The following is a 228,755-nucleotide window of genomic DNA, read 5'->3' on the forward strand; positions in this document are numbered from 1 at the left end:
GCCGAACTGTGGGGAGGCTTCCGTGTCGTCAGTGATGGTCTGAATGTCGATGTTGATATCACTGGCCACGAGTGTGTCACGGAACGACAGTACGGAACTCTTCTCGGGGAACCGGGCTCGAAACACCCAGTCATCGCCGGTCTGTGCGGCACCGAGCAGGAACCCGTCCGCGTTTAATAACGATTCTCCGATCGTGTCGATTGTCGTATCAGTTGTATGCAGGGTATACCAGTGACCCTCTCCTTCTGCCGCTACATGGGCATAGTCGGTGATACTCTCGTCCTGGGCCAGATTCGCTTCGATGGCGGGCCGTTCGACGGGGCCAATCCAGGCGACGGCACGGCAGTCGCCGCTCTCGCAGTGAAGTCGCTGTATCCGTATCGCTGCTTTACTCAGCGTTTCAGCTGTTCGCTGCAAGAGGGGGGCATCGATGTGAAATTCTACTATCATGTCTCACTGTCACGCAGCAACGATGATAAACCCCGGTCAGACAGTTGTCGTACCTGAAAACGGTGCTTGTGTAATTTCCGGGTACTGAAGGCTAACGGCAGTGTGGACCGGGGTATAGTTGCTTCAAGCACCAATCGATAGCACTCAGGAAATCCACTTAAATTCACAGCATGGCCTACCATGTCTCGGACGATGAGACACGTCTGGGACTGCGATTACATCTCAGAGATTTTCACCCTGATACGACCCTTCGTACGTCCCTTCGTGAGCGGCGTCAGCGAGCACGAGTTGTGCGATCCGCGCGCCCTGTTCGAGTTCGATTGGGTGGTGGACCTCCAGTAGCCCCTCGCCTCGCCCCTCGTAACCGGCATCCCAGACAGCCGTATCAAGCATGCAGGAGTTGCGGAGCAACGACGACCGCGGGAGGAGAAAGCCGATGTGGCCATCCGGAATGACGACCCGGTCGGCGTACTCGACGATGTAGCCGCCCCGGTCGAGGTGATAGACACCGTCGTCGGGCTCAACTTCCTGTCGCTCGCCGACAGTTTTGTCGCCGCGTTCGATGCGCCCCGGCTCGACCTGTTCGTAGAGTGCACCGAGCGTAAGGTCGACGCCGTTCGGTTGCACCTGCGAGTCTCTCAGGTCGCCGAGAGCATCAGCGACGAACCGCCCACTCTTGAACATACGCGGTTCTGTGCGAGTGTCGTGGAAAGACCTGCCGGTCTGGTCGACCGCTGTCCCGGCCTGTTGACTCGCTTCTGAGTGACCGACGGCACGGATTTTTATATGAAAAATACGACGGAATACGCGGGATTTATACCGCCGCGCCATCCATTGACGCACGTTATGGGACAGACGCTTACGGAAAAAATTCTCGACGACCATCTCGTCGAAGGGGAGCTAACACCCGGAGAAGAGATCGGGATCGAGATCGATCAGGTGCTGACACAGGACACGACCGGGACACTCGTCTGGCTGCAGTTCGAAGCGCTGGGCCTCGAAGAGGTTCAGACGGAACTGGCCGCCCAGTACTGTGACCACCAGACCTATCAGTTCGACTTTAAGAATACCGACGACCACCGCTTCCTCCGCTCTGCGGCAGGCACGTTCGGGGCCCATTTCTCGCGCCCCGGCAACGGTATCTGTCACAACGTCCACAAGGAGAACTTCGCTGCACCCGGCAAGACGATGCTCGGGTCCGACTCCCACACACCGACCCCCGGCGGCCTCGGCGAGCTCGCTATCGGGTCCGGTGGCCTCGACGTCGCCGTCGCGATGGGTGGCGGCGCCTACTACATTGAGATGCCGGAAGTCGTCAACGTCCGCCTCGAAGGCGAACTGCCCGAATGGGCGACTGCCAAGGACGTCATCTTGGAGCTGCTCCGCCGGCTGTCGGTCAAGGGCGGCGTCGGCAAGGTGCTGGAATACACCGGTCCCGGCGTCGAGACGCTGACCGTCCCCGAGCGGACCACCATCACCAACATGGGGACCGAGCTCGGTGCCACCTCGTCGATTTTCCCGACGGACGACCAGACCAAGGACTACCTCGAACGCCTCGGCCGCGAGGATGTCTTCGAGGACATCGGCCCCGACGAGGATGCCGAGTACGCCGACGAAATCGTCGTCGACCTCTCGGACCTCGAACCGCTCATCGCCGAGCCGTCCATGCCTGACAACGTCGTGCCGGTCTCCGAGGTCGAGGGCGTCGACGTTGAGCAGGTCATGATCGGTTCCTGTACGAACGGCGCCTACGAGGACATCCTCCCGGCCGCGAAGATGCTGGAAGGGCGCAACATCGACAAGAAGACCGAGATGATCGTCGCCCCCGGCTCCAAGCAGGCCTCCGAGATGCTGGCCCGCGAGGGCTGGACCGCGGAGATGATGGCCGCTGGCGTCAACTTCTCCGAGGCGACGTGTGGTGCCTGTATCGGCATCGGTCACGTCCCGGCCTCCGACTCCGTCTCCCTGCGGACGTTCAACCGCAACTTCGAGGGTCGCTCCGGTATCGAGGACGACAACGTCTACCTCTGCTCGCCGGAAGTCGCCACCGCGGCGGCCATCAAAGGCGAAATCGTTGACCCGCGAGACCTCGCCGACGAACTCGGCGACCTCGAGGCACCCGGTCTGGAGATGCCCGACCAGTACATCGGCAACTCCGAATCGGACCTCATCGCGCCGGACAACGCCGTCGACGACGAACTCATCAAGGGCCCGAACATCGGCGACGTGCCGCTGAAGGACCCGCTTGAGACCGAAGTCGGTGGTGAAGCCCTCCTGAAGATGGAGGACAACATCACGACGGACCACATCATCCCGGCCACACAGGACATCCTGATGTACCGGTCGAACGTCCCGAAGCTCTCCGAGTTCACGCTCTCGCGCGTCGACGACACGTTCGCGGAGCGCGCACTCGAAGCAGACGGCGGCGTACTCGTCGCTGGCGAGAACTACGGTCAGGGGTCCTCGCGTGAACACGCGGCCCTGTGCCCGATGTACCTGGGTATCGAGACCGTTCTTGCACAGAGCTTCGCCCGCATCCACAAGGCGAACCTGTTCAACTTCGGTATCGTCCCGCTCACCATCGACGAGGAGACCTACGAGAAGATCGAGGAAGGCGACGACATCGAAGTCGTTGACGACGCGGCCGAGGCCGTCAAGTCCGGCCAGACGGAGTTCACCATCCGCGTGAACGACGACTGGGAAGCGACTGGCCAGCTTGACGCCTCCGAGCGCGAACGCGAGATCCTCGCCGCCGGTGGCAAACTCTCGCACACGAAGCAGCAGCACGACGACGGCGGCGCTGCACCTGCTGACGACTAACGTGAGGTCGCGAAGCGACCTCAGATTCCGGAGCGGAGCGGGACCGTAGGTCCCGCAGGCAGTCGGGCAGCATCGCCGCCCGACGACGGGGAGGAACGACCCGCGACGGAGCGATTCCGAGCGTAGCGAGGAATCGATTTCAGGTCGAACGGCGCTTTGCGCCGTGAGACAGCGCGGTCGCCTTCTGACCGCGGTTTTTTATCGAGAAACGAAGCCTAGTACCATGTTTCCTTCAGATAACAGGATACTAGAACCGCACCAGCGCCAGAGATATGATACCCATTCCGTAGCCGGGGACGCCTTCATTCCGACGCCTGCAGTCGGCTCTGGCAGAACCTACGTCTAGTACAACTCGGCAGCGATGGAAAAGTTTGGAAAGAGGGGTGGGGGTGGTGGCACCCAAAATGGGTGCGCTTATAGATAGACTCGTCAGACTAAAGAACCCTTCGGAGTTCTAACTTTTTCCTGCCCCTATCGATGCATGAATTATCAGCACTTATCGACAAACAGTCAGAACCCGGGGTATCTTCGGTCGGCGGTAACACATATGTAGGTCCATACCGAAGTACACACGTGACAACGGTCGCTCCTGACGGACCGGAGACGCCGGATACGCCAGCGGTTCGACGCGCCGTCCGTGCGGATCTCATCGAGGTCCACCGCATCGAGCAGGCGTCATTTCCACAGCCATGGCCGTTTTCTGCACTGGAGAGCTATCTCGGCGAAACGGGGTTTCTCGTCGCCGAAACCGGTAACGACGACGACGACCCGCCCGCTGTCGCAGGCTACGTCATCGCGGATACGGTGCCGAACCACGGTACCCCGCTCGGTCACATCAAGGACCTCGCGGTTCGGCCGGCGTACCAACGGCAGGGGGTTGCGAGCGCGCTGTTGCGGCGTGCGATGGAGGTCATCGACGAGACCGGTGCCGGCTCGGTCAAGCTGGAGGTCCGGGCCGACAATGGCGGCGCGCGAAAGCTCTACCGGCGCTTCGGGTTCGAACACCGCAAGACGATTCCGAACTACTACAGCAACGGCGAGGACGCCTTGGTAATGGTCCGTCTGCTGTAGGCGCTTGCCTCACTCCGCGGTCCTGTATACTCAGATGCAGTCCCGGCGAAGAGCTGGAGCGCCGGTCTGAAACAACGACCGCTTCGAGACCCCGACTACATATACGGCTCCGCATCCACGCTTTGCACACCGATGGGATACGCCTGTCCAGTGTGTGACGACCCGCAAGCCGATGACGTGCATCTGGCGAACCACCTCGCGTTTACCGCGATGACCGGCGGCGATGATCATGAAGCGTGGCTTGACGACCGCGTCCCCGACTGGGGCCAACTCGGCGAGGACGAACTGTCCACCGAAGTCGTCGAATACGCTGAGGAGACGGAGTTCCCACAGGTGTTCGAGGATACCGTCGACCGCAGCGATGGGCATAGCCACGACCACGCGCACGGACACGGCCACGGCGACCTCCCGCAGGGCGCGGACCGCCACCGGGGATCGAACGCGCTCAGCGACCACGACAGCGAGGTGCTGGCCGAGGCCCGGGACCTGACGCGGGAGATGCTACGCGATAGCGACGACGAGAACGATGCGGACGCCACTGATAGTGACACGTCGGCATCCGACGCTGGCGACGAGGCTGGCGCGACCGGAGACGAAACCGAATAGTCCCGCCGGCAGCAACAGGACGTATGGACACTGAGGGGCAGTTCGCGCCGGTATCGGCAGCCGAGGCCCGCGAGCGCTACGACGCGTTCGGGCCGACGGCGCAGGTCGTTGTCAAGGAAGTCGCGAAGGCGATGGGTCTCGACCCGGAGACCTACGAGGAGCGAGTCACCAGCGAGGTCGTCGAAACCGCTCGCGACGTGCTGTTCGCAGAATCGCTCGCGGTTCAGGTCGGCTCGATGGCGGAGTTCGAAGAGTGGCGCGAAGACACCGACTGTGAGGTGACGCTAGTCGGCGCGGAGACCGTTGACAACGTTGTCTGGCACGCCGCGCCCTTCGCGGAGCAGGCCGTCGCGGCGACGTTTCAGGACGAACGTCGCGCTGCTGTCGGGACGCTCCGTCGCCAGGCCTTCGGCCGCATCTACCGCGAGGTCATCTGATGCGCCCGGTCACACGGAACACCCTGCTCGGTATCATCGCTGTCGTCGTGCTGTTGCTGGCGCTGGGTGCGCTGCCGGGCCTCCTCAAGAGCGGGGACCCTTACTACGCCGTTGCTACGCCGACCGACGGCGAGTACAGCGTCGACAACGGCACGGCAATCAACTGGAGCAGCCAGTCTGAGCGACGCTTCCCGTACACGAGCGAGGCGCTGGCCGACGCATCTCCGTCGGCGACCGGGCAATCCGAGCCGTACTGGCGCGGGCCGCTCGGGTTCAAGGGTGCGTTCACTCATTCGCCGTTCGACGAGCGAGACGCGCTTAGCCAGCAGTACGACGGGGCTGTAACCGACGACGGCGTCGTCGTCCGGCACAACGGCACGTTTTACCACGTCGCGGTCCGACAGGACGTATGACCCGCGAACCGGACCACGAGTGGCCAATCGTCGAGAGCCAACGCGAGTACGAGACCGGCTGGTACACCGGCGGTTACGACCGAGTTCGCCAGCCCGACGGCTCCGAGAAGGACTACTACTGGGCCGAACTGCCGGATGCGGCCGTCGTGGTTGCCACGACTGGTGACGAACTCGTCATGGTCGACCAGTATCGCCCGACCATTCGTGAGCAGTGCCTCGAACTCCCGGCCGGCATCGTCGAGGACGACGAATCCTACACGACTGCCGGTGCGCGCGAACTCCGCGAGGAAACCGGCTTCGAGGCTGCCGGCGTCTCACTTATCGAGGAGTTCTCGTGTTCGACCGGCGTGCTCCGGCACCGCCGTGGCATCGTCTTCGCTGAGGGCCTCGAACCGGTCGACCGGGAACTTGACGACAACGAGTTCCTCTCGGTGACGACAGTTCCCATCGACGAGGCACTGGCGGTCGCCCGTCGCGAGCCAGCTAACGACGCGACCATCGAAGGCATCCTGCTGGCACAGGCTGATGGATTGCTGTAGCCGGTGAAGGTTTAGGTATCGCCCGCTAGCGGCTGGATATGGACGGCGAAATCGACGCCGACGAGCTACGGTCGAAACTCGACGAGGAGACGGTCCGGGTAGTCGATATCCGCTCACCCGGCGCGTTCGAGCGAGGCCACATCCCCGAGAGCGAGAACGTCCCGTTCCCGTCGCTCGTCGATGAAGTCGAACGGTTCGAAGGCGACGACGAGGTTGTGACAGTGTGCCCGAAAGGAAAGTCCAGTGTGCAGGCCGCCCGGCTCATCGCGTCGTACGAAGGGTTTGATGGCGACGTAGTAAGCTTCGAACCCGGGCTGAACGGCTGGGACGGCCCGCTGGAGCGTGCCGAAGATGAGGAGACGCCGGCAGACACTGCAGCTGCTGACAGAGATTCCGACGAAGGCCCTGCTGCACCGTTTTAGTCGCTGTTCGGAGTTGAAATGGTGGCTCAGGAAAAGTCCATCGTCACAAGGGGCTCAGCGGGGGTAACATCTCGTCATTGCCACCAGTATCTGGTACCTCCTCATCGCTGAAAAGTTCGTCTATCGCTTGGCTATCGCTGAGGATATATAGACGTTATCTACATTGAAATTGGTCGCGAAGCCCGACTGTGGCTGAGAGACACAAATAATTCCAAAAATTCACACCTTCATTCGCTACTGGCAGTCGTGTTTAAGTAGCAGCATTGTGACAGCTGGGGAACGTTTGCAACCATGTTTCAGCTGTCATTGATTCGGCGGGACCGAAACAGTTCGAGAACCGTACTTTTCAGTTCTTGACGTTTAAACTACAGGTCCGACATTGTTCTGATTTCTGTAAAGTTCGTATTAATATCGGGCGCTGTCGCTGCAAGACTGTTTTGAGCCAGCTTGCACCAACAACGAAAAACACGGTGTCGTCGATGTCGTGTTTTCGGCGGTGTTCTCCAAGTAGAATTTCATCGAAGCAGGCGTATGTAGAGTAAGGAACGGGGCTAAGGAGATTTGTTTCTCTCAGGATCGACAATAACGTACAGCCAGTACTGGAAATCGTTAATGCGCATCACGCTCTTGTCCAACGCAACCCCATCACTATGCGGGTGTAAATTGACGTTCTACACGCAACCGTGAACGGTACTTCAAACTCACTTGGTCCCCTACATATAACAAATTTATATTATATCTCAAACTGAGGATTCTCGATCATATATTTGAATACCGATTTTCCATCGTATACTCAGATAGCTGTTTACACTCCACAAAATCAAACGCAGTTCAGATACACTGAGGCGGATGATTTCCGGTACAACCATCGAAATATTTCCGGTCTCATCTTTCAGTTTAATCGGACGCCGTCACGTATAGCCTTATAGATCCACACTCTAACAAGTCAGAAATTACGAATCGCGAGCGAGTGAGATTGCATGTATTGGCTCCAGTTGATAACTTCGGCAGTCGCGGATATCTGATTACAGAATCGCTCCCATCTCAGTTCTATCGGCACACCGACAACTCTCAATTTACGGATTTTTTGGTGAATATAGAAATCCGCAGATAAGTATAAATTAATTATATATTCTGAATTCGGACTCTCGAAATATGAAACGGGGAGGAAGTATTTTATCCCCCGATTAACAAATCTGGAATTAGATGTTACAGAATCGACGACGGGTGTCGGGTATGTGCTGGGTCGTGGCAGGCTTGCCGATACTGGCGTCGTTCATCCAGGCAGCTATCGCTCTGGGAGGTGCATCAGGAGACGGCCTGCCAGTCATTGGTGGGTTGAAGCGGCTGTTTCAGTCCGTAACTGTCTTCGATGCGGCCGGAACTGTGTTCCGGGCTAGTTCGACCGTCGTGTTAGTGCTGTTCCTGCTGGTCACTCTGGCGTGGCTCGCCCAGGGCGCAGGACTGTTCGTACTGCGACACAGGGTGTTCACCTTGGGTGCTACCGGCTTCGTCACGCTGTTTCTGGTTCTGTTCGAACTCGTCTATCTCCCGATACTGTCTGCGGGTGTGCCGGCTGGCCAGGTTGCTGGATTCCTGTTGGTGCCGATTATCGCGTCCGGAGCGAGTTGGGCAGCTGCGCTGGTGTACCCGTGGGACATCACGCTGGACGAGGAGACTGGCGAGACACTTTCGGACGCACGCACGGACGCACAGGAAGCACTTCAGAAATTTGACGACCGCGTCGAGATCATTGCGAGCGAAACGACTCGACAGTCGCTCCAGTCGTTTGCTCCCGAGGCTGTCGAAAGGTTTGAGCATGGAGTTGCGTCATTTCGGGATGACTGCCAGTCCGTCATCGACCGTGCAGATGAACTGACGGACAGTTCGATGACGAGTCGGGAACGCAACGAGGTGGCTTCCCAAATCCGCGCCGATGCGGCCGGACTGGCACCGGACGATCGTGCGGATAGGCTACAGAAAGAACTGGAGCAGGGCGTTACAGATCAAGTACGGGGCACGTTCGGTGACCTCCATTACGTCTCTCGATATGACACCGCGTACGAGATTCGGAACCTGCGGGCGTATCACGAGGTTGACCTCCCGACCATCGGTGGGCCAGCGATCCAGTTGGGCGGGACCAGACACGAACTTGACGACCGGCTGGTCGAAGCGATCAATGATGAGGGCCTCAACTCCGTCACGACTGCCATCGAACGTGTCGAATCACACCTCGCCGAAATGGAGACAATGCTTGAGGAACATGAGTCGGCGGTGGCGACAGCACTCGACGAGGCCGATTCGGCGCTGATGGTCACGCAAGATCACCTCGACACGCTCGATGGTGCAGCCAGAGACCGTCTGACCGAGTTCCTACTGGAAGGACGAACGCCCGATGCAACGCTTGAGGTCCCGAACAAGCCCACGGTGACTGGTCACGCAGCCGACGCCAAGGCGGCCCTGCACGAGGGGCGGTTCGACGCTGCCCGGCGGGCCGCCGAGCAGGCCCGAACTGAGGCGCAGTCGGTGCAGGCTATCGCCGAATTTTTCGCCGAGAGCGTCGTCGCGACCATGGACTACGGATCGGGCTCGATACCGATTCCGGAGGCGGTCGGGGTAGATCTGGCGGCCCAGCTTCGTGTGCCGTTTGAACGGACATACGACGTGGAGTATGCGGTTGCCGGGACGACGCTTGATATCGCCAGTGACGGGGAGACGACTGAGGGGAATCGTGACCGCACACCCCGTGGCTCGGACTTGGTGACGAACGGTGCCGACCCCGACGATGTGTTGTACGTACTCCGAGAACTACAGTCGGCCGCGGCAGCGAGCAGCACCAACGACACTGTCGAACTACAGACGGAGACCCTCCCAGAAAAGTTCGTCGACGAGGGGATTCTGACCGAAATACAAACTTTCGCTGAGCGTCAGAGCGACGTCGTCAGTGTTACTGTCCCCGAGGATCCGCCACCGGGGTTTCTCTCCGTTAAGGTGACTGATGGAGTCAGCCCGAAACGGGTGATGGATGCCCTCCAGAACCAGTACTCGAACGACCGATGACTGACCGAGACGAAAACCAGCGCGGAGTCAACAACCAATGAGCAACAAGTGCAAGATCTGTCTGCGAGACACCGAAGAGCCGACTATCGAGGAGCATATCGCGGCCAACCACGCGGAGACACCTCAGTCAGTCAGTGAGGTGTATCCCGACCGGTACGACGATATCTTCGACGAACACGGGGAAGTGAAACCGCAGTTCCAACCTGACGACCCTGAGCCAAGCGATAGCGACGAGTCGGGGCCGGACAGTCCAGCGGGCGATCCTGACCCTGACGGTGGCATCAGTCCCGGGACGGCACTGCGGACCGACACTGGTTCCGACGGTGTAGATGAGTCGCCGGACAGCGGGCTCGGAAGCGGGGCTGATACGGGCGTTAGTGGGCCGCTGAGCGGTTCGACCGGCAACAAATGGATGATGGTCGGTGTCGGTGGCGCCGGCAACCACATCATCGACGCAGTGTTGATGCGGCGAGACACGCTCCGAGACAACAACAGTAGTCTTGCGGACGTGTGGGAGGGTGGACTGGCGAACTACGGGAGCATCAACACGAACCTCACGGAACTCGGTGAGACGTACTACGCCAAGGAGGACCGTGGCTTCTCCCGGGAAGCGCTCGTTACGAACGGGATGATAGGGTACAGACAACACAATTACTCCGGGGCCGGCCGAGACTGGAAGTACGGCCGTCAGCTGATGAAGCAGGACTTCGATGGGGAAAAGAACGCCATTCGGGACCGGCTTGATCTCAACGTCAACGACATTGAGGCCTCACAGGCGGTGATGCTCATCAACAGTGTCACCAAGGGAACCGGCTGCGGGGCGACCCCAGTGCTGGCCGACAACATTCGGTCGATCATCACTGAGGGGACGGGAAGCGTGGACAGTATGGCCTTCTCGAAGCCACTCATCAGCTCCGTCGTACTCCCGTCGAACACGGAGTTCGGGGACAGCGAAATGATACGGGGCGTCGTCGGGATGGCTTACCTCTCGAAGGCCGTCGACGGTATCATCCCGTTCGATAACAGTATGCTCGACCAGCCGCCGGCTGACCTCGCGGTTGACATTGACGAGGGGATGCTTGAACGGTACAATCCGCCGATGTACACGGATATCAACCGGTTGCTGGTGACGTTCCTCGAAGCGTTCACAATGTCCTCGACGCCCCAGTCGGCAGACACTGCCGGGACGGCCCGTATCAACGGCGAAGTGTTCGACGTGCCGGACAGCTTCCGGCCGGTCCAGCGGAAGTACAGCTATGACGAGGATCGCGCGTACAAACCCGCCGTCATCATGGCCCCGGTCATCGGGAAGACGAGCGCCTCGACGTTCGACCGCTCTCGGCTGGACACGCTGGCCCGCTCGACGCTCCTGCAGGGGCAGCTCGTCGAGTTCGATCCCAAAACCGCGTGGGGCGGGACATTCATGATATACGGTCCCGAAGAGAAGATGGCGGAACTCGCGCCCCTGCTGGGTAACAATGAACTCACAGACATTCTCAGCGGCGAGGACTTCCTTGAGCGCGACAGCTTCGAGGGACCCGGCTCTATCGACGTGTACGTCAATCAGCTCGTGGTCCCACACGTCGATGACGTTTACCTCTGGGGGCTACTGTGGAACCCACACCTTCCGACGCTGGAGCGAATGTACGATCACGCCCGTGAACTGGTCGAGCACGGCGAGAGTCAGGAGGCGGCCGAACTCCGCGAGATCTGGGACGTCATCGAGCCGCTGTTTGACTCGCTCGGCCGCGAGAACATGGGGTGAAAACTAATGGTCACCGCAGCCCTGACCGCAGCTATCGCTGTGGGAACACTGGTCATTGGTGCCGGCCTCGGGTTCGGGTTGGGTCGGTGGACCAGTGGGGACGATGGTGGAGAGAGCGGCGACACAGTAACATCGGACCTCAGGCGGCCGGCGGAGCGCCTCGAACGACCGCCCCAGCCGGATGCCGTGACCGACGGTGTCGAGACGCTGGCGAACGCGATAGATTCGGTCGTCGATGCGACCGATCTCGGCGAACGGGCACCCATACGGCCGGACGACGACCCAACCACGCGGGCGGAGGAGGTTCAACAGGCGGCCGAGCGTGGCGAACTCGTCGAGCGACCGCCGGAACCGACAGAGAGCCCTGAAATCACAGCCGACAGCCCTCCGGAACCGACTTCAGAACCGGAGCCGGTCGTACCCGATGCACTGTCCGGTGCGGTAGCCGCTGTGCGGGCCCAGACGACCGCAGAAACCACAGCGGGACGACGCCTCCTGCAGTATCTGGAAACAGCCGAGGACGTCTCCGAACGGAAACTGACGGAGACGCTGCACACGGTCGTGACGACACTGAATCGTCACGATGCGATCGAATCGACGCTGGAGGGAGTCACTCCTCACATCGACCCACAGGAACTCGCCAGAACGCTGGACCGACAGCGCGACGCCGGTGTATCCGGAGACGCGTTCGGGATTATCGCCGAGCAACTCACGACCGCTGTCTCCGAACGGGAGCAGTATGAAGCCGCTCTGAAGGAGCTAACGCAGGATGCAGAGCGGGTGTGTGCCACGGCAAACGAGCAGACGGTGGTCACGTTCGACAGCGCGTCCGAGACGCCGGCCTGGCTGTCGTCGCTGGCCGACCAGCTCGACAATGGGAACGTGTCCTTCACCGACCGCGAGAGCGATCTCGGGAGTATTGCTGGTCGGCTAGACCTGAACCCACAGAGTACCCTCGGAAACGATCTCCTCGACCTACTGCGGAGCCCGTCGGTTTCACAACAGGAGTGTGAGAGGACACTGGCGTCAGCCGTCGAAACAATCGACAGAGCGGAGACGACGGGCCATCGGCTTGACGGTATTGACGCCGATGACGTAGCCCGGCTGGCCAACCGGCTGGTCGACGAGTTCCGGGAGACTGACTCGGACGTTGGCTCACTCCTTCAGGAACGGGCGGTGGAACTCGCGGACATGGTCTCACAGGCCGGTGAGTCGGACCTCGTTACTGTGTATGCAGCCCGGCAGGAACTCCGATTCTACGACCACCGCCTGTTAGCACAGCTTCAAGCAGGGAGCGACAGTGGCAGCGGGGAACCGGACGTGAAAGCGTTGCGAGATGCGGTTGAGGACCGGCGGTCGACGATCCGGACACAGTATCCATCGAACTATCCACAGCACGACCACAGTATTCCGATTCATTTCCTCGAACTCGTCAGCGAACTACAGGAGGACGCTGATGAGGCTGTTGCGGGTGGGAATCCGGAGCGAGCCGCCGGGTATCTTGAAGCCGCTGACAAGACACTGGACTGGACCGGTGAGCTGTACGAACGCCACGCTTACAGCGTATTGCTCGAACAGCTTCGGGGCTGAAACGACCCGATTCCCTTCGAATGAGATAAGTATACTATTTATTTACATAAACTTCGATATTGTTCACAAATGTGTTTTTCACCCACTCGACACAAGCAGAAACACATTTATAATACTGGATACTCGAATGCATATCTAATGCCATACTTTTTTGTGGGTGCTGGACAGGCAGGCAGCTCCATTGTGGACGAGATATTCGCCCACAAAAACATGGGGCAGATAGCGACCCCGCTCGTGTTCAATTCAACAATACGGGACTTACAAAAATTACAGAATATCAGCCGCGACAACTGGTACGGTGTTGCCGAGGGGCCTGGATTGGTGCCCGGAACAACGGACGGATTCGAGGAGCAGGTCACCGGTGGATTCGGCCGCAACCCTGTCCGTGCCGACGAGGTGATGTCTGACAACCGGGATATCCTCGATGGTACGCTCCGGGACGAGCTGTCGGAGCGGACCGAGGAGGGAGACGGCGAAACGACCACTGCCGAGGCGAACATCCCGTTTGCGTTCGTGTTCTGCGGCCTCGGTGGCGGGACAGGCTGTGGAATTACACCCCACATTATCGAGGCCATCGACGACTACACAGATGGGGCCTGCAAGACGATTGCCGTCTGTGTGCTCCCGAATACGCAGGGTCCTGTCGGTCAAACCGATGACGAGACGGCCTCGCCAAGCCGACAGGCTTGGAACGCGCGGTACGGCCTGAACCGTATTGAGGACGAGGCCGACGGCATAATCCTCGTCGACAATCAGCGGCTTTCCTACCACGAGGCCGCCGAAGGCCAGTTCACGGACCTGAACGAGTACGTCGCGGCGTCGATGGTCGACCTGGTCTCCGGGACCGTCCTGGAGCGGATAGACCGTAGCGAGTACGATGTCGACCTGCCGATTATCGACATTCAGGATATCGTCACGAGCCTTTCGTTCGGTCTTGGCGGTGAACAGAGCGAGACAGGCTATGCGTCGATGGGACGTTCAGTTCAGATGACACAGTCTCTGTCAGGGTATCTATTGCCCCTCGTCGGCGGGAAAACTGTCGATGCTTCCGCACTGGCGCACCTCTCGGACCTCAAACAGACTGTCGAAGACGTTGATACGCAGGAGGCCCGGAAAGCAATTGGGCTGCTGCGAGCGCCATCAAAGTATGTCGCAGGAACTGCGTATCAGGTTGACACCTCGAAACTCCGATCTTTCCTTACCACTCGATGTGACGAGGTGAATCTGGGCGTGACGCTTACGAAGCGGAATTTAGTCTCGTTTACCACGCTGTTTACCTATCGCCGGGAAGACCTTGACAGACTCGCCGAAATCGAATCGCTCGCCGCCGAGTACGAACAGGAATCCGAGGCCGTCGTCTCATGAAACGGGCTTGGCTTGGCGGCAGCACGCTCGTGGCCCTGGCCCTGCTCGTCGGGTCGAGCTCCGGCCAGGCGGCCAGCGAGATCGCTGCGGCACAGAGACGGACTGCGGACGTCGCAACGACGGTACAACTCAGCCAGCAGCCGTTTTTACACGCCGGAACCGGCGTCCTGCTCGGCCTCGGCCTCGGTATCGTACTCGGAAGCGTGTCGATGTTTGCGTACTGGAACACCAAGCTATCATGAGAGCGCGAACGGTCATCATTGCGGTCGTGCTTGCCGCGGTGCTGTGTTCAGGGTCGGTAGCGGCAGATCGAGCGGCGGACATACAACAGGCGTGTAATGGGATCTCCGGAGCTCCGGTCGTGTTCGTTGCCGGTCAGGGCTACACTGACAGTGTCACGCTGTATCCCGGGACGAACGTCTCCGTCGCCTACTGTGAGGACGGCAGTCCCGTCCGTCCCGAACAGGGCGGCAGCGAAGTCTGGGGGATTACCGATCAGGCCGGTCTAGATAACGTGCAGCGTAACGGGATGAGATATAGCGCGACAATCCCGACTGAGGGGACACGTGTCGTACTAGGCCCGCAGAGCCTCTCGGGGAAGCCCCAGTCAGCGGAGCTTACTGTCACCCTCCAGATGGGACCGACAGTCGAGTCGCAGTTGACGGACGAGACGCTGCTGTTTCACTCCACAGAGGCCGACACGTACGAGGCCACCCAGACCGAGTACGTCGAAGCGAGAAACGACTCCAGAGCCGCCGCAAGCGAACTGAACGACACAGCTGCACGTCTCAACCCCAGTGAACCGGGCGCGTTCCTGGATCAGGTGGAGTCGGCAAACACGACTCTCGAAGAGATGAACGCATCGCAGTCGACTGCGGACGCCCGGGCGCGCACACTCCGGGCACAGCTATACGCACAGCTTCGGGCAGAGATGCGCCCGAGTGCTGCCCACGCGACGGAACTCGAAACCCTCCACGAGAGCCAACAGCGGACAGACACGCAGACTGAAGCCGCCCTCGAACGGTACCGGAAGGCGATGCAAAGCGTCCAGCAAGCGGCACAACAGACGATTCTCATCAATATGGCAGCGGGCATACTGGCCGGCCTCGTCATCGGGGCCATCGGCGGGGGGTACAGACTCAGGCAGTTCGGGAAGAAGACACAGGACTTCCGTGATTTCAGCGGGAGCGATTTCGACCGGTCGCTGTTGACGGTGCCGGTGGTTATCGGCCTCGCTTTCCTCGTCGGTGGCGTGGCACTGCTCGTCGTGAGCGGCCTGGGAGGTGCTCTCCTGTGAAATCTTCCGGCAAGACAATGGCTGGGATATTCGGCTTGGTACTACTCGGTGGCCTCCTCAGTGCGGGTGTGTTTGTCCTCTTCGGATCCCAGCTCGCGGTGTACGCCGCCGCCGCTATCGCACCGATGCTAGTCGTGGTCGGTGGCCTTTGGGTTCGCCGGCGAATTGCCTCGACCGGGACAGATCAGACGCAGTACACGCGCCGGCGCGCACGTGAGGTCGGCGAATCCTTTACTGATGTCTGGGAAAAGCGCGAGCGGATCCGACGGGAGTACCCCGACGTGTTCGACGATGGCCTTGGCCTTGGCCTGGGCGCAGTCATCGCGGACCTCGGCACAGCGGGTATCGATTTCGACCGTGAAAATGGCGCGTTCACCCTCGACGACGTCGACACACTGGAGGACATCAACTCACTTGCGACTCGCATCGAAGCGCTCGATGGAGACCTCGACGAGGCGTTCGGAGAGAGCGTCCGCCAGCGTATTCAGGCCATCAACAGGGAACTGGAGCGGATAGACGACCTCGTGCCGGCTTCGCGAGGCCCGACGCCAGCAGACGTTCCTGACGACGACTGGACGGCCGCCGGGGCACAGCTTGATGACGCACGGGAGGTTGCTACAGAACAGGTCGACTCGGCAGCCGAAACGATACAGAATACCGTCGGTTCAACGGATGACGTGGACCGTGAGACGGTCGAGGAACAGCTGGCAGAGGCCCGGGCCGCGGCAGCGGCAGACCGGTTTGGGGACGCCGTGACGGCACTGCTTGACACGCGTGATATCGTCCGCAGAGAGGGCGAAAGCGCGTTCAGTACCGTCCGAGCGGCCCTCCGTTCGCTGCTCGACACCATTGAGGCCAGCGACGCGGACGAGTACCTTACCGACACGGACACGGATGTGGGTGACATCCAGCGGGCTGTCGCCGATCTCGACGACGCGATGGAGCTGTCCGCACTGACCGAACACCGCGAAGCGACCCGCGATGTCGCGCTCGCTATTGTCGAAGAACTGGCCGACGACCTCGATGCAGTGGTCGCGAAACTCGACCGGGCTGATATCCCGGACGGCTACTACACCGTTCCGAACGCCCACGACCGGCGGTTCACCACGGACCTACGGGAGACATCGGATCTCCAGAATTTCGAGGAGCTCTGGGTCGAAGCGGTCAACGAACTCACTGCGGCGCTGGACGCCCTGCAACCGAAAGCCGATGTCGTGAGCGGCTACGACCACGTTCGGGACGTCATCGACACGGAGTTGCAAGCCACCGGCTACGTCGGCGCTGACGATCTCCCGGTCAGACAGCACGAGGAGCATTTCCTCGGGCTGTACTACCGGGAAAACCCCGAGACGGTCTCGTTTGATATCGACGAACCGAGCCTCTCAATCGACGGCGAGGCCGAGACCTACACGGTCGATGTCACTGCTAAATTCGAGCGCGGTGGTCCGGACCGAGATATCAACATCACGCTCGAAAGCGACAGGCACACCGCAACCGACACCGTGACGACGCCGCTCGTCGGTACGACCACGTTCACCGACGTTCCCTTCGGCGAGTACACGATAAAAGCCATCCCCAGCGGCGATGACTTCGGGCCGGCCGAGACGACCGCAGAGGTCGACACTGACTCCGAAGTCTCGCTTGATCTGCCTGAAGTGACACTTCAGGACCGCGTCTGTGACGGCGTGCAGGAGGAGTCCAAGCAGTATCTGGATGATCTCGAAGAGACCTTCGACGACCGGTTCGATGAGGAAGGGTATCTCAGCACCGGGATGTCCTACCGTGTCGAAGAGAGCTACATCCCCTGTTTGCTGGTCCTGTGGGCTGACCGAGCGGACCACGGCACGACCCAACTCGACGACGGGACCGTTCTCGTCTACGATGCGGAAACACTCGTCGGCGAACTCGAGAACGTCGTGGCGTACAACCTTGAGGACGGCGAGTCGATCGCGTTCGACGAACTTCGGGAGCGGTTCCTCTCCGCTCCGGTTCCGGACGCGGCATTGGCTGATATCGCAACCGCAGAACTTGACGACGCAACTGTTGCCGACGATCATCTCACGAAATCATAGCAATGGCGCAATCAGACACGTACACCCGCTGGGCCGTTCTCGCATCCGGTGAGGGCGGCGGCCGTATCGCTTCGACGCTGTTCAGTCGCACCGAAAATCCCGGCATCGACGACCGAGTGCTGGTGATGAACACCAACCGGACTGATATCGCAAACACTATCGAGCGACTGGAGCGCAACACTATCGACATACAGGACATACGGGCCGACCACACCCTGGAGTTCGGCCCGCTCGACGGTGTCGGAAACTACTTTCCGGGAGGCGAGCAGTGTGCCGAAATCGACCAGGACCGTATCAACGAACAAATAGTGGAAAGCGGTATCGGTAACTCCGACGCGTTCCTCTACATGATGACTCTCGGTGGTGGGACCGGGAACGGCTCCGTGCCGTACATTATCAAGTCGCTCAAGGACGACCCGCCAAACTCGGCGATGGAGAACATCGTCCACGTCGCACTGGCAGCGTGGCCGTACGACTTCGAGGGGGGGCAGCGGCATTTCAACGCCGTCTGTGGCCTCTCGCGGCTGCTTCGGTGGTACGATGGGACACAGAACGCTGACATGGTTATCCTAGCCTCGAACACCCACGTCTCGAACGATGAGGACCTCAACGGCCCTGATGAGGACCGGTATGAATCCGTGAACCGCAACGTCATCGAAGCAGTCGATATGATGATTGGGGCCGGCCGCCAGACACACAGCGTCGTCGACGTTTCAGACCTCATAACTTGGCCGTCGCGCCTCGATGCCTACCACTTCACGCCCGGCATCGCGATGGATCAGCCCTCGGTGTTCGAACTGGATTTACTGTTCGATAAGGCCGCAGACAACGTGTTCGTCCCGATGGACCCGAGCACGTCCAAGGTGGTGTACGCCGTGGTTCGGGCCCCGGAACATCTCATCGAAGCCGGCGAATACACTGAAGCGGATCTGGAGATGGCGCTCCAGCAGTGGCTCGACAACAACGGCATGGACGAGGTAGTCCACCAGATGCCGACGCTGACGCCATCTTCGCGGCAGGGCGACAGTGTCGACGTGTTGCTGCTGTTCGGTGGGTTCGATATCGACCCGCTGCTTGATGCGTCTCGGCCGAAGTTCGACCGAATCATGGACGAGGCTACCGAACACGGCCTTGCAACGGACATCGACACGCCGACGGCGGAGTTCACCGCCGAGCAGTTCCGGACGATTCAGCAGAACCTCGATGAGTACCTTTCGGACAATCGGAGGTGACACACATGGCGATGGCACACCGAGGGAAAACTGGGCGCGTGGTCGTCTGCTGGCTCGTCGTTGCGATAGCTGTTCTCGGGGCCGTCGCTGGCAGCGCCGCGGCCGACCAACACGTCACGGTGACTCGGGATGGGGACACGGTGACGGTGACCGTCTCCACGGGCGGATTTAACGAGAACGGTATCGAGACCACCAATGTCTCGCTAGGAGACACGCAGGTCGCGAGCTACGACCTGAACTTTTCGAAACAGACGACGAACACCACGTCGATTCCGTTCTCCGAGTTCCGGAACGCACCCGGAGACCACAGGGAAGCGACGGTGAACGTGACGGTCAACGGGACCACCGTCGGGAAGACGGTCGACCTTCGATACGTTGAAAGAAGCGATAAGGGCGGCGTGGACGGCCGTAACATCACGCTTCCGGTCAACGGAACGTCGGTCGTCGGGATTCCCGAGGGGACGGCTGTACCGGTCGAAATCAAATACAATTCCAGAAACACAACCGTTGACGGAACGTACAAAGATGGCGAAACCCGCGTCCGAATGGACCGGTTCGAGAGCAACGTCTCGCTGTACGAGAACATCACGTTCGTTGTCCTTCCGGACACTGACCCAGTGGTCTCATACGATGTGAACCCGCAGGCTGCAGCGCCGGCGTACGTCATGCCATCGACAGACGAGGCTACTGTGAGCCATCCACTCGTCAACAACGGTGAAACGTACGAGGTGTGGGCCAAGACGGAGGTGCCTGGAGGAACGTTCAGCCGAACGGTCACTGCTGGCGAGCCGATGGGGGCTGGCGGGACGCTGCCGATACCCGCGCAACTGCTGTACGCCGAGAAGTTACATCTCCGTATTGAGGACGGCGACCGTGAGGTGTACAACAAGAGTGGGTCACCCGAATCGGTTCTAGAACTCGCATCCGCACAGGCGACTGTCGAGTGGAACACAACCAAGCAGAACGTCACCCTCCCAGAGGCTCCCACAGCCCCCTCGTCGGTCTGGATACAGACCAACGAAAGCGGGCCTGTAGAGCGATACGACGCGTCGGTCGTGTCGACGGAGGATGGGACCGCAACGCTGGAGATCCCGAAGTCAGTCCGTGAGAACGGCGACAACTTCACCGTTGCACTGGTCGGACAGGCCGAGGACAACTATCGCGTGGTTTCGGTAACTGCAACCGGTAGTAGCGGCGAGCAAAATGACGGTGGTGCTGGTGTCGATAAGGAGACGACTATGGACCCAATAAACGTACTCAAGGACAACCTCGGCCTCTTACTTGCCGGTGTTCTCGGGACGGGGGCGTTCGGTATAGCTTACGGGCTTTCACAGCGCAAGACCGATTTGAATCATCTGACGTTCGGCGTACTGGTCGGAGCGGTCGTCGCCTGGCTTCCGTTCGGCTGGTGGGTCGCTGAGGATCCTGCCGGCGATCCCACCGGAATCGTCGTCTTCGTCGCAATGACAGCTGTCGTTGCTATCCTCATTCTCGGAATATGGAAACTCACCACCCAGGTGTTCAACACGTCAATGATGCGCGCGCTCGACATCAGCTTCCTCGTGGTTGGTGTTGGTCTCGTCGGGGTACTGGCACTGACATATCTTGAGTCCCAGTCGGTACCTTCCGCCCGCGAAGTCAGCGCTGGACTGGGCTACGGATACATCGGGACGGCCGCTGTTCTCGGGGTTGGGGTGTATGGAACTGATACGGCCTCCGCATCGACGCCAACGACGTACCGGACGACGATACGGGTTCACGATTCAGCGGGGACGCCGATTCGGGAACCCATGACAGTCACGGTCAACGAACAGATGGGGACCAAGACGCGTACTGTCGACATCAGTGACGGAAGCGCAACCATTGAACTGGAGGAGGGGCGATGGGAAGCGAAAGCAAAATTCGCCGGCCAGTCGGCCTCCGACAACACACATATCCAGACCAACGATGGCAGACTTGATATCGCATTTGATCGACCTACCGCGTCGGTAACGGTACTTGATCAGGACACTGGCGAACCGATACCAGATGCCGACGTGACTGTCTCGGTTGACGGGGGACAGGGGACCGGCCAGACGAACAAACGCGGTCAGTGGGGCGAGACGCTGCCGGTATCGGCGTCAGCGTTCGAGGTGCAGGTCGACCACGAACAGTACGAGTCAGCATCGTGGTCGACGACCGATACCGCCAGAGGTGTCAGTAAAACGTTGGAGCTCCGGCCGCTGGTCGGCAGCGTCCACGCTACGGTTACACTGGATGGGAGAGGCGTCCCCGAGATTCCGGTGACCGTCGAGAGCCAGCGCACGGCGGACTCGGAAACGAAGGCCACGACAAAGGACGGGTCGGTTACGCTGTCGGAGCTCCCAGTCGGACGCTACACGATCAAGCCGTCGCTGGAGGAGTACTCGTCCCAGTTCAGCGCCGAGCAGGCATCGGTGACCGTTCGGGACGGCGAGACAGCGCGGACGAAGATCACCGTCGCATTCGACTACCAGCTCACGTCGGCGGCAACCGACCAGGTCCGGTCGCTCCGCAGCCGCGCCGACGACATCGGGGCCGTGAGCCGCCGTGACGGGGCGATTCCGGCGTACTACGCCAGCGTCATCGAATCCATCGCCGATACGGCGGCCGAAGTTCCGAACAGTGGCTATCCACTGCTAGTCGCGGGTGTATCTCCAGACGAGGTCGTCGACGCGGTACTCGACGCCGGCGAGGTCGCAGCGGAGACAATCAGCGACGTGATGACCTCGAAACGAAACGTCGACCTGTTCTCGGCGTGTTCCGATCTTCAGTCCGTCTCGGCGACGTGGCAGGGCCAACTGAGTGTCGCTCGGGTGACGGAGCTGGCGACGCAGGATATCGGGCAACAGCGGGGCGAGATTCTGGACCAGCTTGAGACAGTTGACGAGCGTATCTCGGCCTCGGTCAGCGACATGGCGGAGGTAAGCCCGGCACGAGAGATGTGGGAGGCGGTCCGGACGATGGTCCGGGACAACACGGGTGCGACACAGGTCCAGTCGGCGGCGCTCATCGCGGTTGCGGAGGCGCTACTGGATGCGATTGATGGCCTATTCGACGACGACGACCTTCGAAGGCGGATGGAACGGACGGTGTACTAACAATGAAAAGCTACTACTTCATTCTGGTTGTCGTCCTCGGGATGGTCACGGTGCCGGCTGCGACCAGTGCGAGCCCGGCCACGTCGACCCCGGTGGCCGCCGACCAGCCGACCGCGTTCGCACAGACCAACGAAACAGCGCCGGACTCTGCGTCGGCATACCTGACGGCATTCCGAGACCTGAACGGGACGGCCGCGTACACGAGCTACAGCGAGTTCGAAATCATCCGGTCCCAGGCAGTCCTTGCGGTCCAGATCGGGAACTTCACCGAGACGAAAGCCGAGCGGATGGCACTCGTGCTTGACCTGCTGCAGACCTTCGACAGGGCCTATAGCCACCAGCAGGCCGGCGAGTACGGAGCCGCAATCGACGCAGCAAACGAAACAAACGCGGTCAGCAGTCAGCTACGGACCGTCGGGGGTGGCGAGCAATACGCTGTCCTCTCGGCAGTCGCTCTAGAGCGGTTCTACGACCGTACCGGTCGGTCACTCCAGTCTGCCGCCGAATCAGAATCGGTGACACCAGACCGTATCACGACGCTGCGCCGGGCCGCACTAGCCTACCAGCGAGCGGGAGCGACCGACCGCTACTCACAGGTACTGCTCCGCGTGGAGAGCACCGAGCAAACCTATCAGGCAGATATCTCTGAAATGAACACCTCAGCAGCGAGCGCATCGGCGTTCGTCGATGGCTGTACCGATTGTGACAGCGTCACGGGTGCGCTGACAACGTACGGCTTCAGCGTGTTCCCCAAGTATCGGGAAGCGCAGTCGGCGGCAACCAGAGCGGAAACTGCCGTCTCTCTGGCGGAGAAACACGGGCTTTCGTCGCGAGCCAGCGCGCTGACAACGGTCCAGTCGAGTATCGGGAGCGTCCAGACCACACTGGCGCTCGCGAGTGCCGCTCTCATCGTCGGCTACACTACGATTCTGGGACTCGTGTGTTCGCTTATCGCTTGGCGGCTGACTGTCTGGCAGCGGGACTTAGAGGCCGCAGCACACGGTGACTCCGTGCTCGTGGGGGCGATGATCCGTGGATAACTCGGCCCGCGTAGCGACGGTTGCGTTCGTAGTGCTGTGTCTCGTCACTAGTGTCGGTCTGGCGGCAGCCTCCAACACGGGCACGCTCGAACTGGAAGCTGCAGAGAGCGGTGACAGCGATACGACGACGCTCAGTTACTCTTTCACAGCCCAGGGGAACGGGACTGCTACTGTCAGCCCGACCAGCGATAGTCAAAGCGCTGGGGATGTGACCTTCACGCTCCAGAGCAGCGAGTCGTTCACAGTCGAAGCCGGTCAGAGTTACACCGTCGAGTACGAGGTGACCGCTCAGGACGGAGCTAGAGAGGGTACCTACGACCTGTTCTCGTCGGTGAGCGGCCCCAGCGGGAGCTACTCGGAAACACTGTCAGTGGATGTCGAAGTGCTGGAGCCACAGTTCGGTTCGGTCGGTTCACAGGACGACGAGCTGTCGTTCACGACAGACAGCACCGCGTCGACGACTATTGATGTCGATGTGGATAACATAGGCGACGGTGTCATGACCGGGGTCTCGGCGTCGACAAGCGGTGTCCCATCAGGGATGGACGCCGATGTGTCGACGCCATCGGAAATCGGTGCCGGTGACACTGAAACCGTTGAAGTCGACGTGTCGGCCGAGGAATCCCTTTCAGAGGGGTCACATTCGTTTACTGTGACTGTTGAGGATTCCTTGGGCAACACCGAATCGTTCACCGTTACCATCGATGTCATCAAAGCGCCCGTACTGACCGCAGATGATAGGGACATCGATCTTGGAGACGTTCTCATCGGTGAGTCTGTCTCGGGCGATTTCATTCTGGAGGAAAGCGGTGGGTACGAGGATGTTAACGGTGTACAGGTCGTCTTCGACAACCAGCATCCCGATGGGGAAATAACGCTATCGGGCGTCGATGGCTTCATCGAGGCCAACGGCGACCGGGTGGGGACGGTGACGATATCACCAGAATCGAGCGCACAGCAACACACGGATCTCTCTTGGGACGCGACACTCCGGCCCGACGATCCGGATGGGACCGGCACCACCATCATGTTCACTGCTCGCGTCATCTATCCCCCCTACTACGAGTCGGTCTCCGCGCCGGACCGCACCATCGCGTTCGACGAGCCACGCGCCCAGCAGAGCGAATTCTCGAACACGGTACCGGTTACAATAGAGAACGGTGGCGACCGGCCGATGGATATCTCGTCAGTGACCCCGACAATTACAGGGAGCGAAATGACGGCGACAGTCGTCGATGCGCCCGACACCATCCCTGGACAGAGTTCCAGAACCGTCGAGGTGCGGGTGACCGCTGACGCCGATTCGGATCCGGGCGACCGGCAGATGAACGTGGCTGTCGACGCTCAAGAGGCCGGACAGGAGCGCACGTCCGCAACAATCTCTGTCGAACACGAGACAGAAATCGACGTGGAGACGACGGACATGGCCTACGGGCGCGTCGTCGCGACCCGAACCGCTACCCGGAACATCGCTATCAGCGAACGATTGGGGTACAACGACATCGAGAACTTCGACATACGCCTGGTGTCTGGGCCCGAGGAAGGTTGGCTCACGCTTGCGGAACGGCCCGACTCACTGGCCGCCGGTGAGACTTCGCCACTGGTTACCTCACTCACCTTCGACACGCGTGCGCAGTTTTTCACCCAGTACACGTGGGAGTACCGCATTACTGGCGATAATATCGAAACACAAACAATCACCGTCACGGCTACGCCGCGACCTGTCGATTTCACGGCGACGGTCGATGACTTGCGGGCGGCCGAAAGTAACGGCGATAACCGTCATCGGACTGTCGCCAGTGAGACGGCAAGCGCGATGGAGGAACTGACGACAGAAATACGAGAGGACAGCTCCCAACAGGCCAGGAACGACGTTACGACCGTCAGCGCGGCCGGTCGAAGCACCGCATTGTTCCTCCGGTACACGATCGACGCTCGGCAACAGATGGATTCCGGAAACCACACTGCGGCACAGCGGTCGCTGACGCGAGCGGCAGCGACGTACAACACGCTTGCGTCTGCGTCCGGCCGCGTGCAGACACCGGCCGCACGCACGCGACTGGACCGCGCTGCCGGTGCCGCCGAAGAGATTCTCACAGAACTCCTTGATGAGCAACGTGGCCACTACGAGCAGCAACTGGCGTCGAACGACACGACGATGCTTGAGCGGGCGCAGACCACTCGCCAACTCGCACAGCTTGCAGCCCTCGCTGGCGACGATTCAGAGGCAGAACGGCTGGAATCGGAGTCTCAATCGGCGTTCAGTAACTACTCTACGCTCGTCAGTGACGGGAACGCGAACCTGCAGTCAGCCCGCCAGGACCGGGCGAATCTCACCGCCGGGACGCTACTGACTGTCGGCGGTCGGCCGGTGTACTGGATAGGGAATCTGGATGGTGTCGAGCAACAACAGTCGGCTGTCGTCGAGTCGTACACGCAGGCTGAACAACAGTTCGAGTCCGCTGGAGCGTCCAGCCGCGCACAGACGGCTCAGTCCGAGCGGATGGCCTTCTCTCAGCGGATGGAGCAGGGCCGACTGCTGTCGTTCGGACTGGCCGGGTTCGTTGTGGTCGCGTTCATAACTGGACTCGGTCTTGAAGCCCGAGCGATCTACCGGTACGTGCAGGACTCGACGGAAGCAGTCAGAGGCGATTTCCTGTTGGCGAACGACACGGCGTAACCAGGTGAGAAACACTCTCTCCGGACTCCGTCTCACCGTTCTCGGTCACGGTCCACTCGTCCACGATGTCAGTGTCAGCCAGTTCAGCGTCGGCAGCAGCGATGGGCCCGGTAACAGTGAACGTCCGCTCGATATCCTCGTCAGCGACGACGCCCGTCACCGTCACCGTAAACGTCGCTTCACCCTGTGTGGCTGGCTCGATGTCGACGACGTGCCGCTGCGCATTCCCGGCCTCTACGTGACCGATGTCGCGCTCGCCGGTCGCAAGTGGTGTGACTATCTCGCCGTCAGCCTCGACCGTCAGGTCTGACACTGTGGTCCCAGCTGTCAGTGTACACTCGATAGTCGTGTTGCGGCCGACGACCGGGTAAGACTGTGGCACGGCAGAGAGACTGAACAAGCTGTCCTGCTCTGTGTCCGGTCCGACCGCCGTGAGGGTCCAAACCCCCACCGTCTCTTCGTCCGGTCTCTGGTACTGGACGCCAGCCGAAAACGGGGTCTCCGGCACATCCAAGTCGGCAGTGCGTTCGAAAGAGACGGTTTCGCCGGGCGCGAGATCCGGGCTGTCGGAGAGTCGCCATACTCGGTCGGGTCCTGTCTCCGGATCGATGCCGAGTGCGTTGACCCGACGGGGGGTGTCGCTAGTGTTCGTGCACCTGAACGCCAGTTTTGTCTCGGAGGGGCCGCCGCTGGCAGTTACACGGAGCAGAAACCGTGACTGATCCACGCTCACTGTCCGGGTTGTGAAGCGGAGCGATTCTCCGCTGTGGGCGACTGTGCCGCCCTTGATGTCGAACGGTCCGGTCTCGAATACGGCGTGGTCACGCTCGACTTCGAGGCGTTGGTCGGGTTCGAGGCGGTCGGCGTGGAACTGCTGGCCGGCCAGTTCAAGCGTGATGTCCGTTGCCGGCCGCGTCCCAGTGTTCGTCACTGCAACCGTCTCCGTGAATTTATGGCCCTTCGGGACCGACTCTGGCACGGCTCTGTTAGTCTGGAGCTCGGGACGGGTCGTCTGGTCGCTGGAACGCTCGCCTCTCGTGTCGGCGGACTCCGCCCCTGGCTGTGATGTTGTCGACCGGTCAGTGACTGGGGCCGACGCCTCCTGAGCGAACTGGACGGTAGCCGGTGATGCGTGGTCAGAGCGGGTGTCCAAATCGTCCCCGGGTCTGTCAGGGTACTCCCACGTGTCCCTGGGCAGTGTCTCCTGCTCGGACACGCCATGGCCCTTGAGCGACGCGGTAACGTCGAGACCGCCCGCGATGAACGACTCGGTCAGTGGGACGGCAAGGCGGAGTTCTGTATCGCCGGAGAGTTCGACCGGCCGAGTGAGCGATAGCCGGTCCCCGGCTTCCACAGTCAGGCTCCCGACGAGCGTCGCCTCGAACGGTGTGGCGACAGTCACGTCCAGGAACGGGCTCGAGTGGTCGCCTCCAGCGGAGATCTCAAGTGTCGGTGAACCGGTGGGGTGGTCGATAGGTACCGGCATCGTCTCGGTCCGGTCACCGACAATCACGGACAGCGAGCAGGTCGGCTTGGCGTCGGTTGACAGCAGCGATGTCACGGACCTACTGTCACCGGCGGGGACGGTAATTGTCTCGTCCTCCGAGGCTATCTCAACCGGCGATGTATCGTCGTTTGTCACTGAGATAGTTGTCTCGATGCCGTCCGGCGTGACACGCTGGTCAGTCGGGACAGCTTCTATGGCGGCTGTCGGGTCAACGTCCCGGTCAGCTTTCACCGTATCCGTCGTGACTGTTATTCCGTCGGCAGTGAGCGTCACAGTCGCTGGTATCTCCTCAGTTATATCTCGGACACGAACACCAACCTCCGTGGTCTCATCGGGAGCAAGCGAAACAGTTGTTTCTTGCCCGCCCACCTGAATCGAGCTGTCAGCCGGCGTCGACACAGCTACTGGAACGTCGACGTGGTCGGTCCCCGCGTTGGTGACCCGGTACCGGACTGGCTCCCCTGCACTGACTGTCTCGGTCAGCAGTGTGGCTTCGAGACTGGCGGCTGGCGGTCTTCCGCGGCGAAACACCGTCTGGGTGCCACCCCCGGCAGTGACGACGAACGAGCCGTCAGTCGCTGTGACGACTCTGTCACCGCCCGGCAGCGAAAGGGGTTCGACGGTACCATGACTATCGACGTAGTTGAGGCCCTCGTCGTCGACCGTCAGAACGCCGTCGTCAAGCGGTGACAGGTCATGGGCGTCCGTCGACTGTGTCCACGTCTGGGAAGCCTCAGGGAGCGTCAGTCGGGTCAGCCGGCCGTCTTTCAGTTTCACCACGACAGCGTCGCTGAGGACAGCTACCTGAGCGATAGCTCCATCGAGGTTCCGGTCGAACAGCACGTCGCCGGCGTCATCGAGCGCCGTTAGAAACGACCAGGCAGCGACAGCCACGCGCCCGTGTCCACCGGTCACTGCCGCGATATCCGAGACGTCAGCGTGGGGCCGCTCGCTGTCGTATAGTTCGGTTCCGGTTTCGGTGTCCAGTCCGACAACACGACCGTCATCGGTGACACAGGCCAGCAGGCCACCGGTTCCAACGACCGCAATCGCCGTCGCCGTCTCGACGGTCGTCGTCCACAGTTCGATACCGCTTGTCGTCTGTGCAGTCACTGTTCCGTCGGCGAGCGTGAACACATAGCCGTCAGCCGCCACAGATTCGACTGGCCCGCCGACAGAGAGCGTCCGCGTCCCGTCTTCACCGACAACGTTGATGCGGCCTGCGGGTGTCGCCAGTATCACCGCCGACGTATCGGCGGCAAACATGGTGTCGCTCCCGAGCGAGAACTCCGTGACCGTCGTGTATGTTCGGTCCCCCCATGACATTGATTACGCCCCCGAACTGTCGTCGTTCTCCGCGACGGCGGCCAGTTGGTCGGCTAGTGACCCACTGCCAATCGAGAGGTCTAGCCGCTCGGCCTGCTCACTGACGTAATCGCGCATCGCCGGATATCCTTCCAGAGCGTCTGCTTCGTCCCTGACGCTGGTGACGAACTGTCGTACCGTCTTCGGCTGGTGGTCCTCCAGACGGCCAAGCAGGTACGCTGTGTCCGGTGTGACTGGCTCTCTGGAGTCGTCTATCACGCTTCTGATGAGGTCGCGTTGCAGGTCGGTACCCAGAACACGGTCGGCAATCTCGGCTGGCGTATAGCCGATAGAGGCGTCACCAAGCTGGTCATAATCGATGTTCGCGTCGCCGTTTGCCGCTTCGAGACTAGCGAGCTCCTTCTCCCAGACCTGGCTCATCACGGCCTGGCCCGGCTGAGGGATGAACTGCTGAAGCGGGAACCGGCGGCTCGCTGCCGGGTCAATGGTAAACGGCATGTTCGTCGCACCGATGACCAGCAGATTGTCTTCCATCTTGTCGGTGTCCATCTCCTGCAGGAACGCGTTTGTCAGGGAGCGCTCGTGGCGCTGGAGGTTGTCGTCGCTTCGGTCCGGAATAAGCGTCTCTATCTCGTCGAAAAAGAGCACTGCGAACCCATCCTGTGCGGCCCGGTGGGCCTCCTCGAAGACGGCTTCGACGCGGCGCTCAGCTTCACCTGGATACCGTGAGAGAATGTCGCCGCCTTTCACCGGGAGGAACTTCACGTCGCCGTACTCATCCTCAATGTTCGTGTTGTTGGCCGCTTCGTATGCGATAGCCTCCGAGACGAGCGTCTTCCCACAGCCCGGCGGACCATACAGGAGCATACTACCGCCGCGTGACGCGAAACTCTCGCCGTAACGGTCGCTCACCGCCTGCTTTGTCTCAGGATCGAACAGCGCCAGCAGCATCCGGGCCGTCTCCTTGACTTCGTCGAGGCCAGCCACGTCCTCCTCGAAGCTCACGGTCGGTTTTTCGGGTGTGACGTCGATGTCGACAGCCATCTCACCCTCGTCGCCCGACTGTCCACCGCCCGATCCGGGGGGACCACCCGGCGTGGGACGGCCGTCACCCCTGCCAGCCCGTTGTCCGCGTTGCTGGGCCTCGCTCGCGTCGACGAACTCGATTTCGGTGCCGTCTGTGACAACCAGGGTTGTGTAATTGTACGGCTCAAGCTCGACCACGTCAAAAGGCACGAGCGACCCGCCCACGTCTGCGACCTCCTCGATACCGCGGTGGAGGAGGAAGCGGTCACTCTGCAGGGCTGATCGAAGCCGGTCTTCATTACCGTTTTCGAGGTGCAGCGTGGCTTTTTCACAGTTTGCCACCTCGCTGAGCCCGACATCTGTGTGGATCCGGAACGGGACGCCATGGTTGATGCCACCGAACAGCTCCGCGGCGTTGTCGTGGAGATACACCGTGTTCTGGAGGTCGGTGCTCATGACCTCCTGCTCGGGGTCGACGTAGAAGTACCCCTTCGTGTTCTGGTGTTCGACCGCGATGATGTTCGACGACCCGACCTTCCGCTTCTGGATGGTGATGTGGGACGTCGGTCGGTCCGACTTGGTTATCGGGTTGAGATTCAGCGTGCTCATAGTTCAGTTCTTGTGTCGGAGAGTTGCTCTATCGTCCACGTAGCGAACTTGGCGGATTTGTCTGACGGCCGTGTGTATAGCCGGTTGAGTCGCTCCTGTCTGGCGAGGTGCGTCTTCAGCAGTGTCTGGGTCTCTTCAAGCGTTGCAACGATACTCTGCCAGATTCGCTGGGCGACCGGAGTCGACGATAGCCTCTCAGTTCGGGCAACTACGCGCTCACAGTCTGCCGCCGTCTCGTCGAGTCGGTTCAGGAGCAGTCGGAATACAGGACGCCAGTTCTGTCCAGTCGCGTCATCGGTCCCTAGCGGGATCAAAAACACCGGTCCAACGGCGCTGACCCGGTCGGTTCGAACGGCCTGTTCGCGGAGTGAACTGTCGAGTGCGGCTCTGTCCAGCGACCCCATTTCGTACAGCCGGTTAAGCAACGTCGGCACAACCTCGTCGCTACGGTCGGTGCCGGCGTGCGTCACCGGTAGCGGCGTCCCGGCCGCAATGAGCGCTTCGAGCGTCCCGAGAGTTGATAACTGGGCTAACCCCGTCTGACGTACTGTACCCGGGCTGAGTCGTCGCTCATCGAGGATGGCCTCGGTTTGACGGTTTAGCGACCGCGCACTCCCGACGAGCGACTGAGCCTGCATCTCTCAAGTTCCTTGCTCGTAGCCAGTCGACTCCACGTCGGTACCGGCGTCCTGAGTTATCGAGTCGGCGTCGCCCATCTCCTCAACTAGCGACGACGCGAGGCTGATAGTATCTTCTTCTCCCATTCTTTCCTCTGCGTCCGCAACACCGGCGACGGCCGCAGCCACGTTTGAGAGGTGTTCAGCCATCTCCTTCGCGTCCTCGTAATTGATGTGTTCGTTGACCTGATACACCTTTTTCAACCGGTCGAGCTGAACTTGAAGCGATCCCTGTGTGTCGTCTAAGTTCGCAACGTGCATTGACAGCTCCTGAGTCATCTTCTGGATTTCCTGGTCAAGATCGCTCGTGTCGCTGACCGAGTCTATCATCGACTCGAGGTGGAACAGACGGTGTTCCAGACGTTCGTATTCGGCCTGCTCGCTTGCACTCAGGTCAGATTTGTCGAGCTGCCCACCGTTCGTAAGGTTCATAACGCGCTGGGCAACCTCCTTTTGCTTGCGCTCGTACTCCTCCATGCGCTCTGAGACGTCGATTTGGCCCATCTGCTGTCGGAGCTCTTCTTCGACCTCCTCCACGGTGTCGATTGTCTCCTGTATCTTCGTTGTACAGCCCTCGATGGCCGACATCCAGTTGAGCAACATTGCGGTGTCGTCGTCGGAATCGCCCCCCTCTGCGGCGAGGTCGGCGAGCGATTCCGGGTCCGAGAGGATGACGACCTCCGAGCCGTCTTCATTCAGGACGCTGTTGTCGATGAAGTAGTCGATGATAGCCTCGGCCTGCTGTTCGGATTGTATTGATACGGGGGACTCCTCGGCGTTTGCCAGCGTCCGGATGGCCTCGTCGCGGGAGATTGTGCCTCCAGTGTCGGCTTCGAGATTCAGTGCATCAGAGAGGTCCTGCTGGATGAGACTCTTGATGACATCCCGGAAAGTCGCCTCTAGTCCCTCTGTTTCCTCTAGTTCCCCCGAAAACCGAACTGGCTCCTCGTGTTCGCTTTTCGGCTGGGCGACGATGTAGCGCTGTCCGTCCTGTTCGATGACGTTGAATTCAGTGTAAGTCTGTGGCATTATTATGCATCACTCTCAGCGGAGAATCGCTGGTCGACGAGCGAATCGAACTCGGCGCTGATAGCCTCTCGAACGTGCTTGTTAACCCTCTGGGCGTCGCTGACTTCGATCGTATTGATATCTGGCTGTCCGTGGTCGTGGTAGTCACTCGGCGTCGCTAGCTCATGCTGACTCTCGATATCATCGCGGAGTTGTTTGGCCCGTCGCGCTACATAACTCTCGAACTGTTCCGTGTCGATGACCAGCTCTCGGTTCACTTCGAGGCCATGTTCGTCGGCAACCTCGCTTCGGACGGCCGCGACGAGATTGTCTGCATCCTGCCTGCTGAGGTGTGGTAATACGTCAAACAGTTCATCAACTTCGTTTCGCAACACCTGTTCGAACTCGGATAGCGGCAATACGCCAACATCGCCGAACTCGGCGGCGGCGCTGTCACCGATTTCTGTTGCCAGATGGGCCGCGTACTGGTCAATCGCGTTCTTGACAAGATACTCGCCGTCGAGGTCAGCGATGAAGTCGTTCTTCTCTAGGAACCGAATGACGTCGTTCGTGGCGGCGACATCTACGACTGTCTCCAGATCAGTGTGTGAAATTGTCCCGTGCTTTGCTTCCTCCTGCAATCGGGAATCAACGCTTGCGTCGCCGGATGTTTCGTCTTTCAGCCGCGGCCCGCTGACAAAGTAGTCGCGGTCACCTGCAGCGATACGCTGGACGTAATTCTCGCGTTTGAGTTCGTCGGTGAAAAAATCCACATCGGTCGGAGCGATGTCGAACCGCGACTCGATTGTCTGGGTGTTCACTACCAGATCGTACGTAAAGATACTCTTGAGTTCGTCGCTAACACGACTGCCTTCGCGCGTTTCGAACGGATCGTAGTAGTAGACACCGCTCCGACGGCGTTCGAACGGTGAGATATCGTCCTCCGCGATATCCTGCAGTGTCCCCTCGATATCGGACAGCGACAGGCTTCCGGCTTTTGTCAACCCCGTCTCGGAACTTTCGTACTCTGTTTGTATCTGGTCTTTGTGATCGTTTACGTACAGGAACCCGAAGTTGTCGAGCGCAATGTCCCGACATATATCCTGTAGCGCTTCCTCATCGACGGGACGTATCATATATGAAAATGTACGGCTCGGTTAGTAAATGTTGTCCTGAAACTTTCCCATCCAGGCACTTTCTTGTCGGATGTTGTCTGTTTCCGATGTAGGCATATCGCTCATTCAGTGTTTAGGTGGGAAAGGTGGTTTCACACACCTCCACCATCAACAACAGTTGACCTATCATTCCCAAGATTGTACGACCAAAAATAGTTGTACAGCCAGAATTAGCGTCGAACCACCCTTGAATAATAAATAGTATGACATATTATAATAGTAGTACAGATATTATTTCACGCCCATAACTACGCAGTTACGCGCTGCTGAGACATCTTCGGACCGCAGTGTGGATGCCTGATTTTCTGGAGCCCCGAGACGCCCATTGTAATTCTAATCTCGAGACACGAACGTAGACTGACCTTTCCGAATCATGTATGATAGAAATGAAACCCAACGCCCCATATCACCATCAACACCGCCGAAATGAGAAGCATTCCACTGATTTGATTCGGAAGAGCGACCCCGGTGATGCGGGTAAACACGTTGCCAGCTACGTGTGATAACTCACGAAATGACGGGAGAAACGCAGTAACGTGCTCCACTAACAGTGCTCCCGCGACAAGCGATATCAGGTGCCCTCCCACATGTGAGCCGCTTGATTTTGTTGCCACACATGAATGATTATGGCAATCAGACAAAAATGTTAGCGGCTCCTCCTCCGCTAGTCGCTCGATCGGTCGTTCCTCTTATATTATCTCCCTGTGCATATTTTAATATGGAACGGACATTTATAATATTAGATAAATCTCAGATCTCTACGAATATACCTATGTAGACATATTTGACGCCAATTCTGTATAAATACCTTGTAGACTGTACCATCTGTCCTTTTAACATACCCAAGCACGACATCACGGGAACGAGATGTGGCTATCACCGGCGGTTCAATATCGGGCTACAACAACAATTGAAACGGTTCACACACTGATTGCACTGTTGTCGTGCGATCAGGTGTGCATTGATTTTCAATGGCTACTATTGGGTCTGCTGAAAGTGTGGGTAGTGAGGGAGAGAATTACCAGTAGTGGGCGCCAGAGATCGCCTGTCCCAGTGGAGGTAACGACTAGATAGATACCGTTGCGACTTCGTGGGTCTGTGAGCCTGCCACCGAATTGTGTAAAAACTGTGCGGCGCTGTATCCTTCCCTACTCGCGCCTCCTATTCGGTCGGTGCTGGCTGAGGAAGGGGGCTTAGCGCCTCAATTCAGCTAAACACAACGGTTATTCACTGCTAGAGAACTGGCTCCTGAAACCGCTCGAACTCCGATAGTAGCACGGCCTGCCGAGTTTGTCCCGATCTGCCTGTTGGCTGCTCAGCGATAGCAGTACTGTCGACTATATAGCGAACATATAAAATACCTATACGACGACAGCAAACACTTCGGCTGAGTGTCCGTGTCTACCACCGAGACAAGCCAGCCGCGGATCGAGCAGGCGCTCGCTGTCGTTCAGCGAGAGACCGACTGCATCGAGGCTGAACTGGCGGCGCTCAGGCGTTTTCGGACCCAGATGGTATCTATTGAGCCGACGGCCCAATCCGCGGGTACCGTTGACACCTCTGGGGGTGGGATGTCGGCATTCAGTGCCCGGCAGCCGAAACCCGATACTAGCCTGCGTGCTGTCCGGGAAGCCTACCGCGAGACGGTCATGGCTGTACCACATTTCGAAGCCGAGTACGACGACTCGCTAGAAGCGAATATGTCGATGGAGTTCAGCCCGGAACTCGGCACGCAGATCGCCACGGGAACGCGCTTGACGGCGCAGTTGTACGGGGCACTGTTGACTGCAAGCGAGGGGGCGCGCGACGAACGTGAAATGTTGCTCCCGGCGCTCGAACGCGAACGGGAGTCATTACAGTCGGTGCAAGCGACGCTTGATGACTGCGAACGCCGTGCAGCTGCACTCGGTGCGAACGCACGCCGCACAACCGACCCGGCGCGGCTCAACACTATCGACGACCAGCTTGCTGAAATTGAAGCTAACTGTGAGGCGGCGGCAGCGACCCGCCAACAGCAACTCCACAGCCGGTCGGCCGCCGCTCTCTCCGGTGTTGACGGGACCAGTCTCGTTCGGTATCTCTACGACGGCTGTCCGGTGACGTGCCCGGCGCTTGTTGACACCGTCACGTGCCTCGATACGATCAGGCGGCATCGTCGTCACTGTATCGTTTCGACAAGCTAAGGTCGCAGGACGGCTCTCTAGTTTTTGCCGTGCCGAGTGATCAGGACTGCGGTCGGGGCGCGGCCTTCTGGAGGGCGCTTTCAGCAATGTTGCCGCCGTAGTCGGCGGTCCGGGACAGGGAGTCGACGATTAGGCCCAGAACCTGAGCGCTCTGTGGGTCGAACTCGCGGATCTGGCCATCGACTTCGCGGGCAGTCTCGTCGACATCGGGGATCTGGCTACGGGCTCCGTTTGCCAGTTCGACGGCCTCGTCGGAGTCTTCGGTCAACAGGGCGTCCATCGCAGTCTCGGGGACTGCAATGGCCTCGGCTTCCAGCTGATCGAGAAGCTCGGCTGTTTCGCCGGTGATCTCCCCGATTTCCTGGGAGAGGCTGGCGATCTTCGTCGCGTGGTCGGCAATACGCTCTAGCTGGCGGGCGCTGGACTGGAAGTCGAAGACGGTCTCGCGCGGGAAGCCGATCTCGTTAGCTGCCGTTGGGTTTCGGAGGACGGTGCGGAACACGCGCGAAACCATGTACCAGAGGCGGTCCACGTCGTCGTCGCGTTGCATCACGTCCGCCGCGAGGTCGTCGTCGTCCTCGATGAGCGCTTCGACAGCGTCGGAGAGCATTGTCAACGAGACCAGCCGCATACGCGTGATCGCGTTGTGGACAGACAGCTCCGAGGAATCCAGCAGGTCCTGCAGGACGACCCGGTCGGTCGTTTCCTCAATCATCTCCAGACCGACCAGCCCCTGTGTCGCATCACGGATGATGCGTCGCTGTTCGGCCGTTATCCGAGTCGCTTCGAGCTGGATGATGTCGAAGCCACTGACATACATCGTCATCACCGCTCGCGTGAGTTCGTGCCTGTTTTCGAGTCCCTCCACGTCGAGACTCCCTTCTACGCGGCCGTTGTCCCGCTGTGGAGCGAGCAGCAGCAGGTCCCGCTCAGCGTGGAATTCGACGACGCTGCCCGCGCTCACGTCGTTTTCTGTCGCCCACTCTTTGGGTAGTGAGACGGTGTATGTCGACCCGCCCGTCACCTGGACCTTGCGTGTCTCCATGTGACTGACACTCGTTCATGCGATGATATAAATCCACTCATATCTATATACTGTATTGGAGTTCTAATATTTGGGGACATATTCGCCGGCTGGACGCCGACTCTTCGGCAATTTTTGCTGGCAGTGGCGGCGAAGACGGCTAACACGCCGAGATACATAATTATCCTTCATATTCGACGTATTTGGGTACTTGGAGGCCTAAATCAGACGAATAAGCTATTATATTCACACCTGTTTGCGAGTGTTTGTCATACTAATTCTATATAGTAGTAACCCAATAGATATAGCTATCTTAGCAGATTACTTATTAGCTGTCCTGTTGGCTTCTGTTGATGGCGCACGACTCAAACGGGCTGTCAGAGTTCGTATCGCGGCGGAAATTTATCGCAACGACAGGTGCGACCAGTATCGCTGCGATCGCCGGTTGTTCCAGCGGCAGCGGCGACTCCGAGTCGGACGGGAGCTCCGGCGAGAGTGCGGACACCGAAGCGGTGTCGACGGAGATGGAAGCGACCGAAAGCACCGACGAGGGCGGTAGCTCCGGCGGTACCACCGCACTCGAATCCGGTGGCTCCTCGACGGTGTACCCTATCGCCAACACCGCGGCCTCGTACTGGAACGCAAACCGGCCGGCCAGCGACAGCGAGTACTGGCCACACGGCGAGTACGATATCGACACGGGAAAGAACCTCGCGGACTACTGGGGCGGTCTCTACGGGTTCGAGGCCGGCGGCGAGGACGGGCCGCCGTTCCAGTTCACTGTTGGCCTCTCTCACTCTGGGACCGGCGTCGAGAAGGTCATGAACGGCCAGAACGACATCGGGAACTCCTCCGGGAACGTTGAGGACGAACTTCCGGACCGTGACTCCTACGACCAATTCATCGACCACGTCGTCGGTGTGGACGGCCAGCCACTGGTCGTCTCCCAGGAGATCGCCGATGCCGGCGTCGAGCAGATCACCGGCGACCAGCTCAAAAGCCTCTACAAAGGTGAACTCACCAACTGGAGCGAACTCGGCGGCCCGGACCGCGAGATTCAGGTGCTGGGCCGTGTCAAGGGCTCCGGGACGCGAACCTCCTTCGTCTCCAACGTCTTTGGCAACCCCGAGGAAGACACCAGCGTCGCCAACCGTTACGGCCAGAACCAGCGCCTCGCACAGGCTATCGCACAGGCCGACAACGCTATCAGCTACCTCGCGCTGGCGTTTATCGACACGGACGGCCTGGCCCCCGTCGGGCTGGAGTGGGAAGGGACGACCTACAGCTATCAGGACGACGAGAACGGCCTCGACTCAACGGCATACCCCCTCTCGCGTGACCTTCACATGTACACGTGGGAAGGCACCTCGAAGAAAGAGGCCGCGGTCATCAACATGATCCTGTCTGACTTCGGTCAGGACACCTTCGTCGCGCCGAACAACTACTTCAAGCTCGGCGCACGCCGCCGCGAGGAAGAGCGCGCCAAGCTCCCCGACCAGGTGTAATCGCCCACGGCTCGGACCACATCTGACAGTTATCGGCCGTGTCGGTCGATTTTCCATACTATGACAGAGGATATACCTACAACGGAGGGCGAGGCGGTGTCGGGCGGGGATAGAGTCGACGGGTCGACGCTCGCCGTCGTCACGATAGCGACGACGCTGGTGGCGACGATTCTTGTCTTCCTGTTTCGGCCGGCGCTGGCGTTGCCCATGCTGCTGGCATTCGTGTTTGTCACGGCGGTCGGCTGGGTCACCTATCAGGCTGAGGTTGCACGCCTACTCACGCTGGTTGCGACGGTGCTAACGGTGTTGACCGTCGCGTTCATCACGTTCTTCCTGTTCGCAAGCGCACTGCCAGCGTTTCTCGAACGTGGACTTGGACTGCTGTTGATCCCGGAACAGGGCGGGAACGCTCGCTGGTTCTTCTGGCTCGAATCCGTGCTGCCGTCGGACTCGACCTACTGGAACCCCCTTAGCGGGGCGTACTCGCTGATACCGATGATATGGGCGACAGTGGTCGTAACCATCATCGCGGGTGCGGTTGCGGGGCCGCTTGGCCTGTTCGGCGCGCTGTTCATCGCCGAGGTCGCCAGCGACCGCCTGCGGGAACTGATCAAGCCCGGCGTGGAGATTCTGGCCGGCATCCCTTCCATCGTCTACGGGTTCATCGGCTTTCAGGTGTTGAACGGCTTCATTCAGACGAACTTCCTCGATGACGGGGCGAGCTTCCTCATCGCGGGGATCGTCGTGGGCGTGATGGCGCTCCCGACAGTCGTCTCCGTCGGCGAGGACGCTCTCTCCAGTGTCCCCCAGTCGATGGGTGACGGCTCCGTCGCCATGGGCGCGACCGAGTGGCAGACGATGAAGAGCATCTCCATCCCGGCGGCGTTCTCGGGCATCTCCGCGGCCGTCATTCTCGGCCTGGGTCGAGCCATCGGCGAGACGATGGCCGTCGCCGCGATCATGGCCTCGGGGACACAGTTCGCCGACCCACTGTTCGACATCTTCGACGCGAACGCGACGCTGACCAGCCTGATCGCGACCCAGTACGGGAGCGCATCCGAGAGCACCGTCGACGTGCTGTTCGTCGCCGGCGTCATGCTGTTCGTCATCGTCGCCGGGATGAGCATCGTCTCGCAGTACATCGAGCGGCGTATGCAGCGGAAACTGAAGGGGCAACAATGAGTGACGCCTACGCGACTACGGACCGACTCGTCAGTGCGGACTCGAACAGCTACGACCGGGGACTGGATACGGCGATCGCACTGAGCGTCGTCGGCTTCACGCTCGGACTCATCACGCTGGTGAATCTGGTCCCGCCCGGTGCCAGTGGCAGTGCCCTCACCACGGCGCTCGGGACGCTACTTGCTGTCGTCGTCGGCGCGGTCGGGATCACCGGCCTCGCCTCCTACACCAACGTCGTCCCGGTCACCTCACAGCGAGTGCGCGGCATCGGGCTGGGCCTCGTCGTTTCGACGCTTGCGCTGACCGCGCTTGCCGCGGTCCTTCCCGTGACGATGGCGACGCTGCTTGGAACCGTGTTGCTGGCCGAAGCGCTGGCGATCACTGCCGCCGGTGTCTCCTCCCGACTCGAACTCGTGGACACGGAACCGAACATGAGCGCCGGGCTGCTCTCCGGCGGCGCGCTCGGCGCGGTCGGCCTTGCTATGGGGGCTGCCATCGGCGGTGCGCTCACCAGTGCCGGCTCACTTCTGTGGCTCGTCGGGGCTGTCGTCGCCGGCGTCGGGCTGTTCCTGCTGGCAATTCTCCCTCGCGAGGACCTTGGTTCGACGCTCCCGACAGCCATCGTGGTCGGCGCGCTTGGGCTGACAATCGTAACCGGCACCATCGGCGTCGGCTGGCAGTGGAACCCGCAGACCCTCTCCGGTGGCTTCACCGGCGGCGCGGTCATCCCCGTGTTCCTTCTGGTCGGGACGCTCCTGTCGGCCTGGTCGGCCGCCAAGTGCCGGGCCGGGTTCGGCGCTCGGGGCCGGGAGTACGGGGCCTTCCTCGTAATCAACCTCAACGCCTTCCTGATGGTGGCTGTGATGGCGACAATCGTCGTGTTCGTGACGTTCAAAGGCGTCGGCTATGCCTTCCACGGGCTCTCGGTCGGTGCGCTGACCGCGCTGGTCCTCCTGACGCCAGCCCTTCTCGCCGCGGTCCAGTTCGCTCGCACACCTGCGGGCACGAATGACTGGAACAGCGGCGCTCGACAGCTATTCCGGCTCCTTCCGCTGGCAGCGGTCGGCGCGCTCGCCGCGGTGCTCGTGAGCGTGCTCGTCACCGGGTCCCCGCTACGCTACTCCTATGCCTACACTGTTCAGGTCAACCGACAGGGACAGGCACTCGATACGGCATTCGCGGTGACCCCTGACACGACAATCGGAACGCTACTGCTGTTCGCGCCGGCGGCGCTGCTCGCAGTCACCTTCTTCCGTTCGTTCGGTTCGCTCCGAAAGGTCGGGACACAGTCCGAGCGGGCCGGCTCGATTCGACAGGCCGTCCCGACCGCGGTTCTCGCGCTCGTCGTCCTCACCGGCTTCTTCCTCGTTTTCGGCCCCGCTCCGTTCGGCCTGCCGCTCGGCGAGACGCTCGGCTTCGCCGCCGTCGCCGCCGGGTCGGTCGCCGCGGGCGGTCTCGCAGTCTACCCGCTTGTCGGCGTGCTCACAAGCGACGGGCCGACGCTCGCGGACAGCGCACAGTCCGAGGCGCCGCTGTTCACGCTGGGTGTGTTCGGCGGACTCGGGCTGTTGCTGGCCGCGCTGTTGCTCCAGCCAGTCGCCGGCATCAATCCACTGGTCGGCCCGGTGAACCTCGTGCCGGCAATCGCACTCGGGGCCGCGGTGGCCTCGCTCGCACTGGCAACGCTCACGACCGTCGCAAAGCGGTCCAGCGAAGAGACGATCACCCGCCGGCTCCTGACCGAGGAGACGCGACTCGGACTTGTCGGCACGGCCGGCTTCACCGCGCTCGTGGGCCTGCACGTGGCCGTTACCGGCACGTCATTCAATGTTCTCGGCGTCTCCATTGCCAACGAGGGGAGCCTCTCGTGGCCGATGGTGATGCAGGCCTACATCCCGCTGGGGGCCGAGCCCGGCGGTATCATGCCTGCCATCATCGGCACGGTGTGGCTGGTCGTCGGTGCGACGCTGTTCGCGGTCCCGCTGGGTGTCGGTGCAGCGGTGTTCCTCACTGAATACGCGGAGCAGGGCCAGTTCACCGCACTCGTCGAGATCGCGACGAACGCGCTCTGGTCCACGCCGAGCATCGTCTTCGGCCTGTTCGGGGCCGCGTTCCTGATTCCGCGGCTGGGCGGCGACGAGTCCCTGCTGGCCGGGATGCTGGTGCTCGGGTTCATGCTCTTGCCGCTGGTGCTTATCACCTCGCGGGAGTCGATCAAGGCCGTCCCCGACGAGTATCGTGACGCCAGCGCAGCGCTGGGTGTGACCCAGTGGGAGACCATCAAGAGTGTCGTCCTGCCGGCGGCGATGCCGGGCGTCATCACCGGTGTCATCCTCGGCGTCGGCCGCATCGCCGGCGAGACTGCTCCGCTCATTCTCGTCCTCGGGTCGACGCTGAACGCGACGGCTGCCGTCGATGTCATCGGCGGCTTCCGCTTCGTATCGGGGCCGCCGTTCATCGCCAACGACGCCTTGCTGACGGCCTCAGCGTCGCTACCGACGCAGGTGTGGGCCGTTATCGCGGCCGGGGTGTCTGGGTCGCCACAGATGGGGTGGGCGACGGCGTTTATCCTGCTGATGGTTGTTCTGACGTTCTACGCGGTCGGTATCACGGCGCGGACGTACTTCCGGAGGAAACTCAACTATGAGTGATAGCATCAACACGGAGCCGAGCACGGACACGCAAACGAACGGCGAACGGACGGTCGAAACCACATCGCCGAGCGCTGAGACGACGGCCGGTGAGAGCGAGGAGCAAGTCCGCGACGAGTGGCGGCACTACGAGTTCGACGGCGACACGAAGCTCTCGGTCGAGAACCTCGACGTGTGGTACGGCGACGACCACGCCCTCAAGGACGTCTCGATGGAGATCCCGGAAAACAGCGTCACGGCACTCATCGGCCCGTCGGGCTGTGGCAAGTCAACGTATCTGCGGTGCCTGAACCGCATGAACGACCGCATCAAGGCCGCCCGCATCGACGGCTCGGTCGAGATGGAGGGCACCGAAATTTACGACCCTAACGCCAACCTCGTCGAACTGCGCAAACGTATCGGAATGGTGTTCCAGTCGCCGAACCCGTTCCCGAAATCCATCCGGGAGAACATCTCCTACGGTCCCCGCAAACACGGCGACATCAACAAGGGCCTGCTCGCGCGTCTGTTCGGCCGCGACGACACGGAACAGGAGGGCGAACTCGTTGAGCGGTCGCTGAAACAGGCTGCCCTGTGGGAGGAGGTCAGCGACCGCCTCGACGACAACGCGCTCGGTCTCTCGGGCGGCCAGCAACAGCGGCTCTGTATTGCCCGTTGTCTGGCTGTCGACCCTGAGGTCATCTTGATGGACGAGCCGGCGTCGGCGCTTGACCCCATCGCAACGTCGAAAATCGAGGACCTCGTCGAGGAACTGTCGAAGGACTACACCGTCGTCATCGTCACCCACAATATGCAGCAGGCGGCCCGCATCTCAGACCAGACTGCCGTGTTCCTCACCGGTGGCGAACTCGTCGAGTACGACGACACGGACAAGATCTTCGAGAACCCCGAGAGCCAGCGTGTCGAGGACTACATCACCGGCAAGTTCGGGTAACTATGTCACGCGAGTCGTACCAGCAACTGCTGGACGAACTCCGGGAGCACGTGGTCGAGATGGGCGACCTCGTCGTCGAGCGGCTCGAAGCGGCGCTCACTGCGCTCCGGACCGTCGACCGGGAGATGGCGCAGTCTGTCATCGACAGCGACGACGAAATAAACGAGCTGTATCTGGCCCTCGAAGCCGACTGTATCGACCTCTTTGCCCTCCAGCAGCCGGTCGCGACCGACCTCCGCTTTGTCGCCGCCTCGTTCAAGATTATCACCGACCTCGAACGCATCGCGGACCTCGCCACGAACCTCGCAGCGTACGCACAATCTGCCGACCGTCGGCTCGCTCCCGAGGTCGACGTCGACACGATCGGCCGCGAAGCCACTGAGATGGTCGAGCGCAGTATCGATGCCTATCGGCGTGAAGACGTCGAGGAATGCCGCGCTATCGCGGCTGACGACGACGCGCTCGACGCGCTCTGCCAGCGGGCCAGCGAGACCGTCGCTCGGGACCTCATCGAACGAGAGGCCGACGGCGACGACGGCTGGGCGGTTGAGCAGTTGCTTGATGATGTGTCCCGACTCCTGCTGACGGTTCGAGACCTCGAACGCGTTGGCGACCACGCGGTCAACATCGCTGCACGCACGCTGTACATGGTCGAAACCGACTCCGAACTCATCTACTAAGCATGGAAACCCGAAAGATACAGACCGTCGGCGGCGGGACGTACACGGTTTCACTACCGAAAGAGTGGGCCGAATCGGAGAACTGTACGGCCGGAACGACGGTGAACCTCCACACGCACATCGACGGGCTACTCGTGATTCAGACACCCGAGTCCCGGACCACGCCGCGGAACCGCGTCACCCTGGAGGTCGGAAACGACGACCCGGCGGAAATCGAGCAGTTGTTGCGAGCGGCCTACGCTGCCGGGGTCGAGTCCGTCGTTCTTGAACTCCCCGACGGCTACAGCGACGCGCAACACCGGGCCATCGAACGCGTCACCCGAAACCTGACTGGCGTAACCATCGCCGAGGAGACCGAAACGCACGTGACGGTCCAGACGTTGCTCGACGCCAGCGAGGTGTCGGTCCGGCAGTCGGTTCGCCAGCTCCAGTTCGTCGCTCTGTCGATGCACCGGGACGCGATGGCTGCCCTCACAACCGGGACGACCAGCGACCGGTGGGGTGACCGTGACGAGCAGGCCGACCGGCTGCACGCCATGATCGACCGCTACTTCGAGCGGGGCCTGGCACGGCTTGACGAGATCGATGCGCTCGGGCTGACGCGTCCGGAACTGTTCACCCTCTGGGGGACCGCGAACGAACTCGAACGCGTGGCCGACCACGCCGAACGCATCGGCACCATCGCCGACCAGCTCGACGGCCAGCCAACCGGTTCCATCGTCACAGCCCTCGAAGATATCGCTCAGGACGTTCGCACTGTTGTCGAGGACGCTGTCCGTGTGATCATTGGCGACGCCTGTGTCGATACCGCCCGACAGACGCTGGCCACGCGCCGGGCCGTGCGCCAGCAGATAACGAGCCTTGACCGCCAGCTGTTCGAATCGGGCGACGCCGACTACCGGCTCACCCGCGCCCTCGATAGCCTCGCCAGAACAGCCGAGCACGGTGGCAACATCGCCGAGTTTGGTCTTCGGATGGCCGTCCGCGACGGCGCGCTCACCGCTTCCGAGGCCGGTACCGACGACGCGGACACGACGAGTTCAACAGCCGAAACAGAGTCCTGACCTAACGCACAGCACACAAGGGCCATCGGTTCCGACACTTGCTATGGTCGACTGGGACGTGTATCTCGTCACGCAGGCGTCGCTCTCGGCGGGCCGGACAACCGATGAAATCGTCGCGGAGGCGATCGAGAGCGGCGTCGGCGTCGTCCAGCTCCGCGAGAAGAACCGGACCGCACGCGAACGCTACGAACTCGGGCAGAAACTGCGAGAACTGACCCGCGAGGCCGGCGTCACGTTCGTCGTTAACGACCGTATCGACCTCGCACAGGCCATCGACGCCGACGGAGTTCACCTCGGCGACGACGACCTCCCTGTTTCTGTTGCCCGGGATATCCTCGGTGACGATGCGGTCATCGGGCGCTCGGTCTCGACCGTCGAAGACGCCCGGGAAGCGGCGACGGCTGGTGCAGACTACCTCGGTGTCGGCGCGGTGTTTGCCACTGGCTCGAAAGACGACATCGACGACGAGGAGTACGCCGTCGGCACCGACCGCGTCGCCGCAATTGCCGAGGCAGTGGACATCCCCTTTGTCGGCATCGGTGGCATCACGGCCGAGAACGCCACTGCGGTCGTCGACGCCGGGGCCGACGGTGTAGCTGTTATCACCGAGATTACGAAGGCCGACGACCCGGCGGCGGCGGCTGAAGCGTTACACAGTGCCGTCGAGCAAGGACGATAGCACCGGTCTACCCGTGGTCGCCGTCGGGCAGGGGCGATAGCACCGGTCTACCCGTGGTCGCCGTCGAGACGGGCCGGTTCTGCGAGTGGTGCTCAGATACCGATGAAGCCGGGCACGACGAGGGCTGCAACGACGATACAGAAAAACACGAGAATCGCGATCGAGCGCAAGACGCCGGCCAACTGCCGCCTGTGCTTTGGCAACGCCTCAGCAATGCCCGCTAATCCGGTTCCGACGACCATAGCGAGTAACCAGGTGGCCGCGGCAGAACCGTCAGTACTCCAGGCGGACACGTAGAGACCGGCGAAGACAAGCGAACCAGCGAAGTGGATGAGTGCAATCCGTGGCCCGGACGGTTCGCTGAACACGGTGTTGCTGATACTGGAGGGCATCAGCGACGAAACGTATCCCAGAATTAATAAATTGCGGTGGGAGCCGCGACGGACGGCCTGTCGGGAGCCCGAGGCCGCTACGCCGACTGCTGCAGTTTTTCGCGTAACTGTCGCTCGGTGACGTGATACTTGAACGCCGGCGACCCGTCGACGAAGACGTAGGGCACGCGTTCGCCGTATTCCTCGCGGAGGTCAGGGTCCTCGTCGACGTCAACGAGGTCCAGTTCGATGGCGGCCCCCTCGTCGTCGGCGACCCGCTCGATTGTCTCGATGGCCTCCTCACAGAGATGGCAGTCCTCCCGCGTGTAGACGGTGATCGACACGTCGCTCATCACTGGAACACGGGGGCGACGGCATAAGACTCTCACTCTCTCGCCGGCGATGGGTTTCAGTGTCTCGCGCCCGTATCTGCGTCAATGACAGGCTGGACTATCGAAGATATGCCCCCGCTGAGGGACCGAACTGTGGTCGTGACTGGTGCGAACAGCGGACTGGGACTCGAAGGCTCGAAGGCGTTCGCTCGCAGAGGCGCGACGGTAGTGATGGCCTGCCGGAGCGTCGAACGCGGTGACTCGGCCGCCGCAGAGATCCGCGAGGCCGTTCCGAACGCGACACTCGATGTTCGAGAGTGTGATTTGGCCGACCTGTCGAACGTCGCGTCGTTTGCCGACGGCCTCCGGGCCGACTACGACGCTGTCGACATCCTCTGTAACAACGCCGGTGTCATGGCGATTCCGCGGAGCGAGACAGCCGACGGCTTCGAGACGCAGTTCGGTGTCAACCATCTGGGCCACTTCGCCCTGACCGGGCACCTGCTCGACTTGCTTGGGGCCGCTGACGGCGAATCCCGAATCGTCACGCAGTCCAGCGGCGCGCACGAGATGGGCGAAATCGACTTTGATGACCTCCAGCGTGAGCGCTCCTACGGGAAGTGGTCAGCCTACGGTCAGAGCAAGCTCGCAAACCTCCTCTTTGCCTACGAACTCCAGCGGCGGCTGGGCAACCACGGCTGGGACGATGTGCTAAGTGTCGCCTGCCATCCGGGGTACGCCGACACCGACCTCCAGTTCCGCGGGCCGCGGGAGATGGGGTCGACGCTGCGAACCGCGGCCATGGGCGTTGCCAACGCCGTCTTCGCCCAATCAGCCGAACAGGGCGCGCTGCCGATGCTGTACGCCGCCACCGCCGAGGATGTCATCGGCGGCGAGTACGTCGGTCCCGGCGGACTGTTCGACATGCGCGGCTCGCCCGAGTTCCAGCAGTCCAACGATGCGTCACAGGACGAGGAAACCGCCGAGCAGCTCTGGGCGGTCTCAACCGACCTCACCGGCGTGGATACGATTTCGAGCGTACTTGAGGACGGTTGACGGTGCTGCCGCGACGCGAGCGGGACCGGCAATCCCCACTTTTTCCCCGCCAGACCGTGAACCCCGCCGGCACATGCAACCAGTCGAAGTCACAGTCAGGCTGCTTGCAGGACTCGCCCTGATCCTCGCCAACGGCTTCTTCGTCGCCATCGAGTTCGCACTGACGCGAGCCAGACAGTACTCCGAATCGGAGTTCGACGAACCCGGTCTCCGGCGTGCCTGGGAGATGACTGACGATCTGGAGATCTATCTCACCAGTTGTCAGGTCGGCATCACCGCCTCCAGCATCGCCGTCGGTATCATCGCCGAGCCGGCGCTTGCGGCCATCTTCGAGCCCTATTTCGAGTCGTCGGTTCTGGCCGGCGTCGGTGTCGGCGGTGCTATTGCGTTCCTCCTCATCAACCTCGTCCATCTCACCCACGGCGAGCAGACGCCAACCTATCTCGGTGTCGAGCGCGCAAAGTTCGTCTGTCGGTACGGCGCGACGCCGCTGTACTACTTTGCGTGGCTCATCTCGCCGATTATCGCCGTCGGTGACGGCGTTGCCAAGTGGACACTCGGGCTGTTCGGTGTCGAAATGTCCGGCGCGTGGCTCGAAGCTGAAGTCGATAGCATCGAGTCCCGTGCGGAACTGCGCAACGAACTCGGCTCCGTTCTGGACCGCGGCGACGTATCCGACGAGCGCCGCGAGGAGGTCCTCTCCGCGTTCCGCGTCGGCGACCGCGAAGTCAACGAGGTGATGGTCCCGCGGGAAGACATCGTTGCGCTGTCGCCTACCGACGACGATGCGACCAACGCCGAGCGGATCGCCGAAACGCCACACACCCGCTACCCACTCGTCGGTGAGGCGCTCGAAGAGTTCCTCGGCATCGTCTACATCCCTGCGCTCGTCGACGAGCGCGAGGAGCAGGCCGGCGACGGCGGCCTGCTTGACCGTATCGACCTCGAAGCCGTCGCCTCACCGCCGATGACGATGTCGCCGGACACAACCGTCAGCGACGCTATCGACCAGTTCCAGGCCGAGCGTCAGGAACTCGCATTCGTCCTTGAGGACGGCGACGTTGTCGGGCTGGTGACGGTCACGGACCTGCTCGAAGAGGTCGTCGGCGACATTCAGGACCCGATGGACGCCGAAGCTGGCGTTGACTGACGCTGAACACATTTTCGGGTCGACGACACCGAAACCTGAGGCGGCTATCGCGGCGGCGTGTAGAAGTTGACCGTCTCTAGGGGCTCGGGCCCGTCGTTTTCGATGCCGTGGCGTTCGCCGGCCTCGATGCGAATGAGGTCGCCGGCGTCAACGTGGTGGGTATCACCGTCGACAGTGACGGTGCCGGTACCGCTGACTACGAACAGCCACTGGTCGCTGTCAGCGTGGTAGTTCTCCGGCCCACCCACGGACCGGCCTGGCTCGATAGTCATCTCCGCAGCCTGTGCCTCCGCAGTCTCCATGGCGACTTCGAAGTAGCGGTCGAACCCGAGATGCGCCTGCTCCATACGTTTCGGTCCGTCTGTACGGTAGAATCGCTTTCGGGAGAGCGCACAGCAGGGACTCACTCACTGCTGGTGAGCCGCCCGACCCGCCCGCTGAGCCGGACTGCGAGCCCCTCGAAATGGGCGGTGCTCCAGCCTGCGACGATGAGTGCGCCAATCGTATTGAACACGAGGTCGTTCACGATGTCGCTCGTTCCGTACTGGGCGAGGACCGCCTCGCCGCCGACCATCGACGCAATGCCACCGCTGGCGAACTCAAGGATCTCCCAGCCGACACCCACAGCGAGAACGAACAGGACGACGAAGGTCGCACGAAACTCCCTGTTGAAATCAACCGCCCCGGAGTGGCGTTCGACTGCTCGTGCGATCGCGTATCCCACGCCGGCCACGAGCGATGCCGAGACGGCGTGGGCCAGACTGTCGTACCAGCCAAACGCTTCGTACAGTTCGAACGCGCCGGCCGCGTGCAGCGTCGACGCCACCGTGATCCACAGCACAAGACCAGTGTTCATCCCGTAGCCGTACTCCCGGCGGAACAGCGCTGGCAGGAACGTTATCGCCAGCGGGCCGCCGCTGTTGACGAACAGCGTCACATTGCCCTGCGCAAGTGCGAATGCAGATAGTACACCGAGGACAGCCTGTAGCGCCCGGGCAGCGATGCGATGGTGCGTGCCGTTTCCAGGAAGGGACGCGTCCGGCTGGTCAAACTCCGAGGCGTCAGCTCCTGAGACGCGCAGTCGGGCGATGCGTGTTGACCGCTCGAAATACAGTTCGAACACGACCCCAGCGACGAGACCGGCGGCTGCCGCAGTGACGAGGTCCCACATCAGCTCTGTCTGTCCATCGAGAAACGCGGTCCCCAGTAGCGTGTCGGCCGCATAGATACCGACCGCCCAGACGCCCGCGACGGCCATCGTCACAATGACGACGAACACCGTTGCGAACCGCGGCGTCATCGTCAGTGAGGTGCACGCATCAAGGACGACGGCCAGCAACAGTGCGACCCCGGCGATCACGAGAAACGGGGTGACCTGCGGGAAACCGCCAACCGCCCGGACGAGTACTGGAACCGCGACCAGTCCGAGTAACTCCGCGGGCACCGTCGTTTCGAGGTCCCGCGTGGCAAACGGAACCGTGACCGCGATAGCGACGAGGAGTGCCGTGAGCACTGCCCAATCGAAGTGGCCACCGGCCGCGAACCGTCCGACGCCCCCGATGAGAATTCCCGTTACCGCCCACGCGCCGAGCGCGTCGAGCCGGTGGGGGCCGATAAGAGACTGTAGCGAACCCATCACTGCCGTGGATACAACACGAGTCGTAATCAAAGCACGGCGGTTCCTGCAACCCTTCTGGAATTTTTCGTCGTCGCGGCCTCTGTCACACGACTGACCGACGGCTGTCTGACGAGGATATATTTCGCTGGCGGTCAAACTCCCCGTAATCAATGGACGAAGCGTTTCTGGACCTCGAATCGGTTGCGGTCGAACTGGATGAGGAGTTGCTCGACGCGATTGATGACAAGGCGTTCGCCGACCATCGCGACAACCGGGACGCTGCGGTCCGCGACCTGCTTGACGAATGGCTGAAACAGCGTGCTGCCGAGGATGCGGACGAGAGTATCTGAGCGGGACTGCGGTCGCATATACAACCGCCTACTGAATGGCGACGGTTGCGCCTAACTCGGGCGCTGTCGCGTCGTAGCCGTCCTCGCGGAGCGTGGTTGCAAAGGCCTCACAGCGGTCGCCGTGGTTCACGAGTACCGGCGTGTCACGGTAGCTGTCGAGATACGCAAACAGCCCGTCTCGGTCGGCGTGTGCCGAAAAGTCGTACTGCTCGACCCGTGCGCTGACCGGCATAATCCGGCCGTCTATCTCGGCACTCCCCGTCTCTAGCAGGTCCCGTCCCGGCGTCCCCTCGACCTGATACCCGGTCATCGTGATCTTGTTCATCGGATTCCCGCGGATTTCCGGAATGTACGTCATCGCCGGGCCACCAGAGAGCATCCCGCTGGTGGTGACGATGGCCGCCTTCTGGTCGGTAATGCGCTTTCGCTGGCCGTCCTTCCCAGTGACGAACCGGGCGTGGGATTTCGCCCGCTGGAGCGCGTCCGCGTCGCGGACGAACTCGGGGTACTGCCCGAGCATCTCGGTCACCTGCTTCCCCATCCCGTCGACGTAACACGGGATGTCGTGTGCCTCGCAGACGAGCAGCATCTCCTGTGTTCGACCGATTGCGAAGGCGGGCACGACGACGGTCCCGCCCTCCCAGAGCGTCGTCTCGACGCTCTCGACGAACCGCCCCTCGACCGTTTCTCTGGAGTCGTGGTCGACATCGGAATAGGTGCTCTCACAGATGACCGCGTCCGCGTCCGGACGGGCCGTCGTCCCGGCCACGAGGCGCTGGTCGTCGGTGTGGAAATCGCCCGTATACAGCAGTCGGGTATCGCCATCGTCGACGAGTACGTGCGCGCTCCCCGGGATGTGGCCGGCGTTGTAGAAGGTGACCTCGTAGCCGGCGGCCTCGAACGACTCGCGGTAGCCGTGGGTCTCCGACACCTGTGTGACCCGTCTGACGTTGGTTTCGGTAAACGGACAGTTGACCGTTCCCCCGTGGAGTTTGAGTGTGTCCCGCGCGAGCGTCATCGCCAGTTCGTACGTCGGCGGTGTCCAGTGAATCGGTGGCCGCGCGTCGCCCGACACCAGCGCCGGGATGGTCCCGACGTGGTCGAGGTGGCCGTGCGAGACGACGACGGCGTCCGGCGACGGGGTCCGCACCGGGAACTGTGGCGGCGAGTCGGTCAGCATCCCGAAATCCAGTAGCAGCGACTCGTCGATGAGGACGGCGCTTCGACCGATCTCATCCGCCCCGCCGAGAAACTGCACATCCATTATCGAGACGAAAGCGGCCCGTCCGTTTCCGTTCGTCGGTTCTCACCGAATCATGTCGCCGACCGCTGAACAGACAGAATACGTTTGAACCAGAACACGACGATATCTGGACGCTCAGTGGCTATAAACTATCAATGAGATGTTTTCGGATATGGTGTTGTGTACGGATAACACATCTACTGGGCAGTGTTATCACGCTAGCATAAACAATTATTATACTCGGGGCTCATTATCTATTTGTCATGGCGACACGCCAGCAATCCCCGACGACGTACCACACGTGCAGTTGCGGTGAGGAGTTTGACACAACGGAGGAACTCCTCGAACACGCACGAGAGGCACACGGGCTTAGCGTACACTGACTGGCGTCGCGTCGTTTTTCATACGCAGAAATACCGACAGCGACAGGTCAGGATGTCTTGTCGATGTCCTGTCGCACACTGAACCGCGCGTAGCCGCCGTGTGAGAGGTCAAGCGCACCCAGCCACCAGTTCCACCGCTCGGCGAGTTGATAATCGTCGGGCGCGTCCGCGAGGTTGTCGACGACATCCTCAACGGTCAGTTCCGCCCCGAAGTCGGTCACGAACTGGTCCGACTCCGAAAGGTCCCGTGCCTGTCTGGCGACGACCGTGACGATATCTGAGTTGGCGTCGAAAGCATCGCGAAGTTCCTGTTCGAGTTCCGTTCGGTCCACACCCGGGTGTAGGACCCGCATCTGACTTGAATGTACGGTTGGGCACACCGCTGTCTGTCGAGGTCGGCGACTGACTGTTCGGTGCGGAGCCCTGTCTCAGCGACGCTCTTGCTCTCGAACAACGCTACAAAAATCAGAAAGTAAGCCGTCAACCGCTTCGATTCGAAGCGCACTCCTGCGCTTCGCTTGCTCGCGGGTAAGACCCGCTCGCACAATCGAGATTCTCCCTGCTGTCGAACCTCGCGTTAGTCGTCCGCTTCGCCCTTCTCTATCGGCGCACCAACCAGATTGCCCCATTCGGTCCAGGAGCCGTCGTAGTTGATGGTGTCGTCGTAGCCCAGCAGTTCGTGCAGGGCGAACCAGGCGACGGAGGAGCGCTCACCGATGCGGCAGTAGGCAACTGTCGTGGAGTCGCCGTCGATGCCGTACTCGGCGTAGAGCTCTTCGAGTTCGTCGTAGTCTTTGAACGTCCCGTCGTCGTTGGTGACGGCCGCCCAGGAGATGTTCTGTGCGCCGGGCACGTGGCCGCCACGCTGTGCGGTCTCCTGCAGTCCAGGCGGTGCGAGGATTTCGCCGGAGAACTCTTCGGGCGAACGAACGTCGACGAGCGGCAGTTCACGCTCGATAGCGTTCTCGACGTCCTCTCGGTAGGCACGGATGGACTCGCGCGGGCCGGCGGCTTCGTAGTCGACTTCGGAGAACTCGGGCACTTCGTCGGTGAGTTCGTAGTCGTTCTCGACCCAGTACTCGCGGCCGCCGTCGAGGAGCTTCACGTCGTCGTGGCCGTAGTACTTGAACTGCCAATATGTGTAGGCGGCGAACCAGTTGGAGTTGTCACCGTAGAGGACAACTGTCGAGTCCTCGCTGATGCCGTGGGCACCGAGCAGCTCCTCGAAGTCCTCCTTGTCGAGGATGTCTCGCGTGGTCTGGTCCTGCAGGTCCGTCTCCCAGTTGAAGCCGATCGCGCCGGGCGCGTGGCTCTCGTCGTACAGTTCCGTATCGACGTCCACCTCTACCAGTCGGTGGGCGGGGTCGTCGCTCTGGAACTCGTCCAGATGCTCGCTGACCCAGTCGGCCGAGACGAGCACGTCGTTAGCGTAGTCAGTCATAATGCATCGAAGCGTAAGTCTACCAGACATATATTACTACGACTTTCGGCATGTTCGGCCACTCATCCACCGTGCCGGCAGATATTGCTTCTACTGGGACATGTCGCTGTCCACTACTTTCGCCGCCCAGCAGGGAGGGGCCATGGCGTGCCATGTCCGGATGTGAGTCAGGCCACTCTCTCGCGAGAGGCGGCAGCATTTGCATCCACCTTCGACCGGCTGTGATGGGAGTTTTCAAGCGGACGGAGCGGTAACGCGTGGATGATGACTGATTTCGTCTCTGCGGAGTGGGTGTCGAGTCGGGGCGACGACCTCCGGGTGGTCGACGTGCGGGACGCGTGGGAGTACGATGGCCTCGGGCACCTCCCGGGCGCGGTGAACGTGCCTTTCGATTCATTCCGGGCGGACGAACACGGCGCGGAGTCGGACGCTGGCGACGGAATGCTCCCCGACGAAGGCGACTGGGCGGAGCTACTCTCAGAGGCCGGCATTACGCCGGAGAGCGACATCGTCGCGTACGACGACCACCACGGCGTCTTCGCCGCGCGGTTTCTGGTCACTGCGGAACTGTTCGGCCACGACCCGGACCGGCTACATCTCCTCGACGGCGACTTCTCCAGTTGGCAACTCGAACGGGAGACGACGAGCGAGACGCCGACCGTCGAGCCAACTGACTACGAGGTGACGCGACCCGACTCGACGCCACTGGTCGGCCCGGACGCAGTCGCTGACGCCGCGGACGACCCCGACGCGGTGCTGGTCGATACCCGTGAGGACGAGGAGTATGATGCGGGCCACATCCCCGGTGCGGTGCTGCTGGACTGGCGAGACCTCGTTGACGACGAGACTCGTGGACTGCTTCCGCAAGACGAGGCGCTGTCCGTTCTCGAAGCCGCCGGCATCGTCCCCGGCAAACGCGTCGTCCTCTACTGTAACACTGCCCGTCGAATCAGCCACACCTACGTCGTCCTCCGGCATCTCGGCTTCGAGCAGGTGGATTTCTACGAAGGGAGCCTCACTGAATGGGAAGCACAGGGGCGGCCGCTGGAGACGAACTGAGGCGTCGTCGCAACTGCTGGTGCGGTCAACATTACGTCAGCCGCTGCTGGTCCCCCTGTCGCTCGCTGGTCAGCAGCGACGACAGTTCGACCAGCAGCGCGATAACGACCGGCCCGGCGATAAAGCCGATGACGCCAAGTGTTAACACGCCGCCAGTGAACCCGACGAAGTAGAGACTGGCCGGGAGCCCGGTCGTGTAGCGGGCCAGTTTCGGCCTGATGACCGCGTCGGGGAGGAAGCCGACGAAGACGAGGCCGAATATGGTCACCAGTACCGCCCCGGTGATGTTGCCGTTGATGATATCCGCGACAGCGATGGTAAGGACGACCACGCTGGGGCCGATGACGGGAACGAACTGCAGGATGCCGGCGACGACCGCCAGCGCGAACGCGCCCTGATAGCCCAGCAGCCAGAACACGACCCACGCCACGACGAAGGTCCCGAACGCCGTCGCCGCCTGGAGAACGTAAATCGCGTACAGCGTCCCCCGGAGTCGCTGATGGAGTCGGTTGACGACCTCGTGATACGACGCCGGCACTGTCCGATAGACGGCCTTTTTTGGTGCCTGTGGCCGCCAGAGCATCGCGTAAACAAGAATCGAAAACAGCACGGCTTTCAGCGCCAGCACAGGCGATTCGGCAGCGAGGTCGACCGCGACGGCCGTGAGCGTCTCTCGGGCGGCTATCAGCGTCGGCGCAATCTCGACCGGGTAGCTAAACTCACCGACTTCGAGGGTCACCATCGGCGGGAGTTGCTGGAAGAAAGTAAACAGGTCACGACGGCGGAGATACAGCACGGCCCCGAGCGGGACGACGATGAGCGTGCCGCTGACAAAGGCGATGCCCGTCGTCACAGCCGCTGACAGTCGCTTGTTGAGCCCGTGGCGTCCGAGCCACTCCGAAACGGGGAAGAGCACGTATGCGACCGTGATTGCGAAGAATATTGTCGAGAGCACTCGCGCGAGCAGGACCGTCGTCAGGCAGCCGGTAAGAACGAGCAGGCCCGCGAGGACGTAGGTTCGTCGGCGTGTTACCACGCCCGCCCTTTTCCAGCGGTCGGTAAAAACGTTACCTGCACACGATAGTTCGGTAACACGTCCGTCAGGACCGGGAGAACAGCGCTGCTAACTGCTCCCGGGAGAACAGCGTCGTCGGCCGGTCCATGTGGACGCCGATCTCGCCTTCGAAGGCTTTCATCCCGGCTTTCTGTATCGGCTCCGGCGCAGAGTAGCCGGCCCGAACCGCGTGGCCGAGGCGGATTTCCTGCCGGAGGTCGTCGCGCCACGCCCGCTCGTACTCGCCCAGTGTCGCCGGGTCCTCGGGGTCTATCTCTCGGGCTGCGTGGTCGGCGGCGGTCATGCCGTAGCGGATGCCGCCGCCGGTGAAGGGCTTGGTCTGGGCCGCGGCGTCACCGATGAGGAACGACCGTCGGCCGGTGACTCGCTTCGGCGGGCCAATCGGGATGAGTCCCGAACAGCGGTGGTCAGTTTCGACGCCGTAGCCGTCGACGAATTCCTCGAAACGGCCGCGGGCGTCATCGCCCGGCGGCACCGCCAGTCCGTACTCAACACCGGCCTCGCCCCGCGGGATGCGCCAGGCGAAAAAGCGCGGAACGGTGAGGTGCACGTCGACGAAATCGCCGTGGTCCACTTCATCGCTGAACCCGAGAACACCATGCAGCAGTTCGTCGGGCTCCGGGAGGTCGAGTTCCCGCCGGACGCGGCTCTTCGGGCCGTCACAGCCGGCAACCATCTTCGCTCGGTGTGTCTCGACGCCGTCGTCGCCGCGGACTTCAACGGTGACGCTGTCCCTGTCTTCGGTGACGCCGACGACGGAGTGTTCCTCACGAACGTCGGCACCGGCGTCGCGGGCCACTTCCGCGAGGTGCTTGTCCAGGCCGACGCGGTCGATGACGTTCGAGATGACCTCGTCCTTGTAGAAGGGATGGTCCTGACTTCCGGGACCGCCCGTGTGAAAACGTGCGCCGGAAATCTCGTTCTGGAACAGTTCGTCGCGGGCGTCCTCGGTGAATTCCCAGATATCCGTGCTCACGTGGCCCGAGCAGGCCAGTGGTTTGCCGATCTCTCCCTGTTCGAACACCACCACGTCGAGCCCCCGACTCGCCGCCTGACGCGCGTACCGGGACCCAGCCGGACCCGCGCCGACCACCACAACATCGTACATACACGTTCTCTCGGTGTCACGAATCAAATAGCTTCTTGATTCATACAGACTGCTGTCCCTGTTTCCGGGACGACCGCCGGGTCAACTCCCCGCCGTGGGGACCCGCGGATGGCCCTGTTGCTCAGCCAGCCAGCCGCCGAAACGGCCGGCCAGGCCGCCGACTGCCATCGGGAGGCCCAGCAGTAGCACACCAACAACGAGGGCGAGTCCGACGCCGACGACCCGGAACCAAAGCGGATTCGGAATCGTTGGGATAGCCACTAACAGCTCTTTCAGCGACCAGAGCGCTGGAACGCCGCCAATGAGTCCGGCTCTAATTCCGGCGGCAGTCCCGACCCCACCGTGACGTTTGACCAGATAGCCTGCGACGACGCCGCCGAGGAAAAGCCCCTGAAAGGTGATATTCGATGCTGACCGCAACACGTCCACGACCGTGAACGCTGCGGGGATGACGCCGCCAATAAGGGCGCATTTCCACGTTTTCGATAGCTCGAACTGGAGGGACATAGCTGAATGGTTGACCGCCGAAATGAAAAACCACACCCCTGACGACACAACCATTTGAAACCGACCGTCGCGTCACTACCCGAATCAGGGCGTATTTGTCGGTGTAGCCCCTGTCATGGCCTATGGCAGAGTATCAGCCCGGGGTGTGTAACATCGGAGCGAACCAGCGCCGCGCCCGCCGACTGTCGGCCATTGCTTCGTTTGCGGTCGCTGTCGGTCTCGCGCTCGCCGTCGCAGTGGGCGCGGTCCCCAACCTGTCGCTGTGGGCGACTATCCCCTTCATTTTCGGCGGGTACGTTGGCGCGTTTCAGGACTACTTCCGGTTCTGTGTCGCCTTCGGTGCGCTGGCCCGCTACGACCTCTCGGGGTCGGGCGGGGAACGCGGCAGTGTCGATACAAGCGAGGCCGTTCGTGCTGACCGGCGAAAAGCGGCGAAGATTCTCCTGTTTGCGGCCGCCGGGACGGTCGTGACGAGCGGCATCGGATACGTGGCCGTCACCGCCCTGTAAGGACTGCTGTCTGCTGTGTGTTCCGCGCGTCTTCCGACCGAATCACGAGGTGGGGGTATTAGACGATGGCCAGTCCGCTCGGGACCTGGTCGTACTCGGCTGTCCAGTCCCCGCCGACGAGGTTCTGCTTGACCCACGTCTCCCCGTGTTTCGACTGGAACAGGCCGTGGTTCGTCAACGCGAGAAAGCCATCAGTCGGGGCAGCGCTGAGAATCGGCCGGGCCAGGCCTTCCGGTCCCGGCAGGCCGTCCATCGATTGCGTCCACCGGTCACCGTCCCATCGATACACGTAGCTCTCGCCGTGTGTACTGTGAGCCGAACGGGGTCCGCTGGCCGCCGAGACGATAGCACAGTCCGGGTCGTCGGGGTGGACGGCCAGCCCCCACACGTACCGATGGGCTAGCCCCTCCTGCGGGTGGGTCCACGCCGCTCCACGGTCGGTCGACAGCGCGAAACCGTCGCCGGCGGCGGTGTACACCCGGTCTGGGGCGTCAGGATGGGTCGCCAGCGTGTGGTTGTCTCGCCGAGCGCCGTCGGGGTGGTCGACCCACGTCTCGCCGCCGTCGGGACTGCGGACGAACGCGCCGGCCTCGATGGCGGCGTACACCTGCTCCGGGTCGTCTGGCGCGAGGGCGAGCCAGCGCACGTGGTGGGTGTCGGGCCGCGGCGGGAACGACCACCGTGCTGCCGAGTCCAGTTCTGTCAGTCCGGGCTTCTCGGTCCACGTCTCACCGCCGTCAGCCGAACGGTAGACCGCGCTCGGCTCCGTCCCGGCCCACACCACGTCAGCGTCGCGCGGGCTGACCGTGACGCTCGTCACGCGGTCGCCGGCATCGAGGACTGTTTCCCACGTCGCGCCGCCGTCGGTGGTCCGCTGGAGGCCAGCATCCGAGGGACCCACGAAGGCTCGCTCCGGCTCGGCAGCCTCTGCGGCGACACACTCGATATCGTGGCCACGGAGGCAATCGTCCCAGCCGCTGTTACCGTCCCCAACAAGGACGCGGTCACCAAGTGCGGCGTAGACGGTGTCCATGGCCGACCTACGTTGCCCGAGCGAAGAAAGCTGGCGGTGGTCAGCGACTGACCGACCGCGTCAGGGCGAAAACATACAGCGCGACGAAGAAGCCGCCGAGGAACGCCTCGGACTGGGCGAGGAGGCTCACAGTCGGATTACTGACCTCGCCAACGCCGCCGAGGAAGAAGGCAATAAACGACCCGAGGCTGAGCTGGGCGTACTGGCCGACACTGTCGAACAGGTCCGGCGCGATAGCGAGGTACAGCCCCGCGTATGTGACGATGAGTACCGCCGAGGCCGCGAGCGTGTACGATGCCCGCTCACCGTAGCCGGTCGTCACGAACAGGAAGGCGTTCATCCCCCAGCGGGCGAGCGCCCGCCCCCGCTCCCGCAGCGACGCCGCACTGTCCCGGACGCGCCGGGACTGACAGCGCCGCCGGTATCCCATCTGCGACATGAAGAACTCGGAGGCCGCGGTGTTGTCGGCGATGTCGTTTGCGCCGTTTTTGGCCCGGAGATATGTCACCTCGCCGGCGGCAGCCGCGATTCGCCCCTCTGTCGCCGTCCCGAGTCGCTCGGCAGTGGCGCGGGCGGCTGTCGGGACCGCATGGTCCTGGGCCTGCTTGGCCGCCAGGTTGGTGAGAGTCGGCGGTTCATCGCCCGCCGCGGCCGTGTTACCGTCGCCGGCGGGCGAGCCCGCCCTGTCCTCGCCGGCCGACGCGACTCTCGGGACAGTGCCTGGCTCGGCGGTCTTTGCGTTTTCGTTGCCGTCCGCCAGGGCTTCGACGGCCTCGTCGAGGGCTGCCGGGTACGACAGCGCGGTCCGCAGGCCGTCCCACAGCCTGCTGTCGAGTTCGTGAAGCCGGTAGTTTGCAGCCTCCAAGTCGAGGGCATCGTCGTCGCGGAAATCGAAGCCCGCGAACCGCGTCCGGTAGAACGCGACACGGCTGAGGACGCTCTCCGTCCCGTCGCCCTCAAATCGGACAGTGCCAAGCGTCGCTCGCTCGGGGTCGTAAACCGCTGCGCCTGCAGTCGGCTGGCCGAACGTGCCGTCTTCGACTGTGGTCTCGGAGAGCGAGACGAGTCCGACGCAGTCCGGTCCGACGGCCGCTGGCCGGAGGTCGACCGATCCGATGGTGCAGCCGTGGAGTCGAACGGTGCCTATGCAGGTCACCTCCGCAGCACGGAGCTGGTCGATGTCGCTGTCAGCGAATTGCGGGCTCGCCAGCGTTGCCCCGCTCAGGTTGAGGTCGGTGACAGCGGCGTCGACGAACCTCGCGGCGACCAGCGTCGTGTCCGTGGCGTCGAGCCGCTCGATGTTTGCGCCCTCGAAGTCGGTGCCCACGAACACCGAGTCGTGGACGACTAGTTTCATCGAGACGGCCGCGTCGGCGAACGTCGCGTTGGTGAGCGTCACGTCAGGGAGATAGAGTCGCTCGGCCTCCACCCGCTCGAAAACGGCCTCGTCATAACTGGTCTCGTTGAAGTAGCCGCCGCTGAACGTCGCGCCGTAGAACCGCGCCGTGCCGAACTCCGCCCATCGGAAGTCCGCCTCGTCGAAGGTCGCGTGGTAGAAGTCGCCCGTCCCGAACGTCGCCTCGTCGAAGTCGGCCATCTCCAGTGTGGCGTGCTGGAACGACCCCTCCTCGATAGTCACCCGGTCGAAGGCGGCGTCAATCACCGAGGCCCGGTCGAAGGTCGCGCTTTCAATTGTTGCGTCGCGGGCATCAACTTCGGACAGTTCCGCGCTCTCGAACGCAGCGGTGTCCAGTTGCGCGCCCCTGAGGTCGACCCGGTCCGCTGTCACCCCGTTGAATACTGCCTCGGAAATCGTCGCGTCTTTCGCATCGATTTCGTGGTACGTCCCGTCGAACGTGGCCGTTTCCGTGACCGTCGCTCCCCGGAAGTCGAGTCGCTGGCCGAACTCGCTGTCCGTGCAGTCCAGCCGACCGATTGTCGCCCCGCGGAGGTCGACCGGATGGTTGTCGGCGGCGTCGACGACCGCGTTCGACAGGTCGAGAACATCGAACGTCGCTCCGATGAACTGCTTCGCCCGCTCGCGGTCCTGCCGACTCTCGGCGGCATCGCCGGCTATCGCGTCGAGGAACGCCTCGGACACGTCCATGCCATCGGGGACGTCTTCAGGCTGGCAATGGAACGGACACCGTTCTTTGCCGTCGAGTGCGCCGTGTGGACATTCCCACGCCGCTTCGGCCTCGCCGTGTACGTCCACGATGTTATCTGTGAAGCCACACCGGCTCTCGGCGCGTCCCGACCAAGCCATCGTTGGCCGAAACGGTCGGGAGGCAGGGGCATAAGCGCTTCTACACTGAGGACTCATACGGATTGTTAGAGCGCCTTACCGGTATGTGTCGGCACTAGTTGGAAATACTCGACAACAATCCGTCTCAGTCGTCGGCAGCGACCGCTTCGGTCCCGACTCGCCGACCGAGGAAGTCGTCGAGGAGGCGGAACAGCCGTTTCTTCTGCTCGATGTCCGAGGATGCGTGGCCCTCCTCACCGAGCTCCCGGTACTCGAACGCGCCGTCCGGTCCTTCGGTGTAGCCCGCGTCTTCGAGGGCATCGCGGAACAGGCGGGCCTGCGAGACGGGGACCCGGCGGTCGTTGACGCCGTGGACGATGAACAACGGGGCGTCGAGGTTGTCGACGTGGGTGATGGGCGACCGTTCCTCGTACAGGTCCGGGTTCTTCTCCGGAGTACCCATGTTCTTCTCCATCAACTCTGTTCGGTAGTGCGCCATCGTGTTCTCGTACTGGTCTTCGAGGTCTGTGAGACCGATCCAGGCGACGCCGGCGTCGTACAGGTCCGGGTACTGGACCAGTTGCCAGTACGCCGAGTAGCCCCCGTAGGAGCCGCCGAAGACGACGACGCGCTCGTCGTCAAGCCACTCGCGGGTCGAGAGAACGTGTTCAGCGGCCGAGGCCACGTCGCCCTGTTCGGCCCCGCCCCAGTCGTCGTACAGTTCGCGGATGAACTCGCGGCCGTGGCCAGTCGAACCCCGGTAGTTCACCTGCAGGACGGAGAAGCCCCGCTGAACGAGGAACTGTGTGTAGAGGTCGAATGATTTGCTGTCCATTCCGCGGGGGCCGCCGTGGGGGTTCACGATGAGCGGCGACGGTCGCTCGCCTGAATCATAGAGGAGACAGCCGATATCCAGCGTGTCGTACGGGTCGTACTCGACAGCCGCCTGCCGCGTTTCGGGCACGCCGTCGGACTCGATGGTGAAGTACTCGGCGTCGGCGAAGGCGTCGGGCGAGAACGGCCCGTACTCGGCCTCGACCAGCGGCTCCGTTTCGTCTGTCGCGAGGTCGTATGTGAGCAGTTCGGGGCGGCGTGTGGGCGTCGTATGCAGCGCCAGGAGGCGGTCGCCATCCAGTATCGGGTCACCGCCCATCCGGCCGAACGACGCGACGCCTGCAGGAAGGTCGAGTTCGCGTGCGTCGCCGGTCTCGATGTCGTACACGACCGGGAGCTTCGTCGCCTCACGCGTCCGGACCGCGAGGAACCGCTTGCCGTCGGGCAGGAACGCCTGTGGTTCCTCCTCGTACTCGCCGCCGAACCACGTCACTGCGTCCGTGCGTAGGTCGTAGACGCCGCATCGGGACAGGTCACCGCTGTTGTCCATCACGAGTAAACGGTCACCGTTGGGTCCCCAGTCGGCCGGGGCGGCCTCCGCGCCAGTGACACCGATTTCGAGTGTCTCTGGGTCCGACCCGTCGGCGTCACTGACGTACACGTCCATGTTGTCGAAGTCGTCAGTCTCGTTGGTCGCGTACGCTAACTGCGACCCGTCGGGCGAGAGTAGTCCCGTGTGAACCGCTCGGTCGTAGTCAGTAATCTTGGACGTCTCGCCGCTCGCGAGGTTGTGACTGTAGAGGTTCATTTGCCCGTCCCGGGTCGACCCGACCAGTAGCGTCTCGCCGTCCTCGCCAACGTCCTGCAGCACTACCTGCCCGTCCATCTCGACGACCGCCTCAACCGACCCGTCGCGGTCGATGGCGTACACGTCGTTCTGTTCGTTTCCGTCGTCGTCGAGGTGGAAGAACACGCGCTCGCCGTCGGCGTCCCACTCCACGTGCCAGCGGGCATTCCTGGGGACATCGCCGTCGCTCCACTGCTCGTGCGTGCCGGCCTCGACGTCGAGGACGTGGAGTTCGTTGCGCCCGCTCACGTCGTAGTAGCAGGCCACTTCGCTGCCGTCAGGGGACGCCGTCGGATGCGCCAGCGTCGGCAGCCCAGCGAGTTCCTCTAGCACCGCCTCGGGGTCCGTCGGACCGCTGTCAGGGTCGGACATACGAACCGACGTATCGGACGGCTAACCTGTAGGTGTTCTGCCGACACGAGAGCGTATGTGGTAAGGATGACTGTTCCTGTCGCCCCCGATGGGCGGTACCCACAGACTACGGCGTCCACCAGCGCAGGCCGACCATCACGAACACGATAGCCAACTGCATCAGCCCCTGCAAGCCCCCCAGTCTGGCGTTTCGCATCCCGATTTCGGAGACGAGGTCGACGTCCGGGTTCTCGGAGACGACCTGCCGGTAGATGCGGACCTCGCCGGGCAGGATGACGCCAAAGCCCTGCACGGACAGCAGCGTCACGATACCGAGCGTGGCGACCATCCACCACGAGGTCATTGCGAAGGCCGGCAGCGTCGTGACGAGATACGCGCCCGAACCCACGACGGCGACGCCGAGGATGCCCAGCGTCTTCGGGTCGGTCAGCGCGTCGAACTGATAGCCGATGAGGAGAATGACCGGAATCAGCGTCGCAGCGGTCAGGATTGCCAGCCACGGGTCGGCGTTGGGGAACTTTCCGAGGCGAAGTGCCAGCAGGATGCCGCCCGAAATAGTCACCGTCGCCAGCGTTGGCATCAGGAACGTCATCTTGGGCGTGAACGATGCGAAGAAGTCTGCCCGTCCCTCTGGTTCTTGACCGCCGAGCACTGGCCCCAGCACGAGGCCCATGAACAGGTCGATACCAGTCCACAGCACCCCGGCCATCACATGGACGTAGGTCAGCGCCCGGATGTTTCCGCTGGCGAGTGCCCCCGCAAACGCGATGAACGGGACGGCGACTGCCCCCACAGCAAACGCCGGGTTCGCCTGCTTCGCCAGCCCACCGATACCCCGTTTCCGCTCGACGCGGTCTGCTGTCGACTGCGCCATAACTGGCTATATCAGGTTTCCCTACTGTCAAAAACGTTGATGGCCGTTTCAGCTATTGCCTGCTTTCAGCATACCGACTTCCTTAGTCGTCGTCCGCGGCCGGCTGCTCGGCCGCCGTGTCGCGGTCCGCCCGCGGTCCCTCAAGCTCGACGTTCGGCAGGAGGTCACGGAGGTACTGCCCGGTGTAGGACGCTTCGGTCCGGGCCACGTCCTCCGGAGTGCCCTGTGCGACGAGTTCGCCCCCGTTCTCGCCGCCCTCGGGACCGAGGTCGATGATCTGGTCGGCGTTCTTTATCAGGTCGAGTTCGTGCTCGATAACGACGACTGTGTTGCCGTCGTCGGTGAGCCGGTGGAGCACGTCGATGAGTTTGCGTTCGTCCTCCGGGTGGAGCCCGGTGGTCGGCTCGTCGAGCAGGTACAGCGTCTCGCCCGAATCCTTCTTGCCGAGTTCCTCGGCGAGTTTGACGCGCTGGGCCTCACCGCCGGAGAGCGTCGTCGAAGGCTGGCCCAGCCGCATATAACCCAGCCCCACGTCCTTCAGGAGTTCTAGCCGGCGACGGATGCCGCTGTGGCTCTCGAAGAAGTCATAGGCCTCCTCGACAGTCATATCGAGCACGTCGGCGATGGTTGCGTCCTTGTAGGTCACGTCCAGCGTCTCGTCGTTGTAGCGCGCACCGCCACACTCCTCGCAGGGGACCGTCACGTCCGAGAGGAAGTTCATGTCGATGGTGACCGTCCCCTGGCCGCCACAGCCCTCACAGCGGCCGCCCTTGACGTTGAACGAGAACCGGCCGACCTCGTAGCCACGCTGTTTCGAGAGGCTCGTCTCGGCAAACAGCTCGCGGATGTGGTCGAAGACGTTGGTGTACGTCGCCGGGTTCGAGCGGGGCGTTCGGCCGATAGGCGACTGGTCGATGAGCCGAACCGTTTCGATGTCGTCGAGGCCGTCGATAGCGTCATGTTCGCCGGGGTTCACGTCGGTGTCGTTCATCCGACGCACCAGCCCCTTGTACAGCACGTCGTGCATCAGCGTGGATTTCCCGGAGCCCGAGACGCCTGTGATGGCGGTGAACGTCCCCAGCGGGATGGATACGTCGAGGTCAGCGAGGTTGTGCTGGCGAGCACCCCGAACGGTGAGTTCGCCGTCGGCCTCGCGGCGGCTGTCGGGCACTGGAATCGTCCGCTCGCCCGAGAGGTACTCCCCAGTCACCGATTCCTCGGTGTCGATGACCTCGTCCATCGGGGCGTTGACGACGACCTCGCCGCCGCGCTTGCCCGGTCCGGGTCCCATGTCGATTATCTGGTCGGCCCGGCGCATCGTCTCGGTGTCGTGTTCGACCACGAGCAGCGTGTTCCCGAGGTCTCGAAGCTCTTCGAGGGTGTTCAGCAGGCGGTCGTTGTCCCGCTGGTGGAGGCCGATAGAGGGCTCGTCGAGGACGTAGAGAACACCGACGAGGCCGCTCCCGATCTGGGTCGCCAGCCGGATCCGCTGGCTCTCGCCGCCTGATAGCGTCGACGCCTCACGGTCCAGCGTCAGGTAGTCCAGTCCGACCTCGGTCATGAAGCCCAGACGGGCGCGGATCTCCTTGAGAATCTCCTCAGCGATCTTCCGGTCCCGGGCCGAGAGGTTCTCCTCCATCCCCTCGAAGTGCGCCAGCGCGTCGCTGATGGACATCTCGTTGACTTCCGTTATCGAGGTGCCGTCAACGAGCACTGCCCGCGACTCCGCTTTGAGTCGCGTCCCTTCACAGGCCGGGCACGTCGTCGTCGCCATGAACTCCTCGATATGCTCGCGGGCGCGGTCTGAATCCGTCTCGACGTGTCGCCGCTCCAGATTCGGGATGACGCCCTCGAAGCGCTCAGTCTTCTCACGGGTGCCGTTCTTGGTCCGCCACTCGAAGTGGACCCTGCTGTCGGTCCCGTAGAGGAACTGCCGCTGGACGGACTCGTCTAGCTCCTCGAACGGCGTCGTGAGGTCCACGCCGAAGTGCTCGGCGACGTTGTCCAGTTGCCGCGAGTAGTACGTCCGGTCGTAACTCCAGGGCTCGAAGACGTGTTTAAGCGGCTTCGTCGGGTCGGTGACGACGAGGTCCTCGCTGACCTCCTTCGTTTCGCCAAGCCCTTCACACTCCGGACAGGCCCCGTGCGGTGAGTTGAACGAGAACGACCGCGTCTCGATTTCGGAGATGTCGATACCGCAGTGGGTGCAGGCAAGGTCCTCGGAGAGTTCGACGACGATTCGGTCTGAAGTAGCTCCGTCGTCCTCCTCACCGTCGGCGAGGTCGCCGGTTGCCCGGGCGTCTGACCCGCCGAGCGTCTCTGCCGCGCCTTCTGCCGGGTCCGGCAGAATGACCTTCAGCGTCCCGTCGGCCTCTTCGAGCGCGGTTTCGACGGAGTCCGTGATGCGCGAGCGGGCGTCCGGCGAAATCTTCACGCGGTCCACGACCACGTCGATGGTGTGGTCGTAGTTTTCGTCCAGTTCAGGTCGGTCCAGCGTGAGGTCGAACTCCTCGCCGTCGACCTCGACGCGACTGTACCCCTCGCCGACGAGGTCGTCGAACAGGTCTTCGAAGGCACCCTTCTGGTCGCGGACGACTGGCGCACACAGTTTGGCGCGAGTGCCCTCCGGCAGTTCCAGCAGCCGGGACACCATGTTCTGGGCGGACTGCTCGCCGACCTCGCGGCCACACTCCGGGCAGTGTGGCGTGCCGACGCGGGCGTACAACAGGCGAAGGTAGTCGTGGAGTTCGGTGACAGTGCCGACCGTCGAGCGGGGGTTGTTGGCGGCGTTTTTCTGGTCGATAGAGATCGCCGGGGAGAGCCCCTCGACGTTCTCGACCTGTGGCTTGTCCATCTGCCCCAGAAAGTTCCGGGCGTAGGCGGAGAGCGATTCGATGTAGCGCCGCTGGCCCTCGGCGTACACCGTCTCGAATGCGAGCGAGGATTTGCCCGACCCCGACAGCCCGGTGACGACTGTCAGTTCCTCGCGGGGAATCTCCACGTCGACGTCCTTGAGGTTGTGTTCCTCGGCCCCTCGGACCTCGATTATATCCTTGCTCATCTTTGCATCTTCGTTGGCCGGCAGGAGGGAAACCCTGTCGGTTGCGTCCGAAACCGTACTTGATTGGTACTGGTTCCGTCGAAAGCTTGATTACGGCGTGTTCTATGGTAAATAATATGAGTACGCCCTCCACGTACGACATCAAGGGAATCGACCTCTCTGATGACAGCTACACTGTCGAACAGAGTCTGGTCCGCAACAAGTACAAAGCCATGGACGCCGCCGGGAACGTCGTCCTCCGCGGGAAACAGAAGATGCTGAAGATGAAAGAGCAGTTCCCGTTCGTCGACGGAAATGGTGACGAAGTGTTCGAAGTCAACGCCGGCGGCATCATCGACGTGGCCGGCAACTACGTCCTCACCGACTCGAAGACCGGCGAGGACATCGTCATCCTCGATAACGACTACTCAATCTTTCAGGACACGTGGAAGATTCGGGACGCCAGCACGGAGGCGAAGATCGCCGAGATCAACTCTCAGGGCGCGCTCGTGACCATCGCCCGCAACGTCGTCCCCTTTGGGGGGTGGATTCCCCACAAGTACGAGATCACCGACCAGGACGGCACCCACGTCGGCAACATCGACGGGCAGTTCTCGCTGAAAGACCGCTACGAGATCACCATCGACGACGCCAGCACGGTCCCGAAGGAGCCGATCATCGCCGCGGCGATGGTTATCGACGCGATTCAGGGGAACTGACGCCCCACCGGAATCCTTCTTGCCCTGGCTCCCCCAACGACCGCTATGCGCCGCCGGACGGTCCTCCGACGACTCGCCCTTGCAGGGACAGGTGTTGGCCTCGCTACGGGGACGACCCGCGGCCATCCGACGCCGACCGGTGATGGGACGGCCGAGCCAGCGCCCGCGGATACCGCGACGGGCGGAGACCCGCTGGGCGTGCTAGAGATGGAGACGGTGTACGAGGTCGTCACCAGCCCCGACGGACACACGGCCTACGTCGCGACAGGTGACGGCATCGCGCTCGTTGACCTCGTTACGCCGACCAGTCCCCGACTCCTCAGCCGCCGGACCGACTTGCTGGCAGAGAGCGACGACGGTCCGATACAGCGCGTGCAAGACCTCGCCGTCAGCGGCTCGCGGCTGCTGGCCGCCGGGCCTGCCCACCCCGCCGACGGCGCTCACGGTTTCGTCGTCTTCGACGTGAGCGACCGGCAGGCTCCGGAGCGAATCGCGGGCCTCGAACTGGACACACGGGTCCACAACTGTCACTTTGACGGCCGCTACGCCTATCTGACCGCGAACGACCGCGACGGCAACCCCTTGCTCGTGGCCGATATCGAAGCCGAAGAGGAAGTCGGCGAGTGGTCGCTGCTTGACGCCGGCGACGCCTGGACCGACGTGCCGACGAGTCTCTGGCCGCTGCACGATGTGTGGGTGGAGGACGACCGGGCCTACTTGGCGTACTGGGACGGCGGGACGTGGGTCGTGGACGTATCCGACCCGAGCGACATCTCGCTCGTCTCGAAGGTCCGCGGGCGCTCCCCCGAAGACCTCGCCGCAATCGAGGACCCCGGGACCGAGCGGAGCGAACCGCCGGGCAACGACCACTTCGTGACGGTCAATGAGGACGCGTCGCTGCTGGGCGTCGGCGGCGAATCATGGGACCTTGGCGACGACGACAGCGGCGGCCCCAGCGGCATCGACCTGTACGACATCAGCGACCCGACCGACGCTGAACTGCTGTCCACGCTCGACCCGCCGCCGACCTCGGACCCATCGCCGGGTGGCATCCTCACGACGGCACACAACTTCGAACTGACCGACAACCGCTGTTACTCGGCGTGGTACAACGGCGGGGTCCGGGTCCACGACCTGACGGACCCGACCGCGCCTGAACTCGCGTTCGAGTGGCGCGACACTGAAACAACCTCGTTCTGGACCGCCCAGCGCGCCGCCGGCTGTTTCGTCGCCGGGAGCACGAACGCGAGCCAGGGGACCGAGGTCCAGCCCGGGCTGTACACGTTCCCCGACCCGCAGATACGGACGCCAACGCCCACGGACGACGAGGCGGGCAACGCTACCGACGCTGACGGCACCTCCCTCGGCGTCGGCGGTCCCGGCTTCGGCGTCGGGTCGGCAGTCGCGGCGGTCGGACTCGCAGCGTGGCGCGCCCGACGCCGGCGCGACTGATCTCGCCCGCCTGATTGAGCCCCGTTGCGTCACTCCAGTGCGCTCTTGACAGCGGCGGCGACACTCCGGGCGCGCTCGGCCAGCGGCTCGGAGATGTGGCCGCGCTCGACGGCCGCGTCGAGTTCGTCGTCGTCGACCCGCTCGACGGTGCCGTCGGCGTGTTTCACCACGTCGACGTGGAGGTCGACGTACCGAGCGGTGTCGGGGAATATCTCGACAGGCGTGCAGACGTTGACGTACGTGCCCTTCTTGTCGCCGTCGCTGTCGCGGTACACCGTCGGGTACCACCACCGCTCCTCCTTAACCTTCGTTTCAGCGATGTCGCCGGCCTCCTTCGGGACGCCCAGCGCGTCGTAGGTGCCGCCGGGACTCATCTCGCGCTCGATGGTCACCGTTCCGTCGTCATCGACGGACTGGACCTCGCCATTGCCTAGCGTGATGAGTCGGCCGTCGGGCTTGCCGTGACCCAGCGACAGCGACCCGCCGACCTGCGGGCCGAACTGCCGGGTCGTTACGGCGAAGGGGAAGTCCGTCTCGCCGGTTTCGGGGTCGTCACACAGCGCTTCGACGTAGTCCACAGCGGCGCTGGCCGCGCGGTCCCCGGCCTTCACGCGGTGGTGGCCCGGCATCGTCGACGTCACCTCGCGGCGGACCTCGTCGAGGGCGAACCGGCTCTCGCGGCCGAACCACAGCCACGCCGTCGAACGTCCCTCGTCGTAACGGGTCGGCGCGCAGTCCTCGGGCGCGTCGGCCCCGTCGAGCGATGCATCGATGGCCGCCGCACGGTCGTTGGCGGCGTCGAGTGCCGCAGCCAGCGCGTCGAAGCTCGCGTCCTCGCTCGCCGCTTCCCATGAGACACCCCAGCCGTCTTGGGGCTCCGCGGCGATGAGGTCCAGCATCGCCGGGCCGCCGGTCCCCGACCTGTTGGCGGTCCCGCCGCGCACGAGCGAGAGGAGCGACCCGCGGACCGCGACGGTCGTGTCCAGCACGGGCCGGCCGTTCGTCCACGGCGCGCTCGCCTCGACGACCTGCACCCGGAGCGTATCGCCCGTCTCGACGCGCTCGTCCGAGGACGAGTACGGGAGAAACCCCTCGCCGTCGCCGAGGTCCACGACAGCCCCGCTGCCCAGCGTCTCGGTCACGGTGCCTGCGTAGATAGCGCCCTCGGGCGTCGGGTCGTCCCAGCGAAGCGTGTCCCGGCCGACTTCGGCCAGGCGGTCGGTAACGGCCGCGGCAGTGTCGTGGTCACCGATGACGCCGACACCCTGCTGGTCGTCGGTCGTCACCACGGTGACCGCCGCCCGCTCGTCGGCGAACTCGCCGTCGAAGCGGTCCTCGATAGGACCCGATGCCTGGACGACCTCGTGGTCCGCCTCGCGCAGTAGCCGGGTCAGCGCCGTTGCGTAGATGCCCCTGACCCGGACGGTCATAGCGCGTCCTCGTCGGCGGCAAAGCGGACCCGTCCGTGGACTGTCGGTCCCAGCGAGAGCTCTACTTTCCCCTCGCTCAGGACGCGCCCGCCCTCGACCGGAACGCCCCAGGTGTCGAAGCGCAGATAGCCCCGGATGTCGTCGGCGTGGGTGAACAGGTCGCAGTATTCGACGGTGTGTTCCTGAATCTCGCTGGAACTGTGAGCGATATCCATATCGGAGTACACCGTCTCGCGGCCGTCGAAGAAGGCTTCCAGTTCTCCGGCCGCGTCGTCGGTGGCTTCGACCACCGCGTCGGAGGCCGCTTCGATGGTCGCTTGCTCAACGCCAGCATCGCGGAGCGCCTGCTGTTCGCGTTGCGTGAAGTGCATACCCGCGAGTCAGTGGCGGGGAGAGGAAAACAGTGCGGAATCGCCTACACGATCATCGCGTTCAGCACGAGCATCAACAGCCCGAACATGACGCCGGTCGCGACGATTGTTCGAGGGTCGATACGGATCGTGTTCTGGTCTTCAGCGTCGAAATACCGGACCAGTCCCGCACTGGACATCAGTCCGCCGCCGTCGCTACCACTCATACTTCAGGGTGGTGTATCACCAATACTAAGCCTTTCGGGTCGCCCGCGATTGCGTGCCCCCGGTACACATGGATAACCCTTATCAGATACCGCGGGCTAACACGAACAGAGTACTATGACGGTTACACTGAAGGACTTCTACGCGGACTGGTGCGGCCCTTGCAAAACGCAGGACCCGATCCTCGAAGACCTCGAAGAGGAGTGGGCGGACGTCGAGTTCGAGAAGATCAACGTCGACGAGGAGCAGGACGTCGCCAACGAGTATCAGGTACGTTCCCTGCCGACGCTCATCATCGAGAACGACGACGGCATCGTCGAGCGCTTCGTCGGCGTCACGCAGGCCGACGACATCGACGACGCGCTGCAGCAGGCCTCGGCGTAACGCAGTCGCTTTTGCGGTTTATCACACCGGCCAGTAGCAACCGCTGGCTCACTCCTGTTCGGCCAGTCCCGAATCGTCGATTTCGTCGACGGCGATCAGCATCCGTCCGCCCTCAAGCGCCGTCACCATCTTCGACTCGGTGAAGGTAGTTTCGTCGGCCCGCAACCCTTTGCTCTGGCCGGTCCACTTCCCGCCGCTTCTGACGACAGGAATGACGTGCGTCCTGATGTGCTGGACTTCGTTGCTCGGGTGGAGTTCCGACCAGTGCTTGCCGACGAGTTCCTCCGACTCGTAGCCGTAGTACGAGGCGTAGGTCTCGTCGACTCGCTCGAACCGCTCGTCCGTGCCGATGACGCCGACGCCGCTGAGTTTGACTTCGTTGCCCGTCTCGAAGCTCCCGTCCGAATCGACGGCGTGTTCGACTCGGCGGATGAGCGACGTGTACTGGTCGGTTCCAACGGATTTCTTGAGATAGTCTGTGACACCGGCCTGAATGATTTCGGCGGCGACGTCGCCGGTTTCCTCCCCGGAGAACAGCAACACCGGAAGTTCTTGATGGGTCTCACGGACTGCTTCGAGGAAGTTGATACCGTTCATCTCCGGCATGTTGTAATCGCTGACGATACAATCGAAGTCCGTCTCCGACGACCGAATCAACGACAGCGCGGTTTCGGGATTCGTCTCCGTCGTGACGGTACAGTCGAGGCCGCTGTCCTCTCGCTCAAGATACAATTCCACGAGCGCTCCCAATTCCGCGTCATCGTCAACATGGAGTATTGAGAGCGAGTCTTCCGTCTCCATCCTCTACTTCCATGGCTGCAGTATGCAAGTATTTGCTGCTCGTCTGTGTCTATTTGATAACCGTGTGAAACCGCGGTCATCACTCCGGGCCGCGCCAGCGTTTTATCGCTGGTGTCGGGGAAGGGCAGGGCTACCGCTGAAGCAGGATTAGTAGAAGTGCCGCCGTTGCGGTAGCCGAGTGAGTGCAGTAAAGCATACCGCTCGCCGACGGCGAGCGGTTTCACTCCGAGCGCGCTCTGTGAGCGCGACTCGGAGGTCGTTTTTAGCGTAGATTTTTACGAGGAGCCCTCCCACAGCGGCGCGAAGCGCCGCGAGGAAGGGCGACGAAGTAAAAAGGTACTATTGGAACTTCACACCGAGGTCATGCAGGCCGTCGTTGTGGCGGGCGACGTTGATGAGCAGCGGCGTCAGTCCCTCAATTTCGGCGGCATTAGCGAGCGGGCCGCCGTCGAGGGCACGAAGCCCCTCGATGCCCTCGGCGAGTTCACAGACGGTGTCTTTGGCGTCGGTGTCGTCGCCGACGACAATGGTGTCCCAGTTCAGGTCGGCGTCGAGGTTGGCAAGACGACCGGCCGCGAGGTTGTGGAACGCGCCGACAACAGGCGTGTCATCGGGGGCGGCGTTGGCGGCCAGTTGCGTGACGCTGCCGGCACCGGGGCGGTTGTAGTGGAAGCCGTCCTCGTCGCGTTGCATCCCGACGGCGGGGGCCACAAGGGTTGTGTCGTCGAGTTCGTCGGCAACGGCGTCGATGGTGTCGGTAAGGTGGTAGGCCGGGACGGCGGCGACAACCACGTCGGCGCGGGCGGCGGCGTCCTCGTTCACCAGCCCGGCGATTGATACGTCGTCGTGGCCGCGGCTGGCCAGTTCTGTCTCGTACTCCTCGGCTTTGTTCGCCGCTTTCTGGGCTTTCCGGGAGCCGATGATGATCGTGTGGTTGGTGTCGTCAGCCCAGCGGAGGGCAAGGCCTTGGCCGATGTCTCCAGTACCGCCAAGCAACGCGATGTCCATACTTACGGCGTAGGCCGACCACTGAATAAACGTTGTGTGACAGGTTCACTCAGGTGTACTTCTCCCAAGCCCGGTCGAACCCGCCGGCGAAGGCGACGTACAGCGCGCTCCCGAGGCCCACCAGATAGCTGACCCACTGCGTTGCGACGCCAGCGACTGATGCGTCCCCGAGCACGAGGGCAAAGACAGTCGTGAGCGGCACCATCACAAAAAAGAGAACGATGATAAACATCCCGACGCGGCCCGGCCGGTGGACGGATTCGAGGATGTGACTGCGTTCACGCATCGTCCCGTAGGCCGCGATAAGGCCGAGTAGCTGGCAGATAACGGCGTACAGCGGCACCAGGTCGACCGACGGCTCGCGGATGACCGCGCCTCCGACGAGTCCGGCCCAGATGCTCACCAGCAGCGCCCAGCCGAACGTCGGTAGTCGTCGCATATCCGTGGTCTCTGTCCCGTCGGTGAAACCGTTGCCGTTTACCGCCAGTCGATGGCGTTGCCCCGGCCACCTCGCTTATACCGCGTCGAGAAGCTCGGGCAGGTCGGTGACCGATTCGATGACGGCACTCGCGCCGTTGTTGGCGAACGTCTGGCGGCCGGCATCGCCGGTCAGCCCGCCTGTCAAGACGCCGATGCCGTAGTAGACGCGGTCGTCGTCGGCCGCATCGGCGTTGACTGCCGTCGCCACGTCGTCAAGGGTGTCGCCGGCAAAGGCGATTCGCTCGGCGTCGAAGCGCTCGGCGAGCGTCTGCAGGGCGGCGGGGTGGGGTTTGCCCTCCTCCCAGTCATCCATAGTGAAGCGGTGCTCTGCGGGCAGGTCGAGGCCGACCCGCTCCAGCGCGATGTCGGCTTCGGCCGCCGGTCGGCCGGTGACGACGCCGACGGCGAAACGGTCCTGCAGAGCCGATAGCGTCTCGTCGTCGACCAGCAACGGCTCGTCATGGATGTAGCCCGGCGCGGTAAACGGTGGCTCGCCGCCCTCGATATCCCGGTAGAGGTCGGTGCCGAGATACAGCGTCTGGAACACATCCCGGAGCTGTTCGCGGTTCCAGGCGTCGAAGACTCGGTCTTCCGCGGGGTCATCCAGCAGGTCACGAACCACCGCTTCGGCCGCGTTGAGGCCACCGCCGCGTTCGGCGATAGCGTCGGTGAACGCCGCTATATCTGCGACAGTGGACTCGCGGCCGGCGAGAACGAACAGCGCGGCCGCATAGGTCAGTTCCCAGTCGTTGTTGAACCCGCCGGCGTCCTTGAACTGCTGGACTGCCGCCTTCTCGATCGTGTCGCCGTACACCCGCTCGATTGATTCGATAATCGCTCGGCGATAGGAGTCGGCCACGTCCACCAGCACGCCGTCGATGTCGAGGACGACCGCGTCGACTTGCATGGGCGAGCGAAGGCAGTCCTCACTCAAGCGCCTTGCTATCTTTCGCCCGGTACAGCGTCTCCCCGCCCGGGAGCTGCTCCCGCTCGACGGCGACCGTTGGCTGGTCGCCGCCCAGCGTCGTGAACCAGAACGCGGCCCCAACGGCCTCGGCAACGGTCAACGTCGGCCGGTGCAGTTCAGGCGGGAGGTTCCGGGCGAACACTATGTCTGCATCCACATACACCGAGCGGTCGGGTTTGAGGATGTCATCCACGACGAACCGCACCCCGTCGGGGGCCTCCCGTTCGACGATATCCGTTGCGGTCACATCTACGCCTCGCTCGGCCAGAGCATCGGCTACGTCAGGGTGGTTTCCGATGCCGACCTCGACGACGGAATCGACAGACGCCAGTCGGTCGACAAGCGGGCCGGTGGTGTCGGTCACGTCGTACAATTTATGAGATGCGGGCGCATATGCGTTCCCATGCACGTCGACATCGTGCCGGTGGGCGAGGTCTCAGCCCAGGTCAAACGCGAGGCCTCGGACGGACTCCGCTCCGTCTACGACTGTGAGGTCTCGATGCACGAGCCACAGTCCATTCCTGCCGGCGCGTACGATGGGGACCGCGACCAGTACCGCGCAGAGGAGTTTATCGACCTCGCCCGCCGGGTCGGCTCCGGCGGCAAAAACATCGCTATCACGCCGAAAGACCTCTTCTACCGCCGCCGAAACTACGTTTTTGGCCTCGCGTACCTCGGCGGCTCCGGCAGCGTCATCTCGACGTACCGGCTCCAGACATCCTCCGACGGCGGGTTCTCGAACCGCTCGGCCGGCGAAATCTTCTCACAGCGGGTTCGAAAAGAGGTCGTCCACGAGGTCGGCCACACCCTCGGGCTGGAACACTGCGACAACAAGCGCTGCGTGATGAATTTCTCCCCCACTGTCCGGCAAGTCGACGTAAAAGAGGTCTCGCTGTGCGGGTCCTGCCAGCGGAACGTGCTGTAGTTTGCGAACAGATACCAAACTAATTCGGTATAGCGCCTACCTTTCTGTGGTACTTGTGCACACACGCGATGAGCAAGAGTCAGTCACCCGAGCGCGTTGCGGAACTGCGAGACATCTTCGTGACGGTCACCGGCGATGAAGCGGTCACTGAACGCCAGACAGACGAGCAGACTGACCGTGAACTCGACCCGGACGAGGAGTTCGACCCAGAGGAAGTTGCTGACGGCCTCGATGACGCGGTTGCGGGGTCCGAGACGAGCAGTGGCAGTGACCCCGCGGCTTGAACCGTACTGTGTCTTCGAGTTCCGACGCTACGGCGCGTAGTAGTACTCGCCGGCGTTTTTCTGCTCGCGGTCCAGCTGCGAGTCGGGCTTGTTGATACGGGGCCGTGAGGTCCGCTCGTCGCGGCGGAACGTGATATCGAGGTTCTGGAGGAACTCGTTCATGCCCTCGCGCATGCCCTGTGGCGGCGCAGCGTGGCCGTTCTTGGCCGGCTCGCCGTCGAAGACGAGCAGACGGTCGGCCAGCAGGTCGATCATGTAGATGTCGTGGTCGATGACCATCGCCGTCGCGTCGTGGTTCTCGGCGTAGCGACGGATGGCGGAGGTCGCCATGACGCGCTGTTCCACGTCCAGATGGGCCGAGGGCTCGTCGAGCAGGTAGAGGTCGGCGTCCTTCGAGAGGCAGGCCGCGATAGCGACCCGCTGGCGCTCCCCGCCCGAGAGGTCGGTGAGTTGCTGTTCCATCACCGACTCGAGCTGGAGCGGCTGGGCGATTTCGGTGTTCCAGTAGGAACTGCCGAAGTCGTCCGTAATCGACGCGAGGAAGGCGTCGACACGCATCGGCTGGTCGATCTCGATGTACTGGGGCTTGTAGGCGATATCGAGGCTGGTGTCGATGTCGCCTGCAGTCGGTTCCAGTCGGCCGGCGAGCATCTTCGCGAACGTCGACTTCCCGATACCGTTCGGGCCGACGACGCCCAGCACCTCGCTCTCGCGGATGGTCCCGGCATCGACAGAAAGCGAGAACTCGCCGTCGCCGTAGCTCTTCTGGAGTTCGGGGTACTCGATAACCACGTCGCCGGTGGAGGCGGTCCGTGGCGCGTGCTCCTCGAACTCGATTTCGGTCTGACGGACGCGCATATTCTCGTTTTCGAGGTAGCCCGAGAGGTACTCGTTGATGCCCTTCTTCGTCGACTTGGGCGGCGTGATGATACCGAACGCGCCGGGCGTCCCGTAGGCGACGTTGATGTTATCGGCGAGCAGATCCAGAATCGCGAGGTCGTGCTCGACGACGAGCATCGAACGGTCCTCTTCCTCGGCGAGTTCGCGGATGAGTCGCGCGGCGGTCATCCGCTGGCCGATGTCCAGATACGGCGTAATCTCGTCGAGGAAGTAGAAGTCGGCGTCACGGGCCAGCGTGGCGACGAGCGCGACCCGCTGGAGCTCTCCGCCGGAGAGGTCGTCGATGTGGTTGTCCACGACCGGTTCGATACCCGTCCGTTCGATGAGGTAGTCGAGGTCCCCGCGTTCGTCGGTCTGGTTCAGCAGTTCGCTCGCCTTCCCGTCGAACTGGTCCGGAATCCGGTCGACGTACTGGGGCTTGCGGGCGACGCTCACGTCGCCGTCGCGCATCTGTTCGAGGTACTCCTGCAGGGCGGTCCCGCGGTACTCGTCGAGAATTTCGTCCCAGTTCGGTTCCTCGCCGTAGCGGCCCAGGTTGGGCTGCATCTCGTCGGCGAGGATGCGGACGGCGGTGGTCTTCCCGATGCCGTTCGGGCCGAGAATCCCCGTCACCTGCCCTTCGGCGGGGCTCGGGAGCCCGTACAGTGCGAAGGCGTTCTCCCCGTAGCGGTGGACCGGTTCGTCGGTCAGTTCCTGTGGGAGATTAATGATCTCGATCGCGTCGAACGGACACTTGTTCACGCAGATACCGCAGGACTCGCCCAGACAGATCTCTTCGGAGATGCGGACCTGGTCAGGCTGGCCCTCGAAGGGCTCGTCTTCCTCGTATTCGTCTTCCCGTTTGACGATGCATTCTTTCCCGCTGCGGTTGGGCGGGCAGTAGTTCATGCACTCGTAGTTACAGCGGTCGGGCTGACACCGCTCCAAGTCGACGACGGCGATACTGTCTTCGGCCATCGTTATGCCCCCGTTGTGAGGAGGATACCCCAGGAGACGAACCACAGCGAGAAGGTCATGAAGCCGATGTAGAGCACGTCCTTCGTCGAGAGGTCGTCCGTGTCGATGCCGATCACCCGCAGAATCGGGAACTGTGCTGCGATAGCGACCGCGAGGACGAGCACGCCCTGTGGGTCGTTTGGCGTGGCCGCTAGCGCGTTGGAACCAAACGCGGCGGCGATGCCAGCGACGGCTGTCAGCGTCGTGACAGTGAGCCCCCGCATATGGGAGCTCATTCCGTCCGCCGTTTCCGTAGCCATACCACACGTTCCACTACCCGCAACCAAAAGGTGCGCGGTTCAGCACTGTGACGCGGCCGCGAATGCGTGCGCCGGCGAGACTGACTCCTCAATCTTTATGCGCCCGGCGCTTGTGATTACGGGTAATGACGGACTCTGATGGGGAAGCCATCGCAGACCTTCCGCCGAGCGCAAAGCTCGTGTACAAGGTTCTGGAGTACGACGGCCCGCTGACACAGAAAGGCATCGTCGAGGAGTCGATGCTTTCGGCACGGACTGTCCGCTACGCTCTGGAACGACTCGACGAAGTCGGTGTCATCGAAGAAGACGTGTACTTCGCCGACGCGCGGCAGAACCTCTACGAGATTATCGAACAACCGGCAGAAGCGGACGCCGCGGTTTCGGATTAACTCGCTTTCTCGCTCGTTGCTTCCCAGCGCAGTCGGGAGCTTGCCGCTACAGCGACGCGACCACGTCGTCTGTCGTCGCAATCGTCGCGAACTCACCGCGCAGTTGCGCCAGCGCCGTTCGGTGAACGAGGTCCGGGTCGAAGTGTTCGCCGTCGAGTGTCCGGTCGAACGTCGCGGTCGCGTCGCCCGGAACGACAACGTCGAATCCCCGGTTCTCGGCCATCCGTGTCGTTGTTGAGACACAGTGGTCGGTCGTCAGGCCACAGATGACGAGCGTCTCGGAGGCAGTGTCGCGGAGCCAGTCCGCTAATCCGGTGTCGATGAACGCGCCGTTGACGCGCTTTTCGAACGTTGCTTCTCCCGCTTCGGGCGATAGTTCTCGTTTGAACGCGAACCCCGGTTCGCCGCGCCGAAGCGGTGAGTCCGGTTCCGTCGAGTTGTGGCGGACGTGGACGACCGGAAGCCCACGCTCTCGCCATTCGGTAAGCAGGCGTGTCGCGTTCGCCTCGGCGTCGGGGTTGTTCCGCGTTCCCCACTGCGACTCGTCGAATCCCTGCTGGAAGTCGACCAGCACGAGGACTGGTGTCTCGGGCAGTACGACCATCTTAGTCGGCCGGCTCCGGCGCGGGCGTCTCGACGAGCCACTTCGATTTCGGGTGCTCGCGCGTCACGGTCATCGGACACTCGTCCGGCGACGCGTTCTCGTCCGATGACAGCATGTACTGGGGCCATTCCCGGTCGCCCTCAACGCCCCAGTCGCCGATGTCGGCGTGGGGACAGACGCCGTCGTACTCCTCCAGCCGTCCCTGAATGACATCGCGGGCGTGCTGGCCGGCCTCGGTGTCGGCCGTGACGTTCAGGTCCTCGAACAGCGCCCGGGGCTGGAACGTAATTTCCAGCCCGACCGGACAGTAGCGGCTCTTTCGCGTGTCGTAGAACGGTGCGCGGCAGGTCGGAAACATCGGCTTGCCGCCGAAACAGAACTCCCAGTGAGGGTCGTCCGGGTCAGTCGGAATATCCTCGGGCCACGGCTCCGGGTCGTGGACGTGGAGGAACTGAAGAATGTGCCAGAGTCGGTCGTGGTACTCGGCCTCTGTCAGTGGCCGTTCGGGTGGCCGGAAGAAGGTCACTAGCGAGGCCCGCTCGCTGTGGTCTTGGTAGGTGTCAAGGTACTTCAGGAGCGTCTGGCCGAGGTCGAACAGCGCGTCCGGGTCACTCATCGACGGGACGGCCGTGTACAGCGGCTCGCCGTCCCGAACTGACTCCGCGCCGAAGAAACAGGGGAACGGGGAGCCGTTTCGCTCACCGGTCAACCCCTCGCGGAAGGTCCGCCAGTGAGCCCCGACCCACTCTGGCGCGTCGCCCTGCTCCACTCGGGCGGCCAGCGTCTCCTGGTCTTGTAACTTACCGACGACTGCATCGGTCATAGCTATGTTGTCGTGTTCCAGCGGAATTTAGCTGTCGTTTTCGCCGGCTCGGACCCATTTCTCGGCGATAACCGCACGACCGACTTGCTCGCCGAACCCTACGACGGCACGACGGTAATCGTGCTTCCGCGGTCGATAGCTCGCTCCAGTTCCTCGGCGATGCCCGACCCGCGCGAGACCTGAATCTCGCCGCCACGGGAGACTGTCGCGGTAAAGAGGTACTCGCCGTCGGCCTGCAGTTCGACCGTGTCACCGGCGTGACCGTCGAGCGGGACGATGACGTGCCGCGAGGTGACTTCCGGCTGGACGATTTCGCCCTGCTTGCCGCCGGAGTCGGTCTGGGGGCCGCCCGACGGCCCGGACGGTCGTTCCTCGAAGGTCCGCACGTCGATGTCGATACCGAGGCGGTTCTCCACGTCGGAGATGCGGCCGCCGCCTTTGCCGATGACCTGCGAGATGTCGTCGTCCTCGACCCAGACGACGGCGGTGTTCGGGCCGCGGAGTTCGACCTCGACGTGGCCCCGCGCGATGGACCGGATCTCGCGTTCGACCTCCTGTTTGGCGAGGCGGTCGACGCCGGAGTCCGGCTGGTCCTCGTCGTCGTTCAGCGGGACGGTGACGACCTGACGGTTGAACGTGTAGATCTCGAACTCTGGCTGGCCGGTCTCGAAGTCCTTGACCATGATGACTGGTCGCGCAAGGTCTTCCTCCATGAGGCCTTGCGGGACCTTGACCTCTGTCGACACGTCGTAGACCGTGTCGACTTCTCCGGCTTCAATGTAGACGACGGTATCGACGATCTGGGGGATGAGCCCGAGTTCAACGCGGCCGATAAGCCGCTGGAGCGCGTCGATGGCGCGGGTTGCGTGAACGACGCCGACCATGCCGACGCCGGCCAGTCGCATGTCCGCGAACACTTCGAAGTCGTCGGTCTTGCGCACCTCGTCGTAGATGGTGTAGTCCGGCCGGACCATCAACAGCGAGTCGGCGGTCTTCTCCATCGAGCCGCCGAGTTCGGTGTACTGCGTGATGTTCGGGCCAACCTGCAGGTCCCGCGGTTTCTCCATCGTCTTGACCGCGTAGTCGGCGTCGACGAGGAACTCGCCGACCGCCTGCGCGAAGGTGGACTTCCCGGCCCCGGGCGAACCGGAGATGAGGACGCCGCGCTGGTGTTCGGTGAAGCGGTCCCGCAGTTCGTCAGCGTACTCGTAGTCGTCCAGTTCGGTCTTGACGATAGGCCGAACGGCCGTGATTTCGAGTGCGTCCGAGAAGGGTGGCCGCGCGATGGCGATTCGGTAGTCCCGGAACTGCGTGATTGTCATGCCGGGCTCGTCGAGTTCGAGGAAGCCGTCCGGCGATGCGCGTGCGCTCTCCTCGATGTCGGCGGCGTACTCCCGGAGTTCGCTCTCCGTCGCGGGACTGTCGCGGATCGGCGTGTACTGCATATCGCCGATAGAGCCCTTCTTGGCGTAGGGCTCGACACCGACCTTGAGGTGGACGCTCATCGTCCCCTCGTCGAAGAAGTTCTCTATCTGCAGGCGGTCGACTGTTCGCTTCACCGGGTCGACAAACTCCACTGCGAGACCCTTCGCGCGGGCGACTTCGGCTTGGACGTCGTCGCTGGTCACGAGCGTCGCGTCGCGGTCACCGGCGATATCCCGGATGAGCGCGTCAATCTGGCCTTCGCCGGCCTCGCGCTTTTCGATGGCGTCGGGCCGCCGGCCGACGTACTCCACGTCGATGGTGCCTTCCTCAGCCAGGTCGACGAGTGTTTGGAGCTCTTCGAGTCCTTCCCAGCCCGTCTCGCGGCCATCGTTCGCCTGTGCTTCGAGTTCGCCGACGACGGCCTCGGGAACGACGACCGTCGCGCCGGCAAAGCCCATGCCGTCGACATCCGTGTCAGGGTCGGCATCAGCCTTCACTTGGTCGGACACGCGGCCGTCGATGACCACGCTCGTGTCCGGTACAATTTCCATATGCGAACGTTGGAGACTGCCGTTCATAAGGGTGTGGAGTCTCCCGCTCCGGACCGACGTTCGACACCGAATAGCGTGCCTGCTCACTCCGTGCCTGGCACACGGTCGGCGTCAGCCGCCCGCAGGCGAAACAACGACCGCTCCTTGCCGTGGGATTCAACCATCACGTCCGATTGTTCGGTGAGCCACGTCGGGACAGCAGCGACGTGGTCAGCGTGTGCCTGTGGGCTCGCATCGCTGTCGGACCGGAGGCGCGCCGGCTCCGAGTAATGTGTGATCGGCCGGGCGCCATCCCACGTTTCCCGAGCCAACTCGAACCCTTCACGATAGGTGAGCCCGCGGTCGGTGAAGCTGTGATGGTGATAATCGAACGTCACGGGAATATCGACTTGACTGGCGACATCCGTGACGAGTTCCTGAACGCTCCACAGCGATTCGGCGTCGTCATTTTCGACAGTCAATCGGTCGCGAGCCCGCGGCGCGAGGTCGCTGACGACATCGCAGAACCGGTCGGCTGTCGCCGCCTTGTCACCGTAATGAGCGCCGATATGGACGTTAATCGCGTACCGCGGCGACTGCGGCAGTCCCATCAGGTCGAGCCAGCGGCCGTGGTGTTCGACCGACTCGACGGAACGAGCGACGGTGTCGTCGGACTCACTCGCCAGCTTGCACCAGTGGCTCGGGTGAAAGGTCAGACGCATATCGTTGTCCTGTACGAGCGCACCACACTCCGCTGCCAGTGACTGGACCCGCTCGTAGTTCGGCAGGGCAGTAATGTCGAACTGTGAGTTCCACGGGACGAGTTTGGAGCTACAGCGATAGAAGTCGATGCCGTGGTCGCGATTCCACAGCAGAATCTCGCGCAGGTCCTCGAAGTTCTGCGCAGCGAGCGTGGCCGCGTACTCGATACCCTCGGATTCCCAGGTCTTCTTCTGCATGTCGCGATTGCACCGGCGAGGCGGGTCACGCTCTCGAAGCGTCCGGTTCATCGCCGCGTAGCCCAGCATTACCGAGTATTACCGCTCGGGACACACAGGTGTTCGGTTCGAAACGGACACCAGAAGTCTCAGCGAAAACTGCGCCCCTCCAACCCGTTTCAGGCCTGATACAGAGTCACCGGTGGACTGACGCCCATCTTTCGGACCGGGTCGGCGTGGGCCAGCCAACGCAAGCATCGCCTGCCGCGGATTTTTGTTCCGCGGGCTCCCGACCCACGGATATGGACACGCTCACATCGCTGACTCGTGACCTCGTTTCGATCCCCAGTCACGACGACGACGAAGCGGCTGCTGGGGAGTACATCACAGCGTGGCTCCGGGACCACACCGACGCACGAGTCACCCGTGACGAACACGGGAACGTCATCGCCCGCAAGGGCCAGGGCGACGACTCGCTCGCCTTCGTCGGCCACCACGATGTGGTCCCACCGGACGAGACGCAAGTCGACGCCGACGGCGAGTACGTCGTCGAGGAGCGCGACGGCCGCCTCTACGGCCGCGGCACGGCGGACATGAAAGGGTGTGTCGCCGCGGCGATGCTGGCCTTCCGGGACGCCGACCCCGCCGGCGAACTGGTCTTCGCTTCTTTCGTCGGCGAGGAACAGGGTGGCGTCGGCTGTCAGGCCGCTATCGAGGACGGTTTCGCGCCCGACTACGCCGTCGTCGGCGAGGGGTCGACCGGCTACTCTGCACCCGGAACGACGGACGTGGCCGTCGCGCACAAGGGCCGGCGGGGGTCGACCATCGTCGCCGACGGCGCAGCGGCCCACGCCAGCGAACCAGAGGCCGGCGCGAACGCTATCTACCGCGTGACCGACGCCGTCGACGTGGTCCGGGATCTCGACTTTCCGTCGACAACCGTCCTCGGGCACGAAATGCGCGGGAGCGTCGCGGTCACCGAGATTGACGGGGGCTCGGCCTGGAACGTCATCCCCGAGCGGTGTGCGGCCACAGTAGACGAGCGGACGGTCCCCGGCGAACGCGCGCCGCTTGACAGGGTCGAAGCCATCGATGGCGTGACCTGGCGCGTCGACCAGGACCTCCCGCCGATGGCCTGTGGCGACGCCGACTTTGCGGACGCAGTGCTGGACGCCGCTACCACCGCTCAGGACGGGACGCCCGAACACGTCGTCAAACCGCACGCGACCGACGCCGGCTGGCTCGCACAGGCCGGAACGGACTGCGTCATCGTCGGCGCGGCTGAGCCCGGCGAGGCTCACACCGCCGACGAGAGCGTGTCGCTGGCCGTCGTTGAGCGATGTCAGGACGTATATGAGCGCGTCGCTGCGTCGTGGCCGTCCCGCTAAGCCATCACCGAGTGGGCTCCGCTCCGGAGCGAGCGCGACTGTCTATGTCTGTTTTGTAATTCGGAAGAAAATACGATGAACGGTCGACTATCGTTCGTAATCTGGTGTATTGATGTTTGGTTGACGAAATAATTGTTATTTCGTCTGTCCTTTTACATGACAGACACTTCCCGCGACGTGGAGCGATGAAACGAAGACGACTCATGAAAGCGGCAGGCGCGCTGGGTCTCCTCGGAGCAGGGACCGGCTCACAGGTTCTCGGGGACAACGTCGACATCGCGGCCGCACAGGCCGACGACGGGACAGACACACAGGAGGGAGACGACTCCTACGAAGTCGATACGGTCGTCGAATCGACGACCGAGAACGTGGTCTGGGGCGCGATCGACCCGACGAAAGAGCCCATAGAACGTGTCGAATCTGGCTCGGTCGTCCAAATCGAGACGATATCCCACGAGGGCATCTTAGAGGACCAGCCGGGGCCGGAGGAGTTCTTCACGAATGCGGGGATTCCGGAGTCGGAAATCCTAGAGGATCAGGTCAGCGTCTACGAGGAGGTCCCACACGATGGAGCCGGGCCGCACGTCGTCACCGGGCCGGTGTACATTGAGGACGCCGAACCGGGCGACGTGCTGGAGGTCGAAGTGCTTGATATCGACTTCCGCGTTCCCTACGGCGCGAACACGATGCGACAGCGAAAGGGCGGCCTCCCCTCGGAGTTCACGTGGAACGACAGTGAGGTAATCGAGTTCGACCTCGACCGAGGGGTGGCCGAACTCAGCGACACGACCGAAATCCCGCTGGACCCATTCCAGGGAATCATGGCCGTCGGTCCGACGGCGACTACGGGGCGGGTGAACTCGGTCCCGCCGGGCCCGTTCGGCGGCAATATCGACATTCAGGGCACTGGCGTCGGGACGACGCTCTACTTCCCGGTGTTCGCCCCAGGCGCGCTGTTTTTCACCGGCGACGGGCACGCGCTTCAGGGCAACGGCGAGGTCGACCTCACTGCCCTGGAGACGTCGCTGACGCCAACGTTCCGGTTCACGCTGCACAAGGACGCCCAGCAGATGGACTGGCCCGTTGCCGAGACCGACGAGGATGTCTACGTTATGGGAATTAACGACGACCTCGACAACGCGATGGAGCAGGCTCTCAGGGAAGCGATATCGCTGCTCGTCCACCAGAAGGATATGACACCGACGGAGGCGTATCGACTACTGAGCCTTGCCGGGAATTTCAACGTCTCGCAGATAGTCGATATCAACAAAGGCATTCACGGCAAAATCCCGAAGGGTATCTTCACCGACGGCTTTGAAATCGACCCGCAGACGCTCGGGGAGAGCTTCTGAGCGAGCACGGTCCAGCCTGGCGGGGCTGACCGGTGCACCCCTTACCGGCGGCATCGGGTCTTTACCGTCGCCGGCCTAACCCCGCCGTATGGCAACAGCGAGCGAGGACAGCGAGTCCACGTACGAGCAGTTTCTGGATCACGTCCGCCGCCTCCATTACGTCGGGGACGCCGGCGGCGTCCTCAACTGGGACCAGCAGGTGATGATGCCCGACGCCGGGACGCCGGCCCGGGCGAAGCAGACCTCCGCCATCTCGACGCTCCATCACGAACTGCTGACCGACGATGCTCTGGCTGACTGGCTGGACGAACTCGACGACGCCGAACTCGACCCCGAACAGGAAGCGGTCGTTCGAGAAGTCCGGCGGGACCACGAGCGAGCCACCAGAGTTCCAGCCGATCTGGTCGAACGCATCTCCGAGGCGTCTTCGAACGCCCTGCCGGTCTGGAAAGAGGCCAAGGCCGAGGACGACTTCGACGCCTTCGCCGACACGCTCGAAGAACTGGTCGAACTCCGCCGGGAGTACGCCGCGGCCATTGACCCCGACCGCGACCCCTACGAGGTGCTGTTCGAGGAGTACGAACCGTACCTCGGCATTGACACCGCCGAGGACGTACTGACGGACCTTCGAGACGCGCTCGTCCCGCTCATAGACGATATCGGCGACAGCGACGTGACGCTGGCCGACCCGTTCGAAGGGACGTACGACGACGACACGCAGCACGACCTCGTCGAGACGGCGCTCGACGTGCTGGGCTACGACTGGGACCGCGGCCGCCTCGACACTGCCCCTCATCCGTTCTCGATGGGGACGCAGTTCGACGCCCGCGTCACCACCCGCTTTACCCCCGAGGACCCGCTGGACGCGCTGGGCTCGACCATCCACGAGTTCGGCCACGCCACCTACACGCTCGGCCTGCCACAGGAGGACTATGGCACGCCGCTGGGCGACAACCGCGACCTCTCCGTTCACGAGTCCCAGTCGCGCTTCTGGGAGAACCACGTCGGTCGCTCGCGTCCATTCTGGGATTTCTTCACCGAGACGGCCAACGACCATCTCGGGACCGACGCCACCGCCCAGCAGTTCTACGAAGCGTCCAACGAGGTGTACGACGACAACCTCATCCGAGTCGAAGCGGACGAACTGACCTACCATATGCACATCATCGTTCGCTTCGAAATCGAGCGAGACCTCATCCGTGGGGACCTCGACGTCGAAGACGTGCCAGAGGTCTGGAACGACAAGATGGAAGAGTATCTCGGTATCCGCCCCGACACCGACGCCGAGGGCTGTCTGCAGGACATCCACTGGACCAACGGGGCCTTCGGCTACTTCCCCACCTACACGCTCGGGTCGGTGCTGGCCGCGCAACTGGACCACCACGCTCGGCAGGACATTGACGGCTTCGACGACCACGTCCGAGCCGGCGAGTTCGGCCCGATCCACGACTGGCTCACCGAACACGTCCACCAGCACGGCGCTCGCTACCGGACCGACGACCTCGTCGAGGAGGCGACGGGTGAATCCTTCACCGCCGAGCACTTCCTCGATTACGCCGACGAGAAGTACCGCGCGCTGTACGACTGCTGACACGACGGTCGACAAACGTCGTTCCAGATATCGACTCTGATATTATTGGGCAACTCGTTTTATATTCCCCGCTCATTGTGACGACTACTATGGCTGAGAGACCGACGGAAAATGTACCGAGCCAAACAGGGTCGGGAATCGACGACAATATCGACGCGGATATTCAGGACGATATCGCGGAGGACATCGACACGGAGGCCGGCTACAGCCACACCGCTGCAAGCGAGATTCAGACGATGCTGGCCGAGCTGGAGGGGTCGTCGGTCGGTATCGCCGAGGAAACCGCCGACATCCGCGAACAGGCCACCGAGCAGTACGAGAGCCTGACGGACATCGCAAACGAAGTGTCGAACCTCTCTGCGTCGGTCGAGCAGATCGCCTCGTCGTCCGAAGAGGTCTCTGCGGCCTCCCGCGAAGCGAAGGAACTCGCCGAGCGCGGACAGGGGAACGCTGACGACGTCCATGAGGCGATGGAGAACATCCAGCAGGCAGCCGACAGCGTCGCCGAGGACGTCAAGACGATACAGCAGAGCGTTCAGGAGATCGACGAGATCGTCGATGTCATCAACGACATCGCTGACCAGACCAACATGCTGGCGCTGAACGCGTCCATCGAGGCCGCTCGCGCTGGCGAGGCAGGCGAAGGATTCGCCGTTGTCGCAAACGAGGTCAAGAGCCTCGCCGAGGAGTCACAGGAGCAGGCGACGACCATTGAGCAGATGATCGACGGTATTCAGGACGATACCGAGAACGCCGTCGAGAGCCTCGAAGAGAGCAACAACGAGATCGACGAGGGTATCGACACCGTCGAGGAATCGACCCAGATTCTCGGAGAGATCGACGACACCGTCCGCGAGGTCAACAACGGTATCGAGGAGGTCGCGACGGCCACGGACCAGCAGGCTGCTTCGACTGAGGAAGTGGCGAGCATGATCGACCAGTCCACGGATACAGCCGAAGATATCGCCGACAGTACGGCTGACATCGCCGACGAATCCGATGGGCAAACAGACCTTCTCACCGACATCAATCAGGCGATAGACGACCTTGTCGCGGACCTCCAGCGCAACAACTGAGCAGTCTGGATTTATCAGCCCTACAGCTCGAAACGCCAGAGACGAACCAGTCGTTTATTCCGCCGGGTGGCGTACGACCACTATGCGACCGGATCTGGACCCAGAACAGCTTGACCGCTACTCCCGGCACATCATCATGAACGACGTTGGGCCGGAGGGGCAGGCCACACTGCTCGACACCGATGTGCTGGTCATCGGGGCCGGCGGCCTCGGCGCACCAGTCCTCCAGTATCTCGCGGCTGCGGGCATCGGGCGGCTCGGAATCGTCGACGACGACGTGGTTGAACGGTCGAATCTCCAGCGGCAGGTCATCCACAAGGACGACGACGTTGGCCGGTCAAAAGTTGACAGCGCCGCTGAGTTCGTCACGGGACTCAATCCCGACGTGACTGTCGACCGCCACGAACTGCGGCTGGCGCGGGAGAACGCGACCGACCTGGTGGCCGACTACGACATCGTTGTCGACGCCTCCGACAACTTCGCCACGCGCTTTCTCGTCAACGACGCCTGTACGCTCTCGGGCACGCCGTTCTCCCACGGGGCGATCTTCCAGTTCGAGGGGCAGGTGACGACGTTTTCGGGCGACAGTCCGTGTTACCGCTGTCTGTTCCCCGAAGCACCGCCGGAGGGCACCGTCCCCGACTGCGCGACTGCGGGCGTTCTCGGTGTGCTCCCGGGCACTATCGGATGTATGCAAGCAACCGAAGTCGTCAAGCTTGCGATGGACTACGGCGAGACGCTAGAGGGGCGGCTCGTCGCCTACGACGCCGCCGAGATGTCTTTCGAGGAGGTCCCTATCGCGCCCAAGCCGGACTGCCCGGTGTGTGGCGACGACCCCGCCATCGCGAGCGTCGCCGACGCCAGCTACGAGGGCCGCTGTTCGCTCGCCGAGGACTGACTGGACTCGCTCCGTCCTTCCAGACAATTCTCACACATGATACTGCGGAACCGAGGTTTATGCACCGATAGCCGCGAGTACCGGTAGCGACTCACATGTCTCAGTCCGATCACGCATCCCACCCCCTCACAGTCCGCCTCGAAAAGCCCAGCTACGTCGAACTGGTGTTCTCGCTGGTGCTCGTCTGGGGCTTCGGCGATGCGCTGTCGACGCTGTTCGCCGCGCAGTTTGCCGGCCCGGGACTGGAGGCTAACCCGTGGATACGGACCCTCCTCATCCACGAACCGCTGCTCGTGATTGCCCTGAAGATGGCTGTCGTTCTCTACGTCGGCGTCGTCCTGCTGGAGTGCCGCAACGTGGTCGAGCGGGTCCCGCTGTGGCGGGCCTGGCTCCTGACTGTCGTCGCCCTCGGCGCGGTTGTCGTCCTCGGCAACACCTACGTCGGTCTGGCTGCGGCCGCCGCCTAGGCCCGGACCGTCCCGAGTTCGACGACGGCGTCCCGCGGTGGCGTCTCGAACAGGTCCGGGTGGACGAGCGCCGCCAGAAACTCAAGCGTATCCACAAGCCGCGGCCCCGACCGATTCACGTAGTGGTGACCGTCCATCACGTACGCCCGGCCGTCCCGAACCGCAGTCAGGTCGTCGAACCCGGGTCGTCTGGTCAGGTCTGTGAGGTTCTCGCGGGTCTGTGCCACGTCGAAACCACACGGTGCAGCCACCAGCACTTCGGGGTCGTATTCGACGACTTCTTCCCACTCGCGCGGCCGGGAGTGAGCGCCATCTTCCTCCATCCCGTAGGTGCCGCCCGCCATCTCGATCATCTCCGGGACCCAGTGCCCGGCAGCCATCACCGGGTCGAGCCAGTCGAGCACCGCCACGCGGGGCGTCGTCTCGGCTCGTGTCGCTGTTGTTTCCACTGCTGCGACGCGGTCCCGGAGGTCCGCAACGAGTTCGGCAGCGCGCTCGTCGCGCCCGACCGCCGCACCGACCCGGTGGATGGACTCGAACAGGCCGTCGAGACTGTGGACATCGAGCGTTAGCACGTCGGTGTCCAGCCCCAGTTCCTCGACAGCCTCAGCGACCACCACATGGTCGACGGCACACACGTCACAGACGCCCTGCGTGACAATGAGGTCTGGCTCCAGTTCCGCGAGTGTCTCGCGGTCGATGGCGTAGACGCCGTCGCTCTCCTCGGCAGCAGCGACCTGCTCGTTGATCTCGCCACTCGATGCCGTCGGGTCGACACGCGAGCGATTGACTGACGGCTTCTCGCGGGCCGCCGGCGGATGGTCGCACTCGTGTGAGACACCGACCGGCTCGACACCGAGCGCGTAGACGATTTCCGTCGCCGAGGGCAGGAGCGTGACGACTCGCATACTCTGACCTTGGCCCGCGCGGACAAAAACCTGCGTCCGTCACATCGCCCACACGCTTCGTTACGCTTACCCTCTGTCGCCGACGAGACGCGAGCATGGAAGTCAAGTCGCGACACCACCTCCGTTCGGACGAGGTCGACACCATCACGACGGCGCTGTCGGAGAACCTCGGTGTCGAACTCGACGCGGACAGCTTCGAGAAGGTCGAGTTCGACGACAGCGACTGGGATGTCGTCCTCGTCGACGGCGACCCGCTCGTCCTCTATCTGAACGGCGAACCGTTCCTGACCGTTCAGGGAGCTAATCAGTACCCGCCGGAGAAACACATCGTCACCGTGGACGCCGGGGCCGTCTCCTTTGTCTCGGACGGCGCTGACATCATGCGGCCGGGTATCACCGAGGCCGACGACGACATCAGTGCGGACGACCTAGTCGTCATCAACGAGGAGTCCCACGGGAAGTTTCTCGCTGTCGGCCGCGCACAGACCGACGGCGACGATATGGTCGGCGACAGCGGGAAAGTCGTCAAGTCGCTCCACCACGTCGGCGACGACCTGTTCGAGTTTTCAGTGTAGCACAGTGCTGGCCTCGCGCCAGTCACACCAGCGGTCGGAGCCCGAACCGGTCGACACCACGGCTTAGACCGATCCTGACACCCGCTTCAATGACACCGGCTCCGACGGCAATACCGAGCAACAGGGGCCAGGCAGTGAGATACGACGACAGCGGGTGGAGATGTGTCCCGTAGAGCCATTCATACACCGTATTGCCGAGTAGCCAGAGCGTCACGAACACCGGCGTGACGAGCGAGAGCCGGCTACAGAGATACAGCGGGACGGCACCCATGAGAAACATCCCGATGAAGGCGTAGCTGGCCCCAAACGTGAGGCTCGTTGAGTCATGTGACGAGAAGTGGACGCTGTTTGCAAACAGCCACGACAGCACGCCGACAGCATAGAGGATGCCGCCCGCGGCTGCGACGGTACTGGGAGCCGTTCCGATGGAGGGTAGGCGCATCTGTGTCGATAGTTGTCCGATCACCTGCATAACGTTTTGTGCAGCCCACACCGCTCTCGGTCCTCACCACGGTAGATCAGGGTGTGCTGTGGCGATACGTTCGATGGACGAAAAGTTGAAACGGGTAGCGCACGCCGTGAGTGACATGGGACTGATGAGCAAGATCCTCGGGGAGTCTGGATCCTCTCGGAACACCGAGGATTACGTCGAACTGAACGCGAACGAATTCGAGATGACCGGGACGGAACTCGAACGCCAGGTCCGTATCGCCCGCATCAGCGACAAGCAGGACGTCATTGAAATCAAAGACGCCGTCTACGACGGCGATGTGGTCGTCGCGGACATCACGCGCCACTCCACACAGGACCGCACGATGGAACACATCAGCGACGAACTCAAGCAGGTCGCCAACGAAGTCGGCGGCGATATCGTCCAGAAGGACGACGACCAGCTCATCATCACCCCGGCCGGCGTCGGCATCGCCCGGGAACGACTCGGCCGATAGGAGTGTGACAGTCCGGTCAGCGCGACCTTGTTGTTCGGTCGATCTTGTCAGCCTGTATCACTCTAACTGCCGGTTTTCGGGGGCTTCAATGCGTTTTTCGGTGTCGCCACGCTAAGGGCGGCAATGACTGAACCGGCGATACGCGCCAGTGGGTTACAGAAGCGCTACGGCTATGTGCAGGCGCTCGATGACCTAGAACTGACAGTTGAGCAAGGAGAATTCTTCGGGTTGCTCGGGCCAAACGGAGCCGGCAAGACGACGTTTATCAACACGCTGGTCGGTCTCGTCCACAAGGACCGCGGGACCGCCGAGGTGTTCGGCTTCGATGTGGAAGACGACTACCGGGAGGCCCGCGACCGCATCGGCGTCGCGCCACAGGAGTTCAACGTCGACCGTTTTTTCCCCATCATCGAGGTGCTCGAACACAAGGCGGGCTACCACGGCATCGGTCGGGCTGAGGCCCGCGAGCGCGCCGAAGACGCGCTGAAGACGGTTGGTATCTGGGACAAGCGGGACACGCGCTTCGACTGGCTCTCCGGCGGCATGAAACGCCGCTTCGTCCTCGCTCGTGCGCTGGTCTCCGACCCGGACCTGCTCATCCTCGACGAGCCGACGGCCGGGGTCGACGTCCAGCTTCGCCACGACCTCTGGGATATCATCAACCGGATGAACGACGCTGGGACGACGATTTTGCTGACGACCCACTACATCGAGGAGGCCGAACGCCTCTGTGACCGGGTTGCAATCATGGACGACGGGCGGAAAGTCGAGGTGGCGACCCCCGACGACCTGATGGCCCGCGGCACAGACACTATCGTCCTCGAACTAGCCAAGATGCCGCGGACGGCCCCGAAACTCGACGTTGAGGGCATCACCGATATCGAACTAACCGACGAAGGGCTGGCCGTCACCGCGATGGGCGGGAGCCAGACTGCGCCGGCCATCATGCGCGAACTCGAAGCACAGGGCCACACCGTCACCTCACTGGACATCCGCCGCGCGTCGCTCGAAGAGGTGTTCGTCGACATGACCCGCGACGACCGCGAGTACGCGGAGGTGTCCGCATGAACCAGAACACGACGCAGTTCCTGACGCTGGTCCGTCGGGAAATCCTCCGGTTCGTCCGTCGCCCGTACAACACTTTCCTCCCGCCGATCATCACGAACGCGCTGTACTTCTCCGTGTTCGGTGTGATTCTGGGGAGCCGAATCGGTGAAATCGCTGGCGTGAGCTACCTCCAGTTTGTCCTCCCCGGACTGGTCGTGCTCGGAGCTATCTCTGACAGCTTCGAGAACGCCTCTTTCACTATCTTCCACGGACGCTGGAACGACTACATTCAGGCCGTTCTCACCTCGCCGATGTCGAACCGAAGTATGGTGGCGGCCTATGTCTCAGCCAGCGCGCTCCGGGGGGTCGTCACGTCGCTGCTGATCGTCGGCGTGGGACTGATATTCACTCCGGTTCCGGTCGCTAACCCCGTGTATCTCGTCTCGTTCCTGCTGGTGATTACCACGCTGTTCGGCGGACTCGGCGTCATCGGCGGCCTCTGGGCGAGTGACTTCGACTACCTGACAGTGATGAACCAGTTCATTCTCCGGCCGCTGGTGTTCTTCGGCGCGGTGTTCTACTCGCTCGAAGTCCTCCCGGCGTTCTGGCGGAACGTCTCGCTTCTCAATCCGATGGTATACATGGTCAACGGCGTCCGTTACGGCATGATCGGCGTCACCGAAATCGATCCGAACACGTCGCTGGCCGTCCTGACTGGGACGACCGTGGTCGTGTTGTCAATCGACTACATGCTGTTCAGGCGCGGCTACGGACTCGCCGAATAGCGCCGTTCTGTCCGTCACCGCTTTCCATCCATCAGCTAACCCTGCCGCCGGTCTCGCACCAATAAAACAGAAGTGCCGGCTCGGTAACTGACCTGGCCGCGAATGCCGGATTGGGTCCGCTCCGGCGGGCGGACAAACTATGACAGGTTGCCCCGGAATCCGCTGCCGTGGCATCACGAGTGGTGTCTCGTGTCCCGGATACTTGTGTGCGCCTCCGGGTGGGGCGTATGTGAATGTATGCCACAAGCGTATTTAGATGTGACGCCCGTCTGACGCTGAGTGATACTGGCAGTGTACGGTATCGAAGAATTTCCGAACAGCTACGCGGGCCGGGCTGGACACGATAGCGCAGTATCGGCCTGCCAGCACTCACGGACTGTGTACGCCCGACAGCCGTCGTTAGACGTTGTCCGGGGCGTCGGCGTCGTCCTCGACCGAGCGCTTCAGCGAGTCACGTCGTGCCTTTGCGTCGCGGTCGGTCGCCTCCTCCAGGAAATCGTTCTTGATGGCGACAGCGTCCTCGGCCGCATCGACGTTGCCCTCTGCGATGACGTCCTCCGCCGGTCGCTCATCGATATGAAGCGCGATTTTGTCCTTCTTCGAGCCGTACTCGACGCGACCCGCGACGACCCGGTCGAACACGGGGTTGTCGGGGTCATCGACGACTAGCAGGTCGTTGCCCTCGTAGTCTTCTGTATCCGTTACTTCGCCGAAGTACTCCTCGACGAACGCTTCCATGTCAGGGACGCGGTCTTCGAGATGCTCGCCCCGTCGCATCTTGTACTCTCGCATGGGCGAGTTTTTGCGAGGGGCTGTCTTACCCTTTGCGTTCACTCCTCGCCACGGGTGATAAGTGACCCCTTGTGACACTCCGGACAGAAGTCCCCGGCGCGCAACGATGTCGATTCGACCTCTGTAGTGAATCCACACTCCGGACAGGCGAACTCGCCCTCTGGAACCGTCACGGCACTGTCGCTGGTTGACTCAACACCCGAATCGTCGTCCGTTCCGGAATCGACCGGCATCGTCTCCGGCGACCAGCCGTCCCCGTCGTCTCCTGGCTCATCAGGCCACTCACCGGGCTGGCGGTCGTCGCCGGTCGACTCCGATTCCGCTTCCTCGCCGAGAATGAGCCCGTCGTCTTTCTCCGGATCAGTCTCGTCTTCGGTTACCGGCTCCTCGCTCTCGGCGTCCGGGACGTCGACCGTCGTCGTCGGCTCGTCCAGTTCCACGTCGCCGCTTCCCTCGCTGTCGCTGTCATCGATAATCTCGGCGTCGTCGGCCGACGGATCAACCGGCTCGTCGTCTCCGCCATTGTCGCCGACTCCCGAATCCCCCGGCGCTTTGACCGGATCGTCGACGCTATCCCAGCCGTCCGAGCGCTCCGTTCCCTCGTCAGTGGGTTCGGCCGCGTTGTCAGCCGGCTCGTCTTCCGGCGGTGACTCGGTTTCCGCCGTTTCGGATTCGGACTCGTCTTCGACGAGGTCGCTAGCGATATCCGACGGCGTCTCGATAGCCGTTACCTCCTTGTTCTCCGAGACAATGCGCGTATTTCCACACCGCTCACAGGTCTCCCGTTCCTGGATGGTGATGACGACTTCGCTACCCTGCTCTTCGCGCTCGCGCTCGACGGTGGTCTCACCGTACTTGTGCCCGAGGACGGAACATTTGAGACCCATTGCCAGAACTTCCCACCGTGGCGTACTTAAACCCTGCCCGTTGGCTCGACCATTCCTGACAGAATACTACCTGTTTCGCGACGGCGTTATATTAATTTCAGCCTAGTTTGTGAAATTTTATAACTGATACAGATGTTACGCTACGCTAATGCACCGGACCGCGACACTCGTGGTGTCGGCCCTCGCCCTCTCGGCACTTCTCGGCGGGACAGCGGTGGCGACCGGCAACCAGCCACCGCTTGCCGACGCCGGACTGGACCAGTCCGTCGAGCGAGCAACGACGGTCCAGTTGGACGCTAACGGCTCGCGCGACCCCGACGGCACAATCGAAGATACCGAGTGGTCCATCGAAACGCCGGACGGCACAACACGCACACCCGACTGCCCGACCTGCGTCCAGACGACGTTTTCACCGGCCGACACCGGCCAGTACAACGTTACTGTCACCGTCACTGATGACGACGGTGTGTCGCGCTCGGACACGCTCCATGTCGACGTGGTGGCCGCCAGTGGGCCGTCAGTCTCAGTTTCGGCCCCGTCTGCGGTACCCGCTGGCCTCCGCCGGAATCTGACTGCCAACGTAACTGCCGGCGATGCCGACCTCCGAACGCTCGCCTGGGTCGTCAACGGCACCGCCCAAAACCAGACGCGACTCGCCGGCGAGAACGCCACCTCGACCATTACGCACACGTTCAACGACTCCGGCTCTGTATCCGTCCGTGTGATCGCTTACGATGCTGACGGACGGCGTGGCGTCGCCAATCGGACGATTCAGGTCGCCGACTCGTCTGGCAACGGTGGCAGCGCCGGTGGCAACAACTGTCCGGGCGGTAGCGGGAACTACTACGTTGACGGTGAAAACATGGGCTGTACGAGTGCTGCCATGACCATCGAGGATACCATCGTCGATACTGACGGCCGGGACGGTCTGTGGGTGTACGTGGACAACGAACTTACCAAGATCATCGCGGAAGACAATATGAACAAGTACTCTGAGGACGGTTACGGCGGTACGTTCAGTGAGGAGACTGTCGATGAACGAAAAGAGGAGATAAAGGAGCGGAGTTCCGTTGCGGAAGAGCCTGACGACTCCAATGATGACGGTTCTGGTGATAGAAGTACTAGTGATAGTCGTAGTACCCGACCGGCCTCCAGCGTACCGAACAACTTGATAAACCCAGATGGGGGGAGTGGTGATGATGATGGCTATGATTGGTCTTACGATAACGGCGGTGGCAGTAGCAGTGATGACAGCAGCAGTAGTGACGACAGCGACAGCAGCAGTAGTGACGATAGCGACAGCAGCAGTAGCGAAGGTGATGGCGATGACGATGATGGGGGTTTCTTGGATGGACTAACTGGTGGTGGAGACAATGACAGCGGCGGCGATGACAACGATGATGACGGTGGTTGGTTTGGTGGCGGTGGTGATGATGATAGCGATGATGACGGCGGCGGAGGATGGAGCTTCTGGTAACGCCTTCTATTCTAGACTCTAAAGCTAGAGTTTATAACTAAGTAGATAAATTCTAAATAGAATGTGGCGAAAACAGTGGGCTGGAAAAGAAGTCTCATACTTGTTAGCGACGACTGCACTTTCTCTTATGCTCCAAGTCTCTGCTCCGGTAATTATATGCGCAAGTACCATGCGTATGCGGACAAGTCCCAATGGATGTCAAGTACTTACTCCTGAGATGGGTTTGTCAGCATCCAAAGCATGTTCCCTATGTGGACTTGTCTTCGCTGTCCCCCATTCGCGGAACCGCATTTTTCAATGCTGGTGGTGGGGCTGTGCGCTGTGCGCTATTTACAGGAGTGGACAGAAACGGGTCGGCAACAGAGCCAACGCTAGTCCCGAATTAAGACCTGACTCATCCACTTGTTGAAAAAGAAAACAAAAAAAGACGCCAACAATGAGATTCAAGAACCATGACTAATACTAAAATAATTCTTAGCGGTGTTGCTATCGCGCTATTAATTATGTCTGCCGGCTGTTCCGCGTTCCTAGGTGGAAGTGGACCAGCCAAGCAGACAGATACGCCGATACAGACGCCAGAACACACACAGGGGGCTACTGAGGCCCCAGCCACAACATCTGAGCCGACGGAGGCGAAAAGTACGCTTGTGGCTACTGAGGAATCAAAAATAGAAACTGAATCCAACAGCGACAAAGAACTTAGTAAGGCAGAGAAATTTGAGCGGTTCGATGAGCATATGCAGCGGATATATCACGAGATTGATTATAACCGGTCTGCCGAGACAGAAGCCTTCCCTGAAAATGATTCATACCACATGACGATTCAGATGCGGGACACCACGAACCGTACTAAAACTGTAGATGACCGGCTTGACCCACTCTGGAACTACTATGTCATTGTGGAAGACTACAATGACGACGATGATAGTTATTCAGAACGGGACCACACGTACATACCCGATACAGTTAATGTGACGTTCACTACGGAGGACGGCGGAGTGTTTGAAACGACTCACATCAAATACATTTGGGCGTACAAGTACTATACCGACGAGTGGTCGCTCAGAGTCTTCATGGCAAAGTACGGCTCTACCACTGAAGAGGGGCCAGCTTACCATGAAAAGGGACGGTAGCGAATCACTCGGTTCGGAATGATAAGTCACAGCGAGTTTGTCGCTGACGACTGCTTCGCTCGGGGGTCAGCCTTACCAGTTCAACAGTTTATAACGCGTCGGATCAAGTTCCCAGATTAGATTCACGAGGGACAGAGATTAGACCTAGCCGGTTTTAGAGGGAGATATGAGAGCGAAGCCGGAGTATCGCGACCGGGACGACACAGAGGTTGCGGTGCTCGATGCGCTCGCTGACCGCCGCGATGAGGGGATGACTGTCTTCGAGCTTCGGTCGCGGACGGAAGAGAATATTGACCGCATTGAGGATGCACTCGCGGCTCTCAAGGCAGACGACCTCATCGAGGTCGAGGACAACGGGGAACGGACCGTTATTCTGCCAGGAGAGGGCGTGGTTGGGGAGTCACTGCCGGACGAAGACGAATCGATTCTCGACCAGATTCGCAAGCGGCTCCCACTGTAGCTACGACTCTCTCGTGGCGGTGTCACACTGTGTCCGTCGGTGCAGCGGCGCAGTTGTTCGGGCCGAGTTCGAGTTCGAACGCGGTGTCGTCGTCGGCAGTCTCCGTTCCGAGGTTGATGGCGATAACCCGCTCGAAGTTGGCGGGGCGCGGCGGGATGTCGTCGCAGACGTACTCGACAAATGCCTCGCGGTCCATCGTGAATCCCGGGAGTTGGTCGCGGAGAGTTCCCAGAGGAGCGGTGAACGTACCATCGTCAGACGGCACCGTCGACTCGCTGTAGTGGCCCGGGGCAACGAGTGTCTCATCGGGGAGTGCTGCGAGCCGGTCAGTCAGCGTGCGATGGAGGTCGCGGGCGAGGTCACGAGCGCCGTCCGCTCCGGCTTCGAGGTCTGGGCGGGCGACGCTGTCGAGGAAGACGCTGTCGCCGGCTAGGAGCACGTCGCCGACGGTGAAGCCGGTCATGCCGGTCGTATGCCCGGGTAGGGGACGAGGCTCCAGTGTGGCCGAGCCGACGCGTAGCGTTTCGTCGGCGGCCAGTGCGGTCACGTCGTCGACACCGCGGGCGACCGCTCGTTCGGAAAGGATCGGCTCGGCACCGGTCTCTGCGGCAAGGCGGCGGACGCCGCTGATGTGGTCGGCGTGGACGTGCGTGTCGATAGCGTGGGTGATCGAGGCGTCGCGGTCGGCGGCATCGGCGCTGTACCGGTCGGTGAACGCCCGGAGCGGGTCGACAACGGCGGCCGACCCGTCGCTGATGATCATGTAGCCGAGACAGCCAGATGACGGACGGCGATACTGGAGGGCGGTTGCGGCGTCGCAGGAAATCTCGCGGGCTTCGTAGAGCCGCGCCCACCCCTCCATGCCGTCGCTGAGGTTCTGCGCCTCGACACCGTGTTCAGTCAGTAGGCCGGCGACGAAGGCGCTGGCTTCGCCGCGGCCACAGACGACCGTTATCGGGCCGGTGCCGGCCACCTCGGCGACGAGGCTGTCCACTTCGCCGGTCACCTTCGCCTGGAGAAATTTGGTAAAGGGGAGCTGTGTTGCTGTTACCGACTCGCCGCGGAGTCGCCACTCCTCGTACTCGCCACGGTCGCGAACGTCGAGCAGCCGGACCGATTCACCGGCGTCCAGCTTCGCTTGCAACGTCGCTGCCGATAGTGACGGCGGGTCCGTCGGCGGGTCAGGGTAGTCCTCGGCCATACCGACTGTAGCGCTCCCCGGTGGATAAATCGGGCGGGGATTTCAAGCCCCTGCCGCGCCCAGCGGAGGTATGGACGCTGGAGCTACTATCAACGCCGTCCGTGACCAGACTGAGACGGAGCGAGACAGACTGGGCTCGGACAAGGTGCTTATCGCAGCAACAGATGCGACACTGGAGACGGAGGTGGTGCTCACAACAGCGGCGACACGCGAGTCAGGGCTTGCAGATGCCCTCGGCCAGTGGGCCGCCGAGGCGGACAGCGACGTGGCGACGCAGTTTGAGGGAGCCGCCGAGGCCGCGGCCGAGCGGGTAGACCGCATCGACGCAGACGCCGGTGACCCCGATGGGTTCATCGACCACCTCGAAACCGTTAGCGGGACTGCACGGCGCGTCGGGGCCGGCCTCGTCGCTGCCCCGTTGGTCGCCGACCGGTTCTATCTGCAGGTGGTGAGCTTCTTCATCAACGAGGCTGACGAACAGCGGGCCGATACGTTCCGCGAGATTCGACGCGAGGCATCGGCACTCGACGACGGGGAAACTGCCCTCGGACACCTCTCGGAATCCGAGCGCGAGACGGCAGCGGCGGCCGCGACGGAGGCCATTGGAGCGGCGTACGACGACTACGCGGAGACGCTGGAGGCGATGGGGCTGGACCCGAAGCCGGTCTGCTAATCCAGCCGGTATGTTGCAACGCGGTTAGCGGCATAGAGGAACCCCGCGACAGCGCCAGCGCTGGCGATTCCAATGCTCACCACCAGCCCCCCGCCGAGGAGCCAGGTTTTGTCGAACGGTAGCGCGAACAGGTCACGAACGGCGAGCAGGTACGTCAGGCTCCCCGGCGCGACGGCCACGCCGAGGACGAGGAAGTACAGCCCGAACGACCAGCCGCTTGGAACCACTACTTCGTGGCCCTGCACCGATGACGACTCGAACTTCGGGAACACGACGCCGGCTCCGACGGCGATAGCCGGTGCGGCGAGGGTTGCGGCCAGTGCGACTGTGAGTCCGGCAGCGAGCGTGACCGGTGGCGTTCCGGCGGCGACACCGAGACCGACGACCAGTAGCGTCGTCACCACGACACCGGGGAGTGCGCCCGCAAGGACGAGTCCGGTGACGAACGCCCGGCCGGAGACGTTGGCGGTCAGTGTCAGCGGCAGCACTCCTTCCTCGCCGCCGAGCGGATTGAGCGAGAACGCGGCCCCGAACGCCGCCGCGCTGGCGAGGCCAGCGCTGAGGGGGAGCGTTGGCGGGACCACTCGCTCCAGAATGACAATCTGGAGATGATACACCAGGAAGAAAAACGGCATGATCGCGAACTGCACGGAAATGGGCGCTCGCTTGGCACGGATCCACGACTTCTGGGCGACCACGCGGGTCGCCGTCGAGACCCGTCCTCTCAGCAGACGGTCCGAGAGTGTCTGCTTGTCTGCGTCGAACTCGTAGTCAGGCTGGACCGGATCGACATACCAAGCCCGCGCAGCAAGCCACAGACACGCAACCACGCCGACCGGGAGCGCGCTGAGAACCCCCACCGTAGCGACGGTGGCAGCGACCGGATCGCCACCGGCCCCCAGAACGAGCAGGACCACGTCAGCGGGCCACGAGAGCGGGGACTGGGTCGCCAGCTGGAGCACGCGAAACTGTACCGTCGGGACAGTCGTCATCGCAACCCAGCCAAGCGGCAGGACGAGCGAGACGGCAGCCCCGACGCTCGCTCGATGCCGCGCGATGAAGGCCGAGCGGTTCGCGACCAGTTTTATCACTAGCCCTAGACTGAAGCCGAGGACCGTCCCGAGCAGGGTGACCGCGACTGACCCGACCAGCGCCACGACAGCGACGAGTACCCCAGCATCACCGACTGCAAGTCCGCCCACCAGCGCCAGAATCGGGATGGTGAGCGCGAGCAACACTCGACCGATCTCGGCGGCGAGCAGCCCGGCCGCCGCGTCCTCGTAGGGCACCGTCGTCAGTAGACCGTCGGCAGCGTCCGGTTCGCCGGCCGATTTCACCGTATGCTGGAGTGTAAAGAAGCCAACGAGTCCGAGCAGCCCGACGATGCTCGCCGTCGTCGCGAGTCTAACCGTCTGGGTGTCGCTGCCGGTGAGGGCCCCGCCGAAAAAGAACGCCATCACGCCGATAGCGAGACTGTATATGACGATGCCCAGTCCTCCGCCAAGTAACATGAGCGTCCCGCGCGCCGTGCCCATGAGCTTGCGCCAGGTGCGCCGCAGTTCCGTCTGTGCGATCAGTCGCATCCGCTGTCCGTTCGGTCGCCTCATCGCTCACCCGGGTGCTCGCTGGTCACGTCGAGGAACACGTCTTCGAGCGTGCTCCCGGACTCGACGCTGTCGGTCAGTTCATCGGGAGACCCCTCCGCGACGAGGTCGCCGTCGTACAGGACGCCGACGGTGTCGGCCAGCTCCTCGACGACGGGCAGGATGTGCGTCGAGAGAAAGACCGTCGTGTCAGCGGCCGCGACTTCGCTGATGGTGTCACGCACTGTCCGGGCGGCCCGCGGGTCCAGCCCCGAGGTCGGTTCGTCCAGAAAGAGGACCTCCGGCTCGTGCAACAGCGCCTGGACCAGCCCGAGCTTCTGTTTCATCCCCTTCGAGTACGTCTCGACGCGCCGGTCGGCGTCCTCGTCGAGGTCGAACCGGTCGAGCAGCGATTCCACGCGGCCCCAGTCCTCGTGCCCGCGCAGGCCGGCGACGTACTCCAACTGCTCGCGACCGGTGAGTTCGTCGTACAGCGGCGGTTCCTCGGGGAGGAAGCCGATGTGTTCGACCACCGCGGCGCGGTCGGCAACCGACTCGCCCGCGACTCGGGCCGTGCCGCTTGTTGGGTTCGTCAACGTCGTCAGAATCCGAATCGTCGAGGTCTTTCCCGCGCCGTTAGGGCCGAGGAAGCCGAAAACGCTGCCGCGCGGGACTGTGAGGTCGAGGTCCGCTATCGCCGAGACCCCACTGTAGCGCTTCGTCAACCCCTCGGTGACGATTGCGGGTGCTGGAGGGCACATACGGGCAGTGCCGTACCGACTGTGAAAAGGTCTTGCTGTTGCTATGTGCGACTCTCTAGAATGGTTGTTTGGTACTGTTTCGCCCTGGAGCTGGAGTTTGAACAGCCAGAAAGCCCCCTGTCGCTGGGCGACTGCGACTCGCTGCGCTCCTCACTTCGTTGCGGTGCTTGCGTCGTCTCGAACGCCCAGCGACAGGCCCCTTTCAGTCCCACCCGTAGCCGGTTGCCCAATCCAGGCTGGGTGGGACCGAAAGGGGCCGCGCCATCGACGAACCCCGGCGACGTAAGCACGCGAAGCGCGCGCAGCGAGCCGCGGGAGTCGATGGCGTGGGGGCTTTCTGGCTCTCGACGGTCGTAGCTGCAGAACCATGCACAACAGAACCAGATACTTTAGCTAGCCGTTACTCTTCAACGGCTGCGTCGGCGGCATCGGCTTCAGCGTCCTCGTCATCGTCGTCACCATCGTCAGGGTTCTCCACCACTTCGATGCCTCGGTTGTTCACCGCCGACGGGTCGAGCCCGACCTCCTGCAGGAAGTTCTTGTACTCGCGCTCGCACTGCTCGGCGTCCTTCTGGCGGTCGCTGGCGCGGTCACACAGCGCGATCAGGTCTTCGGGCACGTCGTTGGTGTAGACAATCCAGTGGTTGATGAGGTCCGACAGGCGGCGAATCGGCGAGGTGAAGTGGCCGTAAATCTCGAAGTTCAGGGCGTGGTGGCCGCCGAAGGGGTCGTTCATGTACTTCGCGCGCGGCATCACCTTCATCACGGCCCACTGAATCTTATCGAGCTGGCGGCCAGGGGCCTGTTCGAGCGTGGCGTTGACGGCCTTGCGTGGGTCGTCCCAGGCGTCGCCGGGGATAGAGACGCCGTCGAGTTCCTGAATCTCGACCAGCGCCTCGTCCCACTCGTCGGGGCTGGGCTGTGGGTGGACGCGGTACATCGCCTCGACGCCGCGGTTCCACATCAGCTCGTGCGTGACGGCCTTGTTCGCCTTCAGCATACACTCCTCGATGATAGTGTGCGCGCGGTCACGGGCAGGATTGAGGACGAGTGACCCCTCCTCCTTGCGCTGTTCGTGCATCCGGTCGGCCAGTTCCCAGACGCGCTCGGTCTTCTCCGCGAGGTCGACGCTCTGGTCTTCCAGCACGTCTTCTGCGGTCTCTGGCTCATCCAGCAGGCGCTCGGCTTCGGTGTAGGTCAGCCGGGCATCCGAGCGGATGACGGACTTGTAGATATTGATCTCCTCGTAGCCGAGGTTCTCCTTGTCGAGGTGCATTTCGACGGTGTGGGCCAGACGGTCCTCGTTGGGGACCAGCGAACACACCGTCTCGGCGAGGACGGGTGGTAGCATGTGGACGGTGTAGGCCGGGAGGTAGACGGTGTTCCCGCGCTCGACGGCCTGCTCCCACATCTTCGTGTCGGGGTTGACGTAGTGGGTCACGTCGGCGATGTGGACCCAGAGAACGATCTCGTCTTCGCGCTCCTCAATGGAGATGGCATCGTCGAAGTCCTGCGCGTCGATGGGGTCAGTCGTCCAGGTGGTCATCTCCCGGAGGTCCTGCCGCTCGTCGACCTCGTCTTCAATCTCCGCCTGAACGCCCTTCGTGCGCTCCTTGGCCTCTTCCAGTACTTCGGGCGGGAACTCGTCGGGAATGCCGAACTTCTCGAACAGTTCCTCGCGTTTGTTCTCCAGATGTCGTGCCATCTCCGGGTCGATCTCGACGGGGCCTTGCCCCTCGGCGGTCCCGGCGGCCGCCTGTGCGTCCTCTGTAGTCATGTCACCCGGTACGAACAGGGCGTAGTTAGGGCTGTCGGGGTGGGACTGGGCCGTGACCCCTGCGTCTCAGTCCCTGCGAGCGTCGCCCTCGGAGAGTTCCCGGAACCGTCTCAGGAACGTCTTCTGGTCGGCCTCGCCGGCTCCGGCGGCGTCAAGTGTCGTCTCGAGCCCATCTCGTGGTTGCTGGCATAGCTCGGCAAAACAGGTTTTACAGAGATGCTCGAACGTCTTGTTTCGACGGTCCCACCGGTCGCCGTGTTTGTCGTACTCGCGGGCCTCGGACCGTGGGATGGACTCGCCACACGCGATGCAAGTGACTGACTCCCCCCGGGAACTCCGGGACCCGAACATACCTACGCGTTGCGGGCGACATCGTTTAGAACTTTTCGCACAGGCAACAGTCCCCCGTTTTCGGGCCACACGTTTATTCACCCGCCGCCACTACACAGGGTATCGGCTATTCGGAGCCAGGGACACTGAATGAAGCCACCAGAGACACTCGCTCACTCGACGTTGGACACGCTACCCATCAACATCGCTGTCCTCGACGACGAGGGAACGATCCTGTTCACGAACCGCGCCTGGCGGGAGTTCGCGGGCGACGAGGACGGGGAGATGGAGGGGACGAACTACTTCACGACAACCGATGTCGACGCCGACGAATACGCCGGACAGGCAGTCGGCGGCATCGAGTCGGTCATCGACGGTGAGCAAGACCTGTTCACGATGGAGTACCCGTGTCACTCTCCGGAGGAGAAACAGTGGTTTCTGATGCGGGTCGCACCACTTCCGGAGGATGAGGCCGGGAGCGCAGTCGTCGCACACATCGATATCACCCAGCGGAAACTCGCCGAACTGGCGGCTGAACGACGGAGCGAAGAGCTGAAGGCCGAACGCCAGAACCTCAAGCAACTCGTCGACCGGGTCGACGGGCTGCTGAAGGCGGTGATGGGCGACGTACTGACCGTCGACTCGCGGGAGGCCATCGAGCAGACCGTCTGTGACCGGCTGGCCACGGTCGACTCCTACCAGTTCGCCTGGGTGTCCGAACTCGACTTGCGCGACGAGACGCTGTCGTCGACGGCCCTGTCAGCCGACCGACCGACCTCGTTATCTATCCCACTTGACGCCGACGACCCGGTCGCGGAGGCGGCTCGTACCGAGGAGATGCAGGTCGTGACCGGTGGTATCGACGAGCAACACAGCCGGCTTGCTGACTCCGACGTGGCATCTGTCGCGGCCGTGCCGCTCGTCTCCGGCGAATCGTTATACGGCGTGCTCACCGTCTATGCCGACAGCGACGACGTGTTTGATCCCCGAGAACAGGCCGTGCTGGGAACCATCGGCCGGGCCACCGCGGCGGCTATCGATGCTCGCGAGACCAGCCGGCTGCTGACCGCCGACAACGTCACGGAACTCGAACTGCAGGTCACCGACCCCGACGTTTTTTATATTCACGTGGCAAGCGAACTCGGTTGTTCGATGGAGTACGGTGGGAGCGTCCCCAACGGTGAGGAAACGGTGATGTTCTTCCTCGTCGAGACGGACGACCCCTCGGCGGTCTGTGCCGTTGCCGCCGACCACCCGCAGGTGTCGGGCGTCTCGCACGTCTCGACGTCGGACTCGGCGGCGCTGTTCGAGTTCACCGTCTCGGACCCACCGGTCGTCTCGGTCGTCGCCGACCGCGGAGCCCAGACGGGCGACATTCTCGTCGAACCGCGACAAGCGACGGTCACCGTCACGCTTCCGGCGTCGATGGAGACCCGAAGCGTGGTCGAGCAGGTCCGAAACCAGTATCCGGAGACGGAACTGCTTTCGGTGCGAGAGCGGGACGAACCGCCCGTTTCCCGGCAGGCATTCATTGCAAACGTCGAGGAACGTCTCACGAACCGCCAGCTAACGGCGCTCCGGAAAGGGTTCCTCGGCGGCTTTTTCGACTGGCCACGTGATGTCTCCGGTGAGCAACTGGCCGAGTCGATGGATATCTGCCCGTCGACGTTCCACCAGCACCTCCGTGCGGGTGAGCGAAAGCTACTGGAAGAAGTGTTTGAAAACTGGTAACTCGTGATTCCGAACCCCCTTACCGGTGTCGGACGCTTGACGCGATTCCCGAAGCAGTTTGGTAGTCTGCTTATACCGATAACAACCGTATATACATGTAGTGATACCGAACCAGTGTCCTGTTTGTCACCGGCGAACCGACGGGACACAGACCCCCGTAATAGCGGCGCACTCACGGACCGACCGGACTATTACGGACAGCCTGCCGACAAGCGCGCGACGCATCGCCCGCCGAATGACCGCCCGATAGCTTTCAATGCATTCCGATAACATCCAAACCAGCAAATCGATACAGCAGGAAACCGGACGGACGTTCCACCTTGCGACGCGTCTGCTTCCGGAGCGTATCCGCCACCCGACGTACGTCATGTACGCGTTTTTCCGGGTCGCGGACGAGGTCGTCGACCAGACGGACGGGCCGCCGCCGACCGTTCAGCACGAGCAACTGGAGGTGATTCGCGAGGCCGCACTCGGGAACATCGACCCGGAAGAAACCGACCACGAGGCAGTCATGGCGGCGTTTCAGGACCTGGCTGACCGTCACGACATCTCCGAGGAGACGATTAACGTCTTCATCGACGCGATGGAGATGGACATCGCACAGGCCCGCTATGAGACGTTTGAGGACCTCCGTGAGTACATGGGCGGTTCTGCCGTCGCCGTCGGCCACATGATGACGGAGGTAATGGACCCGCCACAGAAGGAGGAGGCCCTGCCCCACGCGACGGCACTGGCCGAAGCGTTCCAGCTTTCGAACTTCCTGCGGGATGTTCGTGAGGACATTCACGACTACGGCCGGGTGTATCTCCCACAGGAGACGCTCGAGCGCCACGGCGTCACCGAGGAGCAACTGGCCGACGCCGAGGTCGACGACGCCTTCCGCGCCGTGATGCAGGAGGAACTGGCCCGGACCGACGAACTCTACCGCGAGGGCGTCGCCGGCATCCGGTACCTGCCGGAAGACTGCCAGTTCGGCGTGTTGCTGGCCGCAGTCCTGTACGCTGACCACCACCGGCTCATCCGTGACCGCGGCTACGACGTGCTGACGGAGACGCCGGACCTCACCCGCCGCCGACGGCTGTGGCTCCTCGCCCGCACGTGGTGGCACTGGCGGCGCAACGGCGACCCCGAAGCGACGTTCTACACCGTGAGCGCTGTCTCCGAGCGTGGCCCCGGTGAGACGCCAACAGACACTCACAGCCACGGGCAGCCCACGTGGCGTGGATGACAGCCACGCGCCGGGCATCGTTTTCGACCACCTGCTGTATCTGAACTCATGCTGTCTACCCTCACGTATCTCCAGTTTCACGCCCTCTTCGTGGTCCCAGTCGTGGCCGGCCTGGCGTTGACGGCTACCTACCGCCTCGGGAGCCGCCGGGACGTACTCACAGGAACAGCTATCCTCACCGGTCTGGCGCTCGTCTACACGACGCCGTGGGACGGCGCGCTCATCCGGCGCGGCGTCTGGTGGTACGGCGACGGCGCTGTACTGCTTCGGTTCTGGTCGATACCCCTCGGCGAGTACCTCTTTTTCATCCTGCAGACGGCGATGGTGGGGCTGTGGGTGGCCCGGTTTCGTGTAGACACGGAGCGCCCGCTGGCCACGCCAACACGAACGCGACTCGTCGGGCTTGCCGTTGCGCTCGTCGTCGTGCTGTCCGGCCTGGCACTCCTGCGCTCCGATTCGGGGCTGTATCTCGGCTCGCTGCTGGTCTGGAGCGGCCCGATTCTCGCCATTCAGTGGCTGTTTGGGTGGCATTTCCTCGTCGGCGAGTGGCGGACCGTGAGCGTCGCGACACTGGTCCCAATGGCCTATCTCTGTGGTATCGACAGCATCGCCATCCGACTCGGCGTCTGGACGATTTCAAAACAGTACACGACCGGCTACACGGTTCCCCTGCTTGACCTGCCGATTGAGGAAGCGGTGTTTTTCTTCCTGACGACGCTGTTCGTCGTGCAGGGGGTCGTGCTCTATACTTGGCTCATGGACAGATGGGAGTGAGCTACCGCAGCGCCGTCGAACCGTCGGTTCGCTACCGGGTCGCACTGGCTCCCGGCTGGGTCGCTAGCCTCGCCGTCGTCGCTCCGTTTCTCGCGGGGGTCTCGATACCACCTGCGCTCCAGTACGCCCCGCTGGTTGTCAGCGCTGTCCTGCTCGGCTTGCCCCACGGCGCAGTCGACCACCTCGCGGTCGCACGGACCCGTGGCGAGCGCCCGGACTGGCGTGCTATCGCCCGCGTGTTCGCGCTCTACGGCGTCGTTGGCGGGGCTTACGCCGTCACCTGGTTCCTCGCACCCGCGGCGGCCTTCGTCCTGTTCATCGCGGTGACGTGGTTCCACTGGGGGCAGGGCGACCTCTACGCGCTACGCGCGCTGGCCGACTCCGACCACCTCCGGTCACTCCCGCAGCGAATCGGAACCGTCCTCGTCCGCGGCGGCCTGCCGATGCTAGTCCCGCTGCTCGCGTTCCCGGAGTGGTACCGCCGCGTCGCGACGGACCTCGTCTCGCTGTTCGCGCCCGACGCCGTGGCCGCTATCGGCTGGGCGTTCCGGACCGACGTGCGGACCGCGCTCGCCCTCGCCTACGGCGCGCTCGTCGTGGCGACGCTGGCCGTCGGGTTCGCTCGCGCCGATGCCCGCCGGCCGTGGCTGCTCGACGCCGGTGAGACGCTGGGCCTGCTTGCCTACTTCGCCCTCGTCCCGCCGGTGCTCGCCATCGGCGTGTACTTCTGTCTGTGGCACTCGCTGCGCCACGTCGCCCGCCTGCTGCTGGTCGACGACGACGCCACTGCCGCACTCCAGAACCGCGACCCATCGGCGGCACTGGCGCGGTTCGCTCGCGATGCCGCACCGCTGACCGCCGCCTCACTCGCCCTGCTGGGCGGGCTATACTTCCTTGTCCCAAATCCGCCGGGGTCCGTCCCGGAGTGGGTCGCGCTGTATCTGGTGTTCATCGCTGTCGTCACACTGCCTCACGTCGTTGTGGTCAGTATTATGGACCGCGAACAGGGCGTCTGGGCGTAGTCGGCTCCCTCTCTAGACGGCACTAGGACCGGATGTCTGGAAGAACTGAAGTCGAAAATCACGGTGGGCATCCGCGCGAGCGAAGCAAGCGCGGTTCACAGAACGCGAGCGGAGCGAGCGCGGTTCACAGAACGCGAGCGGAGCGAGCGTTCGCCTTTTTGGCCACCGAAAGACTCGCGTTGCTCGCTCGTCTTTCGAGCTGCTCGGAAATCGAAGATTTCCGGCATGACGAGACGGCAATGCCGTCTCGAACCACCTCGCTCGCTTCGCTCACGAGGACCACGTTTTTGCGCCGAGTGGTGCCCTTCGCGTACCCGAGGCGAAAAAAGGTGGGTTACTTGCCCTTGCCGCCGTTGCTGCGCAGCGACGGGCGGGTCTTTTCGCTACCCTTGCCCTTGCCGCTGAGGCCGCGGTTGCGGCGACCGGCACCGGTCAGACCGCGGAAGACGCGGTCGGCCTGGTCGTCAGCACAGATCCACGACAGGTCGTCGTCGTTCTGGATGGCCGGGTGGTTCGGGTCGATGAGGATGACCTCATGCCACTTCTGGCGGCCGTCCTGACCGACGGAGTAGCTGTTGAGTACGCGCAGGTTCGGGAAGGTGCGGGAGGCGCGTTCCTCGGCGACGCGCTGGATGTCCTTCCGGCGGGTGATGCGCGTGACGCCCTGGCGCTTGGAGCGGCGGCCGGCCTTGTGGCGGCGCTTGCGTGCGCTGCCCTTGCGGACGGAGACGCGGGCGACAATAACGCCCTGCTTGGCCTTGTAACCCTGCGAGCGGGCCTTGTCGAGGCGGGTCGGGCGCTCGATGCGCTCGACGGCCCCTTCGTTGCGCCATTCCTGCTGGCGCTGCCACTGTAGTTCTGCGAGCTGTCCGTCGCCTGGGTTCTTCCAGGCATCTCGAATGTACGAATATGCGCTTCGTGCCATATGTATTCACCACGGGCGTTGCGTGGTTCAAGTCGCGCGCAGCGCGACTCACATCCCGACCTGCACACGCAGGTGCCCGCTGGTGCCCGTTGTCCAGCGAGTTACCCCGGAGTTTGCCGCTCGGACTCTTAAACGGTTCGGACCAGACTTGTGGATGAGACCCGGTCACGCAGGGCAAGTGACCGCTGAAACCGTCAGATATCTGTATTTTAGCAACACAAACCGTTAACTTGCTCGCGGCCAGAGAGTCACGTATTACCATGACAGACCTTGGTGGCTTTCAGGACCACGTGGCACGGATCGACCTCGGAGACGGGGACGTAGCCTACGAAGGTATTGACGAGGAAGACGCGAAAAAGTATATCGGTGCACGCGGACTCGGCGTGAAGTATGTCTTCGACCAGGGGCCGGACGTTGACCCGCTTGGGCCGGAGAACCTGCTGGCGTTCATGAACGGGCCGCTGACGGGGACACAGGTGACGATGAGCGGTCGTATCGCCATCTGTACGAAGTCGCCGCTGACGGGGACCGTCACTGATTCCCACCACGGCGGCTGGTCCGGGGCGCGACTGAAATGGTCGGGCTTCGACGGACTGCTGTTCGAAGGGCAGGCTGACGAGCCGGTGTATGCGCTCGTCGAAGACGGCGAAGTGGAACTGCGCGACGCCTCACACCTCTGGGGGCAGGGCGTCCACGACACTATCGACGACCTCGAAGGCGAAATCGAGGGCGGCTCGCTGGGCAAGAACCTTTCCGTAATGGCCATCGGCCAGGGCGGTGAGAACGAGGTCAAATACGCCTGTATCGTCAACGAGGACGACCGCGCGTCGGGTCGCGGTGGCACCGGCTGCGTGATGGGCAACAAGAACCTCAAAGCCGTCGTCGTCAAGTCCAGCACTCGGATGCCGAAGCCAAAAGACCAAGAGACGTTCCAGGAGGGCCACAAGCAGGCGATGCAGGTCATCCAGGAGTCCGACGTGACCGCGCCCAATGAAGGCGGCCTTTCGATGTACGGGACCAACGTCCTGATGAATCCCACCGAGGAGATGGACGGTCTCCCGACGAAAAACGGGAAGTACTCGTCGACGCGAGCGTACTCGGACGCCGAGGGCGACGGCGAGCGTATCATCGACTCAGAGAACGTCTCGGGCGAAAACGTCCGGGAGAACATCCTTGTTGACGAGCCAACCTGTCACTCCTGTCCGGTCGCCTGCAAGAAGGAAGTCGAGGTGCAGGCGATGCACAAGGGCGAGGAGATGAACGTCCGCACCGAATCCTACGAGTACGAGTCCGCGTGGGCGCTCGGCCCGAACTCCGGCCACGTCGAACGCGACAAGATTGCAGTGATGCTCGACCGGTGTAACGACCTCGGCGTCGACACCATCGATGTTGGTAACACCATGGCGATGACGATGGAGATGACCGAGGAGGGCAAACTCGACGAACTCGACGACGGCCTGGACTGGGGCGACGCCGAGACGATGATCGACATGATCGAGATGATCGCCCACCGCGAGACGGAACTCGCGGACCACCTCGCCGAGGGGCCGGACCATCTCGCCGAGGAGTTCGACGCTCACACCAACTCTCTCGCGGTCAAAGGCCAGACGATGGCCGCCTACGACCCGCGCTGTATGAAGGGGATGGCAATCGGGTACGCGACCTCAAACCGTGGGGCGTGTCACCTGCGCGGCTACACCCCAGCAGCCGAAATTCTCGGTATCCCGGAGAAGGTTGACCCGCGAGAGTGGGAGGGCAAAGGCGAGCTGTGTGCTACCTTCCAAGACCTGCACGCTATCAGTGACTCCTTCGACATCTGCAAGTTCAACGCCTTCGCGGAAGGTATCGAGGAGTACGTCCTGCAGTACAACGGCATGACTGGGCTGGACGTGAGCGAGGAGGAACTGATGGAGGCCGGCGAGCGCGTCTACAACCTCGAACGGTACTACAACAACCTCGCGGGCTTCGACGGGTCCGACGACGACCTGCCAAACCGGTTCGTGGAGGGCGACGAGCACGCGATGCCAGCCCAAGGCGGTTCCGAGGGCGAACTCGCGGAACTCTCGAAGATGAAAGACGAGTACTACGAGGTCCGTGGCTGGGAGAACGGCGTCGTTCCCGACGAGAAACTCGACGAACTGGGAATCGATATCGGCCCCGGAACCGGCGTCAGCTCCGGCGGCGCAGCGGCACCGAGCGACGACTGAGATAGCGCCGGCCGTCGAACACATTTCACTTCTCTAATGCGCAAGGAAGATATCGACGACTTCGAATTTCAAGTAGAGTCCCGACTGACCAGCCACGGCGTTTACGTCACCGACTTCACCGACGAGGGCGAGACGTACCGGCTCACATATGAATCAATTTCGGCCGACGAGGCGGCCGTCATTCCCCACCGGGAAATCGGCCGCGTCATCAACGTCTTTCGGGACCTCCACGCTGATGACTGGTCCGGCGTCGACATCGAGGCGACCGTGACGGACCTTGAGGACACCGAACTCGGCGAATGGTCAGTCGACAGCGAGTGGATCGACGACCTCGAAAACGGCGACCTCTCCGAAACGGCGTTCTCCCAGCGCGTGCTGGAGACGATTACGGTTCAGAGCTGACCGCCAGTACCGCCCTGATTTCCAGCGTCGTTTCGAACTCCTCGCTTCTGTCCAGCCGCCGCCCGTCGCGCTCGAACTGGGCGGCGTGGGCCCGCTGAACGGCGTCCTGCTCGCGGTTGCTCAGTCCAAGTTCTGTGCCGATACTGTCCCAGTGGTCCGACTCAGCGCAGACGTAATCGGCCTCTCTGGGGCCGCTGATGCGTTCGTACTCTCTGTCGTAGGTTTCCCGGTTTGCCCGGAGATACGTTTGCACCTGTTCGAGCAGGTCGGGGAGGCGGTCGAGCGGGACGCTGGCCTGCGTGCCGGCCAGCAAGACGATCTGCCCCTCGATTGGGTACGACGGGTCGGCCATCGCGCCCCGGTCAGCCGCCCGCCCGCATTGCTTTCTGTGCGAACTTCTCGATAAGCGGCTCCAGTGTCTCCGGGTCACCGTCGAACTGGATTGTTACCTCGTTGAGTTGGAGGCTGGGGCCGATAGCGACTTTCTCCTCTGAGAGTGTCGCCGCCCAGCCGTCGCCTTCGACGGTCGCTTCGCCGCGTTGCTCGCCGCCGAGGTTCTCTAGATACCCGATAGCGGCTCGAACCGAGATGCCGCGAAAACTCCGTTCACGCTCCATCGTGTGGTCGTTACGGGTGCGGTCGTCTAAACTTATCGGCGGTCCGGCGCTCGTTCGCCACAACCGCGCTATCCCGAGGTGTCACTCTGCCGGACAGAGAGGGTCTACCCCGGCCGGATACCGTCGTCGACGATGCGGGCGTTGCGCTCGCGGTTGATGCGCTCATCCAGATCGGCGTGGTCGTAAATCTGGGCAATGACGGCGGCGTGCAGGTCGCGCCAGGCCATCGCGTAGATGGGTGACTGACCCCAGGCCCGAAGTTCGACGACGTACTCGTCGTAGGCCTCCCACCGGCTCTCGAACTGCTCGATGTGGTCGACGACGGCGCTGGCCGGCTCTTCGGTATTGAGCGCGGCGTTGAGCTCCCGCTCCCAGCCACCAACGGCCTGTTCCATGTCGCGTTTCGTGTCCTCGCTGTCCGGCGGCAGCGAGTCGACAATTCCGGCCGGAATCCCCAGTTCGATATTGTCCATATCGCCACACAGAGTTCGCCGCAAATAAACCCCAGCGATGGGCGAACATGTTCGTCTCTACTGACTTGTATCGGCGGGGTGTAGCGTACACATGAGCAGTGAGACAGTAGAGCGACAGTCGTCGGCAATGGACCTGACTACTGTCGAGGTCAGGTGCACCGGCCACGTTCGCCGGGTCGTCGGCGAACCGGCGCTGTCATACACGTTCGAAGGGAACACGCTACGTGACTTCCTCGACGCGTTCTTTCAGGAGTACGACGTGGGCGATATGCTCATCGCGGAAACCGAAGCCGACGCCACCACCGAGGGCTGGGCCCCGGAGATAGCGGACCTGCCGGGCGACTGGGCGAAAAACCCCGAAGGCGAACAGACCAGATGCTACGCGCGAGTGGCGGTCAACGGTGAGTTCAACGAACATCTCGACGGACTGGACACGGAACTGGAAACCGGCGACCGCATCGGGTTGCTATACCCGTTCATCTTCTGTTGCTGACTCGGGCAACTGACTGTCGCAGGAATTACCCCCCGGCAACTGGCGGGAACACGCTAAGTTCGTCTCCGTCTTCCAGTGGGGTCTCTAGACCATCGAGATGGGCAATGTCTCTTCCGTTCCGGAGGATTGTCAGATACTCTCGCAGTTCGCCGTCCTCAAATAGGTCCATCTCTGTGAACTCCTCGGAGAGCTGTCGGAGCACATCGCCCGCCTGCAGGTCCGTTTCATACTCGCGGTGAACCGTTTTCTGTCCGACGGCTTCCCGGAAGTTGGCAAAAAACCGCAGCTCGATTTGCATACCGCTGGATTGGCGGTCGAGTGGCTTAAATCACAGCGCTCGAACCACGTGGATCGAACAATCAACTGATTTACTCGTTGTATTGAATCTATCATCGACCTCGAATTCCTATCCGATGGGAACGACTTCGACCCGTTTTACCGTCTCAGGCCCTGACTCCGAACATGGAACGTGTGGTCGCAAGCGATGACCCGATGATAGATGTCGACCGACTGCGAGCGGAACTCGACGCTGATGTCGTCGTCGCGGAGACAGACGACGAGGACGCGGTCCGGGACGCCGCTGCCGGGGCAGCGGGCCTCGTCGTGGACGTGAACACGCCGGTCACTGCCGGCGTGCTTGACGTGCTGGACGAGCTCAAGATCGTTGCGAGAGCGGGCGTCGGTATCGACAACATCGACGTGTCTGCGGCGGCAGACAACGGCGTGACCGTCACGAACGTCCCCGAGTACTGTACCGACGAGGTCGCTACCCACACGGTTACGCTACTGCTTGACTGTGTTCGGACGCTTACGGCCTACGACCGCGACGTTCGCGACGGCGGCTGGGGCTGGGAGCGAACCCGGCCGGTGCATCGCGTCCGCGACCAGACGCTGGGCCTCGTCTCTTTCGGCCCCATCGCGCGGCGGGTGCGCGACCAACTGCGTGGCTTTGACCTCGACGTGATTGCCTACGACCCCTACGTCGATGCCGAGGAGATGGCCGACGCCGATGTCGAAAAGGTCGCGCTGGAGACGCTGTACGAGCGAGCTGACTACGTTTCCCTCCACGCGCCGCTGACCGGGGAGACGGCAGAGATGATAGACGCCGACGCGCTCGCAGCGATGCGTGAGCAGGCAATTCTGGTCAACACCGGCCGTGGCGGCCTCGTCGACGAAGCGGCGCTCCGGACGGCGCTGAAGGACGGAATGATTGGAGCGTCGGGTCTCGATGTACTCGCCGAGGAACCGCCGACGGCTGACCACCCGCTGGTCGGCCTTGACAACTGTATTGTCACGCCGCATGCGGCTTGGTACTCTGAGGAAGCTCGCGACGACCTCAATGCCGCCGTCGCGGCGAACGTCGAAGCCGCGCTGGCCGGCGAGACGCCGCCGAACCGAATCGACCCGGACACGGACTGGCTGTAGCGCCTTTGCAGGTGCAAGTGCCGCGTCGCCGGCCCCGCCGGTCGTATCAACCATACTAGCTTATCTCCTGTGGCAGCCTCCTCTCAGACATGACAACGCGGTTACTTACTGTGCTGGTGGTGTCACTGCTCGTCCTTGCCGGGTGTCTCGGCGGCGGTCCGGCGGTGGGCGACGGGACTGATGCAGACGACGGCGGGGCCGCACCGGCAGACCGGGACGACCTTTCGGTTGAGGCGACGGACCGCCTCCTGCGAGACGCGGGCAGTTTCACCGCGAGGTGGTCGTACTCGACGACTGAGGCCGGCGAGACGGCTACGATAACGAACGCCTATCACGTGGACCTGCAGGCGAACCGTTCGCTGGAGACGTTCACGATGTCCGGGCCGGACGCCAGAACTGATTTCGAGACGTTTGTCGCCGACGGCTCGGCCTACACGCGGTACGAGACTGACGGCGAAGCGTTCTATCAGGTCAGGCCACAGGACGACACCTCGTTCCAGTCCGCCGTCGACCGCGGGACGCTCAGCTACGAATCAGTCGATGACGCCCGCTTTGTCGGGACAGAAACCTTCGACGGCGTCACGGTGGATCGCTACGAGTACTCGGACCTCTCGACCTGGCGGCAGTTCGGTGCCGGCGCGTTCGGGTCCGGCGGGAACGTGACTGTGACCGATTTCACTGTCGTGATTCTGGTCGATTCGGACGGACTTGCACGCCAGACAGCGTGGACGCTGACCGGCGAGACTGACAACGGCGAAACGGTCTCAATCGAGTGGCGCTACGAGATCACCGACGTCGGGTCGACTGACGTTCCAGACCCGGACTGGCTTGCAGAGGCCCGGTCTCAGCAATCGACCGCAACCACGCGAGCGGCGTGACTGACCTCAGCACCTGAGGAATTCCCGGCGCTGGTCGCCGAGAGCGCTCTGGCCGGTCCCTGCCGTCTTGATATCCCGAATGAGGTTCGAGAGGTACGCCTGAACACCGGGGTCACAGGTGCCAAACTCTCTCGCTTGGCGGTAATCACACCAGAGTGCGACCGGCAACAGCGGGGCCGCAAACAGTCCGGACAGCGTGACCCCCAGCTGGAACGGGTGACCGGTCGGGACGGCGAGCCACGCAGCGGCCACGATTGCCCAGAACACCGCCCCGTAGACGACGGTGTGTCGCCAGTTGTGCGTCGGTAGTTCATATCCGCGAATGCGCGACGGCGAGTCGTCCGGTGTGTCGCCAGTGACCGCTCCGCTGGACGAGTCGCCAGTAGATGGAGAGACAGGACACGACATACTCCTTTGAAAGCGTGCTTCGATAATGACGGCTGGTTTGGCATACGCCGAACGAGACAGTGCGTATAAGCCACTCGACACGCAACGGGATGTACATGCGAGAGTTCATCTTCACTATCGACTACGAGCGGAACGTCGACCCCGTTATGGACGTGTTCATCGACTATCCGGAGACCCATTCCCGGACGATAGCGTGCAACGTCACACGAGACGGGATGTGGCGGCTCGAGCGCGTCGCCGGCCCGGAGACTGCGCTTGAACAACTGGATGACGTGTATGACGACCCGGTCCAGTGTACCGAGTGCATCGGAACCCGTAACTGCAAGACGGACTGGACGTACGAGGTCATCGGCTCGGACCCCGGCGCTCGGACGGTGTACAGCTACCGGTCGGAAGCCGGCGACTGTCACTCGATTCCGCGGTTAGCCATCGACCACGTCGGCCGCGGCGTCCTCGTCGAGACTGAGCGCCGTGGCAGCCGGTGTGAGTGGCGGCTCCTCCTCTGTAGCGACGCCGGCGTCGACGGCCTGTTCGAGGAGATGAAATCCGAGCTCCGGGAGGGACTCACCGTCGAATTCCGGCAGCTCAGTTCCCCCTCGTACTGGGTCGACGAGGCCGTGACGCTGGCGGAGCTGCCGCCGGAACAACAGGCCGCTGTCGAGGCCGCCGTCGAACACGGCTACTACCGGACGCCCCGGGACACCTCGCTCACTGACCTCGCAGAGACGCTCGACGTATCACGGTCGACGCTCCAGTACCGCCTCCAGCGTGCGGAGGCGTGGATCGTCCGGTCGTTCGTCACGCGGTCGATGGGGCCAGTTCAGGCCGACGAAGATGTCGCCGAGGGTGGACGCCTCCGTATCGGTCGCTCGGGCGTGTAGTAGACAGTATCGCGTCTGGCACCAGAACCGAACTGCACTGCACTACCTGTATACTGCCGCGTCGCAGTTCAGAACGGGGTAACAGCGGGAGTGAGAGTTGTACGTCGTGGTGCACCGAACGCGACACATAGATATCACTTCTCCGAACTTCGGCATATGCCAAACGAGGCGTCATGGGGGATGCACCCCTATAATTGGGTACGACCGCGGGCGTCCCACGCGCTCGCAGAGGACATCTATGACGACACGCAGCATCTATTCCCCCGACGAACGCGATGAAAGTGCGGACGAACAGGCCGAGTCAGAGGCGAGCACTGGCCACGCCTGCCCGGACTGTGGCGGAAGCCTCGTCACCGACGACAGTCGTGGCGAGACCGTCTGCGAGTCGTGTGGTCTCGTCGTCGACGAGGACGAGATCGACCACGGGCCGGAGTGGCGCGCTTTCGACAGTCAGGAGCGCGACAACAAGCGCCGGGTCGGCGCGCCGACGACCGAGATGAAACACGACAAGGGCCTTTCGACGAATATCGGCTGGCAGGACAAGGACGCCTACGGCAACTCCCTGTCGACGCGCCAGCGCGAGAAGATGCAGCGCCTGCGGACCTGGGACGAGCGGTTCCGCACCCGCGACCACGCCGAGCGCAACCTCAAGCAGGCGCTTGGCGAGATTGACCGGATGGGGAGCGCCCTCGGTGTCCCCGAGAGCGCCCGTGAGACGGCCAGCGTCATCTACCGCCGCGCGCTCGACGAAGGGATGCTACCCGGTCGCTCCATCGAAGGGATGGCGACCGCCGCGCTGTACGCTGCCGTCAGGCAGGCGAACCTTCCGCAGACGCTTGACGACATGGCCGTCGTCAGCCGCGTCGACGAGATGGAGTTCACTCGGGCCTATCGCTATCTCAACCGCGAACTCTCCCTGCAGGTCGGCCCGCCGGACCCTGCAACCTACCTCAGCAAGTTCGTCTCCAAACTCGACGCAGACGACGCCCTCGAACGCCAGGCCCGCGCCCTCATCGAAGCGGGGAAGGAAGCGAACGTCCACAGCGGCAAGAGCCCCGTCGGCCTCGCCGCTGCGGCCATCTACGCCGCCGGCCTCCTACTCGGCGAGGAGATGACCCAGGAGACCGTCAGTGAGGCTACTGACATCAGCACCGTGACCATCCGCGAGCGCTACCGCGAACTGCTTGAAGCCGAGTCGGAACTCGACGACAGCGCCGTCGACGCGGCCAGCGGCACCGAATCCGGCGCGAGCGCCTGAACCGTCGTATCTCCCGCTCTTTTACTCTCTACTGTCCCGGCAGCGGACAGAGGCTCGCAGTCAAAACAGCTACCTCGTCGGTGTGGTTGTGCGCGCCATGGGCCTGCCCGCGCTCGTTCAGGACGACGCCCGGCGCGGCGATGGCTTCCTCGGTGTCGTCCTGCTGGACCGTCACCTCGCCGCGGACGACGTGGAACACGTTCGTCGCGCCGTCGTGCTCGTGCGGGTCGATTGTCGCGTCCGGCCCCAGCGCGAACGCCTTCACCAGCACGTCGTCGGTCACTGCCAGTTCTCCGTCGATGACTTCGCCTGCTTCCGGTTCGGCGTCGAACGCTGCCAATCTATCGAGTGACATACCGGCACGTGGGCCGGGGCGTCCTTAGCCGTTCGGCTGCTGAGAAATTCGTGACTGTTTGTATCGGTGCATACACTGTTCAGACTCGCCTCACGAGACACCAACACGGCTCACGCATCTGCTCGCCGGAACGCGAGACTGTACATCGTCCCGGTTCGCTCGGAGCCGATAGCTGCGACCAGATCTTCAGCCATCGCAGTCAGTGGCTCCCCGAGCGAATCCGGAAGCGCCGCGGCGCACTCCCGCACCACCTCTGCGTGGGCATCTAGATGAGCCTCGGTCCAGGGGACCGGGTTCAGCAGCGTCTTCCGTCGCTCGACACTCCAGCCGTTGGCGGCGAAGACGGCAGCCAGCACGGCGGGCGGGTAGAACGTCAGCGCCGGCCGGCCGTCGACTACCTGCGCGGCGGCGTTTTCCAGCGCGAACAGTCGGTTGACAGCCGCGTCGGCGGGCGGCACCGCGTAGTCGTCGACGACGAGGCAACCGTCGGGTTTTGCGACCCGCGTCAGTTCGGCCGCGATAGGGGCCAGTTCGGCCGGTGGCAGGACGTTACACAGTCCGTGGCCGGCGACGAGGTCGACGCTGTCGGTCGCAAGCGGCGTCGCCCGGAGGTCAGCCTCGATCACGGCCAGCCGGTCGGCGTTTCGGTCGCCGATGCGGTCCCGGACCGTCGCGGCGTGGTCTGCGTCGTTCGTCACCGCATACACGCGTTTTGCGCCCGCGGCCAACAGTCCTGCCGTCGTGTTCCCGACGCCGGCTCCGGCCTCAAGACAGACCCGTCCCTCGACCCGCTGGTCAGCGAGTGCCGCTGTCACCGTCTCCGGAACGTCCCCGTTCACGCTCATACTGTTAGCTGTAACTTTATGCAGATATTCACCACCCTCTGGTGGTGACAGTTTTCAATGGCTTACAGCCGACAGTATCAGTGGTGCAGTTGCTCGGGCACCGGACTGTCATCGTGGCGCGCTTCCTCGATGAGTGCGCGCTGGCGCGCCTCGTCCATCCCCGCCGAGCGACTGGCGGCATCGAGCACCATCTTCACGAGCTTCGGGTCGCCGGGGCTGACGATGGTATCGAGACCTCGGGCGGCGGCGAAGTCGAACCGCTCGCGGATGTCCTCTGGTGTGTCGACCGGCTCGTACCAGTTCGCGTACGGGCGGTCGGCCTCGGCCAGTTCGTCGGTCGGTGGCCACGACCCCTTCGCGAACGCCTTGATGCCCAGCGTACCGATGCCCTCCGCCTCACAGCGGTCCAGCACGGCCTCGTAGTCGTACTCGTCACCGTCCTTGCCGGCGACGACGGGGTTCAGCGGGAACATCACCGTCTCAAGGTCGTCGATGCGGTCGATGGCGTCGAGGATGAGCCCGGGGTTGCCGTGGCTCGTCAGCCCGATGTGGTCTACCTTCCCTGCCGCCTTTGCCTCGCGTATCGCATCGAGTGCGCCGCCGTCAGCGGTGATCGTGTCCAGTTCGTCTTCGTATTCCAGGCCGTGGATCTGGTAGAGGTCGATAGTGTCGATGCCGAGGCGGTTCAGCGACCGGTCGATTTTCCGGGCGGCCCCCTCGTACTCTCGCTCTTGGGTCTTACAGCCCAGGAAGATGTCCTCGCGGTACTGCCGGAGCTTCGGCCCCAGTCTCAGCTCTGCGTCACCGTAGGTCGGTGCTACGTCGAAGTGGTTGACGCCGTGGTCCAACACGAGTTCGACCAACTGGTTCGCGCCCTCCTGTTCGAGCCAGTTGAGTGCGATCGAACCGAACGTCAGCATCGTGCTCTCCTGCCCAGTGTCGCCCAGTGCTCGGGTCTCCATACCCGGTTGCACGCTCTGGATACCAATAACCGTTCGTCGCTGCTGTCACAGCCAATCTGGCTGCCGGACTGCGACAGGGCACGCCGACCGGGGTTTATTACTCTCTCAGTCCGAACGGGATGTATAGATGTCTAGGAGAGATCAACTGTTCTCGGCGATGACGGCGTCGTACGTGATCGCGGTCACGCTCGCCATCGTCATCGCCGCGATATTCGCGCCGGTCATTTGGAACGGCGTGCCAAGCGGTGGTGACGACGACCCGAGCGTCGCCGTCATCACCCTTCGGGGCGGCACAACCGACGCGAACGTCAACGCCGTCAAACAGGACCTCCGCGAAGCGCGAACGAACGAATCAATCGAGGCGGTCGTCCTCCGGGTCGACAGCCCCGGCGGCCCGGTCGACTCAAGCGAGGAGTTCTACCTCGCCGTGAACCGGACCGCCAGTGAAATGCCCGTTGTCGCCTACGTCGAGGGGACGGCCGCTTCGGGTGGGTACTATGGCATCACACCGGCCGACGAGATCGTCGTCAAGCCGAGTTCGAACGTCGGCAGCATCGGCGTCATCGTCCAGGCCCCGCTGAGTCTCATCGAGCAGGTCGAACAGCAGGGCGAGACGTTCGTCCGCTCGGGGCCGGACAAGGCCCAAATAAGCAAAGACAGCCTCCGCGAGGATATCGAGGTGCTCCAGCGGTCCTTCGTCGGGACAGTCATGCGCCATCGGGGCGAGCAACTGACGGTCTCCCGTGAGGAAGTTGCCAACGGAGGCACGTATCTCGGCGCACAGGCGACCGAGAACGGCTTTGCCGACCGGATCGGCGATACCGGACTGGCCATCGAGCGGGCCGCTGCACTCTCAGACGACATCGAGGGCGACCAGTACGACGTTGTGTATCAGGGCAGTGGCGGTGCCGAATTCAACGTCATCATCGTCCCTGCCGGCGCTGAAACCGTACAGGGCGCGAATAACGTGACCTATCTCGTTCATCCCGACAACAGTGAGACGACGTTCCGGGAACCGGTGAAGTACTACGCCGTCTGGGGAATCCCCGCCGAAGACAACAATGCAACGGTGATCCGCAATGACTGAGGGTCGTATCGTTAAGCCACTTGCCGTGTTTATCGTCGTCCTCGTGGTGATACTGGGCGGCACGTTCCTTCTCGCAGTCGTTAACCCGGGCTCATCGGGGCCGCCAGATGGCCAGTCCATCGACGGTCAATCGCCGTCACAGTACCAGCCCGACGCTGTCAATGCCCCTGTCGACCCCGAAGAAGGGGCGATCTCGGTCGACTCTGAGGGAAGTGACAAGCGAATACTCGTCGATACGAGCCACGGCAACCAGGTGTCCGAATCCGAACTCGAACCAATCACTGAGGCAGTGTTCGAGGCGGGCCATACTGTCGAGTACGGCACGTCCGGCACCGCCTCGTTCGCCGATTCGCTGGGCCAGTACGACGGCATACTCATCGTCCAGCCGCTCGGCAGTTACTCCGAAGCGGAACGCGAAGCATTACAGGAGTACACCGACGATGGCGGCCGTGTTGTCGTCCTCGCCGAACCGACACAGACCCGCCTTTCGACCGGCTTCACCCAGTCGACCACGACGGTATCGTTCGGGGCCAACAACGCCACCGAGCGCTACGGCGTTCGGATGGGGTCCGAACAGCTGTACAATGTCGACGATGCGGCCAACGACAACAACTTCAAAGCCATCTACGCCTCACCGAGCGACGATGGTGACCTGACCGACGGTGTCGAGACGATTACGTTCGACACCGCCGGCTACGCGGTGGTGAACGGCGACGCCGAGACGAAGTTCACCGCTGTCGAGGGTACCCGGACGCTGGAGACGCGGCGTACCGGAACGTACGCGACAGTCGTCCGCAACGACAACATGGTGTTTGTCACTGACTCGACGTTCATCAGTAGTTCCGAGCTATACGACGCCGACAACGAGGTGTTCATCGGGAACCTGCTTTCGTTCTTGCTCGACGGCGAAGCACCCGACCCGGGCGGTGGCGCGACCCCAAGTGCTGGATTCGGGACTGGTGACAGTGCTTCCACTCCGGCCGAAACACCGCCGGAGCCGACCCCGACGCCAGTCCCCACCCCAAGCGGGTCCTGACCCCGCTCACTCGAACCTTGCTTGCGGAGCTACCGTTCGCTGATACTGACCGTCGTCTCGCTGTACAGGCCACGCTCGCCGGCGTTGGCCACACTCAGTCCGGCGCTGATGGTATACTCCCCGGCTGATGCAGGCTCCCATTCGTCGTCGCTGACCCGGAACATCCGGTCCCACCGTCGCCTGAACTGCTTTCGTTCGCCGCGGTCAAATCGGAGGCTGCCGTCCTCACTGGGCACGCTATCGACGTGGGATGCCTTGGGCACTCCATCAACGTACCACGTCCACAGCCGCGGCGATTCCGTCGGTAGCGTTATCGGCACCGGAAGCGCGTTCTGCATCGTCACGACGAACGGCACCTCGGTTCCCGCCGGATACGACGTCTGCGGGACCTCGATATCGACCGATACCGCACGATAGCGGAGCCACGTCGGTATCAGCAGATCGCTCCAGGCCTGGCCGTCGATACTGCGTGCGGCCTGTGGCTGCGCCCCGCGCTCAGTGGGAGCCTGTGGCTCCTCGTCGTCACGGTGGAGCGCCCCCGAGTCGTAGATGCGACGCATTGTCAGCATATCGGTTGGCATGCGCAAAAGTGTTCGTCGGGCCAGTTCGGCTGGCCCGTCGGGTTCGGCCAAAGCGATACCCCGACGCAGGCACATCGCTGGAAATTGCAGAAAACGCTCACACCTGCCCGTGGATGCCGACCATGCATGTAACACACAGCCAAACACGCTAAGTGGCCGGCCCTCTGATATGTCAGCAAGCTACCGCTCCCGATGACATCAACACGCGACGCGATTCGGCTGTTGCACGTCGACGACGAGCCGGACTTCGCGGAGACGGCCGCCGCGTTCCTTGAAAAAGAGAACGACCGACTCCGCGTTGAAACAGCGTCAAACGCGGAAAACGCGCTGGAACGGCTCGAATCGTCGACGTTTGACTGTATCGTGTCGGATTACGATATGCCCGGGCGCAGCGGCATCGAGTTCCTCGAAGCCGTCCGCGAGGAGTACCCTGAACTCCCGCTCATCCTGTTCACCGGAAAGGGAAGCGAGGAGGTCGCGAGTGACGCCATCTCGGCCGGTGTCACCGACTATCTGCAGAAGGAGGCCGGGACAGACCAGTACACATTGCTGGCGAATCGGGTCCAGAACGCGGTGGAAGCGAGACAGTCAGCGACTGAGGCCGAGCGGCGGCGGCACCGTCTCGAACAGATCCTCAAGACTGTCCCGTCGTGTGTTGTGCAACTCGACCGCGACGGCCAGTTTGTCTTCGCCAACCAGCGCGCTGTCGACGTTCTCGGCCTGTCACAATCGGAAGTGAAAGACCGAACGTACAACGACCCAGAATGGGAAATACGTGATCTCGACGGTCACCCGATACCGGACGCGGAGCTTCCGTTTCGGCAGGTGCTCGAAACCGGCCAGCCCCTATCCGATGCCCGGCACACGATCCATTGGCCGGACGGTACCGAGAAGGTACTCTCGGTGAACGGCGCACCGCTGTTCGACGACGACGGGGCTGTTGAAAGCGTGGTCTGTACCCTGACGGATATCACCGACAAGCGAGACCGGAAACGCAACTTACAGGAAACCCAGCGCCGACTCCAGTTGGCGCTGGAGGCCAGCGAAACGGGTGTCTTGGAGTGGGACTACGAGACGGACGAGGTCGTGTTAAGCGATACGCTCGAACGACTCTTGGGCTTCGAGCCCGGCGAGTTCGGCGGGACGCTGTCGGCCGTACTTGACCTGATCCATCCGGAGGACCGCGCCGAAGTCCGCGAACAGTTACAGCAGGCAGTCGAAACGGATGACATCTACGACGGGGAGTTCCGGATGATCGACGCGGACGGCGACGTACAGTGGGGCTCTGTTCGGGGCCAACCCATCGAAGACGACGACAGTACACTGATGGTCGGCGTCCACCACGACATCACCGAGCACAAGGAACGTGAGCGCGACCTGCGGGTAATAGAGCGCCGGCTCGAGGCAATTCTGGAAAACACCACGACTCCGATGTTTATGAAAGACGACGAAGGGCAGTACCTCTTCGTCAACCACGGCTATCGGGAGCTTACCGGGCTCGCTGACGAGGAAATCGTCGGCCGTACGGACTTCGAGCTGTTCCCCGAAGAGACAGCTGAAACGGCGTGGGCAAACGACTGTGCTGTCCTGCAAACCGGGCAACCGATAGAGACCGAGGAGCAACTCATCATCGACGGCGAGACGCTCCAGTTCCTCTCGACGAAGGTTCCAATATACGACACGGGTGAGCAGTCTGACCCGGATACCCCGGTTGCCGTGTTCGGCGTCGCAAGCAACATTACCGACATCCGAAAGCAAGAGCAGGAGCTACAGCGTGAGCGCGACCGGCTTGCGGAGTTCGCCAGCGTCGTTAGCCACGACCTTCGCAGTCCGCTGAGCGTCGCACAGGGGCGGCTGCAACTCGCCCGGACAACCGGTGATGAGAGCCATCTGGAGGGCATCGAAACTGCACTCGACCGGATGGAACGCATCATCGATGACGTGTTGCTCCTGGCTCGCCAGGGACAGGACATCCAGGAGACAGCACCGGTCTCGCTCCATGACGCGGTCGCGGATGCCTGGGAGATGGTGTCTCAGGACGCAGAAGACGGGACGCTCGCCTTCACCGACACTGACAAACGGGACGTAACGATTACCGCCGACCGGCCGCGCCTGTTGCAACTGCTTGAGAACCTGCTCCGGAACAGTGTGGAACATGGTGCCACGCGCAGTCCGACGGGGACCGACAACGGTGTGAAACACGAGTCGGGGGAGCCGCGTTCACAGGCACACACAAACGTAGACCACGGCACAGCGGGCAGCCAGACGAAGTCTGTGGACGCCGCCGACGGGGATGGAAGCGTGAACATCACTGTCGGTGCCATCAAAGGGGGCTTCTACGTGGCCGACGACGGTCCCGGCGTTCCGGAAGACGAGCGCGAGACATTGTTCGAGGCTGGATACTCGACCGCCGACAACGGGTCCGGGTTCGGGCTGGCGATTGTCGACCGCATCGCAGAGGCCCACGGCTGGGCAGTCGACGTGGCAGAGAGCGCCGACGGCGGCGCACGCTTCGAGATTACCGGCGTCGAGTTTGCGTAGTCGAGTGGGCACACAGCGAGCCACTGTACTGGTACCCTGTCAGCGACTACTGGCCCGTGTAGACGCATCCGGATGGTCGTCATCGTACAGCAGGCAGGCGATTTGGTGGTTGTCACCGACATCGAACAGCGCGGGGTCGGTTTGCTCGCAGGGGGATTCGAAGGCGTCGTCCATCGCCGTCCGGGCGGCTTCGAAAGCCTCGTCGTGCAGGTGGTCGAGCGCCGTCGCCAGCACTCCTTCGGCCTCCCGGTCGCCGACCGTGTCCGGGAGGCCAAATTCGGCTCGGACCCGTGTTTCGAGAGCGGACCGAGAGAGCTGACGCAGGTCCTCGTCCTCGACACTGTCTTTGACGGCAGTGACGGCCTCCAGTGAGTCGGCCTTCCGGAGCCGTTGTTTCAGGTCCATCAGTGACCGCCACTCGGACTGGGCCATGTCAGTCCCCTCGGGCTGGATGACCCTCGGACAGCGGGTGTGGAACCGACAGCCCGACGGGGGGTTCAGTGGCGATGGAACATCGCCGGAGAGGAAAATCCGGTCGCCCTCCCAGCCGGGGTCTGGTTCCGGAATGGCGGACAGCAGCGCCTCGGCGTAGGGATGATACGGTGGCTGAAACACGTTCTCGGTCGGCCCGACTTCGGCGAACTCCCCGAGATACAGGACACCCACGCGGTCGGCGATATGCTCGACGACGCTGAGGTCGTGGGCGATGACAATATAGGAGAGGCCGAACTCCGACTGCAGGTCCGTAAGCAGGTTCAGAATCTGGGCCTGCACGCTCACGTCCAGCGCCGAGACGGGTTCGTCACAGACGATGACCTCGGGGTCGACGGCGAGTGCGCGGGCGATGCCGATTCGCTGGCGCTGGCCACCGGAGAACTCGTGGGGATAGCGGTGGGTGTGACGCTGGCTTAGCCCGACGGTCTCCAGCAAGTCGTTGACACGCTCGGTTCGCGCCTCGCCGTCCGCGATCCCGTGGATATCCAGCGGCTCGCCGACGATGTCGCCCACCGTCAGCCGCGGGTTGAGGCTGGCGAACGGGTCCTGAAATATATACTGGATATCCTTTCGAAGCGCCCGCAGACGGTCATTTGAGGCACCTGTCAGGTCTTCGCCTTTGTAGCGAACTGAGCCGGCTGTGGGTTCGATGAGCCGAAGCAGCGTCTGGGCGAGCGTGGTCTTGCCACAGCCGGACTCGCCGACGATACCCAGTGTCTCGCCGGGATAGAGCTCCAGATCGACGCCATCTAGAGCTTTCACTTCCTGACTCCGACCCAGCAGGGTATCGACGATGGTCCCGCCGGACTCGTAGTACTTCGTGAGGTTTTCGACCTCCAGAATGGGGCTATCGGCTGTCTTAGCCATCCTGCTGGCCCCCCGTATCGTTGTCCGCGTTGCCGTCCCGGTCTAGCAGGTCGGTATCGAGGCCGACCGGATCGGAGTCTGTCCGGAGTGGCTCTGCGTCCGTCCGTCCGGAGCGGGAGCCGGGCTGTGTGTTGTCGGGCGGCGTGTCGCGACCCTGTACCTCGACCTCGTAATCCAGTTCGTCGTCAAGGTCGCCGGTGTAGGCCAGACAGGCCGCTCCGCGGTCAGACAGGCCGACGCCGTCGCCGGTCTCCGGGTCGACGAGCGGTGGTTGTTTGCGCGTACAGACCTCCTCGGCGAAGGGACAGCGTGGGTGGAAGCTACAGCCCGATGGCACTTCGACGAGGTCCGGCATGGTCCCCGGAATCGTCTTGAGGCGGTCCTGCCGGTCGCCGATACGCGGGATGGCGCTCATCAGCCCGACGGTGTAGGGGTGTTTTGGGTCGTAGTACAGTTCTTCGACAGAAGCTTTCTCGACAGCGCGGCCGGCGTACATCACCATCACCCGGTCGCACATCTCCGCGATGACGCCGAGGTCGTGGGTGATGAGCTGAATCGCCGTGTCGTACTCGTCGGCGAGCCGGTTGAGGCGGTCCAGAATCTTCGCCTCGATGGTCACGTCAAGCGCCGTCGTCGGCTCGTCGGCGATGAGGAGTTCGGGGTCACAGGACAGCGCCATCGCGATGATGGCCCGCTGTTGCATCCCGCCGGAGAATTCGTGTGGGTAGTCGTCGTATCTGGCTTCGGGTTCCGGGATACCGACATCATCGAGCAGCCGAATCGTGCGTTCGCGAGCGGCTGTGTCGTCGTAGTCGAGGTGGTGCCGGATAGCCTCTGAAATCTGTTCGCCGACGGTGTAGACGGGGTTGAGTGCGGTCTGTGCGTCCTGAAATATCATCGCAACGTCGTTGCCCCGGACATCTCGAACCTCGGAGTCGGACAGTTCGGTGAGGTCCTGGCCGTCAAAACGAATCGTCCCGCTCTCGATACGGCCGGGCTCTTCGATGAGTCGCATTACCGACAGCGCGGTGACGCTCTTGCCCGCGCCGCTCTCGCCGACGACGCCGAACTTCTCGCCGCGGTTGATACGAAACGAGAGGTCGTCGACGGCGGTGACAACGCCCTCCTCGGTGTAGAAGTTCACCGTGAGGTTCTCGACTTCAAGCAGCGCCATCAGACCTCGCCCCCGCGGGCCACGTCCTCGCCCTCCTGGGCGTCCAGCGCGTCGTTGATGCCGTCGCCGATGAGGTTCATCGACATCACGAACAGGAAGATCGCGCCGCCGGGGAAGACGGTGACCCACCAGGGAATCGACCCGCCCGGCCCCTGGACGATGGTCTCTCGGGTCTGGTCCAGCATCGTGCCCCACTCGGCGGACCCCGGCGGGAGGCCCAGGCCCAGGAAGCCAAGCGCCGCCACGCCGATGACGACGGTGCCGATGGAGAGGGAGGCTTGGACGATGAGCGGCGCGACGGCGTTGGGCACGACGTGTCTGAAGATGACGCGCCGGTCACGCGCGCCCAGCGCCTTCGCGGCCATGACGTACTCGTTTTCCTTGACTTTCAGTATCTCCCCGCGTATCAGCCGGGCGTAGCCGGCCCAGCCGAATGCGGTGAACGCGAGCACTAGCTCCCAGTACCCTTTGCCGAGCACAGCGACGATAATCAACGCCAGCAGGAGGCCGGGGAACGCGAATATCAGGTCCAGCGTTCGCATCATCACCTCGTCAACCCGGCCGCCGTAGTAGCCCGCGATGGCACCATACACCAGCCCGATGGCGGCGGTGATGAACACCACAATAAAGCCAATCGAGAGGCTGAACCGACCGCCGTACAGCACGCGGGAGAACACGTCCCGGGCGGAGCCGTCGGTTCCGAAGGGATGGGCCAGCGACGGGGCCTCGTACGCACTCACATCGAGGCCCTGTACGTACAGAATCGCGCTCGGGTCGTAGGGGGCCAGCGAGAAGGGCTGGACTGTCACGCCAGCAATGGTGACTGGGCGGGCGAATAGAGCCAGGATTCCCATCAGGGCAACAGTGTAGAGCCCGAGCATCGCGCTCCGGTTGTCACGGAACTCACGCCAGGCGCGCCCCCAGCGGCTCTCGGTTTCAGTGCCTCGCTGCTCTGTCCAGTCGGATAGTGGTTCGCGGGACTCGACGCGGTCGGCGTCGAACCCCGTTATCCGGATGCGTCCTCGGTCAGTACTCATAGGTCAGTCATAGCGGATTCGTGGGTCTAACAGCGCGTACGCAATGTCTGCGAGCAAGTTTGCCAGGATGATCGTCACACCGGTAAACAGCGTAATCGCCATAATGAGGTCGACTTCGCGGCCGACGATAGCGCCGACGAAGGCCCGGCCCAGGCCGGGCCAGGCGAACACCTGCTCGACGACGACGGAACCGGCGAAGATACTCGCGGTCAGGAACGCGGCAATAGTGGTCACGGAAATGAGCGAGTTCCGCAGGACGTGTTTCAACACGACTGTCCGCTCCGGAAGCCCCTTCGCCCGCGCCGCCGTGACGTACTGCTTGTTCATTTCTTCGGCCATCGACGACCGCATCACGCGCATCAGCGTCGCCGACGACGCTGTCCCGATGGTGACGCCCGGGAGGACGAGATACCACAGCATCTCAGGCGAGAGTAGCGGCCTGTCCGGAGCCAGCACCGGCCACAGGTCGAGCCAGAGCGCGAACACGAGGATGAGCATCAGGCCGAGCCAGAAGTTCGGCAGCGAGATGCCCGAAAGGGCGAACACCCGCGAGAGGTCGTCGCCCAGCGTATCCTTGTTCACCGCAGCGTAGATACCGGTCGGGATGGAGATCAGCAACGCGATGGCCCAGCCGAACAGCCCCAGCGCGATGGTTTCGGGGAGCCGGGCCATGATGTAGGGCAGGACCGGCTGGTCGACGCTGATGACCGTGCCGAGGTCGCCCTGCAGAACGTTACCTATCCATGTGAGATACTGCTGCCAGACAGGGCCGTCGAGGCCGTATCTGGCGCGTATCGCTGCCTCCTCAGCCGCCGAAATCTGGGGGTTCAGTGCAACCATCTGGTCGATGGGGTCCCCCGGCGTCAGGTGGACCAGCGCGAAGGTAAGCACCGAGACGCCAAACAGTATCGGCACCGTCGCGGCCACGCGAACCGCGATGAATCGTCTGAGGCTCATCGTACTGACTCACTCCCGGTCCAGATACGCGACCTGCTGGTCCGTCGGGTCGTGCAGTCCGTAGGGGAGAATCCCGCCCGAGAACGTGTACGTGTTGTGCCCGACGTAGTCGGTTGACAGCGACGAGACGTTCGTTCCGAAGACGGTGTAGCTGTTCGGGGCCTGCTCGATGAGTCCGCGCCACACCTGGTCGTACTGTTCCCCGCGGAACGCGGGGTCCTCGACAGCCTCGACCGAGAACCGCGCTTCCGTTGCGATCTCGTCGAGGTCGGGCGTATCGACCCGCTGGAAGTTACAGCACTGGCCGAAGTTGTCGATGGAGTTGACGGCGTCGTAGAAGCTCCCGGGGTTGAACGTCCCCGAGAGGCCGATGAGGACGATGTTGCCCTGCTGGTAGTACTCCGGGCCGAGGATGCGCTGGACGAAGGTCGTGAACTCGAAGGTCTCGACGCCGATGTCGAAAAACTCCGTGTTGCTCATCACCTGTGCGATGAGTTCGGCTTCGCGCACCCGGTCGTCGGAGGTGTTGGTCTCGATGGTCGCCTCGATTGGTGTCTCGACGCCGAGGTCGTCGACGGCCTCCCCCAGCAGTTCGGTCGCGGCCTCGGTGTTCTGTTCGGTCTCCGGGCGCAGTTCCTCCACCAGCGCGTCGTAGTCAGCCGACCCTTCCGCAGCGGCCAACTCTGGCAGTGGCGTGTAGGCCGGATTCCGGTACCCGTTATAGATATTCTCGGCGATCTGGGCGCGTGGAATCAACTGATTGACGCCCCGGCGGATGCGGGGGTCGTCCCACGGCGAGACCGTGACAGGGTACTGCAGGAAATTGTACGCCCCGGCGTTGGTCACGCTGAGCCGGTACTCCTCCGAACTCCGGTACTCGCTGTAGGTGTCGCTCGTGAGGCCATAGGTGAGGTCTATCTCGTTGTTGTTGAGCGCGGCCGCACGGGTCGCGTCGTCGGTAACGATGGAGACCGTGACATCGTCGACGACTGGGCTCGTCGGGAACCCCTCTGGGCCGTCCCACCACTCCAGCGCGTCGAGGCCGAGGTCGTCCAGCCAGTAGTCGTCGAACGTGCTGAACTGGGCGCGCTGTTCGGCCTCGTAGGACTCGAACTCGAAGGGACCGGTCCCGATAGGCGTCAGGTCGTTGCGCGGGTCCGCGGCGGTATCGGGGTAGTCCTCGATGTGCGCCATGGGGTACACCGTCGGTGGGAGTTGACTGTCGGCCTCGGCGTCTGGCTCCTGCCCGTAGATGTTGACGGTGTAGTCATCGACAGCCTCGGCGTAGAGGAACGAGTCGAAGGTCTGGGCCGAAATCGCGGAGTTCTCAAGCACCTCATACGAGCGGGCGACGTGCTCTGCGGTCATTTCCTCGCCGTTGTGGAAGGTGACGCCCTCGTGGAGGTCGGCCTGGTACTGAATCCCATAGGTACCGTCTTCAACCGCGTCCGGCGCTTCGTTGACGGTCAGCACCTCGCCGGCGTCAGGGTTCCTGATGATGATCTGGTCGTCGGCGACGAGGTTCCCCTCGTCGTCCGTCTCCGCCGACACCATGTACGGCTCGTAGGCTCCGTCTTCGACCTCTTGGACCTCTACCCGTTCCCACGTCCGCGCGAGCCACGGGTACACGGTCCCCGCAGCGTCCTGTGTGATGAGGCCCTCGTAGACGAGTCCGTGGACGTTTCCGGCCGGCGCACTGGTGCTGTAAGACGGGTCGAAGGAGTCGATACCCGCTCCGAGGCCGAACCTGAGTGTCCCGCCCTCCTGGATGTCGTCGACGGCAACCTCCGCCCGTTCCCGAACTGGGTCGAGGCTCTGCTCGCCCCCGCTTTCACCCTGCTCTGCTCCGTCGCTTCCGGCGTTGCAGCCGGCGAACGCCACCACCGCCGACGCGCCCGCCGTCTTGAGGACGCGCCGTCGCGATACTGTACTCGTATCGGTATCTGCGTCATAAGGCATTCACGTTGACCTCGAGAGTTATGTATTGTGTTGCCGTCCCACACACTTATAGCATACCGGCCCTCAAGCTACCGAAGTCGGGTGACACCACCGGAGAGCGACGGTCTGGGGACACACTCAATAGAACCGACGCAGACTCCACGGGCGACTTTCACCGCCGGTTGGACTGTGTCGGTGTCTGGCCTCCGACCGGTTCTCCGATATCTCCTTGCCAGTGAACGCTATTTGCCGTCGATAAAACTGTGTCCCGGTCGGTACCGGGGAAAGCGCGGGCAGTTGCGCTCCAAATACGAACGGGCGCTCAGAACGGCGGGCTGTAATCTTCGTACTCGTCCATCTCCTCCATATCGTCGGTCTTCGAGGGCATGACCGCGGCGCGCGGCCCGCCGGAGCGGACGACTTCGACATCTTCGAGCCCGTCGACACTCTCGGGGAGTCGCTGCTCGATTGCCTTCATCGTCATCGGAGCGATGCCACATCCCGAACACGCGCCGCCGATAGCGACGGTAGCCGTGCCTTTGCTCTCGTCGACCTCGCGGACCTCGAAGTTGCCGCCGTGTTGCTGGATCTGCGGGACGTTATTGCTCAAGTAGTTACGCGTCTGTCGTTCGAGTCCTTCTACGCTCATGACAGTTCTACCTACGCACCATAATGTCATAAATATGGTGTTTTTGGGGTCCTAAAATACTGAATTTTAGGCCATCAACAGCCCGAATTTTGGCCATCCGAAATTTTATTATACGTCTTCTGTTACTTTTTCGCACCGCCTAAAACAGGTCTTGATCGATATAGCCCCTCAAACAGTGTCTCTATCGGAGGCCGTCGTGTTTGAATCGGCGAGCCCCCGTGTACTTTCCCCGGCGTCACAGGGCAGTGTGGCCGCCAGCCGCTTGGCAACTATCGGACTGACTAGACCGGCCAGCTCCATCGCTTCTGTCTCGTGGTCGTCGAGGTCCAGCACACCCCGAAAGAACCACGAGACGGTCACGTACGTCTCGTGCAACTCCGCGGCTTTCTCGCGTCCTGGTTCGGTCAGTGTCACCCCGTCGTAGGGCTTGTAGGACACGAGACCGTCTTCCGAAAGTCGCTGACACATCTCCGTCACCGCTGCCGGAGACCGGTCGAGCATCTCTCCCAACTCCCCCGGCGAAACAGGCGGTTCGCTCCGGTGCTGTGCGATATAGATAGCCAACAGGTACTCCGGTGCCGTGCTCATCGCTCCGACGAATCCGTTCCGTCCCCGTGGTTTGCTGTGGGCGTATCGGTCGTCAGCTCCCCTGTCGACCGCTTACCGGCCTCGAAGACCACCGCGTAGGCCCATGCCCACAGTCGAGCGCGCGACCGTTGCGGGCGTTCATTCATCGTTTGGCCCCCCAACCCCACCACCATTGCCACCCATCAGGCAGACGCCCCCCATGGTTCCGGCAGAGCACGGGCGGGCGAGCAACAGCTCGTCGGTGGGACCTCGGGATATCGCCCGCGGCATATGTTGGTACCACGCAGGCGGTGTCGATGGGTCTGGACAATACGAAGCGTCCCGCCATCGTTCCTTGCGTGGGTCTCCCCCCGTTTGTGCCCCGCACTCAGTACCGTCGTCTGCCATGTGTTTTAGGGCTACCTAACAATATATAACGTCTGTGGTTTTTAGGATGGCCTAATCCAATCTGCGGAGCGTCGGTACATCTGGAACATTCGAACCTGCTGTCCAACGAAGTGGGTCCGTCGCACAGCACTCAGCCTCGCTACCGGCAAAGACTCGCCTCCATCACCGCTGTCTCGAATCGACCCGGCCAGCACGGTTTGTCTAATTTGATATCGCATTATAGGATTTATCCGAGCGACGATCGGCCCAGCTCCGAGTCGTCTGTGAACCGCCAGAAGAGAGCAATTAGCGGCCAAAACGCCGCTAGTCAGTAAATTCGGTTATCGAATCGAACGCGTCGGTCGCCAGCCGTTCGGCGACTGCGTCCCTGTCGACGTTGCTGATTTCCTGCGGATATTTTCGTTCGAAGTAGCTCACGATGTTCTCGACATCGCGAGTTAGCAGTTCCCGGGCGTTTTCGTGGTCGGTCGGGACTGCCTGTGGCCAGTCGAAGACGACGACACCCTCGTTCGTGACGAAGACGTTGTACTCGCTCATGTCCGCGTGGACGTACCCTTCGCGGTAGGCCGTCTGCATCTCCTCAAGCACGAGATCCAGAATCGGTAGTACCTGTGCTGTTTCGAGTTTCGTTCGGGAGAGCTCGACGCCATCTATTTTCTCCATGACAATCGCATGGCGGTTCGTGTCGATTGGCTGTGGGACCGACACGTTCGGATACAGCGTCTCGAGGGCATCGTACTCCCGCTCGGCGGCCTTCCGGGCGGTGTAGAGCCAGGAGACATGGTCTCGGTCGGCGGTGTACTCTCGTTCTTTCATCACTTCGCGGAAATTGGTGTACCCCTCGCGGTGGTATTTCAGCGCCACCGGTTTGTACGACTGGGCCTCGTACACGTCGCTCTCCTTGCCGACGCCCAGCGGCGATCCCACTCCTTCAATTGTGTCTCGCTCAGCAAAGGTATGCAGCGCAAGCGTATCGTACCCTTCAAAAGTGAGTTTGAACCCTTCGTACTGGATGGTTTTTCGCTCGACCAGTCCCCGGTCCGCACACCGGTCAAGCCGGTAGTCGACATCTTCTGTCGTCAGCCGGGAGAACTCGGTCAACTTCTCGCGGGCGACGTACTCCGAGAACCGCATCCCCTGTTCGACGCCAGAGAGCAGATGGAAGTCCTCGGGTTCCAGCTCCGCCATCACTGAAGCCACGTTCTGGACCATTAGGTCCCTCTACTCGGCGTACTCGTAAAAGGCCGACGCGTTCGGTGAATGGCGCCGATAAACTGGTAATTGCTATACTAAATTGAGCTTTGTCCTCGCCGCTCTTGGTTTGCTACCTGACTGTCGATGTGCCGATCAGTACCGTCTGTTGTGCAAGCGGGTCCAGTTCCGTGAAGTACTGGTACGGCTCCGTACGGAAGTTCTGTACCGATTGGCATTTCAAACACAGTCGCCGTCGCCGTCGCCGTGTTTAATTAAATCCAAGAAGGCAGCGCGCTCGTGATAGACTGGAGTTCGCTTGGGCAAAATATACCAGTTCCAATATTCGGTATCTAACTACTCTGATACGACACTTGCTTTCGCTGCTTCGGGACCGAAACAGTGCCTGCGACGCCATCACGCCGAGTAGGGGAAGTTTAACCCACATGAGTACACGTTCGATATAACAGTACTATTGACCGGGCATCACTGCTGTACCACCGTTCCGTACTCAAACTAGGACTGAGTACGCACGAAAGCGGTCTCTGAACGGTTGTAGCTATTCATACGAACTGTGTCTGAAATGGGTTGCGAGCTACACAGCAATCTACAAATACAATCCTAACCACGGTGACTGTATATGTAATGCGAACAGTGACTGCTTTCAGCTACTGCACATGTTCTAAATTAGTCTATACTTTTGCTCACCTGAACACAAACAAACCGTGTGAGCAGACGAAACAAAGACCAGCTCAGGGATCTGCTTCGTTCGCTTGCTCTTCGACCCCACGATAGACGGCTCGCGTTTCCAGTGCTGTTCGCCGTTGGCACACAGTTGTACTTTTTCGTGACAATCACACTCGATTCTACTCGACCACCCATGGCACCCGACGCTGGAATCTTCGAGCATCTCGGCTGGTATCTGACACATGGTGGCCGGTTGTACGTCGATGCCTGGGAACCGAAGTTGCCGCTGTCCTACGAGACGACTGGGGTACTGGCGTTGCTATCTGGCGGCGATATGTATCGCCTCCACCTCCTCAGCGTGGTGCTGATGAGCGGCGCGGTGTGTGCAATCGTTGCACTCGTTGTGATGCTCGTCTACGACATCACTGGCGACGATATCGTTGCGCCGCTGGCTGGTCTGTCGATGTTCCTGTTGCCGGGGTTTGCTGTCCGTCCGGCGTATGGGTTCAAAGCGAAATATCTTCTCGTTCTCTGTGGGCTACTAGCGATATATCTGTACACGCGTGGCTACCCGGCACTGAGCGGTGTGGCTGCGGCAGCCAGCGTGGGATACTGGCAGGCAGGAGCCATCTTCCCGCTGATTTTGGTCGGTTTAGCGGTCCAGCGGCGCGACATGCGGGCGCTTGAGCGTGTCGTCGCCGGTGGCCTCGGTTTTACCATCGTCATGTTGCTGCCGGTGTTTCTCCTGTGGCATTCGGCCTCGGAGATGGTCGTTCAGGTTTTCCTCGTCCCGTTACAGACGGAGGAACACGCGTCGTTGCTCGCTCGGTTTGTGGCCGGTGTTGTCCACTTCAAATGGGCGTCACCGTTCGTCGTGCTTGGTGGACTTGGCCTCGCTCACACCGCTCGACACTGTTTCACTGGTACTGACGGTGTTGTCGGACGCACCGAATGGTGGATTCCGGTCGGCGCAGCGTGGTTTGTGTTTCTGATACTGTTCGTTGATTTCGAGACCGGTGGCTACACAGACCTCATTCCGGGGCTTGCGTTCGTCGCAATCGGGCTCGGGATGGTTGCGACAGTGTTTCGGGACCGGCAACAGACACAGTATCTCAGCGCCATCCTTGCGCTGGTCCTCGTTGTGAATGTCGTCTTCCTCGGTAGCGTTGGCGTTATCTTCACACCCGTCGAGACACCGGGCCCGGAACCGATGTCAGATCTCGAAACCCACGACCTCCCAGCGGCATACGACGAGGCCGAACCAGTACCCGACGTCCGGTACCTCTACTGGCAACAGGCCGAGCCATCGACGTGTCACTACCGCCTCTCGGTGATGGAGCTACGGTGGCTCGACCGAATCGATTCGTCGGTAGACAGTCGCTGTCTCGACTTCGGGACTGCCAGCGCCCGACTCAGGAACGGGTAGCAGTTACGACTCCCCGGAGTCGTATTCGGAGAGCGACGTCTGTGTCGTTTCGACTGTGCCCGTAATGATGTAGGGGACAATAATCCGGAAGAACTGGGCGGCAAGGACCAGCAGCATCGGACCCAAAAAGATGCCGTAGAAGCCAAAGGCGATGGGACCGAGGATGTACGCGAACATCAACAGGCCGACGTGGGTCAGGTCGCCACTGACGTACGGCCGAATCAGGAAATCCGGGATAGTGTCGACGACGACCAGTGTGACCACGAGGAAGAGGGCAACCCAGGCCAGGGCCGCCGTCTGCCCCGTGACGACCGCGGAGACCGCAAGCAGCACAGCGACGGGCAGGTAGACGATTTTCATCCCGACCACGGGAATGAGGCTGCCGATGCCGGTGAGTGCGCCGACAAGTGGCGCAAACGGAATCTGTACTGAGCCGGGAGCGACCAGATTGTACAGCGAGAACACGAAAATCCCGATGACGCCGGTCACCAGTGCGTTCAGGATATTTCCGAAGAGAATTGAAGACAGTTCCTCGTCGACTGCCGCCGCGTACTCGCGAAGGACACCCGACCCGTCGAAGGTGTCGAGAAACCAGCCGACAAGCCGCGGTCCGTCGGTAAGCAGGTAGTACGTTCCAGCGAACATGATGAACACGCGAAGCAGTAGCGACGTGAGCAGACTCAACGATCCAATGAGCGTATCAGAGACTCGTCCCAGCCACGACTGGACTGTCGCGTTTCGCAACAGGTCGATCACCTCAGCCGGCCCCATTGCCAGCACCTCTGAGAAGCCGAGGTCAGCGAGCGGTCCCGGCGGCGAGCCACCCTGCAGCTCCTGAAACTGTGAGAGGTACGCCGCACCCAGGCCACCCTCGCCGAAGAACGACTGTAGCTCAGGGATAACGAGGACGAGCGTGTAGCCGACCAGAACCACAAACGGCAACAGAAAGAAGAAAATCGTGGCGGCCGCATGGACCTGCTTCTGGTAGGGGACGGCCCGCTTCAGGAACGACTTGGGCAGCGGAAGCCGTCCGAGCCGTCGATAAATCGGTCGGCTGGCATAGTACAGAAAGACGGTAAACACGAGCGTCGGAAGGAACTGGGACAGGACGAGCCCGACCACGAGGAGGAGTGCGACGCCCGCGAGGGTGAGGAGGACGCGCCGTCCGAGGTCGGTACTATATTCCATATGTTTTCAGTACAACATCTGGATAAAAAGTAAAACCACCGGTCGGCCCGACGGTTTCTACGTTGGACGGAGCAAAATGGATGGTTCTCGCTATCGGCTGTGGCTACAGCCCCTCGAATTTCGTGATCGCGTCCCGCCAGTCTTCGGGAATCGGGCGCGAGGATTCCGTGTCGCGATCGTATGTGACGACGGTTGTTTCCCCGGTCGCAGCCACCCCATCTTCGGTCCGGACCTCATACTCGAAGGGGAAGCTCTTCTCACCCAGTCGTGGAACCCGGACGGCAACGGCGACTGAGTCACTGATCTGGACCGGCTGGATGTAATCGACTTCGAGGTTTGCGATGACCATTCCGGTGCCCGACTCGCTGCCCGAGAGCAGCGCTTCGCCACAGTTGACCACGTCGTGCAGGTAGTCGATGCGAGCCTCCTCGAAGTAGGTCGCATACGTCGCGTTGTTGACGTGGCCGTACGTGTCGATGTCCGTGTACCGGACCTCGACTTCCGTCGTGTACTCGAAGCTCATGCCAGCAATTCCGCGTGTTTCTGTTTGAGCTTCTCGATTTTCGGCGGGATGGTCAACTGACAGTAACTCTGGTCCGGGTTCTTTTCGAAGTAGTCCTGGTGATACTCCTCGGCGGGATAGAATGTCTCCAGCGGCTCGACTTCGGTGACGATATCGCTGTCGTAGCCCGGCTCTATCTCCTCGATGAGGGCTTCGACAGTTTCGCGCTGAGCCTCGTCGTGGTAGAACACAGCCGAGCGGTACTGCGTGCCAACGTCGTTGCCTTCCCGGTCTTTCGTCGTCGGGGTATGCGTTGTGAAGTGGACCGCGAGCAGGTCCTCGTAGCTCACCTCCTCGGGGTCGTAGGTGAGCTGTACGCACTCGGCATGGCCCGTTTCCTCGCGGCAGACCGCCTCGTAGCTGGGGTCAGCGACGTGGCCGCCGGCGTAGCCCGAAACCACATCGGTCACCCCGTCGATCTGCTTGAACACCGATTCCGTACACCAGAAGCAACCGCCCGCGAATGTCGCTTGTTCAGTCATCATCGGTCGTACGTGCCCGGCGTACAAAACTCACTGGCTGTGGTCGTCGCAGATGGGTGCCGGCCTATCGGTCGACCTCGCCCATGATTGTGTCAAGACTGCCGATTGTCGCGACGAGGTCTGGCACGTATTCACCGCGAGCCATCTCGGACAGTGCCTGCACGTGTGAGAAGGAGGGGCCGCGAATCTTGAACCGCGCCGGCGTCTCCGTCCCATCAGAACGGATGTAGATGCCAAGTTCGCCTTTCGCGGCCTCGACGGCGCGGTAGATTTCGGTGTCAGGGTCTGGCCGGAGCGTGCGGGGGACGTTTGCCTGTATCTCGCGGTCGTCCTCGGGCCAGTCCTCCAGCAGGTCGACGCACTGGCCGATAATCTTCGCCGATTCCTCTACTTCGCGCAGGCGCACGAGCAGGCGCGAGAAGTTGTCGCCGCCCTGTTCGGTGACGACCGACCAGTCAAGTTCGTCGTAGTAGCCGTATGGGTCGTCCCGACGAAGGTCGTAGTCGACGCCGGACGCTCGGGCGACCGGGCCGGTACAGCCGTAGGCCTTCGCGGTCTCGGCCGAGAGGTGGCCCGTGTCAATCGTCCGTAGCTGGAGGATCTCGTTGCTGGTGAGCATGTCGTGGTACTCAGTGAGCTTATGGGGCAGATCGTCGAGGAACGCACGTATCTTCTCGAAGAACGCCTCGCGAGGTTCGGGCAAGTCCCAGGCGACACCACCCAGCCGCAAGTAGTTGAACATCAGCCGCTGGCCGGTGAGGTCTTCGAGGATATCCTGCACGAGTTCGCGGTCCCGGACCCCCCACTGGAAGGTGGCGGTGAACTCCCCGACCACGTCGAGCGCGTAGGTCGCGACCGCGAGCATATGCGAGAGGATGCGTGAGAGTTCGCCGCCCATCGTCCGGATCACCTGGGCGTACGCCGGCACCTCGATGTCCGCGAGGGCCTCGGCCGCACGGGCGTACGCCCACTCGTTCAGCAGGCCGGCCCCGCCCCAGTCCCAGCGGTCCGGGTACGGCATTATCTGGTGGCGGTAGGTGCCCTGCTGACACATCTGCTCTTCACAGCGATGGATGTAGCCGATGTCAGGGTCGACGGCCGCTACCTGCTCGCCATCGAGCTGGACGTTCAAGTGCAAGACGCCGTGTGTCGAGGGGTGGTGTGGCCCCATGTTGATGTGCATCGTCTCCGGTCCCGCACGGTGGTCTTCAAGCAGGCGCTCGTGTTCGCGGAAGGAGACGATTTGTGGCTGGTCTTGATTGTAGTCCCGGCTCAGTGGGTGGCCCTGCCAGGTCTCGGGCAGGAGAATCCGCCGGAGGTCGGGATGGTCTTCGTACTCGATACCGACCAAATCGTACGCCTCCCGCTCGTGCCACGCTGCCGTCGGATACACGGGCACGGCTGACTCGCTGCTTGGCGAGTCTCTGGGCGTCTGGACGACGACCGAGAGTTCCTGTGTCGGGTCGGCGTAGCGTCGCAGGTGATAGATCGTCTCGAACCGGTCGGCGTACTCCTGGGCTGTGACGCAGGCGCAGTGGTCCAGACCGGCCTCGGTTCGAAGCGTCGAGAGGACGGTCTGGACCTCGTCAGCACGGATGACAGCAGCCGGGGCGTTCTCGTGGCGTTCGGTGGAAAGGATGTGGTCGGCGATCGGCTCGATAAGCGGATGGACATCGTCGGTTCGGTGGACTGTCTGGGCCATCTCCGTGACCGTGCGTTCGGCGTTTGCGTCCCTCGACCTGTCCCCTCATGCCCGAGGTTATTTTAAATACTGCTCGGAACAACCAGGTATGAAATACGTCACGCTCTCGCTGTGGATGGCCCCTGAGGTCCGCCACTCGATGCACCAGTTCGTCGTTGAGCACGACGGCTACGAGGCGAGCTATCTCCTCCGGGGCAACGACATCGGTACCGACCTCCAGACGCTGCTGTTTCACGTCGACGGCTTCCCGCCGGAGCCTTACCGAGTGGCGCTGGAACAGGCCGAAACCGTCCGGGAATATGCTATCTCGACGTGTCCCGACGAGACGTTCTTCCTCTACGTACAGGATTCGCCGTCGGCGACCGGTCACGACCTCGTCGACGCCCTCACGCGGGCCGGTCTAGTCATCGTCTCGCCGGTCGCATACCGCACCGATGGCACGGTCGGACTCACGCTGGTCGGTCCGGGCGGGACGGTCCAGCAGGCAGTCGAGACGGTGCCAGACGGCGTCTCCGTCGACGTTCGGGAGGTGGGGGAGTACGACAGCCGGCGGCTCGACACCGGCGCGGCGCTCACCGACCGGCAGTTCGAGGCCGTCGCCGCCGCCGTCGACTGTGGGTACTACGGCGACACTCGCGAAGGCGGCGTCGACGATGTCGCCGATGAACTCGGCTGTGCACCCGGAACTGCCGCTGAACACCTCCGGAAAGCTGAGGCCCGCGTGATGGCTGACATACTCGAACAGCGTCCCGCATCGACGGCGTAGTCCGCTCTGCGCGGGAACTGTCGGAGCGGTTGCCTACCGTATGCTGTCCCGAAAAACTATAAACTCCGGAACAGTGCCTTCTAATGCTGGATTGCGAACGCATCACAGGGGCCAGCGGTAGCCCGACTCAGGACAACACCGATCATGAACACAGTAACTATCGACGACGTACCGGTCGAACGGAATCCGATGCAGGTACACGACATCCGCAAGCCTGTCTCCCGGACACTCGGGACCGAGCATTTCGCGGCAAACTACTTCGAACTCGAACCCGGCGACTCTTTCTCGGGGAGCCTCCACCGCCACCACGACCAGGAAGAGGTGTTCTACATCGAACAGGGACAGACCACCTTCGAGGTCGGCCTCGACCGCGAGGAAGTCGATGTTTCGGGCGGCGAACTGATTCGCTTCGAGCCCGGCGAGTTTCAGGAAGGGTACAACTCCGGCGACGAGCGCGTCATCGGCTGGGCCTTTGGCGCGCCCGGCGCGACCCACGACTGGGACGCCATCGAATCGAGAGCGCACTGTCCAGAGTGCGACACGGAAACCACCCAGAGCGTCGCCCTCGCCGACGGTCGGTTCGAACTGACCTGTACCGACTGCGGGAACGTCCAGGGCTAGGACCCACTTCTGTCGCTCTCGTGATTGGAACGGGTGTTTGTACAGCCAGAAAGCCCCCGCTCGCTCGACTCCTGCGACTCGCTGCGCGCTTCCTCGCTCCTCAACGTCGCTCGTCAGTGCTTGCATCGCCTCGAACGTCGAGCGAGCGGCCCCTTTCAGTCCCACCCGTAGCCGGTTGGACAAAGAATGCTGGGCGGGACTGAAAGGGGCGTTGTCGGCGCTGTGCGCCGACTGCTCGGGAGACCGCAGGTCTCCCGGTGGGCGGCTGGACGAAGGCGGGCGATGTAAGCACCACAGGAACGACCGGAGGGAGTGACAAGGAGCGCAGCGAGCCCCCCGAGTTCAGCCGGCCGGGGCTTTCTGGCTCTTTGCATAAACAACGACCCCGTCAGTCATTCCACCCGCTGCTAGCCCGCAATTCATATCGCATCGCGTCACGAAGCCCGGGTATGTCACTGGCCGACCTGGAGTGGCGCGTCATCGGCGAGGAAACACGACCCGGACCGATGACGATGGCACTGGAAGCGGCCGCTGCCGAAACCGTCGCCGCGGGCGGTCCGGCAACGGTGCGAGTGTACACCTGGCCCGATACGCTGTCGCTGGGCTACGGGCAGGACCCCGACACCATCGACTGGGAGTTCTGCGAGCGCGAGGACGTTGGTGTAACGCGACGGCCCACCGGTGGCGGCGCAATTTATCACGACAGCGTGGCGGACATCTCCTATGGCATCATCGCGCCGGCCGAGGCCGTGCCGGGCGACCTGATGGCGTGCTACGAGCAGTTCTGTGAGCCGGTGCTCGAAGCGTTCGAGCGCATGGGCGTCGACGCGTCGTTTGCCGACGACGAGCGGTCGGCGGTCCACCAGCCGGCCTGTTACCTGCGGCAACTCCATCCGGCCCACGATATCGCCGGTCCCGATGGCCGCAAACTCAGCGGGAACGCGCAGTACCGCCAGAAAGACGCCGTCATCCAGCACGGCTCTCTGTCCGTCTCGCTGCGCCCCGACCGCCACTGCGGCTGTTTCACCGCCGACCCCGACTCGGAGCGGTTCACCGAGCGCGTCGGAGCGATAGACGAATACGCCGACATCGACCGTGCCGAGGCTGTCGAGACGCTCCGCTCGACGCTGGCCGAGTGGGTCGACGCGACGGCGGGGTCGTGGACGGACGACGAACTTGCACGCGCACGCGAGCACGCGGAAGAGAAGTTCGATGCAGACGAGTGGATTCGACGGTCCCCATGATACCACTCCGGAACGGTCGGGGGTTGTGGTTCCACAGCGACGAGTCCGCTGACTCCGTTGCCGTAGTCACGAGGTGAGGCCACGTCGTGAAACGAATTGGCCATCGTATCGAAGTCGCTTTATAACTCTCACTGGACGGTCGAACCGTGCAGCAGAAGCTAGCATACGCTAACACTTTGGGCGGCCCACGGAGAGCTATTTGGAGATTTCAGTAGTGAACGGCGGCTCGCAGGTTTCGCTTAATTACGTTTTGAGCGCTTTGGGAGCGGTATACTGGACTAACTCTCTCAGTGCAAGAACCCCAATCGAATCGTACGCTGGCAAGATCTTGTCTAATGCTAAAAACAGTGCTAATGCCTTCACCCAGCAAGTGTTCGTTGATGGCTAAACGAGACCAAGATTGGTCGCCAAACCAGCTGCGTCTAGATATTCTCGACCAGAACGCGCGTGATGCTGACCCGCGGGGGGCAGGGTTCGACTACGCTGAAGAATTTCAGGAACTCGACCTCGACGCGGTGAAAGCTGACCTCGAAGAGCTGATGACATCGTCACAGGACTGGTGGCCGGCTGACTACGGCCACTACGGGCCGCTGTTCATTCGGATGGCCTGGCACAGCGCCGGGACATACCGCACCACCGACGGCCGCGGCGGTGCGTCCGGTGGCCGCCAGCGCTTTGCACCGCTCAATAGCTGGCCGGACAACGCGAACCTGGATAAGGCGCGTCGGTTGCTCTGGCCAATCAAAAAGAAGTACGGCCGCAAGCTCTCGTGGGCCGACCTGATCGTGCTGGCTGGCAACCACGCCATCGAATCGATGGGGCTCAAGACGTTCGGCTGGGCCGGCGGGCGCGAAGATGCGTTCGAACCCGACGAAGCGGTCGACTGGGGGCCCGAAGACGAGATGGAAGCCCATCAGTCCGAGCGGCGTACTGACGACGGCGAACTCAAAGAGCCTCTGGGTGCTGCGGTGATGGGGCTGATTTACGTGGACCCAGAGGGGCCAAACGGCAACCCGGACCCGCTCGCGTCCGCGGAAAATATCCGCGAGTCGTTCGGTCGGATGGCGATGAACGACGAGGAAACGGCGGCACTCATCGCTGGCGGCCACACGTTCGGGAAGGTCCACGGTGCCGACGACCCCGAGGAGAACCTCGGCGACGTTCCCGAGGACGCGCCAATCGAACAGATGGGGCTGGGCTGGGAGAACGACTACGGCTCCGGGAAGGCCGGCGATACAATCACCAGTGGTATCGAAGGCCCCTGGACGCAGGCACCGATAGAGTGGGACAACGGATACATCGACAATCTCCTCGACTACGAGTGGGAACCCGAGAAAGGACCCGGCGGGGCGTGGCAGTGGACGCCGACGGACGAGGCACTTGCGAATACAGTCCCAGATGCCCATGACCCATCCGAAAAGCAGACGCCGATGATGCTCACGACCGATATCGCGCTCAAGCGGGACCCGGACTACCGCGAGGTGATGGAGCGATTCCAGGAGAACCCGATGGAGTTCGGCATCAACTTCGCGCGGGCGTGGTACAAACTTATCCACCGCGACATGGGCCCGCCCGAGCGGTTCCTCGGTCCGGACGCCCCCGACGAAGAGATGATCTGGCAGGACCCCGTACCCGATGTCGACCACGACCTGATCGGGGACGAGGAAGTCGCCGAGCTCAAGACGGACATCCTCGAAACGGACCTCACCGTTTCCCAGCTCGTGAAGACTGCCTGGGCGTCGGCATCGACCTACCGCGACAGCGACAAGCGCGGCGGCGCGAACGGGGCACGCATCCGACTCGAACCCCAGAAGAACTGGGAGGTCAACGAACCGGCCCAACTCGAAACGGTCCTCGCCACGCTCGAAGAGATTCAGGCGGAATTCAATAGCGCCCGGACCGATGACACGCGTGTCTCACTCGCAGACCTGATTGTGCTGGGCGGCAACGCGGCCGTCGAGCAGGCGGCGGCCGACGCCGGCTACGATGTGACGGTGCCGTTTGAACCGGGCCGGACAGACGCGACACCGGAACAGACCGATGTCGATTCCTTCGAGGCGCTCAAGCCGAGGGCCGATGGGTTCCGGAACTACGCCCGTGACGACGTTGACGTGCCGGCCGAAGAGCTACTCGTGGACAGAGCGGACCTGCTGGACCTGACTCCAGAGGAGATGACCGTGCTGGTTGGCGGGCTCCGCTCGCTGGGTGCGACGTATCAGGACTCCGACCTTGGCGTGTTCACCGACGAACCGGGAACGTTGACAAACGACTTCTTCGAGGTCGTTCTCGGTATGGATACAGAGTGGGAGCCCGTCTCGGAGTCGAAAGATGTCTTCGAGGGGTACGACCGAGAAACGGGCGAACAGACGTGGGCGGCGTCCCGCGTCGACCTGATATTCGGGTCACACTCTCGCCTGCGCGCCATTGCGGAAGTCTACGGCGCTGACGGCGCCGAGGCCGAACTCGTCGATGACTTCGTCGACGCGTGGCACAAGGTGATGCGCCTCGACCGCTTCGACCTCGAATAGGGTCCCAGCGAGTAGCGTTTCTGCTCGCGCAATCCGCTCTCAGAGGGTTTCCTCGACAAACTGCGAGACGATGCGGTCCTCGGCAGTCCGGAGCTGGTACTGCACGGTCGACCGGGGCTCGTCAAGTATCGATGCGAGGTCCTTGACAGAGACTTCCCGCGGTCGCTCGTAGTAGCCGTGGGTCACGGCGGCCTTGAGCACCCGCCACTGCTGGGGCGAGAAGTTCGTTGCGACTCGCTCAGTGGCCTTCCAGTTTCCGGCACTGGTGATATGGGACACTGAGAGTGTGACGCCATCGCGGAGGCTCGATTCGATTTTGTCGTACACCTCGCCGATGGGGTTGGACCCCGGATAGAGAACGCGCCAGCGGTACTCGTTGCCCGTCCGTCGGGATTCGAAGATAGTGCCTTCGCTGACGTGCCGGTGCAGGAAACTCGGCAGCGACTGACAGCCGCTGAGTTCACGACGCAACGTGTACACTGTCCGTGACGACTCCCCGCGGTCCAGCATGTGGTAGGTTCGCGTCGTATCACAGCTCACGACGTCGAAACACTCGTTACAGCGGTCTTCGTCCAGAAAGACCTCGTCGAACGCGTTCAGGGCCTCCGGCGTCCCTTTCGCGTGGTCGAGTCGCCACATATGGTCGTCACCGACGAAGATGGCCGAGGACCACACAGAGAGGCTCTCGTGTTGCCGAAACACGTCCATCAGCTTATCAGCTCCCGCGTCGAACTGCAAGACGAACTCGAACTCGCGTGTGTCCGCGACTGCGGCCTGTGATTCGGTCATCTGGCTATTACTAAATTAGGTGTGTTGCTATAAGTCGGTTACTGGTCCATCGAACTCCTTTCACTCTGTTTAGTTGGTTATTGATAAGACTATACAGTCACGCCACTGCGGACCGCACGTCTGCAATGACGGGGCTACAGGGATGGACTGGCCGCCGGTCGTGACAACAGCCCTACGTCACCGTTTTGTGACATCCCGGCCAAGCGGTGGCATGGTCTCGTCCCCCGCTGATGACGACCCTGTCGACACCTCCACCGACCCTCCAGCAACTGACGGCACCGTCGCAGCGCTTTCTGAGGAAGAACTGTACGCGATTGTCCGTGTCGCAGCCGAGGACGCGGTGCTCGGCGCGCTCGGGACGCTCATGCTGGTCGGCATCGGAATCGTCCTGATTGCTACCGGCGTGTCCGCACTGCTTGCAGATGTAACACCGATTTCGTTGCTCGTCTCCGCCGTTTTCATCGGCTTTGGCGTCTACCTCGTTACGTCGAGTCTCGGCGTGATTCCGCCCGCCCGCGAGTGGCTCTGACTCCGGAACCTCTTTTGTCGGGCATCACTGACCGGTGTGCATGGTACGAGTCGGGGCACACACCTCTATCGCCGGCGGCGTCTACAACGCCGTCGAGGAACAGGTCGAGTACAGCGGTAACTGCGGACAGATATTCTCACACTCGCCGCAGGTCTGGCAGGACCCGAACATCGACGACGACGAGGCCGAGCAGTTCCGCGACCTCGCAGCCGACCACGGCGTCGGCCCGTGGGTCATCCACTCGTCGTATCTGGTCAATCTCTGTACGCCCAAAGACGACCTCCGGGAGAAGTCACTGGACTCCATGCAGAAGGAGGTCGACGCCGCCGCGAAATTGGGCATCGAGTACGTCAACGTCCACCTCGGCGCCCACACCGGCGCGGGTGTCGACGGCGGCCTCGACAACGCCGCGAGCGTGCTGGACGACCTCGACATCCCCGAGGGCGTCACGGTGCTGGTCGAGTCTGATGCGGGTAGCGGGACGAAACTCGGCGGCCAGTTCGAGCATCTGGCGACGGTCCGTGAACGCACGGACCAGGATATCGAGTTCTGTCTCGACACGGCCCACATGTTCGCCGCGGGCTACGACCTCTCGACACCCGAGGCCGTCGACGAGACGCTCGCGGAGTTCGACGAGGTCGTCGGTGTTGAGGACCTCGCCTGCGTTCACCTCAACGACTCCAAACACGAGTGCGGGACGAACAAGGACGAACACGCCCACATCGGTGAGGGCCACATCGGCGAGGACGGCATGCGCGCGTTCGTCAACCACGACGCTATCCGCGACGTACCGCTGGTGCTTGAGACGCCGACCGAGAACGGCAAGAGCTTCGCCTGGAACATCGAGCGCGTCAAGGAACTACGCGGCGAATAAGGCCCTTCGACCGCGGTACTTTTGAGGGCGACTCGACTCTGCGGAACTGTGCGCAGGTTCTCCGCCGACTACCTCGAAACCACCCGCCGGGGGATGTGGACCGACTCCCGCGAGGCGCTCTCAGACCTGCAGTTGGGCGAGTGCGAGCGCGTCCTCGACGTGGGCTGTGGGACCGGCGAACTGACCCGTGTCCTCCGCGAGGAGACCGACGGCACGGTCGTCGGCCTCGACGCCGATACGGACTTACTGGCCGCCGCCGGCGACCCGACCGTCTGCGGGGACGCGACGCAACTCCCTTTCGACGACGACAGCTTCGACCTGGTTGTGTGCCAGGCGCTGCTCATCAACCTCCCCGACCCCGAGGCCGCGGTCCGGGAGTTCGCCCGCGTCGCCACCGACCGGGTGGCTGCCATCGAGCCGAACAACGCTGCCGTCACCGTTGAGTCGACCGTCGACGCGGAGCCCATGCTGGCCCGCCGCGCTCGCCGGCTTTTTCTCGATGGAGTGCGGACAGACGTGACCCTCGGTAGTGACGCCGCCGACGTGTTCAGCGATGCGGAGCTGACCGTCGTTTCGACGACACAGTACGACCAGGAGCAGCAAATCGAACCACCCTACGACGACGCGGCGATGCAGGCCGCCCGGCGGAAGGCGACCGGGACCGGGCTGGCTCACGACCGCGAAACGATTCTCAACGGCGAGGCGACGCCCGCCGAGTACGATGCGCTCCGGGAGCGCTGGCGGTCGATGGGCCGCGACGTGGTCGAGCAGATGCAGGACGAGGCCTACGAGCGCCACGAGACCGTGCCGTTCTTCGTCACCGTCGGCGAGATTCCGTGACCCGCTCGCCCCCGGCTTCGGGCAGCAGAGAGCCTGCCAGTCCGTAGACTGCGATATCCAGCAGGCTGGCGAGCAGGCCGACGACGCCGCCGACGATAGCGGCGACACCGGCTCCGATGAGAAGGACCAACAGCACCGACTGGAGGCGGACCCCGCCGCCCTGTAGCGCTGGAACGAGCACCACCGTGAACAGTCCCAGCAGGAACGCAACGCCCGCGACACTCCCGGCAGCGGTACCGTGGAGGGCGAGTGTGCCAACTCCGGCCGAGTCGAGCTGCACCCGGCTGTGGACCCACCGAACGGCCAGGACGAACAGCGCCCAGAGATAGCAGAAGACGGCGACGCCGACGAGGGTGTTCAGCCCGGCGAGCAGGTCGGCGAGGCCACCGCTCGCGTGGGCGGCGAGGACGCCGAGCAGGACGAACAGGGCGGTGTCGAACGTGGCGAGCGTCCACGTCACGAGTGACACCGGTCGCGTAGAACGCTGTCTGGCGTCGCGCGCTGGCTTGGTCTCACTCGCTCGTTCCGCCATAGCTTCCCGCTCACGCTGGTTCTCACCCATGCGCGAGGACCTCCGCGAGGACGACGATGCTCAAGAGGACGGCCGCTGTCGCGCCGTAGGCCCGCGAGAGCGTTTGCTGAATGGCCGGGGGTAGGTCGTCGAACGTGCCCTCGCGGTCACTGGCTCGGACGAGCAAAAGCGTACGGACGACCGACCCGCCGATGAGGACAACGACGATGGCGAGTTTCGCCAGCAGTGTACGTCCCCAGTCGGTTCCGGGACCCGGCGGCCCGAGCGCGCCGAGGTTCCCGATGCCGGTGAACACGAGTACGCCGACACCGCCCCAGAACAGCCACTCAAACTGTTGCGCGGGCGCGAGCGAGGCAATAGCGCCGCTCCGATAGCTGTACCAGAGAACGGTCGTGCCGCCGACGAGGGCCGCCATCGCGAGCACGTGGAGGGTTCGAATCAGGAGGGCTGCCATAGCTGTCGCTTCACCGGCAGGTCGCAAAGAACACGGGGTCAGTTCGACTGGTCGATTGTTACCACGTCCTCGCCCGTCGCCACGTTGTACCGCGTCGACGGGTCGACGGTCAGGCTGACGACGCCGCTGTCAAGTGCGTCTGGGCGCTCGAACCGTGCCACCGTTGTGCGGGCGGTGTAATCGGCGGTGTAGACGCAGGGCCGGGTGTAACAGCCGAAGGCGTGGATTCCGGTGTCGGTCGCCTCGATGCGTTTCAGATGGGGCAGTATCGACCCCGATCCCCAGCCGGTCTGGACGACAAGGACGGCCCGGCGCTCGAAGTCCGTCTCCGAAACGAACGCGTGAATTTCGTCCCTCTCGTCGTCGAGTCTGTCGACATCGTCGGGCCCGGTCAACAGCGTCGCATAGAGCTGTTTGCCGTTTCCGCCGCTGTCGTCGCCGGGAGAGAACTGTAGCCCTTCCTCGCGAAACACCGTTCCCCGCGCCGGCCGCTGGTCGAACGCCAGCGACGGCTCGGCCGGCATGTTGGCACAGAGGTACAGCGGGTCGTAGTCCTCGTTCTGCCCGTCTCCCGAGCACCTGGGCTCCTCAGTGTCGTACGGCGGCGCGTCGACCCGCTTGACGCCAGCGGGGAGTCTGTTTGGCGTCCGGGTCGGGGTTTCGTTCTCGGTGTCGGTCGGTGTGCCCTGGTCGGTGCCGTTTCGCGGCGTTGGCGTCGTCGCGCCGCCGTCGCCGCCAGCCCCGGGAGCGAGACAGCCGCCGAGGACGGTCGCCGCGAGGCCCCCGACCAGCCCCAGTGTCTCGCGTCTCGTTCGGTTCATACGAGACGCTCCGATCGGCGCGGATGTATCCTTTCTGTACGCTCAAACTCGCGTTGTAGTTGTCATGGACTGTGTCCATGCCCGTGACCTCGCCCAGAGCGATGTCGACCGCCGACAGACCCTTGCAAGGCGAACGGCTACGAACGACACGTGTCGATTCGCGCCTTCCCATGATACCACCGCTCGTCCGCCGCTGTCCGGAGTGCCGTCACGTGACCTGGAGCCGCCGGTTCACTGCGGTCGCCGACGGCGGGAGCGGCTCGCGGCTCGTCGAATGCCCCGCCTGCGGACATCAGTTTTCAACAGTCGACACCCCGTGGTTGCAGTAATCGGTCTGCCAAAGCCGGCCGTGACTGCCTACTGCCTACACCACGTCGCCCCGAACCGTCGCTCCCTCCTGCTGTGCCCGGTACTCTTTGACCGCGTCGGCAGCGTCGCCGGCTTCCGTCTCGTCCATCCCGAGCATCGACAGCGACTGCGTTAGTGTGGGGAAGACGAACTCGTTGTCCCGGAGCTTCTGGAACGCGTCGGGGGACCGTTCGCCGTCGAGCCACAGGCAGGCTCCGCGCGGGTCCAGAATCTGCTCGTAGTCGTTTCGCATCTTGGCCCCTTTGAGCCGCTGGGTGACGTTGTCCTCGAAGGAGGCGTTACACACTTCCAGATGGACCGGTTCGTCGTCGTTCAGGAGGTGGGCGGCGAGGCACTTCTCGGGGGCGGCGTGGCCGTTGGCGTTCGCGCGAATGTACTCGGGGTGCTCGTCGGCCCACGCGGCCCGGACGGTCTTGCCGACGCCGTCGACGCCGTGACTGCGCTGGAACTCCTCGGCGCGCTCGGGCGCGTCTTTGAACAGAATGTCTTTGGTGACGTACACGTCCAACCGCTCGACCGGGTCCAGCCCGAGCGCTACGTCGCCGTACACCCACACCTCCCGGACCGGGACCGGCATCGTCTCGTCCTCGACTGTGGCGACGATTTCTTCGACCCGCTCGACGGCCTCCGGACGGTCCAGACTCATTGCCTGCTCTACCAGTTGCGCGGCCTAAACGCTGACTCTCCGGAGGCGAACACTGATACCACTGTGCTGTCTCCACGAGGATATGTCAGCGCTTCAGGCACAGTTTCGGGACCTGGCTGAGTGGGCCACCGACTCCTCCCCGCTGTACGCTCACCTCTGCCGCGAGGCGGCGGAAGACAGCGATATCCTCGACATCGCAGCGACCGTTCCCGAGGGTCGCCAGGCCCCGCACCTCCTGCTGGCCGCAGTGCATTACCTGCTCGACCGGCATCCTGACCATCGGCTGGCCGAGTACTACCCGAGCATCTCTCCGGAATCTCGGGCCCCTGACGACGGGTGCTTTCCAGCCTTCCGCGAGTTCTGTCTCGACCATGCCGACGCCATCCGGCCGCTCCTGCGGACCCGGCGCACGCAGACGAACGCGGTACGGCGCAGTGCGGTCCTCTACCCGGCCATCGCACAGGTGGCAAGCGCCGCCGACGGGCCGCTCGCGCTGGTGGAACTCGGTCCGAGCGCCGGCCTGAACCTGCTGTTTGACCGCTACCGCTACGACTACGACGGTCGTGTGGTCGGCAACAGCGACTCGCCAGTCACCATCGGGAGTCGCGTCCGACGTGGCGACCCGCCGCTCCCGGAAACGCCGCCCGCTATCCGCTCCCGGGTCGGTCTCGACCGCAATCCGCTCGACGTGACCGACGAGGCCGACAGGGACTGGCTCCGCGCACTTGTCTGGCCCGAACACGAGGAACGGCGCGCCGTCTTAGACGGTGCGCTGACGGTTGCACGCGACGACCCACCCGAGCTTATCGAGGGCGACATGCTCGATGACCTGCCGCCGGTCCTCGACGAGATTCCGTCCGACGTCCCGGTCTGTGTCGTCAACACGCTCGTGCTGTATCAGGTCCCGGCGGAACTGAGCGAGGCGCTGACGGCGTTGCTCGAAGCGCAAATGGCCGAGCGCCAGCTGCACTGGCTCACCGGTCGGCGGGACCTGTCAGGCGGCGAGTCGGTGGAACTGGACTGGAAGCGCTGGAGTGGTGACGGCGTCAAGACGACCCACCTCGTCGACTACGAGCCACACGGGGCGTGGCTGTCCTGGCGGCCCTGAGCGCGCACGGGCGATCCATATCGACAACGCGACGGACGGCTGTCAGGCGTTCACCCGGGCTTATGTCCTCGCCGCGGGAACGTCGGGTATGCAGATTCGCGTGTACGACGAGGGGGCTGTACAGGATTGCCTGTTCGTCCTCGGCTGGGGGAACCGGTGTCGACACCGGACTGTCCAGTGGCTCATCGACCAGCTTACCACGGCGTACCGCGTTCACGCCGTCGAACTGCCGACACACATCACCGACTACCGGCGGGAGTGGGTCGGTCCGGTTCAGGAGTACGCCGCCGACCTCGGCAGGTTCGACCTGCTCGGACACAGCGCGGGCGGACTGACAGCAGCCCATCTTGACGCCGACGGTATTGGGAATCGAGTGTACCTGAGCCCCTGGTGGGACAGTGACTTTCCGGTTCCGGGGCCGGTACTCGACGCTATCGCATCGCTCCCGATTACGAAACCGTTCATCCCTATCGATACCTTGGACGCCGATGCTATCGGCGACCTGGCGACGGCCCAGCAACTCGCGGAGGCTCCGTCGTCGGTTTCGCCCGCCTTCCTTCGGACGGTGTTTCGTGCCCAGCGGTCGCTGCCGCCGGCCCGGGACACTGCCGCGGCGTTTTGCTCACTTACGGACACAGTTGTCGACCCGCGTGCCGTCGGGGAGCGCCTGCCGGCCGACCGCATCCGGCTGTATGACGGCGGCCACGAACTGTTCTCCTCGAGCGGCCGCGAGGACACCGCCGAGACAGTCATCGACACGTTACAGCACGGCCCCGACGCGCTGTGAGGTGTGGCTGCGACCGGTTCGGTGCGACCCTGTCCGTCGAGGCCGAGACGAAACCCTCTCACCATTGCGGCCACGACTACTCGCTACGATGGAGTGCGACAAATGCGGCGAGAATGCGGTGTTACACGCGGCCTATTCCGGGCTTCACCTCTGTGAGTCTCATCTCTGCCGAGCGGTCACGAAACGGGTCCGCCGTCGCATCCGCGAGGACGGCCTCGTGTCCGACGACGCCACGGTTGAGGACCCTGAGACGTGGGTCATCGGCCTCTCGGGCGGCAAAGACAGCGTCGTTCTCACGCAGATTCTGCACGACACGTTCGCCGAAGACCCCCGCATCGAACTGGTTGCGCTTTCTATCCACGAGGGCATTGAGGGCTATCGCGACGCGAGCTTAGAGGCCTGTGAAGAACTGACCGACGATCTGGGTATCGAACACGTCACCGTCTCCTACGCCGAGGAGTTCGGCGTCCAGATGGACGACGTCGTCGAGGATGACCCGGAGGGGATGGCCGCCTGCGCCTACTGTGGCGTGTTCCGCCGCGACCTCCTCTCGAAGTACGCCGAGGAACTCGACGCGGACAAACTGCTGACTGGTCACAACCTCGACGACGAGGCCGAGACGGCGCTGATGAACTTCCTCGAAGGCGACGTCTCACAGATCGCCAAGCACTTCGAGGCCTCACTGGGCCCGTTCGACTCGGCTGCCGACGCGCCCACGGAGCAGACGCGCGAAGCTCAGGACCACCACATCCCCCGGGCCAAGCCGCTCCGTGACATCCCGGAGAAGGAAGTCGCGCTGTACGCCCGGTTCGAAGATCTCCCGGCGCACATCACCGAATGTCCCCACGCCGAGGAGGCTTACCGCGGCGAGATACAGGAGCTCATGCTTGGCCTCGAAGAGAACCACCCCGGAACCCGCCACTCGATTATGGCCGGCTACGAAAAACTCGCCGCGTTAGCCGCCGACACCTACGGCGGCGAGAACAGCGACACCGACTACGGCGAGTGCGACAACTGCGGCGCACCGACGGCGCGGGACCTCTGCCGGAAGTGCAATCTGCTGGACGCGCTGGAAGCGGTCTGACGCGCGTGTCTGACATCCCGACGTACACGTATCGGTTCTGTATACTATTGTACCGATCGCGTCGCTCGCGGCCGTAGAAACCGAAAGAAAAGTCGTAGACGTCGCTACTTGTTCGTCCGGATGACGTCGAGTCCGTTGTTCTTCTCGCGCTGGTCCTGCCCGCCGTCGGTCTCGCTGTAGCCGGTGGTGCGACCGCCGCTGCTCTGACTCCCGCTGTTCGGGGCGGGGCTGTCGAAGCTTTCGACGTTGTCTGACGCGTCGAAGGACGTGTCGTCGCCGACTTCCTGAATCGCCTCGCGGGACTTGTTGGCCTGCTTCTGGGTCGTCGGGCCGAGTACCTGGGCGGACTGGACGCCGGTCATGATGGCCATGACCCGCACCTTACCCTTGTACTCTTCCTGAATCCGTGCGCCCCAGATGACGTTGGCGTCGGCCTCAAGCCGCTCGGTGATGTTCTGTGCGATGCCCTCGGCCTCCTTCAGCGTGAGGTCCGGGCCGCCGGTGATGTGGACCAGGCCACCGCTCGCGCCGCGGTAATCCACGTCAAGCAGCGGATGGTTCATCGCGTCCTTGACGACCTCTTCGGTCTTATTCTTGTCCTGAGTCTCGCCGACAAGCATCACCGCGACGCCGCCCTGATTCATGATGGATGTCATGTCGGCGTAGTCGAGGTTGATGAGGCTCGGCTGTGTGATGGTCTCCGAGATACCCTTGACAGTCTCGGCGATGATCTGGTCCATCACGGAGAACGCCTTGCCGATCGGCAGGTTCGGGACGTAATCGAGCAGACGGTTGTTGTCCAGCACGATGATGGAGTCCGCTTCGTTGCGGAGCTTCTCCAGGCCTTCCTCGGCCTTGACCGTCCGTGCTCGCTCGACGTTGAACGGCGTCGACACCATGCCGACGACGATTGCGCCCTGTTCCTTGGCGATCTTCGAGACGACGGGGGCGGCCCCGGTCCCGGTTCCGCCACCCATGCCGGCGGTGACGAACACGAGGTCAGCGTCGCCCAGCACTTCCTTGATAGTCCCCTGTGCCATCTCCGTCGCGCGCTCGCCCATCGACGGGTCGCCACCGGCACCGAGGCCGTTGGTGAGAGACTTGCCGACCAGAATCTTCGTGTCGGCTTCGATCATCTTGAGGTGCTGTTTGTCCGTGTTGATGGCCACGGTGTCAGCGCCCTCGACGCCGATGTTGTACAGGCGGTTGACCGTGTTGTTGCCGGCGCCACCACAGCCGACGATGACGATGCGCGGGTCGCCGAAGCCGTCGACATCACTGTCAGACAGCTGTTTCTGCTCCTGCTCGTCGCGTTCGAGGGCCTCATTAACGATATCCTGCATCGTTACACCTTGGCCCAGGACCGCTTCTTTTCGGAGGCTTTCTCGGAGCCTTCCTCGGCGAGCATCTCCCGAACCGCCGAGCGAATCGCTTCGCTCCGATTGGGGTACTCGCCCGTCTCGACCATTTGTTCGACCTCTTCAATCTGCTGCTTCGGAATCCGTAGTGTCACACGCTCCATGTTTGGTAGTTTCCCCTTGGGTAAGACGGCCCGGACGGGATCTGTTTACGACCCGCACGAGTGTTTACACAGCGAAACCGCAGTACGAGGGCGGCATCCCCTCGCGTTCGCCGCTGTGTAAGACGACCGTCTTACGCAGAATAAACCACTGACCCTGATGTATTAAAACTTACGGGCAGTGTCATACACTTTCCCGTTTACGGCGTTTAGAGGGTGTGTACTGCGTGCAAACGCTGGTTTAGGTCTGGTCAAGCACATCCGCCGCAGGCGTGCGTCTTCCGCACCCCGGACAGAAACCCCAGTCCGACCGGAGTTCATCGCCGCAATCACAGAACACCCGACGGGATGCCTTCTCACCGCAGTTCGGGCAGTAAACGTGGTCAGAGCCCAGATTTTCACCGCATTGCGCGCATGTCTTACGTTCCTCTGTGTCGGACCTCTCCCGTGTTTCCGGTTCTGTCTTACGCCCGCTCGTGTCGGACGCCTGACTTTCACTGTGAGACCGCCCGTCCTCGGCGCTTGCACCCCGGTCAGCGGTGCGCCGTTGTTCGGTTTCGGCGTTCGCTGCCCCTGCGCTGACGCCGTCTAACGAGATGTTTACGTTGACATCCTGTGGCTGCGGGTGGTGGTGTCGCGTTTGCAGTCGGTCGGCGATGATACTGTCAACACGTTCTTCGATGAGTTCGTCGATCGTCTCGGCGTCGGTCACGGACTCCGACGCCGACGACGGTGGGTCCGACGCTGACGGAGACGCGTCTCCGAGGTACTCCCGGAGCGCCTCGCGCATGACCTCGCTCTTCGAGGCATCGAACGCCTCGAGTTGGTCGATGAGGTCATCGTCAGCACGGAACGTTATTTTACTCATCGGACTCGGTGAGAGTATTATACATGATGGTATTTTAATCTTCCCGCGCTGTCTGACGCCCGTCAGCTACCGGCATGACGCGATACACCGCCTTGCTCAGATTCCCTTGGAGACTGCTTTGACCCGTCTGTCAGAACATCGGCAAGCGGGTCAGACGTGTCTGACATTGGCCAGTGTGTCACTCCCCGTCGTGTGACCGTCCGGCGAACCCTCCGCGAATAACAACCCTTAAGTCCAGACGGCGGGGTATTTTCGGGTGTCGACCGCCCTTAGCTCAGACTGGTAGAGCAGTCGACTGTAGATCGACTTGTCCCCCGTTCAAATCGGGGAGGGCGGACTTTATCACCAAACGATTCAGAGCTAAGCGGAGCCGCGCCGTTGTGCGATTCCATCTCGACGTGTTTGGGTTGAACAGGTCACCTGACTCGGGTAACCGCTGTCGTGCGTTCGCGTATAGCCGAACGTATCGGGGAAATTAGAGTCTTTCGGCCCTATAGCGCGTACTGCCTTCAATCTGGCGCACAAGCCTTGAGCGGCGTATTTTTATTCAGCGCGTTGAACGCGGTGTCACAGATGTGGGCACCCTGACTCCGAAGATTGGTGAGATATGCCATCAGGCATATGCGATTTCGTGACTATGTGAATGCCTCAGAATCCGCCCGATTGTCATAGTGTTGTATGAGAGAAAATAATGATGCAATCAGAAACGCAGAGAGTCACGTATCGAGCGAACAACAGGCGAGATAACACAGGTGGTGGGTGGAGATGACCACACCTGCTGTCATCCACTTCGACGGAGGCGCTCGTCCTTCCAATCCCGGTCCTGCGGCCATCGGTTACACGATAGAAGCCGAGGACTGGTCTGATGAGGGAAGCGAACACCTCGGCAAAGCCACGAACAACGAGGCAGAGTATCGCGCCCTCATCCGAGGACTGGAGGTTGCCTCGAAGCAGGGATGCACCGAGGTTGAAGCGAGAGGTGACTCGCAGTTGGTGGTGAGGCAGGTCACGGGTGACTGGCAGACGAACGAGCAACACCTCCGTGAACTTCGTGACCGCGCACGGGAATTGGCCGAGGAGTTCGAGACGTTCGAGATAGTGTGGGTCGACCGAGAGGAGAACTTACGGGCTGATGAGTTGGTGGACCGAGAGTTTGGCCACTGAGTGGACTGGACTGATTGTTGATGACAACCTTCTGAATAACTTATTTATGTCACAGTATTGATTGACCAGTATGGTCCGAACAAGGCCTCTGCTGATAGGACTACTCGTGATCGCAAGTGTGGGATTAGTATCTGAGCCGGTCGCAGCAGATGATGAATACCCAGCGGACTGTGATTCAGCACCAGTTATTAATGAGGGTACATATTCGGGACACATAGATTCTCCTGGAGACAGGGATGCATTTAATATTGACCTTTCAAAAGGAAATTATTACGCGTTTAAGTTCGAAATAAGTAGCGACGAAGAAAATTTTTGGATTTGGTTTCCTCCCCAGGTAGGAGATGAACACGTGTCAGTTCAGGATGTTAGAAATGCTGATCTCACCGAGGAAGAATATCCCGGCGTAGGAAGGTTTATTAATAATGTTAATGGCGGAATCCCTGTTTATTTTGAATTTTGGGCTGAGAATAGCGCAAAAACAAGATATTGTATAGAAGTTGAAGAAAGACCTGACGGAGGAGAACCACCATATGAATGGTCAATGGAGTTGGTGAAAAATGGACAAATAGACACACCGACTCCTTCCCCGACTCCTTCCCCGACTCCTTCCCCGACTCCTTCCCCGACTCCTTCCCCGACTCCTTCCCCGACTCCTGCGGCTACGGATAGTTCAGAGGATTCCACACCAACGGATAATGGCGGGGGGTCGGGAAATGACATACAGGATAGTGATGGAGATGGTGTGATAGACTCCAAAGACTACGCACCGAATGACCCTGAAGTGCAGGAAAAGAGCGACCTTCAGGATACATCAGGAGGGGCAGGACCCGGTTTCGGAGTTGGAGTTACGGTCGTTGCACTACTTGTTGGCACACTAATATTCCGTCGTAGGTTGTGACTGACTAATTCCGATTTTGCATCCGTCCAATTGTCATAGTGCCATATAGAGGGTTTGAATCAGTAATGGCGTATATCGGAAACACCCCGTGTACCTCGGTTGATTACCGACGGGATAACACAGGTGGAGTATGAAGTGACCACACTCTCGAACACCTATCCTCTCTCCACGTACCTCCTTCGAAGGTATCACTGTTCGTTCGACAGACTTTCCATATGGTCACCTCGCCATACGTGGCTCCGTCAGAGGAGTGTACCTCGTCCCACTTCGGTCGCATCCGACCAGAGGCTCGGAAACACTCGTCCATCAACTGCTGGTCACCCTTGCACCAGTAGTGGAGTTGCTTCACGAAGACCATATCCGAACTCCACCCGATTGTCATAGGATTATATGAAGGGATTGAACGAGGAGAACCGGCGGAATATCACAGTAGTGGTCTGGGTAGTGTCCACAGGATTGGGTTATCGCTCTCACTGCACGTACCTTCCATCGAACTCGTCATCCCCTCTCCGACAGGCGATTCGGATGTGCCTCTCACCATAGGTGTCTCCATTCGAGTAATGCACCTCATCCCACTTGCTCCGCATTCGGCCAGAGGTTCGAAAACATTCATCCATCAACTGCTGGTCTCCCTGACACCAGAAATACAGTTGCTCGATGAAGGCCATATCCGCTTCGGAGGCTGAGGTCTTCGTCCCATTCTGTCCCTTCCACCAGCGGAGGACACGAGTGTGGTCTACATCTGTATGAGGACACTTACCATATTCCTCGATGGTTCGGCGTATCTGCTCTGGGGTTGCGTCCGTCTGCCCTCCATTGAATTCCTGTTCTCTCACAGGCTTCTGCTGGCCCGTGAAAGAGAACTTCTGACTTTCGGGGAGATGGTCGTCCTGCACCTCTCGAACGACTGTGGCCCTACTCTCGACCGGTGTGAAGTCCTCGTACACGTCCCCCGTGAGGACGAAATATCGGCTCTCATCATACACTTCGAGGTGACCTGCCTCAGATAAGTCGCCTCGGTGCGTGTGGTCGTTCGAGTGGTCACCTTCTGCGATGACGTGTAGCCCTGTGCCCGAACTCGATACCTCGGTGTAGGAGTCGAGGCGTTGCACGATGATGCCTGCCTCGTCGGTGAACTCACCGCCTTCCTTCACATCATCGAGGTCGAATCCGACGAAGGGACCGCTCTCGGTGAAGCAGAAGGCCACCGTTCCACCGAGTTGCTCGACCCTGTTCTGCGCCTCGGTGAAGGCGAGTTGGTTCACCGATTCCTGCCAGCCTTCGGATGGAGCGACTGGCTTCTTGTCCTGAGTCACGAGCCACTGGTCGTGTTCCTTCAGGCGACTCGGGAGACTCTCACCACCACCTGTGTTATCCTCGCTGTCCTGCTGGACGGAGAACTCGAAGCGACTCATCGCACATCATCTCCGTACTCTCGCCAGACGTAGTCCACCAACTTCTCGCCATCTACACCGAGCATCTCCTCGGCCTCATCAACGAGATAGGAGTTCTTCGCCATCTTGACGTCGTCGTACTTGCAGAGGGTGGCGAAACCGATAGCGGCTCCGTCGATGCCCTCGTAGTACCGACTGAACCCTTGCAGGTCTTCCTGCATCACCATCTGGACAGCCCACTCATCGAAGGGGTGACTGACACCTGCTCGTGAAAGGATGATGTGCGCTCGGTAGAACTTCCAGACGTTTTCTGGACGCACCTTCTGGCCATCCCATCCCTCGCTGTAGCCGTTGGCTCGGCGCTCGGCAGGATGCTGGCGACCGTGTTGCAGGAGGAAGAACACCTCGTATCGCTCCCTCCTATCGTCGTCTGCATCTCGGGAATGAAGGGTGGTTCGGGCGCTCGTGCAGGGCGGGAAACTCGGTCGATGATGGAGATACCCCTTGTCCTTCTCGACATCCTCCCACGATTTCGAGCCTGTGTCGAACCGCTCCTCTAATGCGAGCGGTTGCCCTCCATCGGTTACGGCTTCCGCTGTGTCTGTATCCACGTCCTCCTCGGACGCTTCCCTGTCCTCCTGATTGCCAGAGTCGTTGCTTTTCGTTGTCATATTTGGTCACCACGCAAGCCAGAGTCGTCGCTCAAGAGCCGTCCTGAACAGTCACACGACTGCCAGACCCACTGCTCAAACCACCGTCTATACGGACACCCTCAGCAGGAGAAGTGGCTACTCAGCGAGCGATACGTTGCTGACTTCCTTACACTACTGTTGGTTAGTATAGTACTTAAAGGTGGCGACCAATTCTATCCCGGTTTTCTGGACACAGAGGCGTTATAATGCACTTTTCCAGACGAAAGTGGACTCCTATACACTCTTAAACTCCACTGTGTTATCTCTGCTGTCTGTCATTCAAAGAGGGGTGGTCTACCAGTCCCTTCACCCTTTCATACAATACTATGACAATCGGCCGGTCACATCGAGTCGAGGTACTCCCTCCGTTGCTCCATCTTCTCTTGTTCGGTCATCTTGTTGTAGTGCTTGTCCAGCACATCGGGCGAGACGTCTGCCCTGTCAGAAACGACCTGCTTCGGCACGTCGTTCTTCAGGAGGTGAGTGAGGCTCCCCTTCCGCAAGCAGTGGGGACTCCGTGATTGCTCGCACTTGCTGGCGTAGGAGTAGGGATACTGCTCGTCACAACAGCAGGACTCCCCGTAGTAGCAGGGTCGGGTGATGTGATACACGAGGGCACGGATGTTGCTCTGGCTGACACGCCCCTGCTCGGTAGTGATGAGCGGCTCTCGTCCGTTGTCGTCCGTCACGTCGGGACGAGTGTGGGTAATCCAGTCGCTCACGACTTCACAGGTGCGTTCTGGTATGGCGATGATTCGCTCTGCTCTCTCGCCGTTCTTGAGAGACGTGCCTCCATCGGGACGATGACGGATTGCGAGTGTCTGCTCGTCCGACCGGAAGTCTTCGAGGTCGAGCGAGTGCAGGGTTCCCATCCGTATCGACGTCGACCAGAAAATCTCAAAGAGGACGTGCTTTCGAGAGGCGTACTCGAAGCGTTCGAGGTACTCCCGAATCTTCTCCGCCCGCTCTCCATCAAGCATCTCGTCCTTGACGTCGTCGTTGGCATCGAGAGTCGGGAGCAGGATTTCCCCGTGCGTGCCTGACTCGACGGCGTCGATGCTCTCGCAGAATCGCACGAAGGCACGGAGCGTCGAGAGTTGGGTTCGGAGCGAGACGGGATTGAGGTCGCCGTCGTCCTTCCGCCAGAGCCGGTACTCGTAGAGCCTGCGGCCAGTGAGGTCGTTGAGGTTGGTGAGGTCTTCCTGCCCACACCAGCGCACGAAGTGCTTGAGACGGTATCTGTGAGCCTGTACGGTTCTCTCAGAAGCGTCGTCTTCCCGTTGTGAGAGGTAGAGGTCTACCGCTTTCTGTGGTGCGATGGGTTCGAGGTTTTGGGTCATCGGTTGTCATCTCCGCGAACCCACGACGTCGGTCGGGGAAGCCGAGCAGATTGCCCGATTCCGCCCTGTTATTCCGCCGCAGTCCCCCGTTCAAATCGGGGAGGGCGGACTTGGTTTTCCGCGAATCATCGAACGTGAGACTGTGAGCGGCAAGTACGCCTACCGGGGCGATTTGAGCACGAGTCAGGCGTTCAAATAAGAACGGGCTTGCGTTTCAACCTTGCACCACCCGGCCACTGAAGGCGGTCAGCCGGTGAGCGTAACCGGGCGTTCGGCAGCGAGCATGATGTCCTGCGTGGTGCTCCCGAGGAGGACGTTCGCGATCCCCGACCGTTTGCGTCCGCCCATGACGATGCTGTCGGCGTCCCGGTCCGTTGCGGCGTCGAGTATCTTCCGTCCGACCTCGCCGCCGACGGCGACTCGTTCGACGGAGATGCCCTTCGCTTCCAGATGCTCCGCAGCAGTGACAGCGGCGTCGACCTCCTCAAAGTCGTGGGATGGAGCGCCCTTGTAATCCTGATGTGGGAATACGAAGAGGACCGTTGCTTCGACTGAATCGGGAATGTTGGGAAGGGAAGTCAGGTGCTTAGCCTGGTTCCGTGCTCGCTCTTCGCTCGTATCGACTGGGACGAGGACTCGCCGTATTCCGTCGCCGAGGACAACGCTCTCGCCCGTGATTGTGACCGGCCGCTCAGCTGAGAGCAGGACGTCCTGTGCAGTACTACCGAGCAAGACTTTCGAGACGCCCGATCGCTTGCGTCCGCCGACGACGATCTCATCGCTGTCCAGTTCGGTCGCGGTACGGACGATCTGTTGGGCAACGCCGCCGTCATCAACCATTCGAGTTACCGAGACGCCAGCCGCTTCCAGTTGGTTGGCCGCCTGGACAGCAGCGTCTATGTCGTCGAACGCTACCTCAGCAGCGTCGGCGAATTCGTCGGGGGGCACCACGTAGAGAACTGTCGCCTCGACGGTGTCAGTGGCATCCGGGAGCTGTGAAACATAGCTCGCTTGATTCGACGCGCGCACTTCGTCTCTGTCGACGGGTATGAGTACACTGTACATCACACGTAGATATGTTAGTGCAACTGAATTAAATCATAACATATGTTCCCGCAGGGTAAGAAAGCCAGTCTGCGTGACCAGCTCGACCGGGTGATATGAACCGTACTGCTGTGATGCGCTCGAAGCAGTAGACGCAGGTCTCGAAACAAAGCAAAAACCGAGGGGCCACAAGGTACTGAATATAGAGCTGCAGAATCTCGAATCGAACTGCGGGTGTCGGCTTGGCGTGGCGTTAGAAGCGCTCGCTCATCGCCGCCAGTCCAGCGTCCACGTCTATGGCCGCGCCCTGCTCACCGAGCGCGTTACCCAGCGCTGCAAGCAGATAGCTGACGTTCTGCCGTCGGGCCGAATGGCCCATGCAGCCGATACGCCAGATGTCGCCTTCCAGTGCACCCAGTCCGCTGGCGATTTCGAGGTCGTACTCGTCTAGCAGGTACTGGATGACCGCGCCGTCGTCAACGCCGTCGGGCACGCGGACGGTGTTCAGACTCGGGAGCCAGAAGTCGTCGGGGGCGTTCATCTCCAGCCCCATGCCCTCGACGCCGGCCTTCAGCGCGCCAGCGACGCGCAGGTGGCGGTCCCAGCGTTCTTCGATGCCTTCCTCGGCGACGAGTCGGAGCGCCTCACGGAGTGCATACACGTTCGTGATCGGGGCCGTGTGGTGGTAGGCGCGCTCATCGCCCCAGTACCCCTCCAGCAGCGAGATGTCCAGATACCACGAGCGGGCCTCGGACTCGCGGGAGAGGACCTTGTCCATCGCGTCGTCGTTGAGCGTGAGCGGGCTCGCGCCCGGTGGACAGGAGAGGCATTTCTGCGGGCCGGAGTACGCCACATCGATGCCCCACTCGTCGACGCGGAGTTCGACGCCGCCCAGCGAGGTCACGCTGTCAGCGATGACCAGCGCGTCGTTTGCGTGGGCGATGTCAGTGAGTTCAGGCACCGACGGCTGGAGAACGCCAGTGCTGGTCTCGGCGTGGACGAACCCGAACACGTCCGGGCTGTGTTCGTCGAATGCCGCTTCGACCGCTGCCGGGTCGAGCGGCTGGCCCCAGGGTGCGTCGACGGTGACGACCTCGCCGCCCGCGCGCTCGGCCATGCTTGCCATCCGGTCGCCGAAGTAGCCGTTCGTCGGGACGAGCATCGTATCGCCCGGCTCGACGACGTTGCCGATGGCTGCCTCCATCGCCGCGGAACCGGTCCCGGAGACCGGAATCGTCCACTTGTTGTCCGTCCGGAACGTATACCGGAGGAGGTTCTGGACCTCGTCCATGATCTCGATGAACGAGGGGTCAAGATGGCCGACCAGCGGCGTACTCATTGCCTTGAGCACGCGCGGGTGGACGTCGCTCGGGCCGGGACCCATTAGCGTTCGATCCGGCGGTGTCAACTCCCCGACAGTGGGTGCCGCATCCATACCCTGGGGTACCCGGTGACTGGGCATTAAAATCAGTGGTCACGACCCCTTAGTCAGGGGGCGGCCTCACATTTCTGCTGGGATCGTCCCTCTCTCCTGCAATAGTATAGACTAATTATCACTTCTACGCTGCCAGTCACCGGCTGCCACTACCCTACTCCATAATCACAATCGCCAGACGCCACCGGTGTGAAAGGTGTGAACAATCTACCCTGTTTTTACTCTCGTACTGCTAAGGTGGCGTGTGGTCGTCGATGGGATTGTTCGATAACGCTGCGTCCCCTGGGGAGGAACCGAGACGCCGGTACACCTGTTTGGTGTGCCGGGCGTCGTTCGACGTTCAGTACCACTCGTGTCCGGACTGCGGTGGGTACGACATCCGCCGGACGAAGTGGCTCACGTAGCCCCCGGCGTCCACGTTGGCACGCCCACCGGACTGCCTGCTATCGGGCTACACTGCCCTTTTTTGTCCAGAGCGTTGCTGTGTACCACAGCCACCAAGTGACCGCCGACGGTATGGTCGTACGTGAACCGACGACAGTTAGGGACGACAGGGTACGACGTGACAGCCGTCGGACTTGGAACCTGGAACATCGGTGGAGATTGGGGCGATGTCTCGGCAGAGGAAGGCCGGGAAACGATCCGGACCGCGCTCGATGCCGGCGTCGATTTCATCGACACCGCCGACGTGTACGGTGACGGCTTCAGCGAGCAGCGCATCGCAGAAGTGCTGGACGAACGCGGGGTCCGCGACGAGGTGACCGTCGCGACGAAGGCCGGCCGCCGGCTCGACCCACATACAGCCGACCGCTACAACTACGACAACCTCTCCGAGCACGTCGACCGCTCGCGGGAGTATCTCGGGACCGATACGCTGGAACTGTTGCAACTGCACTGTCCGCCGACCGACGCCTACTACCAGCCCGAGACGTTCGACGCCCTCTCGCGGCTGCAAGACGAAGGGAAGGTCGCTCACTGCGGCGTCAGCGTCGAACGTGTTGAGGAAGCGCTGAAAGCCATCGAGTACCCGGAAATCGAAACGGTCCAGATCATCTTCAATATGTTCCGCCAGCGGCCTGCGGAGCGGTTCTTCGAGGAAGCCAAGCGCCGCGACATCGGCGTCATCGTCCGCGTCCCACTGGCTTCCGGGCTCCTGACTGGCAAACTCTCCCGGGACATGGAGTTCCCCGAGAACGACCATCGGAACTTCAACATTGAGGGCGAGGCGTTCGACCGCGGTGAGACCTTTGCCGGGCTCCCGGTCGACGCGGGCTTCGACGCTGTCGACGAACTCCGCGAGCACGTCCCCGAGCGAATGACGATGGCCCAGATGGCGCTACGCTGGATTCTGGACCACGACGCAGTGTCGACTGTCATCCCCGGCTCCACCTCACCGGACCACGTCCGGGCGAACGCGGCGGTCAGTGAGATGGCCCCACTCTCGAATCAGGTCCACGGCGCGGTGCGTGACATCTACGAGGAGTACGTCTTTGAGGACGTTCACCATCGCTGGTAGTCGCCGCTCGGTAAACGTTTACGATTGCGCACACTTTTCACGGCGGTAAACAACGACTGACGCAACGAAATCTGTCTTAGACTTCTATCTGGAGTAGCGCTTGCGTCCCCGAAATCATATACCAAATCTGACCATTCTGGCCACAGAAAACATATGAATACAGACATTTCACGGCTATCGTCGTGTCAGAATCTGAGAGTTCGTCAGACAATTATGCCCCTGTAGTCCACACCCCGAACTGCCCATCAGTCGTCGGCGGACACCGGGTCACACAATGCCTGCCATCGCAGGCGGACGTTCTATTCCCGTGGCTCGCGACCCGTGTACTGTGAGTACCGCTCAGCTATCGATCACAGTCACCATCACCGGAACGCGCCCCAGACACCGATGAGTGGTCTCGTGACCGGACGCGAGATCGTTCAGACGGCCCGTGATGAGAACGTCCCATTCATGGGGGCCAGCATTGCCTACTATGCGATTGCATCGATCGTTCCACTGCTTGCGCTCTCTACGTTTGGAGGCACTGTTACGCTGCTGGAACTGCTTCGAACGGTCCTCTCCGAGAACGGCCAGGTGATTCTGACGGAACTGCTTGAGAACACGCGCGGCCATGGGGCGACCGGAACCCTGAGTCTGGTGTTGGTCGTCTGGAGCGGCAGCAAGGTGTTCCGCGGGCTCTCCGTTGCCTTTACCGAGGTGTACGGCGAGGTCACGGACATATCGCTGCCGGCCCAGCTTGTCCGTAGCGCAGTCGTGATGGGCGTGCTCCTCGGTGCTGTCGTCTTTCTGTCGGCCACTAGCGTCGCACTTACGTACGTCAAGTTTCAGGTCCCGTATCCGACGCTGGTCGGCAACGTCGCTGCGTTTGCCGCCCTCGGTGTCGCGTTCGTCCCGATATACTACGTTCTGCCACCCGTCAAAACCTCGCTTACACACGTCGCCCCGGGAGCGCTGTTTGCCGCGGCGGGCTGGATCACCATCCAAGTCGGATTTTTCTATTACGCCGGGACTGCCGGCCGGTACGCGGCATACGGCTACCTCGGTGCGCTGCTCCTGTTCGTCACGGCGCTGTATCTGGCCGCTATCGTGTTGCTGCTCGGTGTCGTCGTTAACGCGACGCTGGACTGGTAGCACCTGTGGACAGCCACGTCGGGTCTTGCATTGGCAGGCAGTAGCTTCCTCCTGTTTCCCCCGGTCTATTCAGTCGCCACATGAGCGAATCATCGTCACTGCGGCCTCGGATCGCCGGGCGTCTGCAGTCCAGCGCGGAACAAGCCATCAAACGCCCAGTCAGAGAAGCCGTCCAGGAGGCGCTCGCAAACGCGGCTCAGACCGGGGGCGGAAACGCCGAACCTGGAAAAGCGGCCACGACTGCGTCGAGACGCGCCAAAACGGACCTGTCGGACAGCACGGACGCTGACCAGTCGATGTCGTCCGCCGGAGACAACAAACCAGTCGGCTCGCGTTCAGGCTCCAGCAGTCGACTCCGGTCTCGCCGGACGCTGGCCTTCGGGCTCGTTGCACTCGGTGCCTACCTCTCCCGCCGCCGTCGGTCTTCAAGCGGGGAAACGTAGCACCGGTAACGACGCACAGTCCGGGCCATCAGTCAAAGTCGACAAACAGTACGTCCTCGACGAGGGCGTCGGTCGCGCGTCTAAGCCGCTCGGAGGCTGCCTGGTGTGTTATACCCAGCGCGTCGGCGAGTTCCGCTAAATCCACCTCGCGGGGCACCTCGAAGTAGCCGCGGTCGGACGCCTCGGCGAGGATCTCGTACTGGGCTGAGGTAAGTCCGTAGCGGCCGGCCGGGTCTTCGTCGAGTTCCCGGATCGAGGAAACCTCGAATGCGAGGTTGTGCTCTGCACAGAAGTCGTGAGTCTTGGAGAACAGCGACCGACGCGGATACAGCACGCGCAGCTTCCAGGCGGTCCCATGGCCCACGGCATCGAGAATCGTCGCCTCCGAGTTCGTGAGCATCTGGACGATGAGGTCGACGTGGTCGACCCATTCCATCCTGAACAGCCACTCGTCCTCAAAGTCGCCCAGCAGTTCGACGTTGTCAACGGAGGGGTCCGCTTCGAGTGTCTGCTCGATGTCCTCGCGCCGACTCCCGCGGACCCACAGCATCGGCATGAGTGCATCGTCACCGCTCGTGACGATCCGCTCGATTTCGAACTGCAGCTCCGGTAACTGTTCCAGCGAGTGATTGAGCGCCAGGTCGCTGGCCGGAACCGTCCCGGAGACGATGGTGGGCATAGATACCCGAACTGGGAGTGGCACGCTGGTATGTCTTTTCGTTGACTATTACGGGTCGGTAGCCACATGATCGTCTCATCGCCCGGCCAGCGGCTGCGTGTGCAAGCACGTCGGTGATGCGCGTCCCGCCGGTAGCGACGACTGCAATGTCTACGATCCAACTGACCGACGACGACGTCGGCAAGACAGTTGTCACGAGTACCGGCAACGAAATCGGCATCGTTAGCGGGTACAGATACGGCACCGCCTACGTTGACCCGGACCCCGGGCTAAAAACGACGCTCCTGACGAAGCTCGGCTGGGAGGACACCGACGCCGATGACGGCTACCCGCTGCAGACCGACGCCGTCGACACTATCACCGAAGACCAGATCCGTCTCAGCACGGACCTGTAAGGGATCTGTAGCTGTCGGACAGACGTATCACGGACCAACGCCGGGTGGGCAAACCCGGCGTGAAACCGTCCCGTACAGGGGAGCATGAGACGGTGGGCGTCGGGAGAGTACGAGCACCCAATGTGCTCGCATACAGTGGTCTGCGCTATCCGATGTTTGTTATACGGCTCTTTATCTGGCGACCATCGGTGAACTGGGCAGCAGGAAGCCGCTACTGAACTTCCTCCACGGCGACCGGACCTACTCGCCGTTGAACACCGCAACCGGTACTCCGGTGGGCGTTATAGCCGTCGACTTCGGCCGTTACTGTCCGTTTGCGACGGACTAGCCAACCGCTACCGGCCGGACTGTGGTACGTCACACGCCGTCCCGGCGTGAGACAAGCCGGCCCATGTCGGACCCGCCGTGATGGCTCTTATTCCTCGGTGGTAAGTTTCGGGCCTGGCTTCCAGGTGTTGCCTTCGAGGACAACAAGGTCGTAGCGTTCGAGCACCTGAAGCGTGTCGACGACCGCCTGGGCGTCGAAGGAGACGGTCATATCCTTGGGCAGTTGCTGGGCGATTGCGCTGCGTGTCCCACCGTCCATCCGGACCACTGTGTCGAGCAACTGTTCGAGGTCGTCGAGTAGCGAGACGAGCGACGTCGAGCCTTCGTCTTCTGTCGCCAGTTTCGACATGACTTCGTCGTAATTCCCCGATATCTCCATCGATACGGACACGGCCTCGTCTTCGATGTCTTCTTCGTCTCCCATAGGAGTGAATATATGCACACTTGCAGAAATACGTTTCTATATTCGGAACAACGTGTGTATCTTCTACCCGTTTCTCTGCAAAACAGTTGTGACTCTGCATTTTCGCATTAGACGTAGTCCATCTAAATAATATGTTTATGAATTTTTATTCCACAAGGTAGAATAGTACTGTGATATTTGTGTCCTTACTTGCTCTATTCAAAAACAAGGTAGACTCATCTGAATATATATCCCCATATCCAAGGATACTCGTAGGGTTTTGCAACTATCTTTCCTGCGTCAGAGGACAGTGTTCCCCGTATGCCTGTTTCAGTAAACAGAACGATACCGATAGCTCCGCTGTGGTGCGACCAGACACACGGCATCTATACCAATACCACAGAGTAATTCAACGGGATGCCGACTTAGCGACTTAGTCTGGCTGTCCAGTCGGGGTAGTTCCCACCCGTACTGCTGGCTACCGGATAACAAAAGTACGGCTATTATTCTTCTCATTCCGATTCTCGCGAAAACGAACTGAAAGGCCGTGAGTGGCCGACTGTGTCGCACTACAGCGATTGTTCCAGTATATGGAACTCCGCATCGCAGAACGTTCCGTTTACAGACGACAGCCATTGGGAGAACGATGCCTGTTGGGTCACGACAGTGGGGGCTTGTGTGGCAATCCTTCTGTTATTGCTGCTACTGTACGGGGTCTTTCAGCGGTCAGACCACGTTCCACGGGAGTACCTGCTGTGATGGCACACGGCCAAATCTATATTTGGGTGGCGGTCACACATTAGATATGGCGTTTAGCTTGACGGCCGAGCAGACGGCAGTCCGAGAAGCGGTGCGCGAATTCGGCGAGAACGAAATCGAGCCGCTCGGAACGGAATGCGACAGGGAGAAACGCTACCCAGCGGAACTGATGGAGCAGGCGGCACAGTACGACCTCATCGCGCCGGAAGTCCACGAGAAGTACGGCGGCGCGGGGATGGACAGCCTCACTGGCGTCGTCGTCACCGAGGAACTCTGGCGGGCCGACCCGGGCATCGGGAGCGCCATCGGCTCCCGTGGCTTCGGGTCGAGCATGATTCAGAAGTACGGCGACGAGTGGATGAAAGAGGAGTGGCTGCCGAAGATCACCAGCGGCGAGTCGGCGTGTGCCAGCGCCATCAGCGAACCCGCCCATGGCTCGAACGTGGCTGGTATCGAGACCTACGCCGAACGCGACAGCGACGGCTGGGTCCTTAACGGCAATAAGATGTGGATTACGAACGGAACTGTCGCCGACGTGATGGTCGTGATGGCCAAGACTGACCCCGACGCCGGCCACGAGGGCATCAGCGCGTTCCTCGTGCCGACGGACACCGACGGCCTGCAGGCCGAGAAAATCGACAACAAGCTCGGCATCCGCGCGTCGGATCTGGCCGAAATCATCATCGACGACGTTCGCGTGCCCGAGGAGAACCTCGTCGGAGAAGCGGGCGCTGGCTTCTACCAACTGATGGACTTCTTCGCGAGCGGGCGGGCAAACGTAGCCGCGCAGGCCGTCGGCACTGCACAGGCCGCCATCGACGACTCTATCGAGTACGCGAACGAGCGCGAGCAGTTCGGCCAGCCGATCAGCGAGTTCCAGGCCATCGAACACAAGATTGCGGAGATGGCCACCAACGTCGAGGCTGCGCGGTCGCTTACCTATCGTGCCGCCAGCGCCATCGATTCGGGCAACCTCGATGTGGCGACAAAGCTGGCCAGCATGGCGAAGTTGTTCGCCAGCGAACACGCCGTCGACGTGGCCGACGAGGCGATTCAGGTCCATGGTGGGGCCGGCTACGTCACCGACCACAACGTTGAGCGGTACTATCGGGATGCCCGAATCACCAAGATATACGAGGGGACCAGCGAGATACAGAAGAACATCATCGCCGACCGCGTGCTGTGAGGCCACGATAGACGGACTGCCGACGCTGCCACTGATTCGACAGTCGGCCTACCGCCGGAGCGTCAGGAACTCGGCCGAAAAGACAGCGTCGTCGGCCTGATTCACGGCGGTGACTTCGGTTCGGACGACGCCCGTCGCAACCGGGTGGTCCCGCCGTTCGGTGTCGACAATCTCGGCCTCGACGTGAATGGTCTCTCCCAGGAACACCGGCTTGATGAACCGAAGCCGGTCGATACCGTAGAACGCGACCATGTGCCGCTTTTCGGCCTCGTCACGGGCCTGCCACAGGAGGCCAGTGACGACTGAAAACACCAGCGCGCCGTGGGCGATACGCTCGCCGTACCCCGAGTCGGCCATCCGCTCGGCGTTCGTGTGGAGGTGATTGAAATCCCCGCTGACACCCGCGAAGTTGACCACGTCGGCCTCGGTGATGGTCCGTCCCGAGGTGGTGAAGCTATCGCCAACATCGACCGTGTCGAACTCGCCGGCCATCTTACCGGCTCCTGCAGGTGCTCGTGGGACAGCGCTTCGGTTGCTGGTCGAGTCGCCACTGCCGCGTTCGCACCCGCTGGCCCCGGGACTGCAGTCTGCTACTGTTGCTGGACATACACATCGTCACCGTGTCCCGCACCGGTGTTAATGCTACCGGGGCTCGCCGGTTACTCTCGGCACTGCCACAGGGAGACGTAGCGGTTACAGGCTGCTCTGACCGTTCAACTATATTCAACAGAACCCGGCAGAGAGCACGCAGGACGTAGCTTTATTGCGGATGCCCGAGATGTCTGATGCGATGTCAAAGCCACACACGGAGCGGTTTCGCCTGGAGAATCAGCGGGCGATTATCACGGGTGCATCGAGCGGCATCGGCCGGGCAATCGCAGAGGAGTTCGCGGCCGACGGGGCCGACGTGGTTGTCTGCTCGCGCGAGCAGGACAACGTCGGACCGGTGGCCGACGAAATCAACGATAGCGACCGGCCCGGTGAGGCGGTCGCTATCGAATGCGACGTGACAGACCGCGAGGCCGTCGAGGCGCTGGTGGAAGCGACCGTCGACGAGTTCGGCGGACTGGACGTGCTCGTGAACAACGCCGGCGCGAGCTTCATGTCTGGGTTCGACGACATCAGCGAGAACGGCTGGAAAACCATCGTCGACATCAACCTTCACGGGACCTACCACTGCACACAGGCGGCCGGCGACGCGCTGGCCGCGGACGGCGGTGGGACGGTCATCAATCTCTCCAGCGTCGCCGGGGAACAGGGCGCGCCGTATATGAGCCACTATGGGGCTGCCAAGGCCGGCGTCAGCAACCTCACGTCCACGCTGTCAGCGGAGTGGGCTGACCGAGACATCCGAATCAACTGCATCGCGCCGGGGTTCGTCGCCACGCCGGGCGTGGAGTCACAGATGGGCGTCAGCGCCGACAACATCGACCGTGAGGCCGTCGAGCGGCGTATCGGCCTCTCGGAGGAAATCGCCGACATCGCGCTGTTCCTTGCCAGCCCGGCGTCGTCGTACATCGTCGGTCAGACCATCACCGCCGCTGGCGTCCCACGGCTCGAAGAGACGCCTGACATCTGAGCGCTGGGAGTTCCAGTACCGACGGTCGAAGCCGCAGTTTCACTCCAAGACGCCAAGCCAGTCCGGCAGCTCTCGGAGGTCGTCGAAGGCGATATCCACGGCGGGTCCGTCCTCGGCTCCGTAGGCGACCGTCCACAACCCGGCCCGTGTCCCGCCGTCCATATCGTGCTCGTAGCGGTCACCGACCATCACGGCCTGTGCCGGTTCGACCCCGGCCTTCCCGAGCGCCGTTTCGAACATCGCCGGGTCAGGCTTGGTTCGACCGACGGCCTCCGAAGCGGTGTACGAATCCATCGCGTCCCAGACGCCGAAGGTCCGCAACAGTTCCTTGCCCTCGTCGTCGTCTACATCGCTGATGACGCCCTGATGGAGCGGCGCGTCTGCCAAGTCCTCGATGGCCGCGACGGCGTCGGGGTTGGGCTCGACCTGTTCGGTACGGATTTCCTGAAACAGTGCTTCCCACTCGGTTTTCTCGGGACTGACTGTCAGAATCTCATCGATTGCCCGCCGGTAGCCCTCGCGGGCTGGCCGGAACGCTGTCCCTTCGCGTTCACCGAAGTACGTTCCGAGGACATCCCGCCATTGTTCGAGGGCCGCGTCGGAATCCCCAGTCGCCGGGTACTCGGCACACAGACGGTCGACAAACTCGCGGTGGGCCGCCCGGACGGACGCCATCCGAAGGATGACGCCCCCGATGTCCCAGAAGACGGCCTCAACGTCTGGACTCTCGCTCACGGCAGCGGCTTGGACTGGCCCGGGTATGAAACTACCGCCGACGCCCGGCGTCTCCCGGATGCGTCGCGGTGGGCGTGTCGGAGCACAGCGCCGGGAAATAAACAACCGACCACGCGTTCGCTGTGCTCCAACACTTATGATGTCGACGTGCGAGAACGAGAATGTGCCATGATATCGTTCACCGATTCCGAGGCCGCGACTGCGCTCGCCGAGCGTGCCCGAGCGTTGATGGACGAGGTCGTCATTCCGCGGGAGCGAGAACTCGCGGGCGGGACGGCCATCTCCGATGCAACAGTCCGCGACCTCCGCGCTGCCGCACGGGAGTACGACGTGTACGCCCCACAGATTCCTGAAGAGCACGGCGGGATGGGCTATGACTTCCGGGACGTGTTGCCGACGTTCGAAGAAGCCGGTCGGAGTCTGCTCGGTCCACTTGCGATGCGCGTCGACGCGCCCGACGAGGGGAATATGCACCTGCTGGAGATGCAAGGGACTGACCTCCAGAAATCGGAGTACCTCGACCCGCTCGTCGAGGGTGAGATTCAGTCGGGCTTTGCGATGACCGAGCCGATGCAGGGCGCGGGCTCTGACCCGAAGATGATACGCACCACGGCACAGAAGGAGGGTGACGAGTGGGTCATCGACGGCCACAAGTGGTGGACGACCGGTGGCGTCGACGCCGACATCCTGCTCGTCTTTGCCCGGACGGACGAGGACGTGCACCCGTATGAAGGGTGTTCAGTGTTCATCGTCCCGGCCGACGCCGACGGCGTGGACATCGTTCGGAACGTCCCGCATATGGGCAGCCAGGGTGACCCGAAGGGCCACGCCGAAATCGAGTTCAACGGCGTTCGCGTCCCCGAAGAACACCTGCTGGGCGAGGAAGGCAACGGCTTCCAGCACGTCCAGCAACGGCTCGGCCCGGCGCGGCTCACCCACTGCATGCGTTTCTCGGGGATGGCCGAACGGGCGCTGTCCATCGCCAAGGCCTACACCACCGAACGGCAGGCCTTCGGCGACTCCGTGGCCGACAAACAGCACGTCCGCTTTGAAATCGCCGAACAGGAGACACAGATTCAGGCCGCGCGGGCGCTGGTCCGGGCCGCCGCGGACGCCATCGCCGCCGGAAAGGAAGCCCGCGTCGAGGTGTCGATGAGCAAAGTGTTCGCCGCCCGGGCGACACAGGACGCCATCGACACCGCGGTCCAGTTCTGTGGCGGCAACGGCATCGGCCGGGACCTCCCGCTTGCGGACTTCTATGAACTGGTCAGGACGTTCCGCATCGTCGACGGGGCCGACGAGGTCCATCTTCGGACCATCGCCCGCGAGGCGTTCGAGGACGTGGACAGCGACGAGCTGGAGCCAGTCCGTCGCTACCGCGAGTAGGGCAGAGCCGTCAGCGGCAACGGCCGCTACTCTCCCTCGAACTCCGGTTCGCGGTCGGCTGCAAAGGCCGCCGTCCCTTCCGCTACGTCGTCAGTGGTCAACAGGAGCGCAAAGGCCTGGCTCTCCATTTCGAGGCCGGCATCGAGGCTCTCGTCGGCCCCCTCGTTCATCACGCGCTTGGCTTTGCGGAGGGCAATCGGCGGCCCGGAGACGAGGTCCTCGACGAACTCCCCAACCACGCTGTCGAACTCGTCGGCGTCGACGGCGCGGTTGATGAGCCCCCAGTCGGCCGCCCGCTCGGCGGAGATGTGCTCGCCGCGGAAGACCAGTTCCTTCGCTCGGGCGTCGGTCAACATCCGAATCGCGCGCTGGGTCCCGCCGCCCCCGGGCAGCAGGCCGAGCGTGATTTCGGGGAAGCCGAACTCCGAGTCGGTCGTCGCCAGCCGGAGGTCACAGGCGAGGGCAAGCTCCAGGCCCGCCCCGAGACAGTAGCCGTCGATGCGCGCCAACGTCGGCCGCGGGTACTCGGCGACGGTCGTGAACACTTCCGTCGGTTCCGAAGTCTGTGCGGGGTCGCGGTCCGCGAAGCCGGAGATGTCGGCCCCGGCGGAGAAGGCGCGGTCGCCGGCCCCTTCGAACACGACGGCCCGGACGTCATCCTCGTCGACCGACGAGAGCAGGTCAACGACCTCGTCCGCGAGGGTTTCGCTGATAGCGTTCATCCGCGACGGGCGGTCGAGTTCCACTTCCAGCAGGCCATCGTCGTCGAGTTCCCAGTTGATGGTGTGGTAGTCGCCCGGCCGGTCGCCGGTGCTGTATTCGTGGAAGCCCCGGTCTGCTTCCTTGCCGGTGTGGCCGGCTTCCACCAGTTCGACGAGGTAGTCGGCCGGCTCGTAGCGGTCGTCACTGTGTTCGTCGGAGAGCGCTCGGAGTTTTTCGAGGATGGTGTCGAGACCGATGTCGTCGGCCCGCCGGCAGGTTCCCTCGGGGAAGCCCGCGCCGAGTTGCATCCCCGTGTCGATAGCCTCGGGTGTCGCCACGTCGTCGCCGACGAGCTTCGCGGCCTCGTTTGCCATCACCGACTCGACGCGGAGATGGTCGAAGCCTTCGGCGTCCTCCGGGACGTAGTCCGAGCCGTCCCCGTCGTCGTAGTCGTAGTAGCCCTCGCCGGTCTTGCGGCCAAGGTTCCCGTTCTCGACTTTCTCCGCCATGATGGGCGGGACCGGCCTCCCGGCCTCCGTCCGGACGTGGTAGCCGATGTCGATGCCGGTCAGGTCGCCGAGTTCGAACGGGCCCATCGGGTAGCCCCGCTCGTGGACCATCGCGGCGTCGGCCTGCCGGATGGTCGCCTCGCCCGCCGAGACCATCCAGGCCGGCTCGCTCATGAACGGCCCGAGGACGGAGTTGACGACGAACCCACGCACGTCCTTGCGGACGTATATCGGCGTCTTGCCGAGCGATTCGATGAACTCGTAGCCACGCTGGGCTGTCTCGTCGGTCGTTGCCTTGCCGTAGATGACTTCGACGAGGCCCATCTTCACCGGCGGATTGAAGAAGTGCAGACCCAGCACCGATTCCGGCCGCTCCGTCGCCTGGGCGATTTTCGTGATGGACAGCGAGGAGCTGTTCGTCGCCAGCAGGGCATCCTGGGGCGCGGCGGCGTCGACGGACTCGAAGATGTCCTGTTTCACCGAGAGCTGTTCCGGGCCGGCCTCGATGACCAGATCCGCGTCGCTCACTGCCGCCTCAAGATCGGTCGTCGTCGCGACCCGCGCCGCCACGTCGTCGGGGTCCTCGTCGAGTCGTCCCTTCTCCGCGAGCTTTTCGAGCGACCACTCGATTTCGTCGTAGCCGTCTTCGACGATGGCTGCATCGATGTCACGCAACACGACATCGTAGCCGGCGATTGCCGCGACCTCGGCGATGCCGTGGCCCATCGTTCCCGCACCGAGCACTGCAACTGTCGCTATCTCTGGCTGGTCAGCTCGCATACGTGTAGTGTCTGTTGCAACACATATCAATCATCCCCATAGTATCGACTGTGTCTCGTGGGACGACGAGGATTATTCCCAGCCAGAAAGCCCGGTGGGCTGTGTATGAGGACTCCGATGCCATCTACGGGGACTTCGACACGAAAATCGGCGCTTATTTTGTCTCTGTTAGAGCGGTTCGTCGCCCTCAATAATCCGAACCGCACGGTTGGCCAGCGCGGGGACGCGGTCCTCCATCAGCGGGTAGAACGGGTCGTCGGCGTTGCCCTCCAGATAGCGGCGGTAGAACATCTCACCAAGGGCGGCGAGCTTGTACACGGCGAGCGTCCGATAGAACCGCTCGTGTTCAAACGTCAGGCCGGTCTGGGCTTCCCAGCGGTCAACTAGGTCCGTCCGGGTCAGGTAGCCCGGTGCTTCGATGAACTCCATGGCGAGGTCGGGGATCTCCGGCTCGGGGTCCTTGGCGTCGCGCCAGTACGAGAGCAGCCAGCCGAGGTCGGCCCGTGGGTCACCCAGCGTCGCCATCTCCCAGTCGAAGACGGCGGCGAGTTTCGGGTCGTCACCGGGGCCAAACATCACGTTATCGAGCTTGTAATCGCCATGCACCAGTGTCTTGGGGTGGTCGTCAGGGCACTCGTCCTGTAACCACGAGCCAACCCGCTCCAGTTCAGGGATGGTGCGGGATTCGGCCGTCCGCTCGAACGCCCAGGCCAGCTGTTTCCCCCAGCGTGCGACCTGCCGCTTCGCATACCCGTCCGCACGGCCGAGGTCGGATAGGCCGACGGCTGTGGGATCTACCTCGTGGATGGCCGCGAGGGTGTCGACCAGCTCGGTGCCGACTGCCGCCCGGGCGTCGTCGCTCCCGAAGCGCGCCGGCTCGTCGTCTCGGATGACGGTCCCCTCGACGCGGGCCATGACGTAGAAATCGCTGCCGATGATCGTCTGGTCGTCACAGGCCGTCACCGTCGGCGGGACCGGGACGGCTGTGTCCTGCAGCGCGTCGATGACGCGATACTCCCGCAACACGTCGTGGGCTGTCTCGGCGGTCTGGCCCGGCGGGGGCCGCCTGACGACCAGCTCTCGGTCGCCCCAGGTGACAAACAGCGTCTCGTTGGAGTGGCCCTGCTCGTGGCGCGCAACGTCGAATGTCTCGGCCGGGCCTATTTCCCTTGTGAGAAATTCTTCGAGCGCACTTTCGTCGACCAGCCGCTGGTAGTAGTCGCTGCTGTGTTCAGTCATAGTGTCTGATTTGGCTCCGTGTCATGAAAAACTGCGGGTCGTGTCACCGTCCGACGAACTCCGGTCGGCGGTCGGTCAGGAACGCCTCGACACCCTCCTCATGGTCGGCCGTCTCGAAGACGATGCCCTGTGCCGTTGCCTCGTCGCGCTGGGCGCGGTCGAAGGACTTCTCCAGACCGTCCTGAAGCAGCCGCTTCGAGTGCCGGAGGGCAATGGTGGGCCCATTGGCGATACGGCTGACGGTCGCCTCGACTTCGGACTCGAACGACGCGGCATCGTAGACGTGGTTGAACAGGCCCAGTTCTGCGGCTCGCTCGGCATCCAGTATCTCGCCAGTGAATACGAGTTCCTTTGCGACGTTCGTCCCGACAATGCGGGGAAGCAGATACGATGTGCCGGCATCGACGCTGAGGCCGACCTGCCGGAACACGAAACCGATGCTGGCCGACTCGCTCGCCAGCTGGATGTCACAGGCGATAGCGAGGTTCGCGCCGGCCCCGACGGCCGACCCGTCGACCTTTGCGACGGTCGGGACCGGCAGTGCGACGACTCTGGCGATGGTGTCGCGGGTCCGACGAGCCAGTTCGCTGACGGCGTCGTCGGTCGGGTCGTCGTTCGTGAGCCGCTCGCTCATTCCCTCGATGTCGCCGCCGGCCGAGAACGACTCGCCGGTGCCCTCGATGACGACACACCGAACATCGGACGCAGTCTCGATGGTATCGAGGTGGCGCTCCAAGGCGTCGTATACGGGCTGTGTGAGTGCGTTCCGCGTTTCCGGTTCGTTCAGCGTCAGCGTGGCGATGCCGTCGGTGATGGAGAGCAGTACGGACTCGCTCACTGGATATCACTCCGTTGTCGCTGCATGGGGTCGCTTCACATGGTTCCGGTATAAATTTACCGCTGGTTCACAGTTTCAGACAGCGCTGGCCACGAACTGTGGGTGGCACGTCAAGAGTTACCACAGCGAGCAGGGCTAGTTTTAACATATCGGTGTGTGTTGACACGGAGTATGCCAGGTGGTGCACCACTCAACCTCCGGTCATTCCTGTGGCGTGGCGAAAACGTGTTCCCCGACAGCGAGATCGTCTCGCGGACACATCAGGGGATTCACCGATACACAATAGCGGAGTACGCCGAGCGCGTGCGGAAGCTGGCTTCGGCCCTCGAACAGGCAGGTATCGAACGTGGCGACAGGGTCGGGACGTTCGCCTGGAACAACCACTGGCATCAGGAGGCCTACTACGGCGTCGCCTGCATGGGCGCGCAGGTCCACATGATTAACCTCCTCCTGCCCGACGAGCACATCCAGCACATCGTGGCCGACGCCGAGGACGAGATTCTCATCGTCGACCCCGTCATGCTGGAAAAGCTGGAAGGGGCCTACGACGAGGAGGCCTTTGATTCCGTCGAGCAGTACATCGTGATGGGTGACACCGTCCCCGAAACGTCGCTGGAGCCGGTCGTCGACTACGAATCGTTCATCGCCGACGGCGACCCCGATTACTCCTTCCCGCAACTGCCCGAGGAACAGCCGGCGGGGATGTGCTACACGTCCGGGACAACAGGCAAGCCCAAAGGCGTCGAGTACACCCAGAAGATGTACTGGACGCAGGTCATGTCGCTGATGACCAGCGAGGCCGGTATCAAGACCGACGACGTGGAACTGACGTACGTCCCGATGTTCCACGTCAGCGGCTGGTGTCGCCCGTTCACGACTATCGCTGCCGGAGCCAAGACGGTCCTCCCCGGGCCGAACCCGTCGGCCGAGGACCTGGCGAAACTTATCGAGGAAGAGGACGTGACTGTCTCCGCAGCGGTCCCGACCGTCTTCATGGACCTGCTCGAGTACGCCCGCGAGAGCGACGTGGACTTCTCGTCGGTTCGGTACTTCACCAGCGGCGGGTCCGCGACGCCGCGGTCACTGATGGAGGATTACAAGCAGGAGTTCGACGTGGACCTCATCTCCGGCTACGGTATGACCGAAACGTCGCCGGTCACCCACGCCTACGAGCCAAAGCCCGGGCTGGCGGACCTTCCGGAGGAGGAGCTGTTCGACCTGCGGAGCCACTCCGCGGGGCTTCCGATTGCCGGACTGGAGTTCAAAGTCGTCAACACCGACGGCGAGGAAGTACCCTGGGACGGCGAGTCGCTGGGCGAACTCTGGATGCGTGGCCCGTGGGTCACACAGGAGTACTACAACGCCCCCGACGCGACCGAACAGGCCGTCACCGACGACGGCTGGTTCAAGACCGGTGACATTGTCCGGGTGAGTCCGGAGGGGTACGTCGACGTAGTCGACCGGATGGACGACCTCGTCAAGAGCGGCGGCGAGTGGATCGCCAGCGTCGAGGTCGAAAACGCGGTTATGGGTCACGACGAGGTCGTCGAAGCCGCCGTTGTCCCTGTCCCCCACGAACGGTGGGACGAACGCCCCGCCGCGTTCGTCGTTACACGCGATGCTGTGTCCGACGAAGCCGCGCTCCGGCAGGAAATTAAAGACCTCGTCGCCGAGTCGTATCCGTCGTGGTGGGTCCCCGACGCCATCCGTCTGGTCGACGGGATTCCCAAGGGTGCGACCGGGAAGTTCTCCAAGCAGACGCTCCGTGACGAGTACGTCGACGAGTCGGTCATCGAAACCGTCGCCGAGAACGCTCCGGCGACGTAACTCGGCCATACCGTGGCAGAGCGTTCTGGCTGTCAGGTATCGTTTCGACGGCGGCGTTCTCGATACCGTGCAGCCACCGCCACTGAGCCAGCCACAACAGGTCTGCCCGTGGATAGGTATTTATGATAGTCCTGTGACTATTGTGGTATGCGAGCAGCTGTCATCGAGGAGCACGGCGAACCGCTCACGATTCAGGATGTGCCCTATCCGGAGCCCCAGCCGGATCAGGTCGTCATCGAGACCGAAGCCTGTGGAGTCTGCCGGAGCGACTGGCACGCTTGGCAGGGGGACTGGGAATGGTTCGGCATCCAGACCGGTCCCGGGCAGATTCTGGGACACGAGCCGGCTGGGATCGTCGCCGACGTGGGCGCGGACGTCGAACAGTTCTCCGAGGGGGACCGCGTTACGGTCCCGTTCCACCTCGGCGACGGGTCGTGCCAGTACTGCCAGCGCGGGCACGCTAATATCTGCGAGACATCGATGCCGCTCGGATTCCTCGACGCCGCACCGGGAGCGTTCGCCGAGGCGTTCCCTGTCCGCGAAGCCGACTTCAACTGCGTCACGCTGCCGGACGCAGTCGACTTCACCGAGATGGCTGGGCTTGGCTGTCGGTTCATGACGGCATACCACGCGCTGACCGACCGGGCGGACCTCAGGCCGGGCGACGCCGTCGCGATCCACGGCTGTGGCGGCGTTGGGCTCTCGGCAGTCCATATCGCCGATGCGCTCGGGGCCGAACCGATTGCGGTCGACGTCCAGGACCGCAAACTCGACCGGGCGCGGGACCTCGGCGCGGCGGCGACAATCAACGCTGCCGAGGCGGACAACGTCCCCGGTGAGGTTCACGCAGTCACGGACGGCGGGGCCGATGTGGCAATCGACGCGCTGGGTATCCCGGAGACTTGTCGCAACGCTGTTGGCTCGCTGGGCAAGCAGGGCACCCACGTGCAGGTCGGGCTCACGACTGACGAGGAGGCCGGGGAAATCTCGCTTCCGGTGGATACGATGACCCTGCAGGAAATCGATTTCCACGGCTCCTACGGGATGCCGCCGGTTCGCTACGACGAACTGTTCCGGCTCATCGACGCCGGGACGCTCGACCCCTCTCAGATCGTCGGGGAGACGCTCGCACTCGAAGACGTGCCGGCCACTCTCTCGTCGATGGGTGAGTACGAGACGGTCGGCATCCCCGTTATCGACGAGTTCTGAGACACGCCGGCACTGCTCCGTGGTCGCTGATACCTACGAACGATTTGCTGTCAGCCACTCGACAGCGAAGTCCACCATCGGCTGTTGTGTGAGGAGTTTCGACTCGCCGACGCCGACAGTCCCCGTCTCGACGGCGCTGGGGTGTGCACGCTCGAACGCATCGCCGCAGGCCTGAAAATCCGTATCGGTGAGTTCGATGTCCGTCCACTGGCGCCATTCGCGCTCGCCCTCAGCAAGTACGGCACTGGCGTGTTTTGTCGTGTCGGCGTCGATATCGGCGCGGTACTCAGCGAGGTGCAGCGAGGTGTTTGTCGCATGTGAGGTTCCAAGAAACAGGACTCTCCCGGCACGGTCGTAGACCGCTGACAGCGGTGAGGCTTCCCCGAGCGAGTAGTCGTAGGCGTGCCCGCCAGCGATGGCCTCGGCGTCGGTCCCCCATGCGGCGAATGAATGCTGTGGGTGGTCGCTCCGGTGGACAGCTGGATACGTGCGAAAACACTCGGCGATTGCACCCATTCCCTGCGTTGGCGTCACTGCTGGTCGGTACGGTGGGAACTGCTCGCGAATTGTGTCGGCCCACGAGTCTGGGACTGGTGGGTTCCCCATATTATCGGGGTCCCTGTTGCCGGGTGAGTGCGTTGGCATCACTACCGCCCCGCTTTCGGTGACGACACGCTGCAGGGCGTCTACCACCGCTGGTGCGCCACCACAGACCCATCCCAGCTCGGACAGCGACCCGTGGACCAGTACTGTTTCCCCGCGTTCGAGACCCAGCGTCCGGAGGTCATGTGCTATCGAATCCACGGTGACCGGTTCCGCTGAACGGTCGCTTGGTCGCGGCGTATCCATAGACGATGCTAGCCGAAAGCGGGCATAAGTTTCGTGTTCCCGGAGACACCGAGCCGCTGTTGTGGGTTACTGCCGTGGCCCCGAATCGACTGGCTTAGAGCAGCTGGTAGTCGCGCTCTTCGTGCTGGACAGAGATCCACTTGGTCTCGGTCAGTTCGTCCATGATCCACTCACCGTTGTACCGGCCGAGGCCAGAGTTTTTCATCCCGCCGAACGGGGCGTTGGGTTCGTCCTGAATCGGATGGTCGTTGACGTGGACCATCCCGGCGTCGATCTGGTCGGCGATGGACCGCCCGTGTTCGATATCGTCGCTGTACACGCCTGCAGCGAGGCCGTACTCGGTGTCGTTTGCGAGCTCGACGGCTTCCTCGTCGGACTCGAAGGGGATGACTGGAGCGACGGGGCCGAAGTGTTCGTTACAGGCCGCGGACATATCGTTGGTACACTCCGAGAGGACGGTCGGTTCGAGGAACAGGTCCTCGACCTCGCCGCCTGTTTCCAGCGTCGCGCCGGCATCGACAGTCTGTTCGATGAACGAGGTAAGCTGCTCGACCTGACTCTCGTTGATGATCGGACCGAACTCCACGTCCTCGTCCAGCGGGTTCCCGATAGTCAGTGACTCCGCGTGTTCGACGAGCTTCTCGACGTACTCATCGTAGACATCCTCGTGGACGAGGTGGCGGTTAATCGAGATACACACCTGTCCCTGATGGCCGAACGCGCCGACAGAGCCGGCCTTGGCGGCTGCCTCGATATCGGCGTCCTTGGTGACGACGAACGGTCCGTTCCCACCGAGTTCAAGCGCCGGGAGCGCGAGCGCGTCCCCGGCCTGACTGGCCACAGACCTGCCGACTGCCGTCGACCCAGTGAATGACATCACGCGGGCGGTCGGATGGCCGGCCATCCGGTCGCCGATGTCGGAGCCGTGGCCCGTGACGACGTTGACGACGCCGTCCGGGAGACCGGCTTCCTCGGCAATGTCGGCCAGCAGGAGCCCGCCGGTAATCGGCGTGTCCGTCGCGGGCTTGATGACGACAGTGTTCCCCAGCGCGAGCGCGGGGCCGAGCGCCCGTGTCGTGAGGTGCAGCGGGAAGTTCCACGGGGAAATAATCCCGACGACGCCAGCGGGCTCGCGGACGATGTGATGGTCCTTGTCCTCGTGATACATCGAATCGCGGACCTCCTCTTCCGGCGGGACCATCTCCAGAGCGCTCTGGAAGTCCGCCATGGCGAAGTTGGCCTCGGCAGTCGCTTTGGCCTGGACACTGCCTGACTCCGTCGCAAGTAGTTCGACGATTTCGTCGAGTCGGTCCTGCATCACCGCAATCATCGACTGGACGTACTCGTTGCGCTCCTCACGCGACAGCGCCGCCCAGTCGGACTGGGCCGCGTCGGCGGCTTGGTAGGCGTCGTTGACGTCCCCCTCTGTCCCGGCGGGCACCGCCGTGATTTCCTCGCCCGTTGCGGGGTTCGTCACCGGAATCGTATCAGGTGTTCCGGCGTCACGCCACTCTCCGTCGATGTATAGCCGGCTCCACGCCGTCTGGCTATCTGGTTGCGACATGCTATATCATCGACAGCGCCACGGACTTTTATCCCTTTGGCACCGGGCAAACGCTTAATTGAACCCCGGCCAGAGAACCTATATGATCGATTACCTCGGTCTCGAAGGCGACCTCGGCGAGGAAGAGCGGATGGTCCGAGACACAGCCAGAGACTTCGTCGAGAACGAAGTCAAACCGGATGTCGGGCAGCACTGGATCGACGGCACGTTCCCGACGGACCTCATCACCGAGATGGGCGAACTCGGGTTCTACGCCCCGAACCTCGATGGGTACGGCCTGCCGGGGCTCAGCGAGACGGCGTACGGCCTCCTGTTGCAGGAACTGGAGGCTGGCGACAGCGGCCTGCGTTCGATGGCCAGCGTTCAGGGTGCGCTCGTCATGTACCCGATTCACGCCTACGGTAGCGACGCCCAGAAGGAGGAATGGCTGCCGGCGCTCGGCAGCGGCGAGCGGGTGGGCTGTTTCGGTCTGACCGAGCCCGAACACGGATCGAACCCGTCGGCGATGGAGACGACGGCCGAGCGCGACGCTGACGGCTACGTCCTGAACGGCTCGAAGACATGGATCACGAACGCGCCTATCAGCGACCTCGCAGTGGTGTGGGCAAAAGTCATGTCCGCCGACGGCAACCCCGTGCGGGGCTTCCTCGTTGAAACGGACCGTGACGGCGTGACGACGAACAAGATCGACGAGAAGCTCTCGTTGCGGGCATCGATTACCGGTGAGATCAGTCTGCAGAACGCCCGCGTCCCCGAGGAGAACGTTCTGCCGGGCGTCGAGGGAATGAAGGGGCCGCTGTCCTGTCTCACGCAGGCCCGCTACGGCATCGCCTGGGGGACGGTCGGGGCCGCGATGGACTGTTTCGAGACCGCCCACGAGTACGCCACCGACCGCGAGCAGTTCGGCAAACCGATCGCCGGCTATCAGCTCCAGCAGGAGAAGCTCGCGGAGATGGCGACCCAGATATCGCTGGGCCAGTTGCTCGCCCACCGGCTCGCCGACCTGAAGGAACGCGGTGACCTCCGCCCGGAACAGGTGTCGATGGCAAAACGCAACAACGCGCGGATGGCCCGCGAGCAGTCACGGGTGGCCCGCGAGATGCTTGGCGGCAACGGCATCACGGCTGATTACTCCCCGATGCGGCACCTGACGAACCTCGAAACAGTCTACACCTACGAGGGGACGCACGACATTCACTCGCTCATTATCGGGCACGATCTGACCGGCATTCCGGCGTTCGAGTAGGGCGGCCGTCGAATCTCTTCCGGTATACGGAACGGCCCCGCTGACACGAAACAGTACTTCTCAATCGTACGTGAGGTCGATCTTCAACTCGCTGGCTTTCCGTTCCAGCAGATCGGGGTACGTCGATTCGATGTCGTCCTGGCTCACCCGGCCATTCGGCCCGAAGACGCTCAGCGCGCCGATGAGGTCGTCCTCGTGGTTGTACACCGGCACGCCAGCCGCCCGCAGGCCGTCCATGTGTTCGGACATATTGGTCGCATAGCCCTGCTCGTGGACCTGTTCGAGTTCCTCGAACAGCGCGTCCCGGTCGGTGATCGTGTTCGCCGTCAGTCCGTCGAGGGGCGTGGTTTCGACGAACTCCTCGATGCGTTCGTCAGCCCACTCCGCGAGAATGGCTTTCCCTGCGGCGAGCGCGTGCAGTGGCCGGCGTTTGCCGATCATCGTGTCGCTCTGGAGCGGATTCCGGCCGCCGGCCCGGTGCAGGTACACGCCCTCGAACCCCTCCTCGACCAGAAACAGGGCTCGCTCGTCGGTCTCTATCGCCAACTCGATGACTTTCTGCTTGGCGACGATATAGCCCGGCCGCCGTATCCGCGGCGGTTCGCTGAGTTGCAGAAACCGCAGCGAGAGTCGGTACTCCCCGTCCTTCTCGACGAGATAGTCCATGTCGTGCAGCGTCTTAAGATGCCGATACACCGTGCTCTTTGCTAGACCCGTCTCCGCCCGGATGTCCGCGATTGTCGCGCCTCCCGCGTCCCGAATCAGCGCCAGAATCTCGAACGACGTCCGGGTCGTCGATACCTCGGACGTTCCGTTCTTGTTTTCGAGCATACGGAGTTGTGACCGCTTAGTGACATCAACGTTTCGCATAATCGACCATGATGGTCTGACAGCTCGAACGCAATCAGTAGCCGTCCGCTGCTCGATTCCGCGACCGAACAGAACCTAACTTCTATTATCTCGCCGGAGCCAAGACAAGGTATGCCACAACTCAGCGAAGACGCCATCGAACAGCTCCGGGCTCAGTTCGACCGACAACTCGAGGTCGGACTGCACCACGGCGCACAGCTGGCGGTGTACGTCGACGGCGACCTCGTCGTCGACTTCGCCGGCGGTTCTACGGGCCCCGACGGCGACGAAACGACGCCCGAGACGCGTCACGTACTGTTCTCCTGTACGAAGCCGTTCGCCGGCGTCGGCCTGCACCAGCTCGTCGAGCAGGGCGAACTCGACTACGACGACCGGGTCGTCGAGCACTGGCCGGAGTTTGCCGACGACGGCACGCAGAAAGCATCCATTACAGTCCGGCAGGTACTCAGCCACACCGCCGGCCTCCCCTTCGGTGAGTTCGACGAACAGTACGAAAGCTGGGGCGACTGGGACGCTGTCGTCGCGGCGATGGAGGACATCGAACCTGTGTTCGAGCCCGGAACGACGCCAGCGTATCACGTCATCAACTACGGCTGGCTGGTCGGCGAACTCATCCGTCGCTGTAGCGGCCAGCCGGTCGAAGAGTACGTCGCGGAGAACGTGTTCGAGCCGCTGGGGATGGACCACACCGGTATCGGTCTGCGGGATGACGAGCCCGACGACGTGGCGACTCTGGCCGGCTACGAAGCGTTCGAGCGGTGTCACGATGTCGACGAGGGGCTCGAAGACCCTGCCGCATACGCCGGAGCGTTCAATCAGGAAGCGATGCGCCGGGCAGTGATCCCCGCGGCTAACGGCATCGGTACGGCACGGGACATGGCCCGGTTCTACGCCTGTCTCGCCAACGGCGGGTCACTGGACGGGACGCAACTGCTGACCGAAGCGACCGTTGATGAGGCGACCACGACTCACGCCGAAACCGAGTCCGACGGCACGCTGTCGCGCCCGGCCCGCTACGGCCTTGGCGTCTGGACCGGCGGGCTCGCCGCCGACATGTTCGGGGCCGCTAGCAAAGAGCGGATGTTCGGCCACGCCGGCCTCGGGAGTTCCTTTGGATGGGGCGACCCTGAACTGAACGTCGGGTTCGCGCTCGTCACGAACGGTATCCGCGACGAGTCCTTCGAACACGCCGCTCGCGTCGGCCAGCTTTCCGACGCCGTCCGGCTGTTGTTGCAGGACTGAACGCGGCACCCTCTGACACCTGTCGCTACCGGGATTTCCTGCCCTTCTGGAACGAGATTCGCACACCCAGCCACGGTAGCGACGGGTGAACCCGGTTTTTGTATGGCCCGCCGTTAACCCTCTGATATGAACTTCCCCGACCGAGGCGACGTGGACGCCCTCATTGACCCACAACCGCTGCCGGACTTCGCTCGTGTCCAGTACGAGCCAGAGACAGCCGCCGTTGACGACCCGTCTGCCGCGGCGCGGACCGAACTCGACCGGCTCGACTTCGACGGGCTGGAACCCGGTGCGACTGTCGCCGTCGCCGTCGGCAGCCGCGGCATCCACCGTATCGACGACATCGTCGAGACTGTCGTTGCGGATATCCGTGATCGGGGCTTCGAGCCGGTCGTCGTCCCGGCGATGGGGAGCCACGGCGGGGCAACGCCCGAGGGCCAGCGCGAAGTGCTGGAGAGCCTGGGCATCACGGAGTCGCGCCTTGATGCCCCCATCGACGCCCGGATGGACACTGCACAGGTCGACACCGTTACTGTCGGTGACACCGAGTTTCCGGTCCACGTCTCGACAGCGGCACAGGAAGCGGATGCCGTGGTCGTCGTGAACCGGGTGAAACCCCATACCAACTACAGCGGCCGCATCGAGAGTGGTCTGATGAAGATGACCGTCGTCGGGCTGGGCAAGCAACACGGCGCGAAGGCGTTCCACTCGACAGCCATCAAGGAGGGGTACGTGGAGACGCTGGAAGCTGCACTCCCGGTTGTTGAGTCGGCACTGCCGCTGGTCGGCGGCGTGGCGCTGGTCGAGAACTTCCACGAGGAGACGGCCCACGTCGAGGCGATTCCAGCGGGCTCGTTCACCGACCGTGAGCCAGCGCTGCTGGAACAGGCCTACGACGAGATGGCGACGCTCCCGGTCGACGACATCGACCTGCTCGTCGTCGACGAGCTCGGCAAGGACGTCTCCGGCGCGGGAATGGACACGAACGTCATCGGCCGCTACCGCGTCCTCAACGCGCCGGACCCCGACGAGCCGTCGATCAAGCTGCTGTACGCCCGCGGGCTCACCGAGGCGACGAAGGGCAACGGCAACGGCATCGGGCTGGCCGACATCACCCGACAGGCTGCCCTCGACCAGCTGGACCTGCAGAAGACGTACGCGAATGCACTCACCAGCGGGTCGACGGCGAAGGCGAAGCTCCCCCTCGTTGCGCCGGACGACGAGTTTGCTATCCGGACGGCGCTGTCCGCGCTCGGCGGCTACGATCCTGACACTGTCCGCATCGTCTGGATACAGACCACACAGGACCTCTCGACGCTCCACGTCTCCGAGCCGCTTGTCGATGAGTTGCCAGCCGCCGCCGAAGTCACCGATCTCGAGTCGCTTGCGTTTAGCGACGGGACAGCGTCGTTTACCCGGGAGTGACCCATCGGTATCGGCGGCCCCGTCATGCCGCTGAAACAATTTCTAACAACTGTACATCCGTTTCTCTGACCGGCTGTGTCGCTGTGCTCCGCTGTGGCTCAGACCGGACTGCAATCCGTACCAGTGTGAGAGCTAAAGCAGGGATGGATACTGAATTTCCACGCCGATACTGTGTCATAACAAACTTGTATATACTATGTGTGTGCATATAGAACCTATATGCCAGTAAAAGCTATTTTCTGAATACATTAGCGAGCGTTAAGATGCTAAAACTCAAAATAAAATTTCAAATCCCGAGAAAAGAGATGTATCTCTTATTGGTGTAAGCCTGGCAGTAGATACCCAGTCTGAAAACACGGTCGTCTCCGGCCGGCAGCCGGCGATATCATCGGAGTCCGCCCGCGACAGCGCAAGCAGTGCATCCGGTGTTTAGCTTATCGCTGCCGTTGTGCTCCAGCCGGCTTCCGGCAGGGAACGAACGTCCAGATTCCGCGTCCAGCCATCGCGATGTCCACCCCTGTTGCCGAGAGCGCTCAGCGAGTTCTTGCGTTGCCGCGAGATTATGATGTCGTCGTCTCCGGCACGCGCTCGGCGACGACTTCGATAGGATGGGGCGGAATCTCGTCGACGCCGTCGCGGTCACCCAGCTGCGAGCGGCAGGAGCCGCCCGGAGCAACGACACGGTCGCCACCGCTTTCTTCGACCTTGTCGAACAGCAGCCGCCCGATCGTTTTCGAGAGGTCGTAGTGCTCGTCGTGGTAGCCGAAGCTTCCGGCCATGCCACAGCACGTCGAGTCCAGCGGGTCAACCTCGTAGCCGACGCGGCGCATGACGCCGACGGCGTGGTGGTCCTTGTTGGTCCCCTTCTGGTTACAGTGGCCGTGGTAGCTGACCGCGCCGGCAGCTCCCAGTGAGCGGTCCTCGACCGGCAGCGCGTCGTCGAGTCGGAACGTGTCGAGGTATTCCAGCACGCCGTAGGCACTGTCGGCCACCTGCGACACTGCCGACCCGTCGAGTAAGTCCAGATATTCGTCCTGGAACATCACGGCGTCGGAGGGCTCGACGAAGACGATGTCCCACCCCTCTGTGACGCGGTCCGCCAGCCGGTCCGTGTTCGTCTCGGCTCGGTCGCGGGCCACGTCCAGCATTCCGGTGGAGTACGCCGCTCGCCCGGACGGCGCGGTGTTGTCCGGAATGGTGACGTGGACGCCTGCGGCTTCCAGCGTTTCGACGGCGGCCTTGCCGGCCGTCGGGTACGAGTAGTTCGTGTACGTATCGGGGAACAGCAGGACTTTGCGGTCGGCTTCGGCCCGCGAGACAGTCGAGCCACCGCGTGCATCGAACCAGTCTTGGAGTGTCTCCCGGCTGAAGGTGGGGAGTTCGCGCTCCGGCGCGATGCCGAACAGTTTCTGCATAACGGCCCGCGCGCCCGGAATGTCTGTCGCCCAGTTCGAAATCGGTGCCAGCGCCGACCCGAGCTTCGAGGCAGTGTCGATGTTAGCAAACAGGCGTTCCCGGAGGCTGGCCCCCTCCGCTTCGTGGTGCTGGTGTTTCAGCTCGGTTTTGAGTTTCGCCATGTCGACGCCGGTCGGGCAGTCGCTCTTGCAGCCCTTGCAGCCGACACAGAGGTCGAGTACTTCCTCCTGGAAGCGCTCGGAGTGAATCTCGTCCTCGCTCAGGTCGCCGCTGATGGCCGACCGGAGGAGGTTCGCACGGCCGCGCGTCGTCTGGACCTCCTCCTCCGAGGCGCGGTAGGTGGGACACATCACGTCCCCGTCAGTCTGCCGGCAGGTCCCACAGCCGTTACACAGTTCGACGAGCTCCGAGAAGCCGCCTTCGTCCTCGAAGTCCAGCGTCGTCTGTGGCTCCAGAGACTGGTAGTCGGGCCCGTACCGGAGCTTCTCGCGCATGTCCGCACCGACCCCCCGGTCGGCATCAGGGCCGATATCCGCCGGCCCGTCGCGGTAGACGACGTTGCCCGGGTGCATCCACCACTGCGGATCGAAGGCCGTCTTGACCTGTTTGAACGCATCCCAGAGCGTCTCGCCGTACATCTTGGGCGTGAACTCCGTTCGGGCCATCCCGTCGCCGTGCTCACCGGAGAACGACCCATTGTGTTCGAGCACGAGGTCGGTCACGTCGTCGGTGATGGAGTGCATGTCTTCGATACCGGATTCCTCCTTCAGGTTGAGAATCGGGCGGATGTGGAGTGTTCCGGAGCCGGCGTGGGCGAAGTACGCGGCCGAGGTGTCGTGATCGGCCAGCACCTCCTCGAACTTCTCGACGTACTCGGCCAGTTCGGCGGGCGGGACCGTCGCGTCCTCGATGAACGGGTACGGTTTGGGGTCGCCGTCCATGGACATCAGGAGCGGAATCGCGGCTTTGCGGAGCTTCCAGAGGTCAGCCTGGTCGGCGTCGGTGTAGGCTTCCACCACGTCAAAGGCCGCTCCGTTATCGAGGAACCGTTCGTTGGTCCGCGCGATGGCCGCCTCGAAGTCATCGTGCAATTCCGAGTCGTATTCGAGCATCAACGCCGCGGCCGCTCGGTCCGGAATCGGGTCGACGTACTCGGCGTAGCCGTCGGAGCCGGCTGCGAGCCTGAACATCTCGTCGTCCATCAACTCGACCGCGCTGACATCGTAGTCAAGCGCGACCGGGACAGCCCGCATCGCATCGGGAAGCGTGTCAAAGCAGTACAGCGCCAGCGCGGTCTCCTCGGGGACGGTCACCAGCGAAAGTTCGGCTTCGACAATGACCCCGAGGGTCCCCTCGCTCCCGACAAACAGCTTCGCGAGGTTCAGCACGCGCTCGCCGTCGTCGTTTTCGTAGATAACGCGGTCGAGGTTGTAGCCAGACACCCGGCGCTTGAGGTCAGGGTAGCGGTCCTCGATTTCGTTGGCGTTTTCCTCGACGACTTCGCGGACCGTCTGATAGATGTCGGCCTCGCGGTCGTCCTTGCTCACGATGTCGTCCCACTCCGGTGAGTCGATAACGACCTCCCGGGCGTGGATGAGCGAGCCGTCAGAGAGGACAGCTTTCACTGCATCGGTGTAGGCGTCAGTGATGCCGTACCTGACGGAGTGTGCGCCGGTAGAGTTGTTTCCGATGCCGCCGCCGACCGAGGCGCGGTTCGACGACGCCGGGTCCGGCGCGAACTTGAGACCGTAGTTGGCCAGCGTGTCGTCTAAGTCGTCCTGCACCACACCGGGCTGGATGTGCGCCGTCTGCTCGTCCGGCCGAATATCGAGGATATCGTCCATGTGCCGGGACATGTCCAGAACGACACAGCCCGGGCCGACGGTCTGCCCGGCGAGCGACGACCCGGTCCCGCGGGGCAGTATCGGAACGCCGTGGCTCGTCGCAACCTCGACAGCCGCCCGCACGTCGTCGATATCCGTCGGATACACGACCCCTGCCGGCTCGGCGCGGTAGATGCTCCCGTCCGTTGCGTACAGAATCCGGGCGTATTCGTCGAACTCAACCCCACCTGTGACGCGTGCACGGAGCGCTTCCGCTAGATCCCGATACGCGTCGACATCCGGTCGATTCAGGTCCAGTTCCTGTGCTGACCAGGTGTCCTCGACATTTTCGATCGCCATACGAGCATTCAGGAGTAATAATCATTAAAGTCTGTGGCATGCGGTCACAATTCGCTTTACGTAGCCCGCCAGCTATTTGACGCAGGGCACTGGAAGCGATGTATGGGCAATGCAAGCATCCTTCATATGTGCCTGAACGTGGCCGACGCCACAGCATCGATCGCGTTCTACGAGCAGTTCGGCTTCGAGGAGTCCTGGCAGTTCACCACGCCGGACGGCGAGACGACGAACTACTACGTGGCCGACGACAGCGGCGTCGAACTGCAACTGTCAGAAACGGACGGGGAGACGAGCTTCGAGATGGGGTCCGGCTGGGACCATCTCGCTCTCGGCGTGGACGACGTCGACGCAACGGTCGACCGCATCGATCATCACGGCGTCGTCAAAGAGCCCGGCCCACAGCCGGAGGCCGGCGCGTACACGGCCTTCGTCGCGGACCCTGACGGCCATCACGTCGAACTCATCGAACCGCTGGAAGACTGAATCGCGCCCACGGCGTTTCGAGTGACGAAACGGTACGTATCCGTCAGTTCCCGACGGCCGTGGCGCGTTCGACGATGTCAGCGCCGTACATCTCCGCCAGCTCCTCGTGCTGGTCCGGCCGGTGCTCGTACACGTCCTGGAACAGCGTAATTGGCGTCTGGGCGGCCTGATAGGTCGCTTCGTCCCACATCCGGTCCTTGCTGATGTCGACTTCGACGCCGTTGATGACCAGCGTGGCGGCCTGAGTCATCGCGATGGCTCCCTTGCCGGCCTCCTTCGCGGCCTCGAACTCCTCCATCGAGTCGACGATGTCGGTCATGCTGGGGATGTACGCGGTGCGGTCGAGCAGTTCCTCGGTGAGTTCGTCCTCGTCCAGTTCCAGTCGCTCGCCACCCGCCTGCAGGACGTAGCCGCCCTCGCTGTCCGTTTCCAGCGAAAGGTCGTCGCCGTCGTACACCTGCTTGCCGTCCTGTGCGTCGAGTTCGACCTCCTGGCCGCCGACTTCGAGGAGCCAGCTCCCAGTCTTCGGCGGGAGCGGAGCAGTGTTCGCCTCCACGACTTGCCCCGGCGTCAGCGACCAGATGCCAGTCATCCCCTTCGCGCGGTTGTCCTTCATCCGCTCGCGGTACCCCTCGACGTCGCGGATATCGTCGTAGGGGCCGTCGACGGCGATGAGGCCGGCGGCGCTGGCACCGCGGGAGGTGTTGTGGCGCAGTTCCGGCCACGGCGGGAGTTCGCCGGTAGGCGTCATCGCGCGCATGTCCTTGGTGTAGTCGACCTCGCCGTCGACGAGCAGGAACATGCGTTCGAGGTTGTTCGAGGGCTTGCCCATCTCCTCGCGGAGGTCGCCCATCGCCAGTTCGGCCTCGCCGCTCTCGACGATGACCGACATGGAAAGGCTCCCTTCTTCCAGCCCGTGTTCGTTCTCGATGATGGTGAAGAACTCGTCGGCCTTCTTCCAGTCGTCGATGTCGCCGACTTCCGGGATGACGAAGCCGTCGATGTGTTCGACTGCGCCGTTCTCAGGGTCCGTGATCTCCAGCATCTGCTGGAAGCCTTGGTAGCGGGTCGCCGGGGACTCGCGGTGCCAGACGACGCGCGGGTGGATCTCACCGGGGAACTCAGCGCCCTGGTTGGCGACGACGTCGATGATGTTCTCGACACCCTCGGCGCGCATATTCGGTGCCGTCGCGTCCTCGTTATCCGGGACCCAGACATCCGGGGCCTGCAGGCCGCGGAGCTGGCCGGCGCTTCGCAGCATCTTCGCGGAATCCTCCTCACCGTCCACCGCTGTCGGCGAGGTAAAGAACGTTCTGACGAACTCGCGGTCGTAGTGTCGCGTCACACTCATAACTCATCTCAAAAAAACCCAACGGAGCCGCTTAAATCTACCGTCCACCATCGACCGCATCATCAACGAGAGCGGTCGCTCCACCGTCTCTCAGTAGATTCGAAAATACGAAATACCTATGCTATGTTACCTTTCATTACTTCTCCGCTCGGACGACACAACGGTCAACGGCGTACACTGGTCTATCGGTATCTCGTGGCCGTCCGGTCGCCACATTAGGGAGCCCCCGGCGACTTCAACTGGTGGTTTCGCGCCAATGACCCGATTTTCCGTTTCGTCTTTTCGAATACCTGTGCCGGTCGAAAAGCTCGATGACGCACACTTTGCCGTACGTGTCGCCCCGGAAGCTACCGCAGAGCGGTTGTCACAGTCGATACGGCAATTTTATTCGAGCGGCGGCAGAACTGATGACTAATGACACGGGCAAAAACGGACTCGGTCCGGGCGACGCAGACTTCGCTGGCGGTACTCTCGGGTATCAAAGACCTCGGTGGGAGTGCGACGCTGGTCGAACTCGCTGACTCGCTGGAGCCGGCCAAGAGCACGATATACAAACACCTGGTGACGCTGGAAGACGAGGGACTGGTCGTCGAACGGGACGGCGAGTACCGCATCGGACTCCGGTGGCTGGAGTTCGGCGGCATGGCACAGCGCTATGATGGTATCTACGAAGTCGCAAAGTCCGAGGTCAGACGGATGGCCGTCGAGACTGGCGAACTGGCGAACCTGATGATCGAAGAGCAGGGCTACGGCATCTACATCCACACGACCAGCGGCGACCAGGCAGTCGCGCTCGATACGCGCCTCGGGAAGCGCATCCACCTCCATAAGACCGCCATCGGCAAAGCGCTCCTGTCGAGTTTCGATGACGAGCGGGTCGCAGAAATCATCGAAACTCGCGGGCTGCCGGCCGAGACGGACAACACTATCACAGACCGCGAGACGCTGTTCGCGGAACTGGAGACGATCCGAGAACACGGCGTCGCCGACGACACCGAGGAGCGGGTTGACGGCACCGGGTGTGTCGGGGTTCCTATCGATACCGGCGACCGCCGCGAGGCCGCCATCAGCATCACCGCGCCCATCAACCGGTTGCAATCGCCGGGCCGCAAGGCACAACTCATCGACACGGTACAACAGGCTGCTAACGTCATTGAGGTCAATCTGGCCCACGAGTAACCACTCTGTCTATCGTCAGGTCAACCGAGTTCCGTTGCCGACACCTGGCCGATACCGGTCGAATCTAATACTCGTACAGCTGTTATTCGACAGCCGAGTACCCGTCCCGTGGTGGACAGGTCGGACTGCATCAGAGAAGGACATTCCGCTCCAGACATCTCTATACAACCCCAGATTCTGACCATTATAGCCTGAATAGTGTCTTACAGCCTATTTTGTGGAGAGAAATTTACTAGATAAGCCCAGATAGCTAAAAATAGACTTTTATAGGTGTAATATGGGTACAGAAATAGAGTTAGACTGTAAATTGGCTATAAAAATCGAATAAAGATTTTGAGCGCTGAAATGAGATGCATATCGGCCAGATATATTTATCTATCTATCAACACGTATCGGTGTCATTTGTCGCTACCCAGAGTCCTAAACAGAGTTGCTGGAAGACCACCGGCTGGTGTTGTGACTGGACTGTCCTTGTGAGGAGCGAACGATTATGGGTACCACAGACTCACGGCGAGGATACCGAAGTACGTTGTGAGCCCCCAGCACGCCGCAGCGACGACGATTGGTCCCAGAAGGACTGCGAACCCGCCAGTAACACCCAGAAGCGCGACAGCCGAAGCCGTCCGCACGCCGCGGCGCTCCCACAGCGACGCCACAGGTGTGTCGAGCACAAACAGCGCTTCGACACCTAGTGCGCCGATTACCCCGACAGCGACGGCGGATTCGGCCCAGAGCGTGTCGAGTGCGCCGGCCCGGCGCAGATACGCGACGAGCACCAGTCCACAGAGCAGCGCAAACCCGGCATCGCGTCGGTAGTCGGGCACAAAGGTGGTACACGCCGTAGTCAGAAAGCGGTGCTGCCGGCGGCGGGACGCTCGCGGCTACCCCAAGTACAAAGACACTGTCAATCGCAGTGAACCTATGCACCATCCTGGACCGCCGCGGTTCGTGGCGACGGGTGACGAGGTCGAACTCGCGCCCCGCGACCCGGACCCGTCGGCGACCTACACGTGGCGACTGACGCAGGCACCGAAGGAATCAACGGTATCGCTCGGCGACGACCCGGTCGAGCACCTCGTCCCCGACGCGCCGGGCAGATACGTCATCCGACTCACTGCACCCGACGGCGAACACGACCTCACCGTGCGCGCGTTTCCGGGGAGACTCCAGCCGAGTGGCACACACACGTCCGGCCGCTCTGGCGGTCACAGCGGCGTTTCCAGCGGTCGAAGTGGCTCAAGTCACAGCGGGAGCGGCGAGTACACCTCGGAAAGGGACAGCGGCGACGAAGACGGTGGCGGCGGGCAGCCCCGCCTGACGTTGCGACCGGAGATCGAGGGCGACGAAGCCGTCGTTCGAGCGGACTGCAGCCCCCACCCGGAGGGGACCGAGACGGCCGGCGACCTCACCGTCGAGTTCCTGCTGGATGACCGTGACGACATCGACGCCGACGCGGTGACCCGCGATGGAACGGCCCTCCGGATTCCGCTGGACGCGCTTCCGGACCGCGCTCGCATCCACGCCGTTGCCATCGGAGACCACGGCTACAGCGTGCCCGACGCCGTCGAGTTTAGCCGCGACGGGGGCGGCATCGAGACCGTGACGAGCGGCGACGGGGTCGCTGCCAGTCGACCGTACGACGCGCCGGCCTGGGCTGAGGACGCTGTCATCTACGAGATCTACGTCCGCACGTTCGCCGGCGAGAGCGACGCCTCGCCCTTCGACGCGATCATCGACCGGCTGGACTACCTCGACTCGCTCGGCGTCGACGCCATCTGGCTCACGCCGGTGTTACAGAACGACCACGCGCCCCACGGTTACAACATCACTGACTTCTTCGAAATCGCGTCGGATCTGGGCACCCGCGCGGATTACGAGCGATTCATTGAGGCGGCCCACGACCGCGGGTTCAAGGTCCTGTTCGACCTCGTGTGTAACCACTCGGCGCGGACCCACCCCTACTTCGAGTCCGCCGTGGAAGGACCGGACGCCGAATACCGGGAGTGGTACGAGTGGCGAAGTGACACCGAACCGGAGACGTACTTCGAGTGGGAACACATCGCGAACTTCAATTTCGACCACCTGCCGGTCCGCCGACACCTGCTCGATGCGGTCGCCCAGTGGGCCGAACTGGTCGACGGGTTCCGCTGTGATATGGCCTGGGCCGTCCCGAACGGCTTCTGGCGTGAGATCCACGATTACTGCAAGGACCGCGACAGTGAGTTCTTACTACTGGACGAGACCATCCCGTACATCCCCGACTTCCAGGCCGGGCTGTTCGACATGCACTTTGACTCGACGACCTACGCCGCGCTCCGGCAGGTCGGCGACGGCGGCGATGCCGAGGCCGTCCTCAGTGCCATCGAGGGGCGGGCGGAGATCGGCTTCCCCGAGCACGCGTCGTTCATGCTGTACGCGGAGAACCACGACGAGACGCGCTATATTGTCGATTACGGGCGGGACGCCGCCGAGGCCGCTGCGGGCGCGCTGTTCACGCTCCCTGGCGCACCGTTGCTGTACGCCGGCCAGGAGTTCGGCCAGCGGGGCCGGCGCGACGACCTCGCGTGGGACCACGCTGACAAGGCGCTCCAGTCGTTCGTCAGCGACCTTTCGGCAACCAGACACGACCAGCCGGCGTTGTCGGCGGATGCGGACCTCGTCCGAATCCCGTACGAGGTCCGGGACGGCCCGTCCGACCGTGTCGTCGCGTACGCACGGGCGACTGACGAGGACGCGGCCGTCGTAGTGCTCAACTTCGGCAGCGAGCCGACGACGGTCAGGCTCCCGGCCGGGACTGACGATACCGACCTCGTCTCCGGGGAGCACCGTGGGGCTGCTGGTGACGGAGGCGCGACCGTGACCGTCGATAGTGTGAGCGTGTTTCCGGCTGACGAGAGTGACCTGAGCCAGTAGTCCGCGCTGGTGGGTCCGTTCAGCAGTAACAGCTTCGCTCTTCGGCGATATGCAGCCACGCCCTTCGAAGTATCACTAATTTGTCCGAACCACAGGAGTTTATAGAGATTGGTCTGCTTTGATGTGTATGCGGCTTTCGACAGCGCTCAACGAATACAAACGGACTCGTCATGAGCGCTTTCCAGAGGAGCGCAGGACTGTTTCAGGCTCTTTCTCCGGGCACGGTGACCGACTCGTACACGTCGGCGAAGACGGCACGCTGAAGGACTACTCCGATTCGCTCTCCGGGCTTTCCGGTATCGACCGCTCCCGACTCGGGGTTATGCTTGGGGACGAAACACGGTGGTTCAGTGACCTGGAGACGATCAGACAGCACTACTACCGCGAGACGCGGCTCGTCGAGACCGAATACGACGCAGGGTCGTTCACGGTCCACCAGTACGACCTGACGCTGGGGCGGGCACACGTCACACACGTCGCGATGCGCGGGGCTGTGCCTCAGAACGCCAAACTCGTAGCGTTCGTCACACTGGCCCCCGACAGTAGCGACAGCGGCGTCGGCTCGCTGATTCACGAGGACGCCGGACCCGACAACTCGCGGGTGCTTGAAGTGTACCACCGGCGAGAACACGATTACCTCGCCTCGTCGACCGGGCTGGACGCCGTCGCCGGACAGCGACCGGAACGCCTCGCCGAGATACTCGAGGACAGCCCGATCGAGTTCCCGCGGTCGGAGCCGGTCGAGCGACGCGACCAGACCCGACTCACCGGCGACTTCCTCGTGACTGCGCCGCTTGACCGGTCCGGGCGCAGCAAGGACACGACGCTCGTCAGTCAGCTCTCGAACCACGACGAGGTCGACCGGGAGACGGCACTGCTCGACCTCGCTGACTGCGTGACGGAGCATACGACGTCTGACGACCTCCGGCAGGCTGGACGGGAGCGAACGCGCATCGACGTGGCCGAATCCATGCCACGCTCGGACTTGATACGGATGGACCTGCGGGTGCTCGACTTGCTGTCCTCGCCGACCGGCGGCCGCATCGCTGCCCCGGAGTTCGACCCGTTCTACTCGAACTCCGGCGGCTACGGGTACGTCTGGTTCCGCGATGACGCCTCGGTCTCCCGGCATCTGCTCGAAGCCGGCGACCGACTTGATATCGATACCGTAGAGATGTTGACCGAGAGCGCCGCGTTCCTCTGTGACAGCCAGCTTTCCGACGGGCGGTGGCCCCACCGCGTCTGGGCCGACACCGGGGCTATCGCGCCGGGCTGGGCCAACGCCAGAGTCGAGCACAACGCCGAATCGCCGGAGTATCAGGCCGACCAGACTGCGACCGTCACCGCCTTCCTCGCGACACTGTTGCGAACACACCGCAGCAAGATGGACGCCGAACTGACGACGATGGTTCGGGAAACTATCCAGACAGCCGTCGATACGCTCATCGAAGACATCGCGGCCAACGACCTGCCCGAGCCGTGTCAGAACGTCTGGGAGGACTCAATTGGACAGTTCACGCACACTACTGCGACGTTCATCGAGGCCTTCGCTGCGGTGGGCCGTGCCCCGATGCCCGAATCGGTCTGTGAGCAGAGTCTGGCGGCAGCCGACCGGTTGCTAGACGGGCTGGATACGCTCTGGGACAGTGATCTGGGCGTGTATGTGATGGGGCTGACAAACGGAACGCCGGACCACCGCATCGACGCTGCAGGGCTCCACCTCGCGGACGCGCTCCAGGAGTACGACAGCGTCGAGCGGACGGCGCTCTCTGACCAGCACCTCACACGTCTGGCCGACCATGTGAGCACGACGCTCGACACGCTCTTCCGGAACCCCACCGAGAGCCGGGTCGCGGGACTGGCCCGCTACGAGGGTGACCGCTGGCGGACCGGCCATCAGGACAGCGAGAAGGTCTGGACCGTCACGACGGCGATGGGAGCACTCGCCGCCGCTCGCGTCGGCGATATGCTGAACGACCGCGACGAGCGCGGCGACGCCTACCTCGACCGTGCGAGCGACCTGTACGAGTTGCTCGAGGAGGACGGACCGCTCACGACCGACGCCGGCTACCTCGCCGAACAGGCCTTCGACGACGGCGCTCTCGACAGCGCGACGCCGCTTGGCTGGTCCCACGCGCTGCGGCTCCACGCGACGGCCCGGCTGGGTGAGCTAAACGCGCTCCCGACGACGTCTGCCGGAACCGAGGGGCCGAGCGAGCGTCCGACGTGGACGACCGGAGAGAAGTACGGCATCGGCACCGTCGCCGACCACGACGAGCAGGACCCCTCGCGCGTCTGGTTCACGCTCACCGAGGGTGCGCTGACGGAGGCCCGCTATCCGCAAGTCGACATGATGAATCTGCGGACGCTGGATTTCCTGGTCCGGTGTACGGACGAGACGGATTATGCCGTCCGGACCCACCGCGAGAACCGACGGACCGACGACAGTGTCAGGCGACGTGTCGAGCCGGTCGACGACGAGGCGCTGCTCTACCGCCACGTTTTCACCGAGACCGGCGACGGCCAGGGTCACGAGTGGACGCTCACCGTCGACTACGCGACTGACCCCGAACACGACGCCATCGTCGCCGATGTGTCGTTCAGCTCAGCGGACGACAAATCCTACGACGTGTTCTCCGTCGCCGACATCGCGCTCACCAGCACGATCACCGAGGACCGCGCTATCAGATACGGCCAGCCCGGGAGCTACCACCTCGTCGGTCGGAACCCCCGCGCCTACACCGACCAGACCGACAACGACCTGCTCGTCGACGAGAACGGCGACGCCTACTCTATCGCCGTGGCGATGGCCGCGGCCGGGCGCTTCGACTGGGCCACCGTTGGCGCGGCCGGTAGCGACCGCCTCGATGGGCTGTACTCCGACGGCGACCTCCCGGACCCGGTCGAATCCATCGACGGGACGAACCTCGTCCTCATCGGTCGGCTGGATTCGGGAACCAGAGTCAGGGACACGGTCGCGCTCGGCTTCGCGCGACAGGCTGACACCGCCGCCGCGCTGGGCGAAGCCGACGGTGCGCTTGACCGCGGCTACGAGACGGTCAGTGCCGAGTACGCTGACAGCTGGGGCGACTTCCTTTCGGACAAGCAGCTCCCGGACTCGGTTGCTGGCGACGAAGCGCTGGCGAACCAGTACAGAACAGCGCTGATGACACTTCTAGCTGTGGAGGACAAGACCTACCACGGGGCGTCTATTGCCTCGCCGTCCGTGCCGTGGGGCGAAGCCGTCCACGCCGAGGAGCCAAAGGGCTACGGCTACAACTTCGTCTGGTCACGTGACCTGTATCAGGTGTTTAGCGTGTTCGACGCCATCGGGTCGCTGGACATCGCAACGGACCAACTGGAGTACATCTACGAGTACCAGCAGGACGACGCCGGCTTCATCCCGCAGAACACCTACGTCAACGGGACGACCCGCTGGGGCGGCGAGCAGATGGACAACATCTCGTTCCCGCAGGTGATGGCCTATCGCCTCGCCGAGAGCGGCGTCGACTTCGAGGATGTCGAGTACAGCTACGAGAACGTCCGGCGGTCGGCCGAGTACGTCGTCCGCCACGGTCCCGAGACCGCACAGGAGCGCTGGGAAGAGGAGGCCGGCTTCTCGCCGTCCTCGATTGCGGCCGAAATCGCGGGGCTCGCGTGTGCGGCGAAGCTCGCACTCGACACCGGCCACGAGGCCGACGCGCTTGTCTGGCTGTCGCTGGCCGACCAGTGGGCGAACAACGTCGAGGCCTGGACCGCGACCGAGACCGGGACCGAGCGCCACACCAACACGCCCTACTACGCGCGGGTCACGCTCGATGGGAACCCCGAGATGGGGCACCTCCGGACACTCGCCAACGACGGCCCGACGCTGGACGAACGCAACATCATCGACGGCGGCTTCCTCGAACTTGTCCGGCTGGGCATCAAGCCCGACGACGACGAAACTATCCGGAACTCGCTCGTCGAAGTCGACGACACGATCAGCGTCGACACGGAGTACGCACCCGGGTTCTACCGGTACAACGGCGACGGCTACGGCGAACGCGGCCGGGACGACCAGGGCGCGCCGTGGACGGTCGAACACAAAGGGAAGGGCCGCCTCTGGCCGCTGCTCACCGGCGAGCGCGCCGAGTACGAACTCCACCGTGACGACCCGGACATCCCGCCGGAGAACGCCCTCCAGATGATGCAGGACGTGGCGAACTCGGGACGGATGATCGCCGAACAGATCTGGGACCGGGGCCACGCGACCGAGTACGACTGGGAGTTCGCCGAAGGGACCGGCTCGGCGACGCCGCTGGCGTGGTCGATGGCCCAGTACGTGCGGCTGGCTCACGGAATCAGCGCCGGCGAGCCAGTCGAAACGCCCGCGTTCGTCGACGACCGCTACCGGGAGCGGCGTGCGCACACGCCCGACCGCAGCCCCGCGCTCCGCGTCGACACGCAGTTCCGCGGGAACGAACTGGTCGTCTCCGGCGAGACGACCGGTGTCTGTGTCGTTGTCAAGACGCCTGCCGACATCACGTACATCCCCGTCGATGACCGTGAATTCGAAGTCGCCGTCGACGTCGACCCCGGTGAGAATCAGGTAATCGTTGCCGCCGCGGACGACGAAGATCTCGTCACTGCCGGGACAACTGTCTGGCAGCTCAACCTCTAGAGCCGCCGACAATTAGTTACCACTTTATAATTCGGGTCTGACTGTGGGATATGGACGCGATTGTTCTAGCTGGCGGCTACGCCACACGGCTGTGGCCGATCACGCGGCGTCGACCGAAGATGCTACTCCCGGTTGGTGAGACGACCGTCATCGACGGTGTCTTGCAGTCGCTCGAAGCTGACGACCGTATCGGGACGACGTATCTGAGTACGAATGAGGCCTTCGCCGACGAGTTCGAAGCCCACATCGACGAGAGGGGCTACGAAAAGGTCCAACTCTCCGTCGAGAGCACGGAAGACGAAGACGAGAAGTTCGGCGTCGTCGGCGCGCTCGCGCAACTGATCGAGCGCGAGGGCATCGACGACGACCTGTTCATCATCGGCGGCGACAACCTCATCGGCTTCGACCCCTCGGAGTTCCTCGACTTCTTCGAGGACCGCGACGGGCCGGCACTCGCTGCCTACGACGTGGGCTCGCGGGAGAAAGCCAAGTCATACGGGCTCGTCGAACTCGACGGCGAACGCGTCGTCGACTTCCAGGAGAAGCCTGACAACCCCAAGAGCACGCTTGTATCGATTGCCTGCTACGCCTTCCCGGCCGACTCGCTCCGCTTCGAGGAGTACCTCTCTGGCGACAACAACCCCGACGAACCGGGCTGGTACATCGACTGGCTGCAACAGCAGGAACCGGTGTCCGCGTTCACGTTTGACGATGTCTGGTTCGACATCGGGACACCTGAGTCGTATTTCGAGACCGTCGAGTGGAAACTCGACGGCGGGTCGCTCATCCACCCCGACGCGACCGTCGAGAACTCTGAGATTGGGACCACTGTCCACGTGATGGCCGGGGCGGAAGTGACTGACAGCAGCCTCGACCGGACCATCGTCTTCCCCGACGCCGAGGTCAACGACTGCGACCTCGACGAGACGATTCTCGGTGAGGATGTCACCGTTGAGGGGTACAACATGTCGGGGTCGCTCATCATCAACCGCTGATGGTTCGTGACCGTGGACCCACCGCTCGAATGCAGGGCTCGCCACCAGCCACCGCACTGCTGGCGAAGGACTAAGTGACACAGCGCCGTCTACTCGCCGTACGAAAGTTATCTGACAACATGTCACAATCAAAAACGGAGCCAGTCACGTTCGAGATGACAATCGACGACGGCCGGACCAGAATCGATGTTTCGGGCGACCGCGACACGGCCGTCGTGGTCCGCTCGAAATCGGGCGAGAAAATATACCTGCCACCGGAAGATTTCGACCGCCCCCCGGAGGACAGGCAGACACCGTACGACAGTCCCTACCAGTCGGCTGACGGAACCGCCGACAGCCCGTACCGAACACAAACGGACACAACATCTGTGACGGGGCTGGAGCCGACCGCTGACGGCTACCTGATCGTCCACCCGGAGCCGGTCACGGACGTTCGCTTTCTCCGGTGAACGCACGGCCGCAGGTCAGGCTTCGTCCAGAACCTCGTGGTAGAACGCGACGTGCTCGTCAGCGACTTCGCCCCAGGTTCGAACGTCGTACTCGATCGGCGTCGACAGCGATAGCGCGTGCTCGATTCCCTCGGCGATGGAGTCCGAATCGGGTTCGACTTCGATGACGCAGTCCTCGTTGAGGAGTTCCGCCGCCCCGCTCTCGCAGGCGACGACGCGCGTCCCGACCGACAGCGCTTCGACGATGGTGATGCCGAACGGTTCCGCAAGCGACGGCGAGACGAACAGGTCGGCGCTGTTGTAGTAGTCCCCAAGTTCCGACTGAGGGAGATACCCCGGGAAGTAGACCCGGTCCTCGACGCCCAGTAGCTCCGCGAACCGTTCGAGCTGTTCGGTGAGGTGGCCTGAGCCGCCGAGTACAAGGCTCACGTCGTCTTGACCGAGCTTCGAGAGCGCGTACAGCAGGTACGACAGCCCCTTCTGGTCGGTGTGTCGACCGACGAAAAACAGCATTTTCCCGTCGATACCGAGCTCCGCTTTGATATCCCGACCCGTCGGCTCCACCGACGAGAACCCGTTGTAGATGACCGTCGAGTCGGCGTCGTACTGCTCGCGAATCCGCCGCTGTGTGAACTTGCTCACCGCGACGACGTGGTCCGAGCGGTTGGCGACCCGCTGCTCTGTTTCGACCTCACGCTGTGGTGGCGTCACGTTGCGGTCCGCCGACAGCGAGTGGAAGGTCGAAATCCACTCCACATCGTGGGACGATTTGGCCCGCGAGCCGGGGTTGTAGCCGAACCAGTCGTTCGTGTGGATGATGTCGGCGTCGGCCGCTTTGTCGGCGAACTCCCCAGCTAGCCGGCCAATGCGGGTGATGATGTCACCGCTGCCCGTCGAGACGCCGTGGATGCCGTCGCGGTCCGGCGGCGCGTACTCCGCGGGCAACACCAGTTCGAACTCGATGTCGTCTCTCGGTTCGAGCTGCTCGAACAGCTCCCCGATAGCGGTATCAAGCCCGCCGGTGATGTTGGGTGGGAACCCCCAGCCAAGCATCAGAACGTTCGGTGGCATCTCTGTAACTGACTCTCTCGTCATAGCATCAAATGGATACAATATATATGTTTGCGTACCCCCGCCGCCGCGTCCTGACACGGATACGACGGCGCTCACTGCTCACGGGTCGTTCCTCCCCGCTCGCTTTGCCGAGGGCCGCTCACTTCGTCCGCGCCCCTTGCCCAGAAAAACCCCGCCCATTGAAATGCCTGTCAGGGCAACAGGTGCGTATGCAATTCGAACGGCAGAGTGGCGTGTTTCTCCACCTGACGTCGCTTCCGGGGCCACACGGCATCGGTGACCTCGGTGCTGGCGCGCGGGCGTTCGTCGATTTCCTTGACCGGGCAGACCAGTCGCTATGGCAGTTTTGCCCGCTCGGTCCGACGGCGAGCATCCACGGGAACTCCCCGTATCAGTCCTCGTCCGCCTTCGCGGGGAACCCCTTGCTCATCGACCTGCGGGACCTCACCGACCGCGGCTATCTCACGGAGGCCGACACTGAACCGCTCGACGACTTCTCAGGACAGCAGGTCAACTACGACCGCGTAACCGAGTTCAAGGAAGCCCGGCTCCGGGACGCGTACGCCGCCTTCGAGGAGAGCGCAAGCGACGCGGACCAGCAGTCGTTTACCGAGTTCTGTGAGCGCGAGGCCGGCTGGCTCGACGACTACGCACTGTTCACGGCACTGAAAGCCGAGTTCGACGATGCCGGCTGGATGGACTGGCCGGACGATATCAGAACGCGCGAGCCAGCGGCCATGGAGCGATATCAGGACGACCTGGCCGACGACATTCGCTATCACAAGTTCGTCCAGTGGTGTTTCGACAGCCAGTGGCAGGCGCTGGCCGACTACGCGGCCGAGCGGGACATCGGCCTCGTGGGCGACCTGCCGATCTACGTCGGTCTCGACTCGGCGGATGTCTGGGCGTATCCCGAGGTGTTCCGACTCGACGACGACCACCACCCTGCAGAGGTGGCCGGCGTGCCGCCCAACCCCGGCGACGATGGCCAGCGGTGGGGGAATCCCGTCTACGACTGGGACGCTCTCCGTGCGAACGACTACGGCTGGTGGGTCGACCGATTCGAGCGGCTGTTTGACCTCGTCGACATCGCCCGCATCGACCACTTCAAAGGCTTCGACGAGTTCTGGTCGATTCCGGCCGAAGCGGACGACCCGGCCGCCGGACAGTGGCGGGACGGCCCCGGCGCGCATTTCTTCGAGACGGTCAGAGACAGGCTCGGCGAACTCCCGTTTTTCGTCGAGGACCTGGGCTTTCTCGACGAGAGTATCGTCGCGCTCCGAGACGAGTTCGGCTTCCCCGGGATGCGCGTGCCGCAGTACGCCGACTGGTGCGAAGAGGGGCACATGTATCAACCGATGCACTACCCGGAGTCCGCCGTCGGCTACACGTCGACCCACGACACGGACACCATCGTCGGCTACTACCGCGACCTCGCGGACCGACAACGGGACTGTCTCCACTACAATCTCGGCACTGACGGAGATGAAATCAACTGGGACCTCATCGAGGCGGTGTGGAACTCGAACGCAATCGTTGCCATGACCACTATGCAGGACCTGCTCGGCCTCGGTAGTGACACCCGGTTCAACGTTCCCGGCACGGCGACCGGGAACTGGCAGTGGCGGGTGACCGATACGGCGCTTGATGCCGATATTGCCGAGCGACTTCGGCGCGTCACCGACAGAACAATCCGCTAAGTACCCTCAGAACTGTAGGATGCCGTCCTCCGTGACGACCGTATCGAGCAGGCGGGTCGGCGTCGCGTCGTAGCCCGGGTTCCCGATATCGAACCCCTCTGGCGGTTCGAGCATCACGTCAGAACCTTGCCGGAACGTGTTCCTGAAGGTGAAGCCGCTTCCGATGAACTTTGAGGAGGTTCCGACGACGGTCACGGGAACATCCATCTCGTTAGCCGTCGCGGCCAGCGGGAGCGTTCCGATACGGTTGTACACCACGTCGTCGATGAGGCAGTTCATACCGACGAAGACGCGGTCGGCCTCCGAGAGATAGTGGCCAACTGCGCCGTCGACGATGAGCGTCACGTCGGCCCCGTCCCGGTCGGCCAACTGGCGGGCGGTTCGACGGCCAAGGAAATGCGGCCGGGACTCGCTCGCGTACAGGTGGAACTCCTTGCCGTCGTCCAGTGCCGCCATGAGCGTCGCCATCACTGTCGAGGAGTTCTCGTGTGTTACCAGCACATCGCCGTCGTCGATGAGCGTCGCTGCTCGCTCCGCTGCGCGGTGCTTACTGGTCTCGATTTCCGTAACGACCTCGTCGATCGTCTCAAGCAGTCGCTCCTTGGCCGCCGAGACAGAGTCGAGGTCAGCGTCTTTCAGGTCTGTGACGATACGTTGCTGTGTAGTGTAGAGCGGCGCGTGCGAGCGGTTCGCCCGCTGGAGTGCGCTGCTGTTGCGCTCGACAACGCGGCAGAAATCCTCAACCGTGTGGCACTCGCGGTCTGTCAGTTCGCGGAGCGCTTTGGCGGCTTTCACGGCGGCAATCGAGGAACTCTGTGTCTCCATTTCCTCGATCTGCCGAACGGTCTCGTTTATCATGAGAGCATGTGCGGCTGCCACCCTTATAACGGTACAGTCAGCCGATAGTCCTCTCTCCCGGTTTGAATCAGGGCAACGATGGGCGTGGTTACGCTGACCCGACCACGTCTTCGTCAGTCGGGCCCTGCCCGTCGAACTCGGCCACGAGCGCGTCCAACTGCGCCGGGTCGTCGACGCTTGGGAGCGTCTGGTCTGCAGTCCGGCAAGCGGCGTCGACGCCGAGGTCGTCACAGACGAGGTCGGCCGTCGCCTCGGCCATCTGCCGGTAAGTGGTCAGTTTGCCGCCGACGATGCTCGCCATGTTGTCGACGCCGTCATCGGCGTGGTCGAGCAAGAAGAAGCCCCGCGAGATGCCGCGGCCGCGCTCGGCCTCGTCGGGCGCGTACAGCGGCCGGACGCCCCACCAGGTCCGGACCTCGGGGGCGTCCGCGACTGAGGGTAGCATCGCCGCACATTCCTCGATGCTCTCTTTGACTTCCCACTGTTCGGTCTCGTACTCGTCCGGGTCCCGGACGGGCACGCTTGTCGTTCCGAGGACGGCCTCGCTTTCGTGTGGCACGACGATATCGCCGTCGTCGGGGTCCCGACAGCGGTTGAGCACCGGCCCGAGGTCGTCGTACTCGACCGAGACCATCACACCCCGCGTGGGTTGCATCTCGACGTCGAGGTCGGCCATCGCGGCGAACTCGCCCGCCCAGGCACCGGTCGCGTTGACGACGTAGTCGGCTTCGATGGTGTCCTCAACCGTCCCGCCGACCTGCACGCCGGCCACGTGCCCGTCCTCAACGAGTACGTCTTCGACGGGCGCGTGTGGGTGTATCGTTGCGCCGTGGTCGCGGGCGTCTGCGGCGTTCGCGGCGACGAGCCGCGACGGATAGATGACGGCGTCGGGAACCTCGAACGCGCGCTCGACATCCGATGCGAGGTCAGGGACTCGCTCGCGGGCCGCGTCGGCGTCAAGTGTCTCTACCGGGATGCCGATCTCCTCACAGGCCGCCCGCTTGGTCTCGAAATAATCGGGGTCGTCCCCGGCGAGCTGGACGAACAACCCCCCGGTGTCGCGGATGCAGGCCCCGGCGATTTCCTTGAGTATCCGGTTTTCGGTGATGCACTCCTCGGCACCGACCCGGTCTGCCTCGGCGTAGCGGGCACCGCTGTGCAGCAGTCCGTGCGAGCGCCCGGAGGTGCCACTTGTCAGGCCGTCACGCTCGACGAGTGTCACGTCGATACCACGGAGTGCCAGGTCACGAGCGACGCCAGCGCCGGTCGCGCCACCACCGACGACGAGGACATCCGTCTCAATTGCCATGTGTACGGTTAGGGTAGCTGACGTAAGGGTCCTCCGATACCGGGGGTTTCGGCAACTGTGCGACCCGTTTCAGTGACAGTCCCCCTCTCAAACGATGGCGACGCACACGGCTAACAGTGCTACTGTTTCGAGCAACTAACAGCCGGTCTCAGCGGTCAGTACGTCGGCCGTGCGCCCAGTAAAAACAGCAGGGACGGCGTTTCGACCCGACAATCGCTACGTCGTGTCCGACAAGAACAGCGCCCGTTTCAGATATCCTGGCCGGTCGGTCTGATCAGGAGTTCGTTCACGTCCACACGGGCGGGCTGGCTCGTTGCGTACACGATGCCGCGAGCGATGTCGTCGGGGTGGAGCATCGGGAGGTCCATCTCCGCGAACCGCTCCAGCACCTGCTCGTCCGGCACGTGTGTTGCGAGTTCCGTATCGACAGCGCCCGGTTCGATAACTGTCGTCCGGATGCCCTCTGACGTTACTTCCTGCCGAACGGCCTCAGTGAACGCGTTCACCCCGAATTTCGTCGCGTTGTAACCGCTCGAATCGGCCGATGCGCGGCGTCCCGCGACAGAAGAGACGTTGACGACGTGGCCGCTCTCCTGCTCTTGCATGACCGGGAGTACCGCGTGGGTGAGGTTCATCAGCCCGAGCAGGTTCACCTCGACCATCTGGCGGAGGTTCGAGCGGTCTGCCCGTTCCAGCGGTTCGAGAAGCATCACGCCGGCGTTGTTGACAAGAATGTCGATGCGACCGTACTCGTCGGTCGTTGCATCGACCAGCGAGTCGATGTCGTCCTCGTCGGTAACGTCGGTCGGTACAACCAGTGCATCCCCGCCGGCCGACTCGATTCGGTCCGCAAGGGCCTCCAGTTCGTCAGCGCGCCGGGCCGCGAGCGCGACACTTGCGCCTGCGTCAGCGAGCGCCTCGGCAGTTGCCTCACCGATTCCCGATGACGCGCCGGTGACAATCGCAACGTCGCCTGCTAGTCGCTGTGTGCTCTGGTCGTCGTCTGTCTCAGATTTATCTGCCATCGTCGTTCAGTAGCTGCGACAGCCACGAGCGTGCTTTGCTTACTGATAAGCCCATTTATATACCGACGGGGAGCCAAAGTCGAACAGGAGAATGGCTACCCCGGCGTTCACGCCGAGAAGGATGTCATTGTGCGAGTGCGTTCCGGAACTGGTCGGGGCCGACCGTCGAACTGATGAGCTGTTTTTCAGCTCGGCGCAGGAGATCGGACGCCGCGGCGGCCGACACATCGAGCTTGTCGGCGAGTTCCGCCGTCGAACACCGACGCGGGGAGTCGTAGTACCCCGCAGAGAGGGCGACGGACATCGCCCGATACTGCCTGTCCGTGAGTCCAAACTGATCGCGCTCGCCAGGATTTTCGGGGTCTGAAGCGATGTTCAGCAGTTCGAGCGGGATGTCGTTGACCGCACACCGGTCCCGTAGCGCACTGAACGCCTCGTAGTCGGAGAACACCTTCTGCTCCCGTATTCCGTCGCTGGTGACCGTCGCGTCCATCGCAACGCCCTCGAACTCTTCCGGGTCGTGTGACGCGATGAGATCCGGTGCGTTGTCGACAACAATCTTGTAGAACCAGCCATCGGCTGTCTGCCCGATCTCCGCCGCATCAGTGATCTGTGGCTGTGCGCCCAGTTCGCGCTCGAACGCGCCGCGGGAGTCAGCGTTGACACTAACTGTAAGCAGCAGTTTTCCGTCTTCGAGGCCGACAGCGTTCGAAATCGAAAGCTCACCGCTCGGAATCGAATCCGCCACGCCAACCAGCGGAAGGGTCTCGTCCGCGAGGAGGATTTCAGCAACGATGGCCATAGCGTCCAATCGGATTCGACGTATAAAGTCGCCAGCATAGCGATTACGACACGCGCTGATAGCACCGCTCCGAGTTCGAAGACGCTCAGTCAGCGCTGGACGCTGTCTCACCTCCCAGCAATCGCTGTAGCTGTTCGATCAGGCCGTTACCCCTTGGATGTCCACGATACACCCGCACGGAATCGAAGCCGGCATAGCCGTGGTCCCCGGATTCGTCTCGCTCCCAGTACAGCCATGCTGTCTCCTCGCCACCGTCGAACCCCATCTCATCGACTGGGAACGTGAGCACGAGTGACGACTGGCCGTCCGCAGCATCGTCGTCCGGCCCCCTGATCTCACCATCGTCGACGGGTCGAGCGCCCTCGCCGTCTTCCAGTGCGAGACGCGAGCCGAACCGATAGCGAACGGCCCGCTCAGTGGGGTCGAACGTCTCGCTGTTTCCGTCGTTGGTGACGAACTCCGACTGCTTGACTGCGACGGTGACGGTTTCGTGTTCCGACAGGTCGATGAAGTTCTCCGCGTTCTCAGGTTGGATGTCGATCGCGATCTCAATCGGGAAATGGGCTGCTGCGACGCCGCTCAGGCTCGGAACCGCCGCCGCGGTCACCCCTGCACCAAGTGCTCCTTTGAGGAGCTGTCGGCGCGTGGTGGGTGTCGATTCTGGACTAGCAGTGCTTGTCGCTGGCTGCGTTTCTTTCATCCAGATGATTGATTTGCGGGCTCAATTATGATGATTCTGGTGCATATCTCGAAAGTCCAAATTTAGGTAGACGACAAGCGGACGCATCCGCGTTTACCACTCTATCTTTGTGATTTTTCGACACTATTTGGCGGTCGACTATATTGCTACTGTAATATGTTAGCAAAGAACCCTCCTTGATCTACACCGACAATCCATATCCTATTCTTCTGGCTCTTATATTTTGACTAAATTACGCAAAATCAAGTCTACAACTTTAAGTATAATGGGTAGTTTAAAAGCGCGTATGACCGAACAGGCTGACACGGAGACTGCACCGGTGGTCCCCACACCGACGCCACCGGATGCCGCCGACGCTTGGTACGCGCCGGACGTTCGCGAGCAAGACGAGGTGTATCCGGGCGTCGTCGTGACTGTTCGACGTGGACGGAGCGGGTTCCGGTACGACGTCCGTGATCCGGTGCTTTCAGCGTCAGAAACCGACGCACTGTCGACCGTCGAGTCACACTTCGCAGGCGCGAACATCGAGCGGCCACGGACGCGTGAGGGGGCCGTAGAGCGAATGAACGGGGGGTTCGACGCGAAACACCGCCGGGTCATCGATCGGTTGGTCGATGCGTCGCCAGCGAGCCGTCGTCGAGTCGAGTACCATGCGCTCTCGTCGCTGGCGTGTTTCGACGACCTGACCCCATACGCGCTGGATTCCCGCATCGACGTCGCCGACGTGACTGACGATGGCGTCGTCGTCCACACTGACGATTACGCTCCGGCGGAGACTGACCTCGGACCGGACCCGGCGTATCTTAACCGGTTCGCGAGCGAGCGTGTCGAGCGCCACACCGTCCGGTTCCAGGGGTTCGAGATTCCCGTCGTCGTCTACCGCGAGCATCTCCTTGGTGCTGACCCGTTCACGACGAAGTACGCGGTTCGAGAGCCTGACCTGCTCCCCGGCGACGAACAACTTATCGAAGTGTGCAAAGAGCGCGTCTGGGAGACCGGCGTCGACGGCGTCGTTCAGGACCGCGTCGATTTCGTCCGGGAGCGCGCCCGCTCGCTACTGGCTCGGCAGCTAACTGTCCGCAACACGACCGAGTGGGTCGACGCCGCCCGCTACCGGCTACGGTCGGCGCTGGCCGAACTCGATCTGGCCGTGCCGCCGGTCGATCATCGGTTCGCCGACGACAGACTCGACGACCTGCTGTACTACGTGCTTCGGGACCTGGTCGGCTACGGGAAGCTCACCGTCCCGATCCGGGACCACACGCTTGAGGACATCGAGGCGAACCGGGTCGACGAGCGCGTGAAAGTTCTGCCACGCGCCGACCTTGGCCACGACGGTCGGGTACCGACCAACCTCGCCTTCGATTCGGAGGCCGCGTTCGTCAACGTCGTCACGCAGTTGGCCGCCGACGATGGCGTTGAACTCAACGCCTCGAACCCGAGCGCGAAGGTCAACATCGACCCCGACGGCGATGGCCTCCACGACGCCGACGACACCATCCGCTGTGCCGTTGCCCTCCCGACTATCAGCGAAGGCGGTCCCCACATCTCTATCCGGAAACAGTCGGGTGATGCGATGACACCGGTCGATCTAGTCCAGCGTGATTCGCTGCCGACGGAACTCGTCGCGCTGCTGTGGCTCCTGTATGAATCTCACGGCGTCGTCCTCTTTTCGGGACCCACCGGAGCCGGCAAAACGACCCTGATGAACGCGCATATGCCCTTTATCCCATATCGGGACCGTCCCATCAGTATCGACGAAGGGTCGCGTGAGGTCCGAATCCCGCACGAGACAGGTGTCTCGCTCACTACTCGGGACCACGAGCGGGACCACCGCCGCGTGACGATGGCTGACCTGATGACGCAGTGCAATTATCTGAACCCAGATATCGAGGTCATCGCAGAGATCAACACCGCCGCGTCGTTCGAAACCTTCGCTGAAACGCTCAACACCGGCCACGGCGTTATCGGGACGACCCACGCCGGCGACATTGAGTCGCTGGTCAACCGCGTTATCGAAAAGGGCCTGCCGACCTACCTACTCGAAGAGATCGACCTCGTCGTGTTCCCCCGGCACGTTGATGGGGAGCGCTATGTCGGCGAAGTGGTCGAGTTCGTCGACGACCCGTCCGTCGTCGAGAGCAACAACGACCGGAGCGGGACGATACACAAGGACGGGACGACCATCCACTGGAACAGCGTCTGCTGGCGGCGGCCCGACGGGAGCTTCGAACTCGCCTACGACCACCCGCAGTTCGGCGACGACCGGCGGCAGGTCGACACCGGTATCTTCGACCGACTCTCGGATCTCCGTGACGAGCCGGTGTCGGCTGTCGAGGACGCGTTCCACCGTCGCCACCGCTACGTACAGTACCTCGTTCAGGAAAGACTGACCGGCTTCGACGACCTGTTCGGCGTTCTGGCCGACCTGGAGACCAACGAGGCAGCGACCGTCGAGCGGCTGCGGCGACAGGCCGGCACCCCCGACAGTCCACAACTGGAGGTCGGTACGGGTGACGACTGAGGGCGGCGGGACGCTCGGCTTGCTCGACCGGGGTCTGTACGCCCTGTTCGCCCACCACGCCGAGGATGACAGCCATGCAAGCACGCGTGACCGCTACCGGGCCGCCTATCCAAGTGCCGGCTTCGGCGTCTACGTTGCCAGGGTGTACGGGCTCTCGTGGCTGGCACTCGGTGTGGGCGTTGTCGGAACCGCCACGGCAGCGATGCTCGTGCCGCCGGAGACGTTCGACTCGTTCATCGCGGTGCTCCAGCAGAGCCTCCCGGTTATCAATCGGCTGGCGCTCCCAGCGGTCCCTCGCCTTCTCGTGGCCACTGTGCTTGGAACCGGCGCTGGACTCACGCTCAAACGGGGCGTGTTCGTCGCTGGAAATCGGTATCTCTCGTGGGTCGCCAGCGCGCGGCGCGCGGACATCGCAGCCACGCTTCCCGGCGCAGTCAGATACCTCAGAGTCCTCGCCTCCGGAACGCACGACCGGCGTGAGATGCTACGCGCCGTTGCCGAACAGGACGCCTACGGCGAGACAGCAGTCGCCTTCCGGCGCGCGCTCAATCAAGGTATTCTCACTGGCAGTCTCGACACCGGTATCGAGCGGGTCGCCAGCGAGACGCCTTCGCGGGACTTGCTTGCGCCGTTTCTGCTGAAGTTCCGGGAACACGCGAACCAGAGCGCCGAGGCCCTGGAAGGATATCTGGAGATGGAGGGGCGCTTGCTGTCACACGAGCAGAGCCGACAGCACGAACGGGCGACCGGCTATCTCGAATTGCTCGCGGAACTGTTCGTCGTGTTGCTGGTGTTGCCCGCGCTCGTGGTACTCATCGTCACCGTGATGGGCATTCTTGCGCCCGGCCTCTCCGACCCGGTCGCAACGCCGCTGGGCGAGACGACCGTCCGTGCCATCGTCGTCTACGGGAGTGCGGCGTTCGTGATGGCTGCCGGCCTGCTGGCAGCCTTCGTCGTTGCTACGCTCCGCCCGCGGAACACGGCCGCCCCGAGCTACAGCCTGCCGGACAGCCCCGTCGCGATACTCGCGACGATTCCATCGAACCCTGCGAGCGCACTCCTCGCCTGCGTGCCGCTGGGAGCCGTCGTGGCGGCCGGCCTCTGGTCGCTGGGCTACCGGCCGGTCAACGTCGCGCTCCTCTCGTATGCCACCGTCGGCGTCCCCGTCGGTGTGGTAACGGTCCGCCGGGCCAGAGCAGACGACGCGAAGGACCGGGAGATTCAGGACTTCGTTCACGCGGTGGCCGGCCACGTCGCGCTGGGCCGCCCGTTTCCCGAAGCGGTCCGACGCGTTGCCGACGATGTGGAACTCGGTGCGCTCGCTAGCGATGTCCAGTCACTCGCGTTCACGCTCTCGCTCGGTGATAGCCCCGGTGACGCCGCGGCCGACCGCCGTGCCGCGGCACTGGACCAGTTCGTCGACCGCGTCGGCACGCCGATGGCTGAACAGACCATCGGGCTGGTCGTCGGTGCGCTGGATACGGGGAGTGATGCGGAGGACGTGTTCGAAACGCTCCAGACAGAGATAGGACAACTCTACCATCTGCGCAAATCAATCCGCTCAGCCCTGCTCGTCTACGTTGCCGTCGGTTGGACGACGGCGCTGCTCGTCATCGGCATCACCGTCGCCGTCAACATATACGTCCTTGATAGCTTCGCGCAACTATCCGCCGTCTCGGGCGGCGCGAACATCGCCTTCGACCCGACTGCGATCAAGCCGGCCCGGGAGCAACACCGGTTCTACGTCGTCACGCAGGCGACGATGCTGGCCTGTGGCTGGTTCGCCGGCACGGCGAGTCGCGGTGTGTACGAAGCGCTGTTGCACTCCTCGGGGCTGGTACTCGTCGCTTACGTCGTCTTCGCGGGGGCTGGTCTGATTTGAATCCCGACACCAGCGCCCAGTCACACGTCGTCGGCGTGGTGCTGTTGCTGGGGCTGACCGTCGTCGCGCTCGGTGGGCTAACGGCTGTCGTCGGGAGTGTCGTCGACGGACACACGACGACTGCCGACGAGGCCCGCGTTGCCGACACGTTCGAGACGGCGTTCCGGCCAGTAGAGCAGACGGGCCACCAGACGGCCCGCGTTCGGTTTACTGAAGGGCGGCTGACAACAGCGGAGCGGGAACTGCGCGTTCTCAACGACTCCGGGGTCCGGCAAACGGTCCCTGTCGATGCGGTGGTGTACGAGTCCGGGGATACCCCCGTTCGGTTTCTCGCTGGCAGCGTTGTGCGCGGGACAGCGGGGAACGCGTGGCTCGAAACTGACCCGCCGGTGACGGCGACGCGGGACGACACAGCGGTCATCGTCGGCGCACCGCTGGTCAACGCCAGCGGCGGCACAGTGTCCGGAACCGGCGGTGTGTCTGCAGGCATCCGACAGAACGTCAGCCACGAGCGCGAACGGCTCCCGACCGACAACTACAGCGTGGCTATCGAGACGGAGACACCCCGGCCGTTCACTGAGTACTTCCAGCGTGTCGGTGCAACCACGCGAGTCAGGGATATTGACGGCGACGGCGTCCAGAGCGTCGTGGCGACCTTCCCCGGCCGGCGGACGCTGTATCTGGTCCGCCACGATATGCGGACAGAGGTGGGACATGGATAACCGCGCGCTCAGCACGGTCGTCGAGAAACTGCTGAGCATGGGGATAGTGCTGCTGTACCTCGGATTAGTGACGACCACGCTGTACGGTGGCACTGTCCCGGCGTACCAATCCGCCGTCGGGACAGAACTCGGCGACCGAACACTTGCCGAAGCGACGGCTCGCGTCGAGCAGGCTGTCCCGCCGGATGCTCGGGCCGTCTCTACAACTGTTCGGGTGTCGCTGCCGGCCACCATTGACGGTGCAGGATACAGCGTCCGGACTGACGGAGATGCTCTCGTCCTCGACCATCCTGACCCCGAAATCGGCGGCCGAACACAGCCGTTGTTGCCCGACAGAGTCGATACCCTCGAAGGTGAATGGCAGAGCGGTAGTCCGACCGTGGTCGCTGTCTCTGGAACACGGGGGAGCGTGACAGTGACGCTGGAGGCAGAGCGATGACCGAACGGTGTTGCGTCCCTGCCAACAGTCCGCGTGCCCAGACATCGCTCGCGGCGCTCGGCATCGCGCTCGTGCTGTTGACCGTTGTCACTAGTCTGGGGATTGCGATTGCCGACACGGCGATTGCTGGTGCGGACAGAACTCCTGACGAACGACGGGTCGCCGCCGCGACTGCCGACCAACTCGTTGCGGCGGACGGACCGCTAGCCGCCCGGAGCAACGTGCTCAATCAATCCCGGGTGGACAACTTCGACCGGGCGGCGCTGGAGCGGAGCGCACCGCCAGCCAGTGAGTATGCGGTCAGCGTCGAACTGGCTGACGAGGAGATTGCACGCAGCGGCACAGTGCAGGGCGGCACGCGGATCAGCCGTCTCGTCGTAGTCGAGGCTCGGGAACGACGAACACTCACCCCCGACCTGACGACGACCGACGCGGTAACGCTCCCTCGCCGGAGCGCACAGGCCACCGTAACTATCGACCCGCCGGCCGGCACGACAGTCTGGACGGTCCGCGCTAATGACCGGGTCGTCCTCCATAACAGAAGCGGGCTGCATGGCAGCTACGAGGTCCCGCTGGTGCCCTACGAGACGACGGAACTGCGCTTCCAGCGCGCCGGCCGACTCGAACCCGGGAACGTAACCCTCGGCTACGATGCCCCGCGGTCGACGAAAGAAACGCTTGTGGTGACCGTCGATGCCTAGGGCACAACTGCCGCTGTCGCTCGTGGAAGTTGCCCTCGGGACAGTGCTGATTCTCGGCGTCGCGCTCGGGTTTGCGCTGGGGACACCAGCGCCGGACCGGCAGGGGCCGCAACTTGATGCGTACGCCTCGGATACGGCAGCACTCCTCGCTAACGACCCGCCGCGACACAGCGGAGCGACGCGGCTGCAGGAGATCGTGTCGAGTCCGACGGCGTTCGACCGCGAACGGGACGCGCTTTCGAACCGGGTCGCCCGCATCCTGCCTGACAATGTCCTCTTTCGGGTCGAAACACCGCACGGGGCGGTCGGTACGCCGACGCCACAGGGTGTCAGCACCGGGACCGCAACTGTGCCGACGGGCCACGGGAGTGTCCAAATTATCGTGTGGTACGCATGACCCGGCGCGGACAGCTAGTCCTCGTTGCGGCCACAGTCGTGGCTGTCGCACTTGTCCCGATTCTCTTTGCGTCCCTGCAACTGGGGTATCATGACGACGTTCGCGCGACAGCAGACTACGATGATGACCCGTCTGTTGACGCGCTTCGGGTCCTTGAGCGAGCCGTCGCAACCGAGAGCGCATCTATCCCGAGTCAGTACGCCTGGGCCGTGAACGATTCGGCAGTGACGGCCCTTCGCACTGGACTAAGACCTCGGCTTGACCGACTCCAGACGTCCCGCATCGAGGACGGCATCCACTATAACATAACCTACAACGGTACTGCGACACAGCAGTGGAAAGACGCGAATTGTCCGTCGGGGCCGGACCGCCAGTTCGGGGACTGCACCGCCGACCGCGGCGTCGTCGCACAGGACCGCGTGGGCCGTACACACATTCTCGCAGTTGGCTTCGATGTGACGACAACAACCGAACGTGGCGAAACAACTGTCACCGTAGTTCTGGAAACTAGCGGCCGGTCCTCACGGTGACAGTCCGGAACAAAACTGCACCTCTTGCCACAAATCAGGAGACGGTCCGTTGTGTGCGCTACTCCGTCGCGCCCGGCGTTTCAGTTCGAACTTGCGACCGGATATCTTCGAACGTTGCTTGCGAGAGGATACCGGTGACACTTTCGATTGAAAGGGTACCGATGAGGCCGGCTGGTGGGCCAGTGACCAACAGCGCACCCGCCTGGGAAATGGAATCGTCGATAGTGAGGCCGAGGTCAGATGTCGCACGCTCTTCGAACGAGTTGATTGCGTCTTCGGCAAGGCTCTCCTGTGCGGTGCGGTATTCCGCCTGTGCCTCGCTTCGTGTGAGATTCCCTGCCTGAATTTCGGACTGGATCTCCTGCTGTCGTTCCCGCAACTGTGTCTGGTCCGGCTCGACCACGACCGTCACCGTCGCGGAGTCCGCGTTCGCGGTCTGGCTCTGCGGTCCCGTCCCGGTTTCCGTTCCGCCGCTACTGATTCCCTGAAGGGCGTTACAGCCAGCGAGCGACACTGTCGCGCTTACTCCGGCGAGTTCCATGAATCGGCGGCGTGTGGACTCGAATTCCATCATTGACTAGCGCGGGTCTCGCGGTGTAATCCTTCTGGTAGCCAGATACGGCTGTTCGGTTCTGGCAATCACGACTCCTGTCCCGAGCGGTGCGGCCCTGAAAGACGAAAGACAGTGGTGTCTGTGGTCCAATACTGAACTAATAGCGCGTATGGCGGGACTGGAATCGGAAAAGACGCTGGAGACACCACGGCAAGACGCGATTCCGACGCTTGCCGACGACGAAGCCGGGACGGTCGTCTGGCATCGCGAACACCTGCGAATCCGCGACCAGGCTGCAGTAGCGAGGGCTACAACATCCGAGTACGTGCTCCCGCTGTTCGTGTTCGACCCGGCGTTTTACGGCGCAGACGGCCTCGCCTGTGACAGCCGTATCCGGTTTCTGCACGACTGTCTGGCCGACCTCTCAGACCGGTATCATACCGCCACTGGTCGCGGACTCACCTACGCCCACGGGGACCCAGTAGATGTACTGGGGCGGTTCCGCGAGGCCGGCTGGGATATCGTGACGATGGCCGTTCCCACAGGCCGCTACGGCCGTGACCGGGACCGCCGCGTGCGAGAACAGTGCGATGTTACTTTCGTCGACGGCGATGGGCTGGTTCGCGACCGAACAGAGGCCCGAGAAGGGTGGCAGGACGACGTGTCAGCGTGGTTCTCCGCCGACCAGTACGAGTGGGACCCGGGGACCGTTACTTCTCGAAGCTTCGACAGCGGTCTCGGCGTCGACGCAATCGAGGAGTACTACGACATCAGGCCGTCGAAATCCGACGTTCCTCGCGGCGGGACCGGCCCCGCCCGCGAGCGACTGTCGGCGTTCGCCGAACAGATCGACGACTACCCGGGGAACATCTCTGCGCCGACGGACGCACGAGACGGGACCAGCGGGCTCTCGCCGTATCTCGCCTTTGGCTGTCTCTCTGTGCGGCAGGTCATCCAGTACATCGACGAGCACGCGCCCGACGGCCGCGGGAAAGAGATGTTCGTCTCGCGGTTGTTCTGGAACAAACACTACGAGCAGAAGCTCGAAGACTGGCCCGGCTGGCTTGAGACGGCGGTAAACCCGGTTCTCGAGGGGTTCAACGCGGAGCAGTACGACCCCGATCTGGTGGCTGCCTGGAAACACGGACAGACCGGGTTTCCGATGGTCGACGCCTCGATGCGGTGTCTCAGACAAACGGGTTGGCTCAACTTTCGGATGCGATCGATGTGCGCCTCAGTCTACTACCACCTCCTCCAGCAGCCGTGGCGGATCGGCGCGGACTGGTTTTACCACCATCTCATCGACGCCTCGGCGGCGATCAACTACACGCAGTGGCAGTCCCAGTGTGGGCTGGTCGGCAAACCGGCCCTTCGGCTGTACAACCCCCGCAAGCAGGTCCGCGACCAGGATCCGGACGGCGAGTTCATTCGCCAGTGGGTGCCCGAAATCGAGTCGCTCCCTGACGAGTACCTCGACCGGCCCGAGCAGACGCCAGTCCACGTACAGGCGTCCTGTGGCGTCGACATTGGCGATGATTATCCGCACCCAGTCGTCGACTATGACGCGGCCCGACAGGCGTTCCACAGGCGGTACGAGGCAGTACGTCCCGATGCGGCTGATGCCCTGGATGACCCAACGATTGCACGTCGCGCCTCGTTTTCCGGTGGTCGCGAAGCCGCTGCACGCATCGCCGCGGAACACGGGACGGATGCCTCCAACGCCCCGGAAAGCGGGGGGACACAGGCCAGTCTCGACTCCTTCGGCGACGAGTAGGCCTACTATTCGGGCAGTGTTGCCAAACGCCAAAGAGGCTAAGATGATTGCCCACACAGACGTATCCAATGGCGGAGGGTCCAGACGACACCGGTTTCGAGGACTGCCAGTTCCTTACTGGGTCACCACAGCGGTTCGCGGTGTTGGCCCAGCTCCGGGAGCGACCGGCACGGCCCACCGACCTGTGTGATGCGGTGGATGCAACGCGAACCACAATTCAGCGGATACTCGCGGGCTGCACCGAGCGGCAGTGGGTCGTCAAGCGGGACGGCGAGTATCAACTCACGGTGACTGGGCAGCGAGTGTTCGACCAGTATAGCACGCTTCTCAGCGAAATCGACCAGGCACGGACAATCGGCCCGCTGGCTGCCCATCTCGGCGCTATCGCAGCAGACCTCCCGTCGGAGCTGCTAGACCCTGAGTGTCTCACGACGAGTTCCGAACAGAACCCCCTGGCCGCGATTGACCGGTTCACGGACTGGCTGCACGAGGTCAATGGCGACGTTCGAGCCATCTCGCCTATCGTAACGTCGGTGTTCAACGATGCCGCGGTGGAGCTGCTCGAAACGGGGACACATATCGAGTTCATTATTGACCACAGTGTCCTCGAACGGTCCGCGTCCGACTTCTCAGATGCACTGGAGCGAGGCCTCGAACACGAGAACATCGACACACACGTCCACGACACCACGCTCGATATCGGTCTCGCACTGGACCGCTCGCGGGTCTGTCTGGCGGCCTACGACGACCGGAACAACCTCCGGGCGATAGCGGAATCTGACGCTACAGCAGTGTATCACTGGGCTGAGACAGTGTTCGACCGATACCGGGAGCGTTCACAACCGCTCGCGGCAGTTCTGTCTGTACAGGAAAAGAACTGATAACGCGCTGGTATGGAAGGGCCGAAGGGAGCACTGGTCGCGCTCCAGCACTTACTGGAGGGCGGGATGGCGTATCCCCGGAATAGAATATAGCTGGGGGGTGTCTATACTTATTCGCTGTAACTGTTTCGGGAGCCAACATATGTTACAGGGCCTGTAACAGCCCTGATTTTCATGCCTCTGTGCTCTGACGTTCCTGAACCTTTTTCGACAACAATAGGCTGTGTTTCTATACTTTCACCCAGAATGAAATAATAGCCGACAGTATAAGTGTGTGGCAATCGTTGACAGAAGTATGTCTCCGCCTGGACGAGAGATCCAGTACACTGAATCGGACGTTATCGAGGTGTTCAAACACCGAAACGATTACGCGGAGCCACTCACGGCGTCGGAGGTGGCGGACAGACTCGGCTGCTCGCGCCGAACCGCACTGAACAAACTCCACGACCTCGAATCAGAGACAGATATCACGAGCAAGAAAGTCGGCGGACGGTCGCGGGTGTGGTGGATCCCGGTCCGAGCAGACTGATCTCGACTGGTGTAGAGTACGGCCGGACAGTGCCGACCTCGGCGGGTGTATCGAACTCCAGCTAGGCAAGCCCCTCAGAAATCCCACTCCTGAGCGCGTTCGCGGGCCTCCGAGCGCGCCTGCTGTTTGATCGCCTCGATTTTCTCCGCATCGTCAAGGAACGCTTCGACAGCGCTCTGTTCTCCGGATCTGGACTCAGTTGCTGTCGCCTCGTCGTCCGTTGTCGACAGCCGCTCGTCGGGGGCCGCCCGCCGCGTGCTGTCGGCCAGCGCCGGGTCGCCACCAAGCCGTTCGGCGGGCATCCCGGGCGGGACTCGCAGGTCGGCTGCTTCGTGTGCCGATTCGAGGTCGGCGGCGTCGAGTGCGTACAGTGAGACGTGATACGGGCCGGGAATGGCGAGGTCTGCAAGCGCCGGCGGGCCACCGCGGTCCGTCCCAGTGTGGTAGGCTAACGCCGGGACGCCGTCGGTAAACGTGATGACGCCCCGGCCCTCGCCGTCGAGCAGGAGCGTCTTCTGGGACTCGAAGACGGCGTAGCCGGTCAGCTCTCGGTCGAGCACGTCCGCGAGTGTGTCCCGCGGGTCCGTGACGACGCGTGACTTGTCGAGTCGGCCGCGGGGTAACTTCATAGTGACTCGGGGATGACAGCGCTCTGGAACCGGTCGGCGGCGTCGGCGGCCGTCCCGTTCTGGACTGTGAGCGCCTCTGCGGCCGCTCGGTAGGCTGTTGCCGCCTCACATTCGGGGGCGTGAGCAAGGAGTGGCCGGCCAGCACGGCGTGCTTCGCGGGCGCGCTCGCTCTCGGGAACTGACGCGAGCGTCGGCCCGTCGAAGTACCGCTCGGTCTTCTCGGAGACTTGTTCGATAGACTCGGACTCGCGGACCTTGTTGAACAGGAGGCCAGCAACGTCCGTATCGTAAGTCGTCGCGTACTCCTGAACCTTCAGCCCGTCCGAGATGGCTGGAATCGTTGGCTGGAGGACAACAACGATGCGGTCGGCCAGCACGATTGGCAGGACTGCAGTCCGGCTGTCTAACGCCGGTGGCGAGTCCAGCAGAATGATATCCGTGTCTTCTGCAAGCGCCGCAACCACGTCTCGAAGCCGGCCCGGGTCGGCGTCCCTGAAGCCGTCCAGACTCGTTCCGCAGGGGACGACAGTCATCCCGAACCGGTCGTACGTGGCTGCCTCGACGGGCGCGTCAGCAGCCAGTACATCGTGCAGCGTCGTCTCCGCATCTGAGAGGCCGGCGTGAAAGAGGAGGTTCGCCATGCCCGTGTCGGCGTCGACGACTGTCACGTCGTAGCGGTCGGCAAGCGCCATCCCGAGAGCGACGGTGCTCGTCGTCTTGCCAGTTCCGCCCTTCCCACTGGCGACCGCGAACACTTCGACCATTGGAGAATATTGCGAGCTAGCTGCATATAAATTTCCGGTATCTGAGAAAGTATCAAACACTCACTGGTCGGACAGTCCGAGCGGCCCGAGGTCGACGTGGTCGGTGATGAGACCGGCCGCTTGTTTGTACGGGTCGCCGTCGGCTCGCCCGGTTGCCGCCGGGAGGACAGTACCAGCACTCTCGAATGTATTTCTCACGAAGGCATCTCTGGCAGTGTCGTTGATGAAGAGGTCATGGAGGTAGGTTCCAAGAACGGTATCGGTGGCCGCGCCGTCACCGTCGAAGGGACGGGCCGCCGCACCCGTCAGCTTCGAGTCGCCCATGTGAATCTCGTAGCCCTCGACGGTTCCGCTTGCCCCGGAGAGTGGGCCGACGCCATCGATATCTCGCTGGACGTGTTCCACGGTCTTCGATTCGCTGAATTCCGTCGTCACCGGGAGCAAGCCCAGTCCCTTGACGCGGTCCGCGTCGCCGGTCCCCTCGATTCCGGCGTTCGTGATCGCCTCGCCGAGCATCTGGTAGCCGCCACAGAGGCCGACGACGGGGCCGTCGAACGCCCGTAGTCGGTCACCGAATCCAGCGTCGGTAAGCGTCAGCAGGTCGTCGACCGTGTTCTTGCTCCCCGGCAGGACCACTGCGTCGGCGTCGTCGAGGGCGGCATCAGGCGGGATGTACGCGACCCTGACGCCAGGCTCGTGGGCGAGCGGCTGGAGGTCGGTAAAGTTCGAGATGCGCGGGAGCCGCGGGACCGCGACGGTGACGCCCTCAGCGTCGGGAACGGCGTCATTGTCGCCGACGACAGACCGCTCGCCGACTGGCGGCAGCGCGACGCTGTCTTCCTCGGGAAGCCCGGGGTCGTCGTGTGGAAGCACGCCGAGGACGGGAACGCCGGTTCGGTCCTCGAACGCATCGATGCCCGGGTCAAGCAGCGACTGGTCGCCACGGAACTTCGTGATGACCGCGCCGGCCACCTGCTTGCGGATGTCGTCGGGGACCAGTTCCAGCGTCCCAACGAGCGACGCGAACACGCCGCCGCGCTCGATGTCCGCGACGAGCAGGATGTCGGCATCGGCAAAGCGCGCCGTCTCGATGTTTGCTAGGTCGCGGTCGTGGAGATTGATTTCGGCGATGGAACCCGCGCCCTCGGCGACAATCACGTCGTGGGATTGCGCGAGTCGGTCGTGGGCAGCGCGAGCGGTCTCAAGCGCGTCCTCCCAGTGCTCGTCGTAGTAGCCTCGCGCCTCGAAGTGGCCGACCGCATCGCCGTCCAGAATGAGCTGTGATTCGCCGTCACCCCGCGGTTTCAGCAGCACTGGATTGTGGTCGGTCGACGGCGCAACGCCGGCTGCGCGGGCCTGAACGTACTGCGAAACACCGACTTCGCCGCCCGGTGTCGCCCGGGCGTTGTTGCTCATATTCTGGGCTTTGAACGGCGCGACCGAGACACCACGGTCGGCCAGATAGCGACAGAGCCCGGCCGCGACGGTCGACTTGCCGACGTGGCTGGCCGTCCCGGCGACCAGCAGCGTGTGGGCCATTACGACGGTCTGGGGCCGCCTGGAACATCAGTGGTTCGGCGAGAGTTCTTTGTCTCGGCCTGCCGAAGTCTGTCCGTGACCGACGAACGACTCCAAGCCCTCCACGAACACCTCACGAAAACCGGGGAGCGGCCGGTCGAACGCACGGCCAGCCGCTGGCTCGGGGAGGCGGAGGCCGTCGCCGCCGACATTGCTGAGGGAGACCCCTCTGAGGACGTGCTAACCGAGCGGCTGGCGACGGTCGACCACATTCTATCACACGTCGACAGCACCGACGATGCCGTTGCCGACGACCACGTCGAAGCGGCTCGCGAGATTGTTGATGCCCTGCTGGCCGAGCGGTAAGTACCTCTCTTGGCCGCCGGGACGCTCAGAACTCCGTGCCCTTCCGCGCGCCCTGACCGGCGTCGATTGGGTGTTTCTCCTTGCTGACTTCCGTGATAAGGTCCACGTGGTCGGTCAGGAACTCCGGCCGCTCGTGTCCGCCTGTGAGG

At 62.6% G+C, this 228,755-nt stretch carries 214 protein-coding genes, 1 tRNA gene and 1 pseudogene (2 of these 216 cut by a window edge); 109 read left to right on the plus strand and 107 right to left on the minus strand.

The features are described from left to right. Both G9C82_RS11575 and G9C82_RS11580 read right to left on the minus strand, forming a co-directional pair. A protein-coding gene (locus G9C82_RS11575) for a helix-turn-helix domain-containing protein (protein ID WP_127014166.1) crosses the window boundary here: on the minus strand, window positions 1-450 show its 5' portion. It extends 210 nt beyond the left edge of the window; 450 of the gene's 660 nt are visible here — the first part of the coding sequence; its start codon is at window positions 448-450; its stop codon lies beyond the left edge, outside the window. Window positions 451-672: 222 nt separating this feature from the next. Beyond that, window positions 673-1,155 (minus strand): annotated as a pseudogene (locus G9C82_RS11580) (deoxyuridine 5'-triphosphate nucleotidohydrolase); the annotation flags it as partial. 141 nt (window positions 1,156-1,296) lie between these two features. Here G9C82_RS11580 and G9C82_RS11585 point away from each other — a divergent pair. The 18 genes from G9C82_RS11585 to G9C82_RS11670 all read left to right on the plus strand — a co-directional run bounded on the left by G9C82_RS11585 (window position 1,297) and on the right by G9C82_RS11670 (window position 25,978). After that, a complete protein-coding gene (locus tag G9C82_RS11585; RefSeq protein ID WP_004958634.1) occupies window positions 1,297-3,270 on the plus strand; it encodes an aconitate hydratase in 1,974 nt (657 codons plus the stop codon). A gap of 573 nt (window positions 3,271-3,843) precedes the next feature. After that, window positions 3,844-4,341 (plus strand): ribosomal protein S18-alanine N-acetyltransferase, encoded by a 498-nt coding sequence (rimI, locus tag G9C82_RS11590; RefSeq protein ID WP_121302432.1) that lies wholly within the window; start codon window positions 3,844-3,846, stop codon window positions 4,339-4,341. Window positions 4,342-4,473: 132 nt separating this feature from the next. Beyond that, window positions 4,474-4,947 (plus strand): DUF5810 domain-containing protein, encoded by a 474-nt coding sequence (locus G9C82_RS11595; protein WP_007189290.1) that lies wholly within the window; start codon window positions 4,474-4,476, stop codon window positions 4,945-4,947. Window positions 4,948-4,970: 23 nt separating this feature from the next. Next, window positions 4,971-5,384, plus strand: coding sequence for a DUF5809 family protein (locus G9C82_RS11600; RefSeq protein WP_121302433.1), 414 nt, complete (start codon window positions 4,971-4,973; stop codon window positions 5,382-5,384). After that, window positions 5,384-5,797 carry a hypothetical protein gene (locus G9C82_RS11605; RefSeq protein ID WP_007189288.1) on the plus strand — a complete coding sequence of 138 codons (414 nt, stop codon included), beginning with the start codon at window positions 5,384-5,386 and terminating at the stop codon, window positions 5,795-5,797. Before G9C82_RS11600 ends, G9C82_RS11605 begins: the two co-directional genes overlap by 1 nt. Further along, window positions 5,794-6,336, plus strand: a complete 543-nt coding sequence (locus tag G9C82_RS11610) for an NUDIX hydrolase (protein WP_004958621.1) — start codon at window positions 5,794-5,796, stop codon at window positions 6,334-6,336. The genes G9C82_RS11605 and G9C82_RS11610 overlap by 4 nt, the downstream gene beginning before the upstream one ends. A gap of 38 nt (window positions 6,337-6,374) precedes the next feature. Further along, the gene (locus tag G9C82_RS11615) at window positions 6,375-6,758 is read left to right on the plus strand and encodes a rhodanese-like domain-containing protein (RefSeq protein WP_004958620.1); all 384 of its coding nucleotides are present in this window, start codon (window positions 6,375-6,377) and stop codon (window positions 6,756-6,758) included. Window positions 6,759-7,994: 1,236 nt separating this feature from the next. Next, the gene (locus G9C82_RS11620; protein ID WP_167072363.1) at window positions 7,995-9,818 is read left to right on the plus strand and encodes a hypothetical protein; all 1,824 of its coding nucleotides are present in this window, start codon (window positions 7,995-7,997) and stop codon (window positions 9,816-9,818) included. Between the two features lie 37 nt (window positions 9,819-9,855). Further along, window positions 9,856-11,583: a cell division protein FtsZ gene (locus G9C82_RS11625; protein WP_127014168.1), complete on the plus strand. Its 1,728-nt coding sequence runs from the start codon at window positions 9,856-9,858 to the stop codon at window positions 11,581-11,583. 6 nt (window positions 11,584-11,589) lie between these two features. Then, the gene (locus G9C82_RS11630) at window positions 11,590-13,173 is read left to right on the plus strand and encodes a hypothetical protein (protein ID WP_127014169.1); all 1,584 of its coding nucleotides are present in this window, start codon (window positions 11,590-11,592) and stop codon (window positions 13,171-13,173) included. Window positions 13,174-13,356: 183 nt separating this feature from the next. Further along, the gene (locus tag G9C82_RS11635; RefSeq protein ID WP_241244102.1) at window positions 13,357-14,538 is read left to right on the plus strand and encodes a cell division protein FtsZ; all 1,182 of its coding nucleotides are present in this window, start codon (window positions 13,357-13,359) and stop codon (window positions 14,536-14,538) included. After that, entirely contained in the window at window positions 14,535-14,780 is a 246-nt protein-coding gene (locus G9C82_RS11640) for a hypothetical protein (RefSeq protein ID WP_127014171.1), read from the plus strand. The genes G9C82_RS11635 and G9C82_RS11640 overlap by 4 nt, the downstream gene beginning before the upstream one ends. Further along, window positions 14,777-15,835 carry a hypothetical protein gene (locus G9C82_RS11645; RefSeq protein WP_127014172.1) on the plus strand — a complete coding sequence of 353 codons (1,059 nt, stop codon included), beginning with the start codon at window positions 14,777-14,779 and terminating at the stop codon, window positions 15,833-15,835. Before G9C82_RS11640 ends, G9C82_RS11645 begins: the two co-directional genes overlap by 4 nt. Next, window positions 15,832-17,907, plus strand: a complete 2,076-nt coding sequence (locus G9C82_RS11650) for a hypothetical protein (RefSeq protein WP_127014173.1) — start codon at window positions 15,832-15,834, stop codon at window positions 17,905-17,907. Before G9C82_RS11645 ends, G9C82_RS11650 begins: the two co-directional genes overlap by 4 nt. Before the next feature lie 2 nt (window positions 17,908-17,909). Next, window positions 17,910-19,139, plus strand: a complete 1,230-nt coding sequence (locus tag G9C82_RS11655; protein WP_127014174.1) for a hypothetical protein — start codon at window positions 17,910-17,912, stop codon at window positions 19,137-19,139. Between the two features lie 11 nt (window positions 19,140-19,150). After that, window positions 19,151-22,258: a hypothetical protein gene (locus tag G9C82_RS11660; protein WP_164734762.1), complete on the plus strand. Its 3,108-nt coding sequence runs from the start codon at window positions 19,151-19,153 to the stop codon at window positions 22,256-22,258. 2 nt (window positions 22,259-22,260) lie between these two features. Beyond that, entirely contained in the window at window positions 22,261-23,298 is a 1,038-nt protein-coding gene (locus G9C82_RS11665) for a hypothetical protein (protein ID WP_127014176.1), read from the plus strand. Next, window positions 23,291-25,978 (plus strand): hypothetical protein, encoded by a 2,688-nt coding sequence (locus G9C82_RS11670; RefSeq protein ID WP_127014177.1) that lies wholly within the window; start codon window positions 23,291-23,293, stop codon window positions 25,976-25,978. The genes G9C82_RS11665 and G9C82_RS11670 overlap by 8 nt, the downstream gene beginning before the upstream one ends. On the opposite strand, the gene G9C82_RS11675 is transcribed toward G9C82_RS11670, so the two are convergent. From G9C82_RS11675 to G9C82_RS11695, 5 genes are read right to left on the minus strand one after another with little or no spacing between them, the layout of a single operon-like run. Continuing rightward, window positions 25,941-28,811 carry a PQQ-binding-like beta-propeller repeat protein gene (locus tag G9C82_RS11675; RefSeq protein ID WP_127014178.1) on the minus strand — a complete coding sequence of 957 codons (2,871 nt, stop codon included), beginning with the start codon at window positions 28,809-28,811 and terminating at the stop codon, window positions 25,941-25,943. The two genes, G9C82_RS11670 and G9C82_RS11675, sit on opposite strands and share 38 nt — an antisense overlap. A gap of 3 nt (window positions 28,812-28,814) precedes the next feature. Beyond that, a complete protein-coding gene (locus G9C82_RS11680) occupies window positions 28,815-30,446 on the minus strand; it encodes an ATP-binding protein (protein ID WP_127014179.1) in 1,632 nt (543 codons plus the stop codon). Continuing rightward, window positions 30,443-31,084: a hypothetical protein gene (locus G9C82_RS11685; RefSeq protein WP_127014180.1), complete on the minus strand. Its 642-nt coding sequence runs from the start codon at window positions 31,082-31,084 to the stop codon at window positions 30,443-30,445. The genes G9C82_RS11680 and G9C82_RS11685 overlap by 4 nt, the downstream gene beginning before the upstream one ends. A 3-nt stretch (window positions 31,085-31,087) precedes the next feature. Next, complete coding sequence (locus G9C82_RS11690; RefSeq protein WP_127014181.1) at window positions 31,088-32,152, minus strand: hypothetical protein; 1,065 nt, start codon at window positions 32,150-32,152, stop codon at window positions 31,088-31,090. 2 nt (window positions 32,153-32,154) lie between these two features. Continuing rightward, window positions 32,155-33,267, minus strand: a complete 1,113-nt coding sequence (locus tag G9C82_RS11695) for a hypothetical protein (protein WP_127014182.1) — start codon at window positions 33,265-33,267, stop codon at window positions 32,155-32,157. Window positions 33,268-34,703: 1,436 nt separating this feature from the next. Here G9C82_RS11695 and G9C82_RS11700 point away from each other — a divergent pair. Then, entirely contained in the window at window positions 34,704-35,489 is a 786-nt protein-coding gene (locus G9C82_RS11700) for a hypothetical protein (RefSeq protein ID WP_127014183.1), read from the plus strand. Between the two features lie 40 nt (window positions 35,490-35,529). On the opposite strand, the gene G9C82_RS11705 is transcribed toward G9C82_RS11700, so the two are convergent. Continuing rightward, the gene (locus G9C82_RS11705; protein WP_004958590.1) at window positions 35,530-36,534 is read right to left on the minus strand and encodes a phosphate uptake regulator PhoU; all 1,005 of its coding nucleotides are present in this window, start codon (window positions 36,532-36,534) and stop codon (window positions 35,530-35,532) included. 332 nt (window positions 36,535-36,866) lie between these two features. On the opposite strand from G9C82_RS11705, the gene G9C82_RS11710 reads away from it, so the two are divergent. The 7 genes from G9C82_RS11710 to thiE are packed head-to-tail and all read left to right on the plus strand — an operon-like array spanning window position 36,867 to window position 45,208. After that, window positions 36,867-38,018 carry a PstS family phosphate ABC transporter substrate-binding protein gene (locus tag G9C82_RS11710; RefSeq protein ID WP_127014184.1) on the plus strand — a complete coding sequence of 384 codons (1,152 nt, stop codon included), beginning with the start codon at window positions 36,867-36,869 and terminating at the stop codon, window positions 38,016-38,018. A gap of 60 nt (window positions 38,019-38,078) precedes the next feature. Next, entirely contained in the window at window positions 38,079-39,200 is a 1,122-nt protein-coding gene (pstC, locus tag G9C82_RS11715; RefSeq protein WP_004958585.1) for a phosphate ABC transporter permease subunit PstC, read from the plus strand. Then, window positions 39,197-41,851, plus strand: a complete 2,655-nt coding sequence (gene pstA / locus G9C82_RS11720; RefSeq protein WP_127014185.1) for a phosphate ABC transporter permease PstA — start codon at window positions 39,197-39,199, stop codon at window positions 41,849-41,851. The genes pstC and pstA overlap by 4 nt, the downstream gene beginning before the upstream one ends. Beyond that, window positions 41,844-42,785 (plus strand): phosphate ABC transporter ATP-binding protein PstB, encoded by a 942-nt coding sequence (gene pstB, locus G9C82_RS11725; RefSeq protein WP_007189283.1) that lies wholly within the window; start codon window positions 41,844-41,846, stop codon window positions 42,783-42,785. The genes pstA and pstB overlap by 8 nt, the downstream gene beginning before the upstream one ends. Window positions 42,786-42,787: 2 nt before the next feature. Beyond that, a complete protein-coding gene (gene phoU, locus G9C82_RS11730; RefSeq protein WP_007189282.1) occupies window positions 42,788-43,465 on the plus strand; it encodes a phosphate signaling complex protein PhoU in 678 nt (225 codons plus the stop codon). 2 nt (window positions 43,466-43,467) lie between these two features. After that, window positions 43,468-44,529 (plus strand): phosphate uptake regulator PhoU, encoded by a 1,062-nt coding sequence (locus G9C82_RS11735; protein WP_004958577.1) that lies wholly within the window; start codon window positions 43,468-43,470, stop codon window positions 44,527-44,529. 43 nt (window positions 44,530-44,572) lie between these two features. Continuing rightward, window positions 44,573-45,208, plus strand: coding sequence for a thiamine phosphate synthase (thiE, locus tag G9C82_RS11740; protein WP_127014186.1), 636 nt, complete (start codon window positions 44,573-44,575; stop codon window positions 45,206-45,208). Between the two features lie 92 nt (window positions 45,209-45,300). On the opposite strand, the gene G9C82_RS11745 is transcribed toward thiE, so the two are convergent. Further along, on the minus strand, window positions 45,301-45,600 hold the full coding sequence (locus G9C82_RS11745) for a hypothetical protein (protein ID WP_007189279.1): 300 nt from the start codon (window positions 45,598-45,600) through the stop codon (window positions 45,301-45,303). A gap of 77 nt (window positions 45,601-45,677) precedes the next feature. Next, complete coding sequence (locus G9C82_RS11750; protein ID WP_004958572.1) at window positions 45,678-45,932, minus strand: glutaredoxin family protein; 255 nt, start codon at window positions 45,930-45,932, stop codon at window positions 45,678-45,680. 84 nt (window positions 45,933-46,016) lie between these two features. Between G9C82_RS11750 and G9C82_RS11755 the strand changes: the two genes are divergently transcribed. Both G9C82_RS11755 and G9C82_RS11760 read left to right on the plus strand, forming a co-directional pair. Beyond that, the gene (locus tag G9C82_RS11755) at window positions 46,017-46,967 is read left to right on the plus strand and encodes an oxidoreductase (protein ID WP_127014187.1); all 951 of its coding nucleotides are present in this window, start codon (window positions 46,017-46,019) and stop codon (window positions 46,965-46,967) included. A 73-nt stretch (window positions 46,968-47,040) separates the two neighbouring features. Then, window positions 47,041-48,117 (plus strand): CNNM domain-containing protein, encoded by a 1,077-nt coding sequence (locus G9C82_RS11760; RefSeq protein ID WP_127014188.1) that lies wholly within the window; start codon window positions 47,041-47,043, stop codon window positions 48,115-48,117. A gap of 44 nt (window positions 48,118-48,161) precedes the next feature. Here the strand turns inward: G9C82_RS11760 and G9C82_RS11765 are convergent, their stop codons facing one another. After that, entirely contained in the window at window positions 48,162-48,464 is a 303-nt protein-coding gene (locus G9C82_RS11765) for a cupin domain-containing protein (protein ID WP_004958563.1), read from the minus strand. Between the two features lie 56 nt (window positions 48,465-48,520). Then, entirely contained in the window at window positions 48,521-49,753 is a 1,233-nt protein-coding gene (locus tag G9C82_RS11770; RefSeq protein ID WP_127014189.1) for a hypothetical protein, read from the minus strand. Window positions 49,754-49,905: 152 nt separating this feature from the next. Between G9C82_RS11770 and G9C82_RS11775 the strand changes: the two genes are divergently transcribed. Beyond that, entirely contained in the window at window positions 49,906-50,085 is a 180-nt protein-coding gene (locus G9C82_RS11775; protein ID WP_004958557.1) for a ribbon-helix-helix protein, CopG family, read from the plus strand. 28 nt (window positions 50,086-50,113) lie between these two features. Here the strand turns inward: G9C82_RS11775 and G9C82_RS11780 are convergent, their stop codons facing one another. From G9C82_RS11780 to G9C82_RS11790, 3 genes are all read right to left on the minus strand, one after another. Then, window positions 50,114-51,349: an MBL fold metallo-hydrolase gene (locus G9C82_RS11780; RefSeq protein ID WP_004958555.1), complete on the minus strand. Its 1,236-nt coding sequence runs from the start codon at window positions 51,347-51,349 to the stop codon at window positions 50,114-50,116. A gap of 409 nt (window positions 51,350-51,758) precedes the next feature. Beyond that, window positions 51,759-52,064, minus strand: coding sequence for a hypothetical protein (locus tag G9C82_RS11785; RefSeq protein ID WP_004958552.1), 306 nt, complete (start codon window positions 52,062-52,064; stop codon window positions 51,759-51,761). A gap of 224 nt (window positions 52,065-52,288) precedes the next feature. Continuing rightward, window positions 52,289-53,152, minus strand: a complete 864-nt coding sequence (locus G9C82_RS11790; protein WP_127014190.1) for a sulfurtransferase — start codon at window positions 53,150-53,152, stop codon at window positions 52,289-52,291. A 264-nt stretch (window positions 53,153-53,416) separates the two neighbouring features. Here G9C82_RS11790 and G9C82_RS11795 point away from each other — a divergent pair, with 264 nt between their 5' ends. Beyond that, window positions 53,417-54,211 carry a sulfurtransferase gene (locus tag G9C82_RS11795; RefSeq protein ID WP_127014191.1) on the plus strand — a complete coding sequence of 265 codons (795 nt, stop codon included), beginning with the start codon at window positions 53,417-53,419 and terminating at the stop codon, window positions 54,209-54,211. Between the two features lie 31 nt (window positions 54,212-54,242). Here the strand turns inward: G9C82_RS11795 and G9C82_RS11800 are convergent, their stop codons facing one another. From G9C82_RS11800 to G9C82_RS11810, 3 genes are all read right to left on the minus strand, one after another. Beyond that, the gene (locus G9C82_RS11800) at window positions 54,243-55,247 is read right to left on the minus strand and encodes an AI-2E family transporter (RefSeq protein WP_127014192.1); all 1,005 of its coding nucleotides are present in this window, start codon (window positions 55,245-55,247) and stop codon (window positions 54,243-54,245) included. A 64-nt stretch (window positions 55,248-55,311) separates the two neighbouring features. Then, window positions 55,312-56,394 carry a geranylgeranyl reductase family protein gene (locus G9C82_RS11805; protein WP_004958519.1) on the minus strand — a complete coding sequence of 361 codons (1,083 nt, stop codon included), beginning with the start codon at window positions 56,392-56,394 and terminating at the stop codon, window positions 55,312-55,314. An 81-nt stretch (window positions 56,395-56,475) separates the two neighbouring features. After that, entirely contained in the window at window positions 56,476-56,955 is a 480-nt protein-coding gene (locus tag G9C82_RS11810) for a DUF5518 domain-containing protein (protein WP_127014193.1), read from the minus strand. A 68-nt stretch (window positions 56,956-57,023) separates the two neighbouring features. Here G9C82_RS11810 and G9C82_RS11815 point away from each other — a divergent pair, with 68 nt between their 5' ends. Further along, complete coding sequence (locus G9C82_RS11815) at window positions 57,024-57,410, plus strand: hypothetical protein (protein WP_127014194.1); 387 nt, start codon at window positions 57,024-57,026, stop codon at window positions 57,408-57,410. A gap of 58 nt (window positions 57,411-57,468) precedes the next feature. Here G9C82_RS11815 and G9C82_RS11820 read toward each other — a convergent pair whose 3' ends face one another. The 5 genes from G9C82_RS11820 to uvrA form a co-directional block, all read right to left on the minus strand. Further along, window positions 57,469-58,443 carry a hypothetical protein gene (locus G9C82_RS11820; RefSeq protein ID WP_127014195.1) on the minus strand — a complete coding sequence of 325 codons (975 nt, stop codon included), beginning with the start codon at window positions 58,441-58,443 and terminating at the stop codon, window positions 57,469-57,471. A gap of 40 nt (window positions 58,444-58,483) precedes the next feature. Beyond that, a complete protein-coding gene (locus G9C82_RS11825) occupies window positions 58,484-60,709 on the minus strand; it encodes a pentapeptide repeat-containing protein (RefSeq protein ID WP_127014196.1) in 2,226 nt (741 codons plus the stop codon). 124 nt (window positions 60,710-60,833) lie between these two features. After that, window positions 60,834-62,741, minus strand: coding sequence for a prolyl oligopeptidase family serine peptidase (locus G9C82_RS11830; RefSeq protein ID WP_127014197.1), 1,908 nt, complete (start codon window positions 62,739-62,741; stop codon window positions 60,834-60,836). A 106-nt stretch (window positions 62,742-62,847) separates the two neighbouring features. Beyond that, window positions 62,848-63,615, minus strand: coding sequence for a hypothetical protein (locus G9C82_RS11835; RefSeq protein ID WP_127014198.1), 768 nt, complete (start codon window positions 63,613-63,615; stop codon window positions 62,848-62,850). 82 nt (window positions 63,616-63,697) lie between these two features. Further along, window positions 63,698-66,676 carry an excinuclease ABC subunit UvrA gene (gene uvrA, locus G9C82_RS11840; protein ID WP_127014199.1) on the minus strand — a complete coding sequence of 993 codons (2,979 nt, stop codon included), beginning with the start codon at window positions 66,674-66,676 and terminating at the stop codon, window positions 63,698-63,700. 116 nt (window positions 66,677-66,792) lie between these two features. Between uvrA and G9C82_RS11845 the strand changes: the two genes are divergently transcribed. Together G9C82_RS11845 and G9C82_RS11850 are read left to right on the plus strand one after the other, a co-directional pair. Continuing rightward, window positions 66,793-67,374 carry an LURP-one-related/scramblase family protein gene (locus tag G9C82_RS11845; RefSeq protein WP_007188641.1) on the plus strand — a complete coding sequence of 194 codons (582 nt, stop codon included), beginning with the start codon at window positions 66,793-66,795 and terminating at the stop codon, window positions 67,372-67,374. Window positions 67,375-67,419: 45 nt separating this feature from the next. Then, window positions 67,420-68,826, plus strand: coding sequence for an LVIVD repeat-containing protein (locus tag G9C82_RS11850; protein WP_127014200.1), 1,407 nt, complete (start codon window positions 67,420-67,422; stop codon window positions 68,824-68,826). Window positions 68,827-68,855: 29 nt separating this feature from the next. Here the strand turns inward: G9C82_RS11850 and G9C82_RS11855 are convergent, their stop codons facing one another. From G9C82_RS11855 to G9C82_RS11865, 3 genes are read right to left on the minus strand one after another with little or no spacing between them, the layout of a single operon-like run. Beyond that, window positions 68,856-70,256: a DUF402 domain-containing protein gene (locus G9C82_RS11855; protein ID WP_127014201.1), complete on the minus strand. Its 1,401-nt coding sequence runs from the start codon at window positions 70,254-70,256 to the stop codon at window positions 68,856-68,858. Beyond that, window positions 70,253-70,627, minus strand: coding sequence for a hypothetical protein (locus tag G9C82_RS11860; protein WP_127014202.1), 375 nt, complete (start codon window positions 70,625-70,627; stop codon window positions 70,253-70,255). Before G9C82_RS11860 ends, G9C82_RS11855 begins: the two co-directional genes overlap by 4 nt. Window positions 70,628-70,671: 44 nt before the next feature. After that, window positions 70,672-70,833, minus strand: a complete 162-nt coding sequence (locus G9C82_RS11865; protein ID WP_004514908.1) for a preprotein translocase subunit Sec61beta — start codon at window positions 70,831-70,833, stop codon at window positions 70,672-70,674. Between the two features lie 115 nt (window positions 70,834-70,948). Here G9C82_RS11865 and G9C82_RS11870 point away from each other — a divergent pair, with 115 nt between their 5' ends. Beyond that, the gene (locus tag G9C82_RS11870) at window positions 70,949-71,215 is read left to right on the plus strand and encodes a co-chaperone YbbN (protein ID WP_004591027.1); all 267 of its coding nucleotides are present in this window, start codon (window positions 70,949-70,951) and stop codon (window positions 71,213-71,215) included. Window positions 71,216-71,263: 48 nt separating this feature from the next. On the opposite strand, the gene G9C82_RS11875 is transcribed toward G9C82_RS11870, so the two are convergent. The 5 genes from G9C82_RS11875 to G9C82_RS11895 all read right to left on the minus strand — a co-directional run bounded on the left by G9C82_RS11875 (window position 71,264) and on the right by G9C82_RS11895 (window position 74,844). Further along, entirely contained in the window at window positions 71,264-72,016 is a 753-nt protein-coding gene (locus G9C82_RS11875; protein ID WP_127014203.1) for a response regulator, read from the minus strand. 339 nt (window positions 72,017-72,355) lie between these two features. Further along, window positions 72,356-73,024 carry an NADPH-dependent F420 reductase gene (npdG, locus tag G9C82_RS11880; RefSeq protein WP_121302457.1) on the minus strand — a complete coding sequence of 223 codons (669 nt, stop codon included), beginning with the start codon at window positions 73,022-73,024 and terminating at the stop codon, window positions 72,356-72,358. A gap of 49 nt (window positions 73,025-73,073) precedes the next feature. After that, window positions 73,074-73,463, minus strand: coding sequence for a hypothetical protein (locus G9C82_RS11885; RefSeq protein WP_127014204.1), 390 nt, complete (start codon window positions 73,461-73,463; stop codon window positions 73,074-73,076). 75 nt (window positions 73,464-73,538) lie between these two features. Continuing rightward, entirely contained in the window at window positions 73,539-74,411 is an 873-nt protein-coding gene (locus G9C82_RS11890) for a TIGR01548 family HAD-type hydrolase (RefSeq protein WP_127014205.1), read from the minus strand. A gap of 19 nt (window positions 74,412-74,430) precedes the next feature. After that, window positions 74,431-74,844, minus strand: coding sequence for a UPF0146 family protein (locus G9C82_RS11895; RefSeq protein ID WP_127014442.1), 414 nt, complete (start codon window positions 74,842-74,844; stop codon window positions 74,431-74,433). A gap of 30 nt (window positions 74,845-74,874) precedes the next feature. Between G9C82_RS11895 and G9C82_RS11900 the strand changes: the two genes are divergently transcribed. Continuing rightward, window positions 74,875-75,396 (plus strand): archaemetzincin family Zn-dependent metalloprotease, encoded by a 522-nt coding sequence (locus G9C82_RS11900; RefSeq protein WP_004514915.1) that lies wholly within the window; start codon window positions 74,875-74,877, stop codon window positions 75,394-75,396. A gap of 68 nt (window positions 75,397-75,464) precedes the next feature. Then, on the plus strand, window positions 75,465-75,680 hold the full coding sequence (locus G9C82_RS11905) for a hypothetical protein (RefSeq protein ID WP_004958463.1): 216 nt from the start codon (window positions 75,465-75,467) through the stop codon (window positions 75,678-75,680). Window positions 75,681-75,707: 27 nt separating this feature from the next. Here G9C82_RS11905 and G9C82_RS11910 read toward each other — a convergent pair whose 3' ends face one another. Both G9C82_RS11910 and G9C82_RS11915 read right to left on the minus strand, forming a co-directional pair. Next, window positions 75,708-77,537 carry a ribosome biogenesis/translation initiation ATPase RLI gene (locus G9C82_RS11910; protein ID WP_127014206.1) on the minus strand — a complete coding sequence of 610 codons (1,830 nt, stop codon included), beginning with the start codon at window positions 77,535-77,537 and terminating at the stop codon, window positions 75,708-75,710. Between the two features lie 2 nt (window positions 77,538-77,539). Then, a complete protein-coding gene (locus G9C82_RS11915) occupies window positions 77,540-77,836 on the minus strand; it encodes a hypothetical protein (RefSeq protein ID WP_007188651.1) in 297 nt (98 codons plus the stop codon). A 125-nt stretch (window positions 77,837-77,961) separates the two neighbouring features. Between G9C82_RS11915 and G9C82_RS11920 the strand changes: the two genes are divergently transcribed. Beyond that, on the plus strand, window positions 77,962-78,225 hold the full coding sequence (locus tag G9C82_RS11920; RefSeq protein WP_004958458.1) for a winged helix-turn-helix domain-containing protein: 264 nt from the start codon (window positions 77,962-77,964) through the stop codon (window positions 78,223-78,225). A 46-nt stretch (window positions 78,226-78,271) separates the two neighbouring features. Here G9C82_RS11920 and G9C82_RS11925 read toward each other — a convergent pair whose 3' ends face one another. The 4 genes from G9C82_RS11925 to uvsE form a co-directional block, all read right to left on the minus strand. Continuing rightward, window positions 78,272-78,829, minus strand: coding sequence for a cysteine hydrolase family protein (locus G9C82_RS11925; RefSeq protein ID WP_007188652.1), 558 nt, complete (start codon window positions 78,827-78,829; stop codon window positions 78,272-78,274). Window position 78,830: 1 nt separating this feature from the next. Then, the gene (locus tag G9C82_RS11930; protein WP_127014207.1) at window positions 78,831-79,652 is read right to left on the minus strand and encodes a YqcI/YcgG family protein; all 822 of its coding nucleotides are present in this window, start codon (window positions 79,650-79,652) and stop codon (window positions 78,831-78,833) included. 98 nt (window positions 79,653-79,750) lie between these two features. Further along, window positions 79,751-81,628: a PINc/VapC family ATPase gene (locus tag G9C82_RS11935; RefSeq protein WP_127014208.1), complete on the minus strand. Its 1,878-nt coding sequence runs from the start codon at window positions 81,626-81,628 to the stop codon at window positions 79,751-79,753. Between the two features lie 83 nt (window positions 81,629-81,711). Beyond that, window positions 81,712-82,635, minus strand: a complete 924-nt coding sequence (gene uvsE / locus G9C82_RS11940; protein ID WP_127014209.1) for a UV DNA damage repair endonuclease UvsE — start codon at window positions 82,633-82,635, stop codon at window positions 81,712-81,714. 212 nt (window positions 82,636-82,847) lie between these two features. On the opposite strand from uvsE, the gene G9C82_RS11945 reads away from it, so the two are divergent. The 6 genes from G9C82_RS11945 (at window position 82,848) to G9C82_RS11970 (ending at window position 89,317) form a co-directional block, all read left to right on the plus strand. Next, window positions 82,848-83,933 (plus strand): M20 family metallopeptidase, encoded by a 1,086-nt coding sequence (locus G9C82_RS11945; protein ID WP_127014210.1) that lies wholly within the window; start codon window positions 82,848-82,850, stop codon window positions 83,931-83,933. Between the two features lie 185 nt (window positions 83,934-84,118). Continuing rightward, window positions 84,119-85,285, plus strand: coding sequence for an acetamidase/formamidase family protein (locus tag G9C82_RS11950; RefSeq protein WP_121302465.1), 1,167 nt, complete (start codon window positions 84,119-84,121; stop codon window positions 85,283-85,285). Window positions 85,286-85,373: 88 nt separating this feature from the next. Further along, on the plus strand, window positions 85,374-86,876 hold the full coding sequence (locus tag G9C82_RS11955) for a carboxypeptidase M32 (protein ID WP_011224024.1): 1,503 nt from the start codon (window positions 85,374-85,376) through the stop codon (window positions 86,874-86,876). An 89-nt stretch (window positions 86,877-86,965) separates the two neighbouring features. Then, window positions 86,966-87,952 carry a methyl-accepting chemotaxis protein gene (locus G9C82_RS11960; protein WP_007188656.1) on the plus strand — a complete coding sequence of 329 codons (987 nt, stop codon included), beginning with the start codon at window positions 86,966-86,968 and terminating at the stop codon, window positions 87,950-87,952. 82 nt (window positions 87,953-88,034) lie between these two features. Beyond that, a complete protein-coding gene (locus G9C82_RS11965; RefSeq protein ID WP_004958433.1) occupies window positions 88,035-88,850 on the plus strand; it encodes a molybdopterin-synthase adenylyltransferase MoeB in 816 nt (271 codons plus the stop codon). A gap of 95 nt (window positions 88,851-88,945) precedes the next feature. Further along, entirely contained in the window at window positions 88,946-89,317 is a 372-nt protein-coding gene (locus G9C82_RS11970; protein WP_127014211.1) for a DUF5658 family protein, read from the plus strand. Here G9C82_RS11970 and G9C82_RS11975 read toward each other — a convergent pair. Further along, window positions 89,314-90,225 carry a cobalamin-binding protein gene (locus tag G9C82_RS11975; RefSeq protein ID WP_007188658.1) on the minus strand — a complete coding sequence of 304 codons (912 nt, stop codon included), beginning with the start codon at window positions 90,223-90,225 and terminating at the stop codon, window positions 89,314-89,316. The genes G9C82_RS11970 and G9C82_RS11975 overlap by 4 nt on opposite strands. Before the next feature lie 95 nt (window positions 90,226-90,320). Between G9C82_RS11975 and G9C82_RS11980 the strand changes: the two genes are divergently transcribed. After that, a complete protein-coding gene (locus tag G9C82_RS11980) occupies window positions 90,321-90,800 on the plus strand; it encodes an RNA-binding protein (RefSeq protein WP_004958425.1) in 480 nt (159 codons plus the stop codon). A 22-nt stretch (window positions 90,801-90,822) separates the two neighbouring features. On the opposite strand, the gene G9C82_RS11985 is transcribed toward G9C82_RS11980, so the two are convergent. Beyond that, window positions 90,823-91,242 (minus strand): hypothetical protein, encoded by a 420-nt coding sequence (locus G9C82_RS11985; RefSeq protein ID WP_164734763.1) that lies wholly within the window; start codon window positions 91,240-91,242, stop codon window positions 90,823-90,825. 145 nt (window positions 91,243-91,387) lie between these two features. Here G9C82_RS11985 and sepF point away from each other — a divergent pair, with 145 nt between their 5' ends. The 3 genes from sepF (at window position 91,388) to G9C82_RS12000 (ending at window position 93,579) form a co-directional block, all read left to right on the plus strand. Then, window positions 91,388-91,747, plus strand: a complete 360-nt coding sequence (gene sepF / locus G9C82_RS11990; RefSeq protein ID WP_007188660.1) for a cell division protein SepF — start codon at window positions 91,388-91,390, stop codon at window positions 91,745-91,747. A gap of 123 nt (window positions 91,748-91,870) precedes the next feature. Continuing rightward, window positions 91,871-92,815 (plus strand): ABC transporter ATP-binding protein, encoded by a 945-nt coding sequence (locus G9C82_RS11995; protein WP_127014213.1) that lies wholly within the window; start codon window positions 91,871-91,873, stop codon window positions 92,813-92,815. Next, a complete protein-coding gene (locus G9C82_RS12000) occupies window positions 92,812-93,579 on the plus strand; it encodes an ABC transporter permease (protein WP_004958413.1) in 768 nt (255 codons plus the stop codon). Before G9C82_RS11995 ends, G9C82_RS12000 begins: the two co-directional genes overlap by 4 nt. Window positions 93,580-93,978: 399 nt before the next feature. On the opposite strand, the gene G9C82_RS12005 is transcribed toward G9C82_RS12000, so the two are convergent. Continuing rightward, window positions 93,979-94,371, minus strand: coding sequence for a DUF5611 family protein (locus G9C82_RS12005; protein ID WP_004958411.1), 393 nt, complete (start codon window positions 94,369-94,371; stop codon window positions 93,979-93,981). Between the two features lie 38 nt (window positions 94,372-94,409). After that, window positions 94,410-95,258: a hypothetical protein gene (locus G9C82_RS12010; RefSeq protein WP_004958407.1), complete on the minus strand. Its 849-nt coding sequence runs from the start codon at window positions 95,256-95,258 to the stop codon at window positions 94,410-94,412. Between the two features lie 148 nt (window positions 95,259-95,406). On the opposite strand from G9C82_RS12010, the gene G9C82_RS12015 reads away from it, so the two are divergent. From G9C82_RS12015 to G9C82_RS12025, 3 genes are all read left to right on the plus strand, one after another. Next, window positions 95,407-96,735 (plus strand): PKD domain-containing protein, encoded by a 1,329-nt coding sequence (locus tag G9C82_RS12015; protein ID WP_127014214.1) that lies wholly within the window; start codon window positions 95,407-95,409, stop codon window positions 96,733-96,735. A gap of 452 nt (window positions 96,736-97,187) precedes the next feature. Next, window positions 97,188-97,868: a hypothetical protein gene (locus G9C82_RS12020; RefSeq protein ID WP_127014215.1), complete on the plus strand. Its 681-nt coding sequence runs from the start codon at window positions 97,188-97,190 to the stop codon at window positions 97,866-97,868. 166 nt (window positions 97,869-98,034) lie between these two features. Then, complete coding sequence (locus G9C82_RS12025) at window positions 98,035-98,328, plus strand: DUF6432 family protein (protein WP_004958397.1); 294 nt, start codon at window positions 98,035-98,037, stop codon at window positions 98,326-98,328. A 22-nt stretch (window positions 98,329-98,350) separates the two neighbouring features. Here G9C82_RS12025 and G9C82_RS12030 read toward each other — a convergent pair whose 3' ends face one another. After that, window positions 98,351-99,529 carry an MBL fold metallo-hydrolase gene (locus G9C82_RS12030; protein ID WP_127014216.1) on the minus strand — a complete coding sequence of 393 codons (1,179 nt, stop codon included), beginning with the start codon at window positions 99,527-99,529 and terminating at the stop codon, window positions 98,351-98,353. 70 nt (window positions 99,530-99,599) lie between these two features. On the opposite strand from G9C82_RS12030, the gene G9C82_RS12035 reads away from it, so the two are divergent. Next, complete coding sequence (locus G9C82_RS12035) at window positions 99,600-100,202, plus strand: transcription antitermination protein (RefSeq protein ID WP_127014217.1); 603 nt, start codon at window positions 99,600-99,602, stop codon at window positions 100,200-100,202. On the opposite strand, the gene G9C82_RS12040 is transcribed toward G9C82_RS12035, so the two are convergent. The 4 genes from G9C82_RS12040 to G9C82_RS12055 form a co-directional block, all read right to left on the minus strand. Then, the gene (locus G9C82_RS12040) at window positions 100,199-101,785 is read right to left on the minus strand and encodes a hypothetical protein (protein WP_174789971.1); all 1,587 of its coding nucleotides are present in this window, start codon (window positions 101,783-101,785) and stop codon (window positions 100,199-100,201) included. The genes G9C82_RS12035 and G9C82_RS12040 overlap by 4 nt on opposite strands. Window positions 101,786-101,805: 20 nt before the next feature. Continuing rightward, window positions 101,806-102,546 (minus strand): ABC transporter ATP-binding protein, encoded by a 741-nt coding sequence (locus G9C82_RS12045; RefSeq protein ID WP_014041245.1) that lies wholly within the window; start codon window positions 102,544-102,546, stop codon window positions 101,806-101,808. A gap of 400 nt (window positions 102,547-102,946) precedes the next feature. After that, on the minus strand, window positions 102,947-104,323 hold the full coding sequence (locus tag G9C82_RS12050; protein ID WP_127014218.1) for a ribonuclease R family protein: 1,377 nt from the start codon (window positions 104,321-104,323) through the stop codon (window positions 102,947-102,949). A 66-nt stretch (window positions 104,324-104,389) separates the two neighbouring features. Further along, window positions 104,390-104,674, minus strand: coding sequence for a hypothetical protein (locus G9C82_RS12055; protein ID WP_004958380.1), 285 nt, complete (start codon window positions 104,672-104,674; stop codon window positions 104,390-104,392). Window positions 104,675-104,803: 129 nt separating this feature from the next. Here G9C82_RS12055 and G9C82_RS12060 point away from each other — a divergent pair, with 129 nt between their 5' ends. The 4 genes from G9C82_RS12060 to G9C82_RS12075 all read left to right on the plus strand — a co-directional run bounded on the left by G9C82_RS12060 (window position 104,804) and on the right by G9C82_RS12075 (window position 109,408). Beyond that, a complete protein-coding gene (locus G9C82_RS12060; RefSeq protein ID WP_004958376.1) occupies window positions 104,804-106,384 on the plus strand; it encodes a bacterio-opsin activator domain-containing protein in 1,581 nt (526 codons plus the stop codon). 256 nt (window positions 106,385-106,640) lie between these two features. Beyond that, window positions 106,641-107,612 (plus strand): phytoene/squalene synthase family protein, encoded by a 972-nt coding sequence (locus G9C82_RS12065; protein ID WP_004958374.1) that lies wholly within the window; start codon window positions 106,641-106,643, stop codon window positions 107,610-107,612. A 48-nt stretch (window positions 107,613-107,660) separates the two neighbouring features. Then, window positions 107,661-108,386 carry a lycopene cyclase domain-containing protein gene (locus G9C82_RS12070; RefSeq protein WP_007188668.1) on the plus strand — a complete coding sequence of 242 codons (726 nt, stop codon included), beginning with the start codon at window positions 107,661-107,663 and terminating at the stop codon, window positions 108,384-108,386. Next, window positions 108,383-109,408 (plus strand): Brp/Blh family beta-carotene 15,15'-dioxygenase, encoded by a 1,026-nt coding sequence (locus G9C82_RS12075; RefSeq protein ID WP_206508212.1) that lies wholly within the window; start codon window positions 108,383-108,385, stop codon window positions 109,406-109,408. Before G9C82_RS12070 ends, G9C82_RS12075 begins: the two co-directional genes overlap by 4 nt. Window positions 109,409-109,742: 334 nt before the next feature. Here G9C82_RS12075 and G9C82_RS12080 read toward each other — a convergent pair whose 3' ends face one another. Continuing rightward, window positions 109,743-110,333 carry a 50S ribosomal protein L15e gene (locus G9C82_RS12080; protein WP_004958369.1) on the minus strand — a complete coding sequence of 197 codons (591 nt, stop codon included), beginning with the start codon at window positions 110,331-110,333 and terminating at the stop codon, window positions 109,743-109,745. A 260-nt stretch (window positions 110,334-110,593) separates the two neighbouring features. Between G9C82_RS12080 and G9C82_RS12085 the strand changes: the two genes are divergently transcribed. Beyond that, on the plus strand, window positions 110,594-112,540 hold the full coding sequence (locus G9C82_RS12085) for an aldehyde ferredoxin oxidoreductase family protein (protein ID WP_011224011.1): 1,947 nt from the start codon (window positions 110,594-110,596) through the stop codon (window positions 112,538-112,540). 36 nt (window positions 112,541-112,576) lie between these two features. Next, complete coding sequence (locus G9C82_RS12090; protein ID WP_004958366.1) at window positions 112,577-112,942, plus strand: hypothetical protein; 366 nt, start codon at window positions 112,577-112,579, stop codon at window positions 112,940-112,942. On the opposite strand, the gene G9C82_RS12095 is transcribed toward G9C82_RS12090, so the two are convergent. From G9C82_RS12095 to G9C82_RS12105, 3 genes are all read right to left on the minus strand, one after another. Beyond that, window positions 112,926-113,294, minus strand: a complete 369-nt coding sequence (locus G9C82_RS12095; RefSeq protein WP_004958364.1) for a hypothetical protein — start codon at window positions 113,292-113,294, stop codon at window positions 112,926-112,928. The genes G9C82_RS12090 and G9C82_RS12095 overlap by 17 nt on opposite strands. A gap of 10 nt (window positions 113,295-113,304) precedes the next feature. Beyond that, entirely contained in the window at window positions 113,305-113,559 is a 255-nt protein-coding gene (locus G9C82_RS12100; RefSeq protein ID WP_004958362.1) for a hypothetical protein, read from the minus strand. 104 nt (window positions 113,560-113,663) lie between these two features. Further along, entirely contained in the window at window positions 113,664-114,032 is a 369-nt protein-coding gene (locus G9C82_RS12105; protein WP_004958360.1) for a hypothetical protein, read from the minus strand. A gap of 91 nt (window positions 114,033-114,123) precedes the next feature. Here G9C82_RS12105 and G9C82_RS12110 point away from each other — a divergent pair, with 91 nt between their 5' ends. After that, entirely contained in the window at window positions 114,124-114,525 is a 402-nt protein-coding gene (locus G9C82_RS12110) for a MoaD/ThiS family protein (RefSeq protein ID WP_011224010.1), read from the plus strand. 25 nt (window positions 114,526-114,550) lie between these two features. Here G9C82_RS12110 and G9C82_RS12115 read toward each other — a convergent pair whose 3' ends face one another. After that, window positions 114,551-114,823 carry a ubiquitin-like small modifier protein 1 gene (locus G9C82_RS12115; RefSeq protein ID WP_004958357.1) on the minus strand — a complete coding sequence of 91 codons (273 nt, stop codon included), beginning with the start codon at window positions 114,821-114,823 and terminating at the stop codon, window positions 114,551-114,553. 164 nt (window positions 114,824-114,987) lie between these two features. Here G9C82_RS12115 and G9C82_RS12120 point away from each other — a divergent pair, with 164 nt between their 5' ends. Both G9C82_RS12120 and G9C82_RS12125 read left to right on the plus strand, forming a co-directional pair. After that, window positions 114,988-115,950, plus strand: a complete 963-nt coding sequence (locus G9C82_RS12120; protein WP_127014220.1) for a C-terminal binding protein — start codon at window positions 114,988-114,990, stop codon at window positions 115,948-115,950. An 89-nt stretch (window positions 115,951-116,039) separates the two neighbouring features. Beyond that, a complete protein-coding gene (locus G9C82_RS12125) occupies window positions 116,040-116,828 on the plus strand; it encodes a hypothetical protein (protein WP_127014221.1) in 789 nt (262 codons plus the stop codon). 6 nt (window positions 116,829-116,834) lie between these two features. On the opposite strand, the gene G9C82_RS12130 is transcribed toward G9C82_RS12125, so the two are convergent. After that, window positions 116,835-117,236, minus strand: a complete 402-nt coding sequence (locus G9C82_RS12130) for a hypothetical protein (protein WP_127014222.1) — start codon at window positions 117,234-117,236, stop codon at window positions 116,835-116,837. 95 nt (window positions 117,237-117,331) lie between these two features. On the opposite strand from G9C82_RS12130, the gene G9C82_RS12135 reads away from it, so the two are divergent. Further along, window positions 117,332-118,117 (plus strand): helix-turn-helix domain-containing protein, encoded by a 786-nt coding sequence (locus tag G9C82_RS12135; RefSeq protein WP_049919092.1) that lies wholly within the window; start codon window positions 117,332-117,334, stop codon window positions 118,115-118,117. Window positions 118,118-118,355: 238 nt separating this feature from the next. After that, window positions 118,356-119,375, plus strand: coding sequence for a transcription initiation factor IIB family protein (locus G9C82_RS12140; RefSeq protein ID WP_004958347.1), 1,020 nt, complete (start codon window positions 118,356-118,358; stop codon window positions 119,373-119,375). Between the two features lie 28 nt (window positions 119,376-119,403). Here G9C82_RS12140 and G9C82_RS12145 read toward each other — a convergent pair whose 3' ends face one another. The 3 genes from G9C82_RS12145 to G9C82_RS12155 all read right to left on the minus strand — a co-directional run bounded on the left by G9C82_RS12145 (window position 119,404) and on the right by G9C82_RS12155 (window position 121,537). Next, window positions 119,404-119,730, minus strand: coding sequence for a cupin domain-containing protein (locus G9C82_RS12145; RefSeq protein WP_011224005.1), 327 nt, complete (start codon window positions 119,728-119,730; stop codon window positions 119,404-119,406). A 110-nt stretch (window positions 119,731-119,840) separates the two neighbouring features. Further along, window positions 119,841-120,575 (minus strand): class I SAM-dependent methyltransferase, encoded by a 735-nt coding sequence (locus tag G9C82_RS12150; protein ID WP_127014223.1) that lies wholly within the window; start codon window positions 120,573-120,575, stop codon window positions 119,841-119,843. A 77-nt stretch (window positions 120,576-120,652) separates the two neighbouring features. Continuing rightward, the gene (locus G9C82_RS12155; RefSeq protein ID WP_127014224.1) at window positions 120,653-121,537 is read right to left on the minus strand and encodes an aldo/keto reductase; all 885 of its coding nucleotides are present in this window, start codon (window positions 121,535-121,537) and stop codon (window positions 120,653-120,655) included. A 127-nt stretch (window positions 121,538-121,664) separates the two neighbouring features. Here G9C82_RS12155 and G9C82_RS12160 point away from each other — a divergent pair, with 127 nt between their 5' ends. Then, the gene (locus G9C82_RS12160; RefSeq protein WP_011224003.1) at window positions 121,665-122,624 is read left to right on the plus strand and encodes a S49 family peptidase; all 960 of its coding nucleotides are present in this window, start codon (window positions 121,665-121,667) and stop codon (window positions 122,622-122,624) included. Continuing rightward, window positions 122,617-123,660 (plus strand): DUF4350 domain-containing protein, encoded by a 1,044-nt coding sequence (locus tag G9C82_RS12165; protein ID WP_004958335.1) that lies wholly within the window; start codon window positions 122,617-122,619, stop codon window positions 123,658-123,660. Before G9C82_RS12160 ends, G9C82_RS12165 begins: the two co-directional genes overlap by 8 nt. A gap of 29 nt (window positions 123,661-123,689) precedes the next feature. Here the strand turns inward: G9C82_RS12165 and G9C82_RS12170 are convergent, their stop codons facing one another. Beyond that, window positions 123,690-124,220, minus strand: a complete 531-nt coding sequence (locus G9C82_RS12170) for a hypothetical protein (protein WP_164734764.1) — start codon at window positions 124,218-124,220, stop codon at window positions 123,690-123,692. A gap of 213 nt (window positions 124,221-124,433) precedes the next feature. On the opposite strand from G9C82_RS12170, the gene G9C82_RS12175 reads away from it, so the two are divergent. Next, entirely contained in the window at window positions 124,434-126,782 is a 2,349-nt protein-coding gene (locus G9C82_RS12175; RefSeq protein ID WP_127014226.1) for a PAS domain S-box protein, read from the plus strand. Window positions 126,783-126,821: 39 nt separating this feature from the next. Here the strand turns inward: G9C82_RS12175 and G9C82_RS12180 are convergent, their stop codons facing one another. The 9 genes from G9C82_RS12180 to G9C82_RS12220 all read right to left on the minus strand — a co-directional run bounded on the left by G9C82_RS12180 (window position 126,822) and on the right by G9C82_RS12220 (window position 136,086). Then, complete coding sequence (locus tag G9C82_RS12180; RefSeq protein ID WP_127014227.1) at window positions 126,822-128,144, minus strand: ABC transporter ATP-binding protein; 1,323 nt, start codon at window positions 128,142-128,144, stop codon at window positions 126,822-126,824. Beyond that, complete coding sequence (locus tag G9C82_RS12185) at window positions 128,137-129,318, minus strand: ABC transporter ATP-binding protein (RefSeq protein ID WP_121302488.1); 1,182 nt, start codon at window positions 129,316-129,318, stop codon at window positions 128,137-128,139. The genes G9C82_RS12180 and G9C82_RS12185 overlap by 8 nt, the downstream gene beginning before the upstream one ends. Beyond that, complete coding sequence (locus G9C82_RS12190) at window positions 129,318-130,355, minus strand: ABC transporter permease (protein ID WP_127014228.1); 1,038 nt, start codon at window positions 130,353-130,355, stop codon at window positions 129,318-129,320. Before G9C82_RS12190 ends, G9C82_RS12185 begins: the two co-directional genes overlap by 1 nt. A 3-nt stretch (window positions 130,356-130,358) precedes the next feature. After that, the gene (locus tag G9C82_RS12195) at window positions 130,359-131,312 is read right to left on the minus strand and encodes an ABC transporter permease (protein WP_127014229.1); all 954 of its coding nucleotides are present in this window, start codon (window positions 131,310-131,312) and stop codon (window positions 130,359-130,361) included. A 9-nt stretch (window positions 131,313-131,321) separates the two neighbouring features. Continuing rightward, window positions 131,322-133,271 (minus strand): ABC transporter substrate-binding protein, encoded by a 1,950-nt coding sequence (locus G9C82_RS12200; protein ID WP_127014230.1) that lies wholly within the window; start codon window positions 133,269-133,271, stop codon window positions 131,322-131,324. Between the two features lie 301 nt (window positions 133,272-133,572). Next, window positions 133,573-133,899: a NifU family protein gene (locus G9C82_RS12205; protein WP_004958317.1), complete on the minus strand. Its 327-nt coding sequence runs from the start codon at window positions 133,897-133,899 to the stop codon at window positions 133,573-133,575. Between the two features lie 168 nt (window positions 133,900-134,067). Continuing rightward, window positions 134,068-134,487: a metal-dependent transcriptional regulator gene (locus tag G9C82_RS12210; RefSeq protein WP_004958315.1), complete on the minus strand. Its 420-nt coding sequence runs from the start codon at window positions 134,485-134,487 to the stop codon at window positions 134,068-134,070. Further along, window positions 134,484-134,633 (minus strand): hypothetical protein, encoded by a 150-nt coding sequence (locus G9C82_RS12215; protein WP_164734765.1) that lies wholly within the window; start codon window positions 134,631-134,633, stop codon window positions 134,484-134,486. The genes G9C82_RS12210 and G9C82_RS12215 overlap by 4 nt, the downstream gene beginning before the upstream one ends. 544 nt (window positions 134,634-135,177) lie before the next feature. Then, complete coding sequence (locus G9C82_RS12220) at window positions 135,178-136,086, minus strand: serine/threonine-protein kinase RIO2 (RefSeq protein ID WP_004958314.1); 909 nt, start codon at window positions 136,084-136,086, stop codon at window positions 135,178-135,180. Between the two features lie 859 nt (window positions 136,087-136,945). On the opposite strand from G9C82_RS12220, the gene G9C82_RS12225 reads away from it, so the two are divergent. Then, complete coding sequence (locus G9C82_RS12225) at window positions 136,946-138,178, plus strand: DolP-mannose mannosyltransferase (protein WP_127014444.1); 1,233 nt, start codon at window positions 136,946-136,948, stop codon at window positions 138,176-138,178. Window positions 138,179-138,181: 3 nt separating this feature from the next. On the opposite strand, the gene G9C82_RS12230 is transcribed toward G9C82_RS12225, so the two are convergent. From G9C82_RS12230 to G9C82_RS12245, 4 genes are all read right to left on the minus strand, one after another. Then, entirely contained in the window at window positions 138,182-139,366 is a 1,185-nt protein-coding gene (locus tag G9C82_RS12230) for an AI-2E family transporter (RefSeq protein ID WP_011223996.1), read from the minus strand. Between the two features lie 103 nt (window positions 139,367-139,469). Next, complete coding sequence (locus G9C82_RS12235; RefSeq protein WP_127014231.1) at window positions 139,470-139,889, minus strand: thioesterase family protein; 420 nt, start codon at window positions 139,887-139,889, stop codon at window positions 139,470-139,472. Continuing rightward, window positions 139,886-140,410 (minus strand): peptide-methionine (S)-S-oxide reductase MsrA, encoded by a 525-nt coding sequence (gene msrA / locus G9C82_RS12240; RefSeq protein ID WP_049944603.1) that lies wholly within the window; start codon window positions 140,408-140,410, stop codon window positions 139,886-139,888. Before msrA ends, G9C82_RS12235 begins: the two co-directional genes overlap by 4 nt. Before the next feature lie 64 nt (window positions 140,411-140,474). Further along, on the minus strand, window positions 140,475-142,112 hold the full coding sequence (locus G9C82_RS12245) for an NADH-quinone oxidoreductase subunit D (protein ID WP_127014232.1): 1,638 nt from the start codon (window positions 142,110-142,112) through the stop codon (window positions 140,475-140,477). 88 nt (window positions 142,113-142,200) lie between these two features. Between G9C82_RS12245 and G9C82_RS12250 the strand changes: the two genes are divergently transcribed. The 4 genes from G9C82_RS12250 to katG all read left to right on the plus strand — a co-directional run bounded on the left by G9C82_RS12250 (window position 142,201) and on the right by katG (window position 147,271). Continuing rightward, complete coding sequence (locus tag G9C82_RS12250) at window positions 142,201-142,878, plus strand: helix-turn-helix domain-containing protein (RefSeq protein WP_127014233.1); 678 nt, start codon at window positions 142,201-142,203, stop codon at window positions 142,876-142,878. Window positions 142,879-143,022: 144 nt separating this feature from the next. After that, on the plus strand, window positions 143,023-143,499 hold the full coding sequence (locus G9C82_RS12255) for a cupin domain-containing protein (RefSeq protein WP_014041206.1): 477 nt from the start codon (window positions 143,023-143,025) through the stop codon (window positions 143,497-143,499). Window positions 143,500-143,948: 449 nt separating this feature from the next. Further along, entirely contained in the window at window positions 143,949-144,743 is a 795-nt protein-coding gene (locus G9C82_RS12260; protein WP_127014234.1) for a biotin/lipoate A/B protein ligase family protein, read from the plus strand. Between the two features lie 380 nt (window positions 144,744-145,123). Further along, window positions 145,124-147,271 (plus strand): catalase/peroxidase HPI, encoded by a 2,148-nt coding sequence (gene katG, locus G9C82_RS12265; RefSeq protein WP_127014235.1) that lies wholly within the window; start codon window positions 145,124-145,126, stop codon window positions 147,269-147,271. Window positions 147,272-147,310: 39 nt separating this feature from the next. Here the strand turns inward: katG and G9C82_RS12270 are convergent, their stop codons facing one another. Further along, window positions 147,311-148,060, minus strand: a complete 750-nt coding sequence (locus tag G9C82_RS12270) for a helix-turn-helix domain-containing protein (protein WP_127014236.1) — start codon at window positions 148,058-148,060, stop codon at window positions 147,311-147,313. Between the two features lie 211 nt (window positions 148,061-148,271). Here G9C82_RS12270 and G9C82_RS12275 point away from each other — a divergent pair, with 211 nt between their 5' ends. The 3 genes from G9C82_RS12275 to G9C82_RS12285 all read left to right on the plus strand — a co-directional run bounded on the left by G9C82_RS12275 (window position 148,272) and on the right by G9C82_RS12285 (window position 150,303). Beyond that, on the plus strand, window positions 148,272-148,589 hold the full coding sequence (locus tag G9C82_RS12275) for a hypothetical protein (protein ID WP_004958282.1): 318 nt from the start codon (window positions 148,272-148,274) through the stop codon (window positions 148,587-148,589). A gap of 40 nt (window positions 148,590-148,629) precedes the next feature. Beyond that, the gene (locus G9C82_RS12280; RefSeq protein WP_007188693.1) at window positions 148,630-149,463 is read left to right on the plus strand and encodes a deoxyribonuclease IV; all 834 of its coding nucleotides are present in this window, start codon (window positions 148,630-148,632) and stop codon (window positions 149,461-149,463) included. 93 nt (window positions 149,464-149,556) lie between these two features. Next, a complete protein-coding gene (locus G9C82_RS12285) occupies window positions 149,557-150,303 on the plus strand; it encodes a class I SAM-dependent methyltransferase (RefSeq protein WP_127014445.1) in 747 nt (248 codons plus the stop codon). Here G9C82_RS12285 and G9C82_RS12290 read toward each other — a convergent pair. The 4 genes from G9C82_RS12290 to G9C82_RS12305 form a co-directional block, all read right to left on the minus strand. After that, on the minus strand, window positions 150,281-150,865 hold the full coding sequence (locus G9C82_RS12290; RefSeq protein WP_127014237.1) for a hypothetical protein: 585 nt from the start codon (window positions 150,863-150,865) through the stop codon (window positions 150,281-150,283). The genes G9C82_RS12285 and G9C82_RS12290 overlap by 23 nt on opposite strands. Further along, window positions 150,858-151,289 (minus strand): CopD family protein, encoded by a 432-nt coding sequence (locus tag G9C82_RS12295; protein ID WP_004958275.1) that lies wholly within the window; start codon window positions 151,287-151,289, stop codon window positions 150,858-150,860. The genes G9C82_RS12290 and G9C82_RS12295 overlap by 8 nt, the downstream gene beginning before the upstream one ends. Window positions 151,290-151,327: 38 nt before the next feature. Next, on the minus strand, window positions 151,328-152,110 hold the full coding sequence (locus tag G9C82_RS12300; protein ID WP_121302500.1) for a hypothetical protein: 783 nt from the start codon (window positions 152,108-152,110) through the stop codon (window positions 151,328-151,330). Window positions 152,111-152,474: 364 nt separating this feature from the next. Beyond that, window positions 152,475-153,125, minus strand: a complete 651-nt coding sequence (locus G9C82_RS12305; RefSeq protein WP_004591112.1) for a hypothetical protein — start codon at window positions 153,123-153,125, stop codon at window positions 152,475-152,477. 82 nt (window positions 153,126-153,207) lie between these two features. Here G9C82_RS12305 and G9C82_RS12310 point away from each other — a divergent pair, with 82 nt between their 5' ends. The 3 genes from G9C82_RS12310 (at window position 153,208) to G9C82_RS12320 (ending at window position 156,104) form a co-directional block, all read left to right on the plus strand. Continuing rightward, on the plus strand, window positions 153,208-154,233 hold the full coding sequence (locus G9C82_RS12310; RefSeq protein WP_127014238.1) for a DUF2332 domain-containing protein: 1,026 nt from the start codon (window positions 153,208-153,210) through the stop codon (window positions 154,231-154,233). An 88-nt stretch (window positions 154,234-154,321) separates the two neighbouring features. After that, window positions 154,322-155,020, plus strand: a complete 699-nt coding sequence (locus tag G9C82_RS12315; RefSeq protein ID WP_007188696.1) for an alpha/beta fold hydrolase — start codon at window positions 154,322-154,324, stop codon at window positions 155,018-155,020. 88 nt (window positions 155,021-155,108) lie between these two features. Then, the gene (locus G9C82_RS12320) at window positions 155,109-156,104 is read left to right on the plus strand and encodes a TIGR00269 family protein (protein ID WP_127014239.1); all 996 of its coding nucleotides are present in this window, start codon (window positions 155,109-155,111) and stop codon (window positions 156,102-156,104) included. Window positions 156,105-156,208: 104 nt separating this feature from the next. Here G9C82_RS12320 and ftsZ read toward each other — a convergent pair whose 3' ends face one another. The 3 genes from ftsZ to G9C82_RS12335 all read right to left on the minus strand — a co-directional run bounded on the left by ftsZ (window position 156,209) and on the right by G9C82_RS12335 (window position 158,491). Next, window positions 156,209-157,447, minus strand: coding sequence for a cell division protein FtsZ (gene ftsZ, locus G9C82_RS12325; RefSeq protein WP_007188698.1), 1,239 nt, complete (start codon window positions 157,445-157,447; stop codon window positions 156,209-156,211). A 2-nt stretch (window positions 157,448-157,449) separates the two neighbouring features. Continuing rightward, a complete protein-coding gene (locus G9C82_RS12330) occupies window positions 157,450-157,626 on the minus strand; it encodes a ribbon-helix-helix domain-containing protein (protein WP_004958264.1) in 177 nt (58 codons plus the stop codon). 238 nt (window positions 157,627-157,864) lie between these two features. Further along, window positions 157,865-158,491: a zinc ribbon domain-containing protein gene (locus G9C82_RS12335; RefSeq protein WP_004958261.1), complete on the minus strand. Its 627-nt coding sequence runs from the start codon at window positions 158,489-158,491 to the stop codon at window positions 157,865-157,867. Window positions 158,492-158,754: 263 nt separating this feature from the next. Between G9C82_RS12335 and G9C82_RS12340 the strand changes: the two genes are divergently transcribed. From G9C82_RS12340 to G9C82_RS12350, 3 genes are all read left to right on the plus strand, one after another. Further along, window positions 158,755-158,828, plus strand: a tRNA-Tyr gene (locus G9C82_RS12340). A 428-nt stretch (window positions 158,829-159,256) separates the two neighbouring features. Then, complete coding sequence (locus tag G9C82_RS12345) at window positions 159,257-159,655, plus strand: ribonuclease HI family protein (RefSeq protein WP_127014240.1); 399 nt, start codon at window positions 159,257-159,259, stop codon at window positions 159,653-159,655. 70 nt (window positions 159,656-159,725) lie between these two features. Continuing rightward, window positions 159,726-160,553, plus strand: coding sequence for a PGF-CTERM sorting domain-containing protein (locus tag G9C82_RS12350; protein WP_127014241.1), 828 nt, complete (start codon window positions 159,726-159,728; stop codon window positions 160,551-160,553). A 103-nt stretch (window positions 160,554-160,656) separates the two neighbouring features. On the opposite strand, the gene G9C82_RS21090 is transcribed toward G9C82_RS12350, so the two are convergent. The 6 genes from G9C82_RS21090 to G9C82_RS12375 all read right to left on the minus strand — a co-directional run bounded on the left by G9C82_RS21090 (window position 160,657) and on the right by G9C82_RS12375 (window position 166,458). Further along, window positions 160,657-160,935 carry a hypothetical protein gene (locus tag G9C82_RS21090; protein ID WP_394343578.1) on the minus strand — a complete coding sequence of 93 codons (279 nt, stop codon included), beginning with the start codon at window positions 160,933-160,935 and terminating at the stop codon, window positions 160,657-160,659. An 88-nt stretch (window positions 160,936-161,023) separates the two neighbouring features. Continuing rightward, window positions 161,024-161,968 (minus strand): hypothetical protein, encoded by a 945-nt coding sequence (locus G9C82_RS12355; protein WP_127014242.1) that lies wholly within the window; start codon window positions 161,966-161,968, stop codon window positions 161,024-161,026. Further along, complete coding sequence (locus tag G9C82_RS12360; RefSeq protein WP_127014243.1) at window positions 161,965-162,618, minus strand: hypothetical protein; 654 nt, start codon at window positions 162,616-162,618, stop codon at window positions 161,965-161,967. The genes G9C82_RS12355 and G9C82_RS12360 overlap by 4 nt, the downstream gene beginning before the upstream one ends. Window positions 162,619-162,980: 362 nt before the next feature. After that, window positions 162,981-163,979 (minus strand): site-specific integrase, encoded by a 999-nt coding sequence (locus G9C82_RS12365; RefSeq protein WP_127014244.1) that lies wholly within the window; start codon window positions 163,977-163,979, stop codon window positions 162,981-162,983. A 246-nt stretch (window positions 163,980-164,225) separates the two neighbouring features. Beyond that, window positions 164,226-165,044: a universal stress protein gene (locus G9C82_RS12370; protein ID WP_127014245.1), complete on the minus strand. Its 819-nt coding sequence runs from the start codon at window positions 165,042-165,044 to the stop codon at window positions 164,226-164,228. Window positions 165,045-165,276: 232 nt separating this feature from the next. Continuing rightward, window positions 165,277-166,458: an alanine--glyoxylate aminotransferase family protein gene (locus G9C82_RS12375; protein ID WP_007188701.1), complete on the minus strand. Its 1,182-nt coding sequence runs from the start codon at window positions 166,456-166,458 to the stop codon at window positions 165,277-165,279. A gap of 526 nt (window positions 166,459-166,984) precedes the next feature. Between G9C82_RS12375 and G9C82_RS12385 the strand changes: the two genes are divergently transcribed. From G9C82_RS12385 to G9C82_RS12395, 3 genes are all read left to right on the plus strand, one after another. After that, the gene (locus G9C82_RS12385) at window positions 166,985-167,974 is read left to right on the plus strand and encodes an aldo/keto reductase (protein ID WP_127014246.1); all 990 of its coding nucleotides are present in this window, start codon (window positions 166,985-166,987) and stop codon (window positions 167,972-167,974) included. Between the two features lie 387 nt (window positions 167,975-168,361). Beyond that, on the plus strand, window positions 168,362-169,105 hold the full coding sequence (locus G9C82_RS12390; RefSeq protein WP_127014247.1) for a YihY/virulence factor BrkB family protein: 744 nt from the start codon (window positions 168,362-168,364) through the stop codon (window positions 169,103-169,105). An 80-nt stretch (window positions 169,106-169,185) separates the two neighbouring features. Beyond that, a complete protein-coding gene (locus tag G9C82_RS12395; RefSeq protein WP_127014248.1) occupies window positions 169,186-169,548 on the plus strand; it encodes a hypothetical protein in 363 nt (120 codons plus the stop codon). Between the two features lie 28 nt (window positions 169,549-169,576). Here G9C82_RS12395 and G9C82_RS12400 read toward each other — a convergent pair whose 3' ends face one another. Then, complete coding sequence (locus tag G9C82_RS12400; protein ID WP_127014249.1) at window positions 169,577-170,227, minus strand: helix-turn-helix domain-containing protein; 651 nt, start codon at window positions 170,225-170,227, stop codon at window positions 169,577-169,579. Between the two features lie 146 nt (window positions 170,228-170,373). On the opposite strand from G9C82_RS12400, the gene G9C82_RS12405 reads away from it, so the two are divergent. Next, entirely contained in the window at window positions 170,374-170,622 is a 249-nt protein-coding gene (locus tag G9C82_RS12405) for a PRC-barrel domain containing protein (RefSeq protein WP_232508526.1), read from the plus strand. A gap of 415 nt (window positions 170,623-171,037) precedes the next feature. On the opposite strand, the gene G9C82_RS12410 is transcribed toward G9C82_RS12405, so the two are convergent. After that, a complete protein-coding gene (locus G9C82_RS12410) occupies window positions 171,038-171,373 on the minus strand; it encodes a hypothetical protein (protein WP_004958245.1) in 336 nt (111 codons plus the stop codon). Between the two features lie 784 nt (window positions 171,374-172,157). Here G9C82_RS12410 and G9C82_RS12415 point away from each other — a divergent pair. Next, on the plus strand, window positions 172,158-173,297 hold the full coding sequence (locus G9C82_RS12415; RefSeq protein ID WP_127014250.1) for an acyl-CoA dehydrogenase family protein: 1,140 nt from the start codon (window positions 172,158-172,160) through the stop codon (window positions 173,295-173,297). Window positions 173,298-173,345: 48 nt separating this feature from the next. Here the strand turns inward: G9C82_RS12415 and G9C82_RS12420 are convergent, their stop codons facing one another. Beyond that, window positions 173,346-173,789 (minus strand): MaoC/PaaZ C-terminal domain-containing protein, encoded by a 444-nt coding sequence (locus tag G9C82_RS12420; protein ID WP_011223968.1) that lies wholly within the window; start codon window positions 173,787-173,789, stop codon window positions 173,346-173,348. A gap of 277 nt (window positions 173,790-174,066) precedes the next feature. Between G9C82_RS12420 and G9C82_RS12425 the strand changes: the two genes are divergently transcribed. Next, the gene (locus G9C82_RS12425) at window positions 174,067-174,876 is read left to right on the plus strand and encodes an SDR family NAD(P)-dependent oxidoreductase (protein ID WP_007188709.1); all 810 of its coding nucleotides are present in this window, start codon (window positions 174,067-174,069) and stop codon (window positions 174,874-174,876) included. Between the two features lie 39 nt (window positions 174,877-174,915). Here the strand turns inward: G9C82_RS12425 and G9C82_RS12430 are convergent, their stop codons facing one another. Then, on the minus strand, window positions 174,916-175,611 hold the full coding sequence (locus tag G9C82_RS12430; protein ID WP_004958237.1) for an HAD family hydrolase: 696 nt from the start codon (window positions 175,609-175,611) through the stop codon (window positions 174,916-174,918). Window positions 175,612-175,779: 168 nt separating this feature from the next. Between G9C82_RS12430 and G9C82_RS12435 the strand changes: the two genes are divergently transcribed. Next, window positions 175,780-176,997 (plus strand): acyl-CoA dehydrogenase family protein, encoded by a 1,218-nt coding sequence (locus G9C82_RS12435; protein WP_007188710.1) that lies wholly within the window; start codon window positions 175,780-175,782, stop codon window positions 176,995-176,997. A 26-nt stretch (window positions 176,998-177,023) separates the two neighbouring features. Here the strand turns inward: G9C82_RS12435 and G9C82_RS12440 are convergent, their stop codons facing one another. From G9C82_RS12440 to G9C82_RS12450, 3 genes are all read right to left on the minus strand, one after another. After that, the gene (locus G9C82_RS12440) at window positions 177,024-178,988 is read right to left on the minus strand and encodes a 3-hydroxyacyl-CoA dehydrogenase/enoyl-CoA hydratase family protein (RefSeq protein WP_127014251.1); all 1,965 of its coding nucleotides are present in this window, start codon (window positions 178,986-178,988) and stop codon (window positions 177,024-177,026) included. A 168-nt stretch (window positions 178,989-179,156) separates the two neighbouring features. Next, the gene (locus G9C82_RS12445) at window positions 179,157-180,227 is read right to left on the minus strand and encodes a phosphotransferase family protein (RefSeq protein ID WP_004958231.1); all 1,071 of its coding nucleotides are present in this window, start codon (window positions 180,225-180,227) and stop codon (window positions 179,157-179,159) included. A gap of 43 nt (window positions 180,228-180,270) precedes the next feature. Then, entirely contained in the window at window positions 180,271-181,065 is a 795-nt protein-coding gene (locus G9C82_RS12450) for an enoyl-CoA hydratase/isomerase family protein (protein WP_127014252.1), read from the minus strand. 171 nt (window positions 181,066-181,236) lie between these two features. Between G9C82_RS12450 and G9C82_RS12455 the strand changes: the two genes are divergently transcribed. Together G9C82_RS12455 and G9C82_RS12460 are read left to right on the plus strand one after the other, a co-directional pair. Continuing rightward, entirely contained in the window at window positions 181,237-182,892 is a 1,656-nt protein-coding gene (locus G9C82_RS12455) for a long-chain-fatty-acid--CoA ligase (protein ID WP_127014253.1), read from the plus strand. A 147-nt stretch (window positions 182,893-183,039) separates the two neighbouring features. Then, window positions 183,040-184,101 carry a zinc-dependent alcohol dehydrogenase family protein gene (locus tag G9C82_RS12460; RefSeq protein WP_127014254.1) on the plus strand — a complete coding sequence of 354 codons (1,062 nt, stop codon included), beginning with the start codon at window positions 183,040-183,042 and terminating at the stop codon, window positions 184,099-184,101. Between the two features lie 33 nt (window positions 184,102-184,134). Here the strand turns inward: G9C82_RS12460 and G9C82_RS12465 are convergent, their stop codons facing one another. Next, a complete protein-coding gene (locus G9C82_RS12465; protein ID WP_127014255.1) occupies window positions 184,135-184,950 on the minus strand; it encodes an aminoglycoside N(3)-acetyltransferase in 816 nt (271 codons plus the stop codon). A 94-nt stretch (window positions 184,951-185,044) separates the two neighbouring features. Then, window positions 185,045-186,514, minus strand: a complete 1,470-nt coding sequence (locus tag G9C82_RS12470) for an aldehyde dehydrogenase family protein (protein ID WP_127014256.1) — start codon at window positions 186,512-186,514, stop codon at window positions 185,045-185,047. 82 nt (window positions 186,515-186,596) lie between these two features. Between G9C82_RS12470 and G9C82_RS12475 the strand changes: the two genes are divergently transcribed. Continuing rightward, on the plus strand, window positions 186,597-187,760 hold the full coding sequence (locus G9C82_RS12475) for an acyl-CoA dehydrogenase family protein (protein ID WP_127014257.1): 1,164 nt from the start codon (window positions 186,597-186,599) through the stop codon (window positions 187,758-187,760). Between the two features lie 60 nt (window positions 187,761-187,820). Here the strand turns inward: G9C82_RS12475 and G9C82_RS12480 are convergent, their stop codons facing one another. Beyond that, window positions 187,821-188,591, minus strand: coding sequence for an IclR family transcriptional regulator (locus tag G9C82_RS12480; protein WP_127014258.1), 771 nt, complete (start codon window positions 188,589-188,591; stop codon window positions 187,821-187,823). Window positions 188,592-188,741: 150 nt separating this feature from the next. On the opposite strand from G9C82_RS12480, the gene G9C82_RS12485 reads away from it, so the two are divergent. After that, window positions 188,742-189,872 carry a serine hydrolase gene (locus tag G9C82_RS12485; RefSeq protein WP_127014259.1) on the plus strand — a complete coding sequence of 377 codons (1,131 nt, stop codon included), beginning with the start codon at window positions 188,742-188,744 and terminating at the stop codon, window positions 189,870-189,872. Window positions 189,873-189,998: 126 nt separating this feature from the next. After that, window positions 189,999-191,297 (plus strand): DUF362 domain-containing protein, encoded by a 1,299-nt coding sequence (locus G9C82_RS12490; RefSeq protein WP_127014260.1) that lies wholly within the window; start codon window positions 189,999-190,001, stop codon window positions 191,295-191,297. Window positions 191,298-191,857: 560 nt separating this feature from the next. Here G9C82_RS12490 and G9C82_RS12495 read toward each other — a convergent pair. Beyond that, window positions 191,858-194,896 carry an FAD-binding and (Fe-S)-binding domain-containing protein gene (locus tag G9C82_RS12495; protein ID WP_127014261.1) on the minus strand — a complete coding sequence of 1,013 codons (3,039 nt, stop codon included), beginning with the start codon at window positions 194,894-194,896 and terminating at the stop codon, window positions 191,858-191,860. A gap of 102 nt (window positions 194,897-194,998) precedes the next feature. Between G9C82_RS12495 and G9C82_RS12500 the strand changes: the two genes are divergently transcribed. Beyond that, window positions 194,999-195,379 (plus strand): VOC family protein, encoded by a 381-nt coding sequence (locus G9C82_RS12500; protein WP_049944606.1) that lies wholly within the window; start codon window positions 194,999-195,001, stop codon window positions 195,377-195,379. A 43-nt stretch (window positions 195,380-195,422) separates the two neighbouring features. On the opposite strand, the gene aceB is transcribed toward G9C82_RS12500, so the two are convergent. Further along, window positions 195,423-196,730: a malate synthase AceB gene (gene aceB / locus G9C82_RS12505; RefSeq protein WP_127014262.1), complete on the minus strand. Its 1,308-nt coding sequence runs from the start codon at window positions 196,728-196,730 to the stop codon at window positions 195,423-195,425. A 414-nt stretch (window positions 196,731-197,144) separates the two neighbouring features. On the opposite strand from aceB, the gene G9C82_RS12510 reads away from it, so the two are divergent. After that, entirely contained in the window at window positions 197,145-197,909 is a 765-nt protein-coding gene (locus G9C82_RS12510; protein ID WP_127014263.1) for an IclR family transcriptional regulator, read from the plus strand. A gap of 488 nt (window positions 197,910-198,397) precedes the next feature. Here G9C82_RS12510 and G9C82_RS12515 read toward each other — a convergent pair whose 3' ends face one another. Next, entirely contained in the window at window positions 198,398-198,733 is a 336-nt protein-coding gene (locus G9C82_RS12515) for a hypothetical protein (protein ID WP_127014264.1), read from the minus strand. Between the two features lie 97 nt (window positions 198,734-198,830). Here G9C82_RS12515 and malA point away from each other — a divergent pair, with 97 nt between their 5' ends. From malA to G9C82_RS12535, 4 genes are all read left to right on the plus strand, one after another. Continuing rightward, a complete protein-coding gene (gene malA, locus G9C82_RS12520; protein WP_127014265.1) occupies window positions 198,831-200,822 on the plus strand; it encodes an alpha-amylase MalA in 1,992 nt (663 codons plus the stop codon). Window positions 200,823-200,949: 127 nt separating this feature from the next. Continuing rightward, the gene (locus tag G9C82_RS12525; protein ID WP_127014266.1) at window positions 200,950-205,485 is read left to right on the plus strand and encodes a glycoside hydrolase family 15 protein; all 4,536 of its coding nucleotides are present in this window, start codon (window positions 200,950-200,952) and stop codon (window positions 205,483-205,485) included. A 50-nt stretch (window positions 205,486-205,535) separates the two neighbouring features. Next, window positions 205,536-206,480, plus strand: coding sequence for a sugar phosphate nucleotidyltransferase (locus tag G9C82_RS12530; RefSeq protein WP_101350851.1), 945 nt, complete (start codon window positions 205,536-205,538; stop codon window positions 206,478-206,480). 119 nt (window positions 206,481-206,599) lie between these two features. Beyond that, the gene (locus tag G9C82_RS12535; protein WP_004958193.1) at window positions 206,600-206,929 is read left to right on the plus strand and encodes a hypothetical protein; all 330 of its coding nucleotides are present in this window, start codon (window positions 206,600-206,602) and stop codon (window positions 206,927-206,929) included. Window positions 206,930-206,944: 15 nt separating this feature from the next. On the opposite strand, the gene G9C82_RS12540 is transcribed toward G9C82_RS12535, so the two are convergent. Then, window positions 206,945-208,000 (minus strand): glycosyltransferase family 4 protein, encoded by a 1,056-nt coding sequence (locus G9C82_RS12540; protein ID WP_121303901.1) that lies wholly within the window; start codon window positions 207,998-208,000, stop codon window positions 206,945-206,947. A gap of 212 nt (window positions 208,001-208,212) precedes the next feature. Here G9C82_RS12540 and malQ point away from each other — a divergent pair, with 212 nt between their 5' ends. After that, window positions 208,213-209,703 carry a 4-alpha-glucanotransferase gene (malQ, locus tag G9C82_RS12545; RefSeq protein ID WP_127014267.1) on the plus strand — a complete coding sequence of 497 codons (1,491 nt, stop codon included), beginning with the start codon at window positions 208,213-208,215 and terminating at the stop codon, window positions 209,701-209,703. 6 nt (window positions 209,704-209,709) lie between these two features. Here the strand turns inward: malQ and G9C82_RS12550 are convergent, their stop codons facing one another. The 5 genes from G9C82_RS12550 to G9C82_RS12570 all read right to left on the minus strand — a co-directional run bounded on the left by G9C82_RS12550 (window position 209,710) and on the right by G9C82_RS12570 (window position 214,304). Further along, entirely contained in the window at window positions 209,710-210,561 is an 852-nt protein-coding gene (locus G9C82_RS12550) for a translation initiation factor eIF-2B (RefSeq protein WP_127014268.1), read from the minus strand. 88 nt (window positions 210,562-210,649) lie between these two features. After that, window positions 210,650-211,870 carry an FAD-dependent oxidoreductase gene (locus tag G9C82_RS12555; RefSeq protein WP_127014269.1) on the minus strand — a complete coding sequence of 407 codons (1,221 nt, stop codon included), beginning with the start codon at window positions 211,868-211,870 and terminating at the stop codon, window positions 210,650-210,652. Between the two features lie 248 nt (window positions 211,871-212,118). After that, window positions 212,119-212,895, minus strand: coding sequence for an SDR family oxidoreductase (locus G9C82_RS12560; RefSeq protein WP_004958183.1), 777 nt, complete (start codon window positions 212,893-212,895; stop codon window positions 212,119-212,121). Window positions 212,896-213,019: 124 nt separating this feature from the next. Next, the gene (locus G9C82_RS12565) at window positions 213,020-213,697 is read right to left on the minus strand and encodes a helix-turn-helix domain-containing protein (protein WP_004958182.1); all 678 of its coding nucleotides are present in this window, start codon (window positions 213,695-213,697) and stop codon (window positions 213,020-213,022) included. 85 nt (window positions 213,698-213,782) lie between these two features. Further along, a complete protein-coding gene (locus G9C82_RS12570) occupies window positions 213,783-214,304 on the minus strand; it encodes a hypothetical protein (protein ID WP_127014446.1) in 522 nt (173 codons plus the stop codon). 379 nt (window positions 214,305-214,683) lie between these two features. Here G9C82_RS12570 and G9C82_RS12575 point away from each other — a divergent pair, with 379 nt between their 5' ends. The 7 genes from G9C82_RS12575 to G9C82_RS12605 are packed head-to-tail and all read left to right on the plus strand — an operon-like array spanning window position 214,684 to window position 221,592. Beyond that, window positions 214,684-216,921, plus strand: a complete 2,238-nt coding sequence (locus G9C82_RS12575) for a type II/IV secretion system ATPase subunit (RefSeq protein WP_127014270.1) — start codon at window positions 214,684-214,686, stop codon at window positions 216,919-216,921. Beyond that, on the plus strand, window positions 216,911-218,803 hold the full coding sequence (locus G9C82_RS12580) for a type II secretion system F family protein (protein WP_127014271.1): 1,893 nt from the start codon (window positions 216,911-216,913) through the stop codon (window positions 218,801-218,803). The genes G9C82_RS12575 and G9C82_RS12580 overlap by 11 nt, the downstream gene beginning before the upstream one ends. Further along, window positions 218,800-219,525 (plus strand): type IV pilin, encoded by a 726-nt coding sequence (locus G9C82_RS12585; protein WP_007188734.1) that lies wholly within the window; start codon window positions 218,800-218,802, stop codon window positions 219,523-219,525. The genes G9C82_RS12580 and G9C82_RS12585 overlap by 4 nt, the downstream gene beginning before the upstream one ends. Further along, window positions 219,518-219,964 (plus strand): hypothetical protein, encoded by a 447-nt coding sequence (locus G9C82_RS12590; RefSeq protein ID WP_007188735.1) that lies wholly within the window; start codon window positions 219,518-219,520, stop codon window positions 219,962-219,964. The genes G9C82_RS12585 and G9C82_RS12590 overlap by 8 nt, the downstream gene beginning before the upstream one ends. After that, window positions 219,961-220,665, plus strand: a complete 705-nt coding sequence (locus G9C82_RS12595) for a hypothetical protein (RefSeq protein ID WP_127014272.1) — start codon at window positions 219,961-219,963, stop codon at window positions 220,663-220,665. The genes G9C82_RS12590 and G9C82_RS12595 overlap by 4 nt, the downstream gene beginning before the upstream one ends. Next, complete coding sequence (locus tag G9C82_RS12600; RefSeq protein WP_007188737.1) at window positions 220,658-221,062, plus strand: hypothetical protein; 405 nt, start codon at window positions 220,658-220,660, stop codon at window positions 221,060-221,062. Before G9C82_RS12595 ends, G9C82_RS12600 begins: the two co-directional genes overlap by 8 nt. After that, window positions 221,059-221,592, plus strand: a complete 534-nt coding sequence (locus G9C82_RS12605) for a hypothetical protein (RefSeq protein WP_127014273.1) — start codon at window positions 221,059-221,061, stop codon at window positions 221,590-221,592. The genes G9C82_RS12600 and G9C82_RS12605 overlap by 4 nt, the downstream gene beginning before the upstream one ends. Window positions 221,593-221,650: 58 nt before the next feature. On the opposite strand, the gene G9C82_RS12610 is transcribed toward G9C82_RS12605, so the two are convergent. Beyond that, complete coding sequence (locus tag G9C82_RS12610; RefSeq protein ID WP_127014274.1) at window positions 221,651-222,163, minus strand: hypothetical protein; 513 nt, start codon at window positions 222,161-222,163, stop codon at window positions 221,651-221,653. 151 nt (window positions 222,164-222,314) lie between these two features. On the opposite strand from G9C82_RS12610, the gene G9C82_RS12615 reads away from it, so the two are divergent. The 3 genes from G9C82_RS12615 (at window position 222,315) to G9C82_RS12625 (ending at window position 225,329) form a co-directional block, all read left to right on the plus strand. Further along, window positions 222,315-223,919, plus strand: coding sequence for a cryptochrome/deoxyribodipyrimidine photo-lyase family protein (locus tag G9C82_RS12615; RefSeq protein WP_127014275.1), 1,605 nt, complete (start codon window positions 222,315-222,317; stop codon window positions 223,917-223,919). 68 nt (window positions 223,920-223,987) lie between these two features. Next, a complete protein-coding gene (locus G9C82_RS12620; protein WP_127014276.1) occupies window positions 223,988-224,800 on the plus strand; it encodes a winged helix-turn-helix domain-containing protein in 813 nt (270 codons plus the stop codon). Between the two features lie 295 nt (window positions 224,801-225,095). Next, window positions 225,096-225,329, plus strand: a complete 234-nt coding sequence (locus G9C82_RS12625; protein ID WP_004515058.1) for an HTH domain-containing protein — start codon at window positions 225,096-225,098, stop codon at window positions 225,327-225,329. A gap of 74 nt (window positions 225,330-225,403) precedes the next feature. Here the strand turns inward: G9C82_RS12625 and G9C82_RS12630 are convergent, their stop codons facing one another. The 3 genes from G9C82_RS12630 to G9C82_RS12640 are packed head-to-tail and all read right to left on the minus strand — an operon-like array spanning window position 225,404 to window position 228,261. Continuing rightward, entirely contained in the window at window positions 225,404-225,958 is a 555-nt protein-coding gene (locus tag G9C82_RS12630) for a hypothetical protein (protein ID WP_007188741.1), read from the minus strand. Further along, window positions 225,955-226,722 (minus strand): P-loop NTPase, encoded by a 768-nt coding sequence (locus G9C82_RS12635; protein ID WP_004958129.1) that lies wholly within the window; start codon window positions 226,720-226,722, stop codon window positions 225,955-225,957. Before G9C82_RS12635 ends, G9C82_RS12630 begins: the two co-directional genes overlap by 4 nt. Before the next feature lie 60 nt (window positions 226,723-226,782). Beyond that, window positions 226,783-228,261, minus strand: coding sequence for a cobyric acid synthase (locus tag G9C82_RS12640; protein WP_127014277.1), 1,479 nt, complete (start codon window positions 228,259-228,261; stop codon window positions 226,783-226,785). 75 nt (window positions 228,262-228,336) lie between these two features. Here G9C82_RS12640 and G9C82_RS12645 point away from each other — a divergent pair, with 75 nt between their 5' ends. Next, on the plus strand, window positions 228,337-228,606 hold the full coding sequence (locus G9C82_RS12645; RefSeq protein ID WP_004958126.1) for a hypothetical protein: 270 nt from the start codon (window positions 228,337-228,339) through the stop codon (window positions 228,604-228,606). A gap of 25 nt (window positions 228,607-228,631) precedes the next feature. Here the strand turns inward: G9C82_RS12645 and G9C82_RS12650 are convergent, their stop codons facing one another. Next, window positions 228,632-228,755, minus strand: the 3' end of a protein-coding gene (locus G9C82_RS12650; protein ID WP_127014278.1) for a cob(I)yrinic acid a,c-diamide adenosyltransferase. The gene runs 527 nt beyond the window's last position; 124 of the gene's 651 nt are visible here — the last part of the coding sequence; its start codon lies off the right edge, out of view; it ends in the stop codon at window positions 228,632-228,634.

The organism is Haloarcula sp. R1-2, from assembly GCF_011627385.1.
Taxonomy (GTDB): Archaea; Halobacteriota; Halobacteria; order Halobacteriales; family Haloarculaceae; genus Haloarcula; species Haloarcula marismortui.

Bases quoted from the DNA above. Each gene is read 5' to 3' on its own strand.
- G9C82_RS12015 (WP_127014214.1), top strand. From the start codon at position 95,407: ATGCACCGGACCGCGACACTCGTGGTGTCGGCCCTCGCCCTCTCGGCA.
- G9C82_RS12310 (WP_127014238.1), top strand. From the start codon at position 153,208: ATGTCAGCGCTTCAGGCACAGTTTCGGGACCTGGCTGAGTGGGCCACC.
- G9C82_RS11985 (WP_164734763.1), bottom strand. From the start codon at position 91,242: ATGCGCCTACCCTCCATCGGAACGGCTCCCAGTACCGTCGCAGCCGCG.
- G9C82_RS11825 (WP_127014196.1), bottom strand. From the start codon at position 60,709: ATGGCTTGGTCGGGACGCGCCGAGAGCCGGTGTGGCTTCACAGATAAC.
- G9C82_RS11600 (WP_121302433.1), top strand. From the start codon at position 4,971: ATGGACACTGAGGGGCAGTTCGCGCCGGTATCGGCAGCCGAGGCCCGC.
- G9C82_RS12165 (WP_004958335.1), top strand. From the start codon at position 122,617: ATGACTGAGGGTCGTATCGTTAAGCCACTTGCCGTGTTTATCGTCGTC.
- G9C82_RS12025 (WP_004958397.1), top strand. From the start codon at position 98,035: ATGAGAGCGAAGCCGGAGTATCGCGACCGGGACGACACAGAGGTTGCG.
- G9C82_RS11640 (WP_127014171.1), top strand. From the start codon at position 14,535: ATGAAACGGGCTTGGCTTGGCGGCAGCACGCTCGTGGCCCTGGCCCTG.
- G9C82_RS11965 (WP_004958433.1), top strand. From the start codon at position 88,035: ATGCGACCGGATCTGGACCCAGAACAGCTTGACCGCTACTCCCGGCAC.
- G9C82_RS11950 (WP_121302465.1), top strand. From the start codon at position 84,119: ATGAAACGAAGACGACTCATGAAAGCGGCAGGCGCGCTGGGTCTCCTC.
- G9C82_RS12115 (WP_004958357.1), bottom strand. From the start codon at position 114,823: ATGCAAATCGAGCTGCGGTTTTTTGCCAACTTCCGGGAAGCCGTCGGA.
- G9C82_RS11750 (WP_004958572.1), bottom strand. From the start codon at position 45,932: ATGAGCGACGTGTCGATCACCGTCTACACGCGGGAGGACTGCCATCTC.
- G9C82_RS12185 (WP_121302488.1), bottom strand. From the start codon at position 129,318: ATGGCGCTGCTTGAAGTCGAGAACCTCACGGTGAACTTCTACACCGAG.
- G9C82_RS11585 (WP_004958634.1), top strand. From the start codon at position 1,297: ATGGGACAGACGCTTACGGAAAAAATTCTCGACGACCATCTCGTCGAA.
- G9C82_RS12255 (WP_014041206.1), top strand. From the start codon at position 143,023: ATGAACACAGTAACTATCGACGACGTACCGGTCGAACGGAATCCGATG.
- G9C82_RS11795 (WP_127014191.1), top strand. From the start codon at position 53,417: ATGACTGATTTCGTCTCTGCGGAGTGGGTGTCGAGTCGGGGCGACGAC.
- G9C82_RS12600 (WP_007188737.1), top strand. From the start codon at position 220,658: ATGCCTAGGGCACAACTGCCGCTGTCGCTCGTGGAAGTTGCCCTCGGG.
- G9C82_RS12455 (WP_127014253.1), top strand. From the start codon at position 181,237: ATGCCAGGTGGTGCACCACTCAACCTCCGGTCATTCCTGTGGCGTGGC.
- G9C82_RS12365 (WP_127014244.1), bottom strand. From the start codon at position 163,979: ATGACCCAAAACCTCGAACCCATCGCACCACAGAAAGCGGTAGACCTC.
- G9C82_RS12205 (WP_004958317.1), bottom strand. From the start codon at position 133,899: ATGAGCGTAGAAGGACTCGAACGACAGACGCGTAACTACTTGAGCAAT.
- G9C82_RS11765 (WP_004958563.1), bottom strand. From the start codon at position 48,464: ATGGAGCAGGCGCATCTCGGGTTCGACCGCTACTTCGAAGTCGCCATG.
- G9C82_RS12030 (WP_127014216.1), bottom strand. From the start codon at position 99,529: ATGGCCGAGGACTACCCTGACCCGCCGACGGACCCGCCGTCACTATCG.
- G9C82_RS12565 (WP_004958182.1), bottom strand. From the start codon at position 213,697: ATGGCCATCGTTGCTGAAATCCTCCTCGCGGACGAGACCCTTCCGCTG.
- G9C82_RS12440 (WP_127014251.1), bottom strand. From the start codon at position 178,988: ATGCGAGCTGACCAGCCAGAGATAGCGACAGTTGCAGTGCTCGGTGCG.
- G9C82_RS12485 (WP_127014259.1), top strand. From the start codon at position 188,742: ATGCCACAACTCAGCGAAGACGCCATCGAACAGCTCCGGGCTCAGTTC.
- G9C82_RS12080 (WP_004958369.1), bottom strand. From the start codon at position 110,333: ATGGCACGAAGCGCATATTCGTACATTCGAGATGCCTGGAAGAACCCA.
- G9C82_RS12420 (WP_011223968.1), bottom strand. From the start codon at position 173,789: ATGGCCGGCGAGTTCGACACGGTCGATGTTGGCGATAGCTTCACCACC.
- G9C82_RS11915 (WP_007188651.1), bottom strand. From the start codon at position 77,836: ATGGCTACGGAAACGGCGGACGGAATGAGCTCCCATATGCGGGGGCTC.
- G9C82_RS12125 (WP_127014221.1), top strand. From the start codon at position 116,040: ATGACAACGCGGTTACTTACTGTGCTGGTGGTGTCACTGCTCGTCCTT.
- G9C82_RS12495 (WP_127014261.1), bottom strand. From the start codon at position 194,896: ATGGCGATCGAAAATGTCGAGGACACCTGGTCAGCACAGGAACTGGAC.
- G9C82_RS11910 (WP_127014206.1), bottom strand. From the start codon at position 77,537: ATGGCCGAAGACAGTATCGCCGTCGTCGACTTGGAGCGGTGTCAGCCC.
- G9C82_RS12510 (WP_127014263.1), top strand. From the start codon at position 197,145: ATGACACGGGCAAAAACGGACTCGGTCCGGGCGACGCAGACTTCGCTG.
- G9C82_RS12410 (WP_004958245.1), bottom strand. From the start codon at position 171,373: ATGGGAGACGAAGAAGACATCGAAGACGAGGCCGTGTCCGTATCGATG.
- G9C82_RS12330 (WP_004958264.1), bottom strand. From the start codon at position 157,626: ATGGAGCGTGTGACACTACGGATTCCGAAGCAGCAGATTGAAGAGGTC.
- G9C82_RS12465 (WP_127014255.1), bottom strand. From the start codon at position 184,950: ATGGATACGCCGCGACCAAGCGACCGTTCAGCGGAACCGGTCACCGTG.
- G9C82_RS12610 (WP_127014274.1), bottom strand. From the start codon at position 222,163: ATGGAATTCGAGTCCACACGCCGCCGATTCATGGAACTCGCCGGAGTA.
- G9C82_RS11900 (WP_004514915.1), top strand. From the start codon at position 74,875: ATGCACGTCGACATCGTGCCGGTGGGCGAGGTCTCAGCCCAGGTCAAA.
- G9C82_RS12285 (WP_127014445.1), top strand. From the start codon at position 149,557: ATGTGGACCGACTCCCGCGAGGCGCTCTCAGACCTGCAGTTGGGCGAG.
- G9C82_RS12470 (WP_127014256.1), bottom strand. From the start codon at position 186,514: ATGTCGCAACCAGATAGCCAGACGGCGTGGAGCCGGCTATACATCGAC.
- G9C82_RS11690 (WP_127014181.1), bottom strand. From the start codon at position 32,152: ATGCCACAGACTTACACTGAATTCAACGTCATCGAACAGGACGGACAG.
- G9C82_RS12230 (WP_011223996.1), bottom strand. From the start codon at position 139,366: ATGGAATATAGTACCGACCTCGGACGGCGCGTCCTCCTCACCCTCGCG.
- G9C82_RS12060 (WP_004958376.1), top strand. From the start codon at position 104,804: ATGAAGCCACCAGAGACACTCGCTCACTCGACGTTGGACACGCTACCC.
- G9C82_RS11775 (WP_004958557.1), top strand. From the start codon at position 49,906: ATGGACGAAGCGTTTCTGGACCTCGAATCGGTTGCGGTCGAACTGGAT.
- G9C82_RS12550 (WP_127014268.1), bottom strand. From the start codon at position 210,561: ATGATAAACGAGACCGTTCGGCAGATCGAGGAAATGGAGACACAGAGT.
- G9C82_RS11905 (WP_004958463.1), top strand. From the start codon at position 75,465: ATGAGCAAGAGTCAGTCACCCGAGCGCGTTGCGGAACTGCGAGACATC.
- G9C82_RS11805 (WP_004958519.1), bottom strand. From the start codon at position 56,394: ATGTACGATGTTGTGGTGGTCGGCGCGGGTCCGGCTGGGTCCCGGTAC.
- G9C82_RS12175 (WP_127014226.1), top strand. From the start codon at position 124,434: ATGACATCAACACGCGACGCGATTCGGCTGTTGCACGTCGACGACGAG.
- aceB (WP_127014262.1), bottom strand. From the start codon at position 196,730: ATGAGTGTGACGCGACACTACGACCGCGAGTTCGTCAGAACGTTCTTT.
- G9C82_RS12005 (WP_004958411.1), bottom strand. From the start codon at position 94,371: ATGCGAGAGTACAAGATGCGACGGGGCGAGCATCTCGAAGACCGCGTC.
- G9C82_RS12595 (WP_127014272.1), top strand. From the start codon at position 219,961: ATGACCGAACGGTGTTGCGTCCCTGCCAACAGTCCGCGTGCCCAGACA.
- G9C82_RS12010 (WP_004958407.1), bottom strand. From the start codon at position 95,258: ATGGGTCTCAAATGTTCCGTCCTCGGGCACAAGTACGGTGAGACCACC.
- G9C82_RS11755 (WP_127014187.1), top strand. From the start codon at position 46,017: ATGACAGGCTGGACTATCGAAGATATGCCCCCGCTGAGGGACCGAACT.
- G9C82_RS11870 (WP_004591027.1), top strand. From the start codon at position 70,949: ATGACGGTTACACTGAAGGACTTCTACGCGGACTGGTGCGGCCCTTGC.
- G9C82_RS12145 (WP_011224005.1), bottom strand. From the start codon at position 119,730: ATGTCACTCGATAGATTGGCAGCGTTCGACGCCGAACCGGAAGCAGGC.
- G9C82_RS12215 (WP_164734765.1), bottom strand. From the start codon at position 134,633: ATGAATGAACGCCCGCAACGGTCGCGCGCTCGACTGTGGGCATGGGCC.
- sepF (WP_007188660.1), top strand. From the start codon at position 91,388: ATGGGACTGATGAGCAAGATCCTCGGGGAGTCTGGATCCTCTCGGAAC.
- msrA (WP_049944603.1), bottom strand. From the start codon at position 140,410: ATGACTGAACAAGCGACATTCGCGGGCGGTTGCTTCTGGTGTACGGAA.
- G9C82_RS12635 (WP_004958129.1), bottom strand. From the start codon at position 226,722: ATGGTCGAAGTGTTCGCGGTCGCCAGTGGGAAGGGCGGAACTGGCAAG.
- G9C82_RS11615 (WP_004958620.1), top strand. From the start codon at position 6,375: ATGGACGGCGAAATCGACGCCGACGAGCTACGGTCGAAACTCGACGAG.
- G9C82_RS12620 (WP_127014276.1), top strand. From the start codon at position 223,988: ATGGCGGAGGGTCCAGACGACACCGGTTTCGAGGACTGCCAGTTCCTT.
- G9C82_RS12210 (WP_004958315.1), bottom strand. From the start codon at position 134,487: ATGAGCACGGCACCGGAGTACCTGTTGGCTATCTATATCGCACAGCAC.
- G9C82_RS12315 (WP_007188696.1), top strand. From the start codon at position 154,322: ATGCAGATTCGCGTGTACGACGAGGGGGCTGTACAGGATTGCCTGTTC.
- G9C82_RS12335 (WP_004958261.1), bottom strand. From the start codon at position 158,491: ATGAGTAAAATAACGTTCCGTGCTGACGATGACCTCATCGACCAACTC.
- G9C82_RS12395 (WP_127014248.1), top strand. From the start codon at position 169,186: ATGAGCGAATCATCGTCACTGCGGCCTCGGATCGCCGGGCGTCTGCAG.
- npdG (WP_121302457.1), bottom strand. From the start codon at position 73,024: ATGGACATCGCGTTGCTTGGCGGTACTGGAGACATCGGCCAAGGCCTT.
- G9C82_RS12290 (WP_127014237.1), bottom strand. From the start codon at position 150,865: ATGGGTGAGAACCAGCGTGAGCGGGAAGCTATGGCGGAACGAGCGAGT.
- uvrA (WP_127014199.1), bottom strand. From the start codon at position 66,676: ATGAGCAAGGATATAATCGAGGTCCGAGGGGCCGAGGAACACAACCTC.
- G9C82_RS12300 (WP_121302500.1), bottom strand. From the start codon at position 152,110: ATGAACCGAACGAGACGCGAGACACTGGGGCTGGTCGGGGGCCTCGCG.
- G9C82_RS11680 (WP_127014179.1), bottom strand. From the start codon at position 30,446: ATGAGCACGCTGAATCTCAACCCGATAACCAAGTCGGACCGACCGACG.
- ftsZ (WP_007188698.1), bottom strand. From the start codon at position 157,447: ATGCAGGATATCGTTAATGAGGCCCTCGAACGCGACGAGCAGGAGCAG.
- G9C82_RS12100 (WP_004958362.1), bottom strand. From the start codon at position 113,559: ATGGAGCGTGAACGGAGTTTTCGCGGCATCTCGGTTCGAGCCGCTATC.
- pstA (WP_127014185.1), top strand. From the start codon at position 39,197: ATGAGTGACGCCTACGCGACTACGGACCGACTCGTCAGTGCGGACTCG.
- G9C82_RS11605 (WP_007189288.1), top strand. From the start codon at position 5,384: ATGCGCCCGGTCACACGGAACACCCTGCTCGGTATCATCGCTGTCGTC.
- G9C82_RS11665 (WP_127014176.1), top strand. From the start codon at position 22,261: ATGAAAAGCTACTACTTCATTCTGGTTGTCGTCCTCGGGATGGTCACG.
- G9C82_RS11790 (WP_127014190.1), bottom strand. From the start codon at position 53,152: ATGACTGACTACGCTAACGACGTGCTCGTCTCGGCCGACTGGGTCAGC.
- phoU (WP_007189282.1), top strand. From the start codon at position 42,788: ATGTCACGCGAGTCGTACCAGCAACTGCTGGACGAACTCCGGGAGCAC.
- G9C82_RS12225 (WP_127014444.1), top strand. From the start codon at position 136,946: ATGGCACCCGACGCTGGAATCTTCGAGCATCTCGGCTGGTATCTGACA.
- G9C82_RS12275 (WP_004958282.1), top strand. From the start codon at position 148,272: ATGGTCTCGTCCCCCGCTGATGACGACCCTGTCGACACCTCCACCGAC.
- G9C82_RS12530 (WP_101350851.1), top strand. From the start codon at position 205,536: ATGGACGCGATTGTTCTAGCTGGCGGCTACGCCACACGGCTGTGGCCG.
- G9C82_RS12560 (WP_004958183.1), bottom strand. From the start codon at position 212,895: ATGGCAGATAAATCTGAGACAGACGACGACCAGAGCACACAGCGACTA.
- G9C82_RS12445 (WP_004958231.1), bottom strand. From the start codon at position 180,227: ATGACTGAACACAGCAGCGACTACTACCAGCGGCTGGTCGACGAAAGT.
- G9C82_RS11620 (WP_167072363.1), top strand. From the start codon at position 7,995: ATGTGCTGGGTCGTGGCAGGCTTGCCGATACTGGCGTCGTTCATCCAG.
- G9C82_RS12250 (WP_127014233.1), top strand. From the start codon at position 142,201: ATGAAATACGTCACGCTCTCGCTGTGGATGGCCCCTGAGGTCCGCCAC.
- G9C82_RS21090 (WP_394343578.1), bottom strand. From the start codon at position 160,935: ATGACAATCGGGTGGAGTTCGGATATGGTCTTCGTGAAGCAACTCCAC.
- G9C82_RS12070 (WP_007188668.1), top strand. From the start codon at position 107,661: ATGCTGTCTACCCTCACGTATCTCCAGTTTCACGCCCTCTTCGTGGTC.
- G9C82_RS12200 (WP_127014230.1), bottom strand. From the start codon at position 133,271: ATGCCTTATGACGCAGATACCGATACGAGTACAGTATCGCGACGGCGC.
- G9C82_RS11625 (WP_127014168.1), top strand. From the start codon at position 9,856: ATGAGCAACAAGTGCAAGATCTGTCTGCGAGACACCGAAGAGCCGACT.
- G9C82_RS12130 (WP_127014222.1), bottom strand. From the start codon at position 117,236: ATGTCGTGTCCTGTCTCTCCATCTACTGGCGACTCGTCCAGCGGAGCG.
- G9C82_RS11920 (WP_004958458.1), top strand. From the start codon at position 77,962: ATGACGGACTCTGATGGGGAAGCCATCGCAGACCTTCCGCCGAGCGCA.
- G9C82_RS12525 (WP_127014266.1), top strand. From the start codon at position 200,950: ATGCGGCTTTCGACAGCGCTCAACGAATACAAACGGACTCGTCATGAG.
- G9C82_RS12105 (WP_004958360.1), bottom strand. From the start codon at position 114,032: ATGGACAATATCGAACTGGGGATTCCGGCCGGAATTGTCGACTCGCTG.
- G9C82_RS11760 (WP_127014188.1), top strand. From the start codon at position 47,041: ATGCAACCAGTCGAAGTCACAGTCAGGCTGCTTGCAGGACTCGCCCTG.
- G9C82_RS12355 (WP_127014242.1), bottom strand. From the start codon at position 161,968: ATGAGTCGCTTCGAGTTCTCCGTCCAGCAGGACAGCGAGGATAACACA.
- G9C82_RS12150 (WP_127014223.1), bottom strand. From the start codon at position 120,575: ATGAGCGTGAACGGGGACGTTCCGGAGACGGTGACAGCGGCACTCGCT.
- G9C82_RS12160 (WP_011224003.1), top strand. From the start codon at position 121,665: ATGTCTAGGAGAGATCAACTGTTCTCGGCGATGACGGCGTCGTACGTG.
- G9C82_RS12180 (WP_127014227.1), bottom strand. From the start codon at position 128,144: ATGGCTAAGACAGCCGATAGCCCCATTCTGGAGGTCGAAAACCTCACG.
- G9C82_RS11850 (WP_127014200.1), top strand. From the start codon at position 67,420: ATGCGCCGCCGGACGGTCCTCCGACGACTCGCCCTTGCAGGGACAGGT.
- G9C82_RS11820 (WP_127014195.1), bottom strand. From the start codon at position 58,443: ATGGACACCGTCTACGCCGCACTTGGTGACCGCGTCCTTGTTGGGGAC.
- G9C82_RS12350 (WP_127014241.1), top strand. From the start codon at position 159,726: ATGGTCCGAACAAGGCCTCTGCTGATAGGACTACTCGTGATCGCAAGT.
- G9C82_RS11925 (WP_007188652.1), bottom strand. From the start codon at position 78,829: ATGGTCGTACTGCCCGAGACACCAGTCCTCGTGCTGGTCGACTTCCAG.
- G9C82_RS12035 (WP_127014217.1), top strand. From the start codon at position 99,600: ATGGACGCTGGAGCTACTATCAACGCCGTCCGTGACCAGACTGAGACG.
- G9C82_RS11710 (WP_127014184.1), top strand. From the start codon at position 36,867: ATGGCGCACGACTCAAACGGGCTGTCAGAGTTCGTATCGCGGCGGAAA.
- G9C82_RS12375 (WP_007188701.1), bottom strand. From the start codon at position 166,458: ATGGATGCGGCACCCACTGTCGGGGAGTTGACACCGCCGGATCGAACG.
- G9C82_RS12235 (WP_127014231.1), bottom strand. From the start codon at position 139,889: ATGAGCTTCGAGTACACGACGGAAGTCGAGGTCCGGTACACGGACATC.
- G9C82_RS11785 (WP_004958552.1), bottom strand. From the start codon at position 52,064: ATGCGGGTCCTACACCCGGGTGTGGACCGAACGGAACTCGAACAGGAA.
- G9C82_RS11885 (WP_127014204.1), bottom strand. From the start codon at position 73,463: ATGCGACGACTACCGACGTTCGGCTGGGCGCTGCTGGTGAGCATCTGG.
- G9C82_RS11995 (WP_127014213.1), top strand. From the start codon at position 91,871: ATGACTGAACCGGCGATACGCGCCAGTGGGTTACAGAAGCGCTACGGC.
- G9C82_RS12195 (WP_127014229.1), bottom strand. From the start codon at position 131,312: ATGAGCCTCAGACGATTCATCGCGGTTCGCGTGGCCGCGACGGTGCCG.
- G9C82_RS11890 (WP_127014205.1), bottom strand. From the start codon at position 74,411: ATGCAAGTCGACGCGGTCGTCCTCGACATCGACGGCGTGCTGGTGGAC.
- G9C82_RS12110 (WP_011224010.1), top strand. From the start codon at position 114,124: ATGAGCAGTGAGACAGTAGAGCGACAGTCGTCGGCAATGGACCTGACT.
- G9C82_RS12615 (WP_127014275.1), top strand. From the start codon at position 222,315: ATGGCGGGACTGGAATCGGAAAAGACGCTGGAGACACCACGGCAAGAC.
- uvsE (WP_127014209.1), bottom strand. From the start codon at position 82,635: ATGCTGGGCTACGCGGCGATGAACCGGACGCTTCGAGAGCGTGACCCG.
- G9C82_RS11960 (WP_007188656.1), top strand. From the start codon at position 86,966: ATGGCTGAGAGACCGACGGAAAATGTACCGAGCCAAACAGGGTCGGGA.
- G9C82_RS12575 (WP_127014270.1), top strand. From the start codon at position 214,684: ATGACCGAACAGGCTGACACGGAGACTGCACCGGTGGTCCCCACACCG.
- G9C82_RS12055 (WP_004958380.1), bottom strand. From the start codon at position 104,674: ATGTTCGGGTCCCGGAGTTCCCGGGGGGAGTCAGTCACTTGCATCGCG.
- G9C82_RS12320 (WP_127014239.1), top strand. From the start codon at position 155,109: ATGGAGTGCGACAAATGCGGCGAGAATGCGGTGTTACACGCGGCCTAT.
- G9C82_RS12390 (WP_127014247.1), top strand. From the start codon at position 168,362: ATGAGTGGTCTCGTGACCGGACGCGAGATCGTTCAGACGGCCCGTGAT.
- G9C82_RS11675 (WP_127014178.1), bottom strand. From the start codon at position 28,811: ATGTCATGGGGGGACCGAACATACACGACGGTCACGGAGTTCTCGCTC.
- G9C82_RS11865 (WP_004514908.1), bottom strand. From the start codon at position 70,833: ATGAGTGGTAGCGACGGCGGCGGACTGATGTCCAGTGCGGGACTGGTC.
- malQ (WP_127014267.1), top strand. From the start codon at position 208,213: ATGCAATTCGAACGGCAGAGTGGCGTGTTTCTCCACCTGACGTCGCTT.
- G9C82_RS12625 (WP_004515058.1), top strand. From the start codon at position 225,096: ATGTCTCCGCCTGGACGAGAGATCCAGTACACTGAATCGGACGTTATC.
- G9C82_RS12305 (WP_004591112.1), bottom strand. From the start codon at position 153,125: ATGAGTCTGGACCGTCCGGAGGCCGTCGAGCGGGTCGAAGAAATCGTC.
- G9C82_RS12345 (WP_127014240.1), top strand. From the start codon at position 159,257: ATGACCACACCTGCTGTCATCCACTTCGACGGAGGCGCTCGTCCTTCC.
- G9C82_RS11685 (WP_127014180.1), bottom strand. From the start codon at position 31,084: ATGCAGGCTCAGTCGCTCGTCGGGAGTGCGCGGTCGCTAAACCGTCAA.
- G9C82_RS11815 (WP_127014194.1), top strand. From the start codon at position 57,024: ATGGCAGAGTATCAGCCCGGGGTGTGTAACATCGGAGCGAACCAGCGC.
- G9C82_RS12415 (WP_127014250.1), top strand. From the start codon at position 172,158: ATGGCGTTTAGCTTGACGGCCGAGCAGACGGCAGTCCGAGAAGCGGTG.
- G9C82_RS12170 (WP_164734764.1), bottom strand. From the start codon at position 124,220: ATGCGTCGCATCTACGACTCGGGGGCGCTCCACCGTGACGACGAGGAG.
- G9C82_RS11860 (WP_127014202.1), bottom strand. From the start codon at position 70,627: ATGCACTTCACGCAACGCGAACAGCAGGCGCTCCGCGATGCTGGCGTT.
- G9C82_RS12630 (WP_007188741.1), bottom strand. From the start codon at position 225,958: ATGAAGTTACCCCGCGGCCGACTCGACAAGTCACGCGTCGTCACGGAC.
- G9C82_RS11705 (WP_004958590.1), bottom strand. From the start codon at position 36,534: ATGGAGACACGCAAGGTCCAGGTGACGGGCGGGTCGACATACACCGTC.
- G9C82_RS11655 (WP_127014174.1), top strand. From the start codon at position 17,910: ATGGCGCAATCAGACACGTACACCCGCTGGGCCGTTCTCGCATCCGGT.
- G9C82_RS11980 (WP_004958425.1), top strand. From the start codon at position 90,321: ATGGAAGTCAAGTCGCGACACCACCTCCGTTCGGACGAGGTCGACACC.
- G9C82_RS11660 (WP_164734762.1), top strand. From the start codon at position 19,151: ATGGCACACCGAGGGAAAACTGGGCGCGTGGTCGTCTGCTGGCTCGTC.
- G9C82_RS11935 (WP_127014208.1), bottom strand. From the start codon at position 81,628: ATGGAAATTGTACCGGACACGAGCGTGGTCATCGACGGCCGCGTGTCC.
- G9C82_RS12260 (WP_127014234.1), top strand. From the start codon at position 143,949: ATGTCACTGGCCGACCTGGAGTGGCGCGTCATCGGCGAGGAAACACGA.
- G9C82_RS12270 (WP_127014236.1), bottom strand. From the start codon at position 148,060: ATGACCGAATCACAGGCCGCAGTCGCGGACACACGCGAGTTCGAGTTC.
- G9C82_RS12480 (WP_127014258.1), bottom strand. From the start codon at position 188,591: ATGCTCGAAAACAAGAACGGAACGTCCGAGGTATCGACGACCCGGACG.
- G9C82_RS11845 (WP_007188641.1), top strand. From the start codon at position 66,793: ATGAGTACGCCCTCCACGTACGACATCAAGGGAATCGACCTCTCTGAT.
- G9C82_RS12020 (WP_127014215.1), top strand. From the start codon at position 97,188: ATGACTAATACTAAAATAATTCTTAGCGGTGTTGCTATCGCGCTATTA.
- G9C82_RS12190 (WP_127014228.1), bottom strand. From the start codon at position 130,355: ATGAGTACTGACCGAGGACGCATCCGGATAACGGGGTTCGACGCCGAC.
- thiE (WP_127014186.1), top strand. From the start codon at position 44,573: ATGGTCGACTGGGACGTGTATCTCGTCACGCAGGCGTCGCTCTCGGCG.
- G9C82_RS12155 (WP_127014224.1), bottom strand. From the start codon at position 121,537: ATGGAGACCCGAGCACTGGGCGACACTGGGCAGGAGAGCACGATGCTG.
- G9C82_RS11810 (WP_127014193.1), bottom strand. From the start codon at position 56,955: ATGGTTGTGTCGTCAGGGGTGTGGTTTTTCATTTCGGCGGTCAACCAT.
- G9C82_RS12280 (WP_007188693.1), top strand. From the start codon at position 148,630: ATGGTACGAGTCGGGGCACACACCTCTATCGCCGGCGGCGTCTACAAC.
- G9C82_RS12405 (WP_232508526.1), top strand. From the start codon at position 170,374: ATGTCTACGATCCAACTGACCGACGACGACGTCGGCAAGACAGTTGTC.
- G9C82_RS12065 (WP_004958374.1), top strand. From the start codon at position 106,641: ATGCATTCCGATAACATCCAAACCAGCAAATCGATACAGCAGGAAACC.
- G9C82_RS11835 (WP_127014198.1), bottom strand. From the start codon at position 63,615: ATGGCGCAGTCGACAGCAGACCGCGTCGAGCGGAAACGGGGTATCGGT.
- G9C82_RS11630 (WP_127014169.1), top strand. From the start codon at position 11,590: ATGGTCACCGCAGCCCTGACCGCAGCTATCGCTGTGGGAACACTGGTC.
- katG (WP_127014235.1), top strand. From the start codon at position 145,124: ATGGCTAAACGAGACCAAGATTGGTCGCCAAACCAGCTGCGTCTAGAT.
- G9C82_RS12500 (WP_049944606.1), top strand. From the start codon at position 194,999: ATGGGCAATGCAAGCATCCTTCATATGTGCCTGAACGTGGCCGACGCC.
- G9C82_RS11945 (WP_127014210.1), top strand. From the start codon at position 82,848: ATGGACACGCTCACATCGCTGACTCGTGACCTCGTTTCGATCCCCAGT.
- G9C82_RS12135 (WP_049919092.1), top strand. From the start codon at position 117,332: ATGCGAGAGTTCATCTTCACTATCGACTACGAGCGGAACGTCGACCCC.
- G9C82_RS11645 (WP_127014172.1), top strand. From the start codon at position 14,777: ATGAGAGCGCGAACGGTCATCATTGCGGTCGTGCTTGCCGCGGTGCTG.
- G9C82_RS12220 (WP_004958314.1), bottom strand. From the start codon at position 136,086: ATGGTCCAGAACGTGGCTTCAGTGATGGCGGAGCTGGAACCCGAGGAC.
- G9C82_RS12140 (WP_004958347.1), top strand. From the start codon at position 118,356: ATGACGACACGCAGCATCTATTCCCCCGACGAACGCGATGAAAGTGCG.
- G9C82_RS11875 (WP_127014203.1), bottom strand. From the start codon at position 72,016: ATGGAGACGGAAGACTCGCTCTCAATACTCCATGTTGACGATGACGCG.
- G9C82_RS11610 (WP_004958621.1), top strand. From the start codon at position 5,794: ATGACCCGCGAACCGGACCACGAGTGGCCAATCGTCGAGAGCCAACGC.
- G9C82_RS11695 (WP_127014182.1), bottom strand. From the start codon at position 33,267: ATGATACGTCCCGTCGATGAGGAAGCGCTACAGGATATATGTCGGGAC.
- G9C82_RS11780 (WP_004958555.1), bottom strand. From the start codon at position 51,349: ATGGATGTGCAGTTTCTCGGCGGGGCGGATGAGATCGGTCGAAGCGCC.
- pstC (WP_004958585.1), top strand. From the start codon at position 38,079: ATGACAGAGGATATACCTACAACGGAGGGCGAGGCGGTGTCGGGCGGG.
- G9C82_RS12540 (WP_121303901.1), bottom strand. From the start codon at position 208,000: ATGCCACCGAACGTTCTGATGCTTGGCTGGGGGTTCCCACCCAACATC.
- G9C82_RS11830 (WP_127014197.1), bottom strand. From the start codon at position 62,741: ATGTCCGACCCTGACAGCGGTCCGACGGACCCCGAGGCGGTGCTAGAG.
- G9C82_RS11595 (WP_007189290.1), top strand. From the start codon at position 4,474: ATGGGATACGCCTGTCCAGTGTGTGACGACCCGCAAGCCGATGACGTG.
- G9C82_RS12475 (WP_127014257.1), top strand. From the start codon at position 186,597: ATGATCGATTACCTCGGTCTCGAAGGCGACCTCGGCGAGGAAGAGCGG.
- G9C82_RS12370 (WP_127014245.1), bottom strand. From the start codon at position 165,044: ATGTACAGTGTACTCATACCCGTCGACAGAGACGAAGTGCGCGCGTCG.
- G9C82_RS12360 (WP_127014243.1), bottom strand. From the start codon at position 162,618: ATGACAACGAAAAGCAACGACTCTGGCAATCAGGAGGACAGGGAAGCG.
- G9C82_RS12435 (WP_007188710.1), top strand. From the start codon at position 175,780: ATGATATCGTTCACCGATTCCGAGGCCGCGACTGCGCTCGCCGAGCGT.
- G9C82_RS12605 (WP_127014273.1), top strand. From the start codon at position 221,059: ATGACCCGGCGCGGACAGCTAGTCCTCGTTGCGGCCACAGTCGTGGCT.
- G9C82_RS12490 (WP_127014260.1), top strand. From the start codon at position 189,999: ATGAACTTCCCCGACCGAGGCGACGTGGACGCCCTCATTGACCCACAA.
- G9C82_RS11975 (WP_007188658.1), bottom strand. From the start codon at position 90,225: ATGCGAGTCGTCACGCTCCTGCCCTCGGCGACGGAAATCGTCTACGCG.
- G9C82_RS12295 (WP_004958275.1), bottom strand. From the start codon at position 151,289: ATGGCAGCCCTCCTGATTCGAACCCTCCACGTGCTCGCGATGGCGGCC.
- G9C82_RS12045 (WP_014041245.1), bottom strand. From the start codon at position 102,546: ATGTGCCCTCCAGCACCCGCAATCGTCACCGAGGGGTTGACGAAGCGC.
- G9C82_RS12095 (WP_004958364.1), bottom strand. From the start codon at position 113,294: ATGGCCGACCCGTCGTACCCAATCGAGGGGCAGATCGTCTTGCTGGCC.
- G9C82_RS11735 (WP_004958577.1), top strand. From the start codon at position 43,468: ATGGAAACCCGAAAGATACAGACCGTCGGCGGCGGGACGTACACGGTT.
- G9C82_RS12120 (WP_127014220.1), top strand. From the start codon at position 114,988: ATGGAACGTGTGGTCGCAAGCGATGACCCGATGATAGATGTCGACCGA.
- G9C82_RS12590 (WP_007188735.1), top strand. From the start codon at position 219,518: ATGGATAACCGCGCGCTCAGCACGGTCGTCGAGAAACTGCTGAGCATG.
- G9C82_RS11770 (WP_127014189.1), bottom strand. From the start codon at position 49,753: ATGGGTTCGCTACAGTCTCTTATCGGCCCCCACCGGCTCGACGCGCTC.
- G9C82_RS11955 (WP_011224024.1), top strand. From the start codon at position 85,374: ATGGCAACAGCGAGCGAGGACAGCGAGTCCACGTACGAGCAGTTTCTG.
- G9C82_RS12555 (WP_127014269.1), bottom strand. From the start codon at position 211,870: ATGGCAATTGAGACGGATGTCCTCGTCGTCGGTGGTGGCGCGACCGGC.
- G9C82_RS11855 (WP_127014201.1), bottom strand. From the start codon at position 70,256: ATGACCGTCCGGGTCAGGGGCATCTACGCAACGGCGCTGACCCGGCTA.
- G9C82_RS12085 (WP_011224011.1), top strand. From the start codon at position 110,594: ATGACAGACCTTGGTGGCTTTCAGGACCACGTGGCACGGATCGACCTC.
- G9C82_RS12460 (WP_127014254.1), top strand. From the start codon at position 183,040: ATGCGAGCAGCTGTCATCGAGGAGCACGGCGAACCGCTCACGATTCAG.
- G9C82_RS12090 (WP_004958366.1), top strand. From the start codon at position 112,577: ATGCGCAAGGAAGATATCGACGACTTCGAATTTCAAGTAGAGTCCCGA.
- G9C82_RS12050 (WP_127014218.1), bottom strand. From the start codon at position 104,323: ATGACTACAGAGGACGCACAGGCGGCCGCCGGGACCGCCGAGGGGCAA.
- G9C82_RS11930 (WP_127014207.1), bottom strand. From the start codon at position 79,652: ATGACCGATGCAGTCGTCGGTAAGTTACAAGACCAGGAGACGCTGGCC.
- G9C82_RS12245 (WP_127014232.1), bottom strand. From the start codon at position 142,112: ATGGCCCAGACAGTCCACCGAACCGACGATGTCCATCCGCTTATCGAG.
- malA (WP_127014265.1), top strand. From the start codon at position 198,831: ATGCACCATCCTGGACCGCCGCGGTTCGTGGCGACGGGTGACGAGGTC.
- G9C82_RS12400 (WP_127014249.1), bottom strand. From the start codon at position 170,227: ATGCCCACCATCGTCTCCGGGACGGTTCCGGCCAGCGACCTGGCGCTC.
- G9C82_RS11745 (WP_007189279.1), bottom strand. From the start codon at position 45,600: ATGCCCTCCAGTATCAGCAACACCGTGTTCAGCGAACCGTCCGGGCCA.
- G9C82_RS12000 (WP_004958413.1), top strand. From the start codon at position 92,812: ATGAACCAGAACACGACGCAGTTCCTGACGCTGGTCCGTCGGGAAATC.
- pstB (WP_007189283.1), top strand. From the start codon at position 41,844: ATGAGTGATAGCATCAACACGGAGCCGAGCACGGACACGCAAACGAAC.
- G9C82_RS11970 (WP_127014211.1), top strand. From the start codon at position 88,946: ATGTCTCAGTCCGATCACGCATCCCACCCCCTCACAGTCCGCCTCGAA.
- G9C82_RS12040 (WP_174789971.1), bottom strand. From the start codon at position 101,785: ATGCGACTGATCGCACAGACGGAACTGCGGCGCACCTGGCGCAAGCTC.
- G9C82_RS12535 (WP_004958193.1), top strand. From the start codon at position 206,600: ATGTCACAATCAAAAACGGAGCCAGTCACGTTCGAGATGACAATCGAC.
- G9C82_RS12640 (WP_127014277.1), bottom strand. From the start codon at position 228,261: ATGGCCCACACGCTGCTGGTCGCCGGGACGGCCAGCCACGTCGGCAAG.
- G9C82_RS12425 (WP_007188709.1), top strand. From the start codon at position 174,067: ATGCCCGAGATGTCTGATGCGATGTCAAAGCCACACACGGAGCGGTTT.